General features: G+C 37.8%; 214 protein-coding genes, 2 tRNA genes, 3 rRNA genes and 1 pseudogene (1 of these 220 cut by a window edge). 107 read left to right on the top strand and 113 right to left on the bottom strand.

Annotated features, from left to right (window positions below; genetic code table 11):
* Nucleotides 1–163: 163 nt before the first annotated feature.
* The 4 genes from PYV58_RS08260 to PYV58_RS08275 all read right to left on the bottom strand — a co-directional run bounded on the left by PYV58_RS08260 (nucleotide 164) and on the right by PYV58_RS08275 (nucleotide 3,688).
* A complete protein-coding gene (locus PYV58_RS08260) occupies nucleotides 164–784 on the bottom strand; it encodes a hypothetical protein (protein ID WP_034613368.1) in 621 nt (206 codons plus the stop codon).
* Between the two features lie 200 nt (nucleotides 785–984).
* Nucleotides 985–1,680 carry a methionine ABC transporter permease gene (locus PYV58_RS08265; protein WP_034613374.1) on the bottom strand — a complete coding sequence of 232 codons (696 nt, stop codon included), beginning with the start codon at nucleotides 1,678–1,680 and terminating at the stop codon, nucleotides 985–987.
* Nucleotides 1,677–2,702, bottom strand: coding sequence for an ATP-binding cassette domain-containing protein (locus PYV58_RS08270; RefSeq protein WP_034613377.1), 1,026 nt, complete (start codon nucleotides 2,700–2,702; stop codon nucleotides 1,677–1,679). Before PYV58_RS08270 ends, PYV58_RS08265 begins: the two co-directional genes overlap by 4 nt.
* Before the next feature lie 113 nt (nucleotides 2,703–2,815).
* Nucleotides 2,816–3,688, bottom strand: coding sequence for a MetQ/NlpA family ABC transporter substrate-binding protein (locus PYV58_RS08275; protein WP_004719302.1), 873 nt, complete (start codon nucleotides 3,686–3,688; stop codon nucleotides 2,816–2,818).
* A 563-nt stretch (nucleotides 3,689–4,251) separates the two neighbouring features.
* On the opposite strand from PYV58_RS08275, the gene PYV58_RS08280 reads away from it, so the two are divergent.
* Complete coding sequence (locus PYV58_RS08280; protein ID WP_034613380.1) at nucleotides 4,252–4,914, top strand: alpha/beta hydrolase; 663 nt, start codon at nucleotides 4,252–4,254, stop codon at nucleotides 4,912–4,914.
* A gap of 92 nt (nucleotides 4,915–5,006) precedes the next feature.
* On the opposite strand, the gene purD is transcribed toward PYV58_RS08280, so the two are convergent.
* From purD to PYV58_RS22860, 7 genes are all read right to left on the bottom strand, one after another.
* A complete protein-coding gene (purD, locus tag PYV58_RS08285; protein ID WP_034613389.1) occupies nucleotides 5,007–6,290 on the bottom strand; it encodes a phosphoribosylamine--glycine ligase in 1,284 nt (427 codons plus the stop codon).
* A 144-nt stretch (nucleotides 6,291–6,434) separates the two neighbouring features.
* On the bottom strand, nucleotides 6,435–8,009 hold the full coding sequence (gene purH / locus PYV58_RS08290; RefSeq protein WP_034613392.1) for a bifunctional phosphoribosylaminoimidazolecarboxamide formyltransferase/IMP cyclohydrolase: 1,575 nt from the start codon (nucleotides 8,007–8,009) through the stop codon (nucleotides 6,435–6,437).
* A 94-nt stretch (nucleotides 8,010–8,103) separates the two neighbouring features.
* Complete coding sequence (gene fis, locus PYV58_RS08295; protein ID WP_001086304.1) at nucleotides 8,104–8,373, bottom strand: DNA-binding transcriptional regulator Fis; 270 nt, start codon at nucleotides 8,371–8,373, stop codon at nucleotides 8,104–8,106.
* A 375-nt stretch (nucleotides 8,374–8,748) separates the two neighbouring features.
* The gene (locus PYV58_RS08300; RefSeq protein WP_004822471.1) at nucleotides 8,749–9,609 is read right to left on the bottom strand and encodes a zinc-ribbon and DUF3426 domain-containing protein; all 861 of its coding nucleotides are present in this window, start codon (nucleotides 9,607–9,609) and stop codon (nucleotides 8,749–8,751) included.
* A gap of 21 nt (nucleotides 9,610–9,630) precedes the next feature.
* A complete protein-coding gene (gene prmA, locus PYV58_RS08305; protein ID WP_004822468.1) occupies nucleotides 9,631–10,533 on the bottom strand; it encodes a 50S ribosomal protein L11 methyltransferase in 903 nt (300 codons plus the stop codon).
* 126 nt (nucleotides 10,534–10,659) lie between these two features.
* Nucleotides 10,660–11,535, bottom strand: a complete 876-nt coding sequence (locus PYV58_RS08310) for a bile acid:sodium symporter family protein (protein WP_004822467.1) — start codon at nucleotides 11,533–11,535, stop codon at nucleotides 10,660–10,662.
* A gap of 376 nt (nucleotides 11,536–11,911) precedes the next feature.
* Nucleotides 11,912–12,334, bottom strand: coding sequence for a hypothetical protein (locus tag PYV58_RS22860; protein WP_004719309.1), 423 nt, complete (start codon nucleotides 12,332–12,334; stop codon nucleotides 11,912–11,914).
* A gap of 259 nt (nucleotides 12,335–12,593) precedes the next feature.
* On the opposite strand from PYV58_RS22860, the gene mnmG reads away from it, so the two are divergent.
* Both mnmG and PYV58_RS08325 read left to right on the top strand, forming a co-directional pair.
* Nucleotides 12,594–14,474, top strand: a complete 1,881-nt coding sequence (mnmG, locus tag PYV58_RS08320; RefSeq protein WP_034613397.1) for a tRNA uridine-5-carboxymethylaminomethyl(34) synthesis enzyme MnmG — start codon at nucleotides 12,594–12,596, stop codon at nucleotides 14,472–14,474.
* A gap of 124 nt (nucleotides 14,475–14,598) precedes the next feature.
* Nucleotides 14,599–15,537: an ADP-ribosylglycohydrolase family protein gene (locus tag PYV58_RS08325; RefSeq protein ID WP_034613399.1), complete on the top strand. Its 939-nt coding sequence runs from the start codon at nucleotides 14,599–14,601 to the stop codon at nucleotides 15,535–15,537.
* 61 nt (nucleotides 15,538–15,598) lie between these two features.
* Here PYV58_RS08325 and PYV58_RS08330 read toward each other — a convergent pair whose 3' ends face one another.
* Nucleotides 15,599–16,555 carry a hypothetical protein gene (locus PYV58_RS08330; protein ID WP_034613405.1) on the bottom strand — a complete coding sequence of 319 codons (957 nt, stop codon included), beginning with the start codon at nucleotides 16,553–16,555 and terminating at the stop codon, nucleotides 15,599–15,601.
* Between the two features lie 423 nt (nucleotides 16,556–16,978).
* The gene (locus PYV58_RS08335; protein WP_004719313.1) at nucleotides 16,979–17,974 is read right to left on the bottom strand and encodes a WYL domain-containing protein; all 996 of its coding nucleotides are present in this window, start codon (nucleotides 17,972–17,974) and stop codon (nucleotides 16,979–16,981) included.
* A gap of 310 nt (nucleotides 17,975–18,284) precedes the next feature.
* Here PYV58_RS08335 and PYV58_RS08340 point away from each other — a divergent pair, with 310 nt between their 5' ends.
* The 5 genes from PYV58_RS08340 (at nucleotide 18,285) to PYV58_RS08360 (ending at nucleotide 22,880) form a co-directional block, all read left to right on the top strand.
* Nucleotides 18,285–19,886 (top strand): circularly permuted type 2 ATP-grasp protein, encoded by a 1,602-nt coding sequence (locus tag PYV58_RS08340; RefSeq protein ID WP_034613407.1) that lies wholly within the window; start codon nucleotides 18,285–18,287, stop codon nucleotides 19,884–19,886.
* A 38-nt stretch (nucleotides 19,887–19,924) separates the two neighbouring features.
* Nucleotides 19,925–20,533: an alpha-E domain-containing protein gene (locus tag PYV58_RS08345; protein ID WP_004822456.1), complete on the top strand. Its 609-nt coding sequence runs from the start codon at nucleotides 19,925–19,927 to the stop codon at nucleotides 20,531–20,533.
* On the top strand, nucleotides 20,530–21,309 hold the full coding sequence (locus tag PYV58_RS08350; RefSeq protein WP_004822455.1) for a transglutaminase family protein: 780 nt from the start codon (nucleotides 20,530–20,532) through the stop codon (nucleotides 21,307–21,309). The genes PYV58_RS08345 and PYV58_RS08350 overlap by 4 nt, the downstream gene beginning before the upstream one ends.
* A gap of 73 nt (nucleotides 21,310–21,382) precedes the next feature.
* Nucleotides 21,383–22,117, top strand: coding sequence for a proteasome-type protease (locus PYV58_RS08355; RefSeq protein WP_004822453.1), 735 nt, complete (start codon nucleotides 21,383–21,385; stop codon nucleotides 22,115–22,117).
* Between the two features lie 334 nt (nucleotides 22,118–22,451).
* A complete protein-coding gene (locus tag PYV58_RS08360) occupies nucleotides 22,452–22,880 on the top strand; it encodes a BLUF domain-containing protein (RefSeq protein WP_004719325.1) in 429 nt (142 codons plus the stop codon).
* 66 nt (nucleotides 22,881–22,946) lie between these two features.
* Here the strand turns inward: PYV58_RS08360 and alr are convergent, their stop codons facing one another.
* On the bottom strand, nucleotides 22,947–24,020 hold the full coding sequence (alr, locus tag PYV58_RS08365) for an alanine racemase (protein ID WP_034613409.1): 1,074 nt from the start codon (nucleotides 24,018–24,020) through the stop codon (nucleotides 22,947–22,949).
* A 282-nt stretch (nucleotides 24,021–24,302) separates the two neighbouring features.
* Between alr and PYV58_RS08370 the strand changes: the two genes are divergently transcribed.
* Nucleotides 24,303–24,725 carry a DUF4259 domain-containing protein gene (locus tag PYV58_RS08370; RefSeq protein ID WP_004719330.1) on the top strand — a complete coding sequence of 141 codons (423 nt, stop codon included), beginning with the start codon at nucleotides 24,303–24,305 and terminating at the stop codon, nucleotides 24,723–24,725.
* Between the two features lie 57 nt (nucleotides 24,726–24,782).
* On the opposite strand, the gene dnaB is transcribed toward PYV58_RS08370, so the two are convergent.
* From dnaB to rpsF, 4 genes are all read right to left on the bottom strand, one after another.
* A complete protein-coding gene (dnaB, locus tag PYV58_RS08375) occupies nucleotides 24,783–26,228 on the bottom strand; it encodes a replicative DNA helicase (RefSeq protein ID WP_004719332.1) in 1,446 nt (481 codons plus the stop codon).
* Between the two features lie 219 nt (nucleotides 26,229–26,447).
* Nucleotides 26,448–26,894 (bottom strand): 50S ribosomal protein L9, encoded by a 447-nt coding sequence (gene rplI, locus PYV58_RS08380; RefSeq protein WP_004719333.1) that lies wholly within the window; start codon nucleotides 26,892–26,894, stop codon nucleotides 26,448–26,450.
* A 9-nt stretch (nucleotides 26,895–26,903) separates the two neighbouring features.
* Complete coding sequence (rpsR, locus tag PYV58_RS08385; RefSeq protein WP_004719336.1) at nucleotides 26,904–27,131, bottom strand: 30S ribosomal protein S18; 228 nt, start codon at nucleotides 27,129–27,131, stop codon at nucleotides 26,904–26,906.
* Nucleotides 27,132–27,142: 11 nt separating this feature from the next.
* Nucleotides 27,143–27,529 (bottom strand): 30S ribosomal protein S6, encoded by a 387-nt coding sequence (gene rpsF / locus PYV58_RS08390; RefSeq protein WP_004719337.1) that lies wholly within the window; start codon nucleotides 27,527–27,529, stop codon nucleotides 27,143–27,145.
* 266 nt (nucleotides 27,530–27,795) lie between these two features.
* On the opposite strand from rpsF, the gene PYV58_RS08395 reads away from it, so the two are divergent.
* Nucleotides 27,796–28,281 (top strand): hypothetical protein, encoded by a 486-nt coding sequence (locus tag PYV58_RS08395; RefSeq protein WP_034613411.1) that lies wholly within the window; start codon nucleotides 27,796–27,798, stop codon nucleotides 28,279–28,281.
* A 60-nt stretch (nucleotides 28,282–28,341) separates the two neighbouring features.
* Here the strand turns inward: PYV58_RS08395 and PYV58_RS08400 are convergent, their stop codons facing one another.
* The 9 genes from PYV58_RS08400 to ppsA form a co-directional block, all read right to left on the bottom strand.
* Nucleotides 28,342–29,091, bottom strand: a complete 750-nt coding sequence (locus PYV58_RS08400) for a DUF3142 domain-containing protein (RefSeq protein WP_034613412.1) — start codon at nucleotides 29,089–29,091, stop codon at nucleotides 28,342–28,344.
* Between the two features lie 7 nt (nucleotides 29,092–29,098).
* Complete coding sequence (locus tag PYV58_RS08405; protein WP_034613417.1) at nucleotides 29,099–31,231, bottom strand: hypothetical protein; 2,133 nt, start codon at nucleotides 31,229–31,231, stop codon at nucleotides 29,099–29,101.
* A gap of 86 nt (nucleotides 31,232–31,317) precedes the next feature.
* A complete protein-coding gene (gene cyoE / locus PYV58_RS08410) occupies nucleotides 31,318–32,196 on the bottom strand; it encodes a heme o synthase (protein WP_004719345.1) in 879 nt (292 codons plus the stop codon).
* A 6-nt stretch (nucleotides 32,197–32,202) separates the two neighbouring features.
* A complete protein-coding gene (gene cyoD / locus PYV58_RS08415) occupies nucleotides 32,203–32,529 on the bottom strand; it encodes a cytochrome o ubiquinol oxidase subunit IV (protein ID WP_171066910.1) in 327 nt (108 codons plus the stop codon).
* Nucleotides 32,526–33,146, bottom strand: coding sequence for a cytochrome o ubiquinol oxidase subunit III (gene cyoC, locus PYV58_RS08420; RefSeq protein ID WP_004719350.1), 621 nt, complete (start codon nucleotides 33,144–33,146; stop codon nucleotides 32,526–32,528). The genes cyoD and cyoC overlap by 4 nt, the downstream gene beginning before the upstream one ends.
* A 4-nt stretch (nucleotides 33,147–33,150) precedes the next feature.
* Nucleotides 33,151–35,142 (bottom strand): cytochrome o ubiquinol oxidase subunit I, encoded by a 1,992-nt coding sequence (cyoB, locus tag PYV58_RS08425; protein ID WP_004719352.1) that lies wholly within the window; start codon nucleotides 35,140–35,142, stop codon nucleotides 33,151–33,153.
* A gap of 3 nt (nucleotides 35,143–35,145) precedes the next feature.
* Nucleotides 35,146–36,210 (bottom strand): ubiquinol oxidase subunit II, encoded by a 1,065-nt coding sequence (gene cyoA / locus PYV58_RS08430; protein ID WP_004822435.1) that lies wholly within the window; start codon nucleotides 36,208–36,210, stop codon nucleotides 35,146–35,148.
* Nucleotides 36,211–36,505: 295 nt separating this feature from the next.
* The gene (locus tag PYV58_RS08435; RefSeq protein WP_034613420.1) at nucleotides 36,506–37,285 is read right to left on the bottom strand and encodes an RDD family protein; all 780 of its coding nucleotides are present in this window, start codon (nucleotides 37,283–37,285) and stop codon (nucleotides 36,506–36,508) included.
* A 375-nt stretch (nucleotides 37,286–37,660) separates the two neighbouring features.
* On the bottom strand, nucleotides 37,661–40,039 hold the full coding sequence (ppsA, locus tag PYV58_RS08440) for a phosphoenolpyruvate synthase (protein WP_004719359.1): 2,379 nt from the start codon (nucleotides 40,037–40,039) through the stop codon (nucleotides 37,661–37,663).
* Between the two features lie 154 nt (nucleotides 40,040–40,193).
* On the opposite strand from ppsA, the gene PYV58_RS08445 reads away from it, so the two are divergent.
* Nucleotides 40,194–41,030: a pyruvate, water dikinase regulatory protein gene (locus tag PYV58_RS08445; RefSeq protein WP_004719361.1), complete on the top strand. Its 837-nt coding sequence runs from the start codon at nucleotides 40,194–40,196 to the stop codon at nucleotides 41,028–41,030.
* Between the two features lie 112 nt (nucleotides 41,031–41,142).
* Complete coding sequence (locus PYV58_RS08450; protein WP_227504230.1) at nucleotides 41,143–41,895, top strand: hypothetical protein; 753 nt, start codon at nucleotides 41,143–41,145, stop codon at nucleotides 41,893–41,895.
* Between the two features lie 50 nt (nucleotides 41,896–41,945).
* Here the strand turns inward: PYV58_RS08450 and PYV58_RS08455 are convergent, their stop codons facing one another.
* The 6 genes from PYV58_RS08455 to PYV58_RS08480 form a co-directional block, all read right to left on the bottom strand.
* Entirely contained in the window at nucleotides 41,946–42,503 is a 558-nt protein-coding gene (locus tag PYV58_RS08455; RefSeq protein ID WP_034613434.1) for a hypothetical protein, read from the bottom strand.
* Between the two features lie 17 nt (nucleotides 42,504–42,520).
* Nucleotides 42,521–43,450 carry a ferritin-like domain-containing protein gene (locus tag PYV58_RS08460; protein WP_034613436.1) on the bottom strand — a complete coding sequence of 310 codons (930 nt, stop codon included), beginning with the start codon at nucleotides 43,448–43,450 and terminating at the stop codon, nucleotides 42,521–42,523.
* Between the two features lie 213 nt (nucleotides 43,451–43,663).
* Nucleotides 43,664–44,146 carry an inner membrane protein YiaA gene (yiaA, locus tag PYV58_RS08465; RefSeq protein WP_034613439.1) on the bottom strand — a complete coding sequence of 161 codons (483 nt, stop codon included), beginning with the start codon at nucleotides 44,144–44,146 and terminating at the stop codon, nucleotides 43,664–43,666.
* A 237-nt stretch (nucleotides 44,147–44,383) separates the two neighbouring features.
* Nucleotides 44,384–45,397, bottom strand: coding sequence for an LLM class flavin-dependent oxidoreductase (locus PYV58_RS08470; protein WP_004822422.1), 1,014 nt, complete (start codon nucleotides 45,395–45,397; stop codon nucleotides 44,384–44,386).
* A 163-nt stretch (nucleotides 45,398–45,560) separates the two neighbouring features.
* Nucleotides 45,561–46,100 carry a glycine zipper domain-containing protein gene (locus PYV58_RS08475; RefSeq protein ID WP_034613441.1) on the bottom strand — a complete coding sequence of 180 codons (540 nt, stop codon included), beginning with the start codon at nucleotides 46,098–46,100 and terminating at the stop codon, nucleotides 45,561–45,563.
* A 303-nt stretch (nucleotides 46,101–46,403) separates the two neighbouring features.
* A complete protein-coding gene (locus tag PYV58_RS08480; protein WP_004822418.1) occupies nucleotides 46,404–46,835 on the bottom strand; it encodes a hypothetical protein in 432 nt (143 codons plus the stop codon).
* Nucleotides 46,836–47,225: 390 nt separating this feature from the next.
* Between PYV58_RS08480 and prfA the strand changes: the two genes are divergently transcribed.
* Entirely contained in the window at nucleotides 47,226–48,314 is a 1,089-nt protein-coding gene (prfA, locus tag PYV58_RS08485; RefSeq protein WP_004719378.1) for a peptide chain release factor 1, read from the top strand.
* Nucleotides 48,314–49,132: a peptide chain release factor N(5)-glutamine methyltransferase gene (prmC, locus tag PYV58_RS08490; protein ID WP_034613446.1), complete on the top strand. Its 819-nt coding sequence runs from the start codon at nucleotides 48,314–48,316 to the stop codon at nucleotides 49,130–49,132. The genes prfA and prmC overlap by 1 nt, the downstream gene beginning before the upstream one ends.
* 147 nt (nucleotides 49,133–49,279) lie before the next feature.
* Here prmC and PYV58_RS08495 read toward each other — a convergent pair whose 3' ends face one another.
* The 5 genes from PYV58_RS08495 to PYV58_RS08515 form a co-directional block, all read right to left on the bottom strand.
* On the bottom strand, nucleotides 49,280–50,191 hold the full coding sequence (locus tag PYV58_RS08495) for a bestrophin family protein (protein ID WP_004822414.1): 912 nt from the start codon (nucleotides 50,189–50,191) through the stop codon (nucleotides 49,280–49,282).
* A gap of 112 nt (nucleotides 50,192–50,303) precedes the next feature.
* Entirely contained in the window at nucleotides 50,304–51,137 is an 834-nt protein-coding gene (locus PYV58_RS08500) for an ABC transporter permease (RefSeq protein WP_034613450.1), read from the bottom strand.
* Complete coding sequence (locus PYV58_RS08505; protein ID WP_034613453.1) at nucleotides 51,137–52,120, bottom strand: aliphatic sulfonate ABC transporter substrate-binding protein; 984 nt, start codon at nucleotides 52,118–52,120, stop codon at nucleotides 51,137–51,139. Before PYV58_RS08505 ends, PYV58_RS08500 begins: the two co-directional genes overlap by 1 nt.
* A 276-nt stretch (nucleotides 52,121–52,396) precedes the next feature.
* The gene (locus PYV58_RS08510) at nucleotides 52,397–52,744 is read right to left on the bottom strand and encodes a hypothetical protein (RefSeq protein WP_004719389.1); all 348 of its coding nucleotides are present in this window, start codon (nucleotides 52,742–52,744) and stop codon (nucleotides 52,397–52,399) included.
* Nucleotides 52,745–52,970: 226 nt separating this feature from the next.
* Complete coding sequence (locus PYV58_RS08515) at nucleotides 52,971–53,999, bottom strand: AraC family transcriptional regulator (RefSeq protein WP_034613460.1); 1,029 nt, start codon at nucleotides 53,997–53,999, stop codon at nucleotides 52,971–52,973.
* 191 nt (nucleotides 54,000–54,190) lie between these two features.
* Between PYV58_RS08515 and PYV58_RS08520 the strand changes: the two genes are divergently transcribed.
* The 4 genes from PYV58_RS08520 (at nucleotide 54,191) to PYV58_RS08535 (ending at nucleotide 60,912) form a co-directional block, all read left to right on the top strand.
* Entirely contained in the window at nucleotides 54,191–54,961 is a 771-nt protein-coding gene (locus PYV58_RS08520; RefSeq protein WP_004719394.1) for a 3-hydroxyacyl-CoA dehydrogenase, read from the top strand.
* 206 nt (nucleotides 54,962–55,167) lie between these two features.
* The gene (locus PYV58_RS08525) at nucleotides 55,168–56,301 is read left to right on the top strand and encodes an acyl-CoA dehydrogenase family protein (RefSeq protein ID WP_034613467.1); all 1,134 of its coding nucleotides are present in this window, start codon (nucleotides 55,168–55,170) and stop codon (nucleotides 56,299–56,301) included.
* A 274-nt stretch (nucleotides 56,302–56,575) separates the two neighbouring features.
* On the top strand, nucleotides 56,576–58,222 hold the full coding sequence (locus PYV58_RS08530) for an AMP-binding protein (protein ID WP_034613470.1): 1,647 nt from the start codon (nucleotides 56,576–56,578) through the stop codon (nucleotides 58,220–58,222).
* A gap of 224 nt (nucleotides 58,223–58,446) precedes the next feature.
* Complete coding sequence (locus tag PYV58_RS08535; protein WP_034613472.1) at nucleotides 58,447–60,912, top strand: ExeM/NucH family extracellular endonuclease; 2,466 nt, start codon at nucleotides 58,447–58,449, stop codon at nucleotides 60,910–60,912.
* Nucleotides 60,913–61,074: 162 nt separating this feature from the next.
* Here the strand turns inward: PYV58_RS08535 and PYV58_RS08540 are convergent, their stop codons facing one another.
* From PYV58_RS08540 to PYV58_RS08550, 3 genes are all read right to left on the bottom strand, one after another.
* Nucleotides 61,075–63,015: an ATP-binding protein gene (locus PYV58_RS08540; protein ID WP_034613476.1), complete on the bottom strand. Its 1,941-nt coding sequence runs from the start codon at nucleotides 63,013–63,015 to the stop codon at nucleotides 61,075–61,077.
* Nucleotides 62,961–63,653: a response regulator transcription factor gene (locus PYV58_RS08545; protein ID WP_034613481.1), complete on the bottom strand. Its 693-nt coding sequence runs from the start codon at nucleotides 63,651–63,653 to the stop codon at nucleotides 62,961–62,963. Before PYV58_RS08545 ends, PYV58_RS08540 begins: the two co-directional genes overlap by 55 nt.
* A gap of 782 nt (nucleotides 63,654–64,435) precedes the next feature.
* Entirely contained in the window at nucleotides 64,436–65,887 is a 1,452-nt protein-coding gene (locus tag PYV58_RS08550; protein WP_034616910.1) for a SulP family inorganic anion transporter, read from the bottom strand.
* A gap of 214 nt (nucleotides 65,888–66,101) precedes the next feature.
* Between PYV58_RS08550 and PYV58_RS08555 the strand changes: the two genes are divergently transcribed.
* The 3 genes from PYV58_RS08555 to PYV58_RS08565 all read left to right on the top strand — a co-directional run bounded on the left by PYV58_RS08555 (nucleotide 66,102) and on the right by PYV58_RS08565 (nucleotide 67,859).
* Entirely contained in the window at nucleotides 66,102–66,713 is a 612-nt protein-coding gene (locus PYV58_RS08555) for a glutathione binding-like protein (protein WP_004719407.1), read from the top strand.
* Nucleotides 66,714–66,913: 200 nt separating this feature from the next.
* On the top strand, nucleotides 66,914–67,495 hold the full coding sequence (locus PYV58_RS08560) for an NAD(P)H-dependent oxidoreductase (RefSeq protein WP_034616907.1): 582 nt from the start codon (nucleotides 66,914–66,916) through the stop codon (nucleotides 67,493–67,495).
* 49 nt (nucleotides 67,496–67,544) lie between these two features.
* On the top strand, nucleotides 67,545–67,859 hold the full coding sequence (locus PYV58_RS08565; RefSeq protein WP_034616904.1) for a putative quinol monooxygenase: 315 nt from the start codon (nucleotides 67,545–67,547) through the stop codon (nucleotides 67,857–67,859).
* A gap of 109 nt (nucleotides 67,860–67,968) precedes the next feature.
* Here the strand turns inward: PYV58_RS08565 and PYV58_RS08570 are convergent, their stop codons facing one another.
* From PYV58_RS08570 to PYV58_RS08605, 8 genes are all read right to left on the bottom strand, one after another.
* A complete protein-coding gene (locus tag PYV58_RS08570) occupies nucleotides 67,969–68,676 on the bottom strand; it encodes a hypothetical protein (RefSeq protein WP_275059798.1) in 708 nt (235 codons plus the stop codon).
* Between the two features lie 182 nt (nucleotides 68,677–68,858).
* Nucleotides 68,859–69,563, bottom strand: a complete 705-nt coding sequence (locus PYV58_RS08575; RefSeq protein ID WP_034616899.1) for a hypothetical protein — start codon at nucleotides 69,561–69,563, stop codon at nucleotides 68,859–68,861.
* On the bottom strand, nucleotides 69,563–70,243 hold the full coding sequence (locus PYV58_RS08580; protein ID WP_034616895.1) for a hypothetical protein: 681 nt from the start codon (nucleotides 70,241–70,243) through the stop codon (nucleotides 69,563–69,565). Before PYV58_RS08580 ends, PYV58_RS08575 begins: the two co-directional genes overlap by 1 nt.
* Nucleotides 70,244–70,320: 77 nt before the next feature.
* Complete coding sequence (locus PYV58_RS08585) at nucleotides 70,321–71,121, bottom strand: thiazole synthase (protein WP_004719418.1); 801 nt, start codon at nucleotides 71,119–71,121, stop codon at nucleotides 70,321–70,323.
* A gap of 14 nt (nucleotides 71,122–71,135) precedes the next feature.
* A complete protein-coding gene (gene thiS, locus PYV58_RS08590; RefSeq protein ID WP_004719420.1) occupies nucleotides 71,136–71,333 on the bottom strand; it encodes a sulfur carrier protein ThiS in 198 nt (65 codons plus the stop codon).
* Between the two features lie 50 nt (nucleotides 71,334–71,383).
* Nucleotides 71,384–71,749: a DUF423 domain-containing protein gene (locus PYV58_RS08595; protein ID WP_004719421.1), complete on the bottom strand. Its 366-nt coding sequence runs from the start codon at nucleotides 71,747–71,749 to the stop codon at nucleotides 71,384–71,386.
* Nucleotides 71,750–71,925: 176 nt separating this feature from the next.
* Nucleotides 71,926–72,795 carry an RNA polymerase sigma factor RpoH gene (gene rpoH, locus PYV58_RS08600; RefSeq protein WP_004719424.1) on the bottom strand — a complete coding sequence of 290 codons (870 nt, stop codon included), beginning with the start codon at nucleotides 72,793–72,795 and terminating at the stop codon, nucleotides 71,926–71,928.
* A 138-nt stretch (nucleotides 72,796–72,933) separates the two neighbouring features.
* Nucleotides 72,934–73,173 (bottom strand): sulfurtransferase TusA family protein, encoded by a 240-nt coding sequence (locus PYV58_RS08605; RefSeq protein ID WP_004822372.1) that lies wholly within the window; start codon nucleotides 73,171–73,173, stop codon nucleotides 72,934–72,936.
* A 382-nt stretch (nucleotides 73,174–73,555) separates the two neighbouring features.
* On the opposite strand from PYV58_RS08605, the gene PYV58_RS08610 reads away from it, so the two are divergent.
* A complete protein-coding gene (locus PYV58_RS08610) occupies nucleotides 73,556–73,768 on the top strand; it encodes a cold-shock protein (protein ID WP_004822370.1) in 213 nt (70 codons plus the stop codon).
* A 106-nt stretch (nucleotides 73,769–73,874) separates the two neighbouring features.
* Nucleotides 73,875–75,026, top strand: a complete 1,152-nt coding sequence (gene rhlB, locus PYV58_RS08615; RefSeq protein ID WP_004719428.1) for an ATP-dependent RNA helicase RhlB — start codon at nucleotides 73,875–73,877, stop codon at nucleotides 75,024–75,026.
* A gap of 93 nt (nucleotides 75,027–75,119) precedes the next feature.
* Here the strand turns inward: rhlB and PYV58_RS08620 are convergent, their stop codons facing one another.
* Nucleotides 75,120–75,500 carry a hypothetical protein gene (locus PYV58_RS08620; protein WP_004719430.1) on the bottom strand — a complete coding sequence of 127 codons (381 nt, stop codon included), beginning with the start codon at nucleotides 75,498–75,500 and terminating at the stop codon, nucleotides 75,120–75,122.
* A 324-nt stretch (nucleotides 75,501–75,824) separates the two neighbouring features.
* Between PYV58_RS08620 and PYV58_RS08625 the strand changes: the two are divergent.
* From PYV58_RS08625 to PYV58_RS08665, 9 genes and pseudogenes are all read left to right on the top strand, one after another.
* Nucleotides 75,825–76,400: pseudogene (locus PYV58_RS08625) on the top strand (nitroreductase family protein).
* A 74-nt stretch (nucleotides 76,401–76,474) separates the two neighbouring features.
* On the top strand, nucleotides 76,475–77,548 hold the full coding sequence (locus PYV58_RS08630; RefSeq protein ID WP_034616890.1) for an NAD(P)H-dependent glycerol-3-phosphate dehydrogenase: 1,074 nt from the start codon (nucleotides 76,475–76,477) through the stop codon (nucleotides 77,546–77,548).
* Nucleotides 77,549–77,639: 91 nt separating this feature from the next.
* Nucleotides 77,640–78,095 (top strand): phosphoglycerate mutase family protein, encoded by a 456-nt coding sequence (locus tag PYV58_RS08635; protein ID WP_004822364.1) that lies wholly within the window; start codon nucleotides 77,640–77,642, stop codon nucleotides 78,093–78,095.
* A gap of 38 nt (nucleotides 78,096–78,133) precedes the next feature.
* On the top strand, nucleotides 78,134–79,276 hold the full coding sequence (gene gspL, locus PYV58_RS08640; RefSeq protein WP_275059799.1) for a type II secretion system protein GspL: 1,143 nt from the start codon (nucleotides 78,134–78,136) through the stop codon (nucleotides 79,274–79,276).
* Complete coding sequence (gene gspM, locus PYV58_RS08645) at nucleotides 79,276–79,755, top strand: type II secretion system protein GspM (protein WP_034616883.1); 480 nt, start codon at nucleotides 79,276–79,278, stop codon at nucleotides 79,753–79,755. Before gspL ends, gspM begins: the two co-directional genes overlap by 1 nt.
* Nucleotides 79,756–79,844: 89 nt before the next feature.
* On the top strand, nucleotides 79,845–80,849 hold the full coding sequence (locus tag PYV58_RS08650) for a quinone-dependent dihydroorotate dehydrogenase (RefSeq protein ID WP_004719442.1): 1,005 nt from the start codon (nucleotides 79,845–79,847) through the stop codon (nucleotides 80,847–80,849).
* A 3-nt stretch (nucleotides 80,850–80,852) separates the two neighbouring features.
* Nucleotides 80,853–81,446: a CvpA family protein gene (locus PYV58_RS08655; RefSeq protein WP_004719444.1), complete on the top strand. Its 594-nt coding sequence runs from the start codon at nucleotides 80,853–80,855 to the stop codon at nucleotides 81,444–81,446.
* A gap of 24 nt (nucleotides 81,447–81,470) precedes the next feature.
* Complete coding sequence (gene purF / locus PYV58_RS08660) at nucleotides 81,471–83,015, top strand: amidophosphoribosyltransferase (RefSeq protein ID WP_004719445.1); 1,545 nt, start codon at nucleotides 81,471–81,473, stop codon at nucleotides 83,013–83,015.
* An 85-nt stretch (nucleotides 83,016–83,100) separates the two neighbouring features.
* Nucleotides 83,101–84,993, top strand: a complete 1,893-nt coding sequence (locus PYV58_RS08665) for a M48 family metalloprotease (protein WP_275059800.1) — start codon at nucleotides 83,101–83,103, stop codon at nucleotides 84,991–84,993.
* Between the two features lie 111 nt (nucleotides 84,994–85,104).
* On the opposite strand, the gene bioB is transcribed toward PYV58_RS08665, so the two are convergent.
* Together bioB and queG are read right to left on the bottom strand one after the other, a co-directional pair.
* Nucleotides 85,105–86,094 carry a biotin synthase BioB gene (gene bioB, locus PYV58_RS08670; protein ID WP_004719449.1) on the bottom strand — a complete coding sequence of 330 codons (990 nt, stop codon included), beginning with the start codon at nucleotides 86,092–86,094 and terminating at the stop codon, nucleotides 85,105–85,107.
* Nucleotides 86,095–86,384: 290 nt separating this feature from the next.
* Complete coding sequence (queG, locus tag PYV58_RS08675; protein WP_034616876.1) at nucleotides 86,385–87,494, bottom strand: tRNA epoxyqueuosine(34) reductase QueG; 1,110 nt, start codon at nucleotides 87,492–87,494, stop codon at nucleotides 86,385–86,387.
* A 46-nt stretch (nucleotides 87,495–87,540) separates the two neighbouring features.
* Here queG and PYV58_RS08680 point away from each other — a divergent pair, with 46 nt between their 5' ends.
* The 4 genes from PYV58_RS08680 to PYV58_RS08695 all read left to right on the top strand — a co-directional run bounded on the left by PYV58_RS08680 (nucleotide 87,541) and on the right by PYV58_RS08695 (nucleotide 90,564).
* The gene (locus PYV58_RS08680; RefSeq protein WP_034616873.1) at nucleotides 87,541–89,016 is read left to right on the top strand and encodes a bifunctional ADP-dependent NAD(P)H-hydrate dehydratase/NAD(P)H-hydrate epimerase; all 1,476 of its coding nucleotides are present in this window, start codon (nucleotides 87,541–87,543) and stop codon (nucleotides 89,014–89,016) included.
* Between the two features lie 7 nt (nucleotides 89,017–89,023).
* Nucleotides 89,024–89,296: an acylphosphatase gene (locus PYV58_RS08685; protein ID WP_034616870.1), complete on the top strand. Its 273-nt coding sequence runs from the start codon at nucleotides 89,024–89,026 to the stop codon at nucleotides 89,294–89,296.
* A gap of 304 nt (nucleotides 89,297–89,600) precedes the next feature.
* Nucleotides 89,601–90,230, top strand: a complete 630-nt coding sequence (locus PYV58_RS08690; RefSeq protein ID WP_227504272.1) for a hypothetical protein — start codon at nucleotides 89,601–89,603, stop codon at nucleotides 90,228–90,230.
* A complete protein-coding gene (locus PYV58_RS08695) occupies nucleotides 90,223–90,564 on the top strand; it encodes a hypothetical protein (protein ID WP_004719458.1) in 342 nt (113 codons plus the stop codon). The genes PYV58_RS08690 and PYV58_RS08695 overlap by 8 nt, the downstream gene beginning before the upstream one ends.
* A gap of 130 nt (nucleotides 90,565–90,694) precedes the next feature.
* Here the strand turns inward: PYV58_RS08695 and ruvC are convergent, their stop codons facing one another.
* Nucleotides 90,695–91,240, bottom strand: coding sequence for a crossover junction endodeoxyribonuclease RuvC (gene ruvC / locus PYV58_RS08700; protein ID WP_004719459.1), 546 nt, complete (start codon nucleotides 91,238–91,240; stop codon nucleotides 90,695–90,697).
* Nucleotides 91,241–91,551: 311 nt separating this feature from the next.
* Here ruvC and PYV58_RS08705 point away from each other — a divergent pair, with 311 nt between their 5' ends.
* Both PYV58_RS08705 and PYV58_RS08710 read left to right on the top strand, forming a co-directional pair.
* Nucleotides 91,552–92,121 carry an FxsA family protein gene (locus PYV58_RS08705; RefSeq protein ID WP_034616867.1) on the top strand — a complete coding sequence of 190 codons (570 nt, stop codon included), beginning with the start codon at nucleotides 91,552–91,554 and terminating at the stop codon, nucleotides 92,119–92,121.
* A gap of 410 nt (nucleotides 92,122–92,531) precedes the next feature.
* Entirely contained in the window at nucleotides 92,532–93,161 is a 630-nt protein-coding gene (locus tag PYV58_RS08710; protein ID WP_034615256.1) for a LysE family transporter, read from the top strand.
* Here PYV58_RS08710 and PYV58_RS08715 read toward each other — a convergent pair.
* Nucleotides 93,158–93,355 carry a hypothetical protein gene (locus tag PYV58_RS08715; RefSeq protein WP_034615261.1) on the bottom strand — a complete coding sequence of 66 codons (198 nt, stop codon included), beginning with the start codon at nucleotides 93,353–93,355 and terminating at the stop codon, nucleotides 93,158–93,160. The genes PYV58_RS08710 and PYV58_RS08715 overlap by 4 nt on opposite strands.
* 296 nt (nucleotides 93,356–93,651) lie before the next feature.
* Between PYV58_RS08715 and PYV58_RS08720 the strand changes: the two genes are divergently transcribed.
* Nucleotides 93,652–93,903 carry a hypothetical protein gene (locus PYV58_RS08720; RefSeq protein ID WP_004822342.1) on the top strand — a complete coding sequence of 84 codons (252 nt, stop codon included), beginning with the start codon at nucleotides 93,652–93,654 and terminating at the stop codon, nucleotides 93,901–93,903.
* Nucleotides 93,904–94,163: 260 nt separating this feature from the next.
* Here the strand turns inward: PYV58_RS08720 and metK are convergent, their stop codons facing one another.
* Nucleotides 94,164–95,330, bottom strand: coding sequence for a methionine adenosyltransferase (gene metK / locus PYV58_RS08725; RefSeq protein ID WP_004719464.1), 1,167 nt, complete (start codon nucleotides 95,328–95,330; stop codon nucleotides 94,164–94,166).
* A gap of 567 nt (nucleotides 95,331–95,897) precedes the next feature.
* Between metK and tkt the strand changes: the two genes are divergently transcribed.
* The 3 genes from tkt to PYV58_RS08740 all read left to right on the top strand — a co-directional run bounded on the left by tkt (nucleotide 95,898) and on the right by PYV58_RS08740 (nucleotide 99,178).
* The gene (tkt, locus tag PYV58_RS08730) at nucleotides 95,898–97,886 is read left to right on the top strand and encodes a transketolase (RefSeq protein ID WP_034615254.1); all 1,989 of its coding nucleotides are present in this window, start codon (nucleotides 95,898–95,900) and stop codon (nucleotides 97,884–97,886) included.
* A 173-nt stretch (nucleotides 97,887–98,059) separates the two neighbouring features.
* Nucleotides 98,060–98,275: a hypothetical protein gene (locus PYV58_RS08735; RefSeq protein WP_004719469.1), complete on the top strand. Its 216-nt coding sequence runs from the start codon at nucleotides 98,060–98,062 to the stop codon at nucleotides 98,273–98,275.
* A 129-nt stretch (nucleotides 98,276–98,404) separates the two neighbouring features.
* A complete protein-coding gene (locus PYV58_RS08740; protein WP_034615252.1) occupies nucleotides 98,405–99,178 on the top strand; it encodes a hypothetical protein in 774 nt (257 codons plus the stop codon).
* A 40-nt stretch (nucleotides 99,179–99,218) separates the two neighbouring features.
* Here PYV58_RS08740 and PYV58_RS08745 read toward each other — a convergent pair whose 3' ends face one another.
* A complete protein-coding gene (locus PYV58_RS08745) occupies nucleotides 99,219–99,629 on the bottom strand; it encodes an OsmC family protein (protein ID WP_034615249.1) in 411 nt (136 codons plus the stop codon).
* Nucleotides 99,630–99,938: 309 nt separating this feature from the next.
* Here PYV58_RS08745 and PYV58_RS08750 point away from each other — a divergent pair, with 309 nt between their 5' ends.
* Nucleotides 99,939–100,517, top strand: coding sequence for a YceI family protein (locus PYV58_RS08750; RefSeq protein ID WP_004719471.1), 579 nt, complete (start codon nucleotides 99,939–99,941; stop codon nucleotides 100,515–100,517).
* Nucleotides 100,518–100,803: 286 nt separating this feature from the next.
* Here the strand turns inward: PYV58_RS08750 and PYV58_RS08755 are convergent, their stop codons facing one another.
* The 5 genes from PYV58_RS08755 to PYV58_RS08775 form a co-directional block, all read right to left on the bottom strand.
* Complete coding sequence (locus tag PYV58_RS08755) at nucleotides 100,804–101,487, bottom strand: DUF1566 domain-containing protein (RefSeq protein ID WP_034615245.1); 684 nt, start codon at nucleotides 101,485–101,487, stop codon at nucleotides 100,804–100,806.
* A gap of 200 nt (nucleotides 101,488–101,687) precedes the next feature.
* Nucleotides 101,688–102,722, bottom strand: coding sequence for a DUF6670 family protein (locus PYV58_RS08760; RefSeq protein ID WP_034615242.1), 1,035 nt, complete (start codon nucleotides 102,720–102,722; stop codon nucleotides 101,688–101,690).
* A gap of 33 nt (nucleotides 102,723–102,755) precedes the next feature.
* Nucleotides 102,756–103,379 carry a sterol desaturase family protein gene (locus PYV58_RS08765; RefSeq protein WP_034615239.1) on the bottom strand — a complete coding sequence of 208 codons (624 nt, stop codon included), beginning with the start codon at nucleotides 103,377–103,379 and terminating at the stop codon, nucleotides 102,756–102,758.
* A 114-nt stretch (nucleotides 103,380–103,493) separates the two neighbouring features.
* A complete protein-coding gene (locus PYV58_RS08770; RefSeq protein WP_034615236.1) occupies nucleotides 103,494–104,492 on the bottom strand; it encodes an AraC family transcriptional regulator in 999 nt (332 codons plus the stop codon).
* A gap of 210 nt (nucleotides 104,493–104,702) precedes the next feature.
* The gene (locus PYV58_RS08775) at nucleotides 104,703–105,095 is read right to left on the bottom strand and encodes a helix-turn-helix domain-containing protein (protein ID WP_034615232.1); all 393 of its coding nucleotides are present in this window, start codon (nucleotides 105,093–105,095) and stop codon (nucleotides 104,703–104,705) included.
* Between the two features lie 66 nt (nucleotides 105,096–105,161).
* Here PYV58_RS08775 and PYV58_RS08780 point away from each other — a divergent pair, with 66 nt between their 5' ends.
* Nucleotides 105,162–106,394 (top strand): MFS transporter, encoded by a 1,233-nt coding sequence (locus tag PYV58_RS08780; RefSeq protein ID WP_051671037.1) that lies wholly within the window; start codon nucleotides 105,162–105,164, stop codon nucleotides 106,392–106,394.
* Nucleotides 106,395–106,469: 75 nt separating this feature from the next.
* Here the strand turns inward: PYV58_RS08780 and PYV58_RS08785 are convergent, their stop codons facing one another.
* Together PYV58_RS08785 and PYV58_RS08790 are read right to left on the bottom strand one after the other, a co-directional pair.
* On the bottom strand, nucleotides 106,470–107,024 hold the full coding sequence (locus PYV58_RS08785) for a lipocalin family protein (protein ID WP_004822314.1): 555 nt from the start codon (nucleotides 107,022–107,024) through the stop codon (nucleotides 106,470–106,472).
* Between the two features lie 76 nt (nucleotides 107,025–107,100).
* Nucleotides 107,101–107,310: a hypothetical protein gene (locus PYV58_RS08790; protein ID WP_034615229.1), complete on the bottom strand. Its 210-nt coding sequence runs from the start codon at nucleotides 107,308–107,310 to the stop codon at nucleotides 107,101–107,103.
* A 242-nt stretch (nucleotides 107,311–107,552) separates the two neighbouring features.
* Here PYV58_RS08790 and PYV58_RS08795 point away from each other — a divergent pair, with 242 nt between their 5' ends.
* Entirely contained in the window at nucleotides 107,553–107,867 is a 315-nt protein-coding gene (locus PYV58_RS08795) for a hypothetical protein (protein WP_227504250.1), read from the top strand.
* Here the strand turns inward: PYV58_RS08795 and PYV58_RS08800 are convergent.
* The 4 genes from PYV58_RS08800 to PYV58_RS08815 all read right to left on the bottom strand — a co-directional run bounded on the left by PYV58_RS08800 (nucleotide 107,864) and on the right by PYV58_RS08815 (nucleotide 110,532).
* Nucleotides 107,864–108,397 carry a ClbS/DfsB family four-helix bundle protein gene (locus PYV58_RS08800; RefSeq protein ID WP_034615226.1) on the bottom strand — a complete coding sequence of 178 codons (534 nt, stop codon included), beginning with the start codon at nucleotides 108,395–108,397 and terminating at the stop codon, nucleotides 107,864–107,866. The two genes, PYV58_RS08795 and PYV58_RS08800, sit on opposite strands and share 4 nt — an antisense overlap.
* 201 nt (nucleotides 108,398–108,598) lie before the next feature.
* Complete coding sequence (locus PYV58_RS08805) at nucleotides 108,599–108,835, bottom strand: DUF333 domain-containing protein (RefSeq protein WP_245349895.1); 237 nt, start codon at nucleotides 108,833–108,835, stop codon at nucleotides 108,599–108,601.
* Nucleotides 108,836–109,181: 346 nt separating this feature from the next.
* On the bottom strand, nucleotides 109,182–109,898 hold the full coding sequence (locus PYV58_RS08810) for a glutamine amidotransferase (RefSeq protein ID WP_034615219.1): 717 nt from the start codon (nucleotides 109,896–109,898) through the stop codon (nucleotides 109,182–109,184).
* A 67-nt stretch (nucleotides 109,899–109,965) separates the two neighbouring features.
* On the bottom strand, nucleotides 109,966–110,532 hold the full coding sequence (locus tag PYV58_RS08815) for a TetR/AcrR family transcriptional regulator (protein ID WP_034615216.1): 567 nt from the start codon (nucleotides 110,530–110,532) through the stop codon (nucleotides 109,966–109,968).
* 95 nt (nucleotides 110,533–110,627) lie between these two features.
* On the opposite strand from PYV58_RS08815, the gene PYV58_RS08820 reads away from it, so the two are divergent.
* Together PYV58_RS08820 and PYV58_RS08825 are read left to right on the top strand one after the other, a co-directional pair.
* Entirely contained in the window at nucleotides 110,628–111,374 is a 747-nt protein-coding gene (locus PYV58_RS08820) for an SDR family oxidoreductase (RefSeq protein ID WP_034615212.1), read from the top strand.
* A gap of 178 nt (nucleotides 111,375–111,552) precedes the next feature.
* The gene (locus tag PYV58_RS08825) at nucleotides 111,553–112,146 is read left to right on the top strand and encodes a 2-hydroxychromene-2-carboxylate isomerase (protein WP_034615209.1); all 594 of its coding nucleotides are present in this window, start codon (nucleotides 111,553–111,555) and stop codon (nucleotides 112,144–112,146) included.
* A 159-nt stretch (nucleotides 112,147–112,305) separates the two neighbouring features.
* Here the strand turns inward: PYV58_RS08825 and PYV58_RS08830 are convergent, their stop codons facing one another.
* A complete protein-coding gene (locus PYV58_RS08830; RefSeq protein ID WP_034615206.1) occupies nucleotides 112,306–113,223 on the bottom strand; it encodes an AEC family transporter in 918 nt (305 codons plus the stop codon).
* Between the two features lie 147 nt (nucleotides 113,224–113,370).
* Between PYV58_RS08830 and PYV58_RS08835 the strand changes: the two genes are divergently transcribed.
* From PYV58_RS08835 to PYV58_RS08845, 3 genes are all read left to right on the top strand, one after another.
* Nucleotides 113,371–114,243 carry a LysR family transcriptional regulator gene (locus PYV58_RS08835; protein WP_004822295.1) on the top strand — a complete coding sequence of 291 codons (873 nt, stop codon included), beginning with the start codon at nucleotides 113,371–113,373 and terminating at the stop codon, nucleotides 114,241–114,243.
* A 54-nt stretch (nucleotides 114,244–114,297) separates the two neighbouring features.
* The gene (locus PYV58_RS08840; RefSeq protein WP_034615203.1) at nucleotides 114,298–114,717 is read left to right on the top strand and encodes a hypothetical protein; all 420 of its coding nucleotides are present in this window, start codon (nucleotides 114,298–114,300) and stop codon (nucleotides 114,715–114,717) included.
* Between the two features lie 91 nt (nucleotides 114,718–114,808).
* A complete protein-coding gene (locus PYV58_RS08845; RefSeq protein ID WP_034615201.1) occupies nucleotides 114,809–115,147 on the top strand; it encodes a hypothetical protein in 339 nt (112 codons plus the stop codon).
* Between the two features lie 128 nt (nucleotides 115,148–115,275).
* Here the strand turns inward: PYV58_RS08845 and PYV58_RS08850 are convergent, their stop codons facing one another.
* The gene (locus tag PYV58_RS08850; protein ID WP_004719517.1) at nucleotides 115,276–116,787 is read right to left on the bottom strand and encodes an aldehyde dehydrogenase family protein; all 1,512 of its coding nucleotides are present in this window, start codon (nucleotides 116,785–116,787) and stop codon (nucleotides 115,276–115,278) included.
* Nucleotides 116,788–117,146: 359 nt separating this feature from the next.
* Between PYV58_RS08850 and PYV58_RS08855 the strand changes: the two genes are divergently transcribed.
* On the top strand, nucleotides 117,147–118,328 hold the full coding sequence (locus PYV58_RS08855) for a hypothetical protein (RefSeq protein ID WP_004719519.1): 1,182 nt from the start codon (nucleotides 117,147–117,149) through the stop codon (nucleotides 118,326–118,328).
* Between the two features lie 57 nt (nucleotides 118,329–118,385).
* Here the strand turns inward: PYV58_RS08855 and PYV58_RS08860 are convergent, their stop codons facing one another.
* The 3 genes from PYV58_RS08860 to PYV58_RS08870 form a co-directional block, all read right to left on the bottom strand.
* Nucleotides 118,386–119,348 (bottom strand): alpha/beta hydrolase, encoded by a 963-nt coding sequence (locus PYV58_RS08860; RefSeq protein WP_034615198.1) that lies wholly within the window; start codon nucleotides 119,346–119,348, stop codon nucleotides 118,386–118,388.
* A gap of 40 nt (nucleotides 119,349–119,388) precedes the next feature.
* Nucleotides 119,389–120,231, bottom strand: a complete 843-nt coding sequence (locus tag PYV58_RS08865; protein WP_034615196.1) for an SDR family oxidoreductase — start codon at nucleotides 120,229–120,231, stop codon at nucleotides 119,389–119,391.
* A gap of 204 nt (nucleotides 120,232–120,435) precedes the next feature.
* Entirely contained in the window at nucleotides 120,436–121,608 is a 1,173-nt protein-coding gene (locus PYV58_RS08870) for an iron-containing alcohol dehydrogenase (RefSeq protein ID WP_004822286.1), read from the bottom strand.
* Between the two features lie 673 nt (nucleotides 121,609–122,281).
* Between PYV58_RS08870 and PYV58_RS08875 the strand changes: the two genes are divergently transcribed.
* Nucleotides 122,282–123,400, top strand: coding sequence for an OmpW family outer membrane protein (locus PYV58_RS08875; RefSeq protein ID WP_004822285.1), 1,119 nt, complete (start codon nucleotides 122,282–122,284; stop codon nucleotides 123,398–123,400).
* 167 nt (nucleotides 123,401–123,567) lie between these two features.
* On the opposite strand, the gene PYV58_RS08880 is transcribed toward PYV58_RS08875, so the two are convergent.
* A complete protein-coding gene (locus PYV58_RS08880) occupies nucleotides 123,568–125,106 on the bottom strand; it encodes an acetyl-CoA C-acetyltransferase (RefSeq protein WP_034615194.1) in 1,539 nt (512 codons plus the stop codon).
* Nucleotides 125,107–125,417: 311 nt separating this feature from the next.
* Between PYV58_RS08880 and PYV58_RS08885 the strand changes: the two genes are divergently transcribed.
* The 3 genes from PYV58_RS08885 (at nucleotide 125,418) to PYV58_RS08895 (ending at nucleotide 129,201) form a co-directional block, all read left to right on the top strand.
* Nucleotides 125,418–126,809 carry a 3-oxoacyl-ACP reductase gene (locus PYV58_RS08885; protein WP_004822281.1) on the top strand — a complete coding sequence of 464 codons (1,392 nt, stop codon included), beginning with the start codon at nucleotides 125,418–125,420 and terminating at the stop codon, nucleotides 126,807–126,809.
* A 191-nt stretch (nucleotides 126,810–127,000) separates the two neighbouring features.
* Nucleotides 127,001–127,855: a MaoC/PaaZ C-terminal domain-containing protein gene (locus tag PYV58_RS08890; RefSeq protein ID WP_034615192.1), complete on the top strand. Its 855-nt coding sequence runs from the start codon at nucleotides 127,001–127,003 to the stop codon at nucleotides 127,853–127,855.
* An 80-nt stretch (nucleotides 127,856–127,935) separates the two neighbouring features.
* On the top strand, nucleotides 127,936–129,201 hold the full coding sequence (locus PYV58_RS08895) for a serine hydrolase domain-containing protein (protein ID WP_034615191.1): 1,266 nt from the start codon (nucleotides 127,936–127,938) through the stop codon (nucleotides 129,199–129,201).
* A gap of 116 nt (nucleotides 129,202–129,317) precedes the next feature.
* Here PYV58_RS08895 and PYV58_RS08900 read toward each other — a convergent pair whose 3' ends face one another.
* Entirely contained in the window at nucleotides 129,318–129,905 is a 588-nt protein-coding gene (locus PYV58_RS08900) for a TetR family transcriptional regulator (protein ID WP_034615257.1), read from the bottom strand.
* Nucleotides 129,906–130,019: 114 nt separating this feature from the next.
* Here PYV58_RS08900 and PYV58_RS08905 point away from each other — a divergent pair, with 114 nt between their 5' ends.
* From PYV58_RS08905 to PYV58_RS08925, 5 genes are all read left to right on the top strand, one after another.
* Nucleotides 130,020–131,507, top strand: coding sequence for an MFS transporter (locus PYV58_RS08905; protein ID WP_275059801.1), 1,488 nt, complete (start codon nucleotides 130,020–130,022; stop codon nucleotides 131,505–131,507).
* 325 nt (nucleotides 131,508–131,832) lie between these two features.
* Nucleotides 131,833–134,052, top strand: a complete 2,220-nt coding sequence (gene dnaX / locus PYV58_RS08910; RefSeq protein ID WP_034615185.1) for a DNA polymerase III subunit gamma/tau — start codon at nucleotides 131,833–131,835, stop codon at nucleotides 134,050–134,052.
* Between the two features lie 836 nt (nucleotides 134,053–134,888).
* Nucleotides 134,889–135,626, top strand: a complete 738-nt coding sequence (locus PYV58_RS08915; RefSeq protein WP_034618334.1) for a hypothetical protein — start codon at nucleotides 134,889–134,891, stop codon at nucleotides 135,624–135,626.
* Nucleotides 135,627–135,660: 34 nt separating this feature from the next.
* Nucleotides 135,661–138,408 carry a magnesium-translocating P-type ATPase gene (gene mgtA / locus PYV58_RS08920; protein WP_034618335.1) on the top strand — a complete coding sequence of 916 codons (2,748 nt, stop codon included), beginning with the start codon at nucleotides 135,661–135,663 and terminating at the stop codon, nucleotides 138,406–138,408.
* A 12-nt stretch (nucleotides 138,409–138,420) separates the two neighbouring features.
* Complete coding sequence (locus PYV58_RS08925) at nucleotides 138,421–139,140, top strand: MgtC/SapB family protein (RefSeq protein WP_004719550.1); 720 nt, start codon at nucleotides 138,421–138,423, stop codon at nucleotides 139,138–139,140.
* A gap of 348 nt (nucleotides 139,141–139,488) precedes the next feature.
* Here the strand turns inward: PYV58_RS08925 and PYV58_RS08930 are convergent, their stop codons facing one another.
* The 3 genes from PYV58_RS08930 to PYV58_RS08940 form a co-directional block, all read right to left on the bottom strand.
* A complete protein-coding gene (locus tag PYV58_RS08930; RefSeq protein WP_034618262.1) occupies nucleotides 139,489–139,920 on the bottom strand; it encodes a thioesterase family protein in 432 nt (143 codons plus the stop codon).
* A gap of 226 nt (nucleotides 139,921–140,146) precedes the next feature.
* On the bottom strand, nucleotides 140,147–140,953 hold the full coding sequence (locus PYV58_RS08935) for an OmpW family outer membrane protein (RefSeq protein WP_004822265.1): 807 nt from the start codon (nucleotides 140,951–140,953) through the stop codon (nucleotides 140,147–140,149).
* 629 nt (nucleotides 140,954–141,582) lie between these two features.
* Complete coding sequence (locus PYV58_RS08940; RefSeq protein WP_034618263.1) at nucleotides 141,583–142,737, bottom strand: iron-containing alcohol dehydrogenase; 1,155 nt, start codon at nucleotides 142,735–142,737, stop codon at nucleotides 141,583–141,585.
* Between the two features lie 120 nt (nucleotides 142,738–142,857).
* Between PYV58_RS08940 and PYV58_RS08945 the strand changes: the two genes are divergently transcribed.
* The 12 genes from PYV58_RS08945 to PYV58_RS09000 all read left to right on the top strand — a co-directional run bounded on the left by PYV58_RS08945 (nucleotide 142,858) and on the right by PYV58_RS09000 (nucleotide 155,703).
* Entirely contained in the window at nucleotides 142,858–143,361 is a 504-nt protein-coding gene (locus tag PYV58_RS08945; protein ID WP_034618265.1) for a low molecular weight protein-tyrosine-phosphatase, read from the top strand.
* A 40-nt stretch (nucleotides 143,362–143,401) separates the two neighbouring features.
* Nucleotides 143,402–144,430: a UDP-N-acetylmuramate dehydrogenase gene (gene murB, locus PYV58_RS08950; protein WP_004822259.1), complete on the top strand. Its 1,029-nt coding sequence runs from the start codon at nucleotides 143,402–143,404 to the stop codon at nucleotides 144,428–144,430.
* Between the two features lie 13 nt (nucleotides 144,431–144,443).
* Nucleotides 144,444–145,592, top strand: a complete 1,149-nt coding sequence (locus PYV58_RS08955) for a YdcF family protein (protein WP_034618267.1) — start codon at nucleotides 144,444–144,446, stop codon at nucleotides 145,590–145,592.
* Nucleotides 145,592–146,623 (top strand): alpha/beta hydrolase, encoded by a 1,032-nt coding sequence (locus PYV58_RS08960; protein WP_004719563.1) that lies wholly within the window; start codon nucleotides 145,592–145,594, stop codon nucleotides 146,621–146,623. The genes PYV58_RS08955 and PYV58_RS08960 overlap by 1 nt, the downstream gene beginning before the upstream one ends.
* A 410-nt stretch (nucleotides 146,624–147,033) precedes the next feature.
* Nucleotides 147,034–148,572, top strand: a 16S ribosomal RNA gene (locus PYV58_RS08965).
* A 59-nt stretch (nucleotides 148,573–148,631) separates the two neighbouring features.
* Nucleotides 148,632–148,708 (top strand) — tRNA-Ile (locus PYV58_RS08970).
* A gap of 44 nt (nucleotides 148,709–148,752) precedes the next feature.
* Nucleotides 148,753–148,828, top strand: a tRNA-Ala gene (locus tag PYV58_RS08975).
* A gap of 408 nt (nucleotides 148,829–149,236) precedes the next feature.
* A 23S ribosomal RNA gene (locus PYV58_RS08980) occupies nucleotides 149,237–152,127 on the top strand.
* 167 nt (nucleotides 152,128–152,294) lie between these two features.
* Nucleotides 152,295–152,409, top strand: a 5S ribosomal RNA gene (rrf, locus tag PYV58_RS08985).
* The 16S, 23S and 5S rRNA genes sit together here with 2 tRNA genes alongside, the layout of an rRNA operon.
* 396 nt (nucleotides 152,410–152,805) lie before the next feature.
* A complete protein-coding gene (locus PYV58_RS08990; RefSeq protein ID WP_034617263.1) occupies nucleotides 152,806–153,198 on the top strand; it encodes a DUF2007 domain-containing protein in 393 nt (130 codons plus the stop codon).
* Between the two features lie 448 nt (nucleotides 153,199–153,646).
* Nucleotides 153,647–154,846 (top strand): hypothetical protein, encoded by a 1,200-nt coding sequence (locus tag PYV58_RS08995; RefSeq protein WP_034617264.1) that lies wholly within the window; start codon nucleotides 153,647–153,649, stop codon nucleotides 154,844–154,846.
* A gap of 293 nt (nucleotides 154,847–155,139) precedes the next feature.
* Nucleotides 155,140–155,703, top strand: coding sequence for a DUF4256 domain-containing protein (locus tag PYV58_RS09000; RefSeq protein WP_034617265.1), 564 nt, complete (start codon nucleotides 155,140–155,142; stop codon nucleotides 155,701–155,703).
* 337 nt (nucleotides 155,704–156,040) lie between these two features.
* Here PYV58_RS09000 and PYV58_RS09005 read toward each other — a convergent pair whose 3' ends face one another.
* From PYV58_RS09005 to PYV58_RS09025, 5 genes are all read right to left on the bottom strand, one after another.
* Nucleotides 156,041–157,147: a porin gene (locus tag PYV58_RS09005; RefSeq protein WP_004822251.1), complete on the bottom strand. Its 1,107-nt coding sequence runs from the start codon at nucleotides 157,145–157,147 to the stop codon at nucleotides 156,041–156,043.
* A gap of 220 nt (nucleotides 157,148–157,367) precedes the next feature.
* On the bottom strand, nucleotides 157,368–157,784 hold the full coding sequence (locus PYV58_RS09010; protein WP_034617266.1) for an HIT family protein: 417 nt from the start codon (nucleotides 157,782–157,784) through the stop codon (nucleotides 157,368–157,370).
* Nucleotides 157,785–157,812: 28 nt separating this feature from the next.
* The gene (locus PYV58_RS09015) at nucleotides 157,813–158,079 is read right to left on the bottom strand and encodes a YARHG domain-containing protein (RefSeq protein WP_004719576.1); all 267 of its coding nucleotides are present in this window, start codon (nucleotides 158,077–158,079) and stop codon (nucleotides 157,813–157,815) included.
* A gap of 81 nt (nucleotides 158,080–158,160) precedes the next feature.
* Nucleotides 158,161–159,033: an NAD(P)-dependent oxidoreductase gene (locus tag PYV58_RS09020; protein WP_034617267.1), complete on the bottom strand. Its 873-nt coding sequence runs from the start codon at nucleotides 159,031–159,033 to the stop codon at nucleotides 158,161–158,163.
* Between the two features lie 9 nt (nucleotides 159,034–159,042).
* Nucleotides 159,043–160,134: an alpha/beta fold hydrolase gene (locus PYV58_RS09025; RefSeq protein WP_034617277.1), complete on the bottom strand. Its 1,092-nt coding sequence runs from the start codon at nucleotides 160,132–160,134 to the stop codon at nucleotides 159,043–159,045.
* 141 nt (nucleotides 160,135–160,275) lie between these two features.
* On the opposite strand from PYV58_RS09025, the gene PYV58_RS09030 reads away from it, so the two are divergent.
* The 9 genes from PYV58_RS09030 to trpB all read left to right on the top strand — a co-directional run bounded on the left by PYV58_RS09030 (nucleotide 160,276) and on the right by trpB (nucleotide 168,245).
* Nucleotides 160,276–161,463: an O-succinylhomoserine sulfhydrylase gene (locus tag PYV58_RS09030; RefSeq protein ID WP_004822243.1), complete on the top strand. Its 1,188-nt coding sequence runs from the start codon at nucleotides 160,276–160,278 to the stop codon at nucleotides 161,461–161,463.
* A gap of 112 nt (nucleotides 161,464–161,575) precedes the next feature.
* On the top strand, nucleotides 161,576–161,905 hold the full coding sequence (locus PYV58_RS09035; protein ID WP_034617268.1) for a YbaB/EbfC family nucleoid-associated protein: 330 nt from the start codon (nucleotides 161,576–161,578) through the stop codon (nucleotides 161,903–161,905).
* A gap of 10 nt (nucleotides 161,906–161,915) precedes the next feature.
* Nucleotides 161,916–162,512: a recombination mediator RecR gene (gene recR, locus PYV58_RS09040; protein ID WP_004719588.1), complete on the top strand. Its 597-nt coding sequence runs from the start codon at nucleotides 161,916–161,918 to the stop codon at nucleotides 162,510–162,512.
* Nucleotides 162,513–162,859: 347 nt separating this feature from the next.
* Nucleotides 162,860–164,002, top strand: a complete 1,143-nt coding sequence (locus tag PYV58_RS09045) for an HRDC domain-containing protein (RefSeq protein WP_016539239.1) — start codon at nucleotides 162,860–162,862, stop codon at nucleotides 164,000–164,002.
* Nucleotides 164,003–164,186: 184 nt separating this feature from the next.
* Nucleotides 164,187–164,492, top strand: coding sequence for a YcgL domain-containing protein (locus tag PYV58_RS09050; RefSeq protein ID WP_004822235.1), 306 nt, complete (start codon nucleotides 164,187–164,189; stop codon nucleotides 164,490–164,492).
* Complete coding sequence (locus PYV58_RS09055) at nucleotides 164,485–164,898, top strand: hypothetical protein (RefSeq protein WP_034617269.1); 414 nt, start codon at nucleotides 164,485–164,487, stop codon at nucleotides 164,896–164,898. Before PYV58_RS09050 ends, PYV58_RS09055 begins: the two co-directional genes overlap by 8 nt.
* A gap of 20 nt (nucleotides 164,899–164,918) precedes the next feature.
* Entirely contained in the window at nucleotides 164,919–165,770 is an 852-nt protein-coding gene (locus PYV58_RS09060; RefSeq protein ID WP_004719598.1) for a MoxR family ATPase, read from the top strand.
* Between the two features lie 15 nt (nucleotides 165,771–165,785).
* Complete coding sequence (locus PYV58_RS09065; RefSeq protein ID WP_004822231.1) at nucleotides 165,786–166,973, top strand: VWA domain-containing protein; 1,188 nt, start codon at nucleotides 165,786–165,788, stop codon at nucleotides 166,971–166,973.
* A 63-nt stretch (nucleotides 166,974–167,036) separates the two neighbouring features.
* Nucleotides 167,037–168,245 (top strand): tryptophan synthase subunit beta, encoded by a 1,209-nt coding sequence (trpB, locus tag PYV58_RS09070; RefSeq protein ID WP_034617271.1) that lies wholly within the window; start codon nucleotides 167,037–167,039, stop codon nucleotides 168,243–168,245.
* Nucleotides 168,246–168,506: 261 nt separating this feature from the next.
* Here the strand turns inward: trpB and PYV58_RS09075 are convergent, their stop codons facing one another.
* From PYV58_RS09075 to PYV58_RS09085, 3 genes are all read right to left on the bottom strand, one after another.
* Nucleotides 168,507–168,938: a CBS domain-containing protein gene (locus PYV58_RS09075; protein ID WP_004822228.1), complete on the bottom strand. Its 432-nt coding sequence runs from the start codon at nucleotides 168,936–168,938 to the stop codon at nucleotides 168,507–168,509.
* A gap of 147 nt (nucleotides 168,939–169,085) precedes the next feature.
* Nucleotides 169,086–169,463, bottom strand: coding sequence for a DUF2750 domain-containing protein (locus PYV58_RS09080; protein WP_004719606.1), 378 nt, complete (start codon nucleotides 169,461–169,463; stop codon nucleotides 169,086–169,088).
* A 179-nt stretch (nucleotides 169,464–169,642) separates the two neighbouring features.
* Nucleotides 169,643–169,876: a hypothetical protein gene (locus tag PYV58_RS09085; protein WP_004719607.1), complete on the bottom strand. Its 234-nt coding sequence runs from the start codon at nucleotides 169,874–169,876 to the stop codon at nucleotides 169,643–169,645.
* A 222-nt stretch (nucleotides 169,877–170,098) separates the two neighbouring features.
* Here PYV58_RS09085 and PYV58_RS09090 point away from each other — a divergent pair, with 222 nt between their 5' ends.
* Both PYV58_RS09090 and PYV58_RS09095 read left to right on the top strand, forming a co-directional pair.
* On the top strand, nucleotides 170,099–170,458 hold the full coding sequence (locus PYV58_RS09090) for a hypothetical protein (RefSeq protein ID WP_004822225.1): 360 nt from the start codon (nucleotides 170,099–170,101) through the stop codon (nucleotides 170,456–170,458).
* A 245-nt stretch (nucleotides 170,459–170,703) separates the two neighbouring features.
* Nucleotides 170,704–171,030, top strand: coding sequence for a hypothetical protein (locus tag PYV58_RS09095; RefSeq protein ID WP_004822224.1), 327 nt, complete (start codon nucleotides 170,704–170,706; stop codon nucleotides 171,028–171,030).
* A 10-nt stretch (nucleotides 171,031–171,040) separates the two neighbouring features.
* On the opposite strand, the gene PYV58_RS09100 is transcribed toward PYV58_RS09095, so the two are convergent.
* Both PYV58_RS09100 and PYV58_RS09105 read right to left on the bottom strand, forming a co-directional pair.
* Nucleotides 171,041–172,651 (bottom strand): pitrilysin family protein, encoded by a 1,611-nt coding sequence (locus PYV58_RS09100; RefSeq protein ID WP_034617274.1) that lies wholly within the window; start codon nucleotides 172,649–172,651, stop codon nucleotides 171,041–171,043.
* A 13-nt stretch (nucleotides 172,652–172,664) separates the two neighbouring features.
* The gene (locus PYV58_RS09105) at nucleotides 172,665–174,059 is read right to left on the bottom strand and encodes a pitrilysin family protein (protein ID WP_034617275.1); all 1,395 of its coding nucleotides are present in this window, start codon (nucleotides 174,057–174,059) and stop codon (nucleotides 172,665–172,667) included.
* A gap of 176 nt (nucleotides 174,060–174,235) precedes the next feature.
* On the opposite strand from PYV58_RS09105, the gene ftsY reads away from it, so the two are divergent.
* The 7 genes from ftsY (at nucleotide 174,236) to PYV58_RS09140 (ending at nucleotide 181,964) form a co-directional block, all read left to right on the top strand.
* A complete protein-coding gene (gene ftsY, locus PYV58_RS09110; RefSeq protein ID WP_034617276.1) occupies nucleotides 174,236–175,342 on the top strand; it encodes a signal recognition particle-docking protein FtsY in 1,107 nt (368 codons plus the stop codon).
* A gap of 374 nt (nucleotides 175,343–175,716) precedes the next feature.
* On the top strand, nucleotides 175,717–176,037 hold the full coding sequence (locus tag PYV58_RS09115) for a type II toxin-antitoxin system RelE/ParE family toxin (protein WP_034617593.1): 321 nt from the start codon (nucleotides 175,717–175,719) through the stop codon (nucleotides 176,035–176,037).
* Nucleotides 176,030–176,302 (top strand): NadS family protein, encoded by a 273-nt coding sequence (nadS, locus tag PYV58_RS09120; protein ID WP_034617591.1) that lies wholly within the window; start codon nucleotides 176,030–176,032, stop codon nucleotides 176,300–176,302. Before PYV58_RS09115 ends, nadS begins: the two co-directional genes overlap by 8 nt.
* A 635-nt stretch (nucleotides 176,303–176,937) precedes the next feature.
* The gene (locus PYV58_RS09125; protein ID WP_034617589.1) at nucleotides 176,938–177,531 is read left to right on the top strand and encodes a nitroreductase family protein; all 594 of its coding nucleotides are present in this window, start codon (nucleotides 176,938–176,940) and stop codon (nucleotides 177,529–177,531) included.
* 639 nt (nucleotides 177,532–178,170) lie between these two features.
* Nucleotides 178,171–180,333: a malate synthase G gene (locus PYV58_RS09130; RefSeq protein WP_034617586.1), complete on the top strand. Its 2,163-nt coding sequence runs from the start codon at nucleotides 178,171–178,173 to the stop codon at nucleotides 180,331–180,333.
* Between the two features lie 190 nt (nucleotides 180,334–180,523).
* A complete protein-coding gene (locus tag PYV58_RS09135) occupies nucleotides 180,524–181,144 on the top strand; it encodes a 2OG-Fe(II) oxygenase (protein ID WP_004719624.1) in 621 nt (206 codons plus the stop codon).
* Nucleotides 181,145–181,292: 148 nt separating this feature from the next.
* A complete protein-coding gene (locus PYV58_RS09140; protein WP_034617583.1) occupies nucleotides 181,293–181,964 on the top strand; it encodes an SOS response-associated peptidase family protein in 672 nt (223 codons plus the stop codon).
* Nucleotides 181,965–181,967: 3 nt separating this feature from the next.
* Here the strand turns inward: PYV58_RS09140 and PYV58_RS09145 are convergent, their stop codons facing one another.
* A complete protein-coding gene (locus tag PYV58_RS09145; protein WP_004822209.1) occupies nucleotides 181,968–182,432 on the bottom strand; it encodes a MarR family transcriptional regulator in 465 nt (154 codons plus the stop codon).
* Between the two features lie 964 nt (nucleotides 182,433–183,396).
* Between PYV58_RS09145 and PYV58_RS09150 the strand changes: the two genes are divergently transcribed.
* Nucleotides 183,397–184,935 carry a transporter associated domain-containing protein gene (locus PYV58_RS09150; protein WP_004822208.1) on the top strand — a complete coding sequence of 513 codons (1,539 nt, stop codon included), beginning with the start codon at nucleotides 183,397–183,399 and terminating at the stop codon, nucleotides 184,933–184,935.
* Between the two features lie 447 nt (nucleotides 184,936–185,382).
* Here PYV58_RS09150 and PYV58_RS09155 read toward each other — a convergent pair whose 3' ends face one another.
* Nucleotides 185,383–186,255 (bottom strand): alpha/beta fold hydrolase, encoded by an 873-nt coding sequence (locus tag PYV58_RS09155; RefSeq protein WP_034617581.1) that lies wholly within the window; start codon nucleotides 186,253–186,255, stop codon nucleotides 185,383–185,385.
* 126 nt (nucleotides 186,256–186,381) lie between these two features.
* Here PYV58_RS09155 and PYV58_RS09160 point away from each other — a divergent pair, with 126 nt between their 5' ends.
* Entirely contained in the window at nucleotides 186,382–186,840 is a 459-nt protein-coding gene (locus tag PYV58_RS09160) for a hypothetical protein (RefSeq protein WP_004822205.1), read from the top strand.
* 557 nt (nucleotides 186,841–187,397) lie between these two features.
* On the opposite strand, the gene PYV58_RS09165 is transcribed toward PYV58_RS09160, so the two are convergent.
* Nucleotides 187,398–187,634: a hypothetical protein gene (locus PYV58_RS09165; protein ID WP_004719635.1), complete on the bottom strand. Its 237-nt coding sequence runs from the start codon at nucleotides 187,632–187,634 to the stop codon at nucleotides 187,398–187,400.
* 647 nt (nucleotides 187,635–188,281) lie between these two features.
* Nucleotides 188,282–189,574 (bottom strand): branched-chain amino acid transport system II carrier protein, encoded by a 1,293-nt coding sequence (gene brnQ / locus PYV58_RS09170; protein ID WP_004822203.1) that lies wholly within the window; start codon nucleotides 189,572–189,574, stop codon nucleotides 188,282–188,284.
* 335 nt (nucleotides 189,575–189,909) lie between these two features.
* On the opposite strand from brnQ, the gene map reads away from it, so the two are divergent.
* Nucleotides 189,910–190,704 carry a type I methionyl aminopeptidase gene (map, locus tag PYV58_RS09175; RefSeq protein WP_034617578.1) on the top strand — a complete coding sequence of 265 codons (795 nt, stop codon included), beginning with the start codon at nucleotides 189,910–189,912 and terminating at the stop codon, nucleotides 190,702–190,704.
* Between the two features lie 349 nt (nucleotides 190,705–191,053).
* Here the strand turns inward: map and PYV58_RS09180 are convergent, their stop codons facing one another.
* The 4 genes from PYV58_RS09180 to PYV58_RS09195 form a co-directional block, all read right to left on the bottom strand.
* Nucleotides 191,054–192,226 (bottom strand): benzoate/H(+) symporter BenE family transporter, encoded by a 1,173-nt coding sequence (locus PYV58_RS09180; protein WP_034617575.1) that lies wholly within the window; start codon nucleotides 192,224–192,226, stop codon nucleotides 191,054–191,056.
* A gap of 693 nt (nucleotides 192,227–192,919) precedes the next feature.
* The gene (gene leuE, locus PYV58_RS09185) at nucleotides 192,920–193,573 is read right to left on the bottom strand and encodes a leucine efflux protein LeuE (RefSeq protein ID WP_034618364.1); all 654 of its coding nucleotides are present in this window, start codon (nucleotides 193,571–193,573) and stop codon (nucleotides 192,920–192,922) included.
* Between the two features lie 149 nt (nucleotides 193,574–193,722).
* The gene (gene tal, locus PYV58_RS09190) at nucleotides 193,723–194,706 is read right to left on the bottom strand and encodes a transaldolase (RefSeq protein ID WP_034618363.1); all 984 of its coding nucleotides are present in this window, start codon (nucleotides 194,704–194,706) and stop codon (nucleotides 193,723–193,725) included.
* An 88-nt stretch (nucleotides 194,707–194,794) separates the two neighbouring features.
* On the bottom strand, nucleotides 194,795–195,685 hold the full coding sequence (locus PYV58_RS09195; RefSeq protein WP_034618362.1) for a LysR family transcriptional regulator: 891 nt from the start codon (nucleotides 195,683–195,685) through the stop codon (nucleotides 194,795–194,797).
* 147 nt (nucleotides 195,686–195,832) lie between these two features.
* On the opposite strand from PYV58_RS09195, the gene aceI reads away from it, so the two are divergent.
* The 4 genes from aceI to PYV58_RS09215 all read left to right on the top strand — a co-directional run bounded on the left by aceI (nucleotide 195,833) and on the right by PYV58_RS09215 (nucleotide 201,936).
* A complete protein-coding gene (gene aceI / locus PYV58_RS09200) occupies nucleotides 195,833–196,258 on the top strand; it encodes a chlorhexidine efflux PACE transporter AceI (RefSeq protein ID WP_004822192.1) in 426 nt (141 codons plus the stop codon).
* A 684-nt stretch (nucleotides 196,259–196,942) separates the two neighbouring features.
* A complete protein-coding gene (locus PYV58_RS09205) occupies nucleotides 196,943–199,012 on the top strand; it encodes a hypothetical protein (RefSeq protein ID WP_034618078.1) in 2,070 nt (689 codons plus the stop codon).
* Nucleotides 199,013–199,143: 131 nt separating this feature from the next.
* A complete protein-coding gene (locus tag PYV58_RS09210) occupies nucleotides 199,144–200,859 on the top strand; it encodes an AAA family ATPase (protein ID WP_034618088.1) in 1,716 nt (571 codons plus the stop codon).
* A 693-nt stretch (nucleotides 200,860–201,552) separates the two neighbouring features.
* Nucleotides 201,553–201,936 (top strand): 5-carboxymethyl-2-hydroxymuconate isomerase, encoded by a 384-nt coding sequence (locus PYV58_RS09215; RefSeq protein ID WP_275059802.1) that lies wholly within the window; start codon nucleotides 201,553–201,555, stop codon nucleotides 201,934–201,936.
* Nucleotides 201,937–201,974: 38 nt separating this feature from the next.
* On the opposite strand, the gene PYV58_RS09220 is transcribed toward PYV58_RS09215, so the two are convergent.
* Genes PYV58_RS09220 through PYV58_RS09230 form a run of 3 tightly spaced genes read right to left on the bottom strand, consistent with a single transcriptional unit; the run spans nucleotide 201,975 to nucleotide 204,686 of the window.
* Nucleotides 201,975–202,595 carry a DUF4240 domain-containing protein gene (locus PYV58_RS09220; protein WP_034618094.1) on the bottom strand — a complete coding sequence of 207 codons (621 nt, stop codon included), beginning with the start codon at nucleotides 202,593–202,595 and terminating at the stop codon, nucleotides 201,975–201,977.
* Between the two features lie 60 nt (nucleotides 202,596–202,655).
* The gene (gene thiM / locus PYV58_RS09225) at nucleotides 202,656–203,522 is read right to left on the bottom strand and encodes a hydroxyethylthiazole kinase (RefSeq protein ID WP_034618096.1); all 867 of its coding nucleotides are present in this window, start codon (nucleotides 203,520–203,522) and stop codon (nucleotides 202,656–202,658) included.
* A 9-nt stretch (nucleotides 203,523–203,531) separates the two neighbouring features.
* Nucleotides 203,532–204,686 (bottom strand): hypothetical protein, encoded by a 1,155-nt coding sequence (locus PYV58_RS09230; RefSeq protein ID WP_034618097.1) that lies wholly within the window; start codon nucleotides 204,684–204,686, stop codon nucleotides 203,532–203,534.
* 170 nt (nucleotides 204,687–204,856) lie between these two features.
* On the opposite strand from PYV58_RS09230, the gene PYV58_RS09235 reads away from it, so the two are divergent.
* Complete coding sequence (locus PYV58_RS09235) at nucleotides 204,857–205,117, top strand: hypothetical protein (protein ID WP_081407421.1); 261 nt, start codon at nucleotides 204,857–204,859, stop codon at nucleotides 205,115–205,117.
* Nucleotides 205,118–205,254: 137 nt separating this feature from the next.
* Here PYV58_RS09235 and PYV58_RS09240 read toward each other — a convergent pair whose 3' ends face one another.
* Both PYV58_RS09240 and PYV58_RS09245 read right to left on the bottom strand, forming a co-directional pair.
* Nucleotides 205,255–205,518 (bottom strand): hypothetical protein, encoded by a 264-nt coding sequence (locus tag PYV58_RS09240; RefSeq protein WP_004719666.1) that lies wholly within the window; start codon nucleotides 205,516–205,518, stop codon nucleotides 205,255–205,257.
* 128 nt (nucleotides 205,519–205,646) lie between these two features.
* Nucleotides 205,647–206,840: a hypothetical protein gene (locus PYV58_RS09245; RefSeq protein ID WP_034618098.1), complete on the bottom strand. Its 1,194-nt coding sequence runs from the start codon at nucleotides 206,838–206,840 to the stop codon at nucleotides 205,647–205,649.
* Nucleotides 206,841–207,386: 546 nt separating this feature from the next.
* Between PYV58_RS09245 and PYV58_RS09250 the strand changes: the two genes are divergently transcribed.
* The 3 genes from PYV58_RS09250 to PYV58_RS09260 all read left to right on the top strand — a co-directional run bounded on the left by PYV58_RS09250 (nucleotide 207,387) and on the right by PYV58_RS09260 (nucleotide 209,038).
* Nucleotides 207,387–208,052 (top strand): DUF2057 domain-containing protein, encoded by a 666-nt coding sequence (locus PYV58_RS09250; protein ID WP_034613883.1) that lies wholly within the window; start codon nucleotides 207,387–207,389, stop codon nucleotides 208,050–208,052.
* Between the two features lie 79 nt (nucleotides 208,053–208,131).
* Nucleotides 208,132–208,500, top strand: a complete 369-nt coding sequence (locus tag PYV58_RS09255) for a hypothetical protein (RefSeq protein ID WP_034613885.1) — start codon at nucleotides 208,132–208,134, stop codon at nucleotides 208,498–208,500.
* Nucleotides 208,490–209,038, top strand: a complete 549-nt coding sequence (locus PYV58_RS09260; protein ID WP_034613887.1) for a GNAT family N-acetyltransferase — start codon at nucleotides 208,490–208,492, stop codon at nucleotides 209,036–209,038. Before PYV58_RS09255 ends, PYV58_RS09260 begins: the two co-directional genes overlap by 11 nt.
* Nucleotides 209,039–209,085: 47 nt before the next feature.
* Here the strand turns inward: PYV58_RS09260 and PYV58_RS09265 are convergent, their stop codons facing one another.
* Genes PYV58_RS09265 through cydP form a run of 5 tightly spaced genes read right to left on the bottom strand, consistent with a single transcriptional unit; the run spans nucleotide 209,086 to nucleotide 212,437 of the window.
* The gene (locus PYV58_RS09265) at nucleotides 209,086–209,382 is read right to left on the bottom strand and encodes a cyd operon YbgE family protein (RefSeq protein WP_004719673.1); all 297 of its coding nucleotides are present in this window, start codon (nucleotides 209,380–209,382) and stop codon (nucleotides 209,086–209,088) included.
* 3 nt (nucleotides 209,383–209,385) lie between these two features.
* A complete protein-coding gene (cydX, locus tag PYV58_RS09270; protein WP_002120988.1) occupies nucleotides 209,386–209,487 on the bottom strand; it encodes a cytochrome bd-I oxidase subunit CydX in 102 nt (33 codons plus the stop codon).
* A 30-nt stretch (nucleotides 209,488–209,517) separates the two neighbouring features.
* Nucleotides 209,518–210,663, bottom strand: a complete 1,146-nt coding sequence (cydB, locus tag PYV58_RS09275) for a cytochrome d ubiquinol oxidase subunit II (RefSeq protein ID WP_034613889.1) — start codon at nucleotides 210,661–210,663, stop codon at nucleotides 209,518–209,520.
* Nucleotides 210,660–212,246: a cytochrome ubiquinol oxidase subunit I gene (locus tag PYV58_RS09280; RefSeq protein ID WP_004719676.1), complete on the bottom strand. Its 1,587-nt coding sequence runs from the start codon at nucleotides 212,244–212,246 to the stop codon at nucleotides 210,660–210,662. Before PYV58_RS09280 ends, cydB begins: the two co-directional genes overlap by 4 nt.
* Nucleotides 212,246–212,437: a cytochrome oxidase putative small subunit CydP gene (gene cydP, locus PYV58_RS09285; protein ID WP_004719678.1), complete on the bottom strand. Its 192-nt coding sequence runs from the start codon at nucleotides 212,435–212,437 to the stop codon at nucleotides 212,246–212,248. Before cydP ends, PYV58_RS09280 begins: the two co-directional genes overlap by 1 nt.
* A gap of 546 nt (nucleotides 212,438–212,983) precedes the next feature.
* On the opposite strand from cydP, the gene PYV58_RS09290 reads away from it, so the two are divergent.
* Complete coding sequence (locus PYV58_RS09290) at nucleotides 212,984–213,580, top strand: NAD(P)H-dependent oxidoreductase (RefSeq protein WP_034613892.1); 597 nt, start codon at nucleotides 212,984–212,986, stop codon at nucleotides 213,578–213,580.
* A gap of 70 nt (nucleotides 213,581–213,650) precedes the next feature.
* Here PYV58_RS09290 and PYV58_RS09295 read toward each other — a convergent pair whose 3' ends face one another.
* From PYV58_RS09295 to PYV58_RS09305, 3 genes are read right to left on the bottom strand one after another with little or no spacing between them, the layout of a single operon-like run.
* Complete coding sequence (locus PYV58_RS09295) at nucleotides 213,651–214,265, bottom strand: OB-fold-containig protein (RefSeq protein ID WP_004822174.1); 615 nt, start codon at nucleotides 214,263–214,265, stop codon at nucleotides 213,651–213,653.
* A gap of 14 nt (nucleotides 214,266–214,279) precedes the next feature.
* The gene (locus tag PYV58_RS09300; protein WP_171077768.1) at nucleotides 214,280–214,591 is read right to left on the bottom strand and encodes a Rieske (2Fe-2S) protein; all 312 of its coding nucleotides are present in this window, start codon (nucleotides 214,589–214,591) and stop codon (nucleotides 214,280–214,282) included.
* Nucleotides 214,592–214,609: 18 nt separating this feature from the next.
* Nucleotides 214,610–215,614 (bottom strand): adenosine kinase, encoded by a 1,005-nt coding sequence (locus PYV58_RS09305; protein ID WP_034613897.1) that lies wholly within the window; start codon nucleotides 215,612–215,614, stop codon nucleotides 214,610–214,612.
* A gap of 313 nt (nucleotides 215,615–215,927) precedes the next feature.
* Here PYV58_RS09305 and PYV58_RS09310 point away from each other — a divergent pair, with 313 nt between their 5' ends.
* The 4 genes from PYV58_RS09310 (at nucleotide 215,928) to PYV58_RS09325 (ending at nucleotide 221,859) form a co-directional block, all read left to right on the top strand.
* Entirely contained in the window at nucleotides 215,928–216,395 is a 468-nt protein-coding gene (locus tag PYV58_RS09310; RefSeq protein WP_004822170.1) for a GNAT family N-acetyltransferase, read from the top strand.
* A gap of 362 nt (nucleotides 216,396–216,757) precedes the next feature.
* Complete coding sequence (locus PYV58_RS09315) at nucleotides 216,758–217,513, top strand: hypothetical protein (RefSeq protein WP_004822168.1); 756 nt, start codon at nucleotides 216,758–216,760, stop codon at nucleotides 217,511–217,513.
* Between the two features lie 230 nt (nucleotides 217,514–217,743).
* On the top strand, nucleotides 217,744–220,683 hold the full coding sequence (locus tag PYV58_RS09320; RefSeq protein WP_034613899.1) for an insulinase family protein: 2,940 nt from the start codon (nucleotides 217,744–217,746) through the stop codon (nucleotides 220,681–220,683).
* Nucleotides 220,684–220,710: 27 nt separating this feature from the next.
* Nucleotides 220,711–221,859, top strand: coding sequence for a phospholipase A (locus PYV58_RS09325; protein ID WP_004822164.1), 1,149 nt, complete (start codon nucleotides 220,711–220,713; stop codon nucleotides 221,857–221,859).
* Between the two features lie 378 nt (nucleotides 221,860–222,237).
* Here the strand turns inward: PYV58_RS09325 and PYV58_RS09330 are convergent, their stop codons facing one another.
* From PYV58_RS09330 to PYV58_RS09345, 4 genes are all read right to left on the bottom strand, one after another.
* Entirely contained in the window at nucleotides 222,238–224,109 is a 1,872-nt protein-coding gene (locus PYV58_RS09330) for an ABC transporter ATP-binding protein (protein WP_171077769.1), read from the bottom strand.
* Between the two features lie 619 nt (nucleotides 224,110–224,728).
* Nucleotides 224,729–226,291, bottom strand: coding sequence for a PepSY-associated TM helix domain-containing protein (locus PYV58_RS09335; RefSeq protein ID WP_034613907.1), 1,563 nt, complete (start codon nucleotides 226,289–226,291; stop codon nucleotides 224,729–224,731).
* Nucleotides 226,292–226,294: 3 nt separating this feature from the next.
* Nucleotides 226,295–226,573 carry a hypothetical protein gene (locus PYV58_RS09340; protein WP_034613909.1) on the bottom strand — a complete coding sequence of 93 codons (279 nt, stop codon included), beginning with the start codon at nucleotides 226,571–226,573 and terminating at the stop codon, nucleotides 226,295–226,297.
* A gap of 60 nt (nucleotides 226,574–226,633) precedes the next feature.
* Nucleotides 226,634–228,769 carry a TonB-dependent siderophore receptor gene (locus PYV58_RS09345; protein ID WP_034613911.1) on the bottom strand — a complete coding sequence of 712 codons (2,136 nt, stop codon included), beginning with the start codon at nucleotides 228,767–228,769 and terminating at the stop codon, nucleotides 226,634–226,636.
* Between the two features lie 229 nt (nucleotides 228,770–228,998).
* Here PYV58_RS09345 and lpxB point away from each other — a divergent pair, with 229 nt between their 5' ends.
* Nucleotides 228,999–230,174, top strand: coding sequence for a lipid-A-disaccharide synthase (lpxB, locus tag PYV58_RS09350; protein ID WP_034613913.1), 1,176 nt, complete (start codon nucleotides 228,999–229,001; stop codon nucleotides 230,172–230,174).
* A 160-nt stretch (nucleotides 230,175–230,334) separates the two neighbouring features.
* On the opposite strand, the gene PYV58_RS09355 is transcribed toward lpxB, so the two are convergent.
* On the bottom strand, nucleotides 230,335–230,686 hold the 3' end of the coding sequence (locus PYV58_RS09355) for a DUF2797 domain-containing protein (RefSeq protein WP_034613915.1). The gene runs 521 nt beyond the window's last position; the window shows 352 of its 873 coding nt (coding positions 522–873); its start codon lies off the right edge, out of view; its stop codon occupies nucleotides 230,335–230,337.

Consider the following 230,686-nt stretch of genomic DNA (forward strand, 5'->3'; position numbering starts at 1 on the left):
AATTAGGCTATAGACAAGTTGGAAAGCTGATTGCGGGCATATTTATGTGAAAACATATGTAATTCGACTGTACGGCATTGTATTTGATTGAACAAACAAGTCTTGCGGTAGGTTATTATTTTAGAGAATAGCATATAGACCAATACGCTATTCTCACTAAAATTTAACAGGTCAAGCCTTGGCTGATTTCTAATTTACTGAGTTGGCCATTTTTAAAACTAAAGTCGACATAACTGCGATAGCCTGTTTCAAATTCAGCAGGATTTTTTAAAAATTCTTTGGCTTCCGATGCCGTTAACATTAAAACATGGGTGCCAGTTTTGGCACTGTTTGGAAAGTCTTTTTTAAATTGATTGATGCTATACAGATTGGTGATGGGTTTGTTGTTAATCAAAACGGTGTCTGTCATCTTTTGTGCATTTGTCCAAGAAAGCCAAATTCGCCCTTTGGTCGTACCAAGTTGTTGAAAAGTATTTTTGCTTTTATAAAAAGCGTCAGATTTAATCTGTGGATTTTCTTCACTAAAAATGTCAAATGTTAGATTTTTTCCTGATGCAGTAGAGATTGAGTATTCATAGTTTCCTGTACATTCTGAAAATGTTTTTATGGGTTTTTGAGAGGTTTTTCCAAGCAATTTTTCAATTTGTGTTGCACTTACTGCTTGGTTGAGCTCGATACCATTAACTTTCACTGTGGTGGTGTAATCTTCTGAATGTTGCGCAGCAAAACTGCAAATAGGTAGCATAAGGAGTAACGGGGCGATGGTTTGGGTAAAATTATTCATTTCAAATATTTCTTAAGTTTTCTATAACATAATTAGTTATGACTGATTGATCAAGAGCAGATGATCAAATGAGTAGAATTAAAAAGGATTTATAAAATTTATAAGTATTTATATCTGTAGCTAACTCAAGAAATAAAAAATACCCTCAACAAGGAGGGTATTTTTTAGAACGAAGAACAACTGGAAATGGCAAGCAAGGATTATCGAAGCTTAGATAGCCAATTTCCAAGACTCTGTACAATTTGTACAAGGATCAATAAGACAATCACAGTGAGATAAACCACACTTTGATCGAAACGTTGATAACCATAAGAAATAGCTAAATCACCAATACCGCCAGCGCCTACAGCACCCGCCATCGCTGTTGCACCAATCAAGCTAATGGTTGCTGTAGTAAGGCTCAGAATGAGTGAGCTACGAGATTCAGGGATAATAAATTTAAAAATAATCTGCCAAGGCGATGCACCCATTGCTTGTGCAGACTCAATAATCCCTTCATTCACTTCAAGCAATGATGTTTCTACAAGACGACCAATATAAGGACCAACATAAATGGTCAACGGTACAATCGCTGCCCAAGTACCGATTGTTGTACCCACGATCGCTTTGGTCAGTGGAAAAACCGCAATCAATAGAATAATAAAGGGGAGCGAGCGTAGTGCATTGACGATAGGATTTAAAATCTGATAAACAGCGCGATTAGGTAAAATGCCATTAGGGCGAGTGACCAACAAGGTAATTGCTTGAATAAAGCCCCAAATGGTACCAAACAGCATTGCAAAAATGACCATTTGAATGGTTTCTTGCATCGCTGTAACAAATTGGTCAATGCTTAAAGAGCTTTTCCAAAATGGTGCTGTGAGCGTAGTGAGCCATTGTACAATGAGTTCTCTCATAGTCTAACTCCTGACTGTTCCACCTTGACCCCATTTTTTTCAAAGAAATCTATGGTTTGGCGAATGCTTTCAGTATCTCCCAAAAGTTGTATAAACATTTGACCGATCACTGAACCATCAATTTCAGTCATATTGGCAAATAAAATATTTAAGCTGACATCAAATTGCTTAATTGCTGCTTGTACCACGGTCTCTTGCGCTGAAGTACCCAAAAATTGCAGACTATAAATACTTTTATGATTTTGATTTTCGAGATTGTTTAAGATATTAACAGGGAGCTGTTGCTGTAAAACGGTTTGAATAAAGTTTTTCGTCGTCGGGTGTTGCGGTTGACTAAAAATTTCTAAGGTAGAACCAGTTTCAATCACTTTGCCTTGTTCCATGACGGCAACAAAATCACAAACAGATTCAATTACATCCATTTCATGCGTAACCATGACAATGGTAATCCCTTGCTCTTGATTAATCTTTTTAAGCAAAGCGAGAACAGATTTCGTGGTTTGTGGATCAAGCGCAGAGGTTGCTTCATCACAAAGTAAAATTTTGGGGTGGTTAGCCAAGGCGCGTGCAATACCGACACGTTGCTTTTGACCTCCCGAGAGTTCATCTGGAAAAGCATCTTTTTTGTGCTTTAGATCAATAAACTCAAGTAACTCATTTAAACGTTTTTCACGTTGGTCTTTACTGACACCTAGCAACTTTAACGGCATTTCAATATTGTCAGCTACAGTTTTGGTTTGTAGTAAATTGAAATGCTGAAAAATCATGCCTATATTTGCACGTTCTTGACGTAATGCACGTGCATCAAGTGCCGTAAAGTCTTTTTGATTAATGATGACTTGCCCTTGGTTAGGACGCTCAAGCAAGTTAATCAAACGGATTAAGGTACTTTTACCTGCACCACTATAGCCGATAATGCCAAAAATACTGCCCGCTGGAATCTCAAGATTAATCTGATCCAGTGCACGTATGGTTTGACCTTTCAACTCATAGTGTTTTGAAATGTTTTTAAATTCAATCATATCGTCAAAAACTATAGCAAAAAGAAAAAACAGGCAAATTCACTTTGCCTGTTTTATGAGGGCCTACAGACCTTTCATAAAAGAATGGTCAATAGACCTGATCCATTATAAAACTATTTTGATTCTGTAAGATAGCTTACAGGTTTATTCACATCAACTTTAGTTCCACCGAAGTGTTCTTGAACATATTTACCTACAGCAGGAACATGATATAACTCACCCACTTTTTTCAAAAGGGCATCGTCTTTACGTGCATCTGCAACAGCAAGTACGTTGACATTCATTTTGGTTGTTTGGTCAACTGGCTCATAATAAACCGAATCTTTAAGCACGTTTAAACCACCTTCCATTGCCAAAGTATTACCTAAAACAATTGCATCAACTTCATCTTTAGCACGTACCGCAGTCGCCATTTGAATAGGTTTGATGACAATTTTCTTCGCATTTTCAGTAATATCAGCAGGCGTGCCTTTAACTAAATCAAAGCCATCTTTCAATTTGATGAGACCAGCAGATTGTAAAAGTAACAATGCGCGTGATTCATTTGCGCCATCATTTGGAATAGCAATGGTTGCACCATTGGCAAACTCTTCAACTTTTTTAATTTTACTAGAGTAAATACCCATTGGCTCTAAATATGTTGTAGAGATTGGTGCAATTTTTTCTTTGTTGGATTGATTGAAAGCAACAAGATATGCATAAGATTGGAATGCATTGATATCGACTTCTTTGTTTGCCACAGCAGTATTCATTGCAACATAGTCAGTAAAGTTTTTAACTTCTAGTTTAATTCCAGCTTGTTTTGTTTCTGGTAATGTTGCGATATAGCGCCAAATATCTGCATCAGAACCTGTAGAAGCCATGGTAACGACTTGTTCTTTACCTGCATCTGCTTGGGCAGCATCATTTTTTGGAGCTTCTTGTTTTCCACAAGCAGAAAGAGTGAGCACAGACGCGCTAAGTAAAACGCCAAACAGCTTTTTCATGAATAAATCCTAAGTAGCAAATGCAGTAGAATTTTGTCCTTTGCATTCTCGATCATTTAAATCGAATTTTTAACATTTTGAAAATAAATAATGCGGTGACGTACTTGTCTGATTGCGCTATCTATATTCTTTACATTTGAGGATTAGCAGTCTGTTTTAAAAGAATTTTAATTGTTTAAAATAGACTCTAAAGATTTGTTTATCATATCAATAAATGAAAATTATACATAGTGGCTGCGTGTTGACATTGGGTAGTGATGTCGTTGTTTGAATATCAATGTTTTTATTAATTTAATAAAGAAAACAAATGCTTTTGTTGAATGCTAAATGATAAATGTTTAAATTTTATACTTATTCATAATATATAAATTTTTTAGGATTTATTATCTTTTTTTTGAATAAGTAAAATAAACTTAGATCTGTACCTATAGCAGTACAGTGATAAACATTATTAGGGGGGGTGCTAGGCGAAATGGGGGGGATTTTATTCAAACAGTGATTGACATTGACACCACTGTCATACTTTAGCATGGAGATCTTATCTAACTCAAAGAGATCGATAAATGAAATTAATCATCTTTCTTTTAAGCAGTTTGTTATTGCTAAATACTGCATATGCTCAAAATAATGTCTATATCATTCATGGTTATGGTGCAAATGTGGATGATCATTGGTTTAATTATCTTGAGGAAAATTTACAAGATAAAAATACTAGAGTTGTAAAGATCGCATTGCCGAACTCCAGCAATCCAAAGCTTTTACAGTGGAAGCAAACCTTAAAAAATAATATTGCTCAAATTGATCAGCATACATTTTTTGTTGCGCACAGTTTAGGATGTATTACGCTGCTTGATTTCCTGTCTGAATCTGATTTTCAACAGATAGGTGGTGTTGTCTGTGTATCGGGATTTTCGAATAAATTGGCAGTACTACCTCAATTGGATTCATATATCACTGAAACGAATAAGGATTTTTCTTTTAAAAATAAAATATTGAATCGGAAAATGTTTATATCGAGTAATGATCAATATGTTCCAACTGATTTAAGTATCTTGTTGGCAGAAAAATTGGCGTTTCCATATGAAATTATTCCCAATGCTGGACATTTTCTAGCCAGTGATGGATATCGGGAATTTCCTCAATTATTAGATTGGCTTCAAATGGTCATTGGTAGTGTTGAGGAAGTAGGTGATTCTAATGATTCAGCGCAAAATCAATCAAGGTAATTAATCTTATATGCATTATTCTGGAAGAGCGTTACTCACTAAAATTTACCCAAAAAAAACCCGCCTAGGCGGGTTTTACAACTCAATCAGATTTAAGCATTTTCACGAGCAATTGCACGGTAACCAATATCTTTACGATATTGAACACCATCAAAAGTCACTTTTTGGCAAAGTTCCAAGGCTTTCGCTTGCGCTTCACCAATTGTGTTGCCTAACGCTGTTACGCAAAGTACACGACCGCCAGCAGTCACTACATCACCATTGGCATTGTTTGCTGTACCTGCATGGAAAATTTTCGCATCTATCATTTGGGTATCTAAACCCGAAATCACGTCATCTTTGCTCGAAGTTTCAGGATAGCCTTTAGACGCAAGCACAATACCAACAGTTTTACGCTCATCCCACGCAGCTTCAGCGGGTAAGTTACCAGCAATACCGGCTTCAACTAAATCAACCAAAGAAGATTTTAAGCGCATCATGATCGGTTGAGTTTCAGGATCACCAAAACGGCAGTTAAACTCAATGACACGAGGTTGCCCTTGCTCATCAATCATCAAGCCAGCATACAAGAAACCTGTGTAAGTATGACCATCAGCCTTCATACCATCTACAGTTGGACGCATGACTTCTTTCATGACTCTGTCAAAAACAGCTGCAGTCACAACTGGGGCAGGGGAATACGCACCCATACCACCCGTATTTGGACCTTGGTCAGCTTCAAAGATACGTTTATGGTCTTGTGACGTTGCCATAGGAAGGATGTTGTCACCATCAATCATACAAATGAACGATGCTTCCTCACCCTCAAGGAATTCTTCAATAACAACACGCGAACCTGCATCACCAAATTTATTGCCTGCAAGCATGTCATCAATTGCATCAAACGCTTCTTGATTGGTCATCGCAACAATGACGCCTTTACCCGCAGCAAGGCCATCTGCCTTAATTACGATGGGTGCGCCATTTTTTTCTACAAATGCTTTGGCTGCATCCACTTCTGTGAATACATCATAAAATGCTGTAGGAATGTTATGACGTTTTAAAAAGTGTTTGGCGAAAGCTTTAGAGCCTTCAAGTTGTGCTGCAAATTGGGTTGGTCCCCAAATTTTAAGACCAGCTGCTCGTCCTGCATCCACCACACCATTTACAAGCGGTGCTTCAGGACCAACAATAATGAGGTCAACGGCATTATTTTTTGCAAAGTCGATAATGGCAGGGTTGTTGAGAATATCTAAAGCAACATTTTCACATTTATGTTCAGTTGCTGTACCCGCGTTTCCTGGTGCAACAAAAACTTTAGTGACTTGATCGTCTTGCGCAATTTTCCATGCCAATGCATGTTCACGACCACCACTACCCAAAACTAATATGTTCATCTTATGTATCCTTTTTTAATCCCTCCCAACCTCCCTTTATACAGGAAGGGGTATCACGAATTTAAAGAGTCCTCTAGTTCGTGACAAGTCCCTCTTATGAAAAGAGGGACTTAGGGGGATTTTTAAATAATGATTTATTGTGAATTAGTGACGGAAATGACGCATACCCGTGAAGACCATTGCAATACCAGCTTCATCTGCTGCTGCAATTGTTTCTTCATCACGCATTGAACCACCCGGTTGGATAATACATTTGATACCAGCTTTTGCAGCGTTATCAATACCATCACGGAATGGGAAGAATGCATCAGATGCCATAACAGCACCTTCAACCACTAAACCTGCATGTTCAGCTTTGATCGCGGCAATACGTGCAGAGTTTACACGGCTCATTTGACCAGCACCAACACCAATGGTTTGACGGCCTTTAGCATAAACAATAGCATTGGATTTAACGTATTTGGCAACTTTCCAAGCAAAGATTAAATCATCAATTTCTGCTTCAGTAGGGGCACGCTTAGTCACTACTTTAAGATCATCTTTGGTGATCATGCCGAGGTCTTGGTCTTGAACCAATAAACCGCCATTGACACGTTTATAATCGTATTGTGAAGCACGTTCATCAATTTTAGGAAGTTCGCCACATACCAGAACACGGACGTTTTTCTTTGCGCCAGTCACTTCAAGTACACCATCGGCAATACTTGGTGCAATAATCACTTCAACAAATTGGCGGTCAACAATTGCTTGAGCTGTAACAACATCTAACTCACGGTTAAATGCAATGATGCCACCAAATGCTGATTCTGGGTCAGTTGCATAAGCAAGATCGTATGCAGCTTTAAGACCGTCTAACGATACTGCAACACCACATGGATTTGCATGCTTAACAATGACACACGCTGGTTTTGCAAATGATTTGACACATTCAAGTGCTGCATCTGTATCCGCGATATTGTTATAAGAAAGCTCTTTACCTTGTAACTGCTTAGCAGTTGAAACCGATGCTTCAGTTGCAGTCGATTCTACATAGAAAGCAGCGGATTGATGTGGATTTTCACCATAACGAAGATCTTGTACTTTATTTAACTGGGTATTGAAAGTACGAGCAAATTTATCAGCTTGACCTTCTTCTTTACCAACACGTGCGCCGAGGTAAGAAGCAATCATGCCGTCATACTGGGCAGTATGTTCAAATGCTTTAACCGCTAAATCGAAACGAGTCGCATAAGATAAAGCACCATCCGCTTTAAGTTCTGCAATTACAGTTTCATAATCAGTTGCATTTACGATGATCCCGACAGAAGCATGGTTTTTCGCAGCTGCACGAACCATTGTTGGGCCACCAATGTCAATATTTTCAATTGCATCTGCAAGTGAGCAGTCTGGTTTAGCAACAGTAGCAGCAAAAGGATAAAGGTTTACGACAACAAGATCGATTGCATCGATGTTGTGTTCAGCCATGACAGCTTCGTCTAGACCACGACGAGCTAAAATGCCTCCATGAATTTTAGGATGCAGTGTTTTTACACGACCATCCATCATTTCTGGGAAGCCTGTGTGCTCTGAAACTTCAACTACAGCCACATTGTTGTCTTTAAGCAACTTATATGTACCGCCAGTAGATAAAATTTCCACCCCAAGAGCAACAAGGTTCTGGGCAAATTCAACGATCCCGGTTTTATCAGAAACAGAGATTAAAGCGCGTTTAATAGTCATGATCTTCGTCAACAGTTTTTAAGTCTAGAGATTGAACAGGTAGGCAAAATATAGGTAAAAAAAATGCCCACGCAAGCCGTGAGCATTTTATCATTTATTCACTCATTAAACCGTGAGCTTTTAACTTTTTGCGTAAAGTGCCACGGTTCAGTCCGAGAATCTCAGCAGCGCGAGTCTGATTCCCGCGTGTGTATTCTAAGACAACAGATAAAAGAGGTTTCTCCATTTCTGCTAGCACCATGTCGTACACTTGTGATGGTTGCTCACCTTGCAATTGTGCAAAATAGTGACGAACTGCGCGATCTACGTGAATACGAAGAGCGACGTCAGATTGTGCAGTAAAAATAGGAGATTTGCTATTCATGCGAGTTAATCCGAAAATCAAAATATTACTTGGGTAAAGTAATATATAAATGTGGTCTAAAAAAATCTGAGCTCCGTTTTAGATCCTAAAACGGTTGGCTCTAAAACAAGAACAATTAGCTTGCCACAAATCGTCGAGTTGAGTGAAAAATAAGCGTAACAATAGATTAATATTTGTTACAACACTCTTTTAAACAAAAAAATGTTCTACATGCGCGATATTGGATATAAAGCACATAACAAAACAGTATTTTTTTTGAAAAAATGCGAGGAGTTTGCAGGACAAAGCTTTCGTGGCGCGTATGATACCATTGTCTAAGAAAAAATGAGCAAGAAAACTACATTTTTTTTCATTTTTTTATAATTTTTTTTAATTTTAAGGGTGAATAATGTCTAATTGGTACTGATCAAAACTTTTTCTTGGCTCTGTAACAACAAATTTAAAAGGATATGGACTATTTTTAGGAATACGCTTAATTCCAACTAAACTTTCAATCAGATATTGCTCAGGTGTAATCACATGTGTAGCAATGACCTTATTTTGAGCTTTTAAGGTGACTCTTATTAGGGGTAATTCTAAGCTTTTAGAATATTGGTTATTGAGTTGACCCGAAAATTGAGTCTCCTGTCTATCAAGTGCTTTAACTTTAAGATGACTAATCACAATTTGTTTATAGCGTTGATCAACAGTATCACACTGTAAGACGGCACAGGTTTGGGTAAAGACAGTATTCAAAAACGGATAACGATCAGTTAAGTTTGGATTAAACCAAAGGATTTGAAATAATAAAATGCTGAGCAGAGCAAGATTGATCAAGCTCCACGCCAGATAATAAAACGTACTTTTGGGTTTTACTAAATGTTGCCCATGGTTATTTAAACCTTGTGATAAGTTTAAGCTTGGAATGTTATTGACTGGCTCATTGTTGAAATAATTCAAATTGTTTAAGTATGTTCTTAAATCAATATTGGAGTTTTCAATTTTACGATTAAAAATATCTAAAACATTGGTTTCGATTTGTCGTTTCGTCGTAATGAGGTTTTGTGCCTGACTTTGCACGACAGTCTCAGGATCGATCTTGGGTTGAGCAGGTTGACTGTTTTGTAGATGGATTAATGCATTAAAATTATGTGAACATTTCGGACAACAAACCATACCCTGCGCAACAGTGAGTTGCGTAACTGATACTTTATAAACTGAAGCACAATTTGGGCATCGGGTTTGTTTTTCGGTCATAAATATTTATATTTTCATAGATTAAACAGCCTTACGCGACCCAGAAATTCTGCACCAGGTTTCTTCACGTTTCTCGACTTCTACTATATCAAAAAATTCAGAATAAATACTAGAAACATCAGTAACTTGCTCTTCAATTACGCCAGCAAGTGCGAACTCTCCCTCAGATTTAATCAAAGTTGAGAATTCTTTAGCAAGAGACATAAGTGGGCCTGCCAGAATATTTGCAACCAAAATATCCGCCTGTTGGTTTTTAAATTCTGCATTGAACTCTTCAGGTAATCCAACATAAAGATTTTCAAGAACGCCATTCAGCTCAGCATTTTGTTTGGTCGCCAAGACAGCTTGTGGATCGATATCTGTTGCATAGACTTTCTTTGCACCTAAAAGCAGTGCAGCAACACCGAGGATGCCTGAGCCACAACCATAATCAATCACGACTTTATCTTTAACATCGGTTTTGCCTAACCATTGTAGACAAAGGAAAGTAGATGCATGGTTACCCGTACCAAATGCTAAGCCTGGATCAAGTTTGATATTGACTGCATCCGCTTCTGGTGGTTCTATCCATTCAGGTACGATCCAATACTTTTCACCAATTTGAATTGGTTCATAGTAATCCATCCAAGAACGTTCCCATACTTGGTCTTCAAGAAATTCACTACGCATCGGTTCAGTTGGGAGTTGGGTGCGAATGAATGTTTCTAGTGCTGTTACATCAATGTCTTCGCCTTCTTCTTGCGCGTAGATTCCTGTAACAATCACTTTATTCCATAGCGGAGTTTCGCCAGGGAGTGGTTCAAGCAAGTCTTGGTTTTCAGCATCATCTAATGTCACGCTGACTGCGCCTAAAGAACTTAACAAGGTTTCAGTAAAATCAACTTGAGCTTGTTCTACAGTAATATGAATTTGTAACCACTTCACGGCAAAGACCTAAATCGTTTTCTTAAAGGCAGTATTGTAGCCGAAACTGGGAAGTTACGCTTATATTCAGTAGGAAATAAAAAATGGATGCTTAAGCATCCATTTTAGTTGAGGCACATGATGGCTTTATATCGCAGGTTCAGTTTCAGTTGCTGCATGTCTTGAAATTAAGGCACCAAAAATAGCAGCGAAAATATACATAAAGATTGAGTAAACCGCGGCAGGCATTGCGACAGTAGAATTTGCGATCACAGTCAAAGCAATCGTCATGGCTAAAGTACTATTATGAATGCCGATCTCAAATGCGCATGCGCGTGCTTGAGCACTATTAATACCGAGTAATCTTGGAACAAAGTAGCCAATAACCAGACTGCAAATACAGAAAATCACCGTGGCTAGGCCGACTTGAGTTAGGTATTCCATGATATGTGCACGTTCTTTGGTGATTGCCCCAATAATAATGAGAATCAAAAATACCACTGAGAAAATTCTTAAAGGTTTACTTAATTTTTCAGTAAAGTGTGGCGCATAATGTCGAATGAGCATGCCGATACACACAGGAATTAAAATAATTGCAAAGACTTGCAGTATTTTACTGAACTGCATGGTGATTTGTTGCCCATCATTCATAAAGTATTGAATCGAAAAGTTTACGATCAAAGGCAAGGTGAAGGCAGCAATGACCGAGTTAATTGCAGTTAAGGTAATATTAAGTGCAATGTCACCTTTAAATAAATAACTAAATAGATTGGCGGTACTTCCTCCAGGTGAGGCTGCAAGCAACATTAAACCTACGGCAAGCAAAGGCGGGAGTGCAAGCACCTTACAAATGATAAAAGCGATACCGACCAAAAGTACCAATTGACAGAATAACGCAATCAATACAGCTTTAGGGTGTTTAGAAACTCGCGCAAAATCTTTTGGAGTAAGTTCTAAACCTAGTCCAATCATAATAATGGCGAGGGCGAGGGGAAGCATTATGGTAATTATCCCTGAATCCATAGTTTCATCCTTTTTGTTGTTTTACATTAGGGTCTGTTGACAAATCGTCTATTTATTAAATGTCAACAGACCCTGATTCAATATGTGAATATTCCGTTCTCGATTTGAGTGTAATCGAAAGGTATCGAATTGAAAAATGAAATCTATGACTCAGAAATCTTCTTGAAAATATGTGTTTTAAATATATAGCATTAGGCCGAATAACAATTGATTCATCGTAGACGTAAAACTATATGAATACTGATATTAATCAAGTCTACGCACAGACTTGAAATAAAAAAGGTGCTCCATTTTTTAATGGAACACCTTTTTTGCTCATACATGCTATTTATAAAAGCAGGTATTTATAAAAGCACGTATTTATGCCTAAAGCAGATTATTGCGCTTGGATCGGATCTTCGCTTGGAGCGGCTTGACTCGGTTGCTCCATTGCAGGTTGTTCTGCTTGTGATGCATCATTTGTTGCTGGTGCATCGGCACTCGCTGGAGCAGATTGTTCTACAGCTGGGCGGTTTTCAATGGCTGGTTCAGGCGCTGCAGCAGCGGCAGTTGGGTTGCCACCTGCAGGTGCTGGGAAGCTAAATTGTAATTTACCATTTTCATTTGGTTCACATGTACCGTTAAAAGTTACACCTTTGTTGGCGTAGGTGACCCAGTCACCTTGTTTTTTCTTGGCACATACCTGAATTTGCTTTTTCACTTCGGCTTTGCTGGTGTTTTCATCAGCAGCATGGGCAAAACTAAATGCAACACAACTGAGTAAAGATGCTGTAATTACTTTAGACATGGTATTTTTCATCATGATATTCCTTATATATAAAGTCTCGAAAAAAATAATTTGTCCGTGTATTGTCTATCGTATCGTGAGTTTTTGATAAGTTAAATTCTATTTGTAGGGCAGTCATGAAACGAAGTGTCAATTTATGTTGCCTATGTATAAGAGATGTTTAATCGTTCATACGCATGATTGAGGGAAATAATATTTGTAAAACTGCCTAAAACTAGAAGTAAAATTTTGCTATAATTTCCTGTCATTCTTTTATCTCTCATTTATCACTATGCATTATCCTAAAGTTTACGATGTCATTGTTATCGGTGGCGGTCACGCAGGTACGGAAGCGGCACTGGCTGCGGCGCGTATGGGTCGACAGACTCTGCTTTTGACTCATAACATTGAGACTTTAGGGCAGATGAGCTGTAACCCAGCCATTGGTGGTATTGGTAAATCTCACCTTGTTCGCGAAATTGACGCCTTAGGTGGTGCAATGGCATTGGCTGCAGACAAGGGCGGTATTCAATTTCGTATTTTGAACTCGCGTAAAGGCGCAGCTGTACGTGCAACTCGTGCACAAGCTGACCGTATCCGTTATAAAGCCGCGATTCGTCATACACTTGAAAATCAAGCCAATTTAGATATTTTTCAACAATCTGCAGATGACTTAATTGTTGAAGGCGATACGGTTAAAGGTGTAGTGACCCAAATGGGTATTCGCTTTGATGCGAAAACTGTGGTGTTAACCACAGGTACATTCTTAGGTGGCGTGATTCACGTTGGCCTAAATAATTCTTCAGGTGGACGAGCAGGCGATCCACCATCAATTTCGTTAGCAGCTCGTTTACGTGAATTAAACTTGCCAGTAGGTCGTCTAAAAACTGGTACACCACCACGTATTGATGCACGTTCTGTCGATTTTTCTGTGATGATTCCACAACCGGGTGATTTCCCATCACCAACCATGTCATTTATGGGGGATGCTTTGATGCATCCTGAGCAAGTTAATTGCTATATCACGCATACCAATGCGCGTACTCATGAGATTATTCGTGGTGGTTTAGACCGTTCGCCGATGTATACCGGGGTGATTGAAGGTGTAGGTCCACGTTATTGCCCATCGATTGAGGATAAAATTCATAAATTTGCAGATAAAGATTCGCATCAGGTATTCCTTGAGCCAGAAGGCTTGGATACACACGAGCTTTATCCAAATGGTATTTCAACATCTTTACCATTTGATGTGCAGTTTGAGTTGGTACGCTCTATCCGTGGTATGGAGAATGCACACATTCTTCGTCCAGGCTATGCAATTGAATATGATTATTTCAATCCGCAGTCTTTGAAATTCTCACTTGAAACCAAATCGATTAATAACTTGTATTTTGCAGGTCAAATTAACGGTACAACAGGTTATGAAGAAGCTGGTGCACAAGGTTTATTGGCGGGCTTAAATGCTGCACGTCGTGCGTGGGATCAAGAGCAATGGACGCCTAAACGTGATGAAGCGTATATGGGCGTTTTGGTCGACGATTTGATTACCTTAGGTACCAAAGAACCGTACCGTATGTTTACCTCTCGTGCGGAATATCGTTTGATGCTTCGTGAAGATAATGCTGATCAACGTTTAACAGCAATTGGCCGTGAAATGGGCTTGGTTGATGATGAGCGATGGGCTTCTTATTGTGAAAAAATGGAAGCAGTCGAAAAAGAAACAGGTCGTTTACAACATCTTTGGGCTGCACCGAACAATCCAATGGGGAAAAAATTCGTTGAATTGACAGGCGCTGATCTTTCTAAAGAATGTTCTGCAATCGATTTACTTAAACGCCCAAATATCAACTTTGCACAAATTGCTGAATTAACCGGTTCTGAAGTATCTGCATTTGTCGGTGAGCAGATTGAAATTGCTGTGAAATACGAAGGTTATATCAATCGTCAGCAAGAAGATGTTGCGCAAATGAAGCGTTTGGAAGATACCAAAATTCCAGCTGATTTTGATTATGATATCGTTTCAGGACTTTCTCGTGAAATCACTATGAAACTGAAAAATGTATTACCTGAAACATTGGCACAAGCCAGCCGTATTCCGGGTGTAACACCTGCTGCTGTTCAATTGGTGATGATTACAATTCGTAAAAATAACCAAGCGAGAAAATCAGCTTAAGATGTTGAATTGTAAGAAACCCGCTATATGCGGGTTTTTTATTGTCTATAGCAAAGGGGAATTTTTATTGAAAATATATTGTCATTATGACAATATAAAAAGTAAATAGGTTTTAGAGTAAAACATGACAAAACAAGATCAATTAAAAGGTGCAATCTATGGTTTGTTAGTAGGTGATGCTGTAGGGGTATCATATGAATTTCTCTTAGCTGAGCAGTTACCAGCCTATGACCAAATTGAAATGCTCCCACCGAATAATTTTGCAAAGACCTATCCTCATATTCCAGTAGGGACATGGTCAGATGATGGCGCACAAGCTTTATGCCTTTTGGATTCATTACTTTATAAAAATAAAATGGATACAGAAGATTTTATGAAACGTATATGCAACTGGTATCAATGTGGTTATATGGCTGTGGATTTTCAAGTATTTGATGTTGGAGTACAAACTGCTGAAGCCATAAGAAACTATCTGTCTGGTGTGCCATTATTACAGGTTGCAAATAATGATGTACTTGCAAATGGCAATGGTTCATTGATGCGGGTATTACCTCTAGCAATTTGGCATCAAGGTTCAGATATACAGTTGATTGAAGATGCTTATGCGCAATCACATGTCACACATGCGCATTTACGTTCTAAAGTTTGCTGTGCTTTATATTGTTTATGGGCAAGGTCTATATTAAATGGTTTGGATATTGCAGCTGCTTGGTCTGATGCAGTGACAAAATTACGTGCTTATTTAAAAGATAAGCCAGATGATCTAGAACAACTAGAATATTATATTCGACCTGATGAATTGGAAAAGGGAACAGGCAGTGGTTATGTGGTTGATTGTTTAAAATCGGCTAGATATGCATTAAAACAAACAACATATCAAGATGTCATTAAAACAGCCATTGCATTTGGTCGAGATACAGATACAACGGCTTGTGTCGCAGGAGGAATCGCTGGATTATATTTTGGTTTTGATTCAATTCCAGAATCATGGTTAGCGCAGCTCAGAGCTAAAGATTTAGTTGAACCCTTATTGACCAAACTACTCTCCAATGTGCCAGCTTAAAGGCAAATATTTATGTAAATCAAAGGAAAATCTTAATGATGACCCTTTGATTTTATAAATTCTACAGGCCAACTTGGCCATCTAAGTAATCATCTTTTAATACGCCATCTAGTTTTACTTTACTAAAGTTAAATGTAAACGTTTTTGGATTAAATTGGATGTTTTTTAAAGAGTCTGCTTTTACTTTGGGTGATGGGACAATATTTGAATAAATATTAAAGTGTGATTCAGTAGCCTGATTATCAATGGTTTTTATATATAAGTTATCAAATGGGCTCAAAGAGCTTGACCAAAACTCAATGATATTATGATTTGTAAAAGAGATTTTAAAATGTTTTCCATTAAAGTTGGTTGAGCTGTTATTTAGGGTGTTATATAGCACAATATTATTTTTTATATCAGTTTTTTCAATATTTTGAATTTTTATAGGTGGTTTGGATAAGGTACCTGAAATTTTTCCATTGAGTTTAATTTCTATTTTCTCTGAAGTATCTTCATTATATAACAACGTGTTGTTGAATGTAGCATAACTACTTCCTGAATTTGGATCGATTGACATTGTTATATTCTTACAACCAGTTCTATAAGAATAACAGATATATTCAATAGGATTCGTTATGGAGGTAACATCCATTAATCGAGTAATTTCAGGTTCTTTAGTGAGATCTTGTTTATCAAAAAGTACGCCAACTATATAGCTGTGGTTTTCATTCAATTGATTTTTTGCATTGAATTGAAATTCATAATAATTGTAACTTAGTTCATAAGTGCCTACTTCATTCAGATTTGGAGCTTCAAAGCTTTGCATTACTCTATATAATGGCTTCGTTTGGTCTTGAGTTTCAACATTTGCTTGTAATGAAGTAATTTGATTATCTTTAGTAATGAGTAACTGGCTTTCAACTTTATTTGGCGGGAGTTGCTCAGACGGTGAATTGTTATTATTGGAATCATTTCCACCACCACAACCTGTTAAGTACAAACTTGTTATTGATAATATAAGCATTTTTTTAATCATTGAATATTTCTCATTGGTTACTTTTGATTTTTAATCAAGTGTAGTGTGTTTAACAGATTTAATAAACAGATCCAATCTAACTTTATAAAAATAACTCCTAAACAGAATTGATGAAAAACAAAGCAGTTTTAATTATTTTTCAGTTTGCAAAATCATCGCTATAGTCAATTTACATTCAAACGAGAGGTGAACACCATGACAATGAAATCAATCCGCTACAATAGTGCTGAACTTGTGTGCTGTAACATGTGATGTTTAACATACTCCAATAAATCCCATGTCTTGTGGACATGTAAAAATGTGACATGGGTTTTATATCAGCGCAAAAACAATAAAATTTAAAAACAACAATCAAAACAATAAATCAAAGAGCCGAAAGGCTCTTTTTATTTTGATTGTTTTCGCTTGGATGAAGTCGATAGATTATTCAATTTCATGTACCGCATTAAACACTTCAACAGGCTCAATTCGGACAATCTTTTTACCAAAACTTCTTAACCACCATACCAGTTGTGAGGTAAATGGAACCACAGCACTGACTTGATACAGTTCTTCATTCAGTTGTTCAACTTTTTGCTCTTTACTGAGTTGGCTCTCCGTAAAGTATTGTGCATCATCTTCGTGCATAACTAATTTTAATTCAACATTTTCGGTCGGTCGAGAAAAGTCGACTCTAAAGCCCAGCGCACCAGAATCGATATATTCATCAATATCGAATTTGACTGGGTGTAAAGCACGTAAATCTAAAACAGTTGCAGATTTAAAACGGTGTAATGCAAAGGTTTGAACTTCTGTCTTGTCATGACGCGTACAAATCAAATAGATAATTGCACCTTTTTGAACCAAACCTAAAGGATTTAGAGTATAAGTTTTCTCTTCACCCTGATAACCACGTGCACGATAGACACATTCAATTTGTTTATCTTGTAGTAGTCCTTCATAAATGGCTTGCTGTGCATGTCTTTCCACCAGAGGAGGGATTACTGGTTGGCTTGCAGGCACAATTCGAACACGGTTAATCCATTGTCGAACATTGTTCTGCGTAGAAAGGCTACGCCGTGCCAAATCGAACCAAGGGTTCATTTCATCAATTAAACTCGGTGGAAGCAGGTGTTTTAAATGTTCTTCAACCATCATAAACGTGACTGCTTGCGAGCTGGTCATATGCGGCAGACTTTGAATCGGGGCATCTGAACGCCAACGCCAGCCTTGTGGTACAGTTTTGTTACTCTCGATCGGAAAGCGTTGAGCAATCTGATTTAGATCACGCTGAATCGTGCGTAAGCTGATTTCGATCCCTTCACGTTCTAAAACTTCTTGTAATTCACGTGTGCCCATCCACTTCCCAGTAGAGAGTCGGGACAGGATTTGCCATTGGCGATAGAGGCTATTGGAAGTTTCTTTTTCTTGTGCAGACATGGTTTGGTATCAATGGAATCGTGAATGTTTAAGGGAAATAAATCAGCTACACAATAGAAAATTAAAACTGATTCTGCAAGTTATATCCTGTGAGTAGTTGCTTAGGTGTTGAAAATATTAGCTAAAAAATTTTGAAACAAGTTCGATCAAAACTCACATTGAGTGCAATAGTAAACAATGAATTAATAAAACTGAGCCAGAAAGATTTAATTGTACAGGTGAAGAATACAGGATATGGCGATTTAATAATATTTTGGCATTGATATTGCATTATTAAAGAAGCCATTAGAGAAGATAAAAAGAGGTTTGTATGCTAAAAGAAACCATAGATACAAATTCAAGCAATGAGAATTATGCAGATCGCTTCGCTTTGCCAATTGCTGAGGCAGAAGAAAAAACTGAAACGACGAATCAACAACAGATAGGAAATATTCAACAGGCCATCAATCTAAATATCGATGCACAACAAGCCTCACATCATTTACTTAAACAAATGAATTCGGTTTTTTTTAATGAAATGACGGATGATCAGGTTCTTTCGCCCGAAACTGCTGAAAAAATCGAAGATTGGTTATCTCAACACAGCATTTACCAACTTGAAAAACTCAATGAAACAGCCAAAGCGCATTTTTTATATCAAGGAATTACTTTTGCAGTTTATGGTGAAAAATCGGGAATTGACCGCACCATACCATTTGATTTAATCCCACGTGTGATTGCCAAGCAACAGTGGAACAAGGTTGCAGCAGGCTGTACACAACGTATTCAAGCCTTAAACCTATTTTTAGCGGATATCTATAATCAACAAAATATTTTAAAAGAAGGTTTAATCCCAGCAGTACAAGTGCTTTCTCATGAAGCTTATCAACCGGTGATGATGAATCATCGCTTGAATGGAAATATTTACAGTCAAATCAGTGGAATTGATATTGTTCGGGACTGCAAAGGTGAATTTTTTGTCTTAGAAGATAATCTACGTACGCCTTCAGGTGTGTCCTATATGCTTGAAAGTCGTAAGATGAGTCAAAAACTTATGCCTGAATTATGCAATCAACACGTTGCCAATATTGAGTTGTATCCACAATTGTTGCGGGACGTTTTGGCTGAAAATTCAAAAGTAGATTGCCCAACAATCGTGGTTTTAACACCAGGACGTTATAACAGTGCTTATTATGAACATTCATTTTTAGCAAGGGAAATGGGTGTGCCATTGGTGACATCACGTGATCTTTTTGTTGAAAACGACAAGGTTTATGTGAAAACTATCCGTGGACGTCAACAGGTTGATGTAATTTATAGGCGTTTGGATGATGGTTTTTTAGACCCATTAAGCTTTAGACCTGATAGCACTTTAGGTGTTGCAGGGTTGATGTCTGCTTATTTAAGCGGAAATGTGGTGATTGCCAATGCACCTGGTACAGGCGTTGCAGATGATAAGTCGATTTATCCCTATGTGGATCAAATGATTGCTTATTATTTAAATGAAAAACCAATTTTGTCCAATGTACCGACGTATCAATGCCGTGAAGCTGAAGCTTTGGATTATGTTTTGGCAAATCTGGATCAATTGGTGGTAAAAGAGGCTCAAGGTTCAGGTGGTTACGGGATGCTCATCGGTCCTAAAGCAACTGAACAAGAAATTGACCTATTTAAAATGAAGTTAATGGCTTCACCCTCTGCGTATATCGCGCAACCCACCTTAAATTTATCTGTTGCACCAACACTAACTTCCCAAGGAATTGCTGAACGTCATATTGATTTACGACCATTTATTCTCAGCTCACCAGAACGCATAGAAATTGTTCCAGGTGGCTTGACTCGTGTTGCGATGCAACAAGGTTCACTGGTGGTCAACTCATCACAAGGTGGTGGAATTAAGGATACATGGGTAATTGATGAATATTCAATTTAGCCCCACCTTCAAATAATCCCAGCCAAAGGAGAGCAAACATGATTTTACTCAGTACCAATGCACAGAATATATTTTGGTTAGGGCGCTATTTAACCCGTATTCAATATTTGTGTAGTCAATTTCCATTTAAAACCAATGAATTGGCTTTAGATTATGCACATGCTTTTTGTTTACCCGCATTTGATGCAAGTTCTTTAAATGAATTGATTTTAGACAATGAGCAACCTGCATCATTTCATCAGCATTTTTTATGTGCCAAAAATAATATTCATGATTTACGTGGGGTGATTTCAGCACAGTCCTTTGCCGAATTAAATCAGTTATTACAACAGGCAGAGCAAAATGCTGGTTTTATTTGTGATGTTTGTGAAGAGTGTAATGATGTATTAGAAGCAGAAGATGATGAATTATTGTTTCTATTTTTTAGCTTAGGGCAAAAAATGGAACAATTTGATCGTCAATTACGTCTGAATCAAGATAAATCAGTGACTTTGACACAATTGAATCATTTGATTGATCGTTTAGATCAACATGGTATGTGTAGTTTGCCTGAAGTTTGGGAAGAACTAAAAAACCAACCAGACCGTATGAATTATTATCATTTTAGTGACCATATTGACTCATTATTTGAATTGGATCGCTTATGAAACTGATGATTAATCACCAAACGCATTACCAATATTCTGAATGGGCAAAAAATAGTATTCAGTATATCAAGATGACACCACAGTCTAATTTGCATCAACAGGTGACGGGTTGGCATGTCAGTGTTCCCGGTGAAAAACACATTAAAAAAGATGCTTTTGATAATGTCTGGTTGACCAGTTCGCAAATTGAGCCTTATCAACAAATGTCCATTATGGCGCAGGGGATTGTCGATATTAATGTAGACAATCAATTTGGTATCGAAGATCAGGTATCGCCTGTGGTTTTTTTACAGCCAACCACTGCAACCTTGTGCAATACAGAAATGATTGCTTTTGCTGAACAGTATATAACGCATAAGCGTTGGGCGAATTTCCAAAAATTAGCAGAAGCTTTGTTGCAACATATGCCTTATATCAGCGCAAGTACCACAGTAACGCATACCGCAATGGAGTCTTTTTCAGCACGGCAAGGGGTATGTCAAGATCATAGTCATGTCTTGATTGCGATGGCCAAAGCATTGGGGGTACCAGCTCGCTACGTTTCTGGTTACTTATATGTAAATAATCAATCGCATTTGGCAAGTCATGCTTGGACAGAGGTATTTTTAGATGGTAAATGGCATGTTATTGATGTCAGTAATCAATTATTCCGCCCAGAATCACATGTCTATGTAGCGATTGGACGCGACTATTGGGATGTTGCACCCGTTCGTGGAGTAAGAGAGCAAGGTGGCACTGAAACCATGTACTCTATTGTTCAAGTGCTTGCATGTTAGTGGTGGCAATGGTAAATAGTGTGAATAATTGCAGAATGTGATTAATCTCAAATTTAGTTGTATAGGTAGTTTCATGACGTATTGCTGTGCTTTAAGACTCAAACAAGGTTTAGTATTTATTAGTGATACCCGAACCAATGCTGGAGTCGATCACATTTCTGTATATCGAAAACTTTATACGTTTGGGGTAAAAGGCGAACGCTTTATTTGTATTCAAACTTCTGGCAACCTTGCAACGACACAAGCGGTGATTGGACATTTAGAAAATCATTTGGCACTTAAGCAAGAACCCAATTTGTATAGCGTGAATACGATGTTCGAGGTTGCAGGATTGGTTGGGCAAACCCTACGCAAAGTCATTGCAGATGTCACTGAAGATACTCAAGAGCAAAGTAACTATTATTGTAGTTTATTGGTTGGTGGCCAGATCAGTGGAGAGGAAATGCAGCTTTATAATATTTATCCGCAAGGTAATTTTATTTCTGCAACCAGTGATACACCTTATTTTCAAATTGGTGAAAGTAAATATGGTAAACCAATTTTAGATCGTGCCTTAAGTTATGATATGCCTTTAGATGAAGCGTTACGTTGTAGTTTAATTTCATTTGATTCGACTTTACGTTCAAATGTATCTGTTGGTATGCCATTAGATGCGATGATTTATCTTAAAGACAGCCTAGAGGTACCAAAAGGCAAGCGAATTAACGACAGTGATCCTTATTTTCAACACATCAGCAAACAATGGTCTGAAACTTTAAAGAAAGGTTTGCAAGATTTACCTAAGCCGACCAATGATTATTTTGAATAATACTCTATGTGCTTTTAAAGCGAGTTTAATCTCGCTTTTTTTATATTAAAAATTATAAAGAGGTCGCATAAATTCAATTCTATGTTTCTTTTATTCTAAAATTTATATCGAGACAATTGACTAGGTGGATCATGATTTACTTTGTGTTTTTAATGATAAATATATATTAAATCACTGTTTTAAATTAAAAAAATTAAAGAGCATGGTTATTATGTATGTGCTGTAAAGCAATCCGAATAAAAAAATGATAAACAATTAAATAATAAAATGTTAAGACTTGTATGATCGCAAATAATTGTTTATAAATAATGAAAGTTAAAAATAGAAGAATTACATGACTTTTCAATTATGCTATGCAAGTAAAACAACTTCACCCCATCATCAAATACTCAATGATTTAAGAGATATTTTAGGTGAAGCGAGAGATTTTAATATACTTCATCAAGTTCAAGGCGTTCTGTATTTTGCAGATGAGCATTTTTTTCAATGTCTAGAAGGTGAGGAAGTGGTTATCTTACATGTACTGGAAAAATTGCATAAAGATCCAAGACATCATCAGATCAAGCTGTTTAGAGCAGGCCATGTTGAGCAAGGGCATTTTTCACAGTGGTCTATGAAATACGTGAGACGAAATGGCAAAATTCAACAATACTTCGAGAGTAAGGGCTATAACCATTTTCGCCCATTAAGTTTAGATGAGCAGGATATCCCGACATTACTTAAACTACTCTATGAGATTGAACAGCCAGAAGAATTTGTCTGAAATCTGAAAACTCTTAAAAAATCCAAGCGATGGCTTGGATTTTCATCTTGAATCGAGAACGCGTGTTTAAAGTTTTTTACGGATAGGGCGAGCACTCATACGACAGAGTAACTCATAACCGATCGTACCATTGGCAGCAGCCACATCATCAACCAAACGATCTTTGCCCCACAGTTCAACGACTGTACCTAGCGGTGCATCTAAACCAGTGACATCAATTGCGATCATATCCATTGCGACACGACCAATGATCGCTGTCATTTGACCATTGATGCTGACATAGTTTTGTTGAGGAAAAGTACGCGGATAACCATCCCCATAGCCTATTGAAACAATGGCGATATCCATTTCATTTTTGGAGAAAAATGTAGAGCCATAGCCTACAGATTCACCTGCTTGAATATGATTGAGTGCAATAATTTCAGCGGTAAAGCTCATGACAGGTTTGATGTCTAGTTCAGCAACGCTTCGATCTGCAAAGGGAGACGCGCCGTAAAGCATGATACCTGGACGTACAAAATCAAAATTCAGTTCAGGCCATTTAAAAATGGCAGCAGAATTGCAGCAGGAAGCTAAGATCGGTTCACAAGCAGCTTTTACCTGTAAGAATTGATCTTTCTGTTGTTCATTTAACGGGTGATGATCCGCATCTGCATTGGCAAAATGCATGGCCAGCACACAGGTAAAACCTTCTGCTTTGAGTGATTGAATCACTTCAATAATTTCAGCAAACTTAAAACCCAATCGGTTCATACCGCTATTGAGTTTTACCCAGACTTTTAAACCTTTGTCGATATATTGTTTTTTATGTGCACGTAACCAAGCCAATTGTGGTTGATGATGTACAACGATTTCAAGGTTGTTTTCAAGAACACTAATCATTTCATCAGCGCTGAAAATACCTTCGATGAGAGTAATCGGTTGTTGATAGCCTAATGCTCGAATCTCTAAGGCTTCAGCAAGGCAGGCGACACCAAAGGCATCAGTCGCATTTAAGGCGGCTAAACAGTCCTTGACGCCATGTCCATATGCATTGGCTTTAACCATACTGACAATTTTAGCGCTTGGTGCAAGTTGTTTGACTCGGTTTAAATTATATTGCAGTGCTTCACTGTCAATATAAACTGTTGCTTGACGCACCCTAGTTACTCCTGAGGAATGGCAAAGATTGAATAATGCTAAATCGCATAAATAGAGATAAAAGCCTAACTTTAAAAAAAGTGCAGCTTTAAAACGCTAAATATTGTAGTCCTATCAGCTTTAAATAAACATAAACATTTGTGTTTTTAATGGTTTATTGATTTTGTATCGATAAAATTTTGTTAAGCGCTTTGCACATAATTTGTAAAGATATAGCACTTTATTTTTTAAATAAAATCGTACATTTTATATTTAAATTTAAGGATTTATTTCGGAGGGTATATGGGAACATGGTCACATGAACCATTTGGAAATGATACTGCAAGTGATTGGGCCTATGAGTTTGAAGAGCAAGATGGGCATGTTGTCATTGAACAAGCTTTTGATGAAATGATTGATATGGCAACCGAAGAGTTTATCGATGCCGATATTGGTTGTATTGCGCATGCTGCAGCAGATGTTTTAGCTAAATCATTTGGTGAAGGGATTGAAGAAAATGAATATTATCCTGAACCTGTAGAAAAATGGCTTGAACAGAATAAAAACAATGTCAATTATGCGCTTATTCCCAAAGCATTGACTGCATTATTATTATTGACCAGTGAAAACTCTGAATTGGATGAGCTTTGGCAAGATTCAGATGATTATGATGAATGGACTAAGAATATTGAAACGTTGAGAGAGACTTTAAGTTCCAAGATTTGAAGATTAAAATCTCATCTCAACAGCAGTGTTAAATGATGCTAAATCTATTGATCAGCATTATTCTTCATCTTGATATTGCGCATAATACTCAGGCGATAGATTACTAAAGCGCGTGTATTGACCTTCAAAGGCTAAACGCACAGTCCCGATCGGGCCATTACGTTGTTTACCAATGATAATTTCAGCTGTGCCTGCTTCTTTCGACTCTTTGTTATAAACCTCATCACGGTAAATAAACATAATTAAATCGGCATCCTGCTCGATTGCACCTGATTCACGTAAGTCGGACATTACCGGACGTTTATTTGGACGGTTTTCCAGAGAACGGTTAAGCTGTGACAGTGCAATAACAGGGCACATCATTTCCTTGGCAAGGGCTTTTAAGCTTCGTGAAATTTCACCAATCTCACCAACACGGTTATCACCCATGCCTGGTACTTTCATCAATTGCAGATAATCGATCATGATACAACCCAGCTTGCCGCCATGTTGTTTGGCAATACGTCGTGCACGTGCCCGAAGTTCCGTTGGTGGCAGTGCAGATGAATCATCAATATAAAGATGTTTTTCTTGTAGCTGTAAAATGGTTCCTGTGACTTTAGACCATTCATCGCCGTCAAGTTTACCCGAACGTAAATGCCCTTGATGGACTTTACCGTACGCTGAAATGAGACGCATGGCGATAGAGTCTGCTGGCATCTCCATAGAGAAAACCAGTGCTGGAAGATCACAGTTAAATAACACACTTTCTACAAGGTTCATGGCAAAGGTTGTTTTACCCATCGACGGACGTGCAGCAACAATGATCATATCACCAGCTTGCATACCAGAGGTTTTATTGTCTAACTCCATAAAACCTGTGGTTAAACCAGTGATATTGCCTTCCATTTGAGAAAGTTCATTTAACTTATCAAAAACGTCTGCTACAACTGAGGTAATGGCTTTTGGCCCTTGTGCTTTGGCATTATTATTATGTTGTTCTGCAATAGAGAAAATATTGGTTTCAGCAAGATCTAGAATTTCACTGACTTCACGACCTTTGGTGTCATAAGCATTTTGCAGGATTTCATTGCCCACTTTAATCATGCTTCTTAACGTTGAAAATTCTTTGATTTTGCCCGCATAGGTTTCTAGGTTATAGAAACTTGAAGGTGAATCTGACATCAATTGCATTAAATATTCTTCACCACCAATTGCATCAAGCAAGTTTTGCTTAATCAGCCAATCGTTGACTAAAACTGCATCATATGGAGAGTTTTCTTGTGCCAGTTTTTCGATTGCACGGAAGATATATTTGTGACGTGTTGCATAAAAATCAGTTTCATTCAAAGTATCACTGACTTGTTCAAAAGACTCAGCAACCGTCATCAATGCAGCCAGTACAGCTTGTTCAATTGCCAAGTTATGAGGAGGCGTGCGAAACTCTTTTAACTGAGCATTGTCTTTGTTTTTTGCATCAGTGCTGAAGGGATTCTGTTGAGCTGTGGCAGTTGCCTGAGACATATAAAACCTTGATTTTTAAATCGTGCAAAAACATTATTTACGTAATGTACGTGTGTACTGAAGTACTCACTTATCTTAATGCAAAATACTAAAAGTATCTAACAGTAATACCGATAAGTAGGGTAATGAATCAACTAGAAACAATTTCAGCTGATCCGAGGTAAAATTTAAAGATAAAAAAAGAGCATACAAAAGTATGCTCTTTTTTTCTGCAAGAAATTACTCAGATACGATAGTAACGAGAACTTCAGCAGTAACATCATGATGCAATTGGATTGCGATGTTAAATTCGCCAGTGTGACGAAGTGCACCGTTCGGTAAACGAACTTCAGCACGGTCAACAACAAGACCAGCATTTGTTAACGCGTCAGCGATATCACGAGTACCGATTGAACCGAATAATTTACCTTCATCACCAGCTTTCGCAGTGATAACGATGTTTACTTCGTTCAATTGGTCAGCACGTGCTTGAGCAGCAGCTAAAACTTCAGCTTCACCTTTCTCAAGTTCTGCACGACGAGCTTCAAATGCAGCAGTATTCGCTTCAGTCGCTGCAACTGCTTTACCTTGAGGGATAAGGTAGTTACGGCCGTAACCAGCTTTAACTGAAACTTTATCGCCTAATTTACCAAGGTTTTTAATGCGTTGTAATAAAATAATATCCACGGCTCAACCTCACTTATGATTGTCAGTGTAAGGAATCAACGCTAAATAGCGAGCTTGTTTGATAGCAAGCGCTAATTGACGTTGGTAACGAGCTTTAGTACCTGTAATACGGCTAGGAACAATCTTGCCGTTTTCAGTGATGTACTGTTTTAAAGTGTCGATATCTTTGTAGTCGATGTACGTAACGTTCTCAGCTGTAAAGCGGCAGAACTTGCGACGACGGTAAAAACGTGCCATTGATGTTCTCCTTATGCTTCAACAGAATCTTGAGCTTGTTGTGCTTCTTCACGTTGAGCTTTACGCGCACGTTTTTCTTCAGCACTCTTAGCGAGTAAAGATTCTTCAGTGATTGCGTTTTCACGACGGATAATCACGTTACGAAGGATTGCATCGTTATAACGGAACAATTCTTCTAATTCATTAAGCGTAGTTTGGTTACATTCAATGTTCATTAAAATGTAATGCGCTTTATGGATTTTGTTAATTGGGTAAGCCAATTGGCGACGGCCCCAATCTTCAAGACGGTGAATTTGACCTTCAGCATCTTTGATGTGAGAAATGTAGCGTTCTACCATTCCCACAACTTGATCGCTTTGGTCTGGGTGTACCAGAATTACGATTTCGTAGTGACGCATTGTCAGCTCCTTACGGTTTATACAGCCCCAACCTTAAAAAGATTGAAGCAAGGAGTCACAATCAGCATAAACTTTAAACAACAGTTTAAAAGCCAGTAGATTGTGCCGCAAAAATTGCGAGCGCCTATTATAGGAAAGTTTGCGCGCAAACACAATTTAATATTCAAATATTTATTGGAATAACCACTAAAATTTTACAGACCCGAGATTGAATTTCATCTTGTACCTATTTAGATTGAAAATGAATAAAAATATGGATCGCTAAAATGACAAACTACAGTACTGAAAAACTTGAAACCATTGATTCTTATATTGAAAACCCTACACAAGACTTCTACTTTGATGTTTTTGATGGTCGTTATGACATTGTCATGGTGGTGGATTGGAGAGAAGAGGATGATGCAATTATTGGCTATTGTGAAAATATTTTAGAAACTGGACAATTGTCTGCTGAACTTGAAAATGCTGATAATCAACAAGGTTTTAGCATCACAATTCATTATGGTGAAAAATCATTGTTGATTCCTTATCAAGGAGAAGGTGCTGATCGGGATACCACACTACGGTCACTCAATGAAATTTTACAACCTGAGTATGAAATCCGTTTCTGTAAAGCTTCTGATGGTTCCGACACATTAGAATTTATTCCACTTCCGAAAAAATTATGGGATCAACTGGATATGAAATATGCGGGAAAAATGGATGCGTTATTTGCTCGGTTTGAGCATGATTCTGTTTTTTTTGGAAGTTAATTGGGTCACTCAATTAGATGTTAAATTGAATAAAAACGTGAATTTATTGATTAGATTAATTCATGATTTATTTTGTGGTAATAAAAACACCACAAAACCCTTAAAGTTTGGATCAGTATCAAATTTAAGTTGCTGATCCCATTTACCATGTTGTACCAAGCCAATTTTATAAGGCAGTTTCAATGTTGAAGCCTTGGTTAAATAAGTCTGATAATTTGGAATAGTCGTAGAGCCTTGATAGGTTTGAATCACCATTTCATCAATATTTTCTCTAAATAGCCTTAGTGTATCTGGATCACGCAGATTGGCCCAATCCATCAAACTGGTGATGCTGAGTTGATAATGCTGTGGTAACTGCTTTCTAAGCTGTTGTAGAAATAAGCCATATGCTTTTAAATTTTTAGTTGGTGCATCAAAGTCGATTTGAATACCTTGAATGTGATTGCCTGCGCTTTCCCACTGTCGGACGCGTTGTAAAATTTTTTCTATTTCAGCGCCTTGCCAATTTAAATGATGATTTCGAAAAACTAACCATACTTTTTGATGTGGAATTTTAACCACAGAAATGCCTTGCTGGATCAAGATAGATTGGTTGGAATTTTTCTCCAGCCTAACTTCACCTTGTAAGATATAGATTTCCTTTGCTTTACTTAAATAAGGCGCAGACTTAATATTTCCCCAAATCCAAAAGGCATTATAGTCATTTGCATTGACCTGATCTGAGGCTGTTGCGGATTGACTCGGTTGACACGCCATTAATCCTAAACAACATTGGATTGTCAGTAGAACCGAGAAAATCTGTTTAAGCATGAATCAACTACCAATAATATTTTAAAGATTTTGCCCATATGGTATTTGGATAGTCACTTTTAATTTGTGCGAACCATTGTTTGCGTGTGGATTTTGTGGCCTCTTTTCCACCACAGACATTTATACTACTCGGCGAATAGCACATAACAGCACGATAAAGTGCATAAGCTTGTAATTCACTTTTAGAATTCGATTTAATAATTTCTTTATAAACTTCACCACGACTAAAAGTTTCACCTATAAAGGCATTTTTCGGCTGGCTAAAACTTGGACCATAGTAATAGTCACCATAAAAATTTTCTAAAGCAGTGCCTTGATTACGCATATATTCGCCTAGGCATAAACGATAAGTTAAATTTTTTGGATTTTTTTCTAAGCCAGCTGTTAAGGTGCTTAATTTAGGGCATTTGAGCGTTGGTGTAATTTCATGACCATTCCAAACAAAAACTTCGAAGTGGGGTTCTGACTTATAAGCTTTAATTTTGCTGTTGTATGCTTTGTATTCTGAGGCATCTTGAGGTAACCATGTAGTATATGCTTTATTGAATACCGCATAGTTTTGACTCATTAAGCTTTTATCTAATAATGTATATAAAGCCAGATTCTTTTTATCAGCTGAACTGTCTTTGGCAGTAATGATACTTTCTAAAGCTTTGACATCGGCAATTTGAGTAATGAATGCTTTCTGTAAGCTTGCTTGTTTGATTTTTGAATGATTTCCTAAAAAGGCATTTTGGTTATTGGTGTTTTTATAGTGAATCGCTAGGGCGACTTCTGCCAAAGCTTTTTGATAAGGATTAGCAGAAATTGCGAGTAAATGATCCCAATATTGTTCAACCAGATTTTTATCACTACTTTTTTCAAGAATGACTCCTTTAAGCGTATATTGGCTGAGTTCTAAATAATTTTGAATGGAATTAGGTTTTTGTTTCGGTAAATAATTTAACGCATCTTGCGGTTTTTTCTGAATAAAATACAAATGAACGGCTTGTAAATAACGGAACAACTCAGGTTGCTCCTTAAATACAGGTTTTTGTACATTTAACTCGGACCAGCTAATTGGCCGGTACTGCGTAGAATCACTCTGACGCATATACATCAGATCATAGATGGCTAAAAAGAAAGGATCGTTGAGTGTTTTTGCGTTGAAGTTTTCTAAACCAAATACCTTGCGATCTATTTCGGCCGCCAATGTGGACATATCGAGATTGTAATAATCTGATCTGGGGTGATCCATCTGCCAAATCATCTCTTTGACTAGCGCATCTTGTTGATTGGCAATCCAGTAGCCTCGGCGTAAAAAGCCTCTAGCACTGGCTACGTATTGACCTTTAGGGTAAAGCTTAAAATAATCAGTAATGCGATTAAAAAAAGTTTTAAGAAGTGCTTGATCAACTTTCTGAGTATCTAAATCACCATACGTTCCTAATGACTGGCTATACAACTCATTTAATGATGTGCGGATGAGCATGTATTGAGCTGTTTCTTTTAACCAAGGGTCATCAACTTGGCTTAGTGCTGTAAATATTTTAGTTGCTGAGGAATAGTTAGCTTTGTAAAATAAAATGATCCCATTTAAATAAGAAGCATACTGTTGAGCGGATTGTGTCCATTGTGCATTGACCTGAATCAATGGAATAGTTTGTTGACAATCTTTGATCTGATTTCGTTGTTCTAACAAGCTGCTTTTTTCGTTTTGAGATATTTTCTTGTGATTTGAAACTTGTTGAAGAAAAACTTCAGCACCAGATTTGAGCGTTATACAGCGCTCATCATAGACGTGATCATTTGCATCATAAAAAGTACGTTTGTTTGGAATCTTATTTTCAGATGCTTGAGTTAGTTCGGTTGGGTAAAAAGGGGCTAAGCCACTAGACGTATCCCATAAACTCATTTTATCAACTTCAAATGCTTTGATACTTGCTAAACCTTTGTCACTTAGCAGTAGCATCATGTTGGTTCTATTGTCATTGGCTGGATAGAGTATGGGGAGATTTAATATACGATATTGATTGTTGTTTAGGTCAAAAGTTGGTGATGCGATTTCTTCTGCAGCGCCAGCAAAGCTAGAAGTAGGGTGAACTACCAAAGGTAAACCGACAAGAAAGAAATATTGCAGTGTTTTATTGTTAAAAAGCATAAAGTGCCTATCGTTATAATAAAAATTTTAATATTTTAATTTTATTTATGCAGATAAAAAAAAGATAGAGAGAACTCTATCTTTTTTTAAAACAGTGGCAAATGAGGTGCAGGGGAGACATAACTAAAACTAAAGCTCACACTGAGCGCTGTAATTAGAATGACGGAATACAAAAAGTATTTTTTTGCCCAGACCTGATCATTTTCAGCTTTAAATCCAATAATCGATAAATATACCCAATAGGCACATAAAGCATTAAAGGTAATAAGGAAGAAAATGTTGGTATAGCCAAAACAATACAATCCATTTAAAACTGCAGCAAACAGAATAACGTAAATTAAACTTTCAACTTTCGTGCGAAAAATTGAACGGGCTACAGGTAAAATTGGAATATTTGCATTTTTATAATCATCAAATCGATAGATTGCAATTCCCCAAGAATGTGGCATTTGCCAGAGTGCATAAGCTAAAAAAATCAGCAAAGCGGCAACATCAAATCCGTTGGAAACAGCAGTATATCCAATTACAGGAGGGCTTGCGCCAGAAATACTTCCAATCACAGTTTGGTGAATGGTAGTACGTTTACTCCAAAGACTATAAAAAATCACATACACAACAAAGCCGAGTACAGCAAAGCCAAATGCGTAGGCGTTGACAAAAAACCACAACAAAGCAAAGCCAATTAAACCGAGCACAGCAGAAAAAATTAAAGCAACTGTTGGGCTGATGGTTTTTTTGACGAGCGCACGATTCATTGTACGTTGCATTTTTTGGTCAATGTCTTGGTCAATGACATTATTCACCACACAGCCAGAGGCAACGACAAGCGTAGTACCTAGTAATGTGATGAGAAGTAAAAGGAAATCTACAGAACCTTGAGCGGCTAAGAAAAAGCCGCCCAAAGTGGTAACGAAGTTACCAAAGAGAATTCCTGGCTTAGTCAGGAATAGATATTTTTTCAACATGACACCCTAGAGCATCATGTTTGAATGTAAGTAGTTCATGATCCATACAGAACCAATTAAGAGAACTGCAATCGTCAGAATCGTATAGATGAATGCAATCACATTCCAGCGTTGTTCAGAAGATGAATTCATGTGCAAGAAGAAAACTAATTGTACAAGAACTTGAGCAATCGCAGTGATCGCAATCGTTGCAACAACTGCACCACCAGTCATTCCTTTCATCACCATCCCGAAAGGGATGATGGTCAATACGACAGAAAGAATGAAGCCGATAGAGTATTGTTTGATGTTTCCGTGCGAAGCACCAGCAGCATTATGATCATGACTCATTATAAAGCTCCCAGTAAATAAACTACGCTGAATACACAGATCCAAACGATGTCAAGGAAGTGCCAGAACAAACTTAGGCAAGCAAGACGACGTGTATTTGGAACAGTCAAACCATTTTTCTTGATTTGAACCATTAACACGATCATCCAGACCAAACCAGATGTTACGTGGATACCATGCGTACCTACAAGGGTAAAGAACGCAGATAAAAACGCACTGTGGGTAGGACCATGACCAGCGTGAACTAAATGATTAAATTCATAAAGTTCCATACCGATGAATGTTGCACCAAAGAGCCAAGTGATAATTAACCACATAAGCACTTGGTTGACATTTTTCTTGTAAGAAGCAAGTACCGCAAAACCGAAAGTCACAGAAGAAATCAAGAGAGCAAAGGTTTCAACAAGTACGAAACCTAAAGACTCACCAAATAACTCTTTTGGACTTGGAGTACCAGGCGGAATATGACTGCTTAATACAGCGAACGCGATGAAGAGTGTACCGAATAAAATCAAGTCACTCATCAAGTATGTCCAGAAACCAAAGACGGTGATGTCTGTATCATCGTGATGATGATGTTCATCGTGTCCGTGGTTGTCGTGATGAAGTACTTCAGCCATATCCTTAGTCCTTCTTCAAGTGTTTTTCAAGTAAAGCATAACGCTCGTTTTCGATACGTTCTACTTCAGCAGCTGGTACGTAGTAGTCCACTTTTTTAGTGAATGAACTTACGATGAAGCTGATAACAGCACCAAGGAAAGTTGCAACGACTAACCACCAAATATGCCAGATTAAAGCGAAGCCCATTGCTGTAATGAACAAGGCAATAACAAAACCAGCAGCACGGTCAGTTGGCATATGAATATCTTCATATTTCTCAGGACGTGCATACGCTACACCATTCTCTTTGTCATTCCAGAAAGTATCAATACCATTGATTTTTGGAATTTCAGCAAAGTTATAGAACGGAGCAGGGGATGAAGTAGACCATTCAAGTACACGACCATCCCATGGATCGCCTGTGTTGTCCATGTTGTCGTGACGTTGTAAGAAACCAACAATAACTTGCATTAAGAAACAAGCAATACCGATTGCTACAAGCACAGCACCAAACAAAGCAATTGCTAAGTATGGGTCCCATTCAGGGTTGTCATATGTATTCAAACGACGTGTCATACCCATGAAACCAAGGATATAAAGTGGCATGAATGCAAAATAGAAACCAAAGAACCAGAACCAGAACGATGCTTTACCCCAAGTTTCATTTAACTTCCAACCAAACATTTTTGGCCAGTAGAAAGTGATACCTGCGAACATACCGAATACAACACCACCAATAATTACGTTATGGAAGTGAGCGATCAAGAATAAAGAGTTGTGTACCAAGAAGTCAGCTGGTGGAACAGCCATCAATACACCCGTTAAACCACCGATACCGAAAGTCACAAGGAAGCCAAGTGTCCAGTACATTGGTGATGTAAAGGTAATACGACCCTTATACATAGTGAATAACCATGAGAAGATTTTCACACCAGTAGGAATCGCAATAATCATGGTCATGATACCGAAGAACGCGTTAACGTTGGCACCAGCACCCATGGTAAAGAAGTGGTGTAACCATACCACGAAAGCAAGTACTGTAATCGCAATCGTTGCATACACCATAGACTTGTAACCGAACAACGTTTTACGAGAGAACGTTGAAACGATTTCAGAGTAAAGACCAAAAGCAGGTAATACTAAGATATATACTTCTGGGTGACCCCATGTCCAAATCAAGTTCACATAAAGCATTGGGCTACCGCCAAGCTCATTGGTGAAGAAGTGGAAACCGAAGTAACGGTCTAGCGTTAACATTGCAATTGTTGCAGTCAATACTGGGAAAGATGCAATGATCAATACTGCTGTACAAAGTGCAGTCCAAGTAAAGATCGGCATGTCCATAAGTTTCATACCAGGTGCACGCATTTTGATGATGGTAACAAAGAAGTTAACACCGGTTAAAAGCGTACCTAGACCAGAAACCTGAAGAGCCCAGATATAGTAGTCAACACCAACACCAGGAGAATATTGAATGCCAGAAAGAGGTGGATAAGCCATCCAACCTGTTGCAGCAAACTCACCTAATACTAGTGAAACCATCATCAAACCAGCAGCACCAGCAAATAACCAGAAGCTCACAGAGTTTAATAATGGGAATGCAACGTCACGCGCACCAATTTGAAGTGGTACAGTGATGTTCATCATACCAACAACAAGACCCATTGCTACGAAGAAGATCATGATTACACCATGTGCGGTGAAGATCTGATCGTAATGGTCTGGATGTAAGTAACCTTCACCGCCACCTTTTGCAAGGAACAGTTGAAGACGCATCATGATTGCATCTGCGAAACCACGAAGTAGCATCACAACAGACACAAGGATATACATAATACCAATTTTTTTATGGTCTACAGATTTAAACCATACATTCCAGAGGTAACCCCATTTTTTGAAATAGGTGATACCGCCGAAAACTGCAATTGCACCAAGAGCCATAATGACCATTGTTACAAGTACAATCGGCTCTTTAGGGATTGCATCCCAATTGAGTTTACCTAATAACAAAGACATGTCTTATTCCCCTACAGAAGCAGTTGCATGTTCAGCACCTGCATGTTCAGCGCCTGCATGGTCTGCACCATGGTAGTTGCTCATGTAAGTGTTGATAATGCTTTTGAACAAGTCAGGCGTAACTGAAGAATAATAAGTCACAGGATGAGGCTTAGTAGGGAATGGACCTTTACGTTCAGCTTCGTGTGCAGCTTTAAGTTCTTCTGGAGTATGCGCATTGTTCAGCATTGCTTCAATTTGGTGTTTAGAACGATCACCATCTTTGAGCGTAGCAAATTCAGTCGCATCAAGCGTGGTTTTTTGGATCGCTTCAGGATTAATTGAAGTACCTTTACCTGCTTTAATAGCGTCTACCCAAGTGTTGAAGTCAGCATCTGAAACAGCATGAGCTCTGAAACGCATTTGCGTAAAGCCATAGCCGCTATAGTTTGCTGAGAATCCACGGTAGCCATCTGCTGGACTTGGATGTTCTGCAAGCATATGTAACTTAGTTTGCATACCTGCCATTGCATAAACCTGACCTGCTAACTTAGGAATGAAGAATGAGTTCATTGTAAAGTTAGAAGTGATTTGAAATTCAATTGGTTTATTGACTGGGAAACGAACTTCGTTAATTGTAGCTATTTGTTGTTCAGGATAGATAAATACCCATTTAAACTGTTCAGCGACTGCTTGAATTTTTAAATGTTCTTCCATCTGACCTTGAGTATTCGTTAATGGTCTGTAAGGGTCATATTTGTGTGAACCCCACCATGTTAAATACGCAAGAATAGCAATAATAATACACGGGATACCCCATACTACAATTTCAATCGCAGTAGAGTGTGCCCATGTAGGTTTATAGTCTGCATCTTTATTTGACGCGCGATATTTCCAACCAAACCACAATGCCATCAAGATCGAAGGAATTACGACCAATAGCATTAAGTAGATCGCAGTCATCATCAGGCTACTTTGACCTTCAGCGACTGGACCTTTAGAGTTTAGAAGTACTATATCACCACCACACCCAGTTAAGAGTGCGGCGATCGCAGATAAAGACAATACAGCTAAAGTCGTTTGTCTCATTTTACAACCTCGGTGAAGAGTCCCATTCCCTATATAAATATGGGATAGCGATTAAAGTGCCGCATGATTGAAAATGACTATTATTTCTAAATAGAAAACATTCTCAATGATCTGACACCGCTACGTTGTAGGGCATTATGCCTCATATCGTCAAACTTAGCTATACATAGAGGTTGAATATATTGATGTAAAAATACCTGATATTTTTAGTCGGAATTATAAGGAAAACAAAAACATAAATTATTATTTTGTGCTTGGCTAGCGATAAAAAATGGCGGTATAACCGCCATTTGAATTATTCTGAAAGATCAATAACTTTGGTTTTAGAAATACGATCATGTAATGCATAATTCTCTTTAGAGAAAAACATGAACAAATCAACAATGAAAATGATGGCAATCAGAGGTAATACGCTCATAACTTGAGACAGGATAAGAAATAAAAATGAACGAACAAAAAATCCTCTTAGCGACCCTGGCAATTGATTGGTATTGACATCAACAATCTGCAGTTTGAATATTTTTTTACCAATAGATTGCCCAAATTTGGTAATCATAAAGCATTGAGTGATCAAGAGAATAAGTACAAAGACCATCAGAGCAATATTCAGATAGGCTGGCATACTTTGGCTGATCATTTCAGCAATTTTAACTTGGTTGTCTACTGAAAAACCATCTGAAGCAACTTTGATTGCATCTTCAGGCATAAAATAAGCAATAGCGATGAATTGGGGTAAAAACAAAAGGGCAAAATCGATAAGTTTGGCTGAGATTCGTTTACCTACAGGTGCTGCTTTAATGATTTTTTTTGTACTTTTTTCAATTTTTATATTGGTGATAGCCGGATTTTGTTGACGATCAATTTGTTCGTTGTTTGATGACGTTGGTGTGACATAACCAATAGGCTCATAAACAAGTTTACCTTGTGTAAGTTCACCAAGCGCTTTCCATTCCGTTAATCCTTGATGCCAAGCTAAATCTGTTAAAAGTACTTGCTGGCTTGCAAGCATTTGATTCAGTTGTTCAATTGAATACGGGCCAGCTTGTTGGTTATTTCTCGCCAAGTAAATTTGCATAAAACTCAATTCTCAAAATAAATCTAAAAGTACAAAATTGGTAGATGAAAATGAACATAACCGCAACTTTGTTCACCTACTTTTTTAAACCACTATGTATACTAGATTTTTGAATGTATTAACATTAAATTTACACGAAATCTTAAAATATCAAGAAAAATTAACCTATTTAGCAGCAGAAGGGTGACCCGAAAACTTGGTTTAACATTCAAACACAGATGTGAAAACTGAATACACCAACGATATATTGAATGTTTGCATCTACGTTAAAAACTAGCAATCTTAAACCTGATATTTAATAGAATATTAAAATCAAAGTTTAAAAAAATATACATAAAAAAGACCCTGCTAGAGGGTCTTTTTAAACGGCTTTGATTAAGATTGTTTAATCTTTTCTTCAGCAAGGAAGAACCAAGTATCTAAAACTGAGTCTGGGTTTAATGAAACAGATTCAATACCTTGTTCCATTAACCATTTTGCAAGATCAGGGTGATCAGAAGGACCTTGACCACAGATACCTACATATTTACCCGCTTTACGGCAAGCATGAATTGCCATAGAAAGTAATGCTTTTACTGCTGGATCACGTTCGTCAAACAAGTGAGAAACGATACCAGAGTCACGGTCTAAACCAAGTGTTAGCTGAGTTAAGTCATTTGAACCGATAGAGAAACCATCGAAGTGTTCAAGGAACTGTTCAGCAAGTAATGCGTTTGTTGGTAACTCACACATCATGATCACTTTAAGACCGTTTTCACCACGTCTAAGACCGTTCTGAGCCAATAACTCAATAACACGTTTCGCTTCAGATACTGTACGTACAAAAGGAATCATGATTTGAATGTTGGTTAAACCCATTTCATCACGTGCTTTTTTCAATGCACGGCATTCGAGTTCGAAGCAGTCACGGAAGTTATCAGATACATAACGGCTCGCACCACGGAAACCAAGCATTGGGTTTTCTTCTTCAGGCTCGTAAAGCTTACCACCAATCAAGTTCGCATATTCATTTGACTTAAAGTCAGACATACGAACAATCACTGGTTTGTCAGCAAATGCAGCTGCAAGGGTAGAAATACCTTCAACCAATTTTTCAACATAGAATTCAATCGGTGATGCATAACCTGCAGTACGTGCCAGAACTGCCGCACGTGTTTCGCGTGGTAGGCTGTCGATGTTTAACAACGCTTTTGGATGCACACCAATCATACGGTTGATGATGAATTCTAAACGTGCAAGACCGATCCCTTCGTTTGGAATTTGAGCAAAGTCAAATGCACGGTCAGGGTTACCTACGTTCATCATAATTTTGAACGGAAGTTTAGGCATAGATTCGATCGAGTTACGTTGAATTTCGAAATCTAACGCACCTTCATAAATAAAGCCTGTATCACCTTCAGCACAAGAAACAGTGACTTCTTGACCATCAACAAGCACTTCTGTTGCATTACCACAACCTACGATGGCAGGAACACCAAGTTCACGGGCAATAATTGCCGCATGACAAGTACGACCACCACGGTTAGTTACAATTGCAGCCGCACGTTTCATCACTGGTTCCCAATCTGGGTCAGTCATGTCAGATACAAGAACATCACCTTCTTGTACTTTGTCCATTTCTTTAATTGAGGTAACGATACGAACTTTACCAGAACCAATACGTTGACCAATTGAACGACCTTCACAAAGAACTGTACCTTTTTGTTTAAGGAGGTAACGTTCCATTGTGCCGACATTCTCACGGCTTTTTACCGTTTCAGGGCGTGCTTGAACGATATAGATTTGGCCATCATCACCGTCTTTTGCCCATTCGATATCCATCGGCGCTTGATAATGTTCTTCAATGATCAAGGCTTGTTTAGCAAGTTCTTGAAGCTCTAAATCATTTAAAGCAAATTGCTGACGATCTGTTTTTTCAACATCAACAACCACAACAGATTTACCCGCAGCACCTTCTTCACCATAAATCATTTTTTGGTGTTTAGAACCAAGATTACGGCGAATAACGGCATGTTTGCCATTTCTTAGAAGTGGCTTAGAAACATAGAATTCGTCAGGGTTTACTGCACCTTGTACAACCATTTCCCCTAAACCGTAAGAAGCAGTAATAAATACTGCTTCACGGAAACCAGATTCTGTATCAAGTGTAAACATTACACCTGCAGCACCCGTTTCAGAGCGAACCATACGCTGAATACCAGCAGAAAGCGCAACAATATCATGTGCAAAATTTTGGTGTACACGGTAAGCAATGGCACGGTCATTATAAAGTGAAGCAAAAACTTCTTTAATTGCGATAAGAACGTTGTCGATCCCACGAATGTTTAAGAAAGTTTCTTGTTGACCCGCAAATGAAGCATCTGGTAAGTCTTCAGCAGTTGCAGAAGAACGTACCGCAACAGCGATGTCAGGATTACCGTTAGAAAGGGCAGCAAATGCTTCGCGAACTTCAGTCTCTAGACCTGTAGTAAGTGGAGTTTCTACAATCCATTGACGGATTTTTGCACCAGTTTCTGCCAGTGCGATTACATCATCAACATTTAATGCTGCAAGTTCTGCATTGATTTTAGCATTTAGGCCACTTTGCTCTAGGAATTCGCGATATGCATCAGCAGTCGTTGCAAATCCACCTGGAACCGATACACCAGCATTTGCTAAATGACTGATCATTTCCCCAAGTGAAGAGTTTTTACCACCCACGATCTCAACGTCGTGTTTACCTAGTTTTTCCAGACCGATTACGCGTGCTTCCAAAGTTGTTACTCCACTTATGCAGTATTAATCACTATCTTGGCATGAAATTATAACAAAAAACTTAGCATTTTGATTCAACTAAGTGATAGTCATGTAAGATGGGCTTACTATAAAGATTATACATCGCTAAGACAAATGTTTGAGGAGATTTTTAATGTCAGAAAGTAACCAAATAAAGCGGAGCGTATTTTTTATTTCTGATGGTACAGCGATTACGGCTGAAACCCTTGGGCATTCATTATTAGCGCAATTTCCTCATGTAAAGTTTGATATCCATATTATTCCCTATATTACCTCTGAAGAAGCTGCAATGAATGTAGTCGAAGAAATCAATAAAAGGGCGGATAAAGATGGTCAACAACCTTTGGTATTCGATACTTTGGTTGACCCTTATGTTCGTGACATTATTAACACTGCAAATGCTGTAAATCTTGATGTTTTTGAAGGGCTTATTAGTAAGTTGTCGGACGTTTTAGGTACACCGCCTACAACTTTAGTCGGACAAACCCATGCTGTGACGGATTCTGAGTCGTATAAAGCACGTATTGATGCTGTTCATTTTGCTTTGGATAACGATGATGGGGCACGTACCCGCCATTATGACAAAGCAGATTTAATCCTGATCGGGGTATCGCGTTCTGGTAAAACTCCAACTTCAATTTATTTATCTTTGCAGTTTGGTATTCGAGTTGCAAACTACCCATTGACCGAAGAAGATTTAGACGATAATCGCTTACCTGCGGTACTGAAAGAACATAAAAATAAACTATTTGGTTTGATGATTGATGCTGAACGTCTCGTTGCCATTCGTTCTGAACGTAAAGCCAATAGTCGCTATGCGAGCTTTTCGCAGTGTCAGATGGAGCTGCGTGCTGTTGAAGGGATCTATATTTCTGAAGGGATTAAATATTTAAATGTTTCAGAGATGTCGATTGAAGAAATTTCAACACGCGTTTTACAAATGACAGGTCTAAAACGTCGTATTGGATAATCCATCATTATATTTTTTGATGTGTGTTGTGGTGTAACAACAGTATTGAGCTGAATCAAGATTTGGCTCTTTTTCTTTTATGTTTATTATTTTTTATAGTGTGATTTGTTATATGAATAAGATATTAAAAGTGAGTTCATTTTTCATACTTGTAAGTGGACAAAGTATATTTGCACAACAAACCAATGCTGAATCATTGAGCAAATTTGAAAATGGGTTGGTTGAAAAATATTATCAAAAAACCTGTTCAGGACGTGCTGAATGCGATCAGTACAATGAAAAAATTTCCAATGAAATTGAAAATAAAATAAAAAATGATTCATCGAGTTTTGCATATTCGTTTGCAAAACTCACTGAAAAAAATATGCTGGATATCCATTACAGCCCTGATCGAAAAATCAAATTTTATACAATGGACGTTTCTGCTGGGGGAACGATGAGAGAACCATATAGTTTAATTCAGGTGAAGCGAAGCAATGGATTGGCGTCCCAAGAGTTAGCTCAAGTGGGATTTATCGATAAAATTGCGCAAGTCAAAATTAAAAATCAGGACGTTTATTTAGTCACCAGTCTATTTATTAATAGTACTTGTTCAAGGGGCTATCGCATTAACTCCTTTATATTGAACAACGGCAAATTTGTCGCGCACCCCATTTTTGAAACCAAGACTCAAAAACTTGATTCAATTGGTGTTGAAAATGATTGTCAGGAATGGGAGCGTTCTGCTGAAGATTTTATCCGTATCTCAAAAGACTTAAAAAATATTGATATATTGGTGGTGAATGCTTCAGGAAAATTGACCAATAACTATTTACGTTATCAAAAAGCTCCACAGGGTTATCGTTACAGTGGTGTGGTCAAATAATTAAATAAAAGAGGCCTAAAAGCCTCTTAAATTCAAACCTTCTCAAACTATTATTCGTAAGTGGTAATAATCACATCCACTAAATGTTCAATTCCTTCCATACTTTGTACTGCATTTTCAGTAATTTTAACGACTGGCCAAGTGATTAATTTACAGTTTTTATGTTGTAATGCTGTGTAGTAAGTATCTGATTTTAAAAATACTTTACTCTTTAACGCAGAGTTCGGCATCAACTGACGTTTTAACCATTGTTCCTGAACTTGCGACTCTAGATAACGAATCGCCAACATTGATTTAACACGATGATTAAACAAACGACGATTTTTGATAATCAAAGGGTGCGAAATTAACTTTTGAACCCCTTTTTCAGTTTGCGGTAAAATAAAAGCGGGTGTGATTTGAAACACTTTTACAAATTCAGCACTGTTTAAAACGTGGCTAAGGTGTGTGACTGTAAGTTGATTTGCACCAATAATTGCCACGTTTAAACCGGTAAAATCGGTGAGTTTAATCTCAGTAGATGCAATAATTTTACCTTTATAATGCTTAAAAAATTCCGGCTGATTTTGAAAAAAACCTTCATTTTGACTCTTTTTCCTATCGAGCATATTATTTCCTTTTTATACTAATTGGTCGCAGTGGGTTCTGACGTTAATTGATATATCCAACTTGGGACTTTAGGTAAAGACTTTTCAGGAATCTTGTCAGTCACGCTAACCATGGCATCAATCGGGATATGGAACCATTTTTTATTGCGATCTACTACATTTTTGCCATGAAATTGAATGATTTGAAACCACGGGTTACGGCGTCCTTCCACTGTTCTTCCGCCAATTTTCGAAAATTTATTCATTGCTGCATATAATTTTTCTTCAGGAAGCCCGAGCTTAATGACGTTGTCACGCATTTTATTGATTAATGGTAAGTAGGCCAAAATACCCAGCATCAAACGTGGGTCGATTACTCGTGCAGCCATTTGGGCAAGCTCAATGACGCTTTTATTGATCCCTTGTGCTTCCATTACACTGAAACCCACACCTAAATGCCGTGCTTCATCGCCATTAATCAGTTCAAAGGCTTGGTGGCAAACTGGATCATCTACAGTATCCAATAAAAAGGTACATAAAGCGCCATCCAAAGCCACTTCAAGCATGGGAATCACTGCGCCTAAAATATAAAAAGGCATTTCATCGGCATAGGTATCTAGCCATTCAATAATCAAGCGTAAATTTTTATTTGGTTTAGGGATATCACCATCTAACATTCCCCAGCGTTTCATGAGCGCCATTTCTGCATTGGCATGGCGTTGTTCTTCGGCATGAAAGATGGCGTACATCTCCCGTAAAGTTGCCGTTGGCGCTTTTTTTGACATTGCTGAAAATGCACGGGCACCTACATGCTCAATCCACATCAGATCTGCCATAAAGTCTTTAAGTTTTGGCCATTGTTCAGCTGTAACCAGCTCACGGCCTGGTGCATCCCAATCAATATCGGATAAAGTCCATTGTGTGTTTTTGACTTTATCTAACATTTTTTCTAAGTCAATTGAAGCCATAGCAAATCTATCAAAAATAAGGATTTCATTGCATTTTATTTAATATTTCTGTGAATCAATTGGCAAAGATATTCATTGTGGAATGATGAAAAATATCAACCCAGTAATGGTTTGATTTTGAATGTGAAAATTTAGCTAAGTGATTGAGATAAAAAGAAAGACTTGTCATAAAAGGACAAGTCTTATCATTTGGAGCAATAGATTGTTTAACAATTAAAATTTATCTTCTGGTGTTTCAAGTTCTTTAACTTCAACTTGTTGAACAGGGTGGGGCTGAGGCAATTCAGGCTGTGAATTTGTTCTGAGATATTCCAAGTCTCGAATATTCTTTTGTACAGCAACAGCGCCGAAGAGGCTAAGTAAAAAAGCCATGATATAAAAACCTTTCTCACTGAGTGCCATGGTCGCATTCCATAAACCCAATGCGAGCAGAACGATACAGATCACCACTGAAGCCCAACATAGTCCATAATAAATTGCTGTGACTGGCTGACCTTCAAGTTTATCCCGAACAACTTTTTGTAGTGAAACAGCAGAAAATAGACCATAAAGGATCAGGATTAAATAATAGCCTTTTTCATTTAATAGAATTTGTGCATTGAATAAACCGACACAGTAGGCTGCCGCACCAGCAAGTAAAGCCACCCAACTGACTGCAATAAAAGCAGGGGTGGGTTTATTGATATATTGGTTCATTGTTGTTCCTTATTACTATTTTACTGATTTTTCTATGTTCTATTATGCTGATTTGAAATGAGATGGCAAATCTTTTCAATTTATGAGAGCTAATTCAAATAGAGTTTAAGTGTGGGAAATAATAAATAGTATTTTAAATCAATTGGATATTTCAGCTATAGAACAGTTAAATCAAAAAAAACCAAAATGAAATTTGTCATTTCATTTTGGTAAAGAGGAAAACATGATTGATTTGTATTATTTTTTTAAATCCATCAATAAACTAAAGTTGTCTAGGCGCTTCTGTGTATCATAAATATCGCAAGTGAAAATAAATTCATCTACCTGATATTTTTCTAAAAGTTGCTTTAAACCGTTCTTCACTGTGTCTGGTGAGCCAATTTGCGCCATACCTAAGAAGTTTTGTACTGACATTTTCTCTGATGCTGACCATCGGCCTTCCATTGTTGCTACAGGCGGTTTCAGTTTTAAACTTTGTCCTGTCAGTAATGCAAGAATACGTTGATACACACTTGTGGCTAGATACTCTGCTTCCTCATCGGTTTGGGCGACCACAGTAGGAACCCCCATAGATACAAACGGTTTATCTAAATAGGCGGATGGTTCAAAATTGTCACGATAGAGCTGAATGGCTTGTCCTAACATTCTCGGTGCGAAATGTGAGGCAAATGAATAAGGAAGCCCTAATTTAGCCGCCAGTTGTGCGCTAAAAAGACTCGATCCTAAAAGCCACACAGGCACATGCGTACCTTGCCCAGGTGTTGCTTTAATTCTTTGCTGAGGCACTGCATCGGCGAAATAGCTTAAAATTTCTAAAACATCTTGTGGAAATTGCTCTTCTGTTTCTTGACGACCACGTCTTAATGCACGCATGGTGGTTGGATCTGTTCCGGGCGCACGACCTAAGCCGAGTTCAATACGATTTGGATAGAGTGTTGCCAAGGTACCAAACTGTTCAGCAACCACTAAAGGTGCATGGTTGGGTAACATAATCCCTCCCGAGCCCACTTTAATATTTTTTGTATTGGCTAAGATGTAACCCAGCAATACAGCAGTTGCGGAGCTGGCGATACCGTCCATATTATGATGTTCAGCTAACCAAAGGCGATCAAAGCCTAACTGTTCTGCATGCTGAGCAAGTTGCAATGCATGCTTAAGAGAAAACTCAACTGTTTGATCTTCTCGAACAGGTGCGAGTTCTAGGATAGAGAACTTCGTATTCTTTAATGCGGTATCTGTTAAAGACGACATTTTTAAACTCGAAAATAATATATATCGAAATAATACGATATAAGTGTGCAAATGTATATCGAAAATTGTCGATATTTGGTGGTTTTGATGTTGATTTTATTATCCAAAAAAAGCACCCGAAGGTGCTTGATTTAAATAATTGGATATTAATTTTGGACTGAAATTAATTTTTCCAGTTATTCCAATGATTCTTGTTTTTGTAGTGACCATAATGGTTGCCATTGTCTTTACGATAGCCACGGTCATTGTAGCGATAATCAACATTACGGTAACCGCCACGATCATATCGATCATTATAACGTCCATAACGGTTGTCATAGCGGTCATCATAACGACGGTCGTCACTGACTTTTTGACCTAATGCCGAACCACCAGCAGCACCAAGACCTGCGCCAATATAGCCACCAGTTGAAGTACCCGTCACATTACGACCTACGGTATAACCACCAGCACTACCTAAAGCACCACCGATGATCGCACCATTACGGTCACGTTTATTTGATGAAGCGCCTGCGCCAACACCGCCACCGATTGCAGAACCAATCATCGCGCCTGTTGAACCACCCATTTGTTGGCCAATCGCAGCACCCACCACACCACCAAGTGCAGATGTTAATGCTGTATTGGTTGAGTTGCCTGCATGCGCAGTCGTCATCATTGTTGCTGCAATTACAGTTGTACCAAGGATTGCTTGTAATTTCATTTTAAACTCCTGATCGAAGCTTCTTCGAATTCTTTAACTTGAGGCTAGAATAACGAAACATTTAGCAATAATTATGGATTTGAATGTAAGCAATTTCTGTGTTTTGTGTGTGGATTGTATATTTGGCTGATTAATTTATTCATATTATGTGAATATTAAACTTAATTTTAAGTAAAACCTTATTTTGTACAATCAATATTAAGCTATGAATCATTACTTGTAGTTCTACACGATTGACAGTTTATCTAAGATGAAACAAAACAAAAAAGCACCCGAAGGTGCTTGATATCATTCACGGATCAATTAGTGATGACGACGGTGTTTTTTGTAGTACTTTTTATTGTACTTACGTTGATCTGCATGGCGGTCTTGAGAAACTTTTTTACCGAGAACCGAACCACCCGCCGCACCAGCAGCAGCACCAATATAACCACCTGTGGTACCACCCATATTTTTACCTACGGTATAACCACCAACACCACCTAAACCACCACCGATTGCAGCCGCAGTACGGTCTTTTCTATTGGTTGATGCTGCTGCACCACCTGCACCGCCTACTGCTGAACCAATCATTGCGCCAGTGTTACCACCGATTTGTTTACCTACAGCAGTACCAACGACACTACCTAGAGCAGAAGTTGCTGCAATACGTGTTGAGTTATCAGCATGAGCACTTACTGTAAATATTGAAGTTACTGCCAATACAGTACTAAATATGATCGTATTAAATTTCATGTGTTGCTCCATGTCCTTATCTGGACAGTTCTATCTCTATTCGATGTGGCAAATGTAACAAAAATTTTTCCAAAAAATGTGGAGAGGGATCTGAAAATTGATAGCGTTTGGTATCTGAATGTATGTTTTCTATTAAAAGTGATTTTAAAACACCCATATTAGTCAACAAATAGCATGAATAATGGAGAATAAAAGCATCTAATCAAAAATCATGCGGATCATATTGTTATAAATTCTACAGCTTATCTTGATGGTGCTTATATAAATGTGTCATTTAAATGGCAGAATCGGTAAACTAGGCACAATTTTAGAATTTTCTTACCAATTTTAAATGGGCTGTTATAAAGCTCGATGTTTTTTGGTAAGGCTTAGCTTGAGAATGTATTTAAAATGAAAGAATCGTTACGTTTACGATTAGACCAACTTTGTGATCGACATGAAGAGTTAGAAGCATTATTGGCAGATGTTGAAGTTATTTCAGACAATAAGCGTTTTCGTAATTTGTCCCGTGAGCATAATGATTTATCAGAAATTACCGATGTTTGGAAAAAGTACAAGCAAGCTGAAGAAGATATTGAAACAGCAGAAGCAATGTTAACTGATCCAGATTTTAAGGATATGGCTGTTGAGGAAATCAAAGAGAACAAAGCTTTAATTGAACAACTTGAAGCTGAGTTAAATATTCTCATGATTCCTAAAGACCCAAATGATGCCAACTCGGCATATTTGGAAATCCGCGCTGGTACCGGTGGTGATGAAGCAGCGATTTTCTCAGGTGACTTATTCCGTATGTATAGTAAATATGCTGAAACTCAAAACTGGCGTATTGAAATCTTATCTGAAAATGAAGGCGAGCATGGCGGATATAAAGAGATTATCTGTCTAGTGAATGGTGAAGGTGTTTACGGTCGCTTGAAGTTTGAAAGTGGGGCGCATCGTGTACAACGTGTTCCAGCCACTGAGTCACAAGGTCGTGTACATACTTCGGCATGTACTGTGGCAATTCTTCCAGAAGTTGATGTAGACACCACAGTAGAGATTAATGCTGCGGATCTACGTATCGATACTTACCGTGCTTCTGGTGCGGGTGGTCAGCACATTAACAAAACTGATTCTGCTGTACGTATTACCCATCTTCCAACAGGTACTGTGGTGGAATGTCAGGATGAACGTTCACAGCATAAAAACAAAGCAAAAGCGATGGCGTTACTGGCTTCACGTTTAGAGAATGCGAAACGTGCTGCAGCCGATGCAGCAACATCCGAAATGCGTCGTGATTTGGTGGGTTCAGGGGATCGTTCGGAACGTATCCGCACATATAACTATCCACAAGGTCGTATGACAGATCACCGTATCAATTTAACTTTATATAAGTTAGATGCAGTAATGGAAGGTGATTTGACTGAGCTACTTGACAGCTTACATCGCGAATATCAAGCAGATCAGTTGGCGATGCTTGCACAACAAAATGGTGGTTAATGAATATTGCACAGGCTTTGGCCTTACGTGGAGAAGCTGAAAGTTATGAGCGTCAAGAAAATGCTTGGTTACTTGAGCATATTTTAAAAATTGATGCTTTTGATTTGTCACTTAAATCTACGCAAGAATTAACTGCTGAGCAAGAACAGCAATATGTCGAGGGTCTAGCGCGGATTGCTGCGGGTGAACCCTTGGCTTATGTAACTGGCTCACAACCATTTTGGACTTTGGATTTAACCGTTACCAAAGATACTTTAGTTCCTCGTCCAGATACTGAGGTATTGGTTGAAACGGTTTTAAATCTTGATTTGCCTGAAGATACTCGTATGGTTGATTTAGGTACGGGTACAGGTGCGATCGCATTATCGCTGGCAAGTGAGCGTCCAAATTGGTCTATTATTGCCACAGATATTTATGAACCGACTTTAGAGGTTGCTTTACATAATGCTGAAAAGCATGACTTGGGGCAGGTCAAGTTTTTTCTAGGAAGTTGGTTTAAAGCTTTGAATCGTCAATTTTTTGATGTGATAGTTTCTAATCCACCTTATATTGATGCTGATGATGAGCATATGCCGCATCTTGCTTCTGAGCCTGAACGAGCTTTGGTTGCTGAGCAGCATGGTTTGGCGGATATTGAACATATTGTTCAGCAAGGTAAAAAATGGTTGGCGACTCAAGGTTGGATCGTACTTGAGCATGGTTATGATCAAGCTGAAGCGGTACAAAACATTTTTAAAGGTGCTGGTTTTAAACAGGTCAGAACTGTTAAAGACTATGGCGGTAATGATCGTGTCACGTTAGGTCAGTGGCCAAATTAGTTTTGCATTGCTATATCTAAAAAGACTTTGTTCGATGGCGGTGGTTGCGCTTATCCAACAAAGTCTTTTTTATTGGCGAATAAAAAGTATTAAAAGAATTCGCTGTATTTTAAAGCTAAGGGGAAATATAGCCTTTAGAAAAACCAGCTAAGTCAAATTACTTTTCACCAATTGAATCGGCTCTAAGAGTTTTTCACCCAGAGAGCTGTGCATTTCTCTTTCAATTAAACGAGTAATTGAATCTAAAGGTAAATCATTTTCTTGTAGGCCAAATGGTTCTTCAAGCTGAGCACTCAAAGCATCTAGTCCCAAAAATAAATAAGCAATTAAACTGACGATGACGGGTGTCCAAATCCCTAAACTTGCTTCTAAACTAAACGGCAAAATCAAACAAAAGCAATATACTGTGCGATGTAATAAGACTGAATAAGAATAAGGCAATGGGGTGGTTAGAATGCGATCACAGCCAGCCTGAATATTACCCATTGCAACAATATGATGATTTAAACCTTGATAGATAATGTCAGAAATTTCACCTGATTTAAGTGATTGCACTAAAGATTTTTGGATTTCTTCTAAAACAAATTGTGCAGCATTAATGTGGTTTGCCAGTTGGCTAAAGCTTAATTCATCTAAATCAACTTTATTTTTATAAAATTCAATGGACTGATTTTGATTGCGTAAACGATTTCTTAATAAACGGGTAAATAGCATCACACGATACATTAAAACTTTACGCTGGTTTTCTTGCAAAACATGCGTGTCACGAGAAAGATGGCGTGAGGTTGCAATCAAAGCACCCCAGAGTTTACGACCCTCCCACCAACGATCATAACATGCAGTATTTCTAAAGCTTAAGAAAATAGAAAGGATAATCCCGAACACGGTAAACCCAATTGCAGGTACAGCAGGAATTGTAAAATAGTGATGTGATGATAGGTAAACCAGAACTGTCGAGATCAGCACAACAAAAGTTAATGCGGGTAAGACTTTGGGAAGAATGGTGCCGTGCCAAGCAAAGAGAAGTGCGAAGCTGTTACTTTTATCACGAATGATCATACTGTCTACCTTACTATTACTGTGACAGTGTTTCATAGAGAAAAGCAGAAATGCAAGTTGCAAATAAGCAATTTAAAAAATACGGCTGATCAAAAGCCGTATTTTGAGCGGTTTATGTTCTCCAACGTAAAAACCAGTTTTCAATCAATTTCATCAGATTGTCAGTGAGTTTACCAAGGACAGCCAGCAAGATAATCGCAATAATCACAATATCGGGCCGTGAGGTTTCTCGACCATCACTGAGTAGATAACCGATACCTTGTGTCGCTGCAATCAGTTCTGCTGCAATCATAAACATCCACGCTAGGCTTAAACTGTTTCTGAGTCCAACGAGAATTCCAGGAGATGCAGCAGGCAGAACAATTTGGAAGATACTTTGTAGATAGGTCAGACGGTATACTTTTGCCACTTCTAACAACTTTGAATCAACACCATGTATGGCAGATACGCTATTGGTATAGGTGGGAAAGAATGCACCAATCGCGATTAAGGTAATTTTTGAGGCTTCATCAATGCCTAACCACAAAAGCAATAACGGAATCCAAGCAAGGCTTGGAATAGACTTGATCGCTGAAAATGTGGGTTCTAAAAAATCTTCAATGTGTTTGTTTAAACCCACTGCAATTGCAAAAATGAGTCCCAATAGGCTACCAATAAAAAATCCTAAAAATACACGCCAAGTACTGGTATAGATATGGGTCAATAAATCACCTGCGGCAAGCTCCTTGAATGAGTCAACTAAGCTACTTGGGGCAGGGAGCAGATAAGACTCAATCCATCCAAAACGAACTAAATACTCGCATAATAAAATGAGCAGCAACGGAAGTGTAATTCCTTTTACCCATTTTAAAACATTGGCCTTAAAGGCAGGTTTGTTTAAACCCGTCTGCGCTATACGTACATTTGATTCGCTTTGCGTCGATTGGGTATGTATAGACTTTGTCATTACTTTTCAGCAACCTTGCCAATGACCTTTTGTGCATATTTGCTGTCAAATAGTTGATCTACAACTTGATTTACATTGGTGCCTTTTCGAACCAGTTCCTCTTCAGTCAAAATAGTGCCTGCTTTCTTTAGCGCATTAAGCTGTTTCGCAGTTGGAATGTTTTGATCTAGATTGGTTCGGCTCAATTGCAATTTCGCCACTTCAAGTGGCAATTTTGCTTCACGTGCTAATAATTCTGCAAGTTTATCTGGATTGGCTTTTGCCCATTTACGTGCTTGTTCATAAGCTTTAATTACAGCCTCAACTGCTTCTGGGCTTTGGGTGCTAAATTGATCTTTTACACTTAACACGCTGTAACTATTAAAAGCGATATTGCGATAGAGCAGTTTTGCGCCTGATTGCAATTGTGCAGATGCCATCAGTGGATCAAGACCAGCCCAAGCATCTACCTGACCACGTTCTAAAGCTGTTTTCCCGTCTGGATGTTGTAGATGTACCAATTGCACATCACGTTTATTTAAGCCGACCGTTTCAAGTGCTTGAAGCGTAAATAAGAATGGATCTGTACCTTTGGTTGCAGCAATTTTTTTTCCTTTGAGGTCTTTTAAGGATTTGATTGCTGAGTTTTTAGCAACGACTAATGCAGTCCATTCTGGCTGGCTTTGGATATAAACCGTTTTAATTGGACTGCCATTGGCACGACTCAATACTGCTGCTAAACCCGCAGTAGAGGCGAAATCGATACTGCCACTGTTTAAATATTCAAGTGAACGGTTACTGCCTTGGCTAAACACCCATTTGACCTCTGTTTTGGGTAAGGCTTTTTCTAACAGCTTTTGTTCTTTAACCACTAAACTTGTTGGGGCGTAATAGGCATAGTCTAATTTCAATGTTGTTGGGATGGCTGCAAAAGAAGACATTGCGGTTAAGCTTAAGGCTAAGGTGGAAACTAAGCGCGTCATTTTTTTGCTAAAAACGTTCATACATACCCCATAAAATTCAAAGAGAAACACAGAGCTAGATATGTATATTTTTTAGGGTAAAAGTACAAAAAAGAAAAACAGATATTCACTTCTTAAAATATGAAATATAAAAAATATTGGTTTAACTATATGAATAAATTTATGTTTTTAAAGTATGCATATTTGTTTGTTGAATAGATGATTATTGAAATGAGTTATAAAAAAATATTCTAATTAAATTTTAGTCATTAGACATAAAAAATGCCTCTATACAGAGGCATTTTTGGATTGGGCAAATTAAACTGGATAATCTTCCAGACTGTCTGCAATTTCAACTTGGTCTAATGCATTGGTTTCAAGTGCTAGACAAAGCGCAACAATTTTTGCAGTATCAGCAATGTTTTCTTTTTTCATTGCTAAGCCTGATTGAATTGCATCTAATCGCTCTTGGTGAATATCAAGTGCTTGTGCGACTTCTGCAGCATCATTGGTTTTGAAAAAATCATTCATAGCATGTTCAAAGTCATGATCTGAAGCTTTTAAAATACCTTCGATAAGCTCATCTAAATGTTCAGTTTGAGCAGAAAGGGAATGAATAAAGTTTTGAACTAGATTTTGCTCTAGTACATCAATCATCTTAATCATGTTAGTGACCTAAAAGTGATTAAAGGGGAGGAGGGTACCACAGGAAATAAGCAGAAAACCTGCTTTAAATTGGGTAATAAATATACCATTATTGATTAATTTGCAACCTTATTCAGATAAGCTGTAAATATCGAGCTTGTCTTTATATTGATATATTTTTTATTATAATTTTGATTTTAAATAAATTTTCCTAAAAACTGAGTTTTGTTTAACGATGTTATCAAGGTTATTTGGGTTCTCTATAAGCACCTGGACTTACCCCAGTCCATTTTTTAAATGCCCGATGAAATGCGCTGGCATCCTGAAAATTCAACAGCTCACTGATGTCTTGTAAGGTATGTGTGGTTTTACCAAGCAGTTCAATCGCCATATCTCGCCGTATATCATTTTTGAGTTGTTGGTAACTGCTGCCTTCATTTTTTAAACGGCGTTGTATGGTGGCTTCTGAAATATTGAGCTGCGCTGATAGTTCACCGAGTTCTAACCATTCAGCAGGAGCAATAGAAAGTAATTGCTTGCGAATCATTGAACTTAAAGCCAAAGGATTCTTAAATCTTAATAGTAGATTTTCAGGGGTGTTTTTAATAAAACCATACCAAGATTTTTGATCACGTTTGATTTGAATGTTTAAGTAGTTTGCATCGAATTGCAGATAATTTTCATCTGCTTGGTAAGTAATATTTTCACAGAATCGAACGCGATAATCGCTGTCATCTTCAGGAGGCGTGCATTTTAATTGCAATTGATTGAGTAAAACTCTTTGATCTACTAACCAACAGATCAAACTGTGAATCAACATAATATAAGTGGCATAGCAGAACATACGCTTAGTTTGTAATTTGTCTGTAATGACAATGTATGCATAATTTTCATCTATAATCAGTTTGCTGGAGAAGTCATCCAAGACAAAATTAAAATATTGCAAAATTTGTTCAATCGCTGTCTGTAGTGTATCCGCTTGCATGACCATTTTAGACAATAATTTATAACAACCGCGTCGCATCTGATGCGAGTCCATGCCAAAGAACTCATCATTCATATGGTCTGCTATTTTAGTCCAAAGTTTTGCATAAGCTGAAACAGCAATACGTGATTTGGTTGCATGAAATATTTCCAGCGGTATCTCTGCATCATGCAAAATCTGCTGTATATCATAGCCCTTGTCTTGGGCACTGCTCAGCGCCTCATGTACCAGTGCAATTGAAATTGTGCCTTTGCTTTCACTGAATTGTTGATTGTTCACAGTGTATTCCATTATCTTGTGAGACGTGTTTTGTGACTAAAGTTTTCCAAAAAGATGTTTAAATTGTCCAAATACATCATACAGGATGCAACTTTTGGAAATTGTACTCAAGCTTGACTATGTTTACTCTGCATCTTAAGTCGAAAGTGGGTTTAATTCATCATTTAAACTGCTCAATTCAAACAATGAACTAGGAAAGTAAAATGAAAATTGAAGGAAAAGTTTTTGTTGTGACTGGTGGTGCATCTGGATTAGGTGCAGCGACAGCCACACATTTGATTGGTCAAGGTGCGAAAGTGATCATGGTGGATATGAATCACCAGCTTGGCGAAGAAATGCAGAAGCGCTTAGGTGAAAAGTCCAAATTTGTTCAACTTGATGTGACCGATGAAGTTGCTGTTGAACAATTCTTTAAAAATGTGGAGCAGGATTATGCTCAATTAAATGGCTTAATTAATTGTGCAGGGATTGGTCCATCTGCCAAAGTACTAGGTAAAAATGGCATCCATGCTTTAGACGCATTTCAAAAAGTATTGAATATTAATGTCGCAGGAACATTTAACATGCTGCGTTTTGCCGCAGATGTCATTTCTCGTTATGCATTACCAGCAGGTGAAGAAGATCGTGGTGTGATTATTAACACTGCTTCAGTGGCTGCGTTTGATGGCCAAATTGGTCAATCCGCTTATGCTGCATCTAAAGGTGCTGTTGTTGCAATGACATTACCTTTGGCGCGAGAACTTGCGCAACATGCCATCCGTGTGATGACCATTGCACCAGGGATTATGGAAACTCCAATGTTGAAATCATTACCACAAAATGTTCAAGATGCGTTGGGTGAAATGGTGCCTTTTCCTAAACGCCTTGCGAAGCCTGAAGAGTTTGCACAGCTTGTTGGTCATATTTGTGAAAATAGCTATTTAAATGGTGAAACAATTCGATTAGACGGCGCAATCCGTATGCAGCCAAAGTAATCTGGTCTAATCCGTCTGCTTATTTCTAACTTTGCTTTAACGTAAGCAATAGCAAACTTTTAAAAAATTGAATACTGCCTGACATGATCTAAACCATCATGTTAGGCAGACTTTAGCCTAAATTTATACAAACAACGAGATTTTGATTGGTCGCTGATCATGATTGCAGTGATTTAAAATTTAAAAGTGCTGAGAGGGATGCTCAAATGATTCTCAATGATGAACAAAAAATGGTTCAGGAAATGATGCGAAATTATTCGCAGAATAAACTTAAACCTACAGCTGCTGAACGTGATAAAACTGCAAAATTTCCTCATCAAGAACTCAAAGAGTTGGGTGAACTGGGTGCATTAGGTATGACCGTGTCTGATCAATGGGGTGGCGCAGGTTTGGACTATATCTCCTTGGTGACGGCAATTGAAGAAATTGCTGCAGGAGATGGTGCAATTTCAACCATTGTCAGCGTACAAAATTCTTTGCCTTGTGGAATTATCCAAAAATATGGGACAGACCAACAAAAACAAGACTACTTAATGCCATTGGCAACAGGTCAATGGCTTGGCTGTTTCTGTTTAACGGAACCACAGGCGGGTTCAGACGCAGGTGCTTTGCTATGTAAAGCACAACGTGATGGCGATTCGTGGGTGATTAATGGAACCAAACAATTCATAACTTCTGGACAGCACGCACAAGTGGCGATTGTGTTTGCAGTTACGGATAAATCCGCAGCAAAGAAAGGTATTTCTTGTTTTATCGTTCCAACCAATACAGAAGGTTATATCGTTTCTCGGATTGAAGACAAAATGGGACAACATTGCTCAGATACTGCAACAATTGTTTTTGAGAATTGTCGGATTCCTGCTGAGAACATATTAGGAAATGAGGGTGAAGGATATAAAATCGCCTTGTCGAATTTAGAGTCAGGTCGCATTGGTATCGCCGCTCAATGTGTGGGAATGGCAAGAGCAGCGTTGGATGCTGCGGTTGAATATGCCAATCAGCGTAAAGCTTTCGGAGTGGAGTTGGTACAACATCAGGCTGTGGCATTTCGCTTAGCCGATATGGCCACTCAAATCGAAGCAGCACGGCAGTTGATTTACCATGCCGCAAGTTTAAAAGATGCAGGTTTAGCTTGTTTAAAAGAAGCATCGATGGCGAAGTTATTTGCATCTGAAATTGCTGAAAAAGTCTGCTCAGATGCGATACAAATTCATGGTGGTTATGGCTATGTTGCTGATTTTCCAGTAGAGCGAATCTATCGAGACGTTCGAGTCAGTCAGATTTATGAAGGCGCTTCCGATATCCAACGTTTAGTTATCGCAAGAGCGGTGATTCAGTAAGTTCAATTGTAGATTAGCGCATCAAAACTCTATCTCAAGACCAGCTTCGCACTGGTCTTTTTTATTTTAAAGCCTTCCACCAAGACAGCAAAAGCAGATGTTCAAAAACCGCAATACAATTGAGGTATTTGGAAATTGTGTGTGATTTCTAATCATGGTTATCTATAAGCATAGGAACACATGTTGAATGATTCAACATTTTTAGAAAAGCTAGAAAGCAAAATATGGAACTGCACATCGAGATGATTTGTGCTGAAAATACAAGGATATTGCCATGAAAACATTGGAACAAGCCTATCAAGAATTCGATTATGGAAAACTAATCAATGAGCAACTGGTTGGCAACCCACAGTCAATCAATGCCTATATCGAGTGCTGCGAGCGTTTTGTCGGTTTAAATAAAGTGGCTTTGATCTGGGAAGGCAAAAACGGTGAGTCTTCACAATGGACCTTTGAACAACTGGCACAAGCATCAGGAAAATTAGCCAATTATTTACAATCGCTAGGCATAAAAACAGGCGATTGTATTGCTGGCTTATTACCACGGACTCCAGAACTATTGATCACCATATTGGCAACTTGGCGTATCGGAGCAATTTATCAGCCCTTATTTACCGCCTTTGAATCAAAAGCGATTGAGCATCGCGTAGCAACAGCCAATACCCAACTGATCATCACCAACACTGAACAACGTGCCAAACTAAACGGGATTGAACTTCCGCATATTCTCACTGTTCATCCACAAGATTTTGCAACAACAAAAGATGCAGATTTTTGGCAAGAACTAGCAGGTCAATCAGCTGAATGTGCACCCGTCATGTTGAGTTTTGCTGATGATTTTTTAATGATGTTTACCTCTGGAACAACAGGTTTGGCAAAATCCGTTCCAGTGCCATTAAAAGCGATTTTGGCCTTTAAAGAATATATGCGTCATGCCGTTGATTTACGTGAAGATGATTCATTTTGGAACCTTGCGGATCCAGGTTGGGCATATGGTCTATATTATGGTATTGCTGGCCCATTGGGATTAGGTCACAGTATTATCATGGATGAACGTGCATTTAGTGTCGACCATGCTTTAGAAATTATTCAAAAATACCAAGTCAGTAATCTTACCGGTTCACCGACAGCATTTCGTATGTTCTTTGGCTTTAAAGAAAAATTTAATGCTTCAATCAAAGCGCATTTACGTGCAGTCAGCAGTGCGGGTGAACCTTTAACACCTGAAGTAATTCACTGGTTTAATCATGACTTAAATGTCAATATTTATGACCAATATGGGCAGACAGAATTAGGTATGGTGATTGGTAACCATCATGCTTTAGCACATGCAATAAAAGTCGGCTCAGCAGGCTTTGCTAATCCTGGTCATCGTTTTGCAGTGTTAAATCAAGACAACCAAGAAGTTGAACGAGGTGAGATTGGAACGCTAGCAATTGACTTCTCTCAATCACCACTCACATGGTTTAAAGGTTATGGTGGAAATAATCGTAAATCCTTCGTTGGCCATTATTACTTAACCGGGGATACGGTTCGTTTGAATGAATTAGGTGGAGTTGATTTTATTGGTCGTGCAGACGATGTCATTACAACTTCAGGTTATCGTGTTGGGCCATTTGATGTAGAAAGTACACTTTTGGAATGTGTTGAAGTTTTAGAATCTGCCGTGATTGGTAAACCTGATCCAGAAAGAACAGAGATCGTAAAAGCTTTTGTTGTGCTCAAGCCTCAGTTCAAGGGTTGTCATCAATTGAATGCTAAATTACAAGAATATGTTCGTTCACGATTATCTAAGCATTCTTACCCACGTGAAATTGAGTTTGTTGAAAGCTTACCCAAAACATCTAGTGGCAAAATTCAACGTAATTTATTGAAGCAACAAGAAGTGGCTAAATTACAGCAAATGCAATTGCAGGCTTAATATTTTAAAATCTTTTAAAGTTCCATGCTGTGCACCCGAAAGGGTGCTTTTTTATGATCAGCATAAGATCTCGTATTTCTAAGGTCCTTATAACAATTTGAGTCCACTTTGCCTGTGGTATATTTTGTCTAAACTATAAATGGATCAAATAGAATGATTCCAATTCACGATATTGTCATTAATAAAAATTAATCTGCTTTAAATTTCAACAAACGTTAAAAATTATGCAAAATTTAAAACCACATACACTTTGTTTAAGCCTTGCACTATTGGGCTGTTCATTTCCAAGCTACGCACAATTGATGTTTAGCCAATACATCGATGGCACAGGAAATAGAAAAGGATTAGAAATTTATAATCCAGATGGCAGCACTGTAAATCTTGCAGATTATCAAATTGAACAATATACCAATGGGGCAACGAGTAAAACAGCAACTTACACCTTAGAGGGAAATTTAGCCAGTAAAGCAAAATTTATTGTAGGTCGTACCGAATTACAGGCAGAACTTGGCACTAAAGTGAATCAGGTTGCTGGTTTGTCATTCAATGGCGATGATGCCTTAGTCCTTGTGTATAAAGGCACTGCTGTAGATCGTTTTGGGCGGATTGGGGAAAGACCTGCAAGTGGCGGTTGGGGGAGCACAATCACTAGTGCTGGAAATAGCCTAAGCAGAATAAAAAATAAAAATGATGTCAGCGCTGTAGATCCAAATAGTGCCTTTGATTTGGACAGTGAGTGGAGCAAATGGTCAGATCGTAATGCATTCAGTAGCTATTTAGGTACTGGTACAACGACACCGCCAATCCCTGCAATCAGTTGTAGTACTGCTGATACTGCAATTGCAGATTTACAATCTGCGGCACAAAACCAACAATATGTGGTTCGAGGTGTCATTACAGCGGATTATCGCTATCAAAATGGTTTTTCAGGTTTCTATATTCAAACCCCTGACAGTAAAGCTAAAGCAAATTTGAGCAATGCGATCTTTGTCTATCTCCCTGCTGCAAGCACAATCACTGGCGGTAAAGTAGGTGAAGAAGTTATTCTGAAAGGGCGTTTAACCAATTATGAAAATCAATTGCAAATTGATCAACTGAGCAGCAATATTCAAACCTGTAATAATCAAGCCGCAAGTTTGGTGAGTTCTACTCCGATTCAACTGCCATTTTCAAGTTTAACCGATGCTACAGGCAATGCACCTAAGCGCTATCAAGGTATGTTGGTAAAAATTCCTCAAACCTTAACGGTTAGCGAGAATTATGATTATGGTCGATATGGTCAATTGTCTTTAAGTTTGGGACGCTTATATATCCCAACCAATTTATATCCTGCGAAATCCAATGAAGCGGTTGCTTTAGCAAAACAAAATCTATTGTCTAAGATTATCTTGGATGATGGTTATAACAATCAAAACAGAACACCGTGGTTGCCACAAACATTTAATGCGGCAAACACTTTACGTACAGGCTATCAGCTTAAAAATGTTGAAGGGATTTTGGAATACCGTTTCAATGCTTGGCGTATTCAACCGATTCAAAACAAAGCTTTGCCTGAGGTTGTCAAAGACAGCAATCTGCGGAATTCAACCGTCTTGGCAAAAGAGAGTAAACAGGTTCGTGTTGCCGCATTTAACGTCTTAAATTATGACAATTCTCCGCTGATTGGTGTTAAACCAGATCGTGGTGCAAACACCGAGACAGAATTTAATCGTCAACATGCCAAAATAGTCAGTGCGATTAAAACCATTGATGCAGATGTTTATGGCTTAATGGAAATTGCCAACAATGGTTATGGCGAAAAAAGTGCTGTGAATTACTTAACCAAAGCTTTAGGTGCAGATTGGAAATATGTCATCCCACCGAATATGGATAAGTTAGGTACTGATGTGATTGCAGTTGCGATTATTTATAATAGCAAACGTGTAAAACCTGTTGGTAATCCTGTGGTATATGATGATTTGACACAGAAAAACCGAGTCACGATGGCACAAAGCTTCCAAGCGGTAACGGGAGGAAAAACCTTTACTGTTGTACCAAATCACTTAAAGTCTAAAGGTAGTTGTCCTGACGATAAAACCTCACCAGAAGCAAACCAAGGTGATGGTCAAGGCTGTTGGAATCCGACTCGTGTTACTGCAGTACAAAAATTGATTCAGTGGATTGCAACCAACCCGACCAAAGCTGAAAAACCAAATTATTTATTGGTTGGGGATATGAACAGTTATGCCAAAGAAGATCCAATCTTGGCATTTGAAAAAGCCAACTACAAAATATTGCTAAATGATGAAAAAGTAGGGCAAGGTAAATCTGCATATAGCTATGTCTTTGGTGTGGCCAGTGATGCAACCGGGAATGGTGGTGCGGGTAATTTAGATCATGCAATTGCAGATGCAAACTTATACCCAATGGTTAAACGTACTTTTGCATGGCATATCAATGCTGATGAACCAACAGCATTAGACTACAATGAAGAATATAAGACTGAAGAACAAATTGCTTCTTTCTATGCGCCAGATGCTTTCCGTTCTTCTGATCACGATCCGGTTATTGTTGATTTAGATTTAAATGAATCAAGTGGTACTACAGGTGGGCATAAGAGCAGTGGGGGCAGTACGGGACTGTGGTCTTTATTTGGACTGATGTTACTTACAGCGAGCTCAGTATTAGCGCGTTCAAAAAAGAAATCCTAATACGCGATATCTTTTTAAAGAGAAACTAGTGATCTAGTTTCTCTTTTTTTATGCTTTTATAAAACTATATAACATAAAAAATTGCACCAACTGATTTAAGACAGAATCTCTTCATAGATCAAGCGAATGATATTGGTCGAAATACTATTTCATTCATCTAAATCATTCGGTTTTATCTTTCAACGGTACTATGGCTCGGATCACGGTAAAACCCTGCTGAGAATGGATTTCAAAACTACCTCCAATTCTTTTTACTCGCACTTGCATACTCTGCAAACCCACATGCAAACCAGCTTGAACCTGATCAACTTCAAAGCCAATGCCATTGTCTTGAATGGTTAAAACGAGTTGTTGTCGTTCATCTTCAACCAACGAAACTTCGACATCAGTTGCATGGCTGTGTTTTACAATATTGGTTAAGGCTTCTTCTGCGACACGAGAAAAGGTTAAACAAATCAATGCAAGCGGTTTATGTTTCCATTTTTCTGCAAAAATCCAAGTCGATTCAATCTCCATTTCTTCGAAAATTTGTATAAAACGATGACGCAATGGCGCAACCCACATCACTGGGCTTTCTGGTATTTTTGCCCCAGCACTGCTTCCTGAGTCAATCACTTGGCGTAAGTCATTTCTTAACAGTTTAAACATAGAGATCACTTGTTGTTTTTCAATATGTTCACTGTGATCCAGTATAATCATCGAGCGAACAATTGAACCACCTAGTCCATCATGTAATTCATGAGACAGATTTAGACGCTCTTGCAACCGCATATTATCAATTTCGAGTTGGTACTTTTTATCTAAAGATTGTTCTAAGTCAAACGTGACTTTTTCAATAGTTTCTTCAAGCGTCTGATTAAATTTTTCAATACGTCCAACATTCTGTGAAATACGATAAGCCAAGATAAACGAGATTGCTAAGCTGGTAATTGGAGCGGCCAATGGCGTCCAATAGAGCGTCTGATCCAGATGATGGATCATGCTATAAAAATCATGAACAATAATAAGTAAATAGATGAGGAAAATAAACGCAAGCAGGAGAATGTCCATCTTTCTACGTTTAAAAGCAATCCACTGAAAAAACAAGCAATTAAAAATAAATACCATGCCAGAATAGAAAAAGACAGAGGATAAGCTACGCTCTAGATAATTGATCGGTGTCAATAGCAATGCCGCAATCGCGATTGTAGAGGTCAATAAAAGTAAACGTTCTAAATACGGATAATGGCGATTGGCAAAACGCCAAGCAAATAAACAGAGGCAATAGGTATATCCAACTAAAAATACCAGATTTAGACGTGCTGTTAAGATACTGTCGGTAAAAGGAAGAGGATGGGTCGAAATGATATTGTAGGCAAACAATACCCATAAAAATGAAGTTAAACCAAACCACCCAAAGGCTTTTTCTTGGCGTCGAAATAGCCATATGGTAAAACCTGTAGTTCCCACCACAAAGGTAATAATAATATTGATAAAAAATAAAGTTCGCCGTTCAAAAACCAACTGATCCTGTTGATTGGCGATATCTTCGGCCTGACCAAATTTAATTTTTCCTAGACCTGAATGTTGTGATGCAACCCCTACAACACGGACTAAAATTTCATTTTGCTGGTTTTGGATAGATGTAGCAGGAAGCACCCAATACCTTGGCATATTCCAACTTCTAGACAATGGTTCTACTAAGGATTTGTCTTTCCATAACAGTTCATTATTGCTATAGACTGCTCCTGCAATATTGATCCGTTCAATCAGTAAGGCGACAGGTTGATTTTCCTGATCACACTGATATTGCCATTTGATTTTATACCAAGCAGTGCCTGTGTAGTTATTCCAGCGCGTTTCCCAGTCATCTGGCAAGGTGACTGTTTTCCATCCCTGTTGGGGAACCTGTTCAAGATTTGCAAGCGCTTGAGCAACTTGTATGCTTTGGATTTGAAAGTGGCAGGCTGCATCTGTTGTATTGGACTGACCTGTTAAGGCTGCACCAGCAAAAGCAAAATGCTGGGTCAAACTTAGCATAAGACCGAACAACCCGATTAATTTTAGAATTAGTCGAGTAATCCTAAGTTGCGTGCTGTATCGATGGCTTTGGCTCTGTTGCATACCGCAAGTTTCCGATAAATATGTTTAATATGAGATTCAACGGTATAACGGGATAAATTGAGTTGATCTGCAATTTCCTTATTGCTTAAACCTTGAGAAACCAGTTCTAAAATTCCCAATTCTCTTTTGGATAATACACTGTCCTGATCAGTGACTTTCTGACAGGGTGCAGTTTTATTTGAATTATTTTTTTCATTAAAGTGTAGTTGTTTTAAAATTTTTTGAGCAATAAATGGATCAATCGGCGCTCCACCACGCAAGACACTTTTGATCGAAAGAGAAACTTCTAAGTCATCTCTTTCTTTGAGCACATAGCCTGTTGCACCTGCACTTAGTGCATTGAGGATCGCATCTTCAGTGCTCCATGCAGAGATCACTAAAATCATGATGGTTGGATCATAGTTTTTTAAAATTTCAATAAACTCAATTCCATTACCATCAGGCAAGCCCAAATCAACCAATGCAAAAGAGGCTGAGTGTATACTGAGTTGTTCTTTGGCTTGAGCTAAACTTTGGGCAAAACGTAAATCTGAAATTGAGTATCCTAGATTAATTAATATGTCAGTCAGTCTTTTTTGTATAAGCGGCTCATCTTCTACGATGATAACTGGAACAGGTAAACTTAACTCATTGTTCATGATGTAAAAAACTCGCCCATGTCTATTGGACTTAGTTTTTCAGATATTGATGGCTTTATCTATACCTGATAATAGGTATTTTTAGTATTTAATAAGGGTCTGTTGATATTTCATAAATGGCTTGCGTTGTAGGTTAAAATTGAGCATGAGACGTATACGTCGTAAAGCATGAATGAGAATAGCGAGACTATTTTCAAGTTTCATAACGTAGGCTGAGATAATTTTAACCACAACCCTGAGCAAGAACAAAGCACTGCTTTGTTTGCAGCGCAAGGCGCAGCGGGGGACTAGAGTGTTTTTTGCCGCTACGTTGTTACCTTGCGAAACGATGTTTCTCATCATTTAGAGTGACTAAATTTCGTATTTCGCGCCTAGTATCGCCTAAAAAACATTCGTAGTCGCAAACATAGACGAATTGTCAACAGACCCAAAGTGATTAGGAATGAATATTCAGTTTATTACAATCGCGTTTTAACGCACTTACTGAGTATCAAATAATGCCTAAAGTCAATTTATTGAGACCAAGTTAACTTTTTGAGATAAGGTTATTGAGACAAGTTAAGTAAATATTCAAATTTTAGTAGATAAAAATCACAATTTAACAGCAAAATATCGGTTATATTCGCTGAATAATGGATTATTTTTATAATGGATGTAGCTTACGATGATTAAATTCCTTAGAAATTTGGCAGTGATACAATGCATTGCGATTACCATTTTGGCTATTGTTCTTTACCTATATTAAATGCTGATCATCACTGCCTTAAGAAAAATAAAGCTGTTTATTTTACCGCACTAAATTGATCAACCAAGTTACGACTTGCTTCATTCATCCCTATAATTTCAACCTGAATGTTATTTTGCAGAAACTTGTTTTGTACCTGATTGAGCATACTGACAGAGGTGATATCCCAAATATGGGCATGGGTTAAATCAATAATGACATGATCAACAGATTCATTAAAATCAAAAAACTGAAAGAATTTTTCTGAACTGCTAAAGAAAATTTGCCCAAAAATTTCATATTTACGGGTCGTGCTGTTCAATAGATGAGACTGGACACGCACTGCATTTTCTAATTTATTGACTAAGAAAAGTGCGGATAAAAGTACACCAATCAACACACCTAAAGCTAAGTTATGCGTCATCAGTACAATGACCACCACCGCAAGCATCACGCTATTGCTTTGTTTGGGATGTTTTGAAAAGTTTTTGATTGAGTCCCAGTTGAATGTAGTAAAAGCCACCATAATCATAATTGCCACAAGTGCAGCCATTGGAATATAAGACAGCCATTCTTTTAAAAAGACCACTAAACACAGTAAAAAAACACCAGCAACCAAGGTCGATAAGCGAGTTCGTGCACCAGAAGACACATTGATAATCGATTGCCCAATCATGGCACAACCTGCCATACCCCCCATAAACCCACTGACCATATTGGCGATGCCTTGGCCACGGCATTCTTTATGACGATCGCCTTCCGTTTGGGTCACTTCATTAACTATCGTGGTTGTCATCATGGTTTCGAGTAAACCTACGGTGGCCAAGGTGATGGCATAAGGAAAAATAATTTTTAAGGTATCCAAGTTAAGTGGAATGTCTGGAATTAAAAACAGCGGTAAAGTGTCTGGAAATTTTCCTAAATCACTGACTGTACGCATATCTGCACCCAAAAATAAGGCAGCGAAACTCAATATAATAATGCACACCAAAGGCGAGGGAATGAGTTGACCGATTTTGGGAATATAGGGGAAAAGATAAACAACCCCTAAGCCAAAGGCGACAAATAGATAAGCCGTCAAATCCATACGTTGTAATTCAGGAATCTGTGCCACAAAGATGAGAATAGCCAACGCATTAACAAAACCATAGACGACAGACTGTGAAACAAAGCGCATCAGTTTTGCAACTTTAAAATAGCCAGCAAGAATCTGAAGAATTCCAGTCAAAATTGTGGTGGCAAATAAATACTGTAAACCATGATCTTTGACGAGAGTAACCATCAGCAACGCCATTGCGCCTGTGGCTGCGGAAATCATTGCGGTACGTCCACCGAAGAAAGCAATGCTCACAGCAATACAAAATGATGCATACAGACCGACTTGTGGATCTACGCCTGCAATTGCAGAAAAAGCGATTGATTCAGGAATAAGTGCCAAGCCTACGACCATTCCAGCAAGTACATCTGTACGAATATTGGAAAACCATTCCGCTTTTTTTAGACTAATCACTATAAACCTTTCATCATTCTTTAAAGATGCGTATGTTAAAACATCTCTTAGTGAAAAAGCAGTTAACTTTGACTTGAAAAAGTCTTCATTTTGTTGAATATTCAAGTTATAGCTGATTTTATAAATTTATGCTTTTTGCAATTTTATGTTTTACGACTTGAAATTGTGATCTGAGCCATTTACAACTTAAACAGTCATATAACAAGGATTAGATATGAAATTATATTATTCACCAGGTGCATGTTCTTTAGCTGCCCATATTTTACTCAACGAAATTAATGTTGATTTTGATCTAGAACGTGTTGATTTAAAAACGCATAAAACAGAAAAGGGCGCAGATTATTACGAAATCAATCCAAAAGGCTATGTACCCGCATTAGAAATCAATCCAGGTTTACTTTTGACTGAAAATGTTGCAGTACTGCCTTTTATTGCACAACACGATCCTAAACAGGATTTGATCCCACCATCAGGTTTGGGACGTGCTAAAGTTTTAGAATGGTTGGGTTATTTAAACTCAGAGTTGCATGATGAATATGCCGTCTTCTTTGACCCAGCGATCACTGAAGATGAAAAAGTACGTGGCTATGCAACTATAGATAAAATGTTGAAATATATAGATGACTATCTTGCAGAGTCTGAATACGATTATTTGGTCAATGACCGCTTTGGTCCTGCTGATGCCTACTTGTTTGTACTGACAAATTGGTCGAATTCAATTCATCATGATCTAACCCCATTTACCAATATTGTGGCATTACGCAATAAAGTCGCTGAACGTCAATCTGTACAAATTGCAATGCGTGATGAAGGTTTAATTCCTTAAGTATGCTTGAATTGATATACAAAGCACCTACGGGTGCTTTTTTATTGAATTGATTAATGTGAAATGGGTAGAAACAGGGAAAGATGTTTATTGTTGATTTTTAGTCAATAATGTTTTGCTTATTTTTGCATTTTTTGCGATAAAAATAAGCTCTATAGTTGCGCCATAAATCAAGCGTATTGGCAAAACATAGGTAAACAATGAGTAATATCTTAATCGTAAATGGTGCGAAACAGTTTGCACATTCAAATGGTGAATTAAACGATACCCTAACTGCTTTGGGTGAAGACGTGCTTAGCGATTTGGGACACCGTGTAAAAGTGACACGTACCGATGCAAATTACGATGCTCAAGAAGAAGTAGAAAAATATCTCTGGGCGGATGTTGTGATCTATCAAATGCCAGGTTGGTGGATGGGTGCACCGTGGACCATGAAAAAATATATTGATGATATTTTTACCACTGGTCATGGCAGTTTATATGCCAACGATGGTCGTAGCCGTTCTGATGCTACCAAAAAATATGGTTCAGGTGGTTTGATTCAGGGGAAAAAGTATATGTTGTCGTTAACTTGGAATGCACCCTTGCAAGCGTTTGATGATCCTGAGCAATTTTTCCATGGTGTTGGTGTAGATGGTGTGTATTTACCTTTTCATAAAGCCAATCAATTCTTAGGGATGCAAAGCTTAGAAACATTTATTGTCAATGATGTGATTAAAGCACCACAAATTGCACAATATGAACAGGCATATCGCCAACATTTACAGCAGCTTTTTGCTTAAGCAAATTGGAATTTTGAGTATCTCATTTCAAAAAATTAAGGAGTCTAAAATGTTGACCATTGTCGCTGAAATCCGTGCATATCCAAAAGGATTACACAAAGATAAAATTATCCAAGCATTTAAGAAAATTACCCCGACAGTATTACAAGAGCAAGGCTGTCATGGTTATCAGCTATTGGTTGATGCTGGTGTTGATGTGAGTTATCAAAGCAAGGATTCTGATTTGATCGTGATGCTTGAAAAATGGGAAAGTATTGAACATCTCAATGCCCACTTGCAAACTGAGCATATGCAAGCGTATCAACTTGAAGTAAAAGAGCATGTTGCTGATGTTAAAATCCGTATTTTAGAACATGGATTTTAAAGCTAATTTATTGTTATAAGCTTCTTTCTCGCTTTGGGAGAAGGCTAAGGTGAGGGATTCTTTTATGTTGAATTATTGTTTTTAAAAAATAATTTATAAAAGACATCCATCATTGAACATAACGCTCAAAGTTGATTTGCTCAAGTTTGAGCAAAGGTGCTTTCTTTAATTTTGACCAGGATATCTTTGGTGTATTTTTGCGATCGAGTTCTTGCGTACTGGTGACATTTTTGATTTTCCCTGTTAAAAAATTAGTACTTTCAGTTCGACTGTCACCTGATGGTATATCGAAATAATGTAAATCATAGCCGATCAGATCGAATGATGGGTTTTGATAGCGGAAAGTATAAATATTATTAAAGACCTCCCATGAATTACAACGCAACGAGTAATTTAATGTGATCTTAAGTTGTCCATTCTGGATGATTGGTGAATTGTCCACAATCAATGGATCGATAAGGCAAGGGCGTTCATTGTTGCTTTCTCTAGGGAGTGAAGAATTACTTGCGATAAGGCGGTAAGTTTGAGCGTCTTTAAATAGAACTAATAATTTTCGCTCATTTTGGTTAAGTAGAAGATTTGCTGGCTTTTTATGATTGAATTTATTTTTAACAATATTTACGGGATCCGTATTTTCAATAATCAGCACCATATCAGCCTGTTGATCACCATTTAAGTCACCTTGAACTTTGCTAAGTATTTTCCAATCTTTAGGAATGAAAGCTTGAACATCAGCTTCAGTATTGGTTTCTGCCCACACTAAGCTTGAGCAGACTGTTAATGTAAAAAATAGAAGTAATAGATTGTTATTCTTCATGGTTTTCTTCCAATTCACTGAATTGTAAATTTATGCCTATTTTTAGGCATGTCCCCAAGCTATCACTTTTGATTACCCTGTCTTAGCTAATTTTTTATGGCAAATATCGAGTCCTCTTCGACACCTTTATTCTCAGAATAATATGGCATATTTATGAATTGTTGGTAGATACGAAACGTGTTTTATTCAAACTCGCCGTAGTCTTTAAAATTGATCTGCTCAAGTTTAAGTGAATAACTGTTCTTTAATTTGGACCAAGAAACTTGCTTAGCTTGATCCTGATTTTCAAACTCACCACCACCTGTAGTGTTTTTAATTTTACCTGTTAGAAAATTGATACTTTTCGCACTGGTTTCACCCGATGCACGATGGAAGTAATCTGTATCATAACCAATCAGCTTAAAAGACTGGTTTTGATAACGGAAAGTAAAAGCATTGTTATAGACAGACCATGAACCACAACTGAGCCAATAATGTAAATTAATTTTAACTAATCCATTTTTGATGGTGAGTGGATCGCCTTCACCTAGAGGGTCAGCAAGACAAGGTGATTCTTGATCACCTTCGGTGGGAAGCGTGAAATTACTTGCAACATGACGATAGCCTTGAGGGGCTTTAAATAAAATTAATAACTTTCGATTGTTTAAATTCAGCTGAGGATTACCTAATCCCTCATTTGTCACAATATTTTTTGGATCCGTATTTTCAATAATTAAAGCAAGATCTGTAAGCTTATCACCATTTAAGTCACCTTGTACTTTACTCAACACTTTCCAGTTTTTAGGGATAAATGATTGATAGTCAGCTTTGGGGTTAGTGTCTGCCCAAACCAAAGTTGAGCATGTTGTTAATGCACAAAATAAAATTAATTCAGTTTTGTTTTTCATTATTTTTCTCCAATAAATTGAACGCTAAAGTTATGAATCAATTCTTCACTATCCCAAGGAATGTTCTCCAAAGTATAGCCTGTCGAAGTTCTCAGTGTTTTCCAAACAATTTTGGATGGCGTTTCAACTTGTGCAAAGATATTTGGCGTTGTAGTCACTTTGGCTTTGTTGCTTAGAAAGTTAAGGCTGGTTTCTTTTAGTTTGCCACTAATTTTATCTAAATCATAAACATCAAATCCAATGAGATGGAATTGATTGTTCTTTAGTTTAAACCCATAGGTATATATCAAGCCATACGTATTGCTACAGGATGACATGGTATTGAATAACACATCTAAGCGTTGATTTTTTATCGTCAATGAGGAGTCATCTAGAGCATCTTCGATACACAGTTCTTCTGAACGATAGGTCCAGTTAGGAATTTGTCGACTTAGCTTAAGTTGTAATTGTTGACCTTTTTGAAAAAGCACTAAAAGCTTTCGATTGTGCTGATTTTCATTTTTAGGTTGGATGATGAGGGCAATATCCTTTTTACCATCTTGATTCAAATCACCTTCTGCTTGAGCAAGAATTTCCCAATTGTTTGGGACAAATTTTTGTAATGAGGTAGAAGGCTGATTTGCAAAGCTTAGCGATGAATAAGCGCTCAGGAGCAGGGCGGTATTTATTATTTTATTCATGATCTTTCTCAATGAATTTATCAAGATATTTTGAGCCTAAAAGGACTTCGGAAAATCCTTTTAGGCAATTCAAACGATTATTTAAAGAAATAACCTGTTTCTGGTGAACTCGCATTTGCCATTCGTTTACGTGGCATACGACCCGCCAAATAGGCTTCACGTCCAGCTTCAACCGCTTTTTTCATTGCTGACGCCATTAAAATTGGATGATGTGCAGCGGCAATCGCGGTATTCATCAATACGCCATCGCAACCTAATTCCATTGCAATTGCGGCATCGCTTGCAGTACCTACACCAGCATCAACCAAAACTGGCACTTTGGCATTTTCTTTAATAATTGAAATAGTATGCGGATTTAAAATGCCTAGGCCAGAACCAATTAAGCTACCTAAAGGCATGATCGCAACACAACCCATGCTTTCAAGTTCTTGAGCCACAATAGGGTCATCCGATGTATACACCATCACTTCAAAACCATCTTCAATCAATGTGCGAGCAGCATCAAGTGTGGCTGTTACATTTGGATAAAGGGTTTTCTCATCACCTAATACTTCCAATTTGACCAGGTTATGGCCATCTAAAAGTTCACGTGCAAGCATACAGGTACGTACTGCGCTATTGGCGTCAAAACAACCCGCTGTGTTCGGTAAGATGGTGTATTTTTCAGGTGGAAGGATTGACAGTAAGTTGGGCTGATCTGGATTTTGCCCAATGTTTACTCGGCGAATCGCCACTGTCACAATTTCAGCGCCACTGGCTTGAATTGCTAAATCAGTTTCTTGCATGTCTTTGTATTTACCCGTACCCACGAGAAGACGAGATTGAAAAGTACGAGAACCGATAATAAGAGGGGAGTTTTCAGTAGGAAAATCTAGCATGGGAGAGCTCCAAATTAGCCGCCACCGACAGCGTGAATGATTTCAATACGGTCTTTTTCAGCAATAGGGGTAAGTTCAAGTTTACTTTTGGAAATGATCATTTCATTCATTTCTACGGCAAAGCGTTTACCTTCGAGTGAAAGTTCCTGAACCAGTTGTAAAAGATTTTGGCAAGCGGTTTCTTGAGGCTCACCATTTAAGAAAATTTGCATATACATTCCATTCGATTGCGCAAATTGTGATGTCTAAAATCAAAATAATTTTATTTAGCGTATTTCAATGCATTCCATGCAAGGACCAGCCAACCTGCAATCATCAGTGCTCCACCAATGGGTGTAATTGCACCTAAACCTCGTGGTAAACCCAGTGCCATGACATAAAGCGAACCGCAGAAAAATAAAATACCAATTTGGATGAGTAAGAAGCTGGCTTTGATTGGAAGTTGAGGGATGACTTTACTGAGAATAGCCAGTGCCAATAGGCCCAGTGCGTGGTAGAAAAAATAATCAGTTGCTGTTTGCCACCATGCCAACTGAGCTTCAGTTGCGTGAGCTTTTAAACCATGTGCGCCAAATGCACCTAAGATTACTGCAAGCGCTAAATTCAGTGCTGAAATTGCAATCCACATAAGCCAGTCATCTGCATAAATTTGCGCATAACATTAACACAATTTCGAAGCGGGATTAAAGGCAAAATCTATTAAGAATAAAGATTTGACAAAAATATCAGGCAAAATAAAAGGGCATGTCGCCCTTTTATTGAAAATATAAATTATTGGTCTGGAATGCAGACCGTTTTGAAGATTTAGTTGGATGACATGGCAACTTTGATTTTGTCCATGGCATTTTTTTCTAACTGACGAATACGCTCAGCAGAGACATTGTACTCTGCAGCCAGTTCATGCAAGGTCGATTTATCATCATCTAACCAACGGCGCTGTAAGATGTTGCGTGAGCGATCATCCAACTGTTCCATAGCGTTATGCAAAGCTGAAGTACTTTGTTCTTCGTAATCTTCTTCTTCGACTAAACGAGCAGGATCATAGCGATTATCTTCGAGATAAAGCGCTGGTGCAACATGAGTTGAACCTTCGTCATCGTCATCACCTTGAGCTTCAAAAGCCGCATCATAAGCGGTTAAACGACCTTCCATTTCCAAGACTTGTTCTGCTGTTACATTTAAGTCATTGGCAATTGATTGTGCTTCTTCAAGTGTAAGTTTTTTACTTGATTTTTTTAGGCTACGTAAATTAAAAAACAATTTACGTTGCGCTTTAGTGGTCGCAATTTTGACAATACGCCAATTGCGAATCACATATTCATGAATTTCAGCCTTAATCCAGTGCACAGCAAAAGACACCAAACGCACGCCCATATTTGGGTCAAAGCGTTTAACTGCTTTCATTAAACCGAGATTACCTTCTTGAATTAAATCACCTTGTGGCAAACCATAGCCCGCATAACTGCGCGCAATATGCACCACAAAACGTAAGTGAGACATCACTAACATTTTCGCAGCATCTAAATCTTGATCGTAAAAATAGCGATCAGCTAACTCTTTTTCTTGTTCAGCTGTCAAGATTGGAATCTGATTTACGGTGCTGATATAAGCACCTAAGTTAACACCTGGTGCAGATAAGGACAGGGGCATCAACTGATTGCTGCTGTCACTCATGGGTTCTCCTTATAGGAATTTCGTTGTATAGCTAATGCATTCATCTTAATTCGAATATTGTACATAAGTAAGGAAATTTGGGTATCGAAATGTAAAAATATATGCAAATTTGCAAAAAATAATTTGAATTGAAAATAATTAAGATTCAATTAAGTAATGAAATTCATGCTCTGATCGTTTAGTCAATTGGCAGGAAATCTTGTTGATCTCGCAATAACGCGTAATATCAATTTCACTGTGTGGATCAGAGGACATTAAAAGAAATATTTGATGAGGCAATGCTCTTTTTAATTCACGCTTTAACATTAATAGAGGCATTGGACAGGGTTTACCCATACAATTTATTTCAATCGCTGTCTGACCTAAAGGTTCATTCATTTTTTGGCAAGGTAACAACAGGGCTATGGAACACATATTTTACCAAGTTTATTGAAACACCCCAACAAAAATTGGAATATTCTTCAACAAATAAAAAATAATCGTGAAGCTGTTTAAAAAACACGCTTGATATCGAAAATAATTATCAAAAAAAATTCTATTAATTGTCATAAACCCATGTTAAGCTCGTTGCGTATTTAGGATTTATCAGAAACAATTCTTGTTTTGAAACCCTATTACAAGATGGATGTAACCGGGATTTTGTTAATAGTTTTACAGAATGATTACAAGCTTTGAAATTAGAAAATATTTTAAAACTTTGTTTGCTCTGCTGTTTGCAACACCGGGTGGTCCCTTTTTCTTAATAACTGAGGATTAACTTATGACAGCTCGTGAACAAGGCGTAGTTAAATGGTTCAACGACACTAAAGGCTTCGGCTTTATCCAACGCGCAGGCGGTGATGACGTATTCGTTCATTTCCGTGCTATTCAAGGTGACGGTCATCGTTCACTTCGTGACGGTCAACGCGTTGAATTCAGTGTTGTGCAAGGTCAAAAAGGTTTTCAAGCTGAAGAAGTTCAGCCTTTAGACTAATCTTAAATTTTTAAAATTTAAGTGGCGCTCCAATTTCTTATAAATTGGGGCGTTTTTTGTTTATAATGGGCGCAATTAAAAGTGTCTACAGTTAGAGCTCGTATTTATGTCATCAGGTTTCGAAACCCTTAATTTACATCCGCAACTTAAACAAGCGATTGATGCTTTAGGGTTTAAAGAAATGACCCCAATTCAGCAAAAAGTATTGAAATATACTTTAGCAGGTCATGATGCAATTGGTCGTGCTCAAACCGGCACAGGTAAAACAGCGGCATTTTTAGTCAGTATTATTAATGATTTGCTCACAAACCCAATTAAAGAACAACGTTTCCGTGGTGAGCCACGTGCATTGATTCTTGCCCCAACACGTGAACTTGCAATTCAAATTGAAAATGATGCAAAAGATTTGGTCAAATATACCAATCTAAATGTCGTGACTTTGGTTGGCGGCGTTGATTTTGATAAGCAAAGAAAACAACTGGATCAAGGTTTTGTTGATATTTTAGTGGCAACTCCTGGTCGTTTAATTGATTTCACAGAACAAAAAGAAGTTTGGTTAGATCAAATTGAATTTTTGGTGATTGATGAAGCTGACCGTTTATTAGACATGGGCTTTATCCCTTCAGTTAAACGGATTGTGCGTTTTTCGCCACGTAAAGAGCAACGTCAAACCTTAATGTTCTCGGCAACATTTAGCTATGATGTTCTCAATCTTGCCCAACAATGGTTATGTGAGCCAGTTACAGTCGAAATCGAACCAGAAAAGAAAACCAATGCTGATGTTGAGCAACGTGTATATGTGGTCGAAAAGAAAGATAAATATCGCTTATTGCGCGAAATTTTGGCAGATGAACCCATTGAAAAAGTGATGATTTTTGCCAATCGTCGTGATCAAGTACGTAAACTTTATGATCATTTAAAAGCAGATGGTTATAAGGTGGTGATGCTATCTGGTGAAATAGCGCAAGATAAACGTTTGAAAATGTTAGATCAATTTAAAAATGGTCAACATAATATTATGATCGCAACGGATGTTGCTGGCCGTGGTATTCATGTTGATGGCGTATCTCATGTGGTGAATTTCACTTTACCTGAACAGTCAGATGATTATGTACATCGTATTGGTCGTACAGGTCGTGCAGGTACACAGGGTGTAAGTATCAGCTTCTTGTCTGAAGATGATGCATTTAATTTACCGACTATTGAGAAAGCGATTGGGCAAAAATTGCCTTTAACGCGACTAGATGGTTATTGCTAAGTTTTTTGTTTCTTTATCGAATTGTGTTTAAAAAAACCCACTTATTTAAAGTGGGTTTTTTATTGGCTATTTTAGTTTAGACGGCTAAACGGATTAACTTGCTTTACAGCTAAAGGTCAATGTAGTTTGATAGTCAGTATCTTTTTCAATACCGTAGTTTTTGCCCATTACTGAACCTAATACGCCTGCTGCTGCCGTGATCATTTTTCCAGTCTGTTCATCGACGACACCTTTTAAACTGCCATGGTATTCAGTTTTTTCATCCACTAACACCGGTGCACCTTTTTTACCGCAAGCCTTGTTTGCTGCAGTAATGGCATTATTTTTTGCGGTAATTTGGTCTTTACCTAAGCCAGTGACTTCATACTGGTTATCTGCTTTTTGAATCGCTAAAGTTTGTGTTGGATTTGATGCACATGCAGTGAAGAGTAACGCTGAACTAGCAAGTAAAGTGATCGTTGTTAATTTATTCATATTGATTCTCAAATTCCTGTACTAAAAATTAAAAAGATACTGCTTTTAAATTAGTTATAATTTGAGCATAGAATATGGGCTAAATATTGAGAAACATGTATAAATTTTGCAGTTTTTTTTAAGTTTATTGATGATTTGGCTTTATTTTCGAAGCCAAAGGGTATCGAAGGCATTTTTTGCGAGCAATCATGCTCATTGATAACCTAACAATAAATTGTATGCAATATTGACAGATGCCAAGTAAATTTTGTCGGAGATAGCTTAATGATTTTAGATTATGCTAATCTTGAAACAAGTGAAATTAACCAGATAATAGATAGGTCAATGTCAGATTTAAACTTCAAAGCAGTACATGACAATATTCATCAACGTCAATCGATTGGTCATTTGGTTGAACCTGCACCTTCACACGCACAACTGAATATTGCATTTAAAGCCGCTTTAACAGCACCCGATCATCATCGTTTAAAACCCACACAATTTATTGTCGTGGATGTTGAGCAACGTGAAGCATTTGGTGCATTACTGGCACAATCTATTGCTGACTTAGGTGAATTAGATCCAGCCCAAGTTGAACGGGTAAAACTTCATCCTTTTAGAGCGCCTATTTTAGTGCTTGCTGTGACTAAATTTCAGGATCACCCTAAAGTGCCTTTTTTTGAACAAACGCTGAGTTCAGGGGCTGCAATTGAAAACTTTTTATTGTCGATGCAGGCACAAGGTTTCGCAACCATGTGGCGGAGTGGGGCTGTGGTCGAATCTAAATTATTAAAATCAGCACTGGGTTTAGCTTAACGAGATTTAATTTCAGGCATTATTTATGTTGGTACAGCGGCAAAAGCGATTGCCCCGCGTGCAGAGATTGAAACAACACAATATGTTCATTTTTGGCAAGCTTGAGTCAAAAAGTTGTTGATATTTTCAGGTCGAAAAATCATTGGGTTATTAGGATAAGCATTTTAGGATAACAATAAATGTCGGATTTACAATTTAAAGATTTAGTTGAACCTATTGTATTGGGTCAGAAAACAGCGTTGCGTGTGACTGTACTGGGTGGTGGTAGTTTCGGTACTGCAATGGCAAATACAGCAGTACGTAATGGTTGTGACACCATGATTTGGATTCGCGATGAAAATATCGCAGCTGAAATTAATGCGACTCATGTCAATAAACGCTATTTACCTGATTTTCAATTGGAGGCGGGTTTACGTGCTGAGTCAAATTTAGAAGATGCAGTGCGTGATCGCGATATTATTCTGGTGGCAATTCCAAGCCATTCTTTTCGTGATGTTCTACGTCAAATTAAACCTTTTATTAGTGCACAAGCCGTTGTTTCATTAACCAAAGGCATCGAAGCAAAAACCTTTAGCTTTATGAGTGACATCATTCGGGAAGAGCTTCCTGAAGTCCCTTATGGTGTTCTTTCAGGACCTAATTTAGCCAAAGAAATTGTTGCAGGACAACCTGCGGGTACAGTGATTGCCAGTGATAGTGAATTAGTACGTTATGCCGTACAACAAGCACTGCATAGTGCCTTGTTTCGAGTGTTTGGCAGTGATGATGTACATGGTGTCGAATTGGGTGGAGCACTTAAAAATATTTATGCTGTTGCAATGGGAATGGCCGCGGCTTATAAAGTTGGTGAAAATACCAAGAGTATGATTTTAACCCGTGCTTTGGCTGAAATGAGTCGTTTTGCAGTTAAATTGGGGGCAAATCCTTTAACGTTCTTAGGTTTGTCTGGTGTGGGTGATCTTTTTGCAACCTGTAACAGCCCGTTGAGCCGAAATTATCAAGTTGGTTTTGCCTTGGGTTCTGGAAAGACACTGGAACAAGCAACCTCTGAATTGGGACAAACCGCTGAAGGGATCAACACCATTGTACAAGTCAATGCGCGTGCAAAGGAGTTGGATGTCTATATGCCAATTACCACTGCATTGTATGAAGTTATTTTTGAAGGTGCGCCACCACTGAATATTGCCGTTTCTTTGATGAAGAATGGGCATCGTAGTGATGTAGAGTTTGTGCTTCCGCATAACGAAGTTTAATCGTGTGTTGTTGGCACAATATTCAAAACTTTAGAGATGGATTTGTAACAAAGCCTCGTTATAATCAGTGCAGTATTAAAAAGGAAATCTTATGCAACTGACTTTGGTGCGTCATGGTGAAGCAGCTCCACCCGTCAATGGGGTGGACAGTAAACGGCCTTTAACACAACGTGGGCATTTACAAGCACAACAAACGGCTAATTTTTTAAAAGAAATCGTGCAGCCGGATGTATTTGTTGTCAGCACTTTATTAAGAGCACAAGAAACATTGGCGCACATACAGACGTACTTCCCGAATATATCTGTATTGGTCTGTGACAAAATAAAGCCAGATGATGATGCAAAATTAGCAATCGAATGGTTGTCACAATTGCCATTTGAACGTATTGTGGTGGTATGTCATATGAATGTTGTGGCACATATTGCAGAACAACTGACACATGAACATTTTAATCCTTTTGCCTTGGCAGAGGCTCGTATTTATGAGCAAACTGTGATTGCAAATGGTCTATCTACACAAGATAAAGCCTTTATTCCAACTGTATAAAAGCATTGTTAAAAGAACTTAACGGCAGAAAACGATAAATGTTGTACTTATGGATGCCTGAAGCCAATGGGGTTTGGCAGTGGTCTCGAGGAAGTGATTGGACTAAATCTTCGAGCCTAGAACAATTAATACAAGATATTAAACTTTACCAAGGTGAAGAAGCTGTGGTTTTCTTCCCAAGTCGTGAAGTGCAAATTCTTCAACAGAAATTCAGTAAAACTCAATATAAACAATTGGGTGTAGATGGTGTCAAATATTTATTAGAAGAATATGTGATTTTGCCGATTGATCAGATGAAAGTGTTTTCACACTTTCAACAACCCGATCAGGTTTCAATATTGGGGATTCATCAATATGCTGTCACCACAATGCAGCATTCCTTGTCATTGATTCCGTTAAAAATTGTCTCTTTATTACCTGACTTTTTGATGCTGCCTGTACCAGAAGTCGGACAGACGATTTTGGCCAATGTTAACGGGCAATTATTGGTTCGAGAAAGTGAGTTTCTGGGTAATTCGATTGATGATCTGAATGTATATTTGGATTTCGCTGATCGAGAGAAAAGCTATTTATATAGCGGATTTACAGATGAGCAAGCGGTCAGCTTATTTGCGATTGCTACAGCGGATCAGTGTGAGCCTTTTGATTATCAATTTAGTGAAATCAAAAAACCGAAACTACATCCTTATAATGTATTGCCAAAAGCCAAGCAAGCCAATCAAGGCGTTTCTCGTTATTGGCAAGCCTGTGCAGTTTTGGTGGTTGTTTTGATCATTGCGCAATTGAGTTACGATGCTTTGCGTTGGATTAAACTGAAGAAAGTTGCGGATCAAACTGCTTTGATTGCAGTGGATCAGTACAAAAAATGGTTTCCAAATGAGCAACGGATTACAGAAGAGTCTGTAGAACGTCAGTTTAAAAATAAATTGGCACTGAGTCAGAGTGCAAATACCCAAGCCTTACAATTACTCAGCCGTGTGGGGCCAATTTTGATGCAGCATCAGATTATTGCCAGTCGTGTGAATTATGATACAGCTGTGTTAAATATGGATCTGGTGGCGAAAAATGCTGAAGGCTTACAAACCTTGGTGACGCAACTGAATCAACAGGGCTTTAAAGCAGAATTAGGCAATGTTCAGACGCAAGGTGCATCTGTCGTTGGTTTGGTGAAGATACAATAATGAAAACAATGGAAAATGTACAAAATCGACTGGATATATGGTCTGAGAAAATCGCAGAGAATTTAGAAAAAATATCTCCACGTGAACGTGTCATGGTTATTTTTACTACGATTTTTGTCATTGTGGCAATTGTGGGGGCGGCGTTGTGGTACACCCATAAAGCTGCCGAAAAACAACAAGCACGTTTAAATCAGATGAAAGATCTTGTGGTGTGGATGCAAAGTAATGTGGTGGCCATGAAGCCCGCAGATGATTTGGCATTAACTACTGCGGATAAAATTCAGCGTGTGGCTCAACAACAAGGGCTTTCGGTTACCTCGCAGCAAGTGGGTGAGCAATTTCAGATTATTGCACAACATCAAAACTATGCCGTTTTAGCTAACTTTTTAACCCAAATTGCCCAAATGGGTGTGAGTTTGGAAAAGATGGAGTTAGCCAAAGAAGGTGGGCAGATTAAATTAACAGCGACGGTACAGTAGTAGTGAAAATAAACACAGTTCAAGCATAGCCTTTTCAACATACTGTGCCTATAATATGGCAACTTAAAAAGCAGTAGACTTTTGTAGCTATGATGTATTCACTTGCTCGCCCTTTGTTGTTTTCTTTAGCACCAGAGCGTGCACATGAACTCACATTATCCATGCTTAAATCTGCCCATAAAATGGGGGCGATTCGTCAAACTGTTGCTGCCAAACCAGTCACTTGCATGGGAATTGAGTTTCCAAATCCAGTTGGTTTAGCAGCAGGACTGGATAAAAATGGCGCTTATATCGATGCCTTAGCGGGTTTAGGATTTGGTTTTATTGAAATTGGAACCATTACGCCTAAGCCACAAGAGGGCAATCCCAAGCCACGCCTTTTCCGTATTCCCCAAGCCAAAGCAATTATTAACCGTATGGGGTTTAATAATGATGGCGTGGATCAATTGGTTGAGAATGTTAAAGCCGCAAAATTTAAAGGCATTCTTGGTATCAATATTGGTAAAAATGCCACAACACCAGTTGAAGATGCAGTTTCCGATTATTTAGTTTGTCTTGAAAAAGTTTATAACTACGCATCTTATATTACTGTTAATATCTCATCTCCAAACACCAAGAATTTACGTTCTTTACAAAGTGGCCATGCGCTCACTGAACTTTTGGAAACACTCAAAAAACGTCAGTTAGAGTTGGCAGAAGAGTTGCAACACTATGTTCCGTTAGTGTTGAAAGTTGCACCAGATCTAGAAGCTTCAGATATTGAATTTATTGCATCACAATTGTTGCAGTTTAAAATTGATGGATTGATCGTGACCAATACAACATTATCCCGTGAGGGGGTTGAAGGTTTGCCATTTGGTGATGAAGCGGGTGGTTTATCAGGTGCGCCCGTATTTGAAAAGAGCACGGCATGTTTGGCGGCTTTTTCAAAAATTTTACAAGGTAAAATTCCTTTGATTGGTGTTGGTGGAATTTTATCTGGTGAACAAGCTGTTGCAAAACAACAAGCCGGTGCAAGCTTAGTCCAAATTTATAGTGGTATGATCTATACAGGTCCTACACTCATTAAAGACTGTGTTGACGCTATGATTTAAAATATGAATACCTTAGACATTATTATTCTGATTCTATTGCTCATTGGAGGGCTAAACGGTTTGCGACAAGGATTCGTGAAAGCCTTTGCGAACTTGATAGGATGGATTTTTGCACTGATTGTCGGTGCTAAATATGCCAATATCATCGCGCCTTCAATGTCTGCACTCAGTCAGGATCCTGTGGTGCAGAAAATTGCTGCATTTGCTTTTATTGTCTTGGTCATTATTGTTTTAACATGGATTGTCACAGCCTTACTCAATCAGATTTTAAAAACTTTAAAACTCGGTCCGTTAAATCGTTTAGCTGGAAGTGCTTTAGGGACCTTGAAAGGTTTGTTCATCGTCCTCATTACTATGCAAGGTTTAGGGCCGTGGGTTGAAAGTTCTCCAACATGGAAACAATCCAAATTCATTCAGACGCTGTTACCATTTGCACCTTTGGCATCTGAAATCTCTAAAGATGCTGCAAATGAAGCATTACATCATATACATTCAGAAGATCGTTCCGATGATACTTCTGTAACTAAGGCTGATCGATCATCGGATACTCAAAGCGATGAAAAATCAGCACATTCGACAAAGAATCCGTTTTATTAGTCCTAGCTGGTCTGCGAGGTAGTTATGTGTGGAGTCGTTGGTATAGCAGGTAAAGCACCTGTAAACCAAATGTTATTTGATGCGTTGACGATGTTACAACATCGTGGGCAAGATGCGGCTGGGATTGTGACTTGTCATAATGGACGTCTTTTTCTAAGAAAAGATAATGGTATGGTACGTGATGTATTTCATACACGCCACATGCGCGCATTACTCGGTAACTATGGTATTGGTCACGTGCGTTATCCAACTGCTGGTTCTTCAAGTAGTGCAGAAGCGCAGCCTTTCTATGTAAACTCACCTTATGGGATTACATTGGCGCATAATGGTAACTTAACCAATGCGGCTGATATTCACGATGACTTATTCAAAACTGACTTACGTCATATGAATACGGACTCAGACTCAGAAGTATTGCTAAACGTTTTTGCTCATGAATTGCAAAAATGTGCATCATTAACGCCAATGCCTGAAGATATTTTTCATACAGTTAAACGTGTACATGAGCGTTGTAAAGGTGCTTATGGCGTTGTTGCAATGATCACAGGGCATGGTATCGTAGGTTTTCGTGATCCGAATGGTATTCGTCCACTGATCTATGGTTCGCGTTTAACTGAAAATGGTGAAACAGAATATATTATCGCTTCTGAATCTGTTGCGATTACCGCGTTAGGTTTTAAAGTAGAACGTGATATTGAGCCTGGTGAAGCGATCTTTATCAATTCAAAAGGTGAGTTCTTTTCACAACAGTGTGCGGCAAATTCACGTTACCGCCCATGTATTTTTGAATATGTCTATTTTGCGCGTCCAGATGCAACTATTGATGGTATTTCGGTATATAAAGCACGCTTGAAAATGGGTGAAACCCTTGCGAAGAAAATTCTTCGTGAATGGGGGGATATGCATGACATCGACGTGGTGATTCCAATTCCAGATACGAGCCGTACTTCTGCTTTAGAATTGGCGAATATGTTGGGTGTGAAATTCCGTGAAGGTTTCATGAAAAACCGTTATATCGGTCGTACCTTTATTATGCCGGGTCAGCAACAACGTACCAAATCTGTTCGTCAAAAACTCAACCCTGTAGAGCTTGAGTTTAAAGGCAAGAACGTTTTGTTAGTTGATGATTCGATTGTACGTGGTACCACTTGTAATGAAATCATTCAAATGGCACGTGATGCGGGTGCGAAAAAAGTCTATTTTGCCTCTGCTGCACCGATGGTGAAATATCCAAATGTGTATGGTATTGATATGCCAGCAAAAGCAGAGTTGATTGCTTCACATCGTAGTGTTGAAGAAATTCAGGAGATTATTGGCGCTGATCGTTTAATCTTCCAAGACTTGGATGATTTAAAAGCGGCAGTAAGAACCAGTAAAGTACCTGTTATTCAGGATTTTGATTGTTCAGTATTTGACGGTGTTTATGTCACAGGTGATATTGATGAGCAATATTTAACTGATCTTGAGCAAAGTCGTAGTGATACTGCGAAAAAAGAAAAAGATGGTTATATTGATGTCAATATCGATGCAGCATCTGTGGATTTAAGCGGTATCAAAGAAGAAATGTAAGCAACTTTGATTTACATTGAGAAAAAGCGGGAAGTTCCCGCTTTTTTCATTTATAGTATTTTGCAATGTAATGAGGAATTTTACATTGAAAGATGTCAGTCATTATTTGATAAAAAACAAGAATATGTTGTGGTCTGCAAGTATTTGCTTACTTGCGGTCATTTTGACCATTTTTATTCTAAATACTGTTTTAGGGCTGCTGGTTCACTATGTGGATCCAGATCAAGAGATCTGGTGGAATATTCTCAGCCCTTACTGTGTTGGTTTGATCATCGTCATCATTGGTTGGTCAATCGCATATGAATTTTATGTGTTCCGTACAGGTGGTCACTCACTTGCAAAGCAATTAAAAGCTCGTCGTTTAAGTCAAATTGAAAGCACTCCAGAAGAAAGTGTGGCCTTAAAACTCGCAGATAAATTTGCAGAGACTTTTGAGATTGATGCACCTACATTGTATGTATTGCCAGATGAAGTCGGGGTCAATGCTTTAACTGCTGGGTTTCATCCAAGAGATACGGTGATTATTCTGACCTGGGGCGCATTACAGAATCTGGATGAATTAGAGCTTTATGGTTTATTGGGGCATGAGTTTAATCAAATTCTATCCGGTGAGGCACGTGAAAATACCCGACTTAAAATTTTATATAGTGGTTTAATTACCTTTAGCCAGTTGGGAAGTAAAATTGCGAAACAGGGCTTTAATCGTTATAACGCCAAGGGAAATCAGCATAAATTTGAAACCAGCTTTGTCGCAGTGGGTGGGGTGATTTGGCTGCTCGGCAGTATGGGGATTTTAATTAATCGTTTGATTAAATATTTCACTTTGGGTGGTCGTACTTTTTATAACGATTATAAAACTAAAAAATTGTTGCTTAACAATGCCAATGTACAAACCTTATTACGTATCTATGTGCATCACGCAGGTTCTCAAATTCATAGCGAGTTTTCCGAAGCTATTGCGCATATGTGTTTTGCCAATTCCTTAAGTCCGCAAAGTTGGTTAAATATCCATCCAAGTATTGAAGACCGTATTTATGAGTTAAACCCAACACTGTTACAGGATCTACAGCTGGAAAATTTAAAAAAATTACGTAGTCAGCCTTTATTTAGTTTGTTGCGTCCTTTGGAAGAATCAACAGGGGATGTTTATAACCCGTGGGTATCTCCACAGCCTTTACCTTTATTACGCTTATCTCCAATTAGTTTTGCTTTAAACGATGCAATTAAACCTTTAAATCCAGAAGTACGCCGTCAAATTGAACGTTCTGACTTGATTCAGCGCGCTATGCAAACTGCAACGGGTTCTCGTGAGGTGATGGTCGCCATCTTAATGATTCGACAGTATCGCGAGTTTATTCCGTCTGACGCGGAGGTAAGTCGTGCCATTATTGACTCACTTTTAAATTTAGATGGCCGGGTACATATTCAAATTTTCCATGATGCCTGTGAAAACCTTGGTAATATGCCTGCGACCAGTGCACGTCAATTCGTCACCAAGCTAGCGAAAATTATTCAAGAAGATGGCGAGATTGGTTTGTTGGATGCATTGCTGATTGAGCGTGTAAAGGCTGAATTGCATTTGTTGCCGATGCATACACCGTCATCCTTGGAAACGGTTAAACCACAAATTGTGCGCTTGATTGATGCCTTGCTGCATGTACAGCAAATTAACAGTGCCAATCAGTTTGATGTACGTTATGAGATTTTAGAACGGGTTTTGTCTAAGGATGAGTTAGAACTGTTTGAAGAAATCTCAGATGAACCTATTGATTTGGGTGAAATCTTAAATGATATTGCAGGGTTATTATTACGTGATCGCCTAAGTATTTTGGGTGTGGCTGAAATTTGTTTGTGGAATGATCGAATTATTACCCAAGATGAATTAGATGTACTGCAATTGCTGTATTGGCGACTTGGCTTTGCCACAGACGATATCGTAGATCAAATGCAGAAAAAGAACAGTGTGATGATTATTTAACAAGGGTAAAGTGAGTTGTAGATAAAGCCATCATAGCAATGATAATAAAAAGAATTAACTGGGAAATGCTAACACCACTTGATCTTAAGCGGTGTTAGAAAAAACGCTGAATTAACTCGCCATCGCATCGACAGAAAGCTCAGCCACGGTTGGCTTGGCTTTTTCTGCTTTTAGACCTAGCTTATTAAACAATTGTTTGTCTTTGCCTTCACCAGCATTTGGTGTGGTTAATAATTTTTCACCACTAAATAGCGAGTTTGCACCTGCCATAAAGGCTAAAGCTTGATCTGAGTCAGTGAGCGATTCACGGCCAGCAGAGAGGCGGATATAGCTGTGTGGCATGATAATACGCGCAACCGCAATCGTGCGAATCCATTCTGTGACATCAAGTTTTTCAACATCAGCAAGTGGTGTGCCTTCAATTGGAACAAGCATATTAATTGGTACAGATTCAGGATGAACAGGCAGGGTTGCTAATTCATGTAATAAACCAATACGATCATTACGATTTTCACCCAATCCAACAATACCACCACTACAGACTTTCATCCCCGCATTACGGACATGATCCAAGGTGTCTAAGCGATCATCAAAAGTACGGGTGCTGATGATATGTGAATAGTATTCACGAGATGTATCTAAGTTATGATTGTAATAATCTAGGCCTGCTGCATGTAAACGTTCAGCTTGTGATTGGTTGAGCATACCCAGTGTCATACAGGTTTCTAAACCTAATGCTTTAACTTCGCGGACCATTTCGAGGACATAAGGCATATCACGCTCATGTGGGTTTCGCCATGCTGCACCCATACAAAAACGCGAAGAACCTGATTCAATGGCTTCTTTTGCTTCACTGATCACTTTGTCAACTGCAATACGTTTTTCAGCTTCTAATTTTGAATCATAGCGTGCAGATTGCGAACAATATTTGCAATCTTCAGGGCACTTACCAGTTTTAATTGAAAGTAAAGTACTGACTTGAATGGTATTGGCATCAAAGTGTTCACGATGAGTTTGCTGTGCTTTGAAAACTAAGTCTAAAAAAGGCTGTTCATATAAAGCTTGAATTTCTTCACGAGCCCAGTCATTACGTACTGTCATTAATTAAATCCATGATAATCATTATCTATCCCTGTATATAATACATAATTCATGCCAATTCCATAGGGCAAAAAAGTCCAAATACGATGGTATCTTACGATTAAAAAGATCAAGAGTATAGAAAACTAAAATTATAAATATAGTTGCAAAGTTAACCACATTCCTTGTGATTTACTCACAAAATTTTAACTTTAATTTTTATTAACTTCAGTGTATTGGTCATTAAAATATTCAAAAATTACGAACTTTGCAACGATCTGAAAATTATCACTCGGCACAATTTAAGGGCATCAATGGGCTGAAATTTGGTGTTGTTTAGCATTTTGCTCGGTAATTGCCCAATCAATATGGACTTGCACAACTTCATCATGTAAGGCTCTATTTTGGGTCAATGCTGAAATAATTTGGGCTGAATACGGTGCATTACCTAAGCCAATTGCAATATTGCGCATAAAGCTTTGAAAGCCTGTACGTCGGATGGGGCTACCCTCAGTACAATTGAGGAAGGTTTGTTCATCCCATTGCCATAAATCCAATAAGTTAATATCGTCTAGGCCATGACGTGGGTTAAAGTCTTCAATCGAAGCTTTTTTGGCAAAACTGTTCCAAGGACAAATCAGTTGACAGTCATCACAGCCAAAAACACGGTTACCAATACCACGTCTTAACTCTTCAGGAATGATTCCCTTATATTCGATGGTTAAATAGGCGATACATCTGCGTGCATCCAGCATATACGGCTCAACAATCGCTTGAGTTGGGCAAATATCGATACAGGCTGAGCATGAACCACAATGATGCGTTGCTGGTTCATCAAAGGGCAAATCAAGTGAAGTAAATAATTCACCTAAAACAAAAAAAGAACCCGATTTTTTATGAATCAATAAAGTATGTTTACCAGTCCATCCCATACCCGCACTTTCTGCCAATGATTTTTCAAACACCGGCGCTGAGTCGGCAAAGGGGCGGGATTCAAACGGACCAACTTTTTCTTTAATGAGGGTTGCCAAGGTTTTTAGCCGACCACGCATGATTTTATGATAGTCACGTCCACGTGCATAACGGGCAATAATTGCTGCATTGGGCTCATCTGGTACATAACGCGGTTTTGGTGTTTCCACCAAATAATTCATTCGTACACAGATGATACTTTTTGTGCCTGGAACCAGTAGTGTTGGATCCGCTCTTTTTTCTAAATTTTCTTCTAAAAACTTCATATCGCCATGGTATCCGCGTTTTAAATATTCTTTAAATCGTGGTAATTCAGCTTGAGCATCAGGACGAGCAATGACACAATCAGCAAAGCCCAGTTGCAAAGCCTGTTGTTTGATCCAAGATTTTAGTTCTTGAAGATCAAGCTGTTGCAAGGGAATGGATTGCGAAGTTAAAGTTGCCGACATAATGAATCAATGCGCTATAAAATAGTGAGAAGAAAAGGACAGAATGATGCATCAGCAAGTTTATCACAGCCGTGAAATACAAGCATGGGAAGCGCGTTGGTTTGCTCAGCAAAATAGCGTTTTTGGTTTAATGCAACAGGTGGCTTGGTCGATTGCGCAACGCTTAAATATTTTGTTTCAACAAGCTTCTCCCTCAATTACCACTGTTGCGCTGTGGTGCGGTGCAGGAAATAATGCTGGTGATGGCTATTGTGTTGCTCATTATTTGCATCAATACGGTTATCAAGTCGAAATATTTGCAACTGAAGCAGGGCATTCTCAGCAGTTAAAGGCGGCAATTGAATTAGTACAGACAGATAAAATAAAAATCCATCCACATTTTAATATCCAAAAGCGCTTTGATTGTCATATTGATGCACTGTTTGGTATTGGTTTAAACCGTGATTTGGACGATCCATTGCAAGCGATTATTCAACACTATAATGCCCAATCAGGTTTAAAAGTAGCCATCGATATTCCAAGTGGTTTAAATGCCAATACTGGACAGCCATTACCTGTTGCGGTAAAAGCAGATCAAACATTGACTGTTTTAGGCCTAAAAGTGGGCTTGTTTACAGGGCAGGGTCGAGAATATGCGGGTCAAATTGAGCTCATTTCAATTGTTCCAATAGACCCACAATTAAAAGCAGTCGCACAGTTGTCACCTACCCAGATTCAATTGCCACAACGCCAAGCGTTCGGCCATAAAGGCAGTTATGGGCATGTTTTGGTGGTCGGTGGGCATGCAGAGATGGGCGGTGCAGTCATGTTAGCTGCTGAATCTGCATTTAGTGCGGGTGCAGGAAAAGTCACGATTGTATGTCATGCCAAGCATCACACAGCAATTCTGGCACGCTCTCCTAACATCATGCTAAGAGATATCAATGCTTTAACTGATGTGGATATTCAAAATTTATTAAGCCATGTGGATGCTGTCAGTTTTGGAATGGGTTTAGGGCGTGATGCTTGGGCGAAACAACAATTTTCAAAATGGTTTTCACCCATTCATTTAACCCCACAGCTACAAGTGGTTTTAGATGCTGATGCTTTATGGTTTTTAGCTGAACAAGCTGTTCAACTCAATCAACGAACTTACCTGACGCCTCATCCAGGTGAGGCTGCTAAATTATTAAATTGCTCAGTGGCAGAGATTGAAAATGATCGTATTGCTGCGATTCAAAAACTTCAGCAAAAATATTCAGGACAATGGGTACTTAAAGGTTCTGGAAGTTTGATTTTAGAAAAGCATCTATGGATCTGTACTGCGGGGAATGCAGGCATGGGCACTGGTGGAATGGGAGATGTTCTTGCAGGAATGATTGCCAGTTTAAAAGCACAATTTGATGAAAATATTCACTTACATGAAATTGTCACCTTACATGCTTTGGCAGGTGATAGGCTCGCAAAAAACGGTATGCGTGGTTTACAGGCCCAGCAAATGCGCGATGCTGTGTACTATGTGGTCAATCATTGTCAGGAGTGAGTATGCGATGAAAGCGGTTAAATTGTTAATTCGAGGTAAAGTTCAAGCTGTAGGCTATCGTCGTTGGTTTGAAAAAGAAGCCTTACAATTGGATTTAAAAGGCTATGTGAAAAATCTAACTACAGGCGAGGTTGAAGCTGTTGTGGTCGGAGATGAACAAGCGATTTTAAGTTTGATTCGTCATTGCTATGTTGGGCCTTTACGTGCTGATGTGAGCAGCATTGAACAACAAAACCTGAATCATGATTTAGACTATACGGATTTTAAGATGATTCGTTAAAGAGATCATTTAGAATAGCAACCACATACTGATATAAATCAATATTACCTATGATGATCAACAAAATTTTATTAAGCTGTATTTTGATGTGCGGTATTCATACTGAGCTTGTCGCACAACCAGTAGACGCTGTGACGAATAAGAATAAGATTGCTTTAAAAGATTTGGACTTTAAAACTGTGATGAAATCTTTTATCAACAGCAGATCCAATATGTCAAAATCCCTCAATTAGATCAGAGCAATATACAGTATGTCGGGATTAAAAATGCCGAATATAGCCATGTCTTCGATCGTGATGATGCTGTGATTGTATTTAGTCCAGCGAGTGCTTATCAAAATGCTCAAAATGAGTTGCGCTATCTTATAAGTACAACAGAAGTTTCGATAGATAAAAATAATGAATTACTAAACTTTTGTGGTGTATGCGCAACATTTACTAAAATCTACCTATTTAAGAAAAATGCTTTAGGTCAATTTGAGTTAGTGAGCCAGAGTCAGGATGAAAATAGTTGGATGAATGCAGATTTTAATTATTTGCCTTATCCGACTGAAAATATAGTTAAAAATATTCGAAAAATTGGTCCGCGAATAAAAGGCTATGTCGAAGAACAAGCGTATAGTCGACAAGGCTATTCAACGAGCACGCTCTATATCATCCCATTTGATGAAAACCCTGTAATGGTCAAATTGGAAGTTGCAGAAATTGGGAATGACAATGAAGTGACAGGAAGTGATAAAATCTACAATACACAAGCTGATTATCGCTTTTTAAGCACTGAGCATGATGGTTTGTACGATATTGAAATTCACTATTCTGGTACGCAACAAATCTATGTTGGTGATATCGCTAAAATTGTGCCTATAAATGAAACCCATGTTTATCAGTATAATGAAAAACAGCAGAAGTATATTCGAGTGAAATTACATGATTGATAAATATTTAGTTGTTGGAATTGTATTTGCTGCGTGTTTGGTATTGATCATTTATACCCAACTCGATAGTGGAAAAAAAGAAGATAAGTCTTTGTCATTCAAAGCAAAGTTACAAAAGGAATTTCCAAATTATACCATTCTTGAACGGAATCAAAATTTCATAATTTGTCGAGAAGGGAGTAATCCACGTATCCCTGAAGAGTTGGTATTGATTCGTGTTGATTCTGAACAGAAGAAAAATCTAAGAACTTCTGGAAAAATGTTAATTGCAACCTATACGAAGCAACCCAGCATTCGTGAGATTCGAAAAGATACTTTGCCTTATTTAACTTGAGATGGGCTCTACCATCTCAAGTTAAATAAAAAACCTTTCAGATCATCTTGGTGATAGCGATAACTTGTTGATGATTGCGATAGCCTAGACTTTGACATGGGTAGAGTGGGGCGTTTTGGTGGTATATAAATTAACGTCGACGACTACTATTGCGACTCCGCCCACGAGCCATACCGCCTAAAGCATTCAGTACAGCTAATTTGCTCATACTGCCAGAAGCATGGGCATGGCAAATTGCTGCAGCGAGTGCATCGGCAGCATCTTGTTGGGGTTGGATTGATAAGTTAAGTAACTTCATTACCATCATCTGAACTTGTTCTTTGTCTGCAGCACCATAGCCCACAACAGATTGTTTAATTTGACGGGCCGTATATTCTGCAACTTGTAAGTCTAAATTGACCAATGCTGCAATTGCCGCGCCACGCGCTTGTCCAAGTTTTAAAGCGGAATCAGGGTTTTGTGCCATAAATACTTGCTCTACAGCAGCTTCTGTAGGACCATGAAACTGAACAATACGTTCAACTCCAGCAAAAATTCGTTTGAGTCGCTCAGGCATTTCTGTTGTTTCAGTGCGAATTGTACCAGCATCAACAAAAGTAAGTTTTTGACCATCTTTTTCAATGATGCCATAACCTGTTAAGCGTGAACCGGGGTCAATTCCAATAATTAAGGGCATAATACTGCTTATCGTAAGTCTTGCTTCAATTATATGATTCTAAAAATGAATTGTAAGTAAAATTTTAACTTAGTTGTATAATCAAAGTACACAACAGTATTATTTCCCTTAAGCACAACGCTAGGGTGCTCATTATTTATAAAATCTTAGTCAATAAATCGCACAAATACATAAAATCGTTGTCAGAACACAAAATTACCCTTTAAAAATTTTTAACTGCCCATATAAATGATAGAAGCAACGAAATTCATTGTTTTTATATGTGAATTTTCAAGCTCACTTTTAATTTATCTTTGAGATGCCTTGTTTCGATGAAACTTTTTCCTATTATTTTAATTGGTACGATTCTTGAAATTGCTGTATGGATTGGTGTGGCTCAATTCATTAGCGGTTGGTACGTATTTTTCTGGTTTATCATTGCTTTTGTAATTGGTTTAAACTTGTTGCGTTCAAGTACCGCAACAATTATGCCGCAATTACAACAAATGCAAATGACAGGAATGATGGGAAATGATCCTGCAATTGCCAAAAAAATGGCGACAGCATTTGCGGGCATTTTGTTGATGATTCCAGGTTTAATCACCGATGTCTTGGCGTTACTGGTTATTCTTCCACCTGTACAGAATGCAATTAAAAATGCAGGTATGAAATATATGGCGAAAAAGCAACAAGCCATGATGAACAATATGATGGGTGGAATGGGGGACATGGGTGGTGCTCAAGGTCAAAACCCATTTGCAGATTTGATGCGTCAAATGCAGGATATGCAAAACCAGCAATCTGGTGGGCAATATCGTGATTCAACCATTATTGATGGTGAGGCGCATGAAGTTGAACCGCAGCATAAACAAATTGAATTGAAAGATGTAAATAAAAAATAAAATACAGTCTACGATATTGAATAGAACGCCGAATCAATGATTCGGCTTTTTTATGTCTGAAATCATAGGGTCTGTTGACAATTCGTCTACGTTTGCGACTACGAGTGTTTTTTAGGCGATACTAGGCACGAAATACGAAATTTAGTCATTCTAAATAAGTAGTTCGTAACAAAGTAGCGGCAAAAAACACGCTAGTCCCGAAGGGTTGTGGCTAAAATTATCTCAGCCTTCGTTATGAAACTCGAAAATAGTCTCACTATTCTCTTCGTTTCCTGCCTTGCCTGCTCAATTTTAACCTACAACGCAAGCCATTTATGAAATGTCAACAAACCCTAAAGCAAGCATAATTTCTTAAACATATTTTTGATCAAACGATATAATCACTGAGTCACAATTTCTAAGATTCTATTATGTCGATGTTATTGACCATTTGTGCACTACACTTTGTTGCACAGTTGAGTCCTGGTCCAGATGTATTACTTGTCGCTAAAAGCTCAGCATCGACAACACGTGCCAATACTTTAAAAATCATTCTAGGCATCTCTGCTGGTGTGGTGGTATGGGTTGCATTAACTTTGCTTGGTTTTACGGTTTTATTGGAACAATGGCCGTGGATTCAACAAGTCTTGATGCTGATCGGGGGCTTATTCCTTGCTAAAATGGGCTATGCAATGTTGAGAGGCGGCATTGCAACACTTAAACAAAATACCAATTTAGATGGCGTGATAGAGCAGCCCCCTAAAAACTATTTTCTATTGGGGCTTTATACCAATTTAGCTAATCCTAAGATTGTGATTTATTTTAGTAGTGTTTTTTCATTGGCATTGAGTTCAACAGCAGGTGCAAATTTAAAACCGCAGTTGGCAGTGATTATTCCAATACAAACATTTTTAGTTTTCAGTCTGTTGATGATGATCATGTCAATTCCTAAAATTAAACGCGTTTATCAAAAATCGGGAAGTTATATCGATATTGTTTCAGGAAGCTTTTTCTTATTATTTGCCATTTTCCTTTGGGTCGATGTCTTGAAAATGTTTTAGTGGTCGGGATGTTGTTGAGGATTTACGGGTTGTTGTTGTTGTTGTTGTGACTGTTGATTATTGCGACTATCGTTTTGATCTTGAGTGGCATAGCGATGTGGATCTAAGGTTTTAATATTATTTTCAGATTGCGTGTATTTACGACTGCGATTTGCACGCTCTCTTAAACCGCCTTTTTTAATCAGCTGTACCAAAATAATCTCCAAAACAATATCTTTAACTTTACAGATTATAGCTTGAATCAATGTAATACAGAATATTGAATGAATGATCCACAATTTGATAGCTGTTGATTTATAATTACTTATTTTTAGTATTTAAATTTAAATTATTGAATTTATGTAAGAATATATTGAAACAAATTTGTCTTGTCAAAAGATACGAATCATGTACACTAAAAAAAGAAACAGATTTTTTACATTACATATATGGATATAATTGTAGTGTAATAATTAAAAACAATAATAGCGCCATAAAAGGAGATCTGAATATGATTCTACAATATCATTGTGCTTGTTGTGATGAAGCGGTCAGTTCAACACAAAAAGTTTGTCCAAAATGTGGCTCTCAACATATTAAAAGCCCATATGGATTATGGACGTTTTGTCTGGTTGCTTGTTTGATTGCAGCAGTAACGTTTAAAGTGGGACATATTTATTTGCAAAATCACAATACAGAAACCCCAGCACAAGTTTCTTTATTGAGTGTGTTACAGCCAGATGCTAAATCAGATGGTCAATAATTCATGTACGTGTAGATGGTAGATTTAATTCTATAAAGGTTTGATTTTTTAAAGAACAATAAAATTAGATCATGCTAATGATTAAAATAAACAAACCATTTAGAGCTGTTTTAAGTTATAAATATCGATAAGATATTTAACATATAGATATTCAGTGGAGTAGAGGAGGAAAAATTTTGAGGTATTCATCCCGATAACATTAATTCAATAAAAAAGCTCGCATTTGCGAGCTTTTTTCAGATTTAGATCTTAGGCTAGCATTACAAATTTGCAGAAGCTTTAAGTGCTTCAACTTTATCTGTTTTTTCCCAAGTAAATGCAGTATCTGAACCTTCACGACCAAAATGACCATAAGCAGCGGTTTGCTTATACATTGGTTGAATCAGGTCAAGCATACGGGTGATACCGTATGGACGTAAGTCAAAATGCTCACGAACCAATTGGATAATCAATTCATCAGATACTTTGCCGGTATTAAATGTGTTGATCGAAATCGAAGTTGGCTCAGCAACACCAATTGCATAAGACACTTGAATTTCACATTTATCCGCCAAACCTGCAGCAACAATATTTTTTGCAACATAACGGCCTGCATAAGCAGCAGAACGGTCAACTTTTGATGGGTCTTTACCCGAGAAAGCACCACCACCATGACGCGCCATACCACCGTAAGTATCTACAATGATTTTACGACCAGTTAAACCACAGTCACCCACTGGACCACCAATCACAAATAACCCTGTTGGGTTGATGTGAAATTTAGTACCTGCATGGAACATTTCAGCAGGGATAATTTTTTTCACGATTTCTTCAATCACAGCTTCTTTAAGATTGGCTTGTGAAATTTCAGGATCGTGCTGAGTTGAAAGAACAACTGCATCTAGGCGAACAGGTTTACCATTTTCATAGGCAAATGTTACTTGGCTTTTTGCATCTGGGCGTAACCACGGTAGTGCGCCGTTACGACGTAATTCAGCTTGTTTTTCCATTAAGCGATGCGCATATGAAATCGGTGCTGGCATCAACACATCAGTTTCGCGGCTTGCATAACCAAACATTAAACCTTGGTCACCTGCACCTTGGTCTTCTGGTTTTTGACGGTCTACACCTTGTGCAATTTCAGGTGATTGTTTACCCACCATGTTAATCACAGCACAAGTTGAACCATCAAAACCTAAATCGGTATGGTGATAGCCAATTCCATTTACGGTATTGCGGACAATAGTTTCAAAATCGACATTTGCAGTCGTTGTAATTTCACCTGCAAGAACGACTGCACCAGTTTTTACTAATGTTTCGCATGCAACCCTAGCGTATGGGTCTTCTTTTAAGATTGCATCCAAGATAGCGTCACTGATTTGGTCAGCCATTTTATCTGGATGGCCTTCGCTCACAGATTCCGAAGTAAAAACAGCATACTCGCGCATGAAAGTCCTATCACAGTAATTTATAAAGACGCAATATGTTACATCGACTTCAGCCTGAGGACTAGCATTACCTGACTAAAATGCATGAATTAAATTCATTTTCATGTGTTTTTAATTGATATGCTCATTAGAAAAATTGATAAAAGATTATGATTGAGTCCTGTTTTCTGAAAAATTTGCAAAAGCAGGGCGATTTGCATTCAAGTTATCATGATTTTTTATCGCGTGAAACGCTTTAGCGAGATCTTGTTCTATTGAATAATGATCAGCATGAAATTTTCAAAATTTAGACTGAATAGGGGGGTGAAAGAATATCCGAATGTAACTGCATCGCTAAACATAATCAAATTTGTTTTGCTGATGTTGAGATGTTCGATGTGAATAAGAAAAAAGACCGTTTTTAACGTTGATTTAAGACTATTCGGTATATTTTTTAATTAATTTGCAACCTAAGCGGATAAATATAGACTTAAGTCTTTACCCTGATCGCTTTTTTTAAGACAATACATCCCAGTTTTTGAATTTTCTATTCATCTTCCTATATTTTAATTTATTGGACTCTGATTTATGACAACCCCGCTGAATGAACGTCGTATAGCTAACGCAATTCGTGTATTGGCTATGGATGCTGTGCAAAAAGCTAATTCTGGACATCCAGGTGCTCCAATGGGGATGGCAGATATCGCTGATGTCGTATGGCGTGAATTTTTAAACCATAATCCAAGCAACCCACAATGGGCAAACCGCGACCGTTTTGTATTGTCAAATGGTCATGGTTCAATGTTGCAATATGCTTTGCTTCATTTAACTGGTTATGATCTTTCTATTGAAGATATTAAACAATTCCGCCAATTACATTCTAAAACTCCTGGTCACCCAGAATTAGGTTATGCACCAGGGATTGAAACGACAACAGGTCCACTTGGTCAAGGTGTTGCCAATGCTGTAGGTTTTGCACTTGCTGAGAAAACTTTAGCGGCACAATTTAATAAACAAGATATTCAAGTTGTAGATCACTTCACTTACTGTTTCTTGGGTGATGGTTGCTTAATGGAAGGTATTTCCCATGAAGCATGTTCACTTGCTGGAACATTAGGTCTTGGAAAACTCGTTGTTTATTATGATGACAACGGTATTTCTATTGATGGTGAAGTAGAAGGTTGGTTCTCTGACGATACAGAAGAGCGCTTTAAAGCTTATGGTTGGCAAGTACTTCGTGCAGACGGTCATGATGCAGATGCAATTCGTGCTGCGACAGTTGCTGCGCGTGCAGAAAGCTCGAAACCAACTTTGATTATCTGTAAAACGATTATTGGTTTAGGTTCTCCAAACAAACAAGGTAAAGAAGATTGCCATGGTGCGCCATTGGGTAATGATGAAATTACATTAACTCGTGAAGCATTGGGTTGGAAAGAAGAGCCGTTTGTTATTCCTGCTGATGTCTATACCGCTTGGGATGCAAAAGCAAAGGGTTCAGCTTCAGAAGCTGCTTGGAATGACGTTTTTGCAAGCTATGCTGCAAAATACCCAACAGAAGCGGCTGAGTTAAAACGCCGTGTGAATGGTGACTTGCCTGCAGAATTTTTGGCACAAGCGGATGCTTATATTGCTGAAGTGAATGCCAAAGGTGAAACCATTGCAACACGTAAAGCAAGCCAAAATGCGATTCAAGCATTTGCACCTTTACTACCTGAAATTTTAGGTGGTTCTGCTGACTTGGCTGGTTCAAACCTTACACTTTGGAAAGGCGCGAAAGGGGTTGAGTCTGATCCTGCGGGTAACTACGTACATTATGGTGTGCGTGAGTTTGGTATGACTGCAATTGCCAATGGTGTAGCATTGCATGGTGGTTTCATTCCTTATGTAGCAACCTTCCTTATGTTTATGGAATATGCTCGTAATGCAGTTCGTATGTCTGCATTGATGAAACAACGTGTGATCCATGTTTATACTCATGACTCAATTGGTCTAGGTGAAGATGGTCCAACCCATCAACCTGTTGAGCAAATTGCCTCTTTACGCGGTACACCAAATTTAAATACATGGCGCCCATGTGACACAGTTGAAGCGTCTATTTCTTGGAAATCTGCTTTAACACGTAACGAAGGTCCTACTGCGTTAATTTTCTCTCGCCAAAACTTACCATTCCAAACACGTACTCAAGCTCAGATTGAGAATGTTGTGAAAGGTGGTTATGTATTGGCTGAAGAAAAAGGCGAATTAAAAGCGATCATTATTGCGACTGGTTCAGAAGTTTCATTGGCGATGGAAGCATATGCACAACTTGATGGTGTACGTGTAGTGTCTATGCCATGTGCGGAAGAATTTGTGAAGCAAGATGCTGCATATCGTGAAGCTGTATTACCATCAAATATCCGTGCACGTGTTGCAGTTGAAGCTGGACATGTAGATTACTGGTGGAAATTTGTAGGTCTAGACGGCAAAGTTATTGGTATGTCAACTTACGGTGAGTCTGCACCAGCCAAAGATTTGTTCCAGTTCTTTGGTATTACCACTGAAGCTGTTGTTGGCGCTGTAAAAGAATTAACTGCTTAATTCTTGCATCGTTTTAAATATAAAAACGCCCCTCTCGGGGCGTTTTTATATTGTGAAATTTGTTTGTAAATTAAGTAAATTTTAGTGGCAGTTTTTTGCAATAGGTATATAGTTGTGCCATTCATTGGGTATTCATGAAACATAGTGATACATATCCCAGAAGTGAGGAAAATATGAGCCTTTATGAACAAATTAGTGATGAAATTACCTTGATGGACGCAGGTGAGCAAAAGTGGATTGGGCAGGATTTACCGCTTGAATCTATGGTTGCCGTTGAGTTGCTGTTACAAGATTTTCAAGAAGACAAGTTGATTAAGATCCGCCGTAAAAACCATGAAAAACAATCTGGTTTAAAGCAAGTCGATCGTGTTTTGGTTGAGAAGTTATAAGTTTAAAAGCCCCGAAAGGGGCTTTGATTTTTACCGTTTGTAATTTTAAGAATTAATCTTCATTTAAATTAACAGCTGAAAAAAATTATAATTATAGAATCTATTTTTGAAAATATAAAAGATCAGCAAATGAATACTGAACAAGAACAATATTCCATAAAACTAAAAGAGTTGATTGCACAAGGTTATAAAATTTTTTCTGTATATGGTCTTGATAAAACGGAAGCTTTAGATGCCTGTATGTGTGGTGGTTGTTCTTTTGAGGAAGATCATATTTATTTGAAAAATACACCATTGCAACGAATTGAGATTGGTATTTTCAACAATTATGTAAATGCAGCATATTCAAATCAAACACCGCTATGCGAGTTCAAATATTTTTTACCATTGTTTTTAGATTTTTTAGTGCAAGGAACCAATAATTTTTTATCAGAAAATTATTTCTTTCAGCGCATAAGTGCTTATAGCTTAGGGGACTGGACTATTGGGGAATTAGCCTTTTTACAGCAATTTGCAGAAACTTATATTCATTATCATTTATATCAAGAAGAGAATGCTGAATTTAAATATATAGAAAATTTTTTGGATATGTTTCAGTCTTATTTGTTTGATACAGAAAAATTGTCAGATCTCTGTTTAAAACATCCCGCAGCATATAGCTTAATTGACTATGCAACGCAAAAAGTGAATAGCGGTTATGATGAATATGAACAAGCAGATGAATTAAGTCTTACTTCTGAACGTGTTAGAAAAATCTTATTGCACTGGAAAAATGACGAGTCTATCCGCCAGCATTTCATAGATTGTTATAACGTTTTTAAACACCAAGGTTATACTTTTAATCAAGGAAATGCTAACTGGGTTAGAAAATGGATAGAGGGCATTGAACGGGGTATTTATTAATAAGAATACCTGATCCTCTTGTTAAAAAATGAGGGAATTCTTATTCAATACCCAACTCTGTCTGAATTTGGATATTTGAAGTCAATAATTTATGAACAGGGCAGCTTTCTGCAACTTTAAGCAGTCGTTTATGTTGCTCCTCGGTGAAATCACCTTTAAGAACAATTTTCCTTGAAATATTATTTTGACCTGCTTCAGGGTCACCCTCAGGATTTAAAGCTAAATCTAATTGAACATGTTCAATTTTAAGCCCTTTATGATTTGCATACATTTCTAGGGTGATCACAGTACAAGCGCCTAGTGCTGATAATAAAATTTGAATTGGATTCGGTGCAGTATCTTGACCACCTTTATCGCTAGGTTCATCGGCATACCATGTATGTCCTTGTGGATTGGTGAGTGTTACACGATAAGCTGTTTGTGTACTTTGTGCTTGAGCAATATTTGCCATAAAACATTCGTCAGATAAAAAAGACCAGTACTATAAATATAAAATTTCCGTAAAATGGTCTAGTGTAATTTATTGAACTTTAAATTTTAGTTTTGAATTTAGTTTCTGATATATACATGGTTTAATTAAATTTAATAAATTAAAATTTTATAAAACAATATTTTACATTAATTTATAGGGGCTTAATTAAGTTTTAAAAACGCACACTATAGAATCGTTGCATATATGCAACATATCGTATTATCAATAACAATGAATTTATACGGGAAGTGTATAAACTAATATCCATTCGATAGCGAGAATATAAAGATGAACTTCAAAGCATTAACATTGGGTTTAGCCGTAGCATCAGTAGCAACTTTCAGCATGGCAAAACCTGTAGATTACAAAATTGATCCAACACATACTGCAACAGTATTTACTTGGAATCATTTCGGTTTTTCAACACCTTCAGCAAACTTCAGTGATATTCAAGGTACGATCTCTGTTGATAATGCAAAACCAGCAGACTCATCTGTCAATGTAACTATTCCATTGTCTAGTTTAAATACCAATGTTGCAGCCTTAGATGAACATTTAAAAAATGCAGATTTCTTTGATGCTGCAAAATATCCAAACATCACTTTTAAAAGTACTAAAGTTCAAGCTTTAGGTAAAAACAAATACAAAATCACAGGTAACTTAACTGTGAAAGATGTGACTAAACCTGTTGTTTTAGATGCTGTTTTAAACAAACAAGGTGAGCATCCAATGACTAAAGCACAGTCAATTGGTTTCAATGCAACGACATCATTTAATCGTTCAGCATTTGGTGTTGGAGCATATGTCCCGAATGTAGGTGATAAAATCACTGTAAATATTACAACAGAAGCTTCTGTAGCGAAGTAATATTTAAATAGATTAAAGGCCTGTAAAGTTAGTTTAACTTGCTTTATAGGCCTTTTTTATCGTCTATTCCTTATTCAATTTAAGATATTTAAATAATCATTACTCACTATGATTTGCTCTAGAGGCAAAATCAGCTATTCTTCAGTCGTTGCAATTCTTTTATATTTTTAAATTTTTTCTAACATTAGCATGATACTGCTTATATAAAATACTAGACAATTTCTTGCTATCGATATATCGAACATACAATATTAGTCATTAATAGCGAATATTTCCTGCTGGGAAACTAACGACTATTTCGAACTGCTCTAGAAAAACTATGGTCGTCTGTGTAGTTAATGGTCGGTGCAAAAAAACCAGTCTTAAAGTCGACATTCCATGCCTTATATTTGTAGCCTATAGGTTTCCATGGGGATAATGAACTTGACCAATATTTACCATTAGATGGGGTATTAGGAAAAATATGAGTATCTAATGTAGGGCTAGTTGAATCATCAGCACAGTTAGCCGGAGCTTTTTGCCCATAAGGTAATTTTTTCATTTCAAGTTCATGATCTTGTCCATATTGTCTCCGCTCTTGTTCTGGTAATTGTATTTGTCCTATTTTCCTCCAGCCAGTACTACATTTACGAATTGTTATTAATTCTTTTATTTGGGGAACACGCCAGTTATTTTTACCCTCAAATCCACCATTTTTATTCATTTGATTAAGATAATCTTGTGCATCTTCCCAGTTTTTAAATTCCAAAGGATCACCCTTACAAGTTGAGCCTGTCCATGATTGCCCAATGGAACAACGCATCCAGATTAGACCTGTGGCAGGGTCATGCCATTGCCCAGATTTGCTTAATTGTTCATCCGTTTCTGCGTAAACACTCATGGCGCTTGTTGACAATATTAAAAGCAAAGATGCTGGAATTAAGCTTTTACGCTGCTCAATACAAAATTTAAATTGGTTAAAAATATTCATTTTGTCTTAGTGCTTAAGGAATAGTTCTCTTTAATTTACTTTTACTTTCCTCCAAAGTAAATGTAGAAAAGACCGAATACCATATTATCGTTGCCTTGATATATTTCATAACTACATTGATGAATATCGAGCAATGGTAAAGCAGCTGATATATCTGTTTAAACTAGACTTTTTATCGTCTAGTTATAAGTTGAATCGATCTAATCGGTACGGATATCTAAATATTCAATATAACCAGTACCTTCAACTGCACGACCCTTGAATGTACCTTTATATTTATAGCTCCCTGCATAACCTCCCGCCATACCATATTGAAAATCAGCATTTGTTCGACCATCAATATGGATTAACGGATTTCCATTATCATCATTCACATTCCATGAGAAAGTACGAGCTAAACGCATTGATAAACCATTCGGGGTTATAACGCGCTGATCTTCAAATGCATGGACATTAAAATTAAATCCATTTGAATGAATACTGCCATGATCATCTGTAGAACGAATATATACTCGACGTTGCAATACCAGATTTAATGGACCAAGGATTTCTACAAGTAGGACTTGAGTTTTCTCATCGATATTTAAAATATGATAGGTAAAATAATTGATATATAAATTTACATCTACTGCACGAGCATATTCATAAGTACACAGTCCTTGAACTGTGGTTTTCTTACCTTGATATTCAAGAAATCCTTCATATTTACATAATAATGCCCAGTGATCATATAAACCCAATGACATTTGTACAAAATGGGCAATTTTATCAGTTGCATGAATCTTTAAATCAAAATTGAAATCATGACCTTCACGCTGCGCATGAAAATTTGGATATGTACCTTCGAGTAACACGTCACGACCAAAACTTAAAGATGAACCATTGCTTTCCAATACACAGTCATTTTCTACACTATAGCCATTAAAATGTTCTTTTGTAGCTACTGCGGTACCGATTAATACGTTTGCAGTATCAAGCGCAGTGGTTTGGATTAAATGTTGATTCCGAAAAATTTTTACACGAGGTTGACCAACCACAATTAAAAGATTCAAAAAATTAAATGGTGCTTCAAGATTTGGAATCATAACCCCATAATGAACGCAAGAATACTTTCCTTTTGGTGTATGCGTTGGCGTATTCACATCAAAAGGTCTTCCGTTGATTGTCTCTGAACGATCGATAAAATGATGTAAAAACTTTGGCGCAGCAATGTGTTTGGGCAATAATCGTTTCATCAAAATGATCCTTAATACTTTATTTGTTAAAATTTACAGTTCTAATGAGATGCCTTGACGAGTACTTTTTATATCCAATGCACTCTTAGAGGTAATTTTAAGATATGATTTTGCAAATATTTTCTGTGATGTCTTGTTTAGGATTATTTCAAAATTTTTAGGTAGTTTTATTCCTAAGGGATTGCTTTCTTTAATCGAAAGCTCAGTAAAAACACGTGTTCCCATAATATAATCAAACCACGGACGTGTAACACACCAATTGGCATTTTGATTACTTGCCATATGATGATCATAGTGCCAAGGGATCCGTTTACGCGCATATTCTGGGTCTAGGTGAGATTTTGCATGTACACGCCAATAATTCCAAATCCCATAATATAAGCCGGCAGTAAAAAATGGTGCAATGGGTAAAAATACAGTTGAAACCGCGGCTAAACCTAACAATGCGGTTTTTTCATTATAAATTTCTGCATTTTTAAACATAGATTCACGATATCCTTCATCATGAAACAGATCTGTTCTGGCACGTTTATGATGTGCTATATGTGTGAAGAAAGGGCTATTACGGTGTTTACTTGGAAATTCATGCAACCATACCTTATGTGCATACCATTCAAATCCATTCGCAACTAAAAGGCCAATTGGAAAACCTAACATCTCTGATCCTTTTCAATTAAGAAATAACCGTCAGTGTAGAAAAGAACAGCTCATTTTTTTTGACCGAAAAGCTAACTCGTTAAATGTCATTAGAATCAAGTTATAGCTAAAAAATTATTTTTGCTTGCGCTGGCGATAATGGGATGGCGTTTCATTTGTCCAACGTTTAAAGGCACGTGAAAAGGCGGAAGGCTCAGAAAAACCAAGTAAATATACAACTTGATCTATGCTTATATTGGGATTCATCAACAGCTTTTTGGCCATTTTTTCACGATAAGTTGCCAAAACTTTTTCAAAAGTCGTGTTAACTTCTTTAAGATCTGCACGAAGTTTTCGGGGCTGTAGCCCTAAATGTTGGGCAATTAATTTTAGATCTAATTGCCCTGATTCTAATAAACCAGAGCTGAGTAAGTTTTCTATATCATTAATCAAATAATATTTATCGACAACTTTCACCTGCTGTTTAGCTACATGCTCATGTATTTTTAATAGCATTGGCTCAGCCGATGCTGAAGCTAAACTCAATATTTCCGCATCAAAAATTATACAGCCGTACTGCATACCTAAACGAGTCGGGCATTTCCAGATACGTTGATATTCATCTAAACTCGCGCCTTCTTGGTAAGGCAACCATATTTCTTTGGGATAAAAATGATTGTTACTGATATAGTTTAAAAAATTAAGCATAACGCTTATGGCACATTCTAGATAATGACGAACTGGGTGCTGAAGATTCGTGATCATTGCATTTTGATTTTCAATGTGTAAATGAGCCACAAAAGCATCGGTAAAAATTTTCTGATAACGCAACGCTCTTTGCAAGCCGTCTCCAAATGTAGGGCTACTCATAAAAATGTATTCTAATATTTCGCCTCTAAAAATGGGGAAATGTTCACCTACATGAAGTCCGATATCCTGATCAGCACTGATTTCTTCAGCTATTTCCCAAAAGCGTTGTTGGGTCGAATTATCTCGCCGAATGGTTTTGTCAGGTGGTTGTTCAGATAATCTTATTTGTGAAAATATCCGATTTGCGTCCAAATTCATTTTATTTAGAGTGTGATATGTTAACCAGAGGAAAACACCAGAATCACTAGATTTGCTTTGATCCATAAATCAAAAATACCGATTTCAACAGATACAATTTATATTCGTAGATCAGGCTACAAACGTATAAAAGTCATCAAAATTTAAGCTTGTTTTATCATCTTAGAGAAAGCCATTTGACTGTTCAATGTCATTGCGTGCTAATTTTAATTATTGTTCTACAATCTAATTTAGCTATTCAGCAAATACTCATCAAAAAATTTTTAAAAATTTCTTTTATTTATGAGCAGCCTTTTCAACTAGTCGCTTAAAACTAGGACATTGCAAATGCGATGGTGCAGGGCAGTCACCTACGTGGCGAAGTATATCACGGAGTGCGATCAATTTATGAATTTGAAGATCAATCTCATCAGCTTTTTGGTGAATAACACTTGGGGAAAGATCAAGTGCACCACGACTATCGAACATTGCTGCGATTTCTTTAAGTGAAAAGCCTGCTGATTTTCCCATTGAAATCAAAGTGAGTCGTAACAGAACTTCAGAAGAGAATTGTCTACGTAATCCATGGCGAGAAATTGAGAAAATCAAACCGATTTCTTCGTAATAGCGTAGTGCTGAAGGTTTAACTCCGCTTTTTGCTGAAACTTCACCAATATCAAGAAATTTCATACTTGACCTCAAGTCAACTTGAATTAGTAGTATGTGCTTAAACACCACTGCTGACAAGAGCGCAACATGACAGAGCAGACAGAATCATTAACATTGACAAACAAGACCCAAACTGGAATCACTATCACTTTGGGGTTATCCATGCTATTGGCATCGCTGGGAACAAGCATTGCTAATATCGCATTACCCACACTAGCTGAGGTCTTTTTACTGCCATTTATTCAAGTACAGGCTGTTGTAATTGGATATCTGATCTCGTTGACGATCACGGTTGTGATTGCTGGACGCTTAGGTGATCGATATGGATGTAAGTCTATGCTGATCGTTGGACTGATTATATTCAGTTTGGCTTCACTGCTATGTAGTGTTGCACCCAGCTTATGGATATTGGTTGCTGCACGATCATTTCAAGGAATAGGTGCGGCATTCTTAATGACACTTGCAATGGCACTTACACGTCAGACCGTCAGTAAATCACAGTTGGGAAGAGCAATGGGAATGCTTGGAACAATATCTGCTTTAGGTACAGCACTTGGACCAGTGTTGGGCGGGTTTCTGATTGTCGTGAGCGGTTGGCAAAGCATTTTTGGATTACAGTTTATACTTGCCGGTATCGCGATTATTCTGGCTAGGGTACTGCTGCCTAATGATTACATTAAAAAACAAATTCCTGCACTAACTTCTTTGCAAACAGACCAGAACATAACACCAAACCTTATGGTTAATTTGTTGGTTGCTGCTGTTATGATGACCACACTTGTCATTGGACCTTTTTATCTCAGTCTTGGTCTAAACTTGGATCAAATACAAGTGGGTTTGATTATGGGGATTGGGCCAGTGGTTGCTATCTTAAGTGGGATTCCATCGGGTCGACTTGTCGACCGCTGGGGCAGTCGCTATATCGTCACTATAGGATTGATTTTTCTGATTATCGGTAGCTCGATGCTCGCTATCTTACCGAAATTGCTGGGTATAAGTGGCTATATTATGCCGATCATTATTTTGACTTCGGGTTATCAGCTGTTTCAGGCAGCCAACAATACCATGACCTTGGCAGATGTTCCCAAAGCTCGACAAGGGATGGTATCAGGACTTCTTAGCTTATCTCGTAATATGGGCTTAATTATCGGGGCTTCAATGATGGGAGCTATTTTTTCATTTGGTGTCGGCACAAATCAGCTCACTCAGGCAACGGCTTTAGCAATCATTGATGGGATGCAACTTACCTTTATCTGTGCTGGAGCATTGATGGTTGTGGGCTTACTCATCAGTTGTGTCTCATTTCGTAGACAACATTGATCAAAAGGGCTTGTAGTACAATCGTATAAAATGAACCAGATTCAACAAGCCCTCAAAAAGAGGGCTTGTATGCATTTATTTTTGTTTGGTTTCAATTAAATCACTTAAATCATATCCTAAGCTTTTAGCATAATTTAAATATTCTTCAGTCGTGGCTGGATCAAGCTGTTGAGATCGACTGAGTAACCATAAATATTTCTTATTGGGTGTACCGATCAATGCAACTTGATAGTTTTCATCCAGCTTTAAAATCCAATAATCACCACGCCCTACAGGTAACCAACGAAGTGCTTTTGGTAAAAAACTCACTTTTAATTTGGAGTTTGTAGGCGCGTTTTGAACAGATGCTTCGCCAATTGATTGTTGAAGCTTGCCATTTTTATCGTAACAACGATTATCCACTTTGATTGAGCCATTTTCATTTAAGGAATAATCAGCAGTAACGTTATAATCGCATTTCTTTTGAAAATACATTGGCTTGCGTGCAATTTCATGCCAAGTACCCAGATACCTCTTTAAATCTACATTGTTAACGGTTTGAATCTTCTCATTTCCTGCATAAGCAAATGCCGCAACACTCAGTAATGCTATTCCACCGACGAGCGTTAATATTTTAAACTTGTTGTTCATGACATAGCCCTATATTTAAGTATTTAATATATATATTCATTATGTCGCGCCCGATGCGGGGATATTGTAATTTTGCTTACAAGTCATGTAGTTTTTTCATGTAAAAATCTCTTCTAAGCAGTCCAAGTTGACTTTTTCTTGCGATAATTTCATCATGTTGGTAGGGCAGTATTTCAACCAATTGATCAACAGTTAAATGGTTGTTTTCAATGAGAAAGCAATCTTGATCTGTTGACCAAGCAGAGGATAACAATTGTTTTCTGTTTGGCTTATTTCTAGGGGACATGGATTAAATTCTTTACACCTTGATGGCTGATAATCAATAAAACTACGAGTGATTGAATTTTAATGCTCTGCACTTTGAGTGAATCAGATTCGAACTGTTTATATCAAATTTTGATTTTGTTACTTAATCAAGATTTTAATACGTACTTTAGTAAAACTCAAATTTTAATTGTTATCGACAAATTGAGCGGGGGATAAAAATAGTTTATGCTCAGTTTAATCTAAGAACAATGAAGCAGATTTATGAAAAAAATAACAATGGTATTGTTGCTGATGCTTACAGGTTGTATTACACCAAATCCACATAGTTTGGTATTGATGCAGCAAGAAAAACAAATTGAAGTCATGCATGAGCAATTGGATAATGAAAATACCAGTAATGAGGTAAATAGAGCATTATTATGTGGTGAATATGAGCGTGTCTATAAAAAAGACTACCTGCCTGCTTTAATGAAATTAGACAAATCTATGGGACAAGAAAAACCCAAACAGTATTATTTGGATGAATTAAATAACACCATTACTCAATACTTAGATCTGAAAAAAATAACCTGTTAAGGCTTTTTAGTTGGTTCAGTATTTATGCTAAGTTTCTTCCATTTTCTGATTTGAACTCTAAAATTGGTAAAAGGGGCGACAGTGTTGATATGAATCCATTTATACAGTGGCCAGTTGGCAGGTGTGGTTGCCCATTTACGTTGATTTATTTCAAATAGTTCTTCATCTGTTAGATTTTCAATCCAGTCTGTGACTGCTTTGACCCGTTTAGACAATAACTGAGTATTTTCTTTTAATGAATGCTGGGCATAAGTTTGATAAAAATTTTGATATAGACTGGCTAAGTTATTCCATTTATAGCCTTCTTTTGGCATTGAAACGGGGAAACCTGCAAGTTCTTTACTTTCCCATTCTAATAATAAATTTACCCATCCCAATTGATAGGCTAAGTTTTGGGCAGGGGTTTTATCTACAGTCGCAACTTTATGAGCTTTTAAGTCTTCGGATATTTCTTCAAATTCTGTTAAATATTGCTTTAATGAATTATTGATTGCAACAATCAGTTCCTGTTTAGATTGGTAGGTTTTCATCTATTCAATATTCCCAAAATAAATACAATACTGTTTATATTTAATGCATATTTAGATCTAACTTATTTTAACTATAACAATGATGGAACAACTCATTACCGTAGTGAATATACAGTAATGAGTCTGAAATTTATGCCAATAGAAAATCAGTCATTCCAGAAGGCTTGTCTATTGTTTATATTCCGCAGCGATTATTCAAAATTATTTAGTAGCAGCTTGCTCATCGCCTTGTGCACTTCTAAACAACTTCCATTCATCAACCACTGTTCCATTTGGAAGCTTACAATATCCTACTTCATTTCCTAAAGCATCTTTTTTAATCTGAGATTCTCCTCCCATTTTTTGACAATACACACTTGCAGGATTGGCCATGCCAAGTGGTTTAGCATTTTGATTATTTACTTCAGGGGTAGAGCAGGCAGAAAGAAGTGTTGTCATGAGCACAGAAGCGCCAATATATATTTTATTCATTGCAAACAAAGTCTTGGTTTTAAAGTATGCAGTATAAATAAATCAGCAAGCTTTAATGTATCTACTCTGTATAATCCTGTAGCTCAAACATAATGATCAGGTATGATTTAGTGTAAAATATTAAGTTTGATTAAATAATTTTGTGTGAGAATAAAGAATATCTTTTTAATGTAAATGTTATGGTCAGTTAAATATAGGCAATGCAGTATTGATATTATATTTCGAGCAACGCCGTATTAATGGGTGAAGAGTAAATACGTTATAAAAAGCACGAAACAGAAAAGTCTATTTCATGCTGATATAGATAAATAGATTATACATTTAAGTGTTTGATAAAATGCTCTAAAACCAGTGGTGATTTTAATTCAAGATTTACTGCAAATTTTTCATTTTCAGCTCGTAAATGAGGAATATTTAAGCCAGCTTTGCGTAATTCACACGTATGGCCAATCAGCCATTTTTCCATATCGTCTGCCGCAACTTCGACATGGAATTGTAACGCCAAGATATTTTGTCCAACTCTAAACGCTTGATTTGTATAAATTGCTGAACTGGCAAGTAATTCAGCCTGTACAGGTAAGTCAAAGGTATCACCATGCCAATGTAAAACTTCGGTATTAACCAGCGGTAATAGGGGATTATTTTGAGCTAGATTTAGCTTCAATTGACTCCAACCAATCTCTTTTTGATGGCCTGCATACACTTTTGCACCTAAAGCATGTGCAATCAATTGTGCACCTAAGCAAATGCCAATAGTGGGTAAATTCTTGGCCAAACGTTGTTTAAGATAAGCGATTTCATCATTTAAAAAAGGATAATCTTCTGTTTCATAAACGCCAATTGGTCCACCTAGAATGATGACTAGACCTTCAAATTCAAATGCTTGCTTTAAATCATCCATACCCGCTTCAAAATAACGTATGCGATAGCCCAAATCATAAAAAGTGTCTTCAAGAATACCTAAATCTTCAAAAGCTAAATGTTGAATGGCATAGATTGTCTTCGGCAAAGCGTGTGTGGAGGAAGTCATGGTTTTATAATGATTTAACGAGAATATTGCTAATTTATACTAGATTGTGTTGGCTTGAAAACTAAATTTATGCTGCGATTTGCAACATGGAATAAATACAGTGTTTGCTTGATTCCAAAATGGTCAATTTAACCGAATCATCAGAGATACTTCGCGCTATGAGTATAGCGCCGACCAGTTGACACAAGACGCCCCAAGCTTTTTCTTCACTTCCGAGACGTTGAGCAAATAGGGCATGACCGCGCTGTAATTCTTGTTGATAGCGTTGTTTAATCTCCTGATCAGCGCGCGCAACTTCAGTGGCGAGTGTTGGCAATACACAACCATAATCTGGATGTTCAACATGCGAGAGGGTTAAATAACGATTGAGTTCAAATTCAATCCATAACTCAGCCTGATCATGAGGGTTGTTTTGCCACATCTGAATGCTATTTTTGAGTTCGTTTTCAACCAATGCTTTAAACAAATCTTGCTTGGAAGAAAAATGTGAATAGAATGCACCACTGGTTACGCCAGCAGCTTTCATAAAGCCATCTACACCGGTTGCAGCAAAACCATCTTTTTTAGCAAGCTGCCCACTGATTTTTAACAGCTCTTTTCTTTTTTCTTCTTTATAGCCAGATTTGTATCGCATATTTTCCTCGATCAAATTTTTTCTTGACGCTCTAGTTAAACTATAACATAGTAATCGTTATAATAACGATCGTTATGCAAAAAGGGAAGCATGCTATGCAAGATGAAATAACAAAATCAAATCAGAAAGTTGCATTGATTATTGGAGCTGGTGATGCAACAGGTGGTGCGATTGCGAAACGTTTTGCCAAAGGGGGTTATATTAGTTGTATAACTCGTCGCAATGCTGACAAGTTACAACCACTGATTGATGAAATTGAACAGGCAGGCGGGACAGCATATGGGTTTGCATCAGATGCTCGAAAAGAACAGCAAGTTATACAATTGATCGAAGAAATTGAAAGCAACATTGGCGAAATAGAGGTACTGGTTTTTAATATCGGTGCCAATGTTCCATGTAGCATACTTGAAGAAACCGCGCGTAAATATTTTAAAATATGGGAAATGGCGTGTTTCTCCGCCTTTTTAACTGGTCGTGAAGTGGCGAAACGAATGGTAAGCCGACAACGCGGAACATTGATCTTTACTGGTGCGACTGCTGGTCTACGTGGTGCTGCTTATTTTTCAGCATTTGCAGGGGCAAAGCATGCACTTAGAGCTTTGGCACAGAGTATGGCGCGTGAACTTGGTCCACAGAATATTCATGTGGCTCATGTGGTAGTTGATGGTGCAATTGATACAGATTTTATTAAAAATAGTTTTCCTGATCTTTATGAGAAAAAAGACCAAGATGGTATTTTAAATCCTGAACATATTGCTGAAAATTATTGGCATCTTGCCCAGCAACCACGTGATGCATGGACACATGAGCTAGATTTACGTCCTTGGATGGAAAAATGGTAAGTCACTTTATATTAGTAAGTTAATTAATGGTTGCGAGTTGCTATAAGTCATGTTGTATAAGCAGGTGGCTTTATCTTTGTATAGCGAGAGTACGTCTGGATGATTTAAGTTTCTTCTAGAATCATTTTTGCAGTAGTACGATAAAAACATGATCAGTACAGTTAAGGAATAACACTGAATGAAACAGGTAGAATTTTATTTTGATTTGGGTAGTCCATATAGTTATTTAGGCTTTTATCAGATTCAAAAAATTGCAAAACAAAATCAAGCACAAGTGATTTGGAAGCCGGTCTTGCTTGGTGGTATTTTTAAAGCCACAGGGAACAGTAGTCCAATGGCTGTGCCAGCAAAAGCCAGCTATTCGATGATTGATATGGGGCGCTGGTCAAAACTCTGGAATATTCCAATACAAATGAATCCCTATTTTCCTATTAATACTTTAAATCTGATGCGGGTGATTACAGCAGTTCAGCTTTATCAAGCTGAAAAATTCTTAACAGTGTTAAACGCTTTATTTGATGCAATGTTTGGGCATCCGCGTAATTTAAATGATATCAATGAACTTATTATATTGCTTCAATCATTGGGTTTTAGTATAGAGCAGGTTCAAACTTGGCTTTCAGATGAACAAGTTAAAGCCCAACTAAAAAATACCACAGACGAAGCCATTGGGCGTGGTGTTTTTGGTGCACCGACATGGTTTATTGGCGATGAAATGTTTTGGGGCGTTGATCATCTTCACTTTGTTGAGATGGAATTGGCTAAATCTTGATAAATACGCTTTTAAATTCTGATTCTATGATTTAGATACTAGCATGAGAGAATAGCTGTGCTGTAGCTAGCCATGCAGTACAGCTATTCTACAGAAAGCCAAACTACATCGAATCATCAAAATATTTGATGAAGAAATGCTAATCGTAAATATAGAGGATTAAACATAATAATGCTGTAATAGCGCAAGGATCAGTGCCAAAGTAAATACTGATAAAAGTGTTTGCATGCTGATGCTTGCCGCCATTAATTGATGATCGCCGTTTAATAGTTTGGTTAAGATATATGCGGAAGATGCGGTTGGGATAGAAAAGAAAATCATGATAGCAATCACCGCAGCATGACTGAGCTCAAAAAATTGCAAGCAGATAAAGGCAATAAGCGGGATCAGCAATAATCTGAGTAGGCTAATGAGCAAAGACTTTTTCAGATAAACTTTGAGCGTCGAAAACTGAATTGCTGTTCCTACACATAATAAGCCCAACATCAGACTACTACTTGAAAAAGCATTTAACAGATTTGCAAAGCCAGACCAAATAGGGATGTTTAAAACATTAAATGTAATTCCCAATATACAAGAACTGATCAGTGGGTTTTTGATTAAAGACCAGAAAATATTTTTAATGTTCAGTTGATCTTTATCTGTCAGAGAAAGGATCGAAATAACATTAACCAAGGGAATTGCTATAGCAAGGATATTTACCAAGATACTTTTGATTTCAGCATTATTGAGTGTCGTGGCAATCGAGAGTCCGAGATAGGTATTAAAACGAATCAAGCTTTGAACATATACACCGATTTGGGCAATAGGTGTGCGGTTTAACTTTGCAAACAGATAAACGCCAGCAATGATCATGGCCATAATGAAAAAAATGACCGTAAGAATGCTGTTGAGATGCCCCATATTCATATCGGCATTTGCAAGAGAACTAAACAATAAGGCTGGAAATAAAATATAGTAATTGAGCTTTTCTGCGCCATTCCAGAATTTTTCATCAAGGATACGTGACTGGAACAGATAAAAACCTAAACCAATCAGGGCAATGGATGGGAAAAGAATAGTAATCATTTGTAGCATGCTGAACGCTCTATGCAGAACCTAATTCGACCAAGTCCTACCCACTGATTTTTTCATCTGTAAGCTAAACCCAAGTAAACTTTAATCAAGAATATGACTTATGCCTATTCATGGTAAAATGAGTCTTTACTCATGGATAGAGTGGCGATGACATTTACTCAACTGACTATTTTTGCCATGTTGGCTGAACAAAAAAGCTTTACTGTCGCAGCACAGCGTTTGCAAATTTCTCAATCTGCAATTTCTCATGCAATTAAAGGCTTAGAACAAGATTGGTCAGTCACATTGTTTTATCGCAATCATAATGAAGTTGAGCTAACTGAATCGGGTATACGGCTTTTAGTGCATGTGAAAGAAATTTTGAATATTTCTAATGTGCTAAAACAAGAAATCTCCGATATACAAGGATTTCATTCTGGCACTTTAAGAATTGGATCTTTTGGTGCTTCATCTTCTAATGTATTGATTCCCTTAATTCTAGAAAAATTTAGTTTAAAATATCCAAATATTGAAGTGTTTATTAAAGAAGGAACGGACAAAGATATTGCTCAATGGATTCATGACCGTACTATTGATGTTGGATTTGTGGTTTTACCTGAAGAACGTTTTGATACTTTTCCTGTGATTGAGGATATTTTTGTAGCACTTATTCCCAAATCCTATGCACGATCACAACAAAGTGCAGTTCGATTGGATGAATTGGTAGAACATCCTTTTTTAATGACCTCAGCAGGCAGTCAAAACCATGTGACAGAGATGTTTAGAAAAGCCAATCTGAGTCCAAAAATTAAATGTTACTTTTCTCAAATTTTGACAATTATTAATATGGTGAACAATGGTGCTGGTGTTTCAATTGTCGCAGATATGGCCTTGAATAAAGAGTTGATGACGCTGTTTCCCAATGTTCAAAAATTACCTTTATCACCCAATATCAAGCGGTCTATTAGTCTGGCAGTGAAGAATAAAAAACAGATGAGTCCAATTACACAGGCATTTATTGATATTGCACAAATGGTTTAGCATTTTATCGTGAGCCTTTCGTAAAAGAACAAAAGAAGAGTATAAGCACAGAGAATGAATGATTTGATTTATAAACTCATAGAACGTCCTAAAACAGCATTTATACTATGTGGCTGTGTTGCTAACCTATCCTTATGGGCAATCAGCCATATCAAAAGCTTTAGCATTTTATGGGTACTCGGCTTTTTCGTTTTTACTGCATTTTCTGCATTGGCTTTGTCTGTATATTTGATGGAAATTGTTGAGAAAAAGCCAAGATACAAAATCTACTTTCAACTGTTGTTTTACACACTTTTGATCATTTTATATTTAGCATTGAATACTTATAAATCTGTTTTAGATCAGAAATTTTTTCCACGAAGTGTAGTGATGTTTGTGGTTGTGTTTTTCACAATGTTATTGATGGTGAATTTAAGAGTTGTGGTTGGATATAGTTTCGAAAATATTAAAATGCTATGGAAAAGACTTAAATAATTTTGCTGCTGGTCTCAGTATATCTGATTTGAACGTATTGGTTTATGCAACTAAACAAACAATACTAAACAGGCAATAAAGGAATGTGTTGATGGATTTAGAAACATTACAACGGCAAATCTGCAAAAAATATCAGTCAAAATATATCGAATTTAATCTGTCGGATAGGGTTGCAATTGCATTACAGAGTCTAGGTCAACAACCGATTTATGCAGTTCGAGTTGCGCTTAAAAAACCAGACAATGTTTCTTGGTTTATTCACTGTGGAGAATATTCTTCCGCTGATGATTTTTATCAACCGCTGCATGCCTCGCATTTACAGCAATATTTACCTGAAATTTTACCTTATTTGGCGCTTGAGCACGGTTATCATGTCATTATTGATGAGCATGGCTATGAAGATGTTTGGATGAATCCAACAACCGACTAAATTTAGCGAATCATCGCAATCTGTATAAAATAATGAATTGATAGTGATAAGAATTAAAAAGCATCTTCATCATGACAAAAAAAGCGAACCAAAGTTCGCTTTTTAAAAGTGTAAATCAACTACAGAACTTAGAAGAAGCCCATTGCTTTGGTTGAATAGCTAACCAATAAATTCTTGGTTTGCTGATAATGATCAAGCATCATCTTGTGGTTTTCACGGCCAATGCCTGATTTCTTATAACCACCGAATGCAGCATGTGCAGGGTAGATATGGTAGCAGTTGGTCCATACACGACCAGCTTCAATCGCACGACCCGCACGATAAGAGGTATGCGCAGAACGCGACCATACACCAGCGCCTAAGCCATACATCGTATCATTGGCAATTCGGATTGCATCGTCATAATCTTTAAATGTTGCGACAGAGAGCACTGGTCCAAAAATTTCTTCTTGGAAAATCTTCATACTGTTGTCGCCTTTGAAAATGGTAGGTTCAATATAGAAACCTTGACCGACTTCCTGACGATCGCCACCACCTGTAAGCAATTGAGCACCTTCAGCACGGCCTGTTGCGATACAGCCCAAGATTTTGTCTTGTTGCTCTTGAGATGCTTGAGCACCAATCATGGTGTCTGTATCTAGAGGATGTCCAGTTTTGATGCGTTTTACACGTTCAACTGCCATTTCTAGGAATTTATCTGCAATACTTTCTTGAACCAAGGCACGTGATGGGCAAGTACATACTTCACCTTGGTTTAAAGCGAACATGGCAAAGCCTTCAAGCGCTTTGTCTAAATAATCATCATCTTTATCCATGACATCTTCAAAGAAGATGTTTGGTGATTTACCACCAAGCTCAAGTGTCACAGGAATAATATTTTCAGTTGCGTATTGCATGATCATTTGACCAACAGCAGTGGAACCCGTAAATGCAATTTTAGCAATACGTGGATTGGTTGCCAGTGGGCGACCCACTTCAACGCCGTAACCATTGACAATATTTAAAACGCCTGGCGGTAAAATATCTTGAATGAGTTCAGCAACAACTAAAATACTTGATGGTGTTTGTTCAGCAGGTTTAAGTACAATACAGTTACCCGCTGCAAGTGCTGGTGCAAGTTTCCATGCTGCCATAAGAATAGGGAAGTTCCATGGAATGATCTGACCAACCACACCTAAAGGCTCATGGAAGTGGTAAGCAATGGTATCTTCATCAATTTCTGAGATACCACCTTCTTGTGCACGTAAACAACCTGCAAAATAACGGAAATGGTCAATTGCTAAAGGAATATCGGCTGCCAATGTTTCACGAATTGGCTTACCGTTTTCCCATGTTTCTGCAACCGCTAGTAATTCTAAATTTTCTTCTAAACGATCTGCAATTTTCAGCAGTACATTTGAACGTGTTGTTGGAGATGCTTTGTTCCATGAAGCTTTGGCTTTATGTGCTGCATCTAATGCAAGTTCGATATCTTCCGCAGAAGAACGTGGAATTTTGGTAAAGGCTTTACCATCTACAGGAGAGACATTATCAAAATATTGCCCTTTAACAGGTGCTACCCATTTGCCATCAATAAAGTTTTCATATTGGGCTTTGAACTGTACTTTTGAACCAGGCTGATTTGGATCTACATAACGCATAAGAGTATCCCTTTACTTATATTCATGATCATTCATGATGTGTTTAATATGGCATGTATGGACAATGATTGTTTACATGATGGTTTGAGCATAGAGAGTCAAAGGTAGGGAAAAGGTTGGATGAAATCCAAGACACATTTGCGCTATGCTTTAATCTTTGGCAATATTTTCTTGTTTATTGAAAAATTGCTAAATATTGGAAAAAATTGGTTTTATTCTAACGCTTTGGTATGAGTTGTGTTGACTGAGGTTAAGCTCACTGTGTTAATGTGCTAGAGTAATTTATAAGCAGGTCCGCTGGATAAAAACAACAGAGAAAGGATAGGATATTTTTTAACGAATTACAGAGGAAGTAGCGTATGTTAAGCCAACAAGAGTTATCAAATAAACGGAGTTTAATTGAGCAATTACGCCAAAGCAGTAGTTTGTCTTTAAAACATGCTGATCAACTCGGGCAGAGTATTGCAAGTTCATGGCAACGTTCCAACTCAGCTGCGATTCCCAAAGATCGTGATGCAGCACCCTTGATGAATGTAAAACAAGAAAGAAAAACACTGTTAGAAAAAGCAATCGAACATTGTCGTGATGAATTAACCCATATCGCAGAACAGTCGGCAATGGTTGCTGCAGTAGGGGATATTGGCAGTACCATTATCTGGTCAGCCGCAAGTGGGCAAATGCGCAATGCCGCAGAACGTGTTCATTTTATTGCTGGTGGGCAATGGCGAGAAGATTTGGTGGGAACCAATGCTTTGGCACTGTCATTAAAAACCCAACAATCCAGTTGTGTGTTTTCTAACGAACATTTTATGTCTTCGGTACATGACTGGGTTTGTTATGCCTCTCCCATTATAGATCCATATTCCAAACAAGTTTTAGGGGTGATTGATCTGTCAACCACATGGAATCATCACAATAGTTTGGGATTACTGGCCGCTGAACGCTGTGCCTCAATTATTCAATCGGCATTGCTAGAGTTTCAGCAACAACATTTATTTATCCGGGCTTTTGCTGTGCCACAAGTGTTGTTCAATGGCAAGATCGTGGTACTGACACCACGACAAATTGAAATTTTGACCATTCTTGCGTTGTGCCCACAAGGGATGAATCTGGAAAATTTACATCAAGCGTTGTATGGTGAACGAAAAGTGAGTGTCGGCACATTAAAAGCTGAAATGTCGCAGTTGCGCGATATTTTGGGCGGCATGCTGGGTTCACGGCCTTATCGTTTATTGGCACATGTTGAAGCAGATTTCTTGCAAGCAGAGAATGCTTTAGATGCGGGTTATACCGAATCCGCTTTAAAATTATGCAAAGGTGTATTTTTAGCTAAAACTGAAAGTCCTTTTTTATCTGCATGGCGAGACTGCCTTGAATCACGCCTGAGTGAAGCGATTTTTAAAGCCAATGAAACAGATGCTTTATTAAAACACCTTGCACATTTTCCAGAGGCAATTGATGCCGTTGAACGTCTGATTGAACTTACACCAGTCGGGCATCCTGCTCATCAAATTCTAATGAAATATAAAGATGAACATTGATTTTGCAGGATACTTTTAACTGATCATTCGCTTGTAAAGAAGAATGAATTGGCGCTTTTAAAGCTGTTTTTGGGCTAACCAAGAAAAAAGTTGATGATAAACTTCTTTTCTGACTTCTGGTGCCGATAAGACCAAGTCATGCAGTCCATTTTGAATGGTCATGACATTAACGTCGCCCTGTATTTTACCTGCATCCCTGATGATGTCTTTGACCTCTAAAATAACATCAGTGCTTTGAGCATCTCGGTTAAATTTCTTAGGATAGGTTGTTTTGTGAGAATGCATCACTAAGGTTGGTACATTGATCTGTACGCCTGCATGAATTTCTTTTTGCGCTTCAAAAATTGCATGCACAAAGCTTAAATATACTTTGGGGTAAGTTGGTTTTTTCCACTCTAAGCTGAAATCCCATTCGCCTTGCAAATCTTTATGCAGACTAGTGACATACCATTTATTTAATTCACTTGGAAATTTTAAATTAGGTAAGCGTTTACCCAATGCGCTGAGTTTTGGGAGGGCTAATTTTTTCTTCCAAGCAGGCATATTAAAGTCATAGAAAGGACTATTGCACCATAAGGCTTGAATAAGGGGGTGTTGTGGATAATGTGCTGCATATAATGTTGCGATCAATCCTCCTGTAGAATGTCCTGCCAGTAACACCTCAGTGTGGCCTTCCTGACCAATAATCTTTAATGCTTGTGTGATTTCTTCATCATATTCATTCAAATTTAGAACATAATAATATTTTTGATGTGGTAGGTAAGAACGACCATATTTTCTTAAATCAAGTGCATAAAAATCATAATCATGTTGATTAAATTGTTCAGCCATTTCTGTTTGAAAGAAATAATCGATAAAACCATGGATATATAGCACCGCTTTCTTGGTCGCTTGAACTGCTTGTTTGCGTACCAAAGTCGCAATGACTTTACCATCATAGTCATCTGTTAAGTTTAAGGTTAGTTTTTCATACCCTGTACCAAGGATATCAGGTTGATATTCAGTAGATTGAGTGGTCATAGCATATTCCTGAATTTATTGAAAAATGAAATCCGAAAAATTACAGATAGTCTTTTACCAGCGCATAGGATTCATCATATAGTTTTTGTGCCAACTGTATATCTTTGGCTTTGCCTGATTTAAACGCAGGGGTTTGCAAACTCACATAATCACCATTGCGCTTTTCCCATGATGGATCAAAAGCAATTTTTTTAATTAATTCGGCAGGCTTAGATGGTGGAATAAGACCAAGTTTAATTATTGCATATTGCCATTTGGGTAATTCACGATAAATCTCAGAATCTACGCCACCTGGATGCAATGCATTGCTGGTGACATGACTTCCTTGTAGTTGTTTTGCAAGGATATTACTAAACAGCAGATTGGCTAATTTACTATTGCCATAGCTCAATACACCATTGTATTTTTTCACTTGATCCGCGTTAAAATTCTCAGGTTGGATACGACCTAAAAGATGCATCATTGAAGCCAAATGAATTACACGACCTTGTTGGGCTTTTTGAACCAATGGAAGAAGTTTCAATGTCCAAAGAAAAGGCCCCAGATAATTTACCCCAAACTGTTTTTCAAAACCATCAGCTGTGGCCTCAAGATCAGGTGTCATCATGCCAGCATTGTTGACTAATACATCAATTTTTTCATATTTGGCAATAATTTCATTGGCTGCTTGGTTAATTTGTTCAAGACTATTTAAATCAAGGTGAATCACGTCTACTTGACCTGTACCGAATGACTCTAAGTGTTGCTGTGCTGTTTTTGCTTTTTCTGGATTACGACAAGCAATGATCACATGGTGACCATCCTTAATAAATGTTTCTGCAGTTGCAAGCCCGATTCCAGTGTTTGCACCCGTGATGATGATGGTTTTACTTGTTGTTGTCATTGCTGAAATAATCCGCTGGTGTTTTAAGCATCATAGTCATAGATTGTGACTTTATCAATATATCTGACAATAATGATTGTCATTTTTTAATAAGCGTATAAAAAAAGGAATATTACCTAAGTAATATTCCTGAGTATCAAGCACACTTCATTGGATTTGGCTTAAAACAGTTGTCAGGCTGATGTAGAACCAAAGAGTATCGTTTTACATTGCTGATTCAAAAATTTTAATGACTTGAGCATCAGTTGCTTTACGTGGGTTTGTCAACATACAGGCATCTTTTTGCGCATTTGATGTCATTACTGCATGATCTTCCGCTTTGACACCCAGTTCAGCTAAGCCAGAAGGGATACCAATAGATGATGATAACTCACGGATTGCATCAATCGCAGCAAAAGCAGCCTCAGTAACGGTTAAACCCTCGGTATTGACACCCATTAATTGGGCAATTTTTGCATAACGGTCAGGACAAGCAATTAAGTTAAACTCACACACATGCGGTAATAGAATTGCATTACATACGCCGTGTGGAAGGTTATAGAAGCCACCTAATTGATGAGCCATTGCATGTACATAACCTAAAGATGCATTGTTAAATGCCATACCTGCTAAATATTGTGCATATGCCATCGCATCACGTGCTTCAAGATTTTCGCCATTGGCAACAGCAGGGCTTAACCATTCGCTAATCATTGAAATGGCTTTTTCTGCACATGCATCGGTAATTGGGTTTGCAGCAGTTGAAACATAAGCTTCTACAGCATGAGTTAAAGCATCCATACCCGTTGCAGCAGTTAAAGCAGCAGGTTTTGCAATCATGAGTTTAGGATCATCAATTGCAACAAGCGGGGTACAACGCCAGTCAACAATCGCCATTTTTACATGGGTATCTGTATTGGTGATAATACAGAAACGAGTCATTTCAGAAGCAGTTCCCGCCGTTGTATTGATTGCGACAAGCGGTGTCATTGGGACTTTACTTTGATCAATCCCTTCATAATCACGAATATGACCGCCACCTGCGGTGACTAGGCCAATTCCTTTTGCACAGTCATGAGAAGATCCGCCGCCTAAAGACACAATAAAGTCACAGCCATTATTGTTATATTCATTTACGCCATTGTGTACATTAATATCTGTCGGGTTTGGTTCTGCGCCAGGAAAAACATGACTGTCTACGCCAGCTTCTTTGAGATAGCCAACGATAATGTCTGCAACACCAAATTTGAATAGGCCAGCATCAGTGACGATGAGGGCTTTTTTTGCCCCTAAATTTTGTGCTTTAGCGCCGACTTCTTTGGCACAACCTGGACCAAAAAGTGAGACGCAAGGGATGTAAAAACCGTTTGTTTGATCTGCTATATTTTTAAAAGCCATGGTGCGATTCCTTCTACCATTGTTATTTCATCATTCCAGAAAGGTGATGATCACCTTGAGGTTGAGTATCAGTTTTGAGGGCTGGATTGAATACCTACTAAACACCTACCAAATTTTAATCATGCAAATTTTAAATTAAGTATTTGATATTTATATTTAAAATAAAATGATGAAGTTTTTCTTTATAATTTTAAGCTGAAAATCAGGCTTTAACGTGAGTTTTGATTAAAAACGACAAAAACAGATTTTATTTGGTATTTTTTGCTTTGACAGATCATTTTATTTTTAAAAAGTGAATCGTTGCGTTAAATTTCGGGGATAAATTTTAAAATCCATCAAAATAGACTAAATTATCAATTTATGAGAATGTGTGTTAATAATTAAAAAGTGAAAATTATGTGAAAAATTTAATATTTCTATACTAGGTCAGTATGGGCTTAAATAGACTTTTTAAATATACCTGTACTGTTAATTTATGCTAAATGATAAAAATAACATAATGATATGTATGATTAATAAGTATTATAAAAAATTTAAAAATAAAGATACCAATATTTTTTTCGGATGAGTGTAAATGCTATTGATCAGAATTTTATACATAAATATTGTTTTTTATGTATGTTTTTTAAACAGGTTACCACGGTTCGGTAATCTCATATTTTAAGGATAAAAAATGAAAAAAATATTAACGTTAAAAAATATTGCTATAGCAACTTCATTATTCGCGATTACCAGCACGAGTTTTGCGGGGGAGTATAAACGCTTTTCAGTATCTGCAGGTTGGTTACATGTCATGCCTCAAGGAAAAGCCAATCCCTTTAATATTAATACCAGTGTTAAAAATGGTACCAATGCAACAGTCGGAAGTATCTCTACAACCAGTTTTTTAAACTCAGTTGATCCTAATGCGATGGGAGAAGACTTAGGCGGAGTGCCATTTAATCAGAAAGAGGTGTTAACTGAATTTCTCAATGATGCCTTTATGCAAACCTTATTGACTGATGGTAAGGGGAATATTTTGCCGGAGGTCGCAGGAACCGCAAATATTCATGGCTTGGAAAATTGGCAAGCAAAGGGTACAGGGCTCGAAGTCGATGACGTGGATACGCTGGGCTTGATGCTAAATTATTACATCAACGACAATGTTTCTTTGCAACTCATCGGTGGGATTCCTCCAAAAGTGGATATTAAAGGTAAAGGGGAAATCTTGGCACCGCTCACAGGATTAGCCACTTCGCCAAATGAGTTGGTCAATATCTTATTTCCAGATGGTATTGGTTTAAATCAAGCCATTCCAATCACCAATTTAGGCAATAAGTCTAAAGCAGCATCGGTACGTGCTTGGACACCAGCGCTGGAAGCGCAATATCAATTTGGTCAATCTGGTGTCAATAAATTGCGTCCATATATTGGGGTAGGGGTGATGTACTCTCATTTCACGGATATTAAGTTGAACTCACAGATCAAAAGTGATCTGGTTGCAGCGGGACACATGATTCAAAACGTTTTAGATGGAAAAGCTGGGGCTGCGTTAGATGGCAAACCTTCCAGTGCAAATCCTTATGTAAGAGTTAAAACGACTGATGCCATAGCACCTATTGTAAGTCTGGGCGCTACTTATGATATTAATGAAAACTGGTTTGGTGTGGCTTCTGTTTCTTATGCCAAGCTCAACAATCAGGCAAAGATTGATGTCGTTGATGCCAAGACTGGTAAGCGACTGATTAATTCCACGACAAAAGTCGATATAGATCCATTGATTACTTATGTTGGTGTGGGGTATCGCTTCTAAAATCAACACTATTTTCCCTAAGAATAGTGAAGATTTTAAATGGTTAGCTTCGGCTAACCATTTTTTGTGGTCTAGGTAAAATTTTGTTAGCGATATGTAGATTGACGAGCAATAAAAAAGCATCCATTCAGGATGCTTTTTTGAAGGTATCGTACAAATCAGAGAACTTATTTCTCTACAATTGCAGTTACACCTTGACCACCAGCAGCACAAATCGAAATTAACACACGACCTGAACCTTTTTGGTTAATCAATTTTGCAGCAGTTGCCAAAATACGACCACCTGTTGCTGCAAATGGATGACCAGCAGCTAAAGAAGAACCTTTAACATTGAGTTTGCTACGGTCAATTGAGCCCAATGGTGCATCTAGACCTAAACGTTCTTTACAGAACTTAGGATCTTCCCATGCTTTTAAGGTCGAAAGAACTTGTGATGCAAAAGCTTCATGAATTTCATAGTAGTCGAAGTCTTGAAGTTTAATACCCGCACGAGCCAACATACGTGGAACAGCATAAGCAGGTGCCATCAATAAACCTTCTTTCTTATTGACAAAATCTACAGCAGCAGTTTCAGTGAATGTTAAGTACGCGAGTACTTCATGACCATTTGCTTTCGCCCATTCTTCAGAGGCTAAAAGTACAACTGAAGCGCCGTCTGTAAGAGGAGTAGAGTTACCTGCAGTCATTGTTGCAGTATCACCTTTACCAAATGCAGGTTTAAGCTTAGCCAATTTTTCAACTGAAGAATCAGGACGTAAGTTATTGTCTTTGTCTAGACCCATAAATGGCGTGATCAAATCATCGAAGAAACCTTCTTCATATGCTTTGGCCATTTTTTGATGTGAAGATGCAGCAAGTTCATCTTGAGCTTCGCGAGGAATACCCCATTCTAAAGCAGTAATCGCTTGGTGATCACCCATAGATAAACCTGTACGAGGTTCACCATTTTTTGGCGCATCCATCAAGTCTTTAACATTGATTTTAGCTAAGGCTTTTAAACGATCTTTACCTGTTTTTGCAATGTTTAATTCAAGCAATGCTTTACGTAAGCCGTCACCAAACGCGATTGGTGCATCAGAAGTGGTATCTACACCACCAGCAATACCCACTTCAATTTGACCTAATGCAATTTTGTTTGCAACAAGGAAAGCTGCTTGTAAGCCAGTACCACATGCTTGTTGAATATCATAAGCAGGGGTTTCAGGGGCAAGTTGAGTATTTAAAACACATTCACGTGTCATGTTGAAATCACGGCTATGTTTTAGAACTGCACCAGCAACAACTTCACCTAAACGTTGACCTTGAAGGTTAAAACGTTCAATTAAACCGTTTAAAGACGCAGTAAGCATGTCAATGTTTGACGCTCGGAAATAAGGGCCATTTGAACGTGCAAAAGGAATACGGTTACCGCCAATAATTGCTACGCGACGTACAGTGTTTTGACTCATAATTTTATCCTGCTGACCAGAAGTTTGAGTTTTAGAAGATGAAGCTGTTGTAACTTTTTTTGCCGTCGATGCCGTTGCTTTGCTACGTGAAGCAGTTGCTGGTGCACGAGTCGGTTTTTTAGTCGTGTTGGCTGCATTGGCATTTGTAGAATTTGTGTTGCTACTTTTACTCGTACGAGTACGAGGTTTTGATGTATTTGACACAGTTTCTTGTACAGTGCTTTCAGCGTTTGAATTTTCTTGAGTTGTTTTGCTCATAAGGCTTTTCCAAGCATGTTCGCAATATTCTTAGTGCTTACATTAACATAATTGGCTATGACTCGAATTGACTATAATGACATTTGCATATTCTTTCAGGTCAAGTCATCATTTTGGCAACTCAAGTATGATTTAACTGAAGCTTATGGGTCATAGAGATGATAGCGTTGTTGATGATTCCTCTAAGCCTTGCGCAAAGACCAACGCAAGCCATTTAAGAAAGCGCAACACAGCTAAATATCTGAGATTATACTGAAGTTAAAAGATAGCTTAAGCCCCATACAAAATTAATTTGATGAGAGATAAGAAACATGTCTGACCAATACCAAGCATTTGCTAAATCTCCAATTGGTAAATTTGTCATAAAAAATTTAGGTTTACCATCACCAATCCAGCTAGACCGCTTTGAGTCAGCCACTCCTGTCGTTAAAGGTGCTGTATTATTTGGTGCAGCTCCAAAGAGTCATTTCACTGGTGAAGTTGCGCAGGTTCTTAGTAATATTCATGCCAACACTTATGCAGGGAATAACGCAGAGTTACAACAAGCTGCGGCAAAATCTGGTTTGAATGTTGGCGCTTTTAATGAAGGCGATAAAGAATCAAAATTCAAAGCAGTGATATTTGATGCATCAGGGATTCAAAATTCAGAACAATTACATGAACTACACAAGTTTTTTAATCCTGTTGCCCGTCAAATTGCGACATCAGGCCGTGTAATTATTATTGGTCTAACACCTGAAACTGCACCAACGATTAAGCAGGCGATTGCACAACGTGCATTAGAAGGGTTTGTTAAATCGGTTGGTAAAGAGTTTAAGAAAGGAATTGCTGCTGATCTTATTCTGGTTGATGCAGATGCTGCACAAAACTTGGAATCAAGTTTACGTTTTGCAATTTCTCCACGTTCAGCATACGTATCGGGTCAAGTGATTCGCGTATCTAAAGGTGATGTGATTGATATCGATTGGGCAAAACCGCTTGCAGGCAAAACTGCATTAGTAACAGGTGCAAGCCGTGGTATTGGTGAAGCGATTGCACATGTATTGGCACGTGATGGTGCACATGTAATTTGTTTAGATGTTCCACCACAACAAGCAGACCTAGACCGTGTTGCAAGTGAAATCGGTGGTTCTACACTCGCAATTGATATCACTGCTGCTGATGCCGGTGAAAAAATCAAAGCTGCGGCAGCTCAACAAGGTGGTTTAGATATCATCGTACATAATGCGGGTATTACACGTGACAAAACTTTGGCAAATATGAAGCCAGAGATGTGGGATCTGGTGATTAATATCAACTTATCTGCTGCTGAACGTATTAATGATTATTTATTGTCAAATGATGGTTTAAATGCAAATGGTCGTATTGTTTGCGTATCTTCAATTTCAGGTATTGCTGGTAACTTAGGTCAAACCAACTATGCTGCATCAAAAGCAGGTGTCATTGGCTTGGTGAAATTTACTGCACCTGTGTTAAAAAATGGTATTACTATTAATGCTGTAGCGCCAGGTTTCATTGAAACTCAAATGACCGCGGCAATTCCATTTGCAATCCGTGAAGCGGGTCGTCGTATGAACTCAATGAGTCAAGGTGGCTTACCTGTTGATGTTGCTGAAACAATTGCTTTATTTGCATCTTCAGCATCTACAGGATTAAATGGTAATGTTGTGCGTGTTTGTGGTCAAAGCTTATTGGGTGCATAATCACGCATAAGTGAAATCCTGTTTCGTTTAGGGGATTACCGCGAAGAGATTATTTGTGTATTTAAATAACGCTTTCGCTGGTTTTCTCTTAAACAAAATCAGGATGTTTAAGCTGTATCATCCGTTAATTTCCAACTGAAATGTTGGATTTTTTAAATGTTGAATAAGAATTAATTTTTCAAAGGTCCAGTATGAATACTCGCCATTTTAGTCAACTTCCTAAGCCATATTTAGCTTATCCAAAAGTGATTCAGGGTTTAATTTTTAAAAAGCCAAAAGGTGAAAAAGTTCTACCGCAAGTCGAATATGTGGTTGATTCATTCAAAATTGATCCAAATCATTTAAAAGCATATAACGAAGTGTGTGGCTTTAAAAATAATGGGTATATTCCCGCGATTTATTTAGCTGTTTTATCGCAAAGTTTACAAATGCATATGATGACCTCTGAAGCATTTCCTTTTGCAATCTTAGGCTTGGTGCATATTCGCAATCAAATTAAGCAAACACGTAAAATTGGGGTCAATGAACAGCTGACTTTATCTTGTCAATTTGGTGAGTTAAAGCCCCATGATAAAGGGGTTCAGTTCGATTTCATCACAACAGCCAAAGTTGGCGGTGACGTGGTCATGCAAGGATTAACCACCTATCTAGCACGTCAAAAGACCGATGGTTCAGTTACAGAAAAACCAAAAGATAAAAAAGAACCAGATTATCAAGTTCAGGCGGTTTGGGAAGTTTCTGAAAATACTGGTCGTCGTTATGCTATGACATCAGGTGACTTTAACTTGATTCATATCCATGCATTAACTGCAAAAGCATTTGGTTTTAAACAAGCGATTGCTCATGGGATGTGGAGCAAGGCGCGCGTTCTCGCTGGGCTCAACTTACCAGAAGCTTATGAAGCCGATGTGTTGTTTAAATTGCCGATGTATTTACCTTCAACAGTAGAATTTTTAACTGCACAAGATGGTACAACAACTGACTTTTTGATTCGTAATCAAAAATCACAAAAACCTCATGTTTCTGGTGTGGTTAACGCTTTATAAGATAAAATATAAAGCCTGAGTCGAGATGATTCAGGCTTTTTTAATTAAAAAAGTTATGATTAAAAAAATAGGATAGGGCAATGAGCAGTTTAACGGACATTATTTTTGCGAATACGAAAAATTATCAGGGCTATGTGGATGAGCGTTTTCAAGATCTCGCTGTTCAATTTAGTCGTTTGCAGGATGGTCGTAGCGAAAATGGTGGTGCTGCTTTAACTGTTTATTTTCAAAATGAAAAAGTTGTCGATATATATACGGGTAAAAAATCAAAAACTGAGCAATGGAATGAGCGAACCTTGTCGGTTTGTTATTCCACAGGGAAAGGTGTACTGGCCACACTCGCGCATATTTTGGTGAGTGAAGGTTTCTTAGACTACGATACGCCTATAGTCAATTTTTGGCCTGAATTTGCTCAAAATGGTAAAGAGAATATGACACTGCGTCATATTTTAAGTCATCAAAGTGGCTTATACGATATTCGCAATATTATTGCTGGTGCCGTTGAAATGGCAGATTGGCAGCATATGCTCAAGGTCATGGAGCAGGCCACACCTCGTTTTGCTGTAGGAACTGATATTGCATATCAGGCATTAACATTTGGCTGGTTGGTGGGTGGTGTTTTAGAGAAAGCAACGCAACAATCTTTAACACAGTTAATGCAGAAGTATTTGGTTGAACCCCTACAACTTGATGGTGCCTATTTTGGTGTGCCTGAATCTGAGCTAAATCGTGTGGCGCGTTTAATTCAAAAAGCAGCACCTGTACAAAAAACAGAAACAAAATCCAGTAAGAGCAAAGCCAAGAAGCATCATAAAACGTCTTTTTCCGATAAATTGGTTGAATTAACCGGACAAAATCCACAAGATTTTTTAGATGCTATGGTACCGAAAGGGATGCGTGATTTTAGTTTCTTTAGTGACCAAGGGCTTCAAGCGATTATTCCAGCGGCCAATGGTGTATTTAGCGCCAATAGTCTTGCAAAAGTTTATGCCATGATGGCAAATAAAGGGGTTTGGGAAGGAAAAGTTTTCATTCGTCCTGAAATATTTGCTGAATTAAGTCAAATTCAATCGATTAAACGAGATCGCGTGATGCCAATTCCTATGAAATGGCGTTTAGGCTACCACCGTGTGATTAGTATGGGTAAACGTGCCAAGCAAGGCTTTGGTCACATTGGATATAACGGTTCTGGGGCGTGGTGTGACCCGCAACGAGGGCTTAGTTTTGCCTACACTCATAATTTTGCCATTGGTTCAATCACCGGTGATTATCGTCTTTGGGGGCTGACCCAAGAAACATTACGTTGCGCCGACGGTTTACTTAAGGGAAGTAAAGGCTGGTTCTAAATATTAAGATCAAAGCGATTGAAATTTTATAGTAGATCAGATGGCTGAGTCTTATTTTGCAAAAGAATTAAAAATAAGGACTTTAAACAGCGGTATATAGATTTATCAATATTTTCTTAGGCAAATAACTCCATTTTTAGAATGGTTTCGACATGATGTTTAAACGAGTGTTGGTCTAGACCTTTTAAGCCAAGTTGATAGATTCCTTCTAAACCACAAACAAAAGCAATCAGCCGCCAAGCAATGTCTTGGCTGCTGCTGGCTGTAGCAATTTTAAATTCTTGTTGGCTGACGCCATGTTCAATCGCAGTAACCAAAGCAACATGCCATTGTTCCATCGTAATATTATAAGCTTTTTTAATTTCAGGATCTTGGTCGATTAAAATCTCAGCTTCATTCCAGAGTCGTAAATAGGGTTGAGTTAGTTCAATATTTTCAAAGCCTAGCAAGAGAGATAAACGCTCAAAACTACTGTCGGTTTTAATTTGATCTTCTACTTCATTGAGTTGATCCATCAATTCAATAAAAACTTCGGCCTTTAAATGCGAACTTGATTCAAAGTGATGATGTACTTGTCCTGTTGAAACTTGTGCTTCTGCGGCAATACGGCGCACAGTTAATCCATTCAATCCATCTTGTAATGCAACACGCTTTGCTGCATCCAAAATCATAGTACGACGTTGTTCTCGGTTTAAATAGTTCATCACTTTTAATACAATAAAATTTACAAAACAAATATTAAACAAAGTTGGACGTTTGTTCAAGTCTGGTTATAATGACTCAAATTGAACAAGTGTCCAACTTTAGTTAGGTGTGTTATGTACCGCAATTGGGTGATTTTGGCAATCATCGTTTTAATTTATTTACCGGTTTCAATTGATGCAACGGTTTTGCATGTTGCCATCCCAACATTGAGTGCTGCCTTATCACTATCCAGTAATGAAATGCTCTGGGTGATAGATATCTATTCACTGATCATGGCAGGCTTGATTTTACCCATGGGGGCATTGGGGGATCGTATTGGTTTTAAACGGCTGATGCTGATTGGTGCTGGTATTTTTGGTGTGGCTTCGCTAATGGCTGCTTTTGCGAGTTCAGCCTATATGTTGATTGCTGCCCGAGCATTTCTTGGTGTAGGCGCTGCCATGATTTTACCTGCAACCTTGGCAGGTATTCGAAATACCTTTTTAGATGAAAAACAACGTAATTATGCTTTAGGTATTTGGGGAACTGTCGGTGGTGGTGGAGCCGCTTTTGGTCCATTGTTGGGTGGTTTTATTCTAGAACATTTTTCATGGGGAACCGTGTTCCTGATTAACGTGCCAATTATTATTTTGGTCTTGGTATTGACCACATGGCTGGTGCCAAAGCAAGCAGTACAAACCAAGCAACCTTTAAATCTATTACAAGCGCTCATTTTGGTCACTGCAATCTTAATGCTGATTTATTCGATTAAGACCTCTATCTATGCGTTTAGCCTAGGGATGATTTTGATTTTTGTGCTTGGATTGGGATTGTTGGTAGGATTTATCCGCCATCAATTGAAAACAACCCAACCGATGATCGATTTTAGTCTGTTTAAGAATCCTGTGATCTCAACCAGTATTGTGATGGCAATGGTGGCAATGATTGCATTAGTTGGTTTTGAGCTACTGCTTTCACAAGAATTACAGTTTGTGTATGGATATAGCCCATTGGAAGCAGGTTTGTTTATTTTACCCTTTATGATTGCAATTAGTATTGGTGGACCCTTTACCAGTATTTTAATGAATCACTATGGTTTGAGACCTGTAGCAACTGTAGGGATGCTGATGTGTGCCTTATGTTTCTTTGGTTTGGCCATGACCAATTTTGACATCGATTATATTCAAGCTTGGGTGTGGATGGTGCTGATGGGGATCAGTGTTGAAATCGCATTATTATCTTCCACGGCAGCTATTATGTCTGCTGTACCTCCACAAAAAGCAACGGCTGCTGGTGCAATCGAAGGCATGGCGTATGAGTTAGGTGCAGGTCTTGGGATTGCGATTTTTGGACTGTTGTTGTCTATATTTTATGCGAATTCGATTATCTTGCCTGATCATTTACCGTTGAATATCGCAGCTCAAGCAAGTTCTTCTATTGGTGAGGCATTATTGCTGAGTAAACAATTAGAACCTGCATTGATGCAACAGGTAAAACAAGCTGCTTTTGAAGCGTTTATTCATTCGCATAGTAAAGTCTTGGGTATTTCGGGTCTGATGTTCCTAGTTTTATCTGTATTTGTTTGGCGTGCTTTACCAGCAAAGAAACAGATCGCTGTCTAGAATATTGCGCATAATTTAAATTATGCGCTTGTTTTTACATTTAGATTTTAAAGTGTGAAAAAATGAGTTTGATGTACCGATTGAAAAACTTTAGCAAGCCCAAATTGTGATTTAATCAACACTGCCACGGCAGTGTTTTTTAAAGTAAAATAGCTACTGTTTGTTTTTAAATCTATTTAAGAGATAGATAAACTTTATGTTGTAGAGCACAGTGTCAAATTAGAAGAAATTGATCGAATTATCTCTAATAAAAAATAACTCTACAGTTCTTCATTCACTAATCAGCAAAAAAACAGTATCCTTAGACCTGTAACTAGGAGCTTCCATGTATCAGGTACTTGCACGTAAATATCGCCCACGTAACTTTAATGAATTGGTCGGACAGAATCACGTTTCACGTGCACTGACCAGTGCTTTAGATCGTGGACGTTTACACCATGCCTATTTATTTACTGGAACGCGTGGGGTAGGGAAAACCACAATTGCTCGAATTTTAGCGAAATGTTTAAATTGTGAAACAGGGGTAACCTCTACACCTTGTGAAGTTTGTGCAACCTGTAAGGCGGTAAATGAAGGGCGCTTTATTGACCTTATTGAAATCGATGCGGCATCACGGACAAAAGTCGAAGATACACGCGAGTTACTGGACAATGTGCCTTATGCACCGACCCAAGGGCGATTTAAGGTATATTTGATCGATGAGGTACATATGCTTTCGACGCATTCATTTAATGCGTTATTGAAAACATTAGAAGAACCGCCTGAACATGTAAAATTTTTATTTGCCACAACAGATCCACAAAAATTACCAATTACGGTGATTTCACGTTGCTTGCAATTTACATTACGTCCATTGGCTGTAGATGAAATTACCCATCACCTTACAGATATTTTAAATAAAGAAGAAATTTCATCAGAGCAAGATGCGATTTGGCAAATTGCTGAATCTGCCCAAGGTTCATTACGTGATGCATTGTCTTTAACTGACCAAGCAATTGCCTATGGTCAAGGTGCAATTCATCATCAAGATGTCAAAGAAATGCTGGGTTTGATTGATAGAACCATCATTTATGATTTGATCTTGGCAATTCATCAAAACCAAAATGCACGTGTCAGCCAATTATTACTACAATTTAGGCAACAGGCTTTAGATGTTTCATTGGTTTTAGATCAGTTTATTTCGACTTTGCATGAGTTGGCAATGTTGCAATATTTGCCTGATTTAAGTCTAAAATACAGTGCTGAAATTAATCAAAAAATTATGCAGTTATCAAAAATTGTCTCTGCACAAGATTTACAGCTTTATTATCAAATTGCCAGTAAAGGTCGAGCGGAGCTACAACTTGCAGTAACACAAGAGCAAGGCTTTGAAATGACAGTATTGCGTTTACTGGCATTTAGACCGATGCAAATCAATGAAATTGTAGTCTCTCAAGCTCAACAACCACAAAACAATCAGAATATCGATCAAGTTGTTATTTCACAGCAACCGCATCAAGCATCTGTTCAAACGGGGCTTGTGCAACAAGCACAGATTCAGCAAGAGCCAGCTCATCAACAGCAGGCTCAGCAAGTGCCTGTTGAAAAAAACAGTGAACAACAAAATGTTACTTTGAATGTGAGTTCACAACCAGAAACTGACGCGCCATTAGCGGAGACACAGCAAGCGCAGGTTGAGGTCAATTCGCAGCGTATAGTGAGTGATTTAGCTCCAGCTTTTGACCAAGTTGAAGATCAGCAAACTCAACAGCAAAGTGTTGACCATGAACCGAGCAGTGATGACTATTTAGATGACTTTGCTGAGGAAGTACAACAAAGTGCTGTGGTCGAATCAACGGCTCATAATAATCAAGGTATTGAAGCACAGCAGCCAACTGTTCAAGATAAAATTGACGTAGAAAATGCAGAACCAAGTTTAACCTTGTTTGGTGCTGAGTTAAGTCAACCGAAAAATACCACGCCTCAGTCTAGTCCAAATCAAGATGTATTCTTTTTAGCACCTGAAAATCAGGATCAAAATGTTGAAATTGATTTGGTTGAGCCTATTCATTCTCAAACAGATACTCCAGCTCAAGTTTCTAATATTATCCCTGAAATAGAACACGGATCTTGTTCTGAGGAACAAACGCCGCAACAGATACTTGCCTTAAAATTACAGGTCTTAGAAGGTGAGTGGACAGTTGATAAATGGGAGTATTGGTTTAGAAATAGCTCACTTTCTCCAGCTGTTCAAGAACTTGCACAGCATGGGTTAATGACTGGGGATGTGAATGGTCAATCTATTTTTCAAATTTCACAAAAATATGAAAAATTATTGAACCAAGCACAACATGATCTTGAGGCAAAATTAAAACAGCAGTGGCCGAGTACTTTGTTTACGGTGCAATATGGTGAAGTTGAGTCGACTACACCTTATATGATGCAAAACGAGCGTAAGCTTCGAGCTTATGATCGTGCCAGTGAAATGCTTCAAAAAGAGCCTTTAGTCAAAAGCTTAATTGAAGCATTGGATGGAAAGTTGGAAAATATTCAGCTTAAAGCTTAGGGGCTGTAGACATTTCATAAATGGCTTGCGTTGTAGTCTAAAATTGAGCAGGCAAGGCAGGAAACGAAGAGAATATCGAGACTATTTTCGAGTTTCATAACGAAGGCTGAGATAATTTTAGCCACAACCCTGAGCAAGAACAAAGCACTGCTTTGTTTGCAGCGCAAGGCGCAGCGGGGACTTGTGTGTTTTTTGCCGCTACGTTGTTACGAACTACTCATTTAGAATGACTAAATTTCGTATTTCGTGCCTAGTATCGCCTAAAAAACACTCGTAGTCGCAAATGTAGACGAATTGTCAACAGACCCTAATTTTAAAAAACATCTAGATTAAATAACGTTTTAAACAAGCTCAATTTCACTGGAATTGGGCTTGTTTTTATTCCACTGTATTTTGCCGAAATTTATGCATTATTCACAATCCTTTTCTACCTGTGCCAAGGTAAATCATTTTAAAATCTCATCAGGTTCTCAATTTATATAAGAATTTTAATTCCAATTATGATGATCAATCTGGCATTTATAGACGTTGTTATGCTGAAAATCACTTGTTTTAAATATTTTTATGGTTATAATTGCGGCAACTTTAATTAGCGGAGACCCTAAGTGGCAAATTGTTCATCGAGGCGCTGTAGTTTATATACAGCCATTATTCGTATCTGAGCAAGAGAGCACTGCCTTTAGGAAAGCTGTCTTGCAATGAGACAGTTATAATCTGATTTTAAACTACATCCCCATTTTGACGTGAAACAGCTCAATTTTGACTTTAATCAGTTCAATTTTGGCTTGTTTTTGTGCGCACTTAGATTCATACCGCCTCAGCAATGAGGATTACGGATGGTAATCAATCAACTTTGTATGATAGAAACAGTACTGATTACGGGCTGCTTTTTATTACTTATTATTCATAAATCAGCATATGCCGATCCTGTATTAATTACAGATGATGCAAGTGTTGCTGATCTATATACTTGCCATTTTGAAAGTAATATAAACTTTTATAAACATCAGGAGGTTAATTCCAGTTTTTCTCCAGTATGTGGCATTGCCAAAAATTTGGAATTAAGTTTTCAACTGGATGATCATGTTCAAAATAAGAATCGTCATGATGTGATATCAGGTCAATTCAAACGTAATTTGAAAGCAGTGGAGTCGAATAGTTGGGGTGCTGCCGCATCCTTAACAATAAGCCGAAATATGTATGGTGATGACCACTCTAGTTGGAAAGTGAATCTCCCCGTAACTTATTTATTACTGGATGATCGGTTATTTTTAAATGGCAACATCTCCTATGAACATCAGGGCAATACTCAGTATGTTTTAGCTGCAATTTCAAGCAATTATTGGATCAATGCTAAAACTTCGCTCAGTGCAGAAATCTTTAATCAAGATCATCAGTCTGTATTTTTTCAAACCGCATTTGGTTATGAGTTGATTCAAGATTTTGTCAGGGTCCAAGTGGCTTATGCAGATCGATTTGACCACCATCATGATCGCTGGTTTGGGCTGGGAGCTGAGTTTCTCACCAATTTTAAGCTCATAAAAAAATCATCTAATTCAATTCCTGTTCAATAGGAAGAAGTCTTTATTGCCAAAAAAGGAGAACATTATGCTTCATAATCTATGGCAACGTTTATTTTCTAATTTCATCAAAAAATATCATATTCAACACTTATTTGAACGTCATCGTTCATTTAAAGAATTACATCAAGCCAGTTATGCCAGTGAAATTAGTAAAAAGCTTTCACAAAGTTTGATCAATGCTTCCTATGTAGCTTCAGACCAATTGCTCAATCATTTAAATACAACAGAGCAAGGCTTGTCAGCAAAGCAGGTTGAACAGCGACAAGAACAATTTGGATTAAATGAGCTTGCGCATGAAAAACCACTGCCGTGGTGGAAGCATCTTTGGTATGCCTATCGTAATCCATTTAATATTTTACTTACCATTTTGGCTTTGGTGGCTTTCTTTACCGACGATATAGAAGGCACAATCATTATTACAACCATGGTTGTACTTTCTACGGTACTGCGCTATTGGCAAGAATTTAAGTCAAATAAAGCAGCCGCTGCATTAAAAGCAATGGTAAGTAATACGGCTACTGTGATTCGTCAAGTTGATTGGGATGATCCAGACCTTGAAACCTTGCAATATGACCTAGATCAAGGATCTCAACAGGTTGAACTTGCGATCCAAGATTTGGTTCCTGGTGACATTATTTTATTGTCTGCTGGAGATATGATCCCTGCGGATTGTCGAATTATCTTTGCAAAAGATCTGTTTGTTTCACAAGCGTCGATGACAGGTGAATCTATTCCTGTAGAAAAGTTTGCTGATCAAAAAGATCACACCCTGCAAAATGCATTGGAACTGGAAAATATTGTTTTTATGGGAACCAATATTGTGTCTGGTTCTGCAAAAGCAGTGGTGGTGAATACTGGAACACAAACCTATTTTGGGGCATTGGCACACCGAGTATCCCATGCAGATCGTGCAACGACTTCATTTCAAATGGGGGTAAATAAAGTCAGTTGGCTATTGATTCGATTTATGTTGATCATGGCACCAGTTGTATTATTTATCAATGGCTTTACCAAAGGCGATTGGAGTGAAGCATTGCTGTTTGCTTTATCTGTAGCTGTGGGTTTAACACCTGAAATGTTACCGATGATCGTGACCTCAACATTGGCCAAAGGTGCAGTATTTTTATCTCGTAAAAAAGTTATCGTTAAACGTTTAGATGCGATTCAAAATTTTGGCGCAATGGATGTTTTATGCACTGATAAAACAGGTACCTTGACTGAAGATAAAATTTGTTTATCACAACATGTCGATGTAAATGGTAAGACATCACAACGTGTACTGGTACAGGCCTACTTAAATAGCTATTACCAAAGAGGGCTGAAAAATTTACTGGATGCTGCAATTTTGGACCATGCAGCACAAGACTTACAGGATCTAAATTTTAAATTTAAAAAACTTGATGAAGTACCGTTTGATTTTGTGCGTCGACGTATGTCAGTAGTAGTCAGAACCTTACAGGGTAACGCACGTATTATCACTAAAGGTGCGGCAGAGGAAATGCTGAAAGTCTGTTCGCACGTAGAGATAAATGACAAGATTGAGTTATTAACGCCAGCCCATCTTGAGGCGATTCAAGAAAAAATACGTCAATTTAATCTTGAGGGTTTACGTGTTATTGCCATCGCGTATCGAGATTTTAGTGGTAGATCAGATGACTTTTCTGTCGCAGATGAAAGTAATTTGATTTTAACTGGATATCTGACTTTCTTGGATCCTCCTAAAAAATCTGCTGCACCTGCTTTAGCTCAATTGGCAGCGCATGGCGTCAATGTCAAAGTGCTTACTGGTGATAATGAGTTTGTTACTCAAAAGGTCTGCAAAGAACTTGGTCTGGACTGTGAACATGTTCTTTTAGGTGGGCATGTTGAGAATATGACTGATGAAGAACTAAAATTTGCCGTTGAACATACACAGGTATTTGCCAAGTTAAGCCCAGTTCACAAAGAACGTATAGTGATGCAGCTGAAAGAGAATGGACATGTGGTTGGATTCCTAGGCGATGGAATCAATGATGCGGCTGCGATACGCAGTGCTGATATTGGAATTTCGGTTGATACCGCAGTGGATATTGCCAAAGAATCAGCAGATTTAATTTTACTTGAAAAAAGTTTAATGGTGCTTGAAGAAGGCGTGCTAGAGGGACGACGTACATTTGCCAATATGCTGAAATATATCAAAATGACGGCAAGTTCAAATTTTGGTAATGTTTTTTCGGTATTAGTAGCTAGTGCTTTTATTCCGTTTTTACCGATGCTACCGATTCATTTGCTGGTACAGAACTTACTTTATGATGTATCACAAATCGCCATTCCATTTGACAATGTTGATGATGAGTTGATTGAAAAACCGCAAAGCTGGAAACCAAATGAAATTGGACGTTTTATGATTTTCTTTGGGCCACTCAGTTCGATCTTTGACATTTTGACCTTTGCTCTGATGTGGTTTGTATTTCATGCAAATTCACCAGAACAGCAAACCTTGTTTCAATCCGGTTGGTTTGTCGTCGGATTATTAACACAAACGATTATTGTGCATATGATTCGTACAGAAAAAATACCATTTATTCAAAGTCGTGCGGCAATGCCTTTGATGGTCATGACTTTGGTCATTGTGGCTGCTGGTATTTTCTTACCAATGGGGCCTTTTGCTGAGTACTTAAAATTACAAGCTTTACCATTAACTTATTTCTTATTTTTACCTTTCATCTTGCTTGGCTACATGCTGGTTGTGCAACTGATGAAAAAAATTTACATCCGTCGTTACGGGTGGTAATGGAGAACTCCAATGCAACTCCAATTCATGCAACATCTAGAATTAGCGAATATGCTAGATACCTTGATTAGTTTACTTGGCGCTTTTATTTTAGGGGGATTGATCGGGTTTGAGCGACAGTATAGGCAGCGTACAGCAGGTTTAAGAACCAATGTATTAGTCGCACTTGGCGCTGCTATATTTGTTGATATTGCTAATAACTTAACAGGTGCTGATGGTTCAGTACGGGTGATTGCTTATGTGGTTTCTGGCATTGGATTTCTTGGCGCAGGGGTAATCATGCGCCAAGAAGGGAATATTCAAGGGCTCAATACTGCTGCAACCTTGTGGTGTTCTGCTGCTGTCGGTGCTGCGGCAGGTTGTGACCGTTTGGTGGAAGCAATATTAGCGACGATATTTATTTTGGCAGCCAATACTTTATTACGTCCTATTGGGCATATTATCGACCGTAAACCTTTAAATGTTGATTCGGAAATGCAACATGAAATTTATGTGGTTTGTCAAAAAGAGCACAGTAAATATGTCATGGATGAGCTGAATAAAGCTTTAAAGCGTTATCATTTTCCTGCTAAAGATTTTGATGTAGAACCGTTTGGTGAACAAGATGTGGAAATTAAGGCGATTTTGATTGCGAACTCCGTTGAGGAAAAAGAAATTCAGCCGATTATTGAAATGTTAAATCAAATGCCTGAAGTGAGTCAGGCTTTTTGGGATCAAAATACCTTGGCTTAAAATGATGTTTATTTTTAGGGTGTCGGAGCTAAATAGTCTTAAGTGTCAATTTTTTAGGCTTAAACTATATAACGTGAGTTCGACTTAACTATATCTTTAACTTATTGAAAAGCAATGATCTTGACGGAGTCTTGCTGAACTGTCATTCAATTTCAGGATCAGCCTGCGGCTCGCCCTACTTTTGTTTCGGCAAAAGTAGGCAAAACCATTGTCATCCGCAAAACTCGTCGACGACCAGAAACGCATTCAATGAATCGCAGAAACAATACTTTAAGAATGAAGTCCTGCCTCAGACAGTTGCGGATGACGTTTCCGCGTATCATATTTCATCAAAAACTTATATCGAACTCAGGTTGTATAGTCTTGCAAAGCATCTCGCATTTTTTGTGGAACCGGGGTGCTTTTCTTTGTCTCACGTTCGACAAATACATGTACAAATTGACCTTGTGCTGAAGCTTGAGTTTTACCTTGTTTGAAAATAGCCAGATCATAGCTCAGTGATGAATTACCAATTTTTGCAATGGCGACCCCAACCTCAATAATTTCTGGATAGGTGAGTTCTTCGAGAAAATGACATGAAGAATTTACCACCAAGCCAATGATGGGTGAATGGTGTATATCAAAGTCTGTTTTTTGGATCAGGAGCGCATTTGCCGCAGTGTCAAAATAACTATAATAAGTCACATTATTCACATGACCATAAATATCGTTGTCTGCCCAACGTGTTTGGATAGGGAAGATAAAGGGATATTGGGTACGTAATTTTATTTCTGGTTTCATTTGGATTATTCATTCAAATAGAGAAAAAATTAACAGCGCTTTTCGTGGTCAATCACCAAGTCAATGCTTTACAAGATTTTATAAACAAGTAACTTTATAGATGAATTTTGCACTTGTTTACAAGTGTTTTAGTTAAACATTTATAATCAAGTGTATGCAATAAAAAAGCTCATTAAGTCTAACCTAATGAGCTTTTGCAATTTAGAACTGATTCAGTCCAAATTGATTAGAAACGATAACCAAGACCTAAATAAGTCACGATTGGTTTAATCTCAATGCTGCTTTGGCCTGAAATTAAAGTAGTTTGTCCAGCTGGCGTTGTACCATTAACATTTAATTTTGCTTTTGTTGTTAAATGCGCATATGAAACAGAAGCAGTTGCATACCAATTTTTGTTGATATTGAAATCTGCGCCAAGGATTGCAACAGGAGCAAACGCGTCATCAACTTTAACTTTACCTAGTTCTGGATTGTATCGACCAAGTAAAGGATTGGCTTTTAATGCATCATTGATTGCTGAATCAGTCTCAACATTTGAGAAATGAGCATACATCAAGCCTGCACCTACATAAGGACGGATCTTGTTGTTGATTGAACCAAAGTGATAACGACCAGAAAGCGTTGGTGTATAAGCATCTGTTGTTGCAGCTTTATCAAATTTATTTAGATCAACGACAGTAACACCATGAACTTTAATGCTACCTTTACCAGCAAGCTCCATTTCAGGAGGAGCGCCTAAAGTTAATTCAAGCGAAACATTGTCATTGACAAAATAATCAAGCATTAAGCCTGCTGTATCCGCATTTTGTACTTCAAAGCCTGCATCTGGGTTATTGGCTTGTATATTCGCCAATGGACCTAAATAAGGACTATTACCAGTTTTACCATTTACGCCTTGTCCTTTACTTTGAGGCATAACATGTAACCAACCAGCAGAAACACCAAAAGTTTTACCATCTGAAGTTGCTGCGTGAGAAACGTTGCTTAATCCAAATGCTGCTAATGGCAGAATTGCTAATGTAAGTTTTTTCATAGAATCATTTTCCAATACTAGTTGTCTTAATTTTCCGATTAAGATCTGTCGCGATTTTAGAGTAATTATTTTAAAAATTAAATAAAAATTAAATAAAAACTAATTACTAGCTAGTCATAAAATAAACGTTTAATGGGTTAATGGTTTGATAATTAATCATTTTTAAATAAAATCTTTAAAAAAACTTTAAGTTCGATTGATTAAAAAATATAACAAAACGAGGCAATAAGATGGTTTTTTTCATATTTTGAGAATAATCAAGTTTAATTTTAATGCTGTATTTTTACAAGATTATAAATTTTGTTCAAAATTTAGGCCGATTTGATCTGATGCAGGCCGCATATTTCAAACACAAATTATAGGTCATATGATAGATATTTTGATACTTTTAAATAAAACACTCAGCGAGTATGTCTCAATTGTACTTCATGTTTATTCAAGATTTTTCATAAATTAAAAAATGATCATGTGGAGTGAGTCATATTGGTATTGAAAGTGCCTTTTCCCATTGGAAGAAGGCTAGGATGAGGGTGCTTTTATGTTGATTTATGCTTTTAAAAAGTCCTTATGAAAGAAGTCTATTTAAAAGCGCATTCAATAAATCAGTGCACTATTAATGCTGATAAATTTTAATAAATCGCCTGATAAATTTTTAATGCATCTTCGTGGAGTAGAGGCCTTGGATTATTTTGTAAAAGACGGGTTTGTAGCATTGCATCGGATGCCAATCTATCCAGTTGCTGCTCGTGTACATTTAAATCGCGCAATTTCAAAGTCAAACCACTGTGATCTAAGTGTCTCTGCATATGATCAATAAATAAGTCACATAAGCCTTCTGTACTGCCTTTACTATAAGGATCAAGCCATTGCATTAACTCTGCATAAAGTGCTTTTGCGTGAGGCGCATTGAATTTTAACACCTCCAATAAAACCAAGGCATTAGTATGTCCATGTGATAAATGAAAATGACCACCTAAGGGGTATGCTAAAGCGTGTACGGCACCTACAGGAGCGTTGGCAAAAGCCTGCCCTGCAAGCATAGAACCAACCAGCATATTTTGACGAGCTGCTAAATTTGTACCATCCGCCAGGACCAATTTTAAATTTTTATTTAAAAGTTTAAGGGCTTGTTTAGCAAGCATGTCTGCATAAAAATTCTTTTTAATTTTAGAGGTATAGGCTTCAATGGCATGCACCATCGCATCTATGCCTGTTGCTGCTGTGATATGTGCAGGTAGGCCTGAGGTAAATGTTGCATCTAGAATTGCCACATCGGCATATAAAATGGGAGAAACGATACCTGCTTTGGTGGTTTCACCTGTAGTGACAATTGAAATGGGGGTGACTTCAGAACCTGTGCCAGCGGTGGTTGGAATAAGAATTAAAGGAAGGCGAGGGCCTTTGACATTATTGACCCCATAGATTTCCTGAATACTTTGTGATTGCTTTGGATTTGCCAATATCGCGATGAGTTTGGCAACATCCATAGAGCTACCACCACCAAAGCCAATCACCACATCTACTTGATTGTCTTTGGCGAATTGAACTGCCGATAAAACAATCTGCTCTGCTGGGTCTGCCTGTACATCGGCATAAATTTCATAGTCTAAATTGCATTGCGCTAAAATTTTTAATAGCGGCAAATGCAGTGCATGTTGAATCATGCCTGCATCTGTCACGATTAATGCTTTGTGATATTGATTGCCTAATACTGTGCTGAGTTCTTGGATTGATCCTAAACCTGAAATAATATTGGCTACAGTTTGGAATTGAAAATGACTCATATGTATTATCCTTAATCTATCATCACAAATTAAACATTATTGTTTTAAGGTTCTATAGGATTCGCCTGCTAAATAACTTAACATAAGACTTTATAAAAGAAATGATCATTTGAGGTTGTTATGTCATCCAAAATGCCATACAAAGTTTTATGTGTGTGCTTAGGAAATATTTGTCGCTCACCCACAGCAGAGGTGGTTTTACGACACTATTGTGATGAAAAACGATTAAATGTAGTTGTGGATTCAGCTGGAACGAGTAATTATCATCCAAATAAATCACCCGATAGTCGCAGTCAAAAACATGCAATAAAAAGAGGCTATGATCTTTCTGGGTTACGTGCTAGACAATTAAAAATACAAGACTTTTTAGAGTTTGATTTGATTCTTGCCATGGATCATCAGAATTTTGCGGATATACAGCATGTGTATAACCAAGCCAGCAGTCAATTTGGTCTTGCTCAAATCAAAGCTAAAATTGCTTTAATGAGTGAGCATGATCACGTTTATCCACAACAGGCGCTTCCAGATCCTTATTACGGTGAAGCTGATGGATTTGAACGTGTACTTGATCAGTGTGAATCAAGCAGTTTGGCTTGGGTACATGTGTTTCAACAACAGTTTTAATGCAAGTGATTGAAATATTTTTAGGAAATAAATTTAAGTTATGAATATTGAATCACAGGTTCAGCTCAAACCCTTTAATACATTGAGTTTGAACTCGATTGCATCACATTATGTCAAAATACAATCTATCGTAGATCTTCAACAAGCGTTGCAGTTTTCTAAAGCACACGATTTAAACGTTTTACTGCTTTCAGGGGGCAGCAATATGATGCTGCCTGAGCATATTCATGCGCTTGTAGTTGCTATAGATATACAAGGTATTGAATTTTTAAGTGAAGATGCCGAAAGTAAAACAATCAAAGTGGGTGCAGGGCAAGTTTGGCATGACTTTGTATTGTGGACGACAACGCAACAGCTTTATGGTTTACAGAACTTGGCTTTGATTCCGGGCTTAGTCGGCGCATCGCCTGTGCAAAATATTGGCGCGTATGGTGTTGAAGTCGGTGAATTTATTCAATCTGTAGAAGTCTACGATCGTCAATCAGCACAGACACTTTCTATTCAAGCACAAGATTGCCATTTTTCTTATCGACACAGTATTTTTAAAGATGACCCAGATCGTTATGTGATTACCCATGTGATTTTTAAATTGCTTAAACATGCTGATTTAAAAGTAAATTATGGGGATTTAAAAGATGCAATGATGGATGATATGAGTGCTGAAAACTTACAAAAGCAAGTGATTCATATTCGTCAAAGTAAACTCCCAGACCCAAAAGAATATCCAAACGTGGGAAGTTTCTTTAAAAATCCGATTATTAAGCAACAAGAGTTTTCACAATTAATTGCAAAATTCCCTAATATTCCACATTATCCTCAAGCAGGGAATCACGTTAAAATTGCAGCGGGTTGGTTGATTGATCAATCAGGTTGGAAAGGTAAACAGCTTAATCAAGTGGGAATGTTTCATAAACAAGCTTTGGTATTGGTGAATTATGCCGATGCAACATTGACAGATGTACGCGCAACATATCAGGCAGTACAAAAAGATGTTTTTGAGAAGTTTGGTGTGCACTTAGAGCCTGAACCTGTGCTTTATAATGAACTAGGCTTAATCGAAAACCATTAAATTGAGTAAATATATGGTCAAACCGCATTGGATGGTCAGATTTCTACGAATAATTGCCATATTATTTGTATTATTCGGCTGTTTGGTCGTTTTTTGGTACACGCCATTTTATTCGACAATGATGGTTAAAATCCTGAATAGCATTGTTCCAGTTGAAGTCAATCAGGTGGCAGCAAAGAGCCAGCAAAACGCTGCTCTTTCGGAGGCTGAAAACTTAGAACCTGGTTCTGATTTATGGATTGCTCGACAAGCCTATCTTAAGCTGATGGATGAAGCCATTAAGAGTAAAAATGCTCAGGATTTAATGCTACTCCAGTTACGATATAAAGCCTTGCAAGAAAAAATTGCTGAAGATCAAAAAAATGATGATGAAGAACAAAACAAACCAGTAATTCCATTGGTGTCTGAACATGCTGCATCAGAGGTTGTTGAGAATCAATCGAACGATGTGGTTAAAAACTTATTGGATTTAAATAGTGAAGACAATAGGGCTTTAATGGATGAATATTTAACATTCTTAAAAAAACATAAAATTGATGAAAAATTACTTCAAGAAAATTCACACACATTGGCAAATGAATTGTCAAGTTCACAAGTACAAGAAGATCTTGAAAGTTTGCCTACCAAAACCAGTGAACAACCGAAGCCAATCAGTCAACCTTATGCAATTGTAGTCTTGGGCGGTGGTTTAACTTTAGATAAAAATCAAAAAGACATTATTGTGAATGACTATACCAAACTAAGACTTGAAACAACCTTAGCCTTAGAAGAGAAAGTTAAACTTCCTATTGTGCTGAGTGGTGTAGAAGCACCCTATATGCAAAAATGGTTATCTGAGCGCGGTGTACAAGCAAAACTATTAGAAAATAGAAGCATGAACACTTGTGAAAATACACGCTTCAGCTCATTGCTTTTACAGAAGAAAGGTGGTGCACCTACAGTTTTATTAATTACCGATCGTTACCATATGCCAAGAACACGTCGTTTATTTGCATTAAATGGGATCGAAACAATTCCTGTCAATGCACCCATGCCAACTCAATTAACAGCATGGCAGCCTAGCAAACAAAATTATGATCATAGTCGTAGAGCCAATTATGAAACTTTAGCAACAATCCGAGATATGTTGTTTGGTTCGAGTGGCTGTAGAGAGGTGCCTTAATGGCAGATATTCCATTTTTAAATCCAACAATTCTAAAGCAACTTGACTTACCTATACCAAGTCGAGATACAACACCACAACTATTAGAAGCCTTAAACTTAAATCGTGAATATATTCCAAATAAAGAAATAAAATCTTATCAACGTCTTTATGGTTTTGATCAACTGGACTGTGTGCAATGGCAAGGTTTTATTGATATGCCGTTGTTTAAACTCCATGTGCAAGTATTTAAACCCAATATAGATAAAATAAAAGGCACTGTGTGTTTGTTGCATGGCTACTTAGAACATAGTGGTATTTACCAACCGATTGTGAAAGAAATCCTTGAACAAGGGTTTAGTGTGATTACTTATGATTTGCCTGGGCATGGACTGAGTAATGGTTCGCCTGCAAATATTCAAAATTTTGACCATTACCAACAAGTGTTACATGCGGTCTATCAATATGTAAAAAATGCAGAGCAGCTTCCTAAGCCGTGGTTGGGAGTAGGGCAAAGTACAGGTGGTGCAATTTGGATGCATCATTTACTTGAGTATGCACAAAAACGTGAAAATCCAATTGTGGATCGGGTGTTACTGCTTTCACCATTGGTCCGACCTGCAAAAACAGCGTGGTGGCATAATTCTATTGGTCTAGGAATTATTCGCAGAATTAAAAGAGAAGTCCCTCGGCACTTTAAAAGAAATAATCACAATCCTGAGTTTTTAAGATTTGTACGCCTTAAAGACCCGTTACAACCTCGAATGATGGGAATGGATTGGATTTTGGCAATGTCAAAGTGGATGCTGGAAATGGAAGCCTATCCAAAGTGCCGCATTCCGGTTTGGTTGGCACAAGGTGCACAAGACCAAACTGTAGACTGGAAATATAATATTGATTTTGTACGTCGACAATTTAGATTACAGACCTTATTGATTCTTGAAGAAGGCTCGCATCAATTGATTAATGAACGTGCTGATATACGTGCAGCATTAACAGGATTAATTCCTGCGTTTCTACATGCGCAATCTTCTGGTGATTATTTTGAATAGATATAGGTTGCTTTTAAGCTGAATTTCTCAAAAATGCCTAAAAAATAGGTGAATTATGCGGTTTTTTGAATATTTAGATTAAAAAATAATCACACGATGCATTTTGTTGAAAATAGGGCTTGCGCTGGCTTAAAATCTGTATAGAATACGCAGCATCCCGACGCGATACAGCAAACGAACTTAGCTTAGAGGGTTAGGTTGTTAAATGTTTATTGCGTCTTATTTATCACTGACGAAGTGATAAATTAATCATTAAGAGAATATGAAGAACAACTTGTGTGGATTTTTACTGATTGATTGATCGAAATATTATCATTGATTGATTGGTTTAAATTACTCGAAGTTTATTTGAGAGAATTTGTCAGTACATTGATGAGCCAGAATTGTGACCTTAAGTCACTAATGATTTTTAACTGAAGAGTTTGATCATGGCTCAGATTGAACGCTGGCGGCAGGCTTAACACATGCAAGTCGAGCGGGGGAGATTGCTTCGGTAATTGACCTAGCGGCGGACGGGTGAGTAATACTTAGGAATCTGCCTATTAATGGGGGACAACATCTCGAAAGGGATGCTAATACCGCATACGCCCTACGGGGGAAAGCAGGGGATCACTTGTGACCTTGCGTTAATAGATGAGCCTAAGTCGGATTAGCTAGTTGGTGGGGTAAAGGCCTACCAAGGCGACGATCTGTAGCGGGTCTGAGAGGATGATCCGCCACACTGGGACTGAGACACGGCCCAGACTCCTACGGGAGGCAGCAGTGGGGAATATTGGACAATGGGGGGAACCCTGATCCAGCCATGCCGCGTGTGTGAAGAAGGCCTTATGGTTGTAAAGCACTTTAAGCGAGGAGGAGGCTCTTCTAGTTAATACCTAGGATGAGTGGACGTTACTCGCAGAATAAGCACCGGCTAACTCTGTGCCAGCAGCCGCGGTAATACAGAGGGTGCGAGCGTTAATCGGATTTACTGGGCGTAAAGCGTGCGTAGGCGGCTTTTTAAGTCGGATGTGAAATCCCCGAGCTTAACTTGGGAATTGCATTCGATACTGGGAAGCTAGAGTATGGGAGAGGATGGTAGAATTCCAGGTGTAGCGGTGAAATGCGTAGAGATCTGGAGGAATACCGATGGCGAAGGCAGCCATCTGGCCTAATACTGACGCTGAGGTACGAAAGCATGGGGAGCAAACAGGATTAGATACCCTGGTAGTCCATGCCGTAAACGATGTCTACTAGCCGTTGGGGCCTTTGAGGCTTTAGTGGCGCAGCTAACGCGATAAGTAGACCGCCTGGGGAGTACGGTCGCAAGACTAAAACTCAAATGAATTGACGGGGGCCCGCACAAGCGGTGGAGCATGTGGTTTAATTCGATGCAACGCGAAGAACCTTACCTGGTCTTGACATAGTAAGAACTTTCCAGAGATGGATTGGTGCCTTCGGGAACTTACATACAGGTGCTGCATGGCTGTCGTCAGCTCGTGTCGTGAGATGTTGGGTTAAGTCCCGCAACGAGCGCAACCCTTTTCCTTATTTGCCAGCACTTCGGGTGGGAACTTTAAGGATACTGCCAGTGACAAACTGGAGGAAGGCGGGGACGACGTCAAGTCATCATGGCCCTTACGACCAGGGCTACACACGTGCTACAATGGTCGGTACAAAGGGTTGCTACCTAGCGATAGGATGCTAATCTCAAAAAGCCGATCGTAGTCCGGATTGGAGTCTGCAACTCGACTCCATGAAGTCGGAATCGCTAGTAATCGCGGATCAGAATGCCGCGGTGAATACGTTCCCGGGCCTTGTACACACCGCCCGTCACACCATGGGAGTTTGTTGCACCAGAAGTAGGTAGTCTAACCGTAAGGAGGACGCTTACCACGGTGTGGCCGATGACTGGGGTGAAGTCGTAACAAGGTAGCCGTAGGGGAACCTGCGGCTGGATCACCTCCTTAACGAAAGATTGACGATTGGTAAGAATCCACAACAAGTTGTTCTTCATTGATGTATCTGAGGGTCTGTAGCTCAGTTGGTTAGAGCACACGCTTGATAAGCGTGGGGTCACAAGTTCAAGTCTTGTCAGACCCACCAAGTCTACTGAACACAGAAGAGCAGATATATTAAGATCTTAAGCTGGGGACTTAGCTTAGTTGGTAGAGCGCCTGCTTTGCACGCAGGAGGTCAACGGTTCGACTCCGTTAGTCTCCACCAAATTTGAGGAAAAACAAAGCAACGCTTTGTCCGAAAATTTAAGCAAGAAGCTATGCTTCGCGCAGGCACCCATTTGAAAGATAAGATTGATTATAGAATTTAATGAACATTGAGTTTATTAACTTCTGTGATTTATCACAGTTAACTACTCGCTGACGAGGCGGTAGTGAATCATTAACAGAATATATTTGAGTTGAAATAATTGTTTAAACTCGTTTTAGTTGATGTTAGCAAGTAATTGTTAATGTTGAGTGAAATGAGCACTAGCGATAAAACTGAATCAAGCGTTTTGGTATATGAATTAAATTGAAGCTGTATGGTGATTAAGTTCACAGGCAACAAATAGAAGTGATTAAGTTCACATTGTTGATCCTCCTTGTAGGGATTAACGACTGTTTGGGGTTGTATAGTCAAGTAATTAAGTGCATGTGGTGGATGCCTTGGCAGTCAGAGGCGATGAAAGACGTAATAGCCTGCGATAAGCTTCGGGGAGGCGGCAAATATCCTGTGATCCGGAGATTTCTGAATGGGGAAACCCACTTACCATAAGGTAGGTATCGCATGATGAATACATAGTCATGCGAGGCGAACGAGGGGAAGTGAAACATCTCAGTACCCTTAGGAAAAGAAATCAATTGAGATTCCCTCAGTAGCGGCGAGCGAACGGGGATCAGCCCATTAAGTTATATGTGTTTTAGCGGAAAGCTCTGGGAAGTGCTACCGTAGAGGGTGATAGTCCCGTACACGAAAGGGCACATATAATGATGACGAGTAGGGCGAGGCACGTGAAACCTTGTCTGAATATGGGGGGACCATCCTCCAAGGCTAAATACTCCTGACTGACCGATAGTGAACCAGTACCGTGAGGGAAAGGCGAAAAGAACCCCTGTGAGGGGAGTGAAATAGATCCTGAAACCGCATGCATACAAGCAGTGGGAGCCGACTTGTTCGGTGACTGCGTACCTTTTGTATAATGGGTCAGCGACTTATATTCAGTAGCAAGGTTAACCGCATAGGGGAGCCGTAGAGAAATCGAGTCTTAATAGGGCGTTTAGTTGCTGGGTATAGACCCGAAACCGGGTGATCTATCCATGAGCAGGTTGAAGGTTGGGTAACACTAACTGGAGGACCGAACCCACTGTCGTTGAAAAGCCAGGGGATGACTTGTGGATAGGGGTGAAAGGCTAATCAAACTCGGTGATAGCTGGTTCTCCCCGAAAGCTATTTAGGTAGCGCCTCGGACGAATACCATAGGGGGTAGAGCACTGTTTCGGCTAGGGGGTCATCCCGACTTACCAAACCGATGCAAACTCCGAATACCTATGAGTACTATCCGGGAGACAGACTGCGGGTGCTAACGTCCGTAGTCAAGAGGAAAACAATCCAGACCGCCAGCTAAGGCCCCCAAATTATAGTTAAGTGGGAAACGATGTGGGAAGGCATAGACAGCTAGGAGGTTGGCTTAGAAGCAGCCACCCTTTAAAGAAAGCGTAATAGCTCACTAGTCGAGTCGGCCTGCGCGGAAGATGTAACGGGGCTAAAACTATATGCCGAAGCTGCGGATGTATACTATGTATACGTGGTAGGGGAGCGTTCTGTAAGCCGATGAAGGTGTATTGAGAAGTATGCTGGAGGTATCAGAAGTGCGAATGCTGACGTGAGTAACGACAAAACGGGTGAAAAACCCGTTCGCTGAAAGACCAAGGGTTCCAGTCCAACGTTAATCGGGGCTGGGTGAGTCGACCCCTAAGGCGAGGCCGAGAGGCGTAGTCGATGGGAAATTGGTTAATATTCCAATACTTCTGTGTAATGCGATGAGAGGACGGAGAAAGTTAAGTCAGCCTGGCGTTGGTTGTCCAGGTGAAAGGCAGTAGGCATGCATCTTAGGCAAATCCGGGGTGCTCTATGCTGAGAGCTGATAGCAAGCTAGTTTACTAGCGAAGTGGCTGATACTATGCTTCCAGGAAAAGTCTCTAAGCTTCAGTTACACAGGAATCGTACCCTAAACCGACACAGGTGGTCAGGTCGAGTAGACCAAAGCGCTTGAGAGAACTCTGCTGAAGGAACTAGGCAAAATGGTACCGTAACTTCGGGAGAAGGTACGCTGCTGACGGTGATAGGACTTGCTCCTTGAGCTATTGGCAGCCACAGAAACCAGGCCCCTGCAACTGTTTATTAAAAACATAGCACTCTGCAAACACGAAAGTGGACGTATAGGGTGTGATGCCTGCCCGGTGCTGGAAGGTTAATTGATGGGGTTAGCGTAAGCGAAGCTCTTGATCGAAGCCCCAGTAAACGGCGGCCGTAACTATAACGGTCCTAAGGTAGCGAAATTCCTTGTCGGGTAAGTTCCGACCTGCACGAATGGCATAATGATGGGGGCGCTGTCTCCAGCAGAGGCTCAGTGAAATCGAAATCGCCGTGAAGATGCGGTGTACCCGCGGCTAGACGGAAAGACCCCGTGAACCTTTACTGCAGCTTGACATTGAACTTTGATCTTACTTGTGTAGGATAGGTGGGAGGCTTTGAAGTAGTGACGCCAGTTGCTATGGAGCCATCCTTGAAATACCACCCTGGTAATATTGAGGTTCTAACTCTGTCCCGTTATCCGGGACGAGGACCATGTCTGGTGGGTAGTTTGACTGGGGCGGTCTCCTCCTAAAGAGTAACGGAGGAGTACGAAGGTGCGCTCAGCGTGGTCGGAAATCACGCGTAGAGTATAAAGGCAAAAGCGCGCTTAACTGCGAGACCCACAAGTCGAGCAGGTACGAAAGTAGGTCTTAGTGATCCGGTGGTTCTGTATGGAAGGGCCATCGCTCAACGGATAAAAGGTACTCTGGGGATAACAGGCTGATACCGCCCAAGAGTTCATATCGACGGCGGTGTTTGGCACCTCGATGTCGGCTCATCTCATCCTGGGGCTGAAGCAGGTCCCAAGGGTATGGCTGTTCGCCATTTAAAGAGGTACGCGAGCTGGGTTTAGAACGTCGTGAGACAGTTCGGTCCCTATCTACCGTGGGCGTTGGAAATTTGAGAGGATCTGCTCCTAGTACGAGAGGACCAGAGTGGACGAACCTCTGGTGTACCGGTTGTGACGCCAGTCGCATCGCCGGGTAGCTATGTTCGGAAGGGATAACCGCTGAAAGCATCTAAGCGGGAAGCCTACCTCAAGATAAGATTTCCCTAGGACTTTATGTCCTCTAAAGAGCCGTTGAAGACTACGACGTTGATAGGTTGGATGTGGAAGTGCGGTGACGCATGAAGCTGACCAATACTAATTGCTCGTGAGGCTTGACTATACAACACCCAAGCAGTTGTATATGAAGCATCATTTGATTCATAAAAGATCAAACATACTTGATTTAGTTGAAAAGCTAGTTACAATACCCAACTCAAATGTTCTGTTAAACTCATTTGGTACGAAGTAAGGCATTTAAATAAGACCCGAACAAGTCCATAACAGTTTGCTGGCGACAATAGCAAGAGTGAACCACCTGATCCCTTCCCGAACTCAGAAGTGAAACCTCTTAGCGCTGATGGTAGTGTGGGGTTACCCATGTGAGAGTAAGTCATCGCCAGCTTTTAAATCTAAAACACCCCGATCTCTAGCGAGAGCGGGGTGTTTTTTTATATGCGGAGAAAAATAATAAATAGTAAGAATAAGATGTAAATTTTGCTGTTTCACTTCCTCATCAAAATATAGCAAAGTAGGATAGAGTTAAGACTAACTAGAGTTAAGACTAACTATAGTTATTGGTTGCTTAGGCAGAATAGAAAGAAGAATGACATTTAACGGAAATAGATAAAATGTACTGCTTTAAAACCTATCTATCCTCCAACATATTTCCTTATTTTTATGAAATTTCCTTTCCTTCCTCATAACTTGAAAAATGAAAGCATCAACTGAATAAATTTATGCAATATACTGTTAAATGAATTGAGCTTAAAATCCATTTTTATTTCTGTTAGGTGTTCTTATGCAATGGGTGGTTGCTGAAACATATTCATTTCCTTACGAGGCTCAGATTGCCAAAACGCAATTAGAAGCAGCAGAAATTCCAGCACGTATTGAAAATGAACATACCATTAATATGGATTGGCTTTACTCCAATGCTTTGGGTGGTGTGCGACTGTTAGTTCCTGAAAGCTATGCAGAGGAGGCTAAAGCATTACTTGCCCAAGATTTTAGCCAAGAATTAGAACAACAGTTTGGAGCAAGTGAAAGTTGCCCTCATTGTGGTAGTCGTGATATACAGCCATATACCGAAGGAAAACGTCCCGCTTATTTGGTTTTTCTATTGCTTGGTTTTCCGCTCTTTTTTTATAAAAATGGAACGAAGTGTAGACAGTGCCAACATTTTTGGAGTTAGTGCTCTATTGGAAAATCGGCAAGATATTTTAAATAAGCAAACTTTAGATCAAATAAATTACTTACTAGAAAATATCGTAAAATTTGATCAATAAAAGCAAAACATCATTCAAAAGGATTTTGAAGTTGAAGGGATAGTCAAAGACTATATGGATTTTCATATTAAAGAATTAGGTTATGATTGCTTAGAAAAAATTGGGATTTCTAATCCATCCACTGATTGTGGTCAAAATAGATCATCAAGGTCATTTAGATCATTTAAGTATCTAAGTTGGGAAAGTTGAAATATAGAGCTAAATCTAACATGTTCATATTTTGCTAAAATGAAACAAAAACTAAGCTTTAAGCTTGATATATTCTGTGTTGAGTTTATATGCTTATTTGTACAAGTATAAGTAATTAATATTTGCTGAAAGCTGAATCGTACAATTTACAAATAATGGATGGACATGGATAGAAATACTCCCATTTATGTTTCTTTAACAGGTACAAATAGCCATCAGATAAAAATTCCTGCTGGGCAAGGAAGCTTCTCAATTGGTCGAATCGGCATGGACAAGAAAAAGTTTGATGTTCTTGTTGAAGAAAATGCTGTAATCAATTGGGATGCTTTTAATACTTTTTATACGCCACATGGTCAACAAAATGCGCATTTACATCCTTATGGGGATTGGCCAAGATTTTTTTATTATTGGGGAAATGATCAAGGTTTTACTGAATGGTCGAAGAAAAGAGTAATAGAAGATTTTTCTTGGCGACCTACGCAAGCAATTTGTCTAGATTTAAGTCATGCTCAAATTCATAACTTTTCAATCAAAGCAGATCAACATCCAATCACATTAGTTTTAAATCATGCTGATGATGAGAATAAGAAGAGTGTACATTCGCTTCATTTGGCTGGTCATATTGAGCAATTTGAAATTATTACCACAGCAGCATATCCCCATATGAGAATAGAGCCAACGACAAGCAAAGATCCAATGGTATCGGCATACCATCTTCCTGTTATGAAAAATTTAGCGGCAATAACTTCGTTAGATTTAACTGTTAAACCTTTAGGTCAAGCTTTTGATTGTGAAAGCTTATTACAGTTTCCTAATTTAAAAAATCTAAACTTAACTGGGAATATAACCAATACAGCAAGTTTAAAGCAACTTCAGCAACTTGAATGTATTGGAATACGCTATGCTGTAAATTTGGAAGGCTTTCCAGCTTTAAATACTTGGGAAAACTTAAGGTCCTTCATTGGATGGAATATTGATGAAAAAACAGGGAAAAGGTTAAATGCTGAATTAAAGCATTTGGCTAAAGAAAAACAATTGGATTATTCGTCGGTGTCTAAACTGAGGAGTTCAATATGGTTTACCACTGAATATGGAATTCCATTTGAAAATTGGGAAAGCAATAATGCAAAAATTGCGATCAAAGCATATAAATCTGCTTTAAAAGAAATCTCCAAGGCGAAGACAAAGCAAGATGTGAAAGGGGCAATTATTGAACTTGTTGAGATAATTAATACATTGCCCAATATTGAAACTGTTGAAAGAGAAGATACTGGTCTTGCTGTACTGCAACTAGTTGAAGCTTCAACATTCGATATAGATCAACAAACAGTGAATACTTGGTTTGATGAAATACGAGATTTTTAAAATATTCTGTTGTTAAGTAAAAAACGGCAAGATTTCTTGCCATTTTTTTAATTAGGATTAGAAGCTATATCCTGTAACTTACGATCGCCACGACGATTTTTCTGTCGTTGCAAAAATATATTCAGCTTTTAGTTGGATCGGTGTGGAAGAAGTTGCATATGCAAAGAACTCCATTGAATTATCCGTGCCACACTATTTAATCAATCCACTTCAGTATGCCTAAAAAGCGGATTTGGTTGCACTTGGTGGATAATGTTATGCTAGTAAAAGCTTAAAATCAGGCAGTAAAATAAATGATAAAACAGCAAGAAACATTGAGTCCGTTGCAAGTTGAAAACCTATTAAAAACCTTAGCACAGCGTTTTCAGCAGCATACAGAACGACATGCACAAATGAGCTGGGATTTTGTCCAAAAACAACTTTTGCTTTGTCCTGAAAAGTTATGGGCTTTACAACAAATGGAAATGACTGGCGGTGAGCCTGATGTGGTTGTTTTACCGAACTCAGAAGGTGTGTATTTTTTTGATTGTGCAGTTGAGTCTCCAAAAGGACGGCGTAGTCTGTGTTATGACCGAGAGGCATTACTCAGTCGCAAGGATTATCCTCCTGAAGATACGGTGATCGACTGGGTAAATAAGCATGCCTTAGCACTAATGACTGAACAACAGTATTATGCTCTACAGCAAATATTCAATTTTGACTTAAAAACATCAAGCTGGGTCGAAACTCCAACGATATTACGTCAGCAAGGCGGGGCGATCTTTTGTGATCAGCGTTATGGGCGTACATTTACCTATCATAATGGTGCTGCCTCATATTATGCGAGTCGTGGGTTTCGAACCTATATCAAACTTTAATTGTTAAAAATTGACAGCGTGAAATCCTAAGATTCTGTCGAGCTTGCTTGTATTTTTGTATTTAGATATAACTGCTGTTCTATCCTACATATTGATATTTAAATTAGTGATTTTTAATTTTGGTTTGGGGTGCTGTATGCCTATCCAACCATGACATTCATATTGCTACAAAAGATCTGTCATAGATGATGAAATGATATGTGCGTTATTTATAAGAGCGCTAAATTTATATGATGGTTACTCAGCTAATGAATATGTATTTTATAAAATGAGCTTTTGAATTATTGAGTCGAAAAAAACGGCAAGATCACTTGCCGTTTTTTATTAAAGGTTCGGATTAGAAGTTATATTCCATACCTAAGCCAATAACAGTTTTCTTTTTCTCTGGTGTAGATGTAGTTGACCAATCACGCTTTTGTTGACCAACAACACCGTAGAAGCGGGCTTGTTTGTTGATGTTGTAATCAGCGCCAATCCCGTAAAGGTCTTGTTTACGATCATCACGGCCATCTAGTTCTGTTGTTGCAGAAATATATTCAGCTTTTAGCTTAATCGGTGTAGAAGGAATCGCATATGCAGCAGTGATGCCATAAGCATTTTCTTTCAAGCCTTTGAACGATGTTACTGTAGTACCAGAAGTGGTTGCAACAGTATCATCAGACGGTTTAGCAGTTTGCCATAATGCACCAAATACTAAGCCATCAAGACCCGCAGGTTTCAAGTCTACAGAACCTGTAACACGGATTGCGTCAGAGTAGATTGTGTTGCTACCTAATTCAGAGTTATATGCATTATATTTAGATGCAACACCGAAGTTACCTGCAACAGCAGCAGCAAAACCGTAGTCTTTGTTGTCATAAGTAAGTGATGTAGAGATACCATCTCCGAAACTATCACGGCTACCTTTTTGACCTTTAGCATCATTTTTTAAAGCAGATGATTCTTCACCTTGCTGGAACATGATGTTGAAAGCTAAACCAGCCAATAATTTTTTATCAGTTTCAAAACCGATCACGTTTTTTAAACGATCTTCACCAACTAAAATCGCAGTCATATCGAGTTCGTTGTGATCGTTGAAGATATCTTGGTTGTTACCAGCAGCATTTTTGAAATATGAATCAAACTGACCAACTTTTAACGTTGCGATACCGTCTGATTTAATCCCCACGAAACGGTTACGGTTAGTGAAAGCATCGCCATCACCATCAGCACTGATTTGCCATTCTGCCAAGTAAACAGCAGACAATTTATCTGTTAATTTCTCTTCGCCTTTAACACCAATACGAGAAGCGTTAGAGTTTACTTTAGTTACGCTTTCGTCTTTAAAGCCATTCTTATCAATTTGATCTAAAGTTACGTTGAATTTACCATACAATGTTGGCGCTGCTTGAGCTGCGCTTATGCTAAGGGTGGCGATTGCTGCAGCGAGTAGCACTTTTTTCATTGAGATTTCTCCAAAACATGTTCAATGGGTTTGCAGTTACTTTTTTTATTCAGTAAGTGTGGGTTTGTGCACTACTTACTAACTTGCATGCAGTATCTGTAAACTTTGTTACATATCAGTGAAGAAAAAATGACAATTTAATGACGCGAATTTAACATTTGTGTAATTTGAATAAAAAATGAGGCTTGATTAGCCCCATTGATTCTAAAAAGGTTTTTAATTAAGCCAGTGCAGCCTTAATTTTTTCAGCAAACCCTTTAATTTTTTCCTGATCACCCATTTGAATAGCATGACGACCTAATTCATGCACCGAACTCGGAATCAAATGAAAGTGTACATGAGGTACAGTTTGTCCAGCAGCAGCTCCAGAAAGTTGCATCAATACAATACCTTGAGCATCCAAAGCTATTTCAATTGCTTGTGCTATTTTTTGCACAATCTTGATTGTATAAGCTGCAATTTCAGGATCTAAGTCGAGCAATGTCACAGCTGGCGTCTTCGGAATAATCAGGGTATGCCCATCGGCTTGCGGCATGATATCCATAAATGCAAGCACATGATCATCTTCATAAACTTTAATTGCAGGAAGTTCACCACGTAAAATTCGTGCAAATATATTCTGATCATCATAAGCCATGTTTATTTCCTTGAAGGTGTGAATGTGATTATTTACAGTTCAATTCTTTCTGACGTTCCTTGATAGAGTCAAGTTTTTGCTGCTCTTTTTCAGAAAATTTAGGCTTACTTGTATAACAATTGTCATTATTATATTTTGCTTTTGCTTCAGGATCTTTAAAACAGAACCCTTTTGATGCATAAATGACATTGTAATCATCTTGCAATTTTTTACATTCTTGGGTGTTATCAGCAAAAGCGTGACTAGCGACTAAAATAGATAAACTAGAAAGTGTAGCAATTACATATTTATTCATGATACGACCTCGAAATTGACATATTTACATGTCACTTAATGTGATTATAAGGTTTAGTTGTGATTATTCAATGATGAAAAATTAATCTAATGTAATTTTGCTCCATGATTCATACATTTTTACCGCGGTAGAAAAATCGCTATCAGGCTCTGAAAGACTATTGGCTGCGGTAATTAAGCTTTGTGTTAAACCAAGAATAGGTGCTGATAATCTTGCATCACGAACTAAATCAATGGCAATACCTGTATCTTTTGCCAATAAGGGTAAAGCAAAGGTCAGTGGAAAGCTACGATTGAGGATACGTTGCGGTAGTGCAGTTTCAGTCACACCACTTTTACCACTGGATGCATTGATACAATCAAGCGCTTCATTTAAATCTACCCCATGTGCTTTCAGCGTGGTAAATCCTTCAGCGGCAGCACATAAATGAACCGCCATCATCATATTATTTACCGCTTTTACAGCAAAGCCTGCACCTGAGTCACCAACACGTTTAATTAATTTACCCATCACTTGCATTGCAGGTAGGGCAATTTGAAACGCTTCTGCCGCACCGCCGACCATAAAAGTCAGCGTTGCATTCTCAGCACCAATGGTTTGACCACTTACAGGTGCATCTAAGAAGTGAATATTATTTTTGAGCAGATACTCAGATTGTTTACGCGCAGCATCAGGTACACCACTGGTACAGTCGACCCAAATCGCGCCATTTTTGATCTTTAAATCTTGGATTAAATCATCGATATCTTGGCTGGTCGGTAAACATGAAAAAATAATATCAGCTTGCACCGCTTGATCGAGTTCGACAGCTTGAGTACCAAACTCAGTTGCATGTTGCTTGGCCTTTGCAAAATTTCGATTCCACACATATACGGTATCAAAATGTTTGGGTAAATGTGCTGCCATACGATAGCCCATTGCGCCTAAACCAATAAATGCAACTGTAGTCTTCATATCTATCTCTTAAATTTTTGTCGATCTTTGTTCTAACCATCTGGACAGTGTAGGCCAAAATTCATCTGCACTTTTTTGACTAGACATTAGCCCTAAATGTCCCCCAGGAATAAGAGTAAACGTGACATCACTACTCTTTGTCAATTCGCTTAAAGGCTTAACTGCATCTGCGGTGACCATTTGATCATTTTTTCCAGCCCCAATCATCAATGAACAGTTGATATTGCTAAGTTCAATTTTATGGTTACTGAGCTGAATTGACCCATTTTTCAGTGGATTTTGCAGCCAAACATTAAATAACATGTCTTGATTAACACCACCGGGGTAATCCACCATGTGATTTAAAAAATTTCCAAGGGTGGCGTGTTCATGCAAGAGCTCTTTGTCGTCTAGATTTAACAACAATTGTTTATGACCCTCATACCAACCCTTTGGATCTAAAATCTTAAAACCAATGGCATTGAGTAAGCCCGGGGTATGGATCAGTTTTTTCGGTAAACCACCTTTATATAACGTATCTTTCAGTTTTTGATTCTTTATAATCAAATTATTTATTTTTTGATAAAGTTTACCGATGCCACCCGATGCATAACTGTCAATTGGGCTGGCCAGTATAATTAAGTTTTTAACATAATTGGGTTGGCGTAATGCCGTGTAAAGTAATACAAAAATGCCGGCCATGCTCCAGCCATGCAATGAAATTTGCTCACTTTGAGCATGTTCTCGGATTTTATTAATGCATAACGGCATAGCTTCATCAATAAAATATAAAAAGTTTAAGTTGCGATCCTGATAACTGAGTTTTCCCCAGTCCAATAAATACACATCATAGCCTTGTTCGGTAAAATATTTGATAAGTGAACGATAAGGGTAGAGGTCGTAAATTGCCATATTGATCGACAATGGTGCTGTAAAAACCAAAGGTTCCTTAAATTTTTTTTCAGCAGCTGCGTAGTAACGCACTTTGGTTTGATGATGCTCTGCAATAATTTCATAAGGGGTACTTTGAGATAAAACCAATGACTTACCATTGAAGATACGTGTGGTTAGATTCTTCAATTTGGATTTGCGCTGTTGGAACTTAGCTGATACTTGTGTCATAAGCGGTGATTGTCTCATTTTTATGCAGATTTAAGCGAAGTGTATGTGATAATTTACGATTTTACCTTGACCTTAAATACATAGGGCGCTCAAAATGTTGGCAATATTTTACAAAGGCAGTTTTTGGACTGAGTAGTTGAAATGAGCCAGCACGACGACATTGAATACCAACTTGATACTTTAGCGATTCGTACAGGTCATACACGCAGTTTTGAAGGTGAACATAGTGAGCCAATTTTCCTCACTTCGTCATTTGTGTATGAAAATGCAGCGGAAGCAGCAGCAAAATTCTCTGGTGCTGAACCAGGTAATATTTATTCACGTTTTACCAATCCAACTGTAGCAATGTTTGAAACGCGTTTAGCTGCACTAGAAGGTGGTGAACGCGCTGTGGCAACAAGTTCGGGTATGGCTGCAATCATGGCCGTTGCAATGTCGTTCTTAAAGGCAGGCGATCATGTGATTTGTTCACGTGCTGTTTTTGGTTCTACAGTTTCATTATTTGAAAAATATGTCGCTAAATTTAATGTCGCAGTGACTTTTGTTGATTTAACTGATTTAACCGCTTGGCAAGACGCGGTTCGTCCTGAAACCCGATTACTGTTTGTTGAGTCACCATCAAATCCCTTGGCTGAAGTCGCAGATATTCAAGCATTATCAGATTTAGCACATGCAAATGATGCTTTATTGGCGATTGATAATAGTTTTTGCACACCAATTTTACAGCGTCCATTGCAATTTGGCGCAGATTTAGTGATTTACTCTGCCACCAAATATCTAGATGGACAAGGTCGTGCACTGGGTGGTGCTGTGGTCGGTAGTCACAAATTACTTGAAGAAGTATTTGGTTATGTTCGTACCACTGGCCCATCGATGAGCCCATTCAATGCATGGGTCTTTTTGAAAGGTTTAGAAACCTTAAGACTGCGTATGAAAGCGCATTCTGAAAGTGCACAAAAAATTGCCGAGTGGCTGGTTGCTCATCCAAAAGTGGAAAAGGTTTATTTTGCTGGCTTAGCAGATCATGTTGGGCATGAGTTAGCAGCCAAACAACAAACTGGTTTTGGTGGAATCGTTTCTTTTGAAGTGAAAGGTGAACGAGAAGGTGCTTGGAAAGTTATTGACCATACACAATTTATCTCGATTACAGGTAATTTAGGTGATGCTAAGTCAACAATTACCCATCCAGCGACAACGACTCATGGTAAGCTTTCTCCTGAAGCAAAAGCAGCAGCGGGTATTCGTGAAGGTTTAATCCGTTTGTCTGTTGGCTTAGAAGATGTCGATGATATTATCCGTGACCTTTCTCATGGATTAGATTTAATTTAAGATAAGCAAAATTTGCAAAACAGTTTCTTTCATTTTCTTCTAGGCTTTTAAAAAACTAGTCATGAAAGTGCAAGACAGAGATTTAATTTAGGACTTTTGTTCGGAGTATTTTATGAACATTAATATGCTTATGCAGCAAGCGCAACGTATGCAGAAAGATATGGAAAGCAACGTTAAAAAGGCAAAAGAACAACTTGCCCAAACTGAAGTGAATGCTGAAGCTGGTGGCGGTTTGGTAAAAGTAACAATGACTTGCCGTAATGTTGTTAAGCGTATCGAAATCAGTCCAGATTTGTTACAAGACGATCCAGATATGATTGAAGACTTGATTGCAGCAGCAATGAATGACGCGGCTCGCCAAGCTGAAGTCATTACAGAAACGAAGATGAAAGAAGCCAATTCAGGTATGGGTTTACCACCAGGTCTTTCAGGTTTGTTCTAAGGAATCATAGGTGTTTAGCGACCGTTTTGATCAACTCGTACAAGCTTTACGAATCTTACCCAGTGTTGGGCCGAAATCGGCTCAACGTATGGCACTCCATCTGATCATGAAAAATAAAGAAGGTGCTATTGGTTTGGCGCATGCGCTAAATGAAGCAACTTCCTATATTCATGAGTGTAGTGTTTGTCATTCTTTAACTGAAAATGAAGTCTGTGATATTTGTTGCTCAAATGATCGGGATGATCAGCTGCTTTGTGTGGTTGAGTCTCCTGCAGATGTAATGGCAATAGAACAGTCTGGTAGCTTTAGGGGCAAATATCATGTATTGGGTGGGCATTTGTCGCCTTTAGATGGTATTGGTCCTGAAGAAATAGGTATTCCATATTTAGTGCAGCGTTTAACCGATGGTAAAATTACTGAAGTAATTTTAGCCACCAATGCAACAGTAGAAGGGCAAGCGACTGCGCATTATCTTGTAGAAGCGACAAAACATTTGTCTTTGCAAATGACACGAATCGCACAGGGTGTTCCACAAGGTGGTGAATTGGAATATGTGGATAGCCATACATTGAGTCAGGCTGTTCATAATCGCATGAGAATGAAATAGCGATCTTAGACTTGGTACCATTTAGAGTTTGTTGAGCTTGGATGTTTAGCGCAAATGCGATAACGATTAAAAGATCAACAAACTCTGTCTCATTTAAAAATTATTTACATTCAATCTAAATTTTTTAGGTAAACTCAAGCTAAAGCAATGATTAGCCATGTTATTTATTACTTTAAAATATACTTTTATTAAGTTGTAAAACCTATATATAAAATAAATATTCACAAGAAACTTTATTGAAAAATAAGGTGTTTACGGAGAATTAGTTTAAAAATATTATATTTAAATTTTATATATTAAGGTAAAATCATATTTCATTTGAATGTAACATTTTGACTTAAACTGACATGTTTCAATTTATTAATCAACAGACCGATCTCGAACATGTGTTGAACTTGATGCAACATACCTCGACTTATGGTCTAGACACTGAATTTATTAAAGTCGACACACTTTGGCCAAAACTCGGTGTATTCCAAATTAATGTCAATGGTCAAGTATTTTTGCTCGACGGTACAACCTTAAATTTAGATCGCTTTTGGTTTCAACTTTTTCAAGCACAGCAAAATATTTTTCATGCTTGTGGAGAAGATATTGATCTCATTTATCATTATGCAGATCAGAAAAATCTGAAAAATGTCTTCGATACCCAAGTGGGGTTGTCTTTTTTAGGACATGGTCTACAGGTCAGTTATCAAAATGCATTGAAATTGGTGTTAGAGATTGATATTGATAAAGATCAAACACGTTCAGATTGGCTGGCTCGACCGTTAACAGATGAACAAATGAATTATGCAGCCAATGATGTTTTATACATTATGCGTCTGGCTGAAAAAGTAAAAGCTGAATTGGTCGAGAAAAGCTTATACTCACATGTGCTTGAAGATTGTCAAAATTTAACCTTTGAAATTGCTTCAGAAACTCCAAAAGAAAAATTATATTGTGATATTGGTAATTATCGTCATTCCAGAAAACAATTGATGCAATTGCAACAATTAAGTGTTTGGCGTGAAGAAATGGTTAAGGCACTCAATCAACCACGTAGCTTTATTCTAAAAAATGCCACGATGATTGATTTGGTTGAAGTTAATCCTAAAAATAATTTTCAATTGTCCTCTGTGAAGGGAATACGTCCAAATATTGTGCGTGAACATGGAAAAACAATTTTAGATTTATTGAAGTTTCTGCCTGAAACCGATGAGTGGCCACTGCGTATTGCACGACCAATTAAGCATTCTTCTCAGGGAATCACCCTTGAAGTGGATGAGTTAATTTCTCAGGTTTCATTTGAAATGCAAGTACCTAAAGAAGTACTTATGCGTAAAAAATGGTTAAATGCCTTGTATCATCATGTGGTATTTCATGGCAATGAACAGGATTTACCCGGTTATTTGTTGGGGTGGCGCTATGAATTACTTACCCAGCCACTTATCCATCTGTTACAAGAAGATATTAAGTTTTTAAGTATGCAGATGAAGGTCAATGAATAGCGGCTGTTGCTGCCGTTGTTTAGATGAATAATCATCAATAGCCAAGAAAGCTTACTGCGTTATTGTTGATCAAAGATTTAGCAATTGGACATAAATAACGACTGATGCGTTAACTTTCGATAATGTATCCGTCGTTTTTTTCATGTATGCTGTCAACTAAGTTTTACTGAAGCTGTTGTTTAAAATGCATTGTGATATTTATAAATCGAGCAAAAAAGATGAAATGTATCTTTATGTGGCTCGTCCAAATCATCCAAATACAGACGAAAGTGCAGATCCCTTAGCGGCTCTTTCTGAGCCACTACGTGTTGCCTTTGGTCGTGCAACGCATGTAATGCATCTTGAACTGAGCGAAGCTCGACCATTGGCACGTGTAAATGTGTTACATGTAATCGATTCACTCAATACAAAAGGCTTCTTTATTCAAATGCCGCCAGAAGGTTTAATTAACCCAAATGCGGTTGAACCAGAGGGATTACGTGGTGCTTGATCAGTTATCAGGAATATGGGCAAATTTTTTAGATCTATTTGATGCTATCCCAGAAGATAATATCGCAATAACCGTCTATATTCTTGGGACGCTGTTGATTTTATGGTGCTGGTATTCGATTTCAAAACGATTGCCATCGCCACTTGGCGGTATTACATGGATCATTGTATTTGCCGTTCTTGCAACCCCGACCATTTCTGAAGGACCAAACTCAGCGATTGCGCCAGCAATATTTGGACTGTTATTTGGTATTCTGACCAAGGATTCACCATTGATTTGGTCAAATCTTGCCTTAATTACATTTGTTATGGGTATTGGTTTAGTCATTGGATTTTTTTGGTCTAAATACAAAACCACGAAAAATACCCAAGCAAGCGTTGTAGCAAAAAATATTTCACCACTTTAAATAAAAAATAAAGGTAAGTTATGTCTGTCGATTCTCAACAATTCACAGGTACTGAACAGTATATCGCAACGGATAGTTTAAAACTGGCTGTAAAAGCAGCTCGAGCATTGCAAAAGCCATTATTGGTGAAAGGCGAACCTGGTACAGGTAAAACCTTATTGGCTGAACAAGTTGCTGAGAGTCTAGGTCTTAAATTAATTACTTGGCACATTAAATCCACAACCAAAGCACAGCAAGGTTTGTATGAATATGATGCAGTTTCTCGTTTACGTGATAGCCAGTTGGGTGATGACCGTGTTTACGATATTAAAAACTACATCAAACCAGGTAAGTTGTGGGATGCATTTACCAGCGAAGAACGCTGTGTATTGTTGATTGATGAAATAGACAAAGCAGATATTGAATTTCCAAATGACTTGCTACATGAATTAGACAAAATGTCATTTTTTGTCTATGAAACAGGCGAAACCATTACTGCAACCCAACGTCCGATCGTAATCATTACTTCAAATAATGAAAAAGAACTGCCAGACGCATTTTTACGTCGTTGTTTTTTCCATTATATTGAATTTCCTGATGAAGCAACGATGCGTGAAATTATCGCAGTTCATTTTCCAAATATCTCTGGAACATTGGTTTCAGAAGCATTACAAGTCTTCTTTAAATTACGTCAAGTGCCTGGCTTAAAAAAACCACCTTCAACATCTGAATTGATTGACTGGTTAAGCTTGTTAATGGCAGATGATATGCCAGAAGACATTTTGCGTAATCATGATAAATCAAAAGCGATTCCACCTTTATATGGTGCATTGATTAAAAATGAGCAAGATGTACAGTTGCTTGAACGCTTAGCCTTTATGTCACGTCGTTAATGAGGAGATCGCAACATGTTTGTGCGATTATTTTATACCCTCAGAAAATATGGTGTTCCAGTTTCAACACGAGAACTCATTGATCTCAACCAAGCAATTAGTGAAGGCTTGGTTTTTGCCGATCAAGATGATTTTTATCAATTAGTAAAGACAGTCATGGTCAAAGATGAACGCTTCTTTGACAAATTTGACCGTGCCATGAAAGATTATTTTGAAGGTATTCATACTTTTGATATCGATGATCTGCTCAGCAAAGTTCAAAAACTTCCCAAAGACTGGTTTGATTTAGAGTTACTTGAAAAACATCTCACACCTGAACAACGTGCTGAATTGCTGAAAGCAGGTTCGCTTGAAGAACTAATGAAGATGTTGGAAGAGCGCTTGCGTGAACAACATAAAAAACATCAAGGCGGCAACCGAATGGTTGGCACAGGTGGAACTTCACCGTTTGGTGCTTTTGGTGACCATCCTGAAGGCGTGAGAATTGGTGGCCCAAGTCGTAAAAATTCAGCAGTGAAAGTTTGGGAACAGCGTAAGTATCAAAATTTGGATGATGAACAAATTTTAGGTACTCGACAAATGCAAATGGCTTTACGTCGATTACGTAAGTTTGCTCGTCAAGGCGCTGCAGAAGAATTAGACATTAACAGCACCATTTATGAAACTGCCAAACAGGGCATTTTAGATGTACAAATGGTGCCTGAACGGCGTAACCGAATTAAAGTTTTGATGTTGTTTGATGTAGGTGGGTCGATGGATTCACACATTGCTCAATGTGAAAAATTGTTTAGTGCGGCAAAAACTGAATTTAAAACCTTAGAATATTTTTATTTCCATAACTGTCTATATGACTATGTGTGGAAAGATAATCATCGTCGTTCTTCTACCCGAATGAATACATGGGATTTATTTAATACCTATGGTAAAGACTATCGTGTCATTGTGGTGGGTGATGCAAGTATGGCACCTTATGAGCTGAAATCGGTCGGTGGCTCTGTTGAATATATGAATGATGAAGCAGGAGACGTATGGTTACGCCGCTTACGCAATCATTTTGAAAAAACAGCATGGTTAAATCCAGAAGAGCAAGGTTATTGGCATTACACACAAACCATCGCATTAATTAAACAATTATTTGACGATCATATGTTTCCAATGACCCTTAAAGGTATTGAGGATATGACGAAATATTTGTCACGATAGATTATTCGAAAGCAAAGTTGTTATTCATAAATTCAACGGCTGATTTATTAAATAGGGAAAGAAATGGATCATCAAATAAATGGTATTGCATTACCAAATGAACAAGGCTTTTTTGGTGAATATGGTGGTCAATTTATTCCACCTCATTTAAAAGAAGCAATGGATGAAATCAATGTCGCATATGAGGAAATTCGTAAAACGCCTGAATTTCAAAATGAATTGGCTGATTTATTTGCCAATTATGTAGGTCGCCCTAGTCCTTTATTCCATGCAAGACGCCTTTCTGATCAATTGGGTGGCGCACAAATCTATTTAAAGCGTGAAGACTTAAATCATACAGGCGCACATAAAATTAACCATTGTTTGGGCGAAGCTTTGCTTGCCAAATATATGGGAAAAACCAAAGTGATTGCAGAAACAGGTGCTGGTCAACATGGCGTTGCACTTGCAACCGCATGTGCTTTGGTTGGTATTCCATGTGAAATTCATATGGGGCAGGTGGATATTGAAAAAGAGCATCCCAATGTTGTGAAAATGAAGATTTTGGGTGCAAAACTGGTTTCAGTCACTCAAGGTACTGCAACACTGAAAGATGCTGTAGATAGTGCATTTGAAGAATATTTAAAAGACCCTAAAAACTTTATTTATGCGATTGGTTCTGTGGTTGGACCACATCCTTTCCCAAAAATGGTACGTGATTTCCAATCTATTATCGGCAATGAAATTAAAGTTCAAACCCAAGATCGCTTTGGCGCACAACCCGATTATGTGGTTGCGTGTGTAGGCGGTGGCTCAAATGCAATTGGCGCATTCACGGCATTTTTAAATGATGCAGAGGTTAAACTGGTTGGTGTGGAACCTGCAGGTCATGGTCTGGATACTCAACAGCATTCAGCAACATTGACTTTAGGAAAGCCAAGTCAGATTCATGGTATGGCTTGTTATGTACTAGAAGATGAACAGGGCGCACCATTGCCTGTGCACTCGATTGCATCTGGTTTGGATTATCCGGGTGTAGGCCCTCAACATAGCTTCTTAAAAGATTTAGGCCGTGTGGAATATTCAACAGCAACTGATCAAGAGTGTTTAGATGCGTTTATGACCCTTTCACGCGTAGAAGGGATTGTTCCTGCATTAGAAAGTTCTCATGCTGTGGCGTGGGCAATTCGTGAAGCGCCTAAATTAGCGAAAGAAATCAAAATTGTTGTAAACCTTTCTGGGCGTGGTGATAAAGATGCCGACTATGTTGCTGAAAAGTTAAATCTAAACTGATAAAAAATTGATTTGATTTAAAAACCTAGCTTTGGCTAGGTTTTTTTATTTTATCGTTAAATTTGAAATTCAGTCTTAGCTTTCGTTTAATGAACTCGATTGTTTATCCCCATGATAAATGAAGACATGCAACTTAAAGCTGGTGATTATTTCTATTATCTAGAAATTTAAAAAAAGGTTTTACATGCAAGCTGAGTTGCCAATTTTCTATACACAATAAAAAAACCCTCCACATGGAGGGTTATATTTTTATAATTTCATTTAACCTGAAATATATTGTCTTAACTGTTCAATCAATTTTCGTTGATCTTCCATGGTGGCTTTGACTAAATCACCAATAGAAACAAATCCAACCAACGTTTCACCTTCAATTACAGGTAAATGGCGTAAGTGTCCGTCAGTCATTAAATTTAAACATTCTTCAACCGTATGACCACGTGTCACAGAAATCACTCTAGACGTCATAATTTCAGCGACCGTTGTATGGTCAGAGGTACGCTGCATAAGGGCAATTTTACGCGTATAGTCGCGTTCTGAGAGGATTCCGACGACCTTTGTATCTTGAGTGACAACCACAGCACCAATACCTTTGTTTGCCATAAGTGTAATGGCTTCTAATACTGTGGCAGAGGGTGAAATCGTATAAATTTCACGACCAATCTTATCTTGGATTACTTGTGCTACTGTCGTCATAATTATTCTTCCTTTTCTAGGGTGCTTACCAATCTGCACACCTTTAACTTAACTGTATTTTTTAACTTTGCAAATACTTTGCAGTCATAAAAATATAAAGTTTATTTTTTACAACAATTTTAAACCACTAAAAATATATCTTCGCCTTTAAGCCGGTTGAAATTGAACATGACTATGGAAAAAGAAATGTTCCATTTGAGAAGTTGAGAGTTTAAATTTTCGAGATGAAGAATTAAACAATGCAGGCATGATATTGAGCCGTGTTAATGTAGGTAACAGCGATTCTCTAAAATCTTTAGGTGTTATTCTGCGAGGGGTGTAGTGAGGCCAATGAATCTTTGCATACTGATGGGCTTGAACAGCGTTTAGCCAAAAAGGAAAATAAACTTCATTTGAACCAGACTTCATTGCCCAGCCATCGTGGTAAAGTCCCCAAAGTACACCACAATACATGAGTGATTTTAAAATAGAAATTTTAATAAACAATTCATTCGAAATGGGTTGAAGATGAATATACTTTTTCATAATTAACAATCTTATTTAGTACATTGCCTATTGTAGTTGAAATTCTTATAAGAACTGTTGGTGCTTTATGCTCAATCGTAAGCATTTATTAAAACAATAAAAAATGTATTGAAAGCGTAATGATTTATTAAAAATAAAAAGAATAGGGGTTAAAAAAACGCCACCTAGGTGACGTTTTATTATGCTTGCATGGTTGCCATCTTTTGCCAATATTGGGCTTTTAGAGAATCACGTTCAACGCGGAAACCTTGGTAGTAAAGTTCTGCAAGAAACATTGCCGCTTTACCATGACCCGCTTTCGCTGCATCTTCTAATGCTTTTACCGCTTCTACAAAGTTCATTTCACACTGGATTGTATTTACAGCATCTGCATAAACGTGTTCTAAGTCTTGGTGAGAGATTTGATGAATCATATATAACTCCTTATTGTAATTATGATCTTTTAACATAGCTCCCCAGCGGAGCTTATACTTAACTAATCTAACTTAACTTTATTAAACTAATATTACAATTAGCCTTGTTTGTCAAGCGATTTGAAATCTATGCTTGACGAAGATAAGATTACATGATTAAACATTAATCAGAAATAATATTTATTAAAATCAATATGAGAATTAAGACAAAGGGAGAGCAAAATGACAAACACTATAGATGGCTTTATTTTTGATGTACCCGCTGCTGAGTCTCAGATCGTAGAATTAGCTCAGTATCACCGTAAACAACTGGATGAGGCAATTTATCATCAAGAAATCCATCTTGGGGATTATTGTTTAGCCCAGCGTAAACGCGTGTACGATTATACCCGAAACTTAAATCCAGTGCAAAAAGCAGGCTTTTATCGAATCTATGATGGTGAATTAAGGCGTCTTGCTGATGATGATGATTTGCATCCTGCACATGCAGAGGGGGGAGTAAGTATCTTTGCTGTCAGTATTGCATTGGCAATAATCGCGATTATTTTATATTTCGCATTCTTACGTGCAACGATCCTTTAATTGGCACGATATAGAAATGATTCACGCGCTGTTTAACTTGGCTCAAGCCCTTTTCTTGAATAAGAGAAGAGGGCTTTAAATTTCATATCGACAGGCGATGATATCTATGGGGAGATTATTTAAGCACTATCGTTCTCGCAATTTTGATCTTAAAGATCATCTTACAACCGATCTTCAGCTGTCTTGAAGAAAGCCCTATATTTTTATGGTCAGGATGATAAACTATCTGTAATTAGAGGTAGTTCATGCAAAAATTCAAAGATTATTTTCAAAAATTATTCTATTCATTTCCTGTGGAAAAAATCTTGAATTCTTTTGTTGTTGTGATCATCGCACTGATGATTTTTCTTGCAACATTGGCTTTAACACGGCCAATTAATCCTGATCAATACAAATATGTGATGCAATATTCACAACAAGCCGCCAATCCTAAGACGCAAAAAATTGCCAATCAATTGCGCCGCCAAGATCGTATTTATGTGGTTGAGTATTTACGCCTACTACGCGCCTATCATTTTGAAAATCAACAAGTAAAACGATATCCTGCGGTGGATAGTAAAGATCCGCAATAACTGATAATACTCATTTGGTTGATTCCGCTTGCGGACGAATTGTTTTTTGAATGATCAATGTCGGGACATCTGGCATGGCTTGCGTATCCACTTGCTTGTTTTGATTTGTACTGGATTGATCTGGGTTGGCTAAATCAGCACTTAACATGTCTTTTAATTCATTCTGATCCAGTGTTGGTGCAACAACAACCAAAGTGAGACGATCCGCACGAAGATGTTTTTGAATGGCTTTTTGAACTTGTTTGGTGGTGACTTGGCTCAATTGCTTTTGATATTGAGTCAAATAATCCGCAGGAAGTTGATAAAAACCAATCGATGCGATTTGGGCATTGATATTGGCATTGGAACTAAAGGTCATTGGAAATGAACGTAACATGCCTTCTTTGGTTTCTTCGAGCTGTTTTCTTTGGATTGGATTTTTTACAAAATCACGTAAGGCTTGATGTGCAACTTTGATACTGTCCATCAATTGATTTTGTTCAGTGGAATAACTCAAACTAAAAAACCCCTGAGCCAATGTGGAGGTCAAATTACTATACGCTCCATAGGTATAACCCCGTTTAACTCGAAGTTCTTTCATTAAAATGGAATTAAATCCGCTTCCGCCAAACATTTGATTGGCAACTTCTAATGCAACACGATCAGGATCGCTGCGCTGAATAGCCAAGTGTCCCATCATCACGTTGGCTTGTGTTGAGTTAAATGGAATGTAATGGATATTAAAATCACTTTGATCTTGTGGTTCAGGAAGTGCTTGTGCAGCTTCACCTTGGGTTAGATTTTGACTGATTAAATTGGCCAGTTGGGTTGCATCGGCTGCAGTTAAATTACCAGTAATGGCAATATTCATGTTTTGGGCGACAAGCAGTTTTTGTCGATAGGCTCTAAGTAGTTCAGGGGTAATTTTTTTAAGGCTCCCATTGGTCCCTACAGTGGGTTCGGCATAAGGATGTTGTCCATATAACGCACGATAAAAGCGAATATTCATAATTCGACTTGGATTTTCTTGGATTTGCTTTTGCCCAACCTTGGTATTATTTAGCACAAGATTTAAACCCGATGGATTAAATTGTGCATGATTCAGCACATGCAACATGGTATTGATGGCAGGGTTTAATTTTTCAGGATCTGACAAGACCCGAAGTCGGACCACAAACATATCACGGTATGCGGTAACACTAAATTGAGCGCCTAATCCTTCAAATGTAGACGCGATTTCTTTTGCTGTATATTGATTTGTACCTTCAGTGATCAGCTTGGCAGCCATATTTGCCATACCATACAGACCTTTTCCTAGTGCTTCATCCTGTGACGAACCTGCATTAAAGGTGAGTTGAATATCCACAATAGGCAGGTCAGTGGCTGAAACAAACAGTGTTCTGACTTTTTGGTTGTTGGAGAGGTCTTGAACAAAGGGCGCTTGGTATTGTTGATGTTTATCTAAATTTTTTAAGCTCTGTAAGGTCGAATTTGCTTTAAGTGCTGAATCATCTATAACCGCATCCGTTTCATCATGATTGTCTAATTCAACCTCCGCATGGTTAAGGGGGGAGTAGAGTAAGCTGATGCACACAAACAGAGGTATTTTTATCGAATAGGTCGAGAATGGATTAAAATTCATGAGAGATCCTTTTTTATTCTTTTGTACTTTCAGGCATTAAATACAAACTACTCAGATTGGCTTTGACAAAATAAATATTGGCAATTCGTTGTAAATCTTGTGGTGTGACTTTGTCATAATGTTTGGGTAATTCATCCATTAAACGAAAACTTAGGCCGTTTACTTCCAAATTCCCAATCATATTGGCTTGTCCACCAATATCATCCTGACTATAGATTAAATTTGAAACGAAGTTGTTTTTGACACGATCAAGTTCAGCTTGATTGACCAATTCTGTTTTAAATAAATTCATCTCTTTTTCAATCGCTTTTTGTGCCTCATCCAGAGAAACATCATCACTTGGGATCGCGGAGATCATAAATAAACTGTCGCCGCGATTATAGGGGTCATAACTGACACTGATTGCAGTCAGCACTTTTTTATCTCGAATCAGACGGTCTTGTAAGCGTGCGGAGATTCCGCCATCCAGTAAGGACTGGATAATGGTTAGTGCGTAAGCATCTTGTGGGTTTTTTGCTGTGGCAATGGATTTGACATTCCAAGCCATAAACAAGTTGGGGACTTGTACTGGCAACTGCACTTCCATGTGCCGATACCCTATTCGATCAAACTCTAAAACATCATTACGGTCAGGAAGTTCCTTTTTGGGAATTGCTGCAAAATATTTTTCAACCTGTTTAAGTGCCTGTTCTGCATTGACATCTCCCACAATGACCAAGGTCGCATTATTGGGGGTGTACCAAGTTTGATACCAATGTTTAAGATCATCCAGACGAATATTCTGTAGGTTTTTCATAAAGCCAATCACTGGTTGACGATGGTGACTGGTTGGATAGGCGATCCATTTAAAACGTTCGTAGGCTAGATTTCGTGGATTATCATCAGTCCGTTGTCGTCTTTCCTCCATCACCACTTTGATTTCAGGATCAAAGTCTTGTTGTTTGAGGACCAGATTTGTCATACGGTCTGCTTCAAGTTCCAAAGCCAATGGAAAATATTTCTTGGGGTAAAGCTGATAATAGTTGGTGTAATTTGTATATGTGGCAGCGTTGGTGCGGCCACCATAAATTCGACTTAAACGTGCAAACTCATCATCAGGAACTTTTTTGGTTCCTTTAAACATCATATGTTCAAGCACATGTGAAATACCAAGTACATTACCAGACTCATCACTACTTCCCACGCCGTACCAGATTTGGGTCATAACAATTGGTGAACGATGATCTTCACGGATAATCACTTTTAAACCATTTTTTAGTGTGGTTTCAAAGGTGGTTCTGGAAAGTTGGCTTTGAGGCGCTGCCTGAAGTTGCGTATTTACCGTGTTAAAAGATAAAAATAAAAGTGGCGCAATGATAACTTTGGATTGTCTAAGAAGATTTAAGAATTTAGATTTCAGAATATACACAGATAACCCAAAAATTTATTTTAAATTTAGAACTATTCTTAAAAAATTAATGATTTAAAGCAAGGCTGGAATGTTGCATTTTGGTTTGCTTGTTTTATCGCTGCTTTAACGCTAAAAATGATGCAATCTATGCTAAACTCATTCTTTTTTAACGCTATGCTTTTCAAGGAATCGGCATGCAAGAACAGCAAAATAAATTCTTGATTGATGCGGATATCGGGGATGACGATGTCACATTACCTAGTTTACCAGCCGTCAATGTGCCTATTATTGAAAATAATGTAGAAACACCTAAAACGGAACCTATTCAAACTGAGAGCCAAGACGCACAGATTGAATCGGCAGATGAAAAATCTAAAGGTGGCTTTTTTAGCCGCATGAAAGAAGGTTTGACCAAATCGCGTAAAAGCCTTGCCGATGGTATGGTCAATATTCTGATTGGTGGTAAAGAAATTGATGATGAGTTGCTCGAAGAAGTAGAAGAGCAACTTTTGGTTGCTGATATCGGGGTAGAGGCGACTAAAACCATTATTGCAAATTTGACTGAGCGTACAGAACGTGGTGATTTGATTTACTCACATTCATTGTATAAAGCGCTACAAGAAGAGCTGGTTGCTTTACTTGCACCTCGGGTAAAGCCATTGCATATCGATCCCAATAAAAATCCATTTGTGATTTTGGTGGTGGGGGTAAATGGTGTGGGTAAAACCACCACGATTGGTAAATTAGCCAAACGTTTACAAGGTGAAGGCAAGAAAGTCATGCTGGCAGCAGGAGATACCTTCCGTGCAGCGGCAACTGAGCAACTTCAAATCTGGGGTGAACGTAACAATATTGCTGTCGTGGCTCAAGGTCATGGTGCAGATAGCGCTTCAGTCATTTTTGATGCCTTTGAAAGTGCACGTGCCAAAGGCGTGGACGTTTTAATTGCTGATACAGCAGGGCGTTTGCATAATAAAAGTAACTTGATGTCTGAGTTGACTAAAGTAAAACGTGTGATGCAAAAAATTGATGCAACTGCGCCACATGAAGTGATGTTGGTGGTGGATGCAGGTACTGGTCAAAACGCGATTAACCAAGTTGAAATGTTTGACGAAGCTGTAGGCTTAACAGGTTTAACCATTACCAAATTAGATGGAACAGCAAAGGGTGGTGTGTTGTTTAATATCGCCAGTCGTACTCATGTACCAATTCGATATATTGGTGTGGGTGAGAAGATTGACGATTTACGTCCATTCTCTGCAAAATCATTTGTTGCTGCACTGTTTGAAACAGATAAGTAATTTAGAAAACTATTTATTTTAAATGAGACTCCGCTTTATGCGGAGTTTTTTTATTTTCTACGTTTCATAAAAGATCTTGCATAAATCAAAAAATGATCATGTTGAGTGAATCAGATTGGTTTTGAAAGTCCCTTCTTCCTTTGGGAGAAGGTTAGGATGAGGGGGGATGTTGATCTATGGCTTTAAAAAGGACTTATGAAAGAAGTTTATACTTTACGATGTATACGTCTCATGCTCAATTTTAACCTACAACGCCAGCCATTTATGAAATGCCAACAGCCCCTAGATTTGCGTTTTATATTCACTCAATTTATAACTTTTGATTATTCTTTTTTATGGTAGTATTGTATATACGCCATTGACGTATATCGTGTATGTTATTCATTGAAACTAGTATTTTTACTAAACAAATCAAAGAGCTTGTGACTGATGATGAATATCGTCAGCTTCAACAAAATCTATTGGTACAACCTGATAAGGGTGATATTGTTAAAAATGGCGGTGGTATCCGTAAAGTACGCTGTGCTCAAGGTGATAAAGGAAAAAGTGGTGGAATCCGCGTGATCTATTATTGGGTTTCAGAGGATGATCATATTTTCTTTTTAGTCGCGTACCCTAAGTCTGTAAAAGATAATTTAACGGATAAAGAAACAGCAATTCTGCGCCAATTAGTGAAGGAGCAACTTCATGGATAAAAATTTATTTGATGACCTTGTTTCTTCGATTAAAGAAGCAGGAGAGATTAAACGTCAAGAGATTCAAGCAAGTCGAGTCACTGAGCTTGAATTACCTGATATTAAAGCAGTACGTGAGAAAACAGGTTTAAGCCAAAATGAATTTGCTGCACGCTTGCATATCAGTCCTCGCACGCTTCAAAACTGGGAACAAGGTAGACGTTATCCGACTGGTCCAGCTGCGACTTTAATCCGTATTCTAGATACGCATCCAAGCCTAATTTAAAATTATAGACAATAAAAAGTCCGACATTCTATCGGGCTTTTTTGTATTAATACTCATTAACCTGAGTTCGATATAAAATTCTTGAAGAAATATGATACTCGGAAACGTCATCCGCAACTGTCAGAGGCAGGACTTTATTCATAACGTGTTGTTTCTACCATTCAATGAATGCGTTGCTGGTGGTCGACGAATTTTGCGGTGAGCAGCGATTGCATAGAAATTCTGGGATATGTTGCTGGTACGTTATTGAAAGAAGACATCATAAGAATGTCATCAAGTTGTACTTTAATGCGATGTCTAGAATCGTATGTCCAGATTTGCAATATTTTTACCACAAAACAAGCAATGAAAAGTATATAGGATATTTGCCATATTCTTATTGTTGTAAAGCTCAAAGCAAAAGGCTGAGTTTAATGGTAAATTTTAATTGAATTGTTTGATTAATAAATACTTTAATTGCAATTTAAAAGGGAACCACATAAACACGGTAGCATTTAAAAATTCCCAATTTCACATATTGTTCTAAATATAGAACACATTGTTATGTATATAAGCATGACGAAACTAAGAATGATGCAATACACTCAAACCATGTTAAATAACACGACCCATTTGGTCATAGAAGGATTAACACCATGTCATTTTTAAATCAAATCAAACAACGCCGTACAATTTATGCAATTGGTAGAGATTTAAGCTTAGACCAAGCGAAAATTGAAGAAATCATCAAAGATGCAATCAAGCATAGCCCATCTTCATTTAACTCACAGTCTTCTCGTGCTGTGATTTTATTTGGTGACTCACATGTTAAATTCTGGACAATCGTTTTAGAAACTTTACGTAAAATCGTTCCAGCTGAAGCATTTGAAGGAACTTCGGGTAAAATTAACAGCTTTATCGCTGGTGCTGGTTCAGTGTTGTTTTATGAAGATTTAAGTGTGATTAAAGCTTTACAAGAACAATTCCCATTATATGCAGACAATTTCCCAGTATGGTCTGAGCATTCAACAGGTATTGCACAATTTGCAACTTGGACTGCATTGGCTGAAGCGGGTATTGGTGCATCTTTACAACATTATAATCCAATCATAGATGAAGAAGTGGCGGCAACATTTGATGTACCTGCTGACTGGAAACTTCGCGCACAATTAGTATTTGGTTCAATCGAAGCACCAGCGGGCGAAAAAACATTTATTGATGATGCAACACGTTTTAAAACTTTTAACTAAGTGAAACATTTTGTTTTAAGCTGAGGTCTATTGCTTATTTAGCTTAGACCTTGCTATTCCAGAAACCTGTTTAGAATGTAAATTTTAAACAGGTTTTTTATGTGCAGTGCGTTATCCCTGCTTGTCGCCAGACAATAGGTAGAAGCCTATGATTAAATAATGTAAAAAAGCATAAGTGGTTTAAAAAAAATTATGCGATTCCATCTTGTTGCTAAAGATTCTAATCATCTAAATTGAAACAATAAGATCAGGTTTGAACAAACAGAAAAAAATATAAGTGAATCGAACAATTCTTTACACAGAATTATGGATTGGTTTTATCGACATTTAGCGCTATTCATGGCTTAATCTTTGCTCAAGGAATAAAAGTGTATAAAAAAATGGGGAAATTAGGGTTGATTCAGCACTTTGGTCTAATTTAGACATTTTAAAAAATTTATACACTGTTAAAAAGCGATTTAAGTTGATGATTTAGTTGATGGTGTTGCTGTATTTTTGATCATTATTTTTTAAGTTAATGTAGCTATTTTTTTTAATTAAAATGATCACTATTTAGCAATGTGATAGTACTATTCAGCATGGTTTAAATCGGTATACTAGAAACTCTTGTTATAAAAAGTAGCAATATCAGGAAAGACAATGACTGCACGTATTCAAAAAGGCAAGTTAGCGATTGCTAAAGAACTTTACGATTTCATCGAAAATGAAGCACTACCAGGTTCTGGTTTAGATAGTGAAACATACTGGAAAAACTTTGAGCAAGTTGTTGTCGATCTTAGCCCTAAGAATAAGGCGCTTTTAGCAAAGCGTGACGAGATTCAGGCTAAAATTGATGAATGGCACCGCAACAATAAATTTGAACTTCAAGCTTATAAAGCTTTCCTAAAAGAAATTGGCTACTTATTACCAGAAGTAGAAGATTTTCAAATCAGTACAGAAAATGTAGATGAAGAAATCGCATTATTGGCTGGTTCGCAATTGGTAGTACCTGTGCGTAATGCACGTTATTGCTTAAATGCGGCAAATGCACGTTGGGGTTCTTTATACGATGCGCTTTACGGTTTTGACGTGATCTCTGAAGAAGGTGGCGCGGAAAAAGGTAAAGGCTATAACCCTGTTCGTGGCGATAAAGTTATCGCATTTGCTAAGAATTTCTTAAATGAAACATTCCCATTGGCAAATGGTTCACATGCAGATGCAACAAAATATGCTGTTGAAGGCAAAAAACTTGTTGTAAGCCTTAAAGATGGTTCAACCTCGACTTTGGTGAAAGAATCACAATTTGTCGGTTTTAATGGCGACGAATCTGCACCTGTTGAAATTGTACTTTTAAATAACGGCTTACACGTTGTTATTGAAATTGATGCAAATAGCCCAGTGGGTAAAACTGATGCGGCTGGTGTTAAAGATCTTGTTTTAGAAGCTGCTGTTACCACGATTCAAGATTTGGAAGATTCGATTGCTGCTGTAGATGCAGAAGAGAAAGTAGAAGGCTACCGTAACTGGTTAGGTCTAATGAAAGGTACGCTTGAAGAGTCAATTGAGAAGAACGGTAAAACCGTGACGCGCACATTGAATAAAGATCGTACACATAAGAACTTGATCGGTGGTGAAACAACACTTCATGGTCGTTCATTGATGCTTCTTCGTAACGTTGGTCATTTAATGACGAACCCTGCGATCCTTGTAGATGGTGCTGAAATCTACGAAGGTATTATGGATGCGTTAATTACACCATTATTGACTTTTGCAGACATCAAAGGTCAAAACGAAAACAAAAACTCTCGTAAAGGGTCAATGTATATCGTTAAGCCAAAAATGCATGGTCCTGAAGAAGTTGCATTCGCTGTTGAATTGTTTGAACGTTCTGAACAAGCACTTGGCTTACCAGCGAAAACGTTGAAAATCGGGATTATGGATGAAGAACGCCGTACATCTGTAAACTTGAAAAACTGTATTGCACAAGCGAAAGACCGTACTATTTTCATTAATACTGGTTTCATGGACCGTACAGGTGATGAAATTCATACCTTTATGGAAGCAGGTCCTTTCGTTCGTAAAGGCGAAGTGAAAAGCCAAATTTGGTTCCCAGCTTATGAAAACCGTAATGTGATGGTCGGTCTACAAGCAGGTTTACGTGGTAAAGCACAGATTGGTAAAGGCATGTGGCCTAAACCTGACATGCTTTTAGACATGTATAAAACCAAAATTGAACATCCAGAAGCAGGTGCAAGCTGTGCATGGGTTCCTTCACCATCAGGTGCTGTGATTCACGCGATTCATTATCATCAATGTAATGTTTCAGCACGCCAACAAGAGTTATTGAAAACTGAAGCGCTTCCGTTAGATGACTTGTTGACACCACCTTTAGCCACAGATACAAACTGGACTGAAGAAGAGAAGACCAAAGAGCTTGAAAATAACCTTCAAGGTATCTTGGGTTATGTTGTTCGTTGGGTTGATTTAGGTGTGGGTTGTTCTAAAGTGCCAGACATTAACAATGTCGGTTTAATGGAAGATCGTGCGACTTTACGTATTTCTTCTCAGCACGTTGCGAACTGGTTACGTCATGGTATTGTGACTAAAACGCAAGTTGAAGAAGTTATGCAGCGTATGGCGAAAATTGTTGATGAACAAAATGCCAATGACCCTGAATATAGCAACATGGCACCTGGTTTTGACGGTTATGCATATAAAGCTGCTTATGATTTAGTATTTAAAGGTGGTGAACAGCCGTCTGGTTATACTGAGCCATTATTGCATGCGTATCGCTTAAAGTTAAAAGGTTATACAGGCGATTAATTTTATCGTCTAATTTATCCTATTAGCTTATCAATAAAGCCTCTTCGGAGGCTTTATTCTTTTTATGGTTTATTTTAAATGTTGCTTTCCGTGCATATATAAAATTTGTAGACGCGAGTTTGAGTTTTCAGCCAATAAGATAAAATCTCTGATACAATTTAACGGAATTAATCATTAAGCTGAATTATAAATGACATCAATTCTGAAATTAGATGCGCTGAAAAATGCTGAAGTTGCGAGTACGCCTTATCCGTATTTTGTGGTTGAAAATGCTTTGGCTGATAGTGAAGTCCAGGCCGTAATCCAAGACTTTCCTAAAATTGAACAGGGCGGAAGCTTTAACATCGAAGATGTAGAAATTAAGCCTAATTTTGATCGTTTTCTAAAATCGTTGGATACACCAGAATTTCGTCAAATTTTAACAGATAAATTTGATGTCAATGTGATGGAACATCCGATGATGATTACTTTACGTGGTTATTCTCGTCAAAAAGATGGACGGATTCACAGTGATTCAAAAAGCAAATTGTTGACGGTTTTGATCTATTTAAATGAATCTTGGGATGCGCCGAATGGACGTTTACGCATTCTCAATGATGATAAAGACATCAATAACTATGTCACTGAAATTAATGCAGGTCCGGGCTCACTGGTTGCATTTAAAGTAACTGACAATGGTTGGCATGGCTATATTCCTTATGAAGGGCAACGCCAATCTATTCAAATTAATTTTTTGACCAGCGAAAAAGCCAATGCAAAACATAAGTTTTTCCATGGTTTAAGTGCCAAAGTGAAAAAGATTTTTGGATAAAAGTTAAGTGAAGGGGGTAAACTTCGGTTTATCCTCAATTGCAATCGCGTGCTGTTTCAAGTTTTTATCAATGTCAAATATTCTTATCAATGGATAGCGCGATAGATAAATTCAACAATTATAAATCAATATTTTAAATCTTATTATTATGTGTGCCAATTTTAAACCGATCAGCTTATTACAAGTTCAGCAGCTTGGCTTACCCGCGATCCATTTCCTCTATGAAGAAGAAATATTTCCAAGCTTTCAAACGCCGTTGTTATTTAAATCCGATCAAGGGATGGAATGGCGTTTAGTTAACTTTGGTTTAGTGCCAAAATGGGCTGAGGACAAAGATGCTGCAAAACATACTTATAATGCAAGAAATGAAACCCTGATGGAAAAACGCAGTTTTGTCGAGGCTTTTAGCAAGTGCCAATTTGGTGTGATCCCCGTGACAGAATTTTATGAATCCAAGTATATCAATGGTCGACCACAACGGTGGGGTGTGCGACGTAAAGATGGTCAGGCTTTTTATATTGCTGCACTGTATGAGATTACCCGATTAAAAACCGGTGAAGTTGTTCGTTCAGCCACCATGATCAGTATGGATGCCCACACCCACCTGATGATGAGTGAATTTCATGAACCTCGAACAGATAAACGTTCGGTGGTGGTTATTCCACAGCATCGACTTAATGAGTGGTTGGGCTTAAAACAGCCCAATATTTCGAGTTTTATAGAGGGTTTCCCTGTGGCGGAGTTTGAGTGTTTTTATTGCCCCAAAGTATCAAATAACAAAAACTCGCCACAGTTGAACATCTTTGATGAAGAATCTTAACAATTAATGTGCAAGATTCTTAAAGATGATTTTTAAATTTTCCATGGTTTTTTCAATTTGTAGTGGTGTTAAACCGTCAAATGACTGTTCAAGTACAACACTCATTAAATCATTAATTTTATGGGTCATTTGTTGCCCAGATTCTGTTAAATGTACCCGTGTAATACGTGCATCGTTTTCACAAGAGTAGGTATCTACAAAGCCTTCCTCTTTTAAGCGATAAACAATTTTGGTTGTTGTCGACATTTTAGAAACGATCATTTCTGAAAGCTCAGAGACACTTGCATCTGGCTTGGCTTCTAAAGCAACCAATAATCGTCGTCTAGAGTTGTCTACCCCATACTTTTTAAGTACGTGATCTAAATTTAAAACATACTGAGAATGAACTTGAGTGATCCAGTAGTATGGGAAATTTTCGATGTTAAAATTTTCAGCAGCGGGTAAAAATTTTGCATATTTTTTAGTCATTTAGAGGTCCCTGTTTTTTGTAATTATTGCCATATATTAAGCGCTAATCATATTTTACTTTGAATACTTGAATCAATATGTGATAGATCACTTAATGAAAAAAACAAGTAAAATCGACGAAATGTAAATTTTGCTTGAACTAAACTTAAGTTAAAGTATTCAGTAAAGGCATTGTATAACTGTCTTAAATTAGATAAAAAGTAGTAATACCTTGCGTAAATTTAGTCGCTTCTTCATGCAATTTGGAATGAACAGAGTTCATTCTCTAGTTGTTGGTGTGGAATCGAAATTTTCAAAACAACCGCAAAGGTTATTTTTATTGAAAGTCAATGAATGTCCTTGTGTCATAATGGTTCATCCTATGTATTTCAGCTTGCTCAAGTATGAAAATTACCAAGAAGATGTTGTGAAAAGCAAGCTTATTAGTTAAAAAAATTAACATCTGATGTTATTTTAACTGAAAAATAAGAAAAATCAACTTGGCTTTACTGTTAATAATTTCCTTTGATTACGTCATCATGGCGATAAATCTAAATATTTCCTCTCTAAATGCCCATATATCCGATTGAAAATTATTAATTAAATTAAAGCGATTTATACCTTTAAAAGGTAAGTAGCATTTAATAACTATAGTTATACACAATTTATATTGAAAAAATCCAATGACATTTTTGTAAGATTGAGTGAAAAATAATTTGAATAAGATGAATCGGCATGTGTAAAGCATTGAGTTGGGCATACGAGGGCAGGGATGAACTGCAATTCGCCCGTATGGTGAAGTTATCCATAAGAAAAATCTTAAATAAATGTAAAATTTTTGTGAAAAATAATTACAACCGCAAGATATTGTGCATAATTAAGCTAATTTAGTTGAAAAGGTTTCATTCATGGATCCGTCGTCGTGTAGGTCAAATTTATTTTTCTCCACTTTATATATTGATAATAATAAGCAGGAGCTCTAATAATGGAATTTTTATTAGACCCTGGAATTTGGGTTGGTCTTTTAACCCTGATTGTTTTAGAAATTGTACTGGGTATTGATAACCTTGTCTTTATCGCCATTCTTGCAGATAAACTTCCTCCTGAACAACGAGACAAAGCACGTATTATTGGCTTATCTTTAGCCTTAATTATGCGTTTAGGCTTGCTGTCTATCATTTCGTGGCTGGTCACATTAACCAAGCCTTTAATCGCCTTTGGCGGGTTGTCTTTCTCAGGTCGAGACTTAATCTTATTATTCGGTGGACTGTTCCTCGTTTATAAAGCCGTCACTGAATTACATGAAAAAATGGAAGGCAAACCTGAGGTTAAAAGTTCAGGTGCAGTTGTTTATGCAAGCTTCTGGGCAGTAGTGGCGCAAATCATCGTTTTAGACGCTGTATTCTCTCTTGATTCGGTGATTACCGCGATCGGTATGGTCGACAATATCTATGTGATGATGGCCGCTGTAACGATCGCTGTGGTTGTGATGTTGATTGCGTCTAAGCCGTTAACCGCTTTTGTCAATAAGCATCCGACTGTCGTAATTCTATGTTTAAGTTTCTTATTGTTGATTGGTGTGAGCTTAATCGCGGAAGGTTTTGGTTTCCATATTCCGAAAGGCTATATCTATTCAGGTATTGGCGTAGCAATTTTAATTGAAGCCTTTAACCAGTTTTCCAGCCGTAATGTTGAAAAGCATCAGTCGAAAACACCATTGCGTCATCGTACCGCAGATTCAATTTTAAAATTGATGGGAAGCAAGCTGGATGCAGATCTATTACAAAGCCCTGAAGCTTTAGCTGCTCAAAAAGCCTTTGGTGATGAAGAACGCTATATGGTTGGTGGTGTACTGACCCTTGCTGAACGTTCAGTTGCCTCAATTATGACGCCAAGAAATCAAATTTCGTGGATCGATCTTGAAGATGATGCGGAGAGTATTCGTCAGCAAATCTTGGCTGTACCACATAGTTTATTCCCAGTATGTCGTGGACAACTGGATAAAGTAGTTACGGTTGTTCGCGCTAAAGAGTTAATTGATGTACTGGATGAACCAGAGCAATTACAAGCCTTGCTTAAACGTAGTCGTCCAATTTTTATTTTTGAAAAAATGAAAGTGATTGACGCAATCCATACCTTAAGAACGTCTAAAGGTTCTTTGGTCTTGGTGAGTAATGAATTTGGCAATATCCAAGGTTTGATTTCTCCATTGGATGTGTTTGAGGCAATTGCGGGTGAATTTCCTGATGCAGATGAACAGCTAGAGTTGATCAAACTGAATGATACAACGTGGAAGGCATCAGGTATGCTTGACTTGTATCAGCTTGAGTTGGAACTTGGTATGTTGGATCTGGTTCAAGAAGACTCAGGTTACTTTAGCGTAGCAGGTTTGATTTTAGACAAAACTCAAGGCGAAGCAAAAGTAGGTACTCAGATTGAACAAGAGGGCATTTGGTTTGAAGTCATCGAAATGGATGAAAATCGAATCAAGACGGTAAAAATTACCCGTCCAGAGCAATTTTGATCACTATTTTACGATTAAATCGCAAGCAGATATAAAAAGCTAAGTAGAAAAATGCCTCATTGATGAGGCATTTTTTTTTGAATAAAAAGAGCACTTAGATAGGATTACTTATCTAAGTACTTAAAACTATAATCAACCTGTAAAAAATTTAGACATAAAATATAATTTCTCTTAGAACTATATTTTTAATTAAATCAATTGCATAAAAAACAAATTGTTTGATTTAAAAAGTTAGCAATGCCACAGCTTACATTCAAAGTTTAAATCTCTTTGCGTAGGCGATGCCTCACTTTTTAGAGATAAAAAGTGACAAAAATCTTTCGTTTGGCGAGGGGTACATCCTATACCCCCGCCCAACGGCGACATCCATGTCGCCCCATGGTAGGATCACCATCTAGGATTCAAAAGTACAAAAAATGAATTGATGGAAATCACTTGTATGAATAATTAGCTGGTCTGACTATCATTAAAAATATTTTGTGCCATTGTTGGCCATAAATTTTGATGTGACTTCTTAAACATTAACATATGACCAATGGCTTTATGACCTGTATCTTTCGGTTTAAGCTCTATCATTTCTGTGCTGGCTTTTGGATATAGGCGAAGTAAGTCTTTGACATTGGCTTCTGTGGCGATCTCATCATCCGAAGACCAATACACCGTAATTGGGCATTGAATTTCGTTGTGATAGTCCTCGAAAATCGTTTTACCTATAGCGTTCATCACATATCCGGGTTTACTGCAAAACTCAGCCCATTGTTTTGCAACATTTTTGGGTAAATTTTCTCCCATGCCTAAAAACTTGGTTGCACCATAACCTTTGACTAAGCTCGAAACAGGAAAGATCATCTTAAACATGACTGGCGCCATACGTTTGGTTCGCCCTTTAAGTCCTTTGACATGTCCTGTAGAGCCTGAAATTGCAATCACTTGTGCCACTTTCTTGTAGTTGGAAACAATGCCTAATAATTGTCCGCCAGCACTATGACCTAAAAGTATAACTTGTTGTTTTCCTGTCTTATTCAACAAAGTTTCAATGGCTGCAGGAATATCCAGTTGACCCCAGTCTTGGATACTTGCTTTGGACTGACGAAGAGGACCATGTAAGGATTCACCTATACCACGGAAATCGAAGACCAATACATCTGAACCTTGTTGAGCAAGCCACTCTATAAAATGATGATAAAAACCTTGGGTAATCCCTGTTGCAGGGCAAACCAAAATAGGCAATCGATGGGTTGATTGTTTTGCCGGATAAAAACGTGCAGTTAAGCTATAGCTATCTGCACAAGTTATGGTTAAATTTTCAAATGTATTCATAACAATTCAATGAGTATGCTTTGATGATTACTTTACATAAGTTCCAAAAAGAAACTTGATCAAAGTATGACTTATGAGTCAAAGCTAATCTAAATATTTTAAGCTGTTGGAATTAGGGTGTTTTAAATGGATTTTGCGGGTTTAGGTTTGTCAGTAAAGTTAGCTTTAATATTCAGCGGGATTTATCTATGGGTAGGTATGCTGACAGGGGTTTGGAAATACTATCAAATTAGCCGATCAGAAATGGCCCGAGCGCATTATTATGTCGATATCGCACATCGCAGCAGCTTGCTTTATGCTCCAGCCACTTTAATTTTGGCGGTAATGGCCTATTGTTCAAGCTGGACAGAAACCACAAATTTGATATTTGTCTTGATCAATTTATTCTTTTTTAGCTTTTCAATCGCCAGTTATGTTTTGCATGGTTTTTTAAAAGATACGACCAATCAATTCAAACAACCGCACCAATTAGGAACCATGCAATTACCGAAAATATTGTTACGTATAGCAATGCTGTTATTGGTACTCGGGGAGATTGTTGCGACTGGAGGATTATTACTTGGTATGTTGATTACTTTGTTTTAATCAATCACCTTAAATAAAGCCGCTCAACTTTCAATTCAAGATATAGCTGTGTTGCAATTGCATAGGCGATGGGTACGTCCTGTACCCCCGCATACCTACACACAATGGGCGACATCCATGTCACCACGCGATAGCAACACGCTGTATGGTTAAACTCAATTTATTTGAGTAACGAAAAACTTCCTCCTTTTTCAAAGGTGAGAAGTGTTAACTTCGCAAGGGGGAGGATTTAAAACTCTATGTCGAAACGTCACAAAAGGGAGGATTAAAATCCCTAAACTGAATCTTCACGAAGGCGAGGATTAAAAGCCCTTTAAAGCAAATGCTAGATTTAGTGGTTGTGCTACGAAAAAAGACAAATATTATACTTTTTAGTATGTTGGTTTAAAAATTAATTTAAAAATATATGACAGATCTTCGGCTAAAAGACGTCATGAGAATACTATTGGAAAGCTGAATGAAATGTTGAGATTGGCGTTATTGCTTATTTTTCTGTATTTTTTGTTCTGATATTTTTCTGCTTTTCTTGTTTAAGATGGATGCATGGCATCCATCTTTTATTCTGTAATCTTCGCGAGTTTACGAGATTTATGGTCGACTACATCCCAAACATAGAAGGCAGCAGAAACGACTAATGCATAGGCAAAAAATTCAGGTTTTAAATTGCCTTGAATGAGTCCATGAATAAACAGAGTCACTAAAAGTGCAAGTGTTGTACTTAGATAGATGACCAGTTTTGTATTTGTCTTCAAAGAATTAATGAAGACTTGCTTATTGAAATGTATTGATAACATCCCCATTCCTCCTGTCTGCTCGACAAAAACCACATTGTTTTAGTCTGGATTGGTTTATTCAGTTGTACCATATCTAATTATTATTTCAAGAGCAAATACTTCTATTATTCAAAATAATTATGACATATTTATTACAAATGATGATTATTTTATAAAAAATGAAAATATGAGTGATTTTTTATATAAATGATGTAATTGTTGTGGAGTTAGTGTGAGCCAGTTATCAAAATAAAATACAATAACTGAATAGGTCTTGGAAGCACTTTCGACTAAAGTTGATAAAAAATTATGCAATATTTATGCAAAAATCGAAAAAAATGACTATTTTTTTCAAAATAATTCGATTTTGACATGGAGAGCGTTTCATTCATTGAAAAAATGCAACAACGCGACTGAATTTATCTGTGTTCAATGAAAATTAAGTTTTAGTATTTTTTAGCCAAAAGTTTTTTATACATAGCGCAAAGCTTGATTCGATCTATTCAGGTGCATTGATCACATGCTTGAAGCACTAAGATGGATCAAACAACGCTTTAAAAATTGTGTCGCAAACAATAACGGCCTGTGGGGTAAACATGACAATTATTGATCACTGTTAAAATAAGATTTGGGTAAAATCAAATTTTAAGGATGATAATTAAAAAGCTTTATTTTTTAATTTTATCAATTACGACACAGATGATTAACACGATCAATGATGGGATCACCCATGCTAGATTCTGTTCATTTAACGGTAAGTTTTGAATCATAAAAGGTAAGCTGTCTTTAAAGCTTGTGACTTTAATTCCTTCAATAAGACCAAATAGAAATGCAACGCCAGTAACAGGTGCGATAACCGTGGTTGGGTGATTGAATTTACCCCAAAAGAAGCTTAATAGAATGACCACAATTGCCGGTGGGTAAATTGCACTGAGTACAGGGACTGAAAAAGCTATTAGTTTGGTTAAACCTAGATTTGAAATCACCAATGAAAATAACACTAAAATAATCACTAAAACTTTATATGGGATTTTCGTGAGTTCAGAGAAGTATTCAGCACATGCACAGGTTAAGCCAATCGCGGTAACCATACATGCAATAAAAATCAAACCTGTCAGGAATAAAGAACCTAAGTCACCAAAAGCATGTTGAACATAAGCATGCAGGATCACTGCGCCATTTTCAGCATTTGGAGCAGCATCATGACTGCCTAAACCAAGTTTAAATAAGCTGAGATAAACCAGCGTTAAACCTACACCAGAAATCAAACTTGCAATAATTGCATATTTGGTTACGAGCTTTTTATCTGTTACACCACGAGAGTGGATGGCATGAATAATCACAATACCGAAAACCAAAGCGCCTAAAGTGTCCATGGTTAAATAACCATTCACAAAACCTTCAGAAACAGGGCTGGTAGCGTAATTGTTGATCGCAGGAGAAATTGAACCAGTCGGGATCAGAAATGCTGCAATACCTAAAATTGCCAGTGCAATAATTTTTAGCGGTGCAAGAATATGACCCACTGTATCCAATAATTTATTTGGATAAAGAGAAACTAAAGTTACAAATGCAAAATAGATAACACTATAAATAAATAATGCTGTACCACCATTTCCAAAGTATGAGGAAAAACCAATTTCATAAGAAACAGTTGCAGTACGAGGTGTAGCAAATAATGGCCCAACCGAGAGATAACACACAACCGTCAGTATTAAACTTGCGACTTTACCTAAAGGCGAGCTTAAAATCGCAATAGAACCTTCAGTTTTAGAAAGTGCCATAATGGTAATAACAGGTAAGCCTACAGCTGTGACTAGAAAACCTAGCGCTGCGAGCCATACATGTTCACCGGCTTGTTGAGCAACAATGGGTGGAAAAATAATATTGCCTGCCCCAATAAATAAGGCAAAGGTCATAAAGCCTAAAGCAATAATATCCTTTGTACGGAGATTAGTCATAAACTGTGGTTGAAAAAGCAAAACAGCGATTTTAGTAGAAATAGCTTATTTTTTGTATTTTATTTTATGGATAATATTCCCGTTTTTTATAAATTTTAACCAATTAGTCATATTGATTATATTTATGTGGATGATTCACCGTTAATTTTCAAAAATTGAAAAAATCAAAATTTTCAAAAAATATAGAATAGATAAAATCATCATATGGAAAGATTATACTTATTCTAAAATTTATGTGCTTGATTTTGCATTTTTATTGAATAAGATAGGCGGTAAATTGCCCTAAACGTATTGAAAAGGCATATAATATTTTTTCACTTTTGCGGACAGATCCAATGAAAGCTTCTACAGTCACCATTAAAACCGAACAAGACCTTGAAAAATTAAGAGTGTCGGGGCGTTTAGCTGCTCAAGTTTTAGCAATGATTGGTGAATATGTGAAGCCGGGCGTGACGACTGAGTATTTAGACGATATTTGCAATGATTTTATTGTCAATACGCTAAAAGTGATCCCTGCAAATATTGGATATTATGGTTATACCAAAACCACCTGTATTTCTCCAAATGAAGTGGTCTGTCACGGTATCCCATCAAAACATAAGGTTTTAAATGATGGCGATATTATCAATATCGATGTTGCGATTATCAAAGATGGTTATTTTGGTGATACCAGCCGTATGTATTATGTGGGTACAGTTAAACCTGAAGCGAAAAGACTGGTTGAAACGACTTATGAGGCAATGGTGGCTGGGATTCATATGGTCAAACCCGGTGCAACACTTGGGGATATTGGTTATGCAATCCAACAAGTTGGGCAACGTGAAGGTTATACGATCGTTCGTGAATATTGTGGTCATGGGATTGGTAAGATTTATCATGAGCAACCTAACGTATTACATTATGGTCAACCCGGACAGGGCTTAGTGCTTAAAAAGGGTATGGTTTTTACCATTGAACCAATGATTAATGCGGGGAAATCCAGTGTCAAAGAGCTGAAAGATGGCTGGACTGTGGTTACTGCGGATAAGTCATTGTCAGCACAATGGGAACATATGGTTGCTGTCACAGATACAGGATTTGAATTGCTTACACCTTGGCCTGAAGGCACTGGCAACTACCCTGAGATTTAATCTTTAGACTTTGGTCTAATGAATGAATTATGCTCAGCGATTTATTGTTTTTTTATCTTTGAAAATGAGATTTTTCTCACTTTATTTGCTGGAAATGTGGATCTTTTAGGGGATATTTTCGTTTAAGAAATATCCAATAAGTGTTTTTAAGTATTGGTTTAAATATTAACCAATCGCTAAGATAGCTTCCAGATTCTCGCTGTAGTTTCTATTGTTGTTTCAAGCTTTCTAGCTTACCCATCCTAGGGTAAGCTTTTTTTTGTCTATCGCTTCTCGATTTGCTTTGATTCGACGATTGAAAATTTAAAATAAGATGAATGAGCCTCCATTCATCTTATTGATCAAAATGCTATTTTTTAAGTTTAAAGTTTAAAATAAACGAAACAGCGAAGCCAAATAGTAGTCCCCAAAAAGCGGAACCAATCCCAAAAAACTGAACACCTGATGCACTGAATAAGAAGGTGAGCAGTGCGGCTTCACGGTCTTTGACTTCATGAAATGCAATCGCAATATTATGACTAATCGTACCAAACAAGGCGATCCCCGCTAATGCCACAATAAAAAGATGTGGAAAAGACATCAATAGACTTGTCAATGTTGCCGCAAATAGCCCCATCAAAATATAAAAGAAACCACAGCTCATGCCGGCAATATAACGCTTCGCAGGGTCTGGGTGAACTTGGTCATCCAGACTGACAGCAGCACTGATTGCGGCAATATTTACGGTATAACAGCCAAATGGTGCAAGCAAAGTCTGCGCTGTACCAGTCCAACCAATAAGTTGGTTAACATGGGGTTTATAGCCATAACTTTTAATCATCGCAATCCCTGGTAAATACTGAGATGCCATATTGATTACAAATAAAGGCAGTGCCAATCCGAGAATTGCAGACCATGTGAACTCAGGTGTCATCCATACTGGTTTTGCCAATCCCCAATGTAAGGTTGGAACATGAAACTCCATAAAAAATGGACAAATGATGATTCCAGCGATCACGGTAATCACAATACAATAACGAGCCCATAGCCGTTTAGTTATGATATAAACCGCCAAGAGGCTGAGAATAAATGCCCAGTCGTTTTGCATACTGGCAAATAGAGCAATACCAAACTTGAGTAATACGCCTGCCAGCATGGCACTGGTCAAACTCTGAGGAATATACGAAATAATTTTTTCAAATATACCTAAAAAGCCTAGTGTGGCAGTCAGTAAACCACTCACCAAGAAAGCACCAATGGCTTCATAGAGTGAGTAGCCGCTGGCAGTGGCAATGATGAGTGCAAGTGCAGCGGTTGACCATGAGGTGGCAACAGGATATTTGAATTTCCAAGAAAGAATTAATCCTGAAAGACCTATACCTAAACCGAGTGCCCAAAACCAAGAGGTAATTTGTTCAGGGTTTGCGCCAAGTAATTGAGCTGCTTGTATAACGAGTACAGCCGAAACACTGATACCAATTAAGAAGGTAATGAAACCTGCAAATACAGCAGGTATAGAGAAGTCTTGGAGTAACTTTTGCATGATCCCTTGCTTTTAAATTTGATTGAATGGTTGAAAATGCAACCATCATACATGGATCATTTTAAAGCTTATAGGGTTAATTAGAATTAAATAGCAAAAGGAAAAATAAAATTGAATAAATTCTCATTTTGGGAGAATTTGGCTTTTTTAACCTAGAACTGTTTTAGTTGAAAACAATGTATAGATAAGCTGTCAAAAAACGCTGACTCAAGAATATAATTTCCCTTAATGAGTATTTATAATCAAATCAATTACATGGAAAAATAAATTATTTGATTATAAAAAACCTTGCAATGCCACACCTTACATTCAAAGTTTAAATAGCTTTGCGTAGGCGATGCCTCACTTTTCAGAGATGAAAAGTGACAAAAATCTTCTATTGAGCGAGGGGTACGTCCTGTACCCCCGCCCAACGGCGACATCCATGTCGCCCCACGATAGGATCACCATCTAGAATTCAAAACTAAAAAATGAATTGATAACCAACATTTTTTCAAAGTTCATACAAAAACATAAACTTCATTTATGCTCAATGACTTGATGCAAATCACTTATATGAATAATGAGGTGGTTTGACTATAGATTACCCATTGATAAAGATTAGATATTACCTTGAATAGAAAGCGCAGTTTATCCAAAGAACGATCCAAAAAAGAATGCTTTTAATCGGGAGATTTATTGAGCTAAATCAGCTTACATCGTTGAAACAGCAAGCTTGATTCCAAAAGCACAGAACAGTAAGCCTACACAAGCAACACAACCTGCAGCAATTTTGTAGCGTGTATTGAAAAAAGTGGCGAGTTTAACCCCTGAGAAGATCAAGATCGTCAAATAACTCATACTGATGATTTGCAGAATCACTGAAAGTGCCGCAAAACTTAAAGCAGGGTAAGGGTAATCAGGATCAACAAATTGAACAAAGAACGAGAGATAAAATAAAATTGCTTTTGGGTTGAGTAAGCTAATGGTTAGTGCTGTTCGAAATGGATGAAATTGTTCGTGAGTTGCAGTATTCGATGTATTTGTTTGCAGCGTTTGTGGTTTGCTCTGCCAAGTTTTGATACTTGCGATCAACAAACGAATACCGAGATAAGACAGATAGCTTGCACCTACAACTTTGAGAATGATAAATAACCATGGAAAAGCGTGTAGTAAAGAGGCAGCACCTAAAACAGTACAGAGAATCAGGATTAAATCTCCTGTAAATACGCCTAAGGCACCGATATAGCCCGTTTTAATCCCAAATCGAGAGGCAATTGACATCACATACAATGAGTTGGGACCGGGTAAAATGACGATAAAAATAGTCCCTAGTATATATGTCACAATATCGGTAATACCAAACACAACATTCTCACTGTATAAGAAAAGCGAAATAAAAAAGCCGAGCGTTTATGATAACAAACTCGGCTTTAGAGTGTGAGCGATTTTAGTGCAATTTTAACCAAAAGCGCATCTACAATTTAGATTTATATAAATCATTCTAAATACATAGATTAGTCAATAAAATCAGCATCTAGGCCAAAAGATTGACGCAATAATAATGCGAGTTGTTCACGTGCTTTGATAAAACCGTCAATCCCGCTTTGCAATAATTGGAATGCCATTAAATCAGCTTCCAATTGTTGTTTAAATTCTGCTTTAGAAATCTCTTGATGTTCTTGAGCAGTCTGGTCCGTGTCTAAGCTGAGTTGAGAAACCACATGACGTTGATCATTTTTCAATTTTTCAAGCAGACCCGGTGCAACGGTTAAAAGGTCACAACCTGCTAAACCTAGAACTTGGTCAATGCTACGGAAGCTTGCGCCCATCACTTCAGTTTTGATTTGATGTTGCTTGTAGTAATGATAAATTTGTTTAACAGACAATACGCCTGGATCTTTCTCAATTGGATAGCTTTCTACATTTTCAGCTTTTTTAAACCAATCTAAAATACGACCGACAAATGGAGAAATCAAAGTAACATTGGCATCTGCACAGGCTTTGGCTTGGTGTAAACCAAAAAGCAGGGTTAAGTTACAATGAATGCCTTCTGCTTCTAGCACTTTCGCTGCCTGAATACCTTCCCATGTAGAGGCAATCTTGATCAGAATACGGTCTTGGTCGATCCCATATTCTTTATACAATGCAAGTAGCTCTTTAGCCTTGGCAATGGTTTCTTCGGTATTATAGGAAAGGGCTGCATCCACTTCTGTTGAAACACGACCTTCTACAATATTTAAAATTTCGACACCCAGTTTGACGGTGAGAATATCGATGGTGCGTTCGACGAGTGCATCTAATTCATAACCTTCTTTTTTTGCTTGCGCATAGGCATCTTCAATCAGCTCACGACTTTCAGGCTGTTGTGCTGCTGCTGTAATGAGTGAAGGGTTAGTCGTTGCATCCAAAGGGCGAAATTGTTGAATTGCGTTTAAATCACCTGTATCAGCAACGATAGTGGTTAAGCGTTTTAATTGATCTAATGCAGATTGTGTCATTACCGATTATTTCTTAGTTAAAATATTTGTGATTTATTTATAACACAATGCGATTTGAGCAAAAGAGGAAAATGTACTGAAAGGCCTATTATTTTGTATGAATTCTTTGATTTCGAATGTGATTAATCAAAAAACGAGCAGCTGAGCCTAAATTGCTCTCACGACTCCAGACTAAGTCGACAAAATATTCAAATTTTGGTGTGAAATCGAGCAAATCTAAGATTTTTAACTTATGTTTGAGCTCAGGATTTTCATTAAACATTTCTAAGGGAAGTACACCCCAACCCAGTTCTTTTAAAATTAAAGCACATGCTGAGTGGTGATTGTCTGTCCGCCAATAGTTTTTAGAATAAAGCAGTTCGGGTTTAATGGTTCGATCACGACTTGCCACGACAATTTGTCTGGATTGTAGGATTTGTTCAAAAGTAACTTGTTTATGTGCTGATAATGGGTGATGAATAGCTGAAACAGGGACCAAGGCTTCTTTTTTAAATTCGACAAATTGCTCACGGCTTTCAAGTATTTCACGTTCAAACATCAATGCCAGTTGAGCCGTCTGATTCATCAGCATTTTCAGCGCATCTTCTTGTGGTGCGGAGAAGATATTAATTTCTAAAGTTGGAAAATGCTCTCCCAACAGTGCAATGTATTCAGCCCAGTCTGTATGCAGTAATTCTGAAACCACCACGATATTTAATGAGGATTCCAAGCCTTCGCTAAGTGCAATCGCTTGTTGTTTCCACTGGTTCATTTCTACCAGTAGTTGTTCAGTTTTTTCATATAAGCGTTGAGCTTGAGGGGTAGGGATTGGTTCACGTCCCACACGATTAAAGAGTTTTAGATTTAAGTCTATTTCCAAGTTGGCGATAGACATACTGACAGCGGAGGGGACTTTGCCAAGCTGTCGGGCTGCTGCTGAAAATGAACCTGTTTCCATCACCGTTTTAAAGATGGTGAGTTGTTCTTGGTTGATATTCATGCGCTTGGCACCATTCTGTTTAGTTTTTCAATTATTAAATTTACTCCAATTCACGCAACCTTTCAATAAAATTGAAAGAACCTGACTCGATTGATCAATATTATAAAAATATAATGCATCCATCGAATCAAGAAAGAGTAGTTTTAAATGATGATTTCCAAAAGAAGGGTTATTCATGCATTAAGCTATGAAGTCATCCTGTTGGTGATCATAGCGATTGCATTAAGTTTTATTTTTGAAGTGCCAATGGAAGTTACTGGTGTATTAGGTGTTGCAATGGCCGTGACTTCAGTGGTTTGGAATATGGTGTTTAACCATTTCTTTGAACAATTTGAACGTAAGAGAAAACTTAAACGTACGATTGGTGTACGTATTTTACATGCCATTGGTTTTGAGGGTGGTTTGATGTTAGCCACGATTCCAATGGTTGCTTACGCAATGGATATGTCTTTGTGGCAAGCAATTTTATTGGATTTTGGAATGACCACCTGTATTTTGGTGTATACCTTTATTTTCCAATGGTGTTATGACTTGATTGAAGAGCGTATGGGGGCAAAGCCTGTACATTCTTAATTAAGCCTGCAATGCATTTATTTTAAATTTTAGTGAAAATTTCAAATGTGTTGCGATAGAGATCCCCTTAGTTTTATTGAAAAGTAAGGGGATCTTTTTTTTATAAAAATTTAATTAAATTAATTTTCTGGAAAAATTGTTTGATTATAAAAAAACTGCAATGCCACACCTTACATTCAAAGTTTAAATAGCTTTGCGTAGGCAATGCCTCACTTTTCAGAGATGAAAAGTGACAAAAATCTTCTGTTTGGCGAGGGGTACGTCCTTTACCCCCGCCCAACGGCGACATCCCTGTCGCCCCACGATAGGATCATCATCTATGATTCAAAAGTACAAAAATGAATTGATAACCAATTGTTACTCAAAGTTCATATAAAAACATAAGCTTCATTTATGATCAGTTGCTTGATAGAAGTCACTTGTATAAATAATTAGGTGGTTTGACTATAAGGAATAAAAACTAGGTAAAACATAATCAATAAAATAAAAACCCGTTACACGATCACAGCTCAGTTTAAACAAACTTTTGCAAAAGATAATTGAATTCAATTTGTTTTGTAAAATTGTTCGCCTACAATAGTGACTGTTAACATTTCATAAATGGCTTGCGTTGTCGCAAACATAGAAGAAGTGTCAACAGACCCTAATAAATTCAATATATGTAAGAGATGGATTGAGGCAAATATGGTGCAGACAGTTCAGGAGCAGCTGCCACATAGACACCAGCTTGCTGCTCAAGAATTACTTCAGGTTTCAGCAAATTTAAATAAGATTTATCTTGATCAATTTGACTATTTGTCCGAGATTACTGCGCACAACTTTTTCCAGTTTGATCCACAGCAGCATAAATTCAGTCTGGCAAATCAGTTACTCAATATCTACTTTGATGAAGAAAAGGGTTTAATTTTTGCTTTAAATTTTGAAAAGTTACCGCGTTGTTTAGAAAATAAAATCAATATCAATCGTTTTGTTCAATATTTCTCAGAAAATATTTATTTTTATACAACAAAATATCATGAGATACATCCAACTGATTTAAAGACCAAAGCCCAAATCATCCGCCAAACGCTGATTGAGCAGGTTTTTGAGTGGGTGGATGGTGAAAATCGGGTAGAGCAGTATTTATATAATATTAGTGAAGCAGATGCAGAGCGTATTGATCAAATTTTGCTGCACTATGAATATTTTGATTATGCCTATGTTTCTGATTTTGCCAAATATGGTAAAGCAATCCCTTTAAGTGTTGAAATTAACATTAAGCATTTAGTGCTGATTAATTCTGTATTGGGTCAAGAGTTTTTACCGATTCAGTCATTGTTACCCAAATTTCAACAGGCCATTTTTTCTTTAGATCAGTTTATTCCAGCGCATTATTTGCGTATTTTAAAGATTTTCCACCCAGAATCATTACGCTTACACGAAATCAGTCAGTATTTTGCAAGTTATCAACTACTGGCTGTACATGCTCAAGAACAACCGCAAATGCTTGCTTATGCAAAATATATGAAACGGGGCTTTTGGCAATATCAGGATTTATTGAGCAAGCAGCACTTTTTACAAAAAGATGCTGAATATTGGGAACAGGATCAAGTTCCACAATTTCCAATTTGTAGTCTTAAGCGCACTGCAAATTGGCTCTTTAAACAAGATGAACAGGTCAATGATTGGATCAGCCGACATATAAAGGATCCCAATGTCAGGATCACGATCACAGCATTAAGTCTGATTGATACTTCAAAGATTTATCCTGAAGTCACTCTAAGTGTTTTAAAGTATTTTAAAAATATTGCAGCACGGCTATTTTTAATTGAATGCCATTCCTTTGCAATTACAAATGAATGGCAAAATCACCAAAAAAACAATCGTTATAGTTTTTTAAAAACAGAGATTGAAAATAAATCGAATAAGAAAACGATTTCTAATTCTTATTTATATATCGAAGAATGGTTGGATTTCGCTGCGTTGATATTGGCGGATCAACCACAGATGTATAAAAAAATATACCTTAAGATAAATCGTATTATTCAAGCATTTATGCTGTTTGTACAACACATTGCTCAGGGCTTGCCTAAGCAACTGATTAAATTTATTGATCCGCAACGACAACAACATGCAGAATTTTTTATTCAGTTGCAAAAGCATAATATAACAGTCGATGATTTTCGTAAAAAACTGAAACACATGCAGATCGGTCGTGCAACTAACCATAGTATTTACGACAGCTTTGTTTTGGACTACGTGATGCATTTATTTAATGATCATCACGATATTGAGCGGAATGTCACTTGGTCTGGTCTATATCAGCAAGCACAGCGTTGGCATCAACATCATTATTTTGTTGATACCTTGTCGACACTTAAAGAAAAAATAGATGTAGAGCATTGGGATCGCGTTGCACCAATGCAAAAGATTTATTTTGAAGAGTGGTGCTATGAGGAACTGAATAGCTTAAAACGAATTATTCAAGAGTCGTTGGTGTTTAAACACTGTTTGGCATTGTCCTATTGTGCGCGGATCGCAGATCGTGAATATGTAGCATTTCATGTATCGAAAGTTGATGATGCGACTCAGGAAATGACTTTAGGTTGTTATTATAAATTAGGACGTTTGGTCTTTGATCAATTGCGTTTACCCAATAATCATATTCCTGATGAGTTTTATATATTGAAAGCTCACACTTTTATTGATGATGTAAATCAGCATTTAAAATGGAAAAGCAGTATTCAACCCAATGAAGAATTGGGAAACTTATAGTTTGACGTAGATGAATTTTGAGTGAGCGACTTGGCTTTAATTCACTTTTCATGATGCATTTGGCTTAACTTTTTATGCAAAAATCGTTAGGCTATAGCCGTCCCATCCTGTTTAGGTAATTCAAGGCTGTTATGAAACAAGAAACTGCACTCAAACTTATGAAAGCGGGTGAAAATGTCTTTTTGACTGGATCTGCTGGTGCAGGAAAAACCTATACGCTTAATCAGTACATCAATTATTTAAAAGCACGCAAAGTCCCTGTTGCAATTACAGCATCTACGGGGATTGCAGCAACACATATGAATGGCATGACGATTCATACTTGGGCAGGCATTGGGATCAAAGATACGCTGACGGATGATGATTTAAAGCGTATGAAAGAGCGTAAATACTTAAAAGAGCATTTAGAAAATGCCCAAGTCTTGATCATTGATGAAATCTCAATGTTACATGCCAAACAGCTTAATTTAGTCAATCAAGTTTTAAAATATTTTAAAGAATCTGATGATGCTTTCGGTGGTATTCAAGTGATTGCGGCCGGAGACTTTTTTCAGCTGCCACCTGTAGGAAAAAATAGCGAACTAAATCGAGATAAATTTTGTTTTATGTCAACCGCTTGGGTTGACGCAAAATTCCGTGTTTGCTACCTGACAGAGCAGCACCGTCAAGATGATTCGGCTTTAAATGATGTACTCAATGCGATTCGTGCCCAGAATATTCAGCCACAGCATATTCAAGCGCTACAAGATACCCGTAATCAAGACATTGGTGATACCTACACACGTTTATATACCCACAATATGGACGTGGATAGCATCAACTTTCAGCATCTCAATGCGATTGAAGGCGATGATCATCAATTTGTAGCGGTCACAGATGGGAATGAAAAGCTGATTGAGACATTGAAATCTTCTGTACGTGCACCTGATGAGTTGACGCTTAAAAAGCATGCCAAAGTCATGTTCGTTAAAAATAACTTCGATATGGGCTATATCAACGGTAGTTTAGGTGAAGTCATTGGATTTGAAGAAGACGATGAACTGGGGATGTTGCCTAAAGTCAAAATGACTGATGGTACAACCTTATTGGTTGCGCCAGAAACATGGTCTGTTGACAATGAAGGTGGTAAAACCATCGCCAGTCTACAACAAGTGCCATTACGGTTAGCTTGGGCGATTACTATTCATAAATCACAAGGGATGACCTTGGAAGCTGCGGAAATCAACTTAAGCCATACCTTTGAAAAAGGTCAGGGTTATGTGGCTTTATCCCGGCTTAAATCGATTCAGGGTTTAAGATTGTTAGGTTTTAATGATCAGGCGTTGGAACTGGATAGTCTTGCAATTAAAGCAGATCGCCGTTTTCAAGAGTTATCCAATGAAGCCGAAGTGCATTATGCAGATTCAGATTTAACCACACAGCACAATGCCTTTATTCGTCATTGTGGTGGTACGTTAAATACCACTGAGATTGAACGTAATGAGAAGAAGCTGGCGCGTAATAGTGGTAAAACTAATTATGCTTCAGCAACACTTGATGAAACACGTGAATTGTTTGAAAGTGGCTATGAGATTCAGGATATTGCGGTTGAACGTGGATTAACTCCTGCGACAATTATCAATCATTTGGCTCGTTTACATCGAGAACAAGGTTTGGATATCTCGATTGCAAATCCTGGTGAAGAAGTTGTAGAAAAAATTCGTGTGATCTATAAAAAATTGAAGAAACGTCAAGATCCAAGTCATTTTAATGATGATGGTGCGATTAAATTACGTCCAATCGTTGATTTAACCAGTCCAAAAATGGGCTATGATCAGGTTCGTTTGGCATTGTTATTTGTTGAGTGAACCAAATCAAATTTATAAATTATGCATATTTATTGTTCATTTGAAATTGCTGAAATTTCAAACATTCAAGTTGGTCTGCAAATATTTATTCGTAATCATCTTGCTTGATATCATCACTCTTGAAACTTAATCTTTAAGAAGTTAAGCATTATGCACTCAATAATATGGATGTTATTGAGTGTTAAGACTATGTGGTAAATGTTGAGCTCTGTTTTCGATCTTTAGGATTTCATATTTAGAAATTTATAAAATGCATGCAGCATAAAGTATAAATGATAATGTTTTTTACACTAAAGTATTGCTGATCTTTATAACCACAGCAACATATGCCGAAACTGAAAAACAAGTCGCTTGTAGTAAATTTAGAGAGATCGCTTATTATTTTGTTAATCAGCAACAAAATGGGAAATCAAAAGCTGAACAAATCGCTTTTGTTGATACTTATGGTGAAAAAACGGGTGATGAAACAGAATACTTAAAAATAATGCTGAATTACATCTATGAAAATATTGAAATAGTCGCAGACATAAACAAACAAGAAAGCATTGCTAATTATTTTGGTGATTTGAATTACACGCAATGTATTGAAAAAAATAAGTCATATTTCAAACTAATCGCGTTAATTTTACAGTTTTTTTATATGTTAATGCTATAATTCTTATCAATATCCAGTACTTTCAAACGGTTAATACCATGCCACAAATGTTTATTGATTATTCTGACAATATTCAGAATTTAGATAAAAAGAAATTGATGTTGGGTTTAAATCATGCATTGTTTGATACAGGCTTGGTGAGTGAAGCACATGATATTAAATCCCGTATTCAATCAGTTTCGGATTATTTGATTGGCTTTGGGGATGAAAGCGGCGAGCAGAGTAATCAAGCATTTATTTTTGTACGTTTACAAGGTCTAAGTGGTCGTACTGAACCACAAAAAGACTTAATGACTGAAAGTTTATCGCAATTTTTACAGTCATTTGAAGATTATTCTGCACAGGGTTTAGAGATTCAGCTCTGTGTAGAGTTTGCTGAAATGCCACGAGAAATTTATAAAAAAGTTTTTGTGCAAAAATAATCAGCTTGGGGCTTAAAAAAAAAGCCCCAATCTTTTACTTATTCACTTCTGAGTTCGCATATTGCTTTAACCAGTTTTGGATATCGCGCTTGTAACTCAACACCATTGAGTAAATCTCTTTCAATCTCGCCCGCCGCAAAATCATAGTGATGTTCTGGATATTGTAAATATACCGCATCACGAATCTCAGACTCTTCTTCGTTTTCATGATGGACGCTATATGCTTCATCAGCCACATAGAGTAGACCCTCAGCCCAAGTGTCGCCTATATCAAAACTATATTTCCCGCTAACAAAGTTTTGAATATCTTCTTGTATGTCATCAAAGAATTCCTTGCCTTTGAGGATTAACCAACATCTAAAATAAATAAAACCATCATCTGACAAATAGGCATTGAAGTTGAAAATACCATCTTTTTCAGTAAAATCAGATTCTAGAATTGTCGAGAGTTCTGCGATTTCAGCACTATAGAGTTGTAAGAGTTTGAGCTGGAGTGTTTTTTCAAAAGTAAGCAGTTGTTGTTTATCTAATTGAGATAAATATTGCACAAGATCTTGTAAATGCTGGTCAATATCATAATCAGACCAGTGAGCATCTTTGTTGTGGTTCGACTGGTCTATTGCGTCCCAAAACAATTTTTCTTCTTCTCGTAATGACATCAGTGATTCCATAGGTTTAAGCTTAATTTTAATGCTAAAAAGCAAATTTATATGTTTAGTCTAAAGACTTAAAACTTCTATGTCTGCATATTGCCAAATTTTATCTGCACTCATTTGATATATTTCATCTAAAAATGCGACATTAAAGCTTCCAACAGCTTGGGCTTTTTCAAAAGCCAGTTTTCCTGCAATCGCAAAATGGATATGTGCAGAGATTGTTGCAATCGTGGCTGTTGTGACTGCACTATACGCAGCAATTAATGCCCCTAAAGCGCAACCTGTTGCCGTGACTTTAGGCTGTAAATAGCTTCCACCATTGACCTGAATCACGCTATTGAGCTGTTTAGAAAGGATAAAGTCAGATTCACCAGAAATTGCAACACATTCGGTATGGGTTAAAAGTGCTAAAGCCTGTAAATACACTTCATTGCTTGACACAGTACTGTCTACACCTTTGGATTCAACTTGATTACCTGCAAGTGCACTGATCTCTGAGGCATTACCACGAATAACAGTCGGTTTAAGCAAAACCAATTGATCAACCATTTCACTGCGCCATTTGAGAAATGCACCATAACCAACAGGGTCGAGAACCCACGGTGTATTTTTACTTGCTACAGTTTGTGCTGAAATTTGCATGGCCTGCATTTGTTCAGAGGTCGGCGTTCCCACATTGATACTTAATGCCGCAGTAATAGAAGCAAAGCTTTCCGCCTCAAATGGGTTATCAATCATCGCAGGTGAAGCCCCAGCAGCCAATAAGACGTTGGCTGCATAATTTGCTGCAACACTGTTGGTAATACACTGTACTAAGGGCTGTTGAGTTTGTAACTCAGTCCAAGCATCCACAACTTTTTGTAAAATGACATCAGTGTGGGTATGAAGTTGATCCGTTTGAGAATGTGTAATATTTTCAGGATGATTCATAAATGCTCCTTACTGAGTAAAATAGTGGTCTTGGTGTTTGCAACTGCGACAAAATAATGTCACATAATTTTGTGCATCATACTCAACCGTTAATTCGTTTGAGCCACAATACATACAGCGCTTTTGTGAATAGAAATTTAAGCGTGGTTCAATCTTTTTCCAAGATTTCCACACAGGTTGAAAGAAGATACCTTCATCGTAGCCCAAAAACCGATAAAACAGTATTTCACTCATCCTACTCAATGGAATATTTGGTGGGCGTGGTAGGGTTGATGTTTCCCATTTTTCAGCAATTGCACGTTCTCGATATTGTTGCACTGTTTTCTTGAGAATATTGGTATTAATAAAGTTTTCGTTACGAACTTGTAGCGCCTTTTTTTGATATAGATATTCAAGTGCAGTCTGAATGAGATAGAAAATTTGTCCAACAGCCAATGTGTCGAGTAGGTGATAACAGAAGATTTGGAAGTTTTTATTGCCCGAAATCTGGATACCCCACGTGCGGCAATAATGTTGGGTAAACTGTACAATTTCTTGATACAGCACAACATAGAGTGCATTTTTGACTTCTTCGGATGTTTTAAATGGGATACCTTGGCTTAGATTTTCATAGAACCAGTGGCGTAGTTGTGTTGCGATACTAAACATACTCGGTTCGGAATAACCATCCAAACGGACATTGATATAGTATTGATGTGCATCATCACTAAAATCTTTGGCAACAAAAACATTGTCTTTAATCAGTTGATTGAGAAGTTGACTTTGAAAATAGTAATTGGGGGTAATGGGATGATATTTAATCACTTCCCAATCAATAAACTCTTGATGGTTGGTATTTTCATGCACCTGATTGTCTACAATACTCAGTAAAAATAATTTATGTAAAAAACTGAGCTGGTCTAAACCTAATTCAAAATTATCTTTTTTCTTTAGCTTACGAGTTTCTTGCAAGCGAGTTTCTTTAATCAGTTTACGCCGTTTGCTTTGGCATGTTTCACAATGACAGTTGCGTTGATTGTTTTGAAAAACTTGATGATTGCAATGGCTACATTGGTGAAAACTGACTTCTTTCTCAAATTCTTCAGCTTCAACATAATACATACTTGCCTGACAAAGTGGGCAAAATGTACTTTCATCCAGCTGTTTTTGCAGAATTTGAAGCATAGAGATAAATATATAAATTATTAAGGACTTTTCATTATACACATCTATATAGATGAAAGCTGATTGCTTAAAATGAATGTATTATAAAATATACATATTCGATGATGATTGAACCCATTGTATGATTATTCAATGATATTCAAAGACTAAATCTCAACGATTGAATCCAGTTGAGTGCAAGTTTAGATGTTTTGGAATGGGATCATTTTTTAATCTTTCCATCTGGACTGTACTTAGAATGCCGTTATGGTATTTTCTTGCTCAAAGCACTTAAAAATATTCAAATTGATCCGATCGAGAACCGTTATATAGCGCGCCTCGTTGCGTCAAAACATATTGACCATTCAGAATTATTGCAGGATAAAATAGCGCAGTCTGGTTTACATTATTATTTTGAAAAGCAAATATTTGTAATCCCTTTGCAAAAGTAACAATGTGGGGCTTTGGGGAAATCAAGCTTGCATGGTTTAGTAGTTTATATGGTTTAAATGCGGTAAATAGAACGTATCTATTGATTCTATTTACCGATAAAAGGTGATTTAAACAATAATCCTAACGCTTAGCTGCCTTAATAAGCAGCAGGGCACGGTAATTCAGAATCCTCAAAATGCTCCATTTTAGCCTGAAGCAATGCCTTGGCTTTTTTAGCTGGAACTTTGTGCTGTCCTAACATTTCATATTGTTTTAAAAGCGCAGTCACTTCACTGGTTTTTAAAGGAATGCCTTCACAAGTCATAAACATCGCAATAACCTGATGATCTAACTTCGCTTTATCCAGCATTTGCATCGTTTTAATGTTTTCAACACGGACTATATGGTCTTTAAAAATCATGTTGCACCTCATTTTTTGTTGAGTATTTTTATTGTGCGATATACACAACATTAAACAAGCAAAAACTGTGCTCAAAATGTAGTCGCTTTGAAAAAAGTGTAATGTTGTGCATCGTGGGGTTTAATGCTTTATCGTGCGCCTACTGGTTGGTATAAGCCATTTCCTCTACCAATCTCTGCTTGATAGATGGGTATCCATGGCGCAAAGAATATATTTTGTTTCCATTCATTTAGCACATTGAAACCATTGCGTGCAATCGCAATACGATGTTGTACATTGGCCAGATTGGTTGCGGTGAATGGTGCGCGTATAATTAGATAGGGGGTGAAAATTAATTTAAATTTATTGATGCCCACAAAAATATCACCACGTAAGCCTAAGTTCTCTAAACTCAGCGAGAGCATAAAATCATTAAGTTTAGCAAAATCACGCATTAATGGCTTATCCCACATCGGTTGTAAAATTTTCTCCTGTTCATGAATGCCAAAGCTAATGGCTGCATTTGTAGCCAGTTTTTTAAATTTTGATGAATAAATACCTGATCTAAGCGCTTCTTCATCCGCGATTTTTTGTAATTGAAACGCTTGTGTCAGGGTAGATCCATAGCCAGTCAGTTGTTGTGCTAACACCACAGCATCATAGTGTTGATGCATAATACTGAGTCCACCAATATCTGCCATCACATTGGCTTGCCCATTAATTAATTCATTATTGGCTTGGGCAATGGTGGACTGTAATGTTGGTACATTCATCCCCGCAATAATGATGTTTTGATCATTGGTGACATTTAAGGGATCTAAAGCATTGGACAATGAGAAGGTTAATGCGTACGTTGAACGGACATCATTGGCTACAAAAATCCCCAGATTTGGCCAGAAGAATTTTGGGTTATTACGACTGAGTGCATCGTAATACATCAAAATAAAGGCATTGGTTGCCAGCACTATTTTTTGTTGTGACTGGTTGCCATAAGTATTTATCGCCAATTGTTTGACCGTAGAAAATTGTTGACGAATTTTGCTACGAATATTTTCGTATTGTTGAATGGTGGAGGTGATAGACGGGTCGTATAAAGAGGTTTGATTATTGGCAATGTTGTAAAGTTGCTGGTACAGATTTTTTTCAGATGTGTTGAGGTTACGTTGTGCCATATTGGCGTTCATATTATAGGCAAGTTTTGACAGTTGTGCAGGACTCGCTTGAGTGGCATAGCTGGTTGCTGCCATTGTTTGTGTGGCATAAGGTACGACAAAAGCAGTTGTAATACCGATGATACATCTCGTTAATATTGCTTTAAATCTGGATATGGTTTTCTTATTCATGGGGAACATCCTGTTAATTTGTTTTTTTGAATTATGCTTATTTTGAATGTGTGCTATTCAAAGGGTATAGGGTCTGCTGATAATTCGTCTATGTTTGCGACTACGTGTGTTTTTTAGGTGATACTAGGCGCGAAATACGAAATTTAGTCATTCTAAATAAGTAGTTCGTAACGACGTAGCGGCAAAAAACACACTAGTCCCGAAGGGTTGTGGCTAAAATTATCTCAGCCTACGTTATGAAACTCGAAAATAGTCTCGCTATTCTCTTCATTTCCTGCCTTGTCTGCTCAATTTTAACCTACAACGCAAGCCATTTATGAAATGTCAACAGACCCTAGTTATAAATAAGAAAAAATAATTTTAAAATGTGCGTTTAGGACAAGCAGATGAATGGTTTTTCCAATAAATGATAAAATTATGTGATAAGTAAAATGAATATAGTTTCATTATAAAAATCAGAACAAATCGCCATTGTCATAAAACTGTCATCACGACATTGCATAGTGCAATAAATTTTACATATTTTTGACATAAGAGTAGAGCAATATGGCTTTTAAATACGGCGTTGCTGCATTAGCTTTAATGCTAAGCGGATCAGTTTTTGCAGCAGTCACCTTATCTGCGCCAGAAGAAATTGTAGTATTGGCGGTGAACGATCAAGAAGTGAATTCAGGTTTAATCCGTAAAAAGAATGAATATAAAGTCGATGCAGGTCAAGTTGCGGTAAGTGTTCGTTATCAGCAATATTTTGAACATTTAAATGGTGAACATGACATTTTAAAATCGGGTGTGGTTACAGTGACAGCGCCAGATTTAAAAGATGGTCAAACTTATAAAATTGCTTTAGTGAATCCGCCTCAGCGTTTTGAAGATGCAAAAAAATATGCAGAACAACCAACGATTGCGATTTATGACAATAAAAACCGTCTCGTGGTGCAACAGACTGGTGTAAATACTGAAGCGAAGCCTTGGTTAGGTTCTGGTTTATTTGGCAAAGTGATTGATTTAACTTCAAGTAAAAAAGCGCCAGTAAATCAACCCGCAGCTGTATATGCAACAACGACAAGCCAATCACCAGCAGCAACCACAGTTAGCAAGACCACTCAAACTGTGAGTGACGCCAATTCAGCAGATCGCCAATTGATTCAAATCTGGCAAAATGCAAGCAAGGCGGAACGTCAGAAGTTTATGACTTGGTTAGCTGAGCAATAATTTTAAGTATATGTAAAAGACCATTTCGATGGTCTTTTTTTGTGTTATAACAAAGTGTGTTTTTGAAAAAAAGAATAAAATGTTTGAAAGTTTTTTGATCTCAGATGATTTTCTTTATACAGCAGCGATCATTTTTACCGTTATTGGTTTATTTGCTTTTAGTTGGATTCCATATCGAGCTTATTGTATTACAGCACAACTCATTCAAAATAAATCTAATATTTTCCATTTTCTAGCTTTCTTTGCTAGTTTAGGTATTTTATATATCTGGTCAATCTCATTTTATAAGCTGATCTTTAAATGTATTGCGGGAACTGTCCAAATGCATTGTTCGGCTAGTCGAAGTGGGGAATTGCTAATTCTCATTGAGGTTGCTTTATCACTGGTCATTTTTGAATTGGTCTTACTTATCTTCAATTTTTTAAAAAGCAAACTGTATGCAGCTTAATTTTAGAACAGCACAAATATCTGACATTACAAATTTAGTTGATCTGATTAATTCTGCTTATCGACAACAAGAAGGTCGTAGTTGGACGAGTGAGTCAGAGATTGTCACGGGAGATCGAATCAATGCCAAGCAATTAGAACAAGCCTTGGCTCAGGATAATTTTCAGTTATTTGTTGCTGAATTGGATGAGCAAATTGTCGCATGTATTGGTTTGACTTTTACCCAACATGATGTGGAAATCGGCACATTTTGTATTGCATCTACATTACAAAATCAAGGTATTGGCAAATATGTTTTAGATTTTGTTGAACAGTATGTTCATAACAAAGTTCTATCCAACCATTGCCATTTTACGCATTTCGTTATGTGGGTTTTAAGTGTACGTCATGAATTGATTGCTTATTATCAGCGCCGTGGCTATGTACAAACGGGTGTAGTGGAGGATTATCCTTTAAATGCAAATGTAGGCATACCTGTTGTAGATTTGCATTTAATCGAAATGAGAAAGAGTGTTACGAGTAGCATTTCATCCAATTAAAATAAAACCCTGAATAAATCAGGGTTTTATTGTTTCAAATTTTGGACTTAGCTAAAGAACCAAGTGTAATAGCCCCACAGCATGAGTGGCCATGCGACATAGGGGCTAAATAACCATTTCCATAACCAAAACTGTGGTAGAAATCCGACCCCATGTATAAAGCCACCTGAAATACCAATCATCACCATCATGAGCGCACTATGGTTATAGTGGCCATTGGCATCAAGCATTGCCCCAGGGTGAATTAACAATACCGCAGCAAGAGGCAATGCCATCAAAAACGAAATGGCCATTGCAAACTTATTCGGCTTTCTTTGTTTTGTTGTCATTGCGATCTCTGTCATGGTTTATTCCTCATCCAAATCTTGATGATGTTCAATATAGAGTGCGCTTAAAACACCTGCAAAACACGCCATCAAGATCCCAAGAATCCAAGCGAAATACCACATAAATATTCTCCTATTTGCTTAGACACAGCCTTAGTACAGGCTGTGTGAGTTATCTTGAACATGTTTGTTGGTGATAACGCCCCACATTTTGTAATAACACCATGTGGTATAGATTAAAATAATTGGCACAAATATAGAAGCAACCACAGTCATTACTGTCAATGTATTCTTACTTGAAACCGCATCCCACATGGTTAAACTTACAGTTGGGTTAATGCTTGATGGCATTAAGAATGGGAACAGTGCAAAACCAGCAGTTAAAATTGAACCCGTCACCGCTAAGCTAGAACCTGTAAAGCTGACACCAGCTTTGTTTTTACCAGCACCAAAGATAATCAGGATTGCGCCAAGGATTGCAGAAATAGGTGCAAGCATGGTGATTGGGTAAATTGAATAGTTATTCATCCAACCATGGTTACCCGTTGTTAATACTTCTTTCGCAAGCGGATTGGCAACAGCATTGGTATTAAATGGTTGTACCAAAGTATATCCTTCGATGCCACCAAAATATAACCAAGCACCCACGCCCAAGAAGGTAACTAAGAAGAGAATACCCATCAATTGTGTTGCTTTAGCAGAACGTTGACGTAATACACCATCTGTACGCAGCATTAACCATGCGCCACCATGTGCACAAAGCATCGACAAACTTACAATACCGCAGACCAATGCAAATGGATTAAGCAGGGCAAAGAAGCTACCTGTATAAGTTGAACGTACAGTCTCATCTAAAGTAAACGGGACGCCCAAGAACATATTACCAAATGCAACTCCGAAAACCAGCGCAGGTACAGCACCACCGATACATAAGCCCCAATCCCAAGAATTACGCCATTGGGTATTTTGCAGTTTAGAGCGATAGTCAAAGCCAACAGGTCTAAGGAAGAGTGCAAATAAGACCAGTAAGAGCGCCCAATACATACCTGAGAAAGCCGTTGCATAAACCATAGGCCAAGCAGCAAATAGTGCGCCACCCGCAGTCACGAACCAAACTTGGTTGCCTTCCCAATGCGGTGCAATGGTGTTGATTGCTGCACGGCGTTCATCATCAGTTTTACCTACAAATGGCATCAGTGCCATTGAGCCCATATCGAAACCATCTGTGAGGGCAAAGCCAATCAGTAGAACACCGACTAAAACCCACCAGATAATTTTGAGAAGTTCATATTCGATCATGATTGATTCTCCCCAGTTTGAGCTTGCTGAGCTTCAAGTTTCTCGAAGTGATATTTACCTGTATGTAAAGAGCTTGGTCCTAAGCGTGAGAATTTGATCATTAAATACATTTCGATAATCAATAACACCGTATAGAACGCGGCTAATGCAATGATTGATCCCCATACATCGCCAGTGCTTAAACTTGAGGCAGAGAGATGTGTAGGAAGTACCTCACCAATAGTCCACGGTTGACGACCACCTTCTGCTACATACCAACCTGTTTGTGCTGCAATCCAAGGTAATGGCAGTGCAAACAATGCAAATTTAAGTAACCATGGTTTATTTTCTGCATTACGTTTTGCCACAGCAAATGTTGCAAGAATAAACAGGAGTAGCATCAAGAAACCAGAAGCGACCATTGCACGGAAAGAGAAGAACAATGCGGTTACATTTGGAATGGTATCTTTTGTTGCTGCTTGAATATGTGCTTCAGAAGCATCTGTTACATTTTCAGTATATTTTTTAAGAAGTAAGCCATAACCTAAATCTTTTTGGTTTTCTTTGAACGATGCCATAAGTTCAGGCGAACGGTCACCAGCACGAAGTTTTTCGAGTTCGCTATATGCCACCATACCATTACGGATACGTGCTTCATGTTGAACCATCAAATCTTTAAGCCCTGTGACTTCTTTATCGAGTGAACGTGTGGCAATAATACCCATTGCATACGGGATTTTTATGGCATAGTCAGTACGTTGTTCTTCCTGATTTGGAATACCAAATAAAGTAAATGGCGCAGGTGCTGGATGTGTTTCCCACTCAGACTCAATTGCAGCCAACTTGGTTTTTTGAACATCACCAAGCTCATAACCAGATTCATCACCCAATAAGATGACTGAAAGTGTAGATGCTAAACCAAAGATTGCAGCGATGGCGAAAGAGCGACGCGCAAATGGTAAATCACGTTTTTTCAATAAGTAATAGCTTGAAATGGCGAGAACAAAGATTGCACCAGTGACATAACCAGCAGACACCGTGTGAACAAATTTCACTTGAGCTACTGGGTTAAAAATCAAAGCACCAAAATCGACAAGTTCCATACGCATGGTTTCAAAATTAAATTCTGAACCGACAGGATTTTGCATCCAACCATTGGCAACTAAAATCCATAATGCGGATAAATTCGAACCCAGCGCAACTAACCATGTCACACTTAAATGTTGAACTTTTGAAAGGCGATCCCAGCCAAAGAAGAATAAACCAATAAAAGTTGATTCTAGAAAGAATGCCATCAATCCTTCAATGGCAAGTGGCGCACCAAAAATATCACCCACATAGTGAGAGTAGTACGCCCAGTTTGTACCGAACTGGAATTCCATGGTCAGACCAGTGGTTACACCTAAAGCAAAGTTAATACCGAAAAGTTTGCCCCAGAATTTGGTCATGTCTTTATAAATTTCTTTACCAGAAATCACATAAGTGGTTTCCATAATGGCAAGAATAAAAGCCAGACCTAGAGTAAGTGGTACAAATATAAAGTGATACATCGCGGTCATTGCAAATTGGAACCGCGAAAGATCGACCACGCTTTCAGAAATCATCAACGTGTCTCCTTGATTTGGGAAGGACTGCCAGCAATACGCTCAGCAACTTGGTTATCAAAATCTTTAGGAATAGTCGGTGCATCAAACCAGATATGTTTGATCGTCATTAAAAGGGCAATCTTAATTATTAATATGACTGCAATTTCTCTGACAAGCCGACGGTTTAAATCGTTAGGTTTTAAGCTCATGCGTTAAGCCTATTATTTAAATATGCTTATATTATTAAACAAAACGCAACAAGAAATAAATAGATAAAACAGTTAAAATAAAAATATATTATTAAGATGATATTAAACAATAACTTAAAAATTTGTTATGTTAAAAAATATACTAATTTTTATTCATTTTAAAGTTGATTAAAACACTTGTAATTAATAAAAATAAAACCTAGTAAAATAGTATTGTTTAGATTTTATTAAACCAACTAAATTAGTTTGAATTAAATTTGATGAAAAATTATTCCGATTAAAAAGGTTGGTTTAAATTTTTGTTGAGTTTATTATTTTAGAAAAATTCCAATTGAGTAACAAATATGGGGGGAACAATTATCGTGATTTATGCTTAAATTTTAGTCATAATTAAAAGTTAAAAGATGTTTCTATTTTGATAGTTGGGTATTTATTTGATTATGTACAACTTCATCTATATTTGGATTTTTGCTGAAGTTCAATGATTTAAATTCTTGTTCATTTTATCTAATAAGTTATAACTGATTGAGCTGAAAGGAAATCACCATGAAATGTTTAGTTGTTATTGCTCACCCTGTAACTGATAGTCTTTGTCAAAGCATGGCGAAGACCGCAATAGCGACTTTAATTGCCAATGGTCATGAAGTTGTGGTTGAAGATCTGTACGCCTCTGGTTTTTCACCCGCACTGACAGATGAGGAACGTCAAAGTTATTACAGTCCTACATTTGATCAAACAGCTGTCAAAGAGAATATAGATGATTTACTTTCCGCAGAAGCTTTAATACTGGTCTTTCCGACTTGGTGGTTTGGTTTTCCTGCAATACTGAAAGGCTGGTTTGATCGTATTTGGGCTCCTGGAGTTGCTTATGATCATGCAAACGATTTGGGTGCAATTCAACCTAAACTCGACAACCTAAAATACACATTGGCGATTACTTCATTGGGTTCAGCTTGGTGGGTAGATCGTTTGGTACTTTGGCAACCAGTAAAACGCATATTGAAAATCGCATTATTGAGTACCTGCGCACCAAAATGCCATTTTCAAATATTGTCACTGTATAAAGCTGAATCACTTACTCAAGCTCAAATTGCGTCATTTTGTGCACGGATTGAAGCTAAAATTGCAAGTTGGCCAAAATGAGGGCAAGTTATGATTAGATTCAGCTGGAGACGTAATAAAGGTATTGGACGTGCTCAACCGAGTCAGACTTTTAATACTGATCTGAACTAAATAGATGATTTGAGATCGAAATTTTCTTGGCAATATAATGTGATTTTCTAAAACGTATTAAGATGATTTGCGATTGAAATTCTAATTCACCAAATTCTGGTTCGACTTGGATATAGTGCAGTTGTCCATTTTCATCACGGACCCGTGCTTGAGCTGAAAACCCAGGTCGTGCATTACCACTAGAGACTGTGGCCAATCGTCCAAGCAAGTCAACTTGATTCAACGTAACTTTAGGTTTTATCACCTGATCCAAACAATGAATCATAAACACGGTAAAGAAGATTGCAATCACCAATGCGGGTAAAACTACATAATACCAAGCGGCAAATACTTGTTTGCTTGCAAAGATAGAGAGCTGTAAAAAATAGCCTGCAAAACTAAAATTCAATAATAAAAAAACGAAAATAAGTACTTTGGAAAATTTAACTTGTAACAGGGGCGACTCAATGAGCCAATCTGGTGAAATTTTTTTCAGAAAGGTACTTGGCCGTAAGCCGATATAGTAGCCAAAAGTTTCTGCCATACTCAGCAGAATTAAAGCCAAGACACTGAGGTGAAAGGGCATTAATTCATGTTCAAATAAGAATCCAAGCATGGCAGTTTCCAACCTTATTCGTCCTCGATGTAGATACCACCATCTGAATGGACTGAAATACTTACTTTTTCAAGTTTATCACCCAGACATGGTCCTGAAATACATTCACCTGTTTCAACTTCAAACAAAGCACCATGCGTCGAGCATTGAATATATTCGCCGTCTTGATCTAAAAACTGATTTTCCAGAAATTCCAGTTCAGTTTGTAGGTGAGGGCAGACATTTTGGTAGGCATAAAATGCGCCATCACGTTGAGTGATAAAAATGGTATCACCAGTCATTGTGTCAAACGCACGTGCCTTACGCTCTTCAATTTCATCGGTCATTGCAATTTTTTCAGACATTTATGCACATTCCTTTTTGAACGTTTCGAGTAGATTTGCGTATTCTGCAACGTCTAGGCGTGGTCCAAACTTAGACACCACTTCACTTGAAATAAGAATAGCAAGTTGTGCCGCGGTTTGTAAATTTTCACCATTGTTTAAAGCATATAAGAAAGCACCTGAGAATGCATCACCAGCACCATTTGCATCGACTGCATTTACTTTACGACCTTGAACATAAAAATGTTGTTTTTGATCTGCGACTAATGCACCTTTTTCACTGAGTGTAATCACCACATCAGTGCTTAGTGTTTTTAATTGATTCAGCGCAGCTTCTACAGAGTCAGTTTCTGTATACATCATGGCTTCTTGTTCATTACAGAAAATTAGATCTACACCATCATCGATTAATTCATTTAGACCTTGGCGTGCATATTGCACCATTGCCGGGTCAGATAGGGTTAATGCGATTTTAACCTTGTGATCTCGGGCGATTTGACGTGCTTGTTTTACGGCTGCGCGTGCTGAATCACTTGTAGACAAGTAACCTTCGATATATAACCATTGCGCTGTTTTTAAAGGTTCAAAATCCATTTGTAGATCTGAAAGTTCTGCGGTAATGCCGAGATAAGTTTGCATCGTACGTTCTGAGTCTTCACTGACCAGAACCATACATGTACCCGTAACACCTTCACTGATCGATTTTTTCGACGTTTTGATGCCTGCTTCATTTAAACCATCGAGATAAATTGTGCCTAGATCATCATTTCCCACACGGCATGCATAAAATGCTGAAGAACCTAATGCACTGAATGCCACTGTGGTATTGGCAGCTGAACCGCCAGATGCTTGACCTTTATAATTTTGGCTGGCTTTTAAATTATTATATAGCCGAGTTTGAGATTCACCATCTGCGAGTTGCATGGTGCCTTTTTGCAAATTTTGTTCAGCTAAAAAGAGATCTGATACTTTAAATTCTTGGTCAATGAGCGCGTTACCAATTGCAAAAAGGTCAACTGTAGCCATGTTCTTCATCACATCAATGTTAAAAACATAAAGTTTACACGAATGCTCAGCTTTACAGTAGTTTGTTGAAAAAATTTCAATTACATTTGTCAAATATGGTTTGTTGGAATTTTACAACTTGCTGGTGTGCTGAACAAAACCTGTTTTTGAGACGATTATTGCGTAGTTTAAGCCATTGTGTTGATCAGTGTGCGTGATTAAATTAGATTGTTTCAATGTGATTGATTGAGATCGCTCGGCTAGGTTTTGTTGAGAAATAAACATAGGCATTAAGTTAAAACTGTCTACAAACCCTAAACATATTGGAGGTTGAGTGAATATTTTAATTCAACAGGTAGATCAATTGCCTGCGCAAATTCAAGATTTAGCCGTAGTTGCTGAAAAAGAAGGGTTTCATTTTATTCAACGTTTGGTTGATGAGTTTCAGCAAGGCAGCAATAGATTTAATCGACATGGTGAATTTTTATTGGTTGCATTTGATGGAGATAAACTGGTTGCATGCGGTGGTTTAAATATTCAAATCAGTGAGGATGGTGATACAAAGCAGAACTCAGAAACTCAGCATAAAATTGGTCGGGTACGCCGTTTCTATGTATTGCCTGAATATCGCAAAACTGGATTGGGTAAAAGTTTATTGCTCGAACTTGAAAAAAGAGCAAAATCTAATTTTTCTGCATTGTGCTTAAGTAGTGAAAAAGATGCAGCGCCATTTTATCAAAAGCAAAATTATGTTTTTGTCTCAAATCACCCAAATTATAATTACTTTAAATATTTAATTTAGTGAATTTGGAAATCCCTTGGTCTATACCTCTAACTCTGAGTAACAGCATCATTTGAAAATGGTGCTGCTGAATTACAACGATAAGCTTTAAGGTTATGTTTATTTTTGGAAATGAATCCGTGTTGGTCTGCAAAAAAGTTTTCTTGATAAAAATACTAAAAAATAGCCTAAGCAATTCTTTTCTATAAAAATTCTCAAGCTACATCAGACATATATCCGCTTTTATGAAGTCTTGATAAGCGCTAAATACAAATGATGACTCAGTTTTTAACAGGGTAAAGTGACTTTTATCACGTTTTTAATTCTATTTTAAGTCGAAGCATAGAATATAGCTTTTAACGCATAATTGCTGAATAAATCAAATGAAGCAAAATGATTTAGATGTACTGATTTCTAAAGTTCCGCAAGTCACATTACTGTTTTGGATCACCAAAATCTTTGCAACCACTTTTGGTGAAACGGCTGGCGATGCTGTTTCAATGTCACTTAATTTAGGGTATTTGGTCGGTACCTTTATCTTTGCTTTTATCTTTATCGCTTTTGTCTATTTTCAAATTCGTGCTAAAGCTTTTCACCCCTATTTATATTGGTTTACCATTATTGCAAGTACGACAGTGGGGACGACACTAGCAGACTTTGTCGATCGTTCACTGGGTATTGGTTATTTAGGTGGAAGTACGTTATTACTCAGTTTGGTATTGTTGACTTTATATGCTTGGTACAAAGTCGAAGGAACAATTTCACCACATATCAATCAGCCTCGTGCAGAACTGTTCTATTGGTTAACCATTACCTTTTCACAAACTTTAGGTACTGCATTGGGGGATTGGTCATCAGATACAGCAGGACTGGGTTATAGCGGTGGGATTGTGCTGTATGTGGTTTTGATTCTCATCGTCATCGCCTTGTATTTATTTACAAAAACTTCAAGGGTTATTTTGTTCTGGAGCGCATTTGTGCTTACTCGACCATTAGGCGCTGTGGTTGGTGATTTTCTGGATAAACCAATTGATCATGGTGGATTAGCCCTGAGTCGTTTCACTGCATCGGCTGTATTATTGATTGCGATTTTTATCTGTATTTTTATTGCTCAGCGTTGGGATACAGAAAAAACATAAGTATTACTAATTTAAAAATATTGAGTTAAAAAGTTAAGTTTTACAGTGATGATCGAATCCTTTGATCATCACTTTTTTTATTTATCGCATTGCGTATTCTTGATATTTCAGCAGCAAGTCACGGTTAATCCTGATTGATTTACTAAGAATTAGTGTTAGGAATGAATCGCATTTATTTAAGTTTCGGTTATACTTGAACGTATAGATAAACATTTAATATTGGAGATCGCATGACTGTAGATGTCACTGAAACCTTATCTCAAACTGTTCATCCTGCGTTTCAGCTGGTACGTCAACACCATGTAGAAGCTTTAGACATTTTAGTGTCTGAATATAAACATAAAGTGACTGGTGCAATGCACTACCATTTAGCAACTGATCACGACGAAAATGTGTTCCTTGTTGCTTTCCGTACTCAACCAATGGATTCCAAAGGTGAGGCACATATTCTTGAACATACAGCATTGTGTGGTTCAGAGAAATTCCCAGTACGTGATCCATTCTTTTTGATGATTCGTCGTTCATTAAATACTTTTATGAATGCGTTTACAGCAGCTGATTGGACCGCTTATCCATTTGCAACCCAAAATAAAAAGGATTTCCAAAACCTTTTGGAAGTCTATTTGGACGCGGCTTTTGCAGCCAATTTAAATCCATTGGATTTTGCTCAAGAAGGTATTCGTATTGAGTTGGAAAATGGTGAGCCTGTTTATAAAGGCGTGGTATTTAATGAAATGAAAGGGGCAATGAGTTCACCTTCAGATCAGCTTTACCATCAGCTTGCACATCATTTGTTCCCGAAAACGACTTATCATTATAATTCTGGTGGTGATCCGAAGGATATTCCTGACTTAACTTATGATGAGTTAGTGGCGTTCTATAAATCACATTATCATCCAAGTAATGCGGTATTTATGACCTTTGGTGATGAACCTGCTTATAAATTGCAAGAACAATTTGAAAAGTTGGCGCTGTCTAAATTCAGTAAAGGTGAAACGATTTACTCTAAAGAGGAGCAAAGACTAACAGCACCGATTGAAGTACAAGAAACCTATGCTGTTGATGCAGAAGATTTAACAGACAAGACTTATCATATTTTGTCTTGGTTATTGCCAAAAACCAGTGATGTTAAACTTCGCCTAGGTATGCGTTTGGTTGAAGGGATTCTTTTAGAAAACTCTGCTTCGCCGTTGCGCCATTATTTAGAAACATGTGGTTATGCACAGTCTATAGGTCCAATCATGGGTGTAGATGATTCTAACTATGAAATGACGTTCTATTGTGGAGTTCAAGGTTCAAATCCTGAACATACTGAAGAATTTAAAAATGGCGTGCTTAATATTCTTCAAGACGTTGCTTCAAAGCCTATTGATAAAGACATGGTCGATGCAATTTTGCATCAAATTGAATTACATCAACGTGAAATCAGTGGTGATGGTACGCCGTATGGTTTAACACTGATTCTCAATGGTTTGGGCAATGCAATTCATCATAATGATCCAATCCATGCTTGGGATGTGGATACTGCCATTGCAGAAGTAAAAGAAGAACTCAAAGATCCGATGTGGTTATCCAACTTGATTCAAGTTCATTTATTGGATAATCCGCATCGTGTACAAATGACTTTAGTTCCAGATGCAAATAAATCTGCTCAAGAAGCAGAAGATGAAAAAGCACGTTTGGCGAAAATTGGTGAGGCTTTGTCAGAAGCAGATAAAGCTGAAATTATTGCTCAGACAGAAGCTTTAAAAATTCGTCAAGAAACTCCAGATGATTTGAGCTTATTGCCTAAAGTCGGTTTGGAAGACATTCCAGCTGAATTGGCCATTGTTCAAGGTCAATTGCGTGAAGTGATTTGCAATGGGGTAGATACACCATTGAATCTGTACCATGCAGGCACAAATGGAATTTACTACCAACAAGTATTGATTCAAATTCCAGATCAAATTGTAAAATCGCCTTATTTTAACTTACTGTCTGTTCTCATGGGAGAAGTGGGTGCGGGCGAATATGATTATCTTGAACTTCAACAGTTACAGACGGCTGTTAGTGGTGGTTTGGGAATGGGTGCTTCACTTCGTTCTAAAACCGATGACAAAGGTCAAATTAGTGCATGGTTGACCTTAACAACCAAATCTTTAACGGATAAGTTTGATGCAATTCAGTTGCTTAAATTGGCTTTTGAGCAACTACGTTTTGATGAAAAAGATCGTATTATCGAACTTTTACAACAACGTAAAACACGTTGGGCTTCTCGTTTATCGGGTTCTGGGCATAGTTATGCCATGCAAATTGCCTCACGTCATATGAGTGCGTTGGCAAAACGTGATTATGACAATACTGGCCTAGGCGCATTGAATTGGCTAGGTGATTTGATCGCAAAAATTGAAAAAGATGATGCGGCATATGATGCGTTTATAGATGAGTTAAAATCAATTCATAAAGGCTTAATGCTTGCACCAAAACAATTTTTATTGGTGTGTGAAGAGCATCATTCAGAGCGTTTAGTTGAAGAAGTGCAAACGGTTTGGGATAAACTTGCAGTTGATCAATCTCCTGTCTATTTAACGCAAGTGGCTATGGATGAGAGCAATGCAGATCAAGCGTGGTTAATTCAAGCCAATGTTCAATTTTGTGCTTCTGCTTACCAAGCTGTAGATGTTGCCCATCCAGATGCAGCGCCGTTGATGGTGCTTGCAGGCTATTTACGCAATGGTTTCCTGCATAGTGCTATTCGTGAAAAGGGTGGTGCATATGGTGGGGGCGCAAGTTATGATGGCAATGCTTGCTCGTTCCGATTCTATAGTTATCGTGATCCACGCCTTGCAGAAACTTTCCAAGACTTTGAAGCAAGTTTAGATTGGTTGTTAAATAAAGAGCAGCATGATTATCAGCTTGAAGAAGCCATTCTTGGTCTGGTTTCTAGTATGGATAAACCTGGTTCACCCGCAGGTGAGGCCATTACTGCATGTTATGCATTGCTTCATGGACGTACACCTGCGTTTAGAAAGCAATTACGCGAGCGCTTATTAAACGTTACTATTGACGATCTTAAGCGTGTCACACAAACTTATTTACTTGAGCAAAAGCCTGTAAGAGCTGTAGTCGCTCCAGTTGCCAAAAAAGAAGTGTTGGAACAATTAGGTTTTGAAATTAAGAAAGTAAATTAACCCTATAAATTCTTTCTGGAGAATTCTATGTCGTTCAAAAATTTTGAACGTACACCATTGAATCTGAGCATCTTAATGATGCTCAGTTTTGGTTTGGTGACCATTGCTCATGCAGATGATACTGCACAAGTGAATCCTGCAAGTACGCAAGCCTGTGTTGCGCTCGAATCTAATGCTGACCGTTTGGCTTGTTACGATAAAATATTTAAAACACCTACCGTTGCTCCGCAAGTCTTGGTGTCAGAGCAACGTGCTGCTTTAGATATTCAAAAAGCCAATGTTGAACCTGAAACACTCAAAGATAAAATCACCCAAAAAGCAGAAAATTTATTTGCCATTCATGGTGATAAAATTGACCCCAATACCTCATTACTTGATCGACGTTGGGAGCTTTCTCAAGACAGTAAATTAGGTACGTGGAATATTCGCGCGAATCAACCTGTTTATTTGCTTCCTGCATTTTGGACCAGCAAGAAAAATGAATTTCCGCAGAGTCCAAATCCTCAAAACACCGTGGATGAAGATCAAAATTTAAAGTCAATGGAAGCTAAATTTCAGATTTCTTTAAAAACCAAAGCTGCCGAAAATATTTTTGGGAACAATGGTGATGTTTGGGTTGGTTATACCCAATCGTCTCGCTGGCAAGTTTATAACAGTGAAGAGTCTCGTCCATTTCGTGAAACAAATTACGAACCTGAAGCAAGTTTGATTTTTAGAACCAATTATAATTTATTGGGTTTAAATGGTCGCTTACTGGGTTTAACTTTGAATCATCAGTCAAACGGACGTTCTGATCCGCTATCACGTAGTTGGAATCGGGTTATTTTAAATCTTGGTTTTGAAAAAGATAATTTTGCCTTGATGGTGCGTCCGTGGTATCGCATCGAAGAAGATTTTAAGGATGACAATAACCCTGATATTAAAAATTATATCGGTCGTGGTGATTTGACTGCATTCTATCGCTGGAATGACAATGATTTTTCTTTGATGCTACGTCACTCTTTAAAAGGTGGGGATGATTCACATGGCGCAATGCAATTTGATTGGGCGTTTCCAATTAAAGGCAAGTTACGTGGGCATTTTCAATTGTTTGATGGCTATGGCGAAAGCTTGATTGATTATAATCACCGTGCGACTTATGTCGGTCTAGGTGTTTCGTTAATGAATTGGTATTAATCATTTTAAATAGCGTTGATTGGCTAGATTTAAATCACAAGCTGTCTTTATATAAGGCAGCTTTTTTGTTTTTGATTATTGATTTATAAGGAAGAGTTGTTGTTTTATTTGGATAAGTAAGCGGAAAGCTCAAGTGTGCTATTTGCAGTATAAGATGTGGTATAACCTACGCAAAGTGATTAAAATATTAAAAGTAAAGTTTGGCATTGCTAACTTTTTATAATCAAATAATTTTTTGCATATAATTGATTTAATTTAAAATATTAATTATGAAAAAATATATTCTTGAGTCTGAGTTTTTGACTGGTTGACTATATAATAAAAAACCACGCTATTTTTAACGTGGTTTTTTATAATTTGGCTATTTAAACACTTTATTTACGAAGTGCTGACTGTTGAATCTTCATCTTCTGTGGCTTTTGGTTCAGGTTCAACTAAAAAACCGCCAGTCTGTCTATGCCATAAATGTGCATAAATACCATTTTGTGCGATCAGTTCCTCGTGAGTACCTTGTTCTGCAATTTGACCTTGATCTAACACAATCAAACGATCCATTTGTGCAATGGTTGAAAGACGGTGAGCAATCGCAATCACAGTTTTATTTTGCATTAACTCATCTAAGCTCGATTGAATTGCAGCTTCAACTTCGGAGTCTAAAGCACTGGTTGCTTCATCCAAGATTAAGATAGGTGCGTCTTTTAAAAATACACGTGCAATGGCAATACGTTGACGTTGACCACCCGAAAGTTTTACTCCACGTTCTCCGACATAAGCATCATAGCCAGTACGGCCTCTTAAATCTGAAAGTTGCGGAATAAACTCATCTGCTTTGGCTTTTCTTACCGCTTCATACATTTCTTCATCAGTCGCATCAGGGCGGCCATATTTGATATTTTCCGCAACTGTACGATGTAATAAAGAAGTATCTTGGGTCACAAGCGCAATATTTTTTCTTAAACTGTCTTGAGTGACTTCTTCAATATTTTGACCATCAATGGTAATTTTTCCATTATTGATGGTGTAAAAATGTAGAAGTAATTGAATTAATGTGGATTTTCCAGCGCCTGAACGTCCCACAATACCAATTTTTTCACCCGGTTGAATGTCTAAATTAAAGTGATCAATGACTTTTTTGCTGTTATAAGCAAATGTGACATCGCTAAATTTAATATTACCTTGAGTCACAACAAGTGGTTTGGCATCTTCTTTGTCTTGGATATTGATCTGACGACCTAAAGTTTGCATACCATCTTGAATTGTGCCGACATTTTCAAATAGGGCAGAGGTTTGCCACATCATAAACTCAGCCATACTGTTAAGTTTAAGAATCATGGCTGTTGTTGCTGCAATCACACCAATCGCTGCTTGACCCTGTAACCATAACCAAACAGCAGTACCTAATACCCCAAAGAATAAAACGGCTGTCAGTAAATTGATACAAAGTTCATATGCAGTGCCTAAACGCATTTGTTTGAACACTGTACGCATAAACTCTTTCATTGACTCTTTTGCATACTGGCTTTCGCGTCCTGCATGTGCAAAAAGTTTTACTGTCTGAATGTTGGTATAGGCATCGGTTACACGCCCCGTCATCACCGCACGCGCATCGGCTTGTTCTTTGGAAATTCGTCCTAATCTTGGAATGTAATATAATGCTGCACTAACAAACAACGCCAACCATAATAAAAGTGGAATCAATAGAATAGGAGAAATTGATCCCAATACAATGCTGATGGTGATGAAATAGATGACAACATAAGTCACCATGTCGCCCAAAATCACCCAAAACTCACGTACCGCTAGTGCCGTCTGCATGACTTTGGCAGATAAACGTCCAGCAAAGTCATTATGGAAGAAGTCTAAGCCTTGGCGTAACATTAGATTATGGAATCTCCAACGTAAACGCATTGGAAAACTACTGTATAAAATCTGATGTCTGATAATGGATTGCATACTGGCAAAAAAGATATTTGCTAATAAAATACAGCTTAAAAAGATCAAATTTTCACGATGATTTACTAAAAAGTCTTGAGGTTTAGACTGTGTTAACCAATCGACTAAATGTCCGATTTGTGAAAAAAACAAAGCTTCAAAACTTGCTGTTGCAGCAGTGAATAATATTAAAATCAATAAATAACGCTTAACACCAGTCGCGGCTTGCCAAACAAATGGAAAGAACTTGGTGGGTAATGGTTCGTTTAAACCTTTCGACGGATATGGATCTACTAACTTTTCAAACCATTGCAGCAACATAAAATCCTCGTGGAAATTTTATAGATTGATTAAATTGTAAAATATTGAAATGAACTTACAACCTGAACAGCTTAAATTATTTTAAGGCAAATTCAGCAGAAATTGGGAGAATAGTGGGGTAATGTAGATTGTATAGTTTTCGTGGAAATTACACCAGTTATTTATATCGAATAAAAACGATTTATACTGTGCCTAAAGCTTGTTAAAAAACTTATCGGTTCAATCAGGATTGCCCAATGAATTATAGCTTAGCCCAATGAATTATAGCTTAGCCATTGAGTATCTAAAAAACTGATCAAACTTAGCTAGCACAGTGTTAAAACGCTATATACCTACTTTTTTATTTTGGGTTTTAAATCATTTACAAAGAGTATCAATCCAAACAGTATTGGGCTACTCAGTATACATAAGGCCACAAAAGAGATGCTATTGCCATAATTTACACTGAATAAAAATAAAGCCGAGATGATCAACGCAAACGCGATAACTTTTACCAATTTCACGTGTTGCGCTAAAACAGACAATTTATTTTTCTGAGTCTTGGTGATCTGCTTTGAGCTAACCAAATACAAGCTATAACTGGCAATCAGGATCAGGAGAAATGCTAAGGCCAATATCATGACACAGACTCCTGCGCTGGTTTTTGTTCTAGCTTTTTCTTGATCTTCGCCACAGCTTTGTTTTGAATCGGTGTGATTCTTTGATGTAAAAAAATCGCTAAAATGGCGAACAACCAAATCATTAAGTCCACACGTAAAAATAACCAATAGTCCTGTAATGAATGAATATATTGATTAGAAATCAGATAATAGGCATTTAAAATAGGCAAGGCTAATGTCATGGCAATCAGCAACTTGAGCTGAGTTTTCCAGAGATATTGTTGTTTTGTGCAGAGCGCAATAATAAAACTAAATAACCACAAAGTGAAAAATGTATAGACTTCATAATTCGGTGTATCTGCTTGAAGTTGCACAAAACGATTGGCATATAAATAACCCAACATTGCAATGGGTAAACCAATAATCATCGTGGTATTGAGTCGGTTTACCAGATAATGCCCAAAGTGAAAATGATCATTTTTCTTTTGTAATTGTCGTTTTAAACTCCAGAGCAATAAGCCCGAAGCAATCATTGCACAACCTAAGAGGCCAGAAAAAAATAAGCCTAAACGCAATAAAGGTTGGGCAAAATTCGCCATATGCAGCCCGTACATACTGGCATTTAATGTTGCAATTGCACTGTTATTACGGGTATTCCCAATTAAAGCACCAGTAGCGCCATTAAAGCTAAGTTGTGCTTGATCACGTGTAATCGAATGATCTTCTAAGGCAGTAATCGTGAGCTTGGCAAGCTGTGTATTGGGTTGATCTACGGTAATGTTATCAATATTCGTTTTTCCCCATTGCTGTTGGGTTTGTTGCAGGAAATGTTGAATAGATAACATATTCTTCGGCTGTGCTTGTTGAGCCTTGTTTGCAGTTGAAACATGACGAATTTCATCAAAATACTGATATGGATTATCTGGATAGGCTTTTTTCATCCCTGCGGGGAAAAGCAGATAGAAAAAGATCGCTAAGCCGGTAAATGTAATGGTTAAGAAAAAGGGCAATGCGATTACCGAACTTACATTATGAAAATCTAAATATGAACGCTGACCTTTAAATGCTCTTAAGGTAAAGAAATCGGTAAATATCTTTTTATGGGTAATAATGCCTGAAATCAAGGCTATAAACATAATTAACGCTGCAAAGGTGACAATCAAACGTCCAATAGAATAAGGCATTCCATAAAGTTGGTAATGAAACCCATAGAAGAAATCACCGCCTTGTGTGGCAGAAAGACTCAATTCTTTACCTGTATTGGCATCTAAAGTTTTACTTTCATAACCACCATCGGCTTTTTGCCAATAAACTTTATTTGCAGGGGTATTCTGATTTGCAACGCCGATATACCAACTTTTTGCATCTGGGGCATTTTTTTGCAAATAAGCAAAGGCAGACTGTATAGCGGATTCCTGTTTGATTTGCATACTCGCGAATTGTGGTTGCATCCACATACTAATTTCATGGCGATAATATGTTGCAGAACCTGTCAAAAAAATTGCAAATAACAGCCAGCCGAAAGTAAGCCCGATCCAAGAGTGTAACCATGCCATAGATTGACGAACAGATTTATGCATGAGTTAACCTATAAACTTGGAAAATAGGAAAAAAGTAGCGACCAACGCTAGGCAGATCAGCGTAAGTTTCTTTAAAGAATGAATACAAAAGCTTAGAATCACAAAAATAATGTAAAAAATAAGTGCACTAAATGCCGCCAAATAAATAGATTCAGCTTTGGCAAAATAAGGATAAAACACATCAATTAAAGTTAAAGATACTAAATAACTGCACACATAGCCCATACCAAAAGCCAGTATAAAACGATAGAGCACTGATAAAGGGTAGAGCACAATCTGCATAACGATCACTTTCTTGCAATTGAAAACGCCTTAATCCTAAAAGATTAAGGCGAATTCAGATTAGTATTTAAATTTCACTGCAACATTATAGTTTGTAGATGGGCCATAAAATGCCTGACCATCTGGAAAGCTATATAAATATTTTTTGTCTGTCACATTGTTTGCATTTGCCTGTAGCGAAATATGCTTATTCAACTCATAGCTGGTCATCAAATTCACTAAAGCATAAGCATCTTGGGTAATTGTACTCTTTACAGTAGAGTCATACAGCTTTGTTGCATCTTGCCATTGTAAGGCTGCGCCAATTTTCAGTTTAGGTATAGCTGGAATGGTATAGGTGGTTAAAAGGTTAATGGTTTGGTTGGGGTTGTAAGTACGTGCCTTTCCACCATTTTTTAAATCTTTTAAGCTAAATTGGCTATAGCCAAATGCCAGATTCAAATGATCTGTTAATTGCCCAGCCAGTCCAACTTCTACCCCTTGAGAGCGTAAGTCACTGGTTTCAACTTTTCGATTGAGAATATTTCCATCAGAGTTACGTAAAGGGTAATTACTTTGTTCTGTTCGAAACACCGCCAAAGTTCCAGTGAGTTTGTCATCTAGCCATGAACTTTTAATACCTGCCTCATAGCTTTCACCTTCAACTGGTTTGAGTGCTTTATTATCAGTACCCACTCCAGATTGTGGGCGGAAAATAGAGGTATAGCTTAGATAACCTGTGTATTCAGGGTTAAAGTTATAGGTAATGCCAGCATAAGGAGATACTTTGTTTTCGTCATATGCCATTGATGAACCGTAACTTTCACCTTCACTTTTAGCTTGAACATAATTTAAACCGAGTAAAAGTTTTAAATCATCGTTTAAGTGTAGTCGTGTTGCTGCATATACAGAATTGAGCTTTTGGGTATAGTTTGCCGCATCACTAAACGCTGACCAAGTGACTGATTGAGGTGTCCAGCTTGCCCAGTCTGTGGTCTTATTATTATTGATATTGCTGTCATTAATTGTGCCTGAGGTTTGTTGATCATACTGTTTATTTTGTAGATAACTATAACCTAGCGTCGCTTCGTGTTCACGGCCAAATAATGAATATGAGCCTTGTAGATTTAAGTCGGCAAAATGACTTTTTAGATTTTCTTTTCCACCCCAAGCGGTAAGGGCTACACCCGCTCCATTTTGATCAGGATAACCGAAATAATAGAGTAAGTTACTGTTATGGTCGGTTTGGGTGTAGTTATAACTCAGCTTAGCTGTCCACTTGTCATTAATTTTTTGCTTTAACTCAGCAAAAGCATTTTGTGACTTATTATCCCAATATGCCCAATCTGGATTGGGATTATAATTACGCTCATAGGAAAGTTGTTTCCCATCTGCACCGAGAAGTGGTAAGGCACCCCAATTATTTGCATTAGGTTTGTTCTGTTGTTGGCTATAACCGACAGTCAATAACGTGCTATCACTTAAATCCGCATCAATGATGCCAGAAAATCCATTTTTCTCAGATGAATAACGATCTAGATAAGAATTTCCAGTTTGCTCATAACCCATCAAACGTCCGCGGATGCTGCCTTCTTTATTGAGTGCACCTGAAACATCTGCTTCATAGCGTTGGGTATTCCAAGAGCCATAACTTAGACCAGCATTGGCTTGAAATTCTTGCGTAGGGCGTTTACGGATATAATCGATTGTTGCGCTTGGATCACCAAAAGCATTGGTTAAAGCATCTGCTCCTTTAATCACGTCAATACGATCATAAAAATATGTATCAGGATTGGTATTATTATAATTGTAGCTGCTAGAAGGGAAGCCGACGCCATCAGTTAAAATATTTGAGATTTCAAAACCACGAGCGGTGTAGGTTGAACGTTCGGTTTCCTGATTGCTGACAGTAATACCGGGAGTATTACTTAAAGCTTCACGTGCACTATTGAGCGCAAAATCATTTAATTGCTGACGTGTCACTACATTCACTGTTTGTGGTGTTTCTTTGACAGGAATATTCAGCTTGGCAGCACTTGCTGATTTTTTAACGATATAAGATTTTGATTGTTCAGAGCTTAATTCAGTTTGATCCGCTGTGGCTTGAACTGAAATCGTGGGTAGATTTTCAATATTTTCAGCAAAACTTTGCTGAGCACTGAGTACCGCTAAACTAAGAATAGAGAACTTAAAACTGTGTGGGAGAGAATTCAACATTGTTTATCTTAAATGATAATAATTATTGCTTAGTTTATTGTTTGTAAGAAGTGCTTACAAGCGTCGTGCAATTGAAAATATAAATAGAAAATAAAATAATGATAGAAAATTAGATGAATTGTTTTATAAATTCACCTATTTGCCATAGCAGTATCCTGTTTTGACTATTCACAATTAAATCTGATGAATATGCTATCATGCAGTTATAGTGCTGATCAGGAAGAATATCTTGCAAAATCGAAAGCTTAAAATTGGAATTGTCGTAGGTGAGGTATCTGGGGATACTTTAGGCGCAAAACTTATTCGTCGTTTTCGTGAACAAGGTATTGATGCTGAATTTGAGGGGATTGGTGGTCCTCAAATGATTGCAGAAGGATTTAACAGTTTTTATTCAATGGATATTTTATCTGTGATGGGAATTGTTGAAGTGCTTAAAGATTTAAAAAAATTATTTGCTGTACGTGATGGTCTCGTCGAGAAATGGACTGCCAATCCTGTAGATGTTTTTATCGGTATTGATGCGCCAGACTTTAACTTACGCCTTTCAAAAAGTATAAAACAGAAAAACTTGCCGATTAAAACGGTGCAATATGTCAGTCCATCTGTATGGGCTTGGCGACAAGGACGGGTCCATGGTATCAAAGCCAGTATAGATTTAGTGCTTTGTCTATTTCCTTTTGAAAAGGGCTTTTATCAACGATATGACGTACCAGCAGCCTTTGTTGGGCATCCACTGGCAAGTCAATTGCCATTACAAAATCCAATTTTGGATGCAAAGCAAGAGCTTGGTTTAGATATCAGTCAAAAGCATATTGCCTTGTTACCAGGAAGTCGGCGTGGTGAGATTGAACGACTTGGACCGTTGGTTTTGGATGCAGCAAAAATTCTTTATCAAAAATATCCAGATTATCAGTTCCTGATTCCTGCTATTAATGATTTACGCAAACAACAAATTCAGGAATTATTAAAGCATTATCCAAGTGACTTGGTCGCAAAAATTCATTTACTAGAAAATACCGATAAAGAATCAAAAATTGGTCGTCAGGTTATGAATGCTGCCAATATTGTAGCTTTGGCATCTGGGACAGCGACACTTGAAGCATTATTGTTACATCGTCCAATGGTGACTTTTTATAAGTTGAATTGGTTAACCTATGTGATTGCTAAATTTTTAGTGAAAATTCCGTATTATTCATTGCCGAATATTATTGCGGGCAAAAAAGTGATTCAAGAGCTCATTCAACAAGATGCCACAGCAGAAAATTTGGCCCATCAAATTGAAAAGTTAATGAATATTGAAACTGCACAAATTCAAGTGATGCAATTGATCACCATGCACAAGCAACTTTTGGCTGGAAATAGTGAAGATCCGGTTCAGGCGATTTTAGCAATTTTAACAGCTTGATTTTTAACGCTAGCAACCGATTAAGTAAATATCCGTTTGCTTATCGAGCTGTTGGAAAACTTTGTAATCAGTTTAGAAAACCTTTGACCAATAAAAACTCCTCTAAATCTAAGATAAAGAGGAGTATGTATAAATCAATTTCTGGGTTTGAGTGTGAAAACTATTCCGCCCGAACTTTAAGTTCATAACCTGTATATTTACGAATATTGATGACACCCGTATCCATAATCAGATATTGACCTTTGATTCCCTGTAGCTTGCCGCGAATGATTGGGGTTTTATCTAAATTGTGCGATTTAACTTTTTCAGGATAAATATCGACAGGGTAGATAAATTCATGGGGTAATTCATTTTCTAACAATTCAACCGTTTCATTGAACTCAAGATTTTGCGCAAACTCATCGCGAATGCTTTGAATCTTTGGGGAAAACTCTTGAACCAATTCATTACGAATTTCAATCAGATCAATCGGTTCAGCTTCACCTTTAAGTAGTTTTCGCCAATCCGTTTTA

Source organism: Acinetobacter sp. TAC-1 (assembly GCF_029025845.1).
Classification (GTDB): domain Bacteria; phylum Pseudomonadota; class Gammaproteobacteria; order Pseudomonadales; family Moraxellaceae; genus Acinetobacter; species Acinetobacter guillouiae.

Coding starts and splice junctions, on each gene's coding strand:
- PYV58_RS08260 (WP_034613368.1), bottom strand. CDS start 784: ATGAATAATTTTACCCAAACCATCGCCCCGTTACTCCTTATGCTACCT.
- PYV58_RS08265 (WP_034613374.1), bottom strand. CDS start 1,680: ATGAGAGAACTCATTGTACAATGGCTCACTACGCTCACAGCACCATTT.
- PYV58_RS08270 (WP_034613377.1), bottom strand. CDS start 2,702: ATGATTGAATTTAAAAACATTTCAAAACACTATGAGTTGAAAGGTCAA.
- PYV58_RS08275 (WP_004719302.1), bottom strand. CDS start 3,688: ATGAAAAAGCTGTTTGGCGTTTTACTTAGCGCGTCTGTGCTCACTCTT.
- PYV58_RS08280 (WP_034613380.1), top strand. CDS start 4,252: ATGAAATTAATCATCTTTCTTTTAAGCAGTTTGTTATTGCTAAATACT.
- purD (WP_034613389.1), bottom strand. CDS start 6,290: ATGAACATATTAGTTTTGGGTAGTGGTGGTCGTGAACATGCATTGGCA.
- purH (WP_034613392.1), bottom strand. CDS start 8,009: ATGACTATTAAACGCGCTTTAATCTCTGTTTCTGATAAAACCGGGATC.
- fis (WP_001086304.1), bottom strand. CDS start 8,373: ATGAATAGCAAATCTCCTATTTTTACTGCACAATCTGACGTCGCTCTT.
- PYV58_RS08300 (WP_004822471.1), bottom strand. CDS start 9,609: ATGACCGAAAAACAAACCCGATGCCCAAATTGTGCTTCAGTTTATAAA.
- PYV58_RS08310 (WP_004822467.1), bottom strand. CDS start 11,535: ATGGATTCAGGGATAATTACCATAATGCTTCCCCTCGCCCTCGCCATT.
- PYV58_RS22860 (WP_004719309.1), bottom strand. CDS start 12,334: ATGAAAAATACCATGTCTAAAGTAATTACAGCATCTTTACTCAGTTGT.
- mnmG (WP_034613397.1), top strand. CDS start 12,594: ATGCATTATCCTAAAGTTTACGATGTCATTGTTATCGGTGGCGGTCAC.
- PYV58_RS08325 (WP_034613399.1), top strand. CDS start 14,599: ATGACAAAACAAGATCAATTAAAAGGTGCAATCTATGGTTTGTTAGTA.
- PYV58_RS08330 (WP_034613405.1), bottom strand. CDS start 16,555: ATGATTAAAAAAATGCTTATATTATCAATAACAAGTTTGTACTTAACA.
- PYV58_RS08335 (WP_004719313.1), bottom strand. CDS start 17,974: ATGTCTGCACAAGAAAAAGAAACTTCCAATAGCCTCTATCGCCAATGG.
- PYV58_RS08340 (WP_034613407.1), top strand. CDS start 18,285: ATGCTAAAAGAAACCATAGATACAAATTCAAGCAATGAGAATTATGCA.
- PYV58_RS08345 (WP_004822456.1), top strand. CDS start 19,925: ATGATTTTACTCAGTACCAATGCACAGAATATATTTTGGTTAGGGCGC.
- PYV58_RS08350 (WP_004822455.1), top strand. CDS start 20,530: ATGAAACTGATGATTAATCACCAAACGCATTACCAATATTCTGAATGG.
- PYV58_RS08355 (WP_004822453.1), top strand. CDS start 21,383: ATGACGTATTGCTGTGCTTTAAGACTCAAACAAGGTTTAGTATTTATT.
- PYV58_RS08360 (WP_004719325.1), top strand. CDS start 22,452: ATGACTTTTCAATTATGCTATGCAAGTAAAACAACTTCACCCCATCAT.
- PYV58_RS08370 (WP_004719330.1), top strand. CDS start 24,303: ATGGGAACATGGTCACATGAACCATTTGGAAATGATACTGCAAGTGAT.
- dnaB (WP_004719332.1), bottom strand. CDS start 26,228: ATGTCTCAGGCAACTGCCACAGCTCAACAGAATCCCTTCAGCACTGAT.
- rpsR (WP_004719336.1), bottom strand. CDS start 27,131: ATGGCACGTTTTTACCGTCGTCGCAAGTTCTGCCGCTTTACAGCTGAG.
- rpsF (WP_004719337.1), bottom strand. CDS start 27,529: ATGCGTCACTACGAAATCGTAATTCTGGTACACCCAGACCAAAGCGAT.
- PYV58_RS08395 (WP_034613411.1), top strand. CDS start 27,796: ATGACAAACTACAGTACTGAAAAACTTGAAACCATTGATTCTTATATT.
- PYV58_RS08400 (WP_034613412.1), bottom strand. CDS start 29,091: ATGCTTAAACAGATTTTCTCGGTTCTACTGACAATCCAATGTTGTTTA.
- PYV58_RS08405 (WP_034613417.1), bottom strand. CDS start 31,231: ATGCTTTTTAACAATAAAACACTGCAATATTTCTTTCTTGTCGGTTTA.
- cyoE (WP_004719345.1), bottom strand. CDS start 32,196: ATGTTGAAAAAATATCTATTCCTGACTAAGCCAGGAATTCTCTTTGGT.
- cyoC (WP_004719350.1), bottom strand. CDS start 33,146: ATGGCTGAAGTACTTCATCACGACAACCACGGACACGATGAACATCAT.
- cyoB (WP_004719352.1), bottom strand. CDS start 35,142: ATGTCTTTGTTATTAGGTAAACTCAATTGGGATGCAATCCCTAAAGAG.
- cyoA (WP_004822435.1), bottom strand. CDS start 36,210: ATGAGACAAACGACTTTAGCTGTATTGTCTTTATCTGCGATCGCCGCA.
- PYV58_RS08435 (WP_034613420.1), bottom strand. CDS start 37,285: ATGCAAATTTACTTGGCGAGAAATAACCAACAAGCTGGCCCGTATTCA.
- PYV58_RS08445 (WP_004719361.1), top strand. CDS start 40,194: ATGTCAGAAAGTAACCAAATAAAGCGGAGCGTATTTTTTATTTCTGAT.
- PYV58_RS08450 (WP_227504230.1), top strand. CDS start 41,143: ATGAATAAGATATTAAAAGTGAGTTCATTTTTCATACTTGTAAGTGGA.
- PYV58_RS08455 (WP_034613434.1), bottom strand. CDS start 42,503: ATGCTCGATAGGAAAAAGAGTCAAAATGAAGGTTTTTTTCAAAATCAG.
- PYV58_RS08460 (WP_034613436.1), bottom strand. CDS start 43,450: ATGGCTTCAATTGACTTAGAAAAAATGTTAGATAAAGTCAAAAACACA.
- yiaA (WP_034613439.1), bottom strand. CDS start 44,146: ATGAACCAATATATCAATAAACCCACCCCTGCTTTTATTGCAGTCAGT.
- PYV58_RS08470 (WP_004822422.1), bottom strand. CDS start 45,397: ATGTCGTCTTTAACAGATACCGCATTAAAGAATACGAAGTTCTCTATC.
- PYV58_RS08475 (WP_034613441.1), bottom strand. CDS start 46,100: ATGAAATTACAAGCAATCCTTGGTACAACTGTAATTGCAGCAACAATG.
- PYV58_RS08480 (WP_004822418.1), bottom strand. CDS start 46,835: ATGAAATTTAATACGATCATATTTAGTACTGTATTGGCAGTAACTTCA.
- prfA (WP_004719378.1), top strand. CDS start 47,226: ATGAAAGAATCGTTACGTTTACGATTAGACCAACTTTGTGATCGACAT.
- prmC (WP_034613446.1), top strand. CDS start 48,314: ATGAATATTGCACAGGCTTTGGCCTTACGTGGAGAAGCTGAAAGTTAT.
- PYV58_RS08495 (WP_004822414.1), bottom strand. CDS start 50,191: ATGATCATTCGTGATAAAAGTAACAGCTTCGCACTTCTCTTTGCTTGG.
- PYV58_RS08500 (WP_034613450.1), bottom strand. CDS start 51,137: ATGACAAAGTCTATACATACCCAATCGACGCAAAGCGAATCAAATGTA.
- PYV58_RS08505 (WP_034613453.1), bottom strand. CDS start 52,120: ATGAACGTTTTTAGCAAAAAAATGACGCGCTTAGTTTCCACCTTAGCC.
- PYV58_RS08510 (WP_004719389.1), bottom strand. CDS start 52,744: ATGATTAAGATGATTGATGTACTAGAGCAAAATCTAGTTCAAAACTTT.
- PYV58_RS08515 (WP_034613460.1), bottom strand. CDS start 53,999: ATGGAATACACTGTGAACAATCAACAATTCAGTGAAAGCAAAGGCACA.
- PYV58_RS08520 (WP_004719394.1), top strand. CDS start 54,191: ATGAAAATTGAAGGAAAAGTTTTTGTTGTGACTGGTGGTGCATCTGGA.
- PYV58_RS08525 (WP_034613467.1), top strand. CDS start 55,168: ATGATTCTCAATGATGAACAAAAAATGGTTCAGGAAATGATGCGAAAT.
- PYV58_RS08530 (WP_034613470.1), top strand. CDS start 56,576: ATGAAAACATTGGAACAAGCCTATCAAGAATTCGATTATGGAAAACTA.
- PYV58_RS08535 (WP_034613472.1), top strand. CDS start 58,447: ATGCAAAATTTAAAACCACATACACTTTGTTTAAGCCTTGCACTATTG.
- PYV58_RS08540 (WP_034613476.1), bottom strand. CDS start 63,015: ATGCAACAGAGCCAAAGCCATCGATACAGCACGCAACTTAGGATTACT.
- PYV58_RS08545 (WP_034613481.1), bottom strand. CDS start 63,653: ATGAACAATGAGTTAAGTTTACCTGTTCCAGTTATCATCGTAGAAGAT.
- PYV58_RS08555 (WP_004719407.1), top strand. CDS start 66,102: ATGAAATTATATTATTCACCAGGTGCATGTTCTTTAGCTGCCCATATT.
- PYV58_RS08560 (WP_034616907.1), top strand. CDS start 66,914: ATGAGTAATATCTTAATCGTAAATGGTGCGAAACAGTTTGCACATTCA.
- PYV58_RS08565 (WP_034616904.1), top strand. CDS start 67,545: ATGTTGACCATTGTCGCTGAAATCCGTGCATATCCAAAAGGATTACAC.
- PYV58_RS08570 (WP_275059798.1), bottom strand. CDS start 68,676: ATGAAGAATAACAATCTATTACTTCTATTTTTTACATTAACAGTCTGC.
- PYV58_RS08575 (WP_034616899.1), bottom strand. CDS start 69,563: ATGAAAAACAAAACTGAATTAATTTTATTTTGTGCATTAACAACATGC.
- PYV58_RS08580 (WP_034616895.1), bottom strand. CDS start 70,243: ATGAATAAAATAATAAATACCGCCCTGCTCCTGAGCGCTTATTCATCG.
- PYV58_RS08585 (WP_004719418.1), bottom strand. CDS start 71,121: ATGCTAGATTTTCCTACTGAAAACTCCCCTCTTATTATCGGTTCTCGT.
- thiS (WP_004719420.1), bottom strand. CDS start 71,333: ATGCAAATTTTCTTAAATGGTGAGCCTCAAGAAACCGCTTGCCAAAAT.
- PYV58_RS08595 (WP_004719421.1), bottom strand. CDS start 71,749: ATGTGGATTGCAATTTCAGCACTGAATTTAGCGCTTGCAGTAATCTTA.
- rpoH (WP_004719424.1), bottom strand. CDS start 72,795: ATGAGTGACAGCAGCAATCAGTTGATGCCCCTGTCCTTATCTGCACCA.
- PYV58_RS08605 (WP_004822372.1), bottom strand. CDS start 73,173: ATGAATGAACCTTTAGGTCAGACAGCGATTGAAATAAATTGTATGGGT.
- PYV58_RS08610 (WP_004822370.1), top strand. CDS start 73,556: ATGACAGCTCGTGAACAAGGCGTAGTTAAATGGTTCAACGACACTAAA.
- rhlB (WP_004719428.1), top strand. CDS start 73,875: ATGTCATCAGGTTTCGAAACCCTTAATTTACATCCGCAACTTAAACAA.
- PYV58_RS08620 (WP_004719430.1), bottom strand. CDS start 75,500: ATGAATAAATTAACAACGATCACTTTACTTGCTAGTTCAGCGTTACTC.
- PYV58_RS08630 (WP_034616890.1), top strand. CDS start 76,475: ATGTCGGATTTACAATTTAAAGATTTAGTTGAACCTATTGTATTGGGT.
- PYV58_RS08635 (WP_004822364.1), top strand. CDS start 77,640: ATGCAACTGACTTTGGTGCGTCATGGTGAAGCAGCTCCACCCGTCAAT.
- gspL (WP_275059799.1), top strand. CDS start 78,134: ATGTTGTACTTATGGATGCCTGAAGCCAATGGGGTTTGGCAGTGGTCT.
- gspM (WP_034616883.1), top strand. CDS start 79,276: ATGAAAACAATGGAAAATGTACAAAATCGACTGGATATATGGTCTGAG.
- PYV58_RS08650 (WP_004719442.1), top strand. CDS start 79,845: ATGATGTATTCACTTGCTCGCCCTTTGTTGTTTTCTTTAGCACCAGAG.
- PYV58_RS08655 (WP_004719444.1), top strand. CDS start 80,853: ATGAATACCTTAGACATTATTATTCTGATTCTATTGCTCATTGGAGGG.
- purF (WP_004719445.1), top strand. CDS start 81,471: ATGTGTGGAGTCGTTGGTATAGCAGGTAAAGCACCTGTAAACCAAATG.
- bioB (WP_004719449.1), bottom strand. CDS start 86,094: ATGACAGTACGTAATGACTGGGCTCGTGAAGAAATTCAAGCTTTATAT.
- queG (WP_034616876.1), bottom strand. CDS start 87,494: ATGTCGGCAACTTTAACTTCGCAATCCATTCCCTTGCAACAGCTTGAT.
- PYV58_RS08680 (WP_034616873.1), top strand. CDS start 87,541: ATGCATCAGCAAGTTTATCACAGCCGTGAAATACAAGCATGGGAAGCG.
- PYV58_RS08685 (WP_034616870.1), top strand. CDS start 89,024: ATGAAAGCGGTTAAATTGTTAATTCGAGGTAAAGTTCAAGCTGTAGGC.
- PYV58_RS08695 (WP_004719458.1), top strand. CDS start 90,223: ATGATTGATAAATATTTAGTTGTTGGAATTGTATTTGCTGCGTGTTTG.
- ruvC (WP_004719459.1), bottom strand. CDS start 91,240: ATGCCCTTAATTATTGGAATTGACCCCGGTTCACGCTTAACAGGTTAT.
- PYV58_RS08705 (WP_034616867.1), top strand. CDS start 91,552: ATGAAACTTTTTCCTATTATTTTAATTGGTACGATTCTTGAAATTGCT.
- PYV58_RS08710 (WP_034615256.1), top strand. CDS start 92,532: ATGTCGATGTTATTGACCATTTGTGCACTACACTTTGTTGCACAGTTG.
- PYV58_RS08720 (WP_004822342.1), top strand. CDS start 93,652: ATGATTCTACAATATCATTGTGCTTGTTGTGATGAAGCGGTCAGTTCA.
- metK (WP_004719464.1), bottom strand. CDS start 95,330: ATGCGCGAGTATGCTGTTTTTACTTCGGAATCTGTGAGCGAAGGCCAT.
- tkt (WP_034615254.1), top strand. CDS start 95,898: ATGACAACCCCGCTGAATGAACGTCGTATAGCTAACGCAATTCGTGTA.
- PYV58_RS08735 (WP_004719469.1), top strand. CDS start 98,060: ATGAGCCTTTATGAACAAATTAGTGATGAAATTACCTTGATGGACGCA.
- PYV58_RS08740 (WP_034615252.1), top strand. CDS start 98,405: ATGAATACTGAACAAGAACAATATTCCATAAAACTAAAAGAGTTGATT.
- PYV58_RS08745 (WP_034615249.1), bottom strand. CDS start 99,629: ATGGCAAATATTGCTCAAGCACAAAGTACACAAACAGCTTATCGTGTA.
- PYV58_RS08750 (WP_004719471.1), top strand. CDS start 99,939: ATGAACTTCAAAGCATTAACATTGGGTTTAGCCGTAGCATCAGTAGCA.
- PYV58_RS08755 (WP_034615245.1), bottom strand. CDS start 101,487: ATGAATATTTTTAACCAATTTAAATTTTGTATTGAGCAGCGTAAAAGC.
- PYV58_RS08760 (WP_034615242.1), bottom strand. CDS start 102,722: ATGAAACGATTATTGCCCAAACACATTGCTGCGCCAAAGTTTTTACAT.
- PYV58_RS08765 (WP_034615239.1), bottom strand. CDS start 103,379: ATGTTAGGTTTTCCAATTGGCCTTTTAGTTGCGAATGGATTTGAATGG.
- PYV58_RS08770 (WP_034615236.1), bottom strand. CDS start 104,492: ATGGATCAAAGCAAATCTAGTGATTCTGGTGTTTTCCTCTGGTTAACA.
- PYV58_RS08775 (WP_034615232.1), bottom strand. CDS start 105,095: ATGAAATTTCTTGATATTGGTGAAGTTTCAGCAAAAAGCGGAGTTAAA.
- PYV58_RS08780 (WP_051671037.1), top strand. CDS start 105,162: ATGACAGAGCAGACAGAATCATTAACATTGACAAACAAGACCCAAACT.
- PYV58_RS08785 (WP_004822314.1), bottom strand. CDS start 107,024: ATGAACAACAAGTTTAAAATATTAACGCTCGTCGGTGGAATAGCATTA.
- PYV58_RS08790 (WP_034615229.1), bottom strand. CDS start 107,310: ATGTCCCCTAGAAATAAGCCAAACAGAAAACAATTGTTATCCTCTGCT.
- PYV58_RS08795 (WP_227504250.1), top strand. CDS start 107,553: ATGAAAAAAATAACAATGGTATTGTTGCTGATGCTTACAGGTTGTATT.
- PYV58_RS08800 (WP_034615226.1), bottom strand. CDS start 108,397: ATGAAAACCTACCAATCTAAACAGGAACTGATTGTTGCAATCAATAAT.
- PYV58_RS08805 (WP_245349895.1), bottom strand. CDS start 108,835: ATGACAACACTTCTTTCTGCCTGCTCTACCCCTGAAGTAAATAATCAA.
- PYV58_RS08810 (WP_034615219.1), bottom strand. CDS start 109,898: ATGACTTCCTCCACACACGCTTTGCCGAAGACAATCTATGCCATTCAA.
- PYV58_RS08815 (WP_034615216.1), bottom strand. CDS start 110,532: ATGCGATACAAATCTGGCTATAAAGAAGAAAAAAGAAAAGAGCTGTTA.
- PYV58_RS08820 (WP_034615212.1), top strand. CDS start 110,628: ATGCAAGATGAAATAACAAAATCAAATCAGAAAGTTGCATTGATTATT.
- PYV58_RS08825 (WP_034615209.1), top strand. CDS start 111,553: ATGAAACAGGTAGAATTTTATTTTGATTTGGGTAGTCCATATAGTTAT.
- PYV58_RS08830 (WP_034615206.1), bottom strand. CDS start 113,223: ATGCTACAAATGATTACTATTCTTTTCCCATCCATTGCCCTGATTGGT.
- PYV58_RS08835 (WP_004822295.1), top strand. CDS start 113,371: ATGACATTTACTCAACTGACTATTTTTGCCATGTTGGCTGAACAAAAA.
- PYV58_RS08840 (WP_034615203.1), top strand. CDS start 114,298: ATGAATGATTTGATTTATAAACTCATAGAACGTCCTAAAACAGCATTT.
- PYV58_RS08845 (WP_034615201.1), top strand. CDS start 114,809: ATGGATTTAGAAACATTACAACGGCAAATCTGCAAAAAATATCAGTCA.
- PYV58_RS08850 (WP_004719517.1), bottom strand. CDS start 116,787: ATGCGTTATGTAGATCCAAATCAGCCTGGTTCAAAAGTACAGTTCAAA.
- PYV58_RS08855 (WP_004719519.1), top strand. CDS start 117,147: ATGTTAAGCCAACAAGAGTTATCAAATAAACGGAGTTTAATTGAGCAA.
- PYV58_RS08860 (WP_034615198.1), bottom strand. CDS start 119,348: ATGACCACTCAATCTACTGAATATCAACCTGATATCCTTGGTACAGGG.
- PYV58_RS08865 (WP_034615196.1), bottom strand. CDS start 120,231: ATGACAACAACAAGTAAAACCATCATCATCACGGGTGCAAACACTGGA.
- PYV58_RS08870 (WP_004822286.1), bottom strand. CDS start 121,608: ATGGCTTTTAAAAATATAGCAGATCAAACAAACGGTTTTTACATCCCT.
- PYV58_RS08875 (WP_004822285.1), top strand. CDS start 122,282: ATGAAAAAAATATTAACGTTAAAAAATATTGCTATAGCAACTTCATTA.
- PYV58_RS08880 (WP_034615194.1), bottom strand. CDS start 125,106: ATGAGCAAAACAACTCAAGAAAATTCAAACGCTGAAAGCACTGTACAA.
- PYV58_RS08885 (WP_004822281.1), top strand. CDS start 125,418: ATGTCTGACCAATACCAAGCATTTGCTAAATCTCCAATTGGTAAATTT.
- PYV58_RS08890 (WP_034615192.1), top strand. CDS start 127,001: ATGAATACTCGCCATTTTAGTCAACTTCCTAAGCCATATTTAGCTTAT.
- PYV58_RS08895 (WP_034615191.1), top strand. CDS start 127,936: ATGAGCAGTTTAACGGACATTATTTTTGCGAATACGAAAAATTATCAG.
- PYV58_RS08900 (WP_034615257.1), bottom strand. CDS start 129,905: ATGAACTATTTAAACCGAGAACAACGTCGTACTATGATTTTGGATGCA.
- PYV58_RS08905 (WP_275059801.1), top strand. CDS start 130,020: ATGTACCGCAATTGGGTGATTTTGGCAATCATCGTTTTAATTTATTTA.
- dnaX (WP_034615185.1), top strand. CDS start 131,833: ATGTATCAGGTACTTGCACGTAAATATCGCCCACGTAACTTTAATGAA.
- PYV58_RS08915 (WP_034618334.1), top strand. CDS start 134,889: ATGGTAATCAATCAACTTTGTATGATAGAAACAGTACTGATTACGGGC.
- mgtA (WP_034618335.1), top strand. CDS start 135,661: ATGCTTCATAATCTATGGCAACGTTTATTTTCTAATTTCATCAAAAAA.
- PYV58_RS08925 (WP_004719550.1), top strand. CDS start 138,421: ATGCAACTCCAATTCATGCAACATCTAGAATTAGCGAATATGCTAGAT.
- PYV58_RS08930 (WP_034618262.1), bottom strand. CDS start 139,920: ATGAAACCAGAAATAAAATTACGTACCCAATATCCCTTTATCTTCCCT.
- PYV58_RS08935 (WP_004822265.1), bottom strand. CDS start 140,953: ATGAAAAAACTTACATTAGCAATTCTGCCATTAGCAGCATTTGGATTA.
- PYV58_RS08940 (WP_034618263.1), bottom strand. CDS start 142,737: ATGAGTCATTTTCAATTCCAAACTGTAGCCAATATTATTTCAGGTTTA.
- PYV58_RS08945 (WP_034618265.1), top strand. CDS start 142,858: ATGTCATCCAAAATGCCATACAAAGTTTTATGTGTGTGCTTAGGAAAT.
- murB (WP_004822259.1), top strand. CDS start 143,402: ATGAATATTGAATCACAGGTTCAGCTCAAACCCTTTAATACATTGAGT.
- PYV58_RS08955 (WP_034618267.1), top strand. CDS start 144,444: ATGGTCAAACCGCATTGGATGGTCAGATTTCTACGAATAATTGCCATA.
- PYV58_RS08960 (WP_004719563.1), top strand. CDS start 145,592: ATGGCAGATATTCCATTTTTAAATCCAACAATTCTAAAGCAACTTGAC.
- PYV58_RS08990 (WP_034617263.1), top strand. CDS start 152,806: ATGCAATGGGTGGTTGCTGAAACATATTCATTTCCTTACGAGGCTCAG.
- PYV58_RS08995 (WP_034617264.1), top strand. CDS start 153,647: ATGGATAGAAATACTCCCATTTATGTTTCTTTAACAGGTACAAATAGC.
- PYV58_RS09000 (WP_034617265.1), top strand. CDS start 155,140: ATGATAAAACAGCAAGAAACATTGAGTCCGTTGCAAGTTGAAAACCTA.
- PYV58_RS09005 (WP_004822251.1), bottom strand. CDS start 157,147: ATGAAAAAAGTGCTACTCGCTGCAGCAATCGCCACCCTTAGCATAAGC.
- PYV58_RS09010 (WP_034617266.1), bottom strand. CDS start 157,784: ATGGCTTATGATGATCAGAATATATTTGCACGAATTTTACGTGGTGAA.
- PYV58_RS09015 (WP_004719576.1), bottom strand. CDS start 158,079: ATGAATAAATATGTAATTGCTACACTTTCTAGTTTATCTATTTTAGTC.
- PYV58_RS09020 (WP_034617267.1), bottom strand. CDS start 159,033: ATGAAGACTACAGTTGCATTTATTGGTTTAGGCGCAATGGGCTATCGT.
- PYV58_RS09025 (WP_034617277.1), bottom strand. CDS start 160,134: ATGACACAAGTATCAGCTAAGTTCCAACAGCGCAAATCCAAATTGAAG.
- PYV58_RS09030 (WP_004822243.1), top strand. CDS start 160,276: ATGAGCCAGCACGACGACATTGAATACCAACTTGATACTTTAGCGATT.
- PYV58_RS09035 (WP_034617268.1), top strand. CDS start 161,576: ATGAACATTAATATGCTTATGCAGCAAGCGCAACGTATGCAGAAAGAT.
- PYV58_RS09045 (WP_016539239.1), top strand. CDS start 162,860: ATGTTTCAATTTATTAATCAACAGACCGATCTCGAACATGTGTTGAAC.
- PYV58_RS09050 (WP_004822235.1), top strand. CDS start 164,187: ATGCATTGTGATATTTATAAATCGAGCAAAAAAGATGAAATGTATCTT.
- PYV58_RS09060 (WP_004719598.1), top strand. CDS start 164,919: ATGTCTGTCGATTCTCAACAATTCACAGGTACTGAACAGTATATCGCA.
- PYV58_RS09065 (WP_004822231.1), top strand. CDS start 165,786: ATGTTTGTGCGATTATTTTATACCCTCAGAAAATATGGTGTTCCAGTT.
- trpB (WP_034617271.1), top strand. CDS start 167,037: ATGGATCATCAAATAAATGGTATTGCATTACCAAATGAACAAGGCTTT.
- PYV58_RS09075 (WP_004822228.1), bottom strand. CDS start 168,938: ATGACGACAGTAGCACAAGTAATCCAAGATAAGATTGGTCGTGAAATT.
- PYV58_RS09080 (WP_004719606.1), bottom strand. CDS start 169,463: ATGAAAAAGTATATTCATCTTCAACCCATTTCGAATGAATTGTTTATT.
- PYV58_RS09085 (WP_004719607.1), bottom strand. CDS start 169,876: ATGATTCATCAAATCTCTCACCAAGACTTAGAACACGTTTATGCAGAT.
- PYV58_RS09090 (WP_004822225.1), top strand. CDS start 170,099: ATGACAAACACTATAGATGGCTTTATTTTTGATGTACCCGCTGCTGAG.
- PYV58_RS09095 (WP_004822224.1), top strand. CDS start 170,704: ATGCAAAAATTCAAAGATTATTTTCAAAAATTATTCTATTCATTTCCT.
- PYV58_RS09100 (WP_034617274.1), bottom strand. CDS start 172,651: ATGAATTTTAATCCATTCTCGACCTATTCGATAAAAATACCTCTGTTT.
- ftsY (WP_034617276.1), top strand. CDS start 174,236: ATGCAAGAACAGCAAAATAAATTCTTGATTGATGCGGATATCGGGGAT.
- PYV58_RS09115 (WP_034617593.1), top strand. CDS start 175,717: ATGTTATTCATTGAAACTAGTATTTTTACTAAACAAATCAAAGAGCTT.
- nadS (WP_034617591.1), top strand. CDS start 176,030: ATGGATAAAAATTTATTTGATGACCTTGTTTCTTCGATTAAAGAAGCA.
- PYV58_RS09125 (WP_034617589.1), top strand. CDS start 176,938: ATGTCATTTTTAAATCAAATCAAACAACGCCGTACAATTTATGCAATT.
- PYV58_RS09130 (WP_034617586.1), top strand. CDS start 178,171: ATGACTGCACGTATTCAAAAAGGCAAGTTAGCGATTGCTAAAGAACTT.
- PYV58_RS09135 (WP_004719624.1), top strand. CDS start 180,524: ATGACATCAATTCTGAAATTAGATGCGCTGAAAAATGCTGAAGTTGCG.
- PYV58_RS09140 (WP_034617583.1), top strand. CDS start 181,293: ATGTGTGCCAATTTTAAACCGATCAGCTTATTACAAGTTCAGCAGCTT.
- PYV58_RS09145 (WP_004822209.1), bottom strand. CDS start 182,432: ATGACTAAAAAATATGCAAAATTTTTACCCGCTGCTGAAAATTTTAAC.
- PYV58_RS09150 (WP_004822208.1), top strand. CDS start 183,397: ATGGAATTTTTATTAGACCCTGGAATTTGGGTTGGTCTTTTAACCCTG.
- PYV58_RS09155 (WP_034617581.1), bottom strand. CDS start 186,255: ATGAATACATTTGAAAATTTAACCATAACTTGTGCAGATAGCTATAGC.
- PYV58_RS09160 (WP_004822205.1), top strand. CDS start 186,382: ATGGATTTTGCGGGTTTAGGTTTGTCAGTAAAGTTAGCTTTAATATTC.
- PYV58_RS09165 (WP_004719635.1), bottom strand. CDS start 187,634: ATGTTATCAATACATTTCAATAAGCAAGTCTTCATTAATTCTTTGAAG.
- brnQ (WP_004822203.1), bottom strand. CDS start 189,574: ATGACTAATCTCCGTACAAAGGATATTATTGCTTTAGGCTTTATGACC.
- map (WP_034617578.1), top strand. CDS start 189,910: ATGAAAGCTTCTACAGTCACCATTAAAACCGAACAAGACCTTGAAAAA.
- PYV58_RS09180 (WP_034617575.1), bottom strand. CDS start 192,226: ATGCAAAAGTTACTCCAAGACTTCTCTATACCTGCTGTATTTGCAGGT.
- tal (WP_034618363.1), bottom strand. CDS start 194,706: ATGACACAATCTGCATTAGATCAATTAAAACGCTTAACCACTATCGTT.
- PYV58_RS09195 (WP_034618362.1), bottom strand. CDS start 195,685: ATGAATATCAACCAAGAACAACTCACCATCTTTAAAACGGTGATGGAA.
- aceI (WP_004822192.1), top strand. CDS start 195,833: ATGATGATTTCCAAAAGAAGGGTTATTCATGCATTAAGCTATGAAGTC.
- PYV58_RS09205 (WP_034618078.1), top strand. CDS start 196,943: ATGGTGCAGACAGTTCAGGAGCAGCTGCCACATAGACACCAGCTTGCT.
- PYV58_RS09210 (WP_034618088.1), top strand. CDS start 199,144: ATGAAACAAGAAACTGCACTCAAACTTATGAAAGCGGGTGAAAATGTC.
- PYV58_RS09215 (WP_275059802.1), top strand. CDS start 201,553: ATGCCACAAATGTTTATTGATTATTCTGACAATATTCAGAATTTAGAT.
- PYV58_RS09220 (WP_034618094.1), bottom strand. CDS start 202,595: ATGTCATTACGAGAAGAAGAAAAATTGTTTTGGGACGCAATAGACCAG.
- thiM (WP_034618096.1), bottom strand. CDS start 203,522: ATGAATCATCCTGAAAATATTACACATTCTCAAACGGATCAACTTCAT.
- PYV58_RS09230 (WP_034618097.1), bottom strand. CDS start 204,686: ATGCTTCAAATTCTGCAAAAACAGCTGGATGAAAGTACATTTTGCCCA.
- PYV58_RS09240 (WP_004719666.1), bottom strand. CDS start 205,518: ATGATTTTTAAAGACCATATAGTCCGTGTTGAAAACATTAAAACGATG.
- PYV58_RS09245 (WP_034618098.1), bottom strand. CDS start 206,840: ATGAATAAGAAAACCATATCCAGATTTAAAGCAATATTAACGAGATGT.
- PYV58_RS09250 (WP_034613883.1), top strand. CDS start 207,387: ATGGCTTTTAAATACGGCGTTGCTGCATTAGCTTTAATGCTAAGCGGA.
- PYV58_RS09255 (WP_034613885.1), top strand. CDS start 208,132: ATGTTTGAAAGTTTTTTGATCTCAGATGATTTTCTTTATACAGCAGCG.
- PYV58_RS09260 (WP_034613887.1), top strand. CDS start 208,490: ATGCAGCTTAATTTTAGAACAGCACAAATATCTGACATTACAAATTTA.
- PYV58_RS09265 (WP_004719673.1), bottom strand. CDS start 209,382: ATGACAGAGATCGCAATGACAACAAAACAAAGAAAGCCGAATAAGTTT.
- cydX (WP_002120988.1), bottom strand. CDS start 209,487: ATGTGGTATTTCGCTTGGATTCTTGGGATCTTGATGGCGTGTTTTGCA.
- cydB (WP_034613889.1), bottom strand. CDS start 210,663: ATGATCGAATATGAACTTCTCAAAATTATCTGGTGGGTTTTAGTCGGT.
- PYV58_RS09280 (WP_004719676.1), bottom strand. CDS start 212,246: ATGATTTCTGAAAGCGTGGTCGATCTTTCGCGGTTCCAATTTGCAATG.
- cydP (WP_004719678.1), bottom strand. CDS start 212,437: ATGAGCTTAAAACCTAACGATTTAAACCGTCGGCTTGTCAGAGAAATT.
- PYV58_RS09290 (WP_034613892.1), top strand. CDS start 212,984: ATGAAATGTTTAGTTGTTATTGCTCACCCTGTAACTGATAGTCTTTGT.
- PYV58_RS09295 (WP_004822174.1), bottom strand. CDS start 214,265: ATGCTTGGATTCTTATTTGAACATGAATTAATGCCCTTTCACCTCAGT.
- PYV58_RS09300 (WP_171077768.1), bottom strand. CDS start 214,591: ATGACCGATGAAATTGAAGAGCGTAAGGCACGTGCGTTTGACACAATG.
- PYV58_RS09305 (WP_034613897.1), bottom strand. CDS start 215,614: ATGGCTACAGTTGACCTTTTTGCAATTGGTAACGCGCTCATTGACCAA.
- PYV58_RS09315 (WP_004822168.1), top strand. CDS start 216,758: ATGAAGCAAAATGATTTAGATGTACTGATTTCTAAAGTTCCGCAAGTC.
- PYV58_RS09320 (WP_034613899.1), top strand. CDS start 217,744: ATGACTGTAGATGTCACTGAAACCTTATCTCAAACTGTTCATCCTGCG.
- PYV58_RS09325 (WP_004822164.1), top strand. CDS start 220,711: ATGTCGTTCAAAAATTTTGAACGTACACCATTGAATCTGAGCATCTTA.
- PYV58_RS09335 (WP_034613907.1), bottom strand. CDS start 226,291: ATGCATAAATCTGTTCGTCAATCTATGGCATGGTTACACTCTTGGATC.
- PYV58_RS09340 (WP_034613909.1), bottom strand. CDS start 226,573: ATGCAGATTGTGCTCTACCCTTTATCAGTGCTCTATCGTTTTATACTG.
- PYV58_RS09345 (WP_034613911.1), bottom strand. CDS start 228,769: ATGTTGAATTCTCTCCCACACAGTTTTAAGTTCTCTATTCTTAGTTTA.